Genomic DNA, 224,761 nt, shown 5'->3' with positions numbered 1-224,761 from the left:
CGCTCCGAGGCCTCCATCCTGATCACCGGCGAAAGCGGCGTCGGCAAGGAGGTGATGGCGCGCTATATGCACGACCATTCGCGCCGGTCCGAAAAGCCCTTCATCAGCGTCAACTGCGCCGCCATTCCCGACAATCTGCTGGAATCGGAACTGTTCGGTCACGAGAAGGGCGCCTTCACGGGCGCCGTCGCCCGCCGGATCGGCAAGTTCGAAGAGGCCGACGGCGGCACCCTGTTGCTGGACGAAATCTCCGAGATGGACGCCCGGCTCCAGGCCAAGCTGCTGCGCGCGATCCAGGAGCGGGTGATCGACCGGGTCGGCGGCTCCAAGCCCGTGCCGGTCAATATCCGCATCATCGCCACCTCCAACCGCGACCTGGCCAAGGCCGTGGCGGAAGGCACGTTCCGCGAAGACCTTCTGTACCGGCTGAACGTCGTCAATCTGCGCCTGCCGGCCCTGCGCGAACGGCCCGGCGACATCGGGGTGCTGGCCGATCACTTCATCAAGAAATATGCGGCGGCCAACGGCGTGCCCGAGCGGCCGATGTCGGCGCGGGCGCGTCAGGCGATCAGCGCCCACCGCTGGCCCGGCAACGTCCGTGAGCTGGAAAACGCCATGCACCGGGCCGTGCTGCTGGCGACCGGACCCGAGATCGATGTGGACGCCATCCGCCTGCCGGACGGCCAGCCGCTGACGGCGGAAGGCGGCGGCATGATGGGAACGGCGGCCGTGGGGAACCCCTATGGCGGCGGCGTTGCGGCCCGGGCGGCCCAGGCGGCCGACGCCGTGACCCGCAGCTTCGTCGGCCAGACGGTGGCGGCGATGGAGAAGACCCTGATCCTGGACACCCTGACCCACTGTCTGGGCAATCGCACCCATGCGGCCAACATCCTGGGCATCTCCATCCGCACTCTGCGCAACAAGCTTAACGAATACGCCGAGGAGGGGACGGTCATTCCCGCGCCGCAGTCCGGCGTCTCGGCCTCGGGCTACGCCGCCTGAGCATGGGGCGCGGTCTGGACAGGCGGAGGCTGATGGCCGGCGCAGGCGCGCTGGGCCTGGCCGCCTGCACGCCGCGCAGCCAGACCAAGGTCAAGGCCGAGGCGGCCCCGGACCTGTTCCTGAACGATCTGGAGACGCGGTGGGGCGGGCGGCTGGGCGTCGCCGCCCTGGACGTCGGCAGCGGGGTGCGGGCGCTGTGGCGCAGCCAGGAGCGGTTTCCCTTCTGCTCGACCTTCAAACCCTTTCTGGCGGCGGGCATCCTGCAAAGGGTGCAGCGGGACGAGGAAAGGCTGGACCGGCCGGTCCGCATCACCTCGGCCGACATCATTCCCCATGCGCCCGTGACCGAAAAGGCGGTGGGGCGGACGCTCACCATCCGCGAACTAATGCAGGCGGCGGTGGAGGTCAGCGACAATCCGGCCGCCAATATCCTGATCCGCGAGATGGGCGGAATCGGCGTATGGCGTTCGTGGTGGCCGACCTTCGGCGACACGACGACCGTCATCTCTCGGCTGGAGCCGGACTTGAACACCGCCCTGCCTGACGATCCGCGCGACACCTGCCTGCCGGAACAGACCGTCGCCAACATCCGCGAAATGGCCTTCAGCGATCGACTGACGCCGGCGCACGACGCCCTGTTGCACGGCTGGCTGACCGCCTCCCCGACCGGCCCCAACCGGATCAAGGCGGGCGCGCCCGAGGGTTGGAGCGTCGCGCACAAGACCGGTTCGGGCGCCCGCGGCACGACGAACGACGTGGGCATGCTGACCCCGCTCAGCGGTTCGCCGGTCATCATCGCCGCCTATTTCACCGGCGCCGCCTCGGCGACGGAGGATCAGCGCGACGCCGTGATCGCCGAGGCGACCCGCCGCGCCTTGAAGGCCCTGGGCCGTGACTGATGCGCCGATCATGATGAAGGACGGCATGGCGCGGCCCACCGGGCGCGACGTGCTGAGCTGGATCAACCGCGGCGAAGTGCTGATGGCGGTCGGCGTGATCGGGGTGATCATGCTGCTGATCCTGCCGGTTCCGAAGATGCTTCTGGACCTGCTGCTGGCGATCTCGCTGGTCTCGTCCGTGTTGATCCTGATGACCGCCGTGATGATGAAGAAGCCGCTGGACTTCGCCATCTTCCCGACGGTTCTGCTGGTTTCGACCCTTTTCCGTCTGGGCCTGAACCTGGCCTCGACGCGGCTGATCCTGACCAAGGGGCAGGAGGGGCACGACAGCGCCGGCCAGGTGATCAACGCCTTCGGCGAGCTGATGATGGGGGGCAACTTCATCATCGGGGTGATCATCTTCGCCATCATCCTGGTGGTGAACTTCGTCGTCATCACCAAGGGTTCGACCCGGATCGCCGAAGTCTCGGCCCGCTTCACCCTGGACTCCATGCCGGGCAAGCAGATGGCGATTGACGCTGACCTGTCGTCGGGCCTGATCACCGAGGACCAGGCCAAGCTGCGCCGCAAGGAGCTGGAGCAGGAATCGACCTTCTTCGGGGCCATGGACGGCGCCTCGAAGTTCGTGCGCGGCGACGCCGTCGCCGGCCTGATCATCACCTTCATCAACGCCATCGGCGGCATATTGATCGGCACCCTGCAGCACGGCATGCCGGCCATGGACGCCGCCAACACCTATGTGCAGCTGACCATCGGCGACGGTCTGGTCACCCAGGTGCCGGCCATCATCATCTCGATCGCCGCGGGCTTCCTGGTGTCCAAGGCCGGCGTCGAGGGCACGGCGGACAAGGCCCTGGTGACCCAGCTGGCCACCAACCCCGTGTCGCTGGGCGTGGTGTCGGGGGCGGCGGGTCTGATCGGCCTGATCCCCGGCATGCCGCTGATCCCCTTTGCCGCCCTGGCCATCGGTTCGGGCTTCATGGCCTGGCGCCTGGGCCGCCAAAGGCTCAAGCCCCAGCCCACGGAGGCCGAGGTCGCCGCTGCGGCCGCCCCCAAGGAGGAGGTCGAAGAGCCGATCTCGAACGTGCTGACGATCGACGAAGTCAAGATTGAGCTGGGCTATTCGCTGCTCAGCCTGATCAATGATCTGGAAGGGCGGCGTCTGACCGATCAGATCAAGGCGCTCCGTCGATCGCTGGCCCAGGAATACGGCTTCGTCATGCCGCAGGTCCGCATTCTGGACAATATGCGCCTGCCGACCCAGGGCTACGCCATCCGCATCAAGGAGATGGAGGCTGGGGCGGGCGAGGTGCGTCTGGGGCATCTGATGGCGATGGACCCCGCCGGGGGGCAGGTGGAACTGCCGGGCGAACATATGCGCGAGCCCGCCTTCGGCCTGCCCGCCACCTGGATCAGCGAAACCCTGCGCGAAGAAGCGACCTTCCACGGCTATACGCTGGTCGATCCTTCCACGGTCCTGACGACGCACCTGACCGAAATCCTGAAGGAAAATATGGCGGACCTGCTGTCCTACGGCGAGGTGCAGAAGCTGCTGAAGGAGCTGGGAACCGAAGAGAAGAAGCTGGTCGAGGAGCTGATCCCCAGCGTCGTCAGCGTCACCACCCTGCAAAGGGTGCTTCAGGCCCTGCTGCGCGAGAAGGTTTCGATCCGCGATCTGCCCGCCATTCTGGAAGGGCTGGCCGAGGCCGCGCCCCACAGCACCAGCGTCACCACCTTGGTCGAACACGTCCGCGCCCGCCTGGCCCGTCAGCTGTGCTGGCAGCACCAGGGCGGCGACGGCGCCCTGCCGATCGTCACCCTGTCGCCCGAATGGGAGAACGCCTTCGCCGAAAGCCTGATCGGCGGCGGCGAGGACAAGCAGCTGGCCATGGCGCCGTCGCGGCTGCAGGACTTCATCCGCGCCGTCCGCGACACCTTCGAACGGATCGCCATGTCCGGCGAGAATCCCGTCCTGCTGACCGGGCCCCAGACTCGCCCCTATGTCCGCTCGATCATCGAGCGGTTCCGGGGCCAGACGGTGGTCATGAGCCAGAACGAAATCCACCCCCGCGCCAAGCTGCGCACCCTGGGCCAGGTCTAGAGCAATCCCAACCATGGTCTGCGATCCGAACAAGGATCAGACCACCTGTATCGGATGTTGGACTGGACCTTGGGCAGGGCCCGTCTGCAGATCGCGGTCGGCCGAGGTTCAGGCCCAAAAAAGGGTGCGCCGATCAGGCTGTGGGGGTGTTGCCGAGGCGGCTGACCGCCAAGGTTGACGTGGCCTGCGACAGCCTCAGACGACTGGTTTGCTTGCTGATCGCCTGGCCGGAATCCCCAGAGCAGAATCGTTTCTGCCGGAACCGCGCAGCGGTTCCGGCAGAAGGATGGATCCTGCTCTCGCCCCAGTCTGGAGCCTGATTCAAGGCGTCAGCGGAACCGCGAAGCGATTCCTGGGCAACGGATCAGGCTCTAGAAGCGCGCGTTGAGGCTCAACTGGAAGGTGCGGCCAACCGTGCTGTAGATCGCGCCGACCGCCTCCTGTTCCCACCGCTTGTCAGAGATATTGTTGACGTTGAAGCGCAGATCGACCTCATCGTTGAGCTCATAGCCGACATACAGATTGTATATGGCGTAGCCCTTGCGATCGAGATAGGCGTTTTGCTCGATCGTCGCCGGCACCGAACCGTTGAAGCGGATGGTGTCGGACTGCGTGTAGAAGTTCAGGCTGGTGGAGATTCTCTTGCGCGTGTAGCCGATCGTGGTGTTGCTCTGCCACTTCGGCGTGCCGATGCTGCCGAGATACTGCTCGGTGTCGCCCGCCAGACCCGTGGGGCTAAAGCTCGACTCGTAGACGCGGTAGAGGTTGCTGTTCACCGACACGGAGCCCCAGTCGCTCGACGACCCGAACAGCTCCGCCAGCTTTTTGCGATAGACGACGACGATGTTGGCGGCGCGCAGGTTGGTCTGAGCCAGGTTCAGATATGTGGACTGCCAGCCGTCGTTGACGCTGAACGCGCGGCTGGGGTTCGGCTCCGTCCCCGACGTGTACCGCGGAACCGAGCCGCAGGTGTTCAGACCGAACTGGCCGCTATTGTCCGGATAGGACGCGGAGTCGTAGCAGTAGGTCAGAAGTTGTTCCGCCGAGACGCGGGTCAGCTGGTCCTTCAGTTGGATGTCGATGTAATCGAACGACATCCGCAGGTTCGGCACGTAGCGCGGTTCAAGCACCACGCCCGCCGTCCAGCTTTCGCCGCGCTCCGGTTTCAGTTCATCGTTGCCGAAGCGGGCGCCCAGCACCGAAGGCGTGCCGGGACTGAAGGTGCTGAGGAAGGTTTCGGCTTCGGCGTTGGTCGATGCGTAGCCCGCCGCGCGAACAGCGGCGATACAGTTGGCCTTCCGCGTCGCCGGGTTCAGGCCCGAGTTGATATTGCCGACTGCGCAGGGGTCGCTCATCGACGTGAAGGAAGCCTGACCGCCCAAGAACAGCTCGACGCCGTCCGGCTGGCGAATCGAGCGGGTGACATTGCCGCGGAAGGTGATGTCGCGGATCGGCTGGAAAGTGGCGGCGAGCGACCAGATCTTCGACCAGTCGCCGTCGTAGGTCGGGCTGACCGTCGCACCTTGCTGGTTTACGAAGGTCGCGGCGTCGCCGGTCTGCTTGGACCAACGAACCGCCGAGTTGATTTCCAGACGTTGGGCGAACGGCAGGTTGAAGCCATTGCCCAGGACGGGGATATTCACCTCGACGCCGTATTCCTGCGCCTCGGTCTCGTACTGAGTCGCCGAGATCGCCGCCGATCGCGTGCGACCGTAGCGCGAAACGTCATCGACCCAGTAGTCGTTCTTCGTGGTGCGGCGTTCGGCGGCGAGCGCCACGCCCAGCGGACCGCCCGGCAGTTCGAACAGGTCCCCGGTCACCGAGCCTTGCAGGAAGGTCTGGACGTTCTCGAAGGCGTAGAACTGCTGAGCGGTGACGTAGTCTTTCGCCGCCTGCGTCATCTGATTGTAGCCGAACGGATTCAGCGGTTGGCAGCTGTCGATCATGGCCTGGGTCACGACGGGCTGGAACGGCTGCTTCGCGACCAGGCCATTCGCCGCCGGAGTGTCGGCCAGGTTGGTGACAATCACCGACGGGCTCTTGCCCAGATAGGCGGAAGGGTTGGTCTTGGCGCGGCAGGTGATGGCGCCGCTGCTGTCGCGAACGGTGTCGATCGCCAGCAGGTACTCCAGGTCCCGAATACCAGTGAACTCGACCTTACCATCAGCCTTGCCGTAGGTGTAGGACACGTCCCAGGTCCAGTTGCGGTGCAGGAAGTCGAAGTCGCCCTTCAGGCCTTGGGCGAAGTTGCCGATGTTGGTGACGCCGCGCTGAGGGTTGTCGCCCAGGATGTCCTGGTTGGTGCGCGACATGATGAAGTTGTTGGCGCTATTGACCGCGCCGCTGCTGCGCAGCAGCTGCTGCGACGTCGCACTCAGGTACGGGTTGTTGATGCTGATCAGAATGCCCGAAGTCTCGCTCCCGGCGGAGGTCACGGCGTTACCGGAAGCCCCATTTCGCGGCAGCACCGTTTCAACCGTCGAATAGATGTTCTGGCTGTAGGCCTTGATCCGGTCGTTGATGTCAAACGTCGCGAAGACCGTGAAGTTCTTACGGGTCTGCTCGTTTTGAATCAGGCTGTAGCGGCTGGTGTTATTGCCTTCGATTCCGGGCGCGGAGCCCAAGGTGCCTTGATCCTGCGCCCCGATATTGGCGAACGACCAATTTTCGGCCTCGCCGTTGGCGTTGAAGCGCACCGGCTTGGCGATGAAGGGGAACAACGCCCGAGTCGCCGGGTCCGTATTGGCGATCCGCGGAATGTTCGAATAGAGCGAGCCGACGATCAGGTTGATGTCGGTGTTCGGGTTCTGGGCCAGATACTCGCGCAGGGTCGGCAGCTTGCTCTGCAGCACGTTGATGGCGAGAGTGTTCTGCTGGGCGGCGGTCAGGCCGGTGGGCGGCGTCACGCCGTACCTGGCGAACACGGCCGCAGCCGTGACGCCGGTCGGCAGCGAGGTCGGCGCGAAGTTCGGGAAGGTGCCCGACGGCGCATTGGTGAAGTACAGGCCGTTGCCGGTGGGAATGCCGGGGACCAGCTGCGAAGTCGAGCTGACCGAACCCGTCGGCAACAGACACGCCGTCACCCCGACGATCGTCGTCGGACAGGCCGCAGTGGAACTCGTCGGGGTAAACGCGATACCCGACGGATACTGCAGCGAGTTGCGCGTGAAGTAGGCGTAGGCCGTGGACGGGATGCCGTCGTCGGTGTTGCGCAGGAACGCCCCGTTGTTCAGACCGGCGATGTCAATCGCTGCGTTGGCGGCGAAGTTCGGGTTCCGCTTGGACCCGTTGAACGCATTGGTCACGCCGGTCGCGGCGTCGAGCGTCCACGGCCGGGCGTCGGCGTACAGGGCGTCGGTCTTGGTTTCTTCGAAGGCCAGGGTCAGGTTGGCCCGGTCATCCATCAGGTTCTCACCGTGGATGACGCTGAAGCTGTAGCGGTTGGCGTCGCCCTGCTCGGAGGTCCGCGCAGACACGCGCGCCTCGCTGCCGACGTACTTGTCCTTGATGATGTAGTTTATCACCCCCGCGATGGCGTCCGACCCATAGGCGGCCGCGCCGCCGACGGTCAGGGTGTCGACGCGGTCGATCAACTGCGACGGAATGGCGCCGAGATCGACCTGGGAGCCGGCGTTGTTGCCGGTGACGAACAGCGTCGCGGCGTTGCCCGACACCTGACGGCGGCCGTTGACCAACGTCAGGGTGCGCTGGCTGCCCAGACCCAGCAGGTCGGCGAAGGCAGTGCCCAGGCTCGAGGTCTGGCCGCCGTTGCTTCCATAAGGACTGGCGCCGGCATAGACCATCGGCTGGCTCAGCACGATGTCGTAAGCATTGTTGAAGCCGCGCTGAATGATTTCTTCCTTGGTGACCTGCACCCCGGGAATCGTCCCGTCGAACTGCGGCCGCTTAATGCGCGAACCGGTTACGACGACTTCGGTCACGGTCTGAGCCGGTGCGGCTTCCTGGGCATGGGCATGACCCCCCAGTACGGCGGCCACTGCGGCGCCGGTTAGCAAAGCAACTTTCATCTTGTATCCCCCAGATACGCCTGTCCGCTTCCGCGGTTGTTGAAGAGCTGACACAATCGACTTGTAAATTGGAGTAGACCGCCGCCTGCGGCGCGACAATATTATACCGTGTCGCATTTCTGCATCATAAACGCCTGGTTGCTGACGTAATCGTATTTGTACCGCCTCAGCGGTACGAGCGCTTAGGCTCCCCCTTGTCGAGACCTGTCATCGACAGCCGCCTTTGGGGCCGGCTTTGGGCATGACGGATCGGAGGGGCGCTCCCTCGCCTTCGCACTCTTGGACGCCATCGTGCCTTGGCGGCGCGGAATGTGGATTCGGCCTAGTCGGCGACCGTCCAGCCGCCGGCGGAGGCGGCGCGCGCGGCCTCATTGACCGGGCGGGCGATCAGGCCGGACTGGGTGATCCAGACCTCATAGCGCGCGCCCTCGGCCATCGGCATATAGGCGGCTGAGCCGTAGAGGGTGTCGGCGGCGTCGATGTAGCGCCTGTAACGCCGGATCGCGTCCCAGGCCTCGACCTTATAGGGCAGGGCGCCGTTGCGGGCGTTTTCCTCGATGGCCGCCAGATCATAGGCGCTGCGTTCGGCGGTCAACTCCTGTTCGACCGTGCGATAGCGACCGGAGAGGCGTTCCAGACGATATTGGGAATCCAGACCCAGCACATTGGCCCAAGGTTTCCACTTCAGCACCTGGGCGTCGATCCGCCAGTCGTCGCCGTGGACAGGATAGAGGGTCGCTGCGGCCGGCCTGTCCTGCGACAGGGGCGTCAGCTCGATCTCATAATACTGCGGCCCGAGGCGCCTCAGTTCCAGGCTCGCCACCGGACGTTCATAGGTCAGCCGGTCGTAGGTCTGAAGGTTCAGGCCGAACAGGGTCGCCAGGGACGCCAGCCAGAGGACGCCGCCGCCGAGCGCCGCGCCCGCCACGCCCCGCACCGCCCTGCCGCCGAACAGGGCGCGCAAGCCGCGGACCAGCAGAACCAGGCCAATCAGGGCCGCCGCCGCCGGTAAAATCCACCACCACCAGATCATCGCTCTTCCCCCCGTTTTCCGCCCGCCGCAGACCGGCAAGCCAGACCATACTCATCAGAAGACGCGAAAGGCCCAAGAGTTTCGTGTGACTGCCGTTTGACGCAGCCTCGGTCGCCGCTAATGCTGCGCCGCATGAAACTTCCCTCGAGCCAAAGCTGGTCGCGGTTCAGCGATTTTGTGCGCACGCCCTCCCTGGCGCGATCCGTCACCGGCCTGCTGGTCCTGGCCTTCGTCCTGCTGCTGACGGTCAACATCTCGACCTTCGTCATGATACAGCGCACCGCCACGGTTAACGATGCGATCGAACACGCCCAGCAGATGCGCCGCCAGTCGCGCACGGTCCTGATCTCCATGCTGAATGCGGAGACCGCGCAACGCGGCTTTCTGCTGACCGGCCGCAGCGATTTCCTGACGCCCTTTGAGGAGGCGCGGGCCGCGCGCGAGCCCGCCCTGGCGTTTCTCGAAGAAGGCGCGGCGGCCGACCCGACGCTCCGGGCGCCGGTGGCCCAAATCCATAGGCTCTCCGACGCCAAGCTGAGGGAGATGGAGGCGACCCTGGCCTTGGCGCGTGAGGGCCGCATAGGCCAAGCGATCCAGACGGTGCGGTCCGGCGAAGGCAAACGCTATATGGACGAGCTGCGCCAGACCATCGACGATTTCGACGCCTTCAAGTCCGCGCGCATCGCCGAACGGACCCGCGTGTCCGAGCGCGCCGCCATGATGACCGTGGTGATGAACGCCATCACCGGCCTGCTGGTCCTGGTCCTTGCGCTGCTCTCGGCCTGGATGGTGCGGCGCTATGTCGGCGAGATTCAGCACGCGCGCGAGGAGGTGGCCGCCATCAACGCCGGCCTGGAGGACATGGTGCGCGACCGCACCGCCGCCCTGACCCGCGCCAATGAGGAAATCCAGCGCTTCGCCTATATCGTCAGCCACGATCTGCGCGCGCCCCTGGTCAATGTGATGGGCTACACCTCCGAACTGGAGCAGGCCGGAAAGATCATCGAGCGCGGGGTGGCCGAGGCCGAGGCGGAACGCGAGGTGTCGGCCGACATCGTCACCGCCGTGCGCGAAGACATGCCCGAGGCCCTGGGCTTCATCCGCGCCTCGACCGAAAAGATGGACCGGCTCATCAACGCCATCCTGCGCCTCTCGCGCGAGGGGCGTCGCAATCTCCTGCCGGAGACCCTGGACATGACCGCCATGGCTCGCAACATCGCCGACAGCGTTCACCATCAGACCGAGGCCGCCGGCGCCCAGATCGTGGTGGAGGCCCTGCCGTCGATCGAAAGCGACCGCCTGTCGATGGAGCAGATTCTGGGCAATCTGGTCGACAATGCTGTCAAATATCTGGACGCCGGCCGCCCTGGCGAAATCGTCATATCGGGCGAAGACCTGCCCGGGGGCTGGGTCGTCTATCGGGTCGCGGACAACGGGCGAGGAATCGCCGCGCGGGACCACGAACGCATCTTCGAACTGTTCCGGCGCTCCGGGAAACAGGACCGAAGAGGCGAGGGCCTGGGCCTGGCCTTCGTCCGCAACAGCGTTCGGCGCATCGGCGGCACGATCGATATCGAGTCCGAGCTTGGCAAGGGCTCGACTTTCCTCCTGAAATTCCCCAAACGACTGATCCTGTCGGAACCTGGAGGCGTACTGTGACGCAAGCCGTCAAAATCATCATGGTCGAGGATGACCACGGTCACGCCAAACTGATCGAAAAGAACATCCGTCGCGCCAACATCAGCAACGAGATCAAGCATTTCGATGAGGGCGGGGCCGCTCTGGACTATCTGTTCAGCGCGGAAATCCTGGCCAACGGCCCACTGCTGATCCTGCTGGACCTGAACCTGCCCGACATGTCGGGCACGGACATTCTGGAAAAGGTGAAGGCTGACGACCGTTTGAAGCGGGCGCCCGTCGTGGTTCTGACCACCACCGACGACAAGGTCGAAATCCAGCGCTGCTACGACCTGGGCTGCAACGTCTACATCACCAAGCCTGTCGATTATGAGTCCTTCGCCGGCGCGATCCGTCAGCTGGGTCTCTTCCTGTCGGTCATGCAGGCGCCGGAGATTTAACGATCGGACTGTCCGGCCCCATCCGTCTGCTCTACATCGACGACGACCGCGGCCTGTCGCGGCTGGTCGAGAAGGAACTGACCCGCCACGGCTACGCCGTCACCTGTGCCCCGGACGGCGACGCAGGGTTGGAGCTGCTCGCCGCCAACCAGTACGACATCTGCGCCCTGGACCACTATATGCCCAGCCGGGACGGTCTGGACGTCCTGCCGGACATCCTGGCCCTGCCGGCGCCGCCGCCCGTGGTCTATGTGACGGGGGCTCAGGACGGGCGGATCGCCGTCGCCGCCCTGCGCGCCGGGGCGGCGGACTATGTCATCAAGGACGTGTCCGAGGACTTCACCTCCCTGCTGCGGTCGGCCTTGGAGGACGCCCTGCTGCGCCGGCGGCTTCAGCGCGAGAACGAGATCGCCCAGGAAGAGATTCGTCTGGCCCGCGACCGCGCCGAGGCCATGCTGCGCGAGGTCAATCACCGCGTCGGCAATTCGCTGCAACTGGTGTCCAGCTTCATGTCGCTGCAGATGCGCCACATCAGCGATGAAGGCGCGCGCGAGGCTTTGCGCGAATCCCAGGCCCGGATCGAGGCCGTGGCCCACGTCCATCGCCGCCTCTACACCTCCGGCGACATGAGCCGGGTGGCCATGGACGAGTACCTCGAAGGCCTGATGGACGAGCTGTCCAAGTCGCTCGGGCCCGGCGAAGGTTCGCCTCGTCTGGTCGTCGACGCCGCTCCCCTTTGGGTTACCACGGACCAGGCCGTGTCCTTGGGCGTCGTTGTCGCCGAACTGGTCACCAATGCGGTGAAATACGCCTATCAGCCTGGGCAGGGCGGGGAGATACGCATCAGTCTGAAGCCGGACGGCGAGCATCGCGCCCTGTTGACGGTCGAAGACGACGGGCCGGGTCTGGGCGACGGAACACCCAAGGGCACCGGCCTGGGCGGCAAGATCATTTCGGCCATGGCCTCGGGCCTGCGCTCAGCCGTCGAGTTCGACGCGGCGCACAAGGGCGTGCGCGCCAAATTGGCGTTCGACCTCTAAGGTCGGATCTGCATCATGCTCCAGTTCGGCCTTCGTAATCCCGCGCTCGACTATCGCCACCGCGCCACGGCCTTCGGCGTGGTGGAGCGCGACGGCCTGATCGCCTGCGTCCGGGTCGAACGAGCGGCCGGCGCCTATTTCGATCTTCCCGGCGGGGCGGTGGATGGCGAGGAGACCGAGGTCGAGGCCCTGGTGCGCGAGTTCGTCGAGGAAACCGGCCTGTCTGTGACGCCTCTGAACCGCATCGCCGAGGCGGGCCAGTATCATCTGAAAAGCACCGGCGAGCCCCTCTGCAACGTCGGCGGCTTCTGGACCGCGACGGTCACGGCCGAGAACCCCCAGGCCAAGTGCGAGGACGATCACACCCTGGTCTGGCTGGACCCGACCGTGGCTTTGTCGCGTCTGCGCCACGACTCCCACGCCTGGGCGGTCGCGGTGTGGCTGCGTCGGGCAAGCTGAGCCTTACGGAACGGCCCGGACCCGCTCCCGTTTCTCCTTCACCTTGCAGCGCCATCGCGGCGTCGCTCGAAACAGGAGAATTCCCATGCCAGATCAAGACCGTATTGAAGGCTCCGCCAAGAATGTCGGCGGCAAGATCAAGGAAGGCGTCGGCAAGATGACCGGCGATTCCAAGCTTCAGGCTGAGGGCAAGGCGGACCAGGTCGAAGGCAAGGTCCAAAACACCGTCGGCGGCGTGAAGGACAGTCTGCGCGACAATCGCAACTGACGCGACCGACTATTCAAAGACGTTCAACGCCGTCCGCGATCGCGGGCGGCGTTTTCGTTCGGGTCAGTCATTGCCCCATAGCTTCAGCGTCAGCCCCTTGTCCTCGGTCGTCCCCACCGGTCGGCATTCCGAACTGAAGCCGCCCTGTTCGGGACGGGGGCGGCAATCCACCTCCTTGGGCCGGGGAGAGTCGGTCGGCGCCCGCGACTGAGGGCCGCACTGCAGGCCGTAGGACGAGCCGCCCTGGGCCGCCTGGGCCATCTGGCAGTCGCCCGCCATCCCCTCAGGGCGCAGGGCGTCGGGCAGATCCGGCCCCAGAGCCAGGGCCAGCTGGGCGCGAACCTCGGCCTGACAGACTTCCAGCGATCTCGCGCCGCGCAGCTGCGGGCTGCACCGCGCCCGCTCATAGCCGAACGGATCGACGAGACCCCATTCCGGAACATTGTGGGCGGGACGCGGCGGCGGGGCTTCGGCGGCGGGCGGCGCCTCCCACACCACGGTCGGAGCGGCCTGTTGGGCCAGAAGCAGCAGGGCGAAGGCGACGAGCATTCTCAGGCCTCTTTGCACTGTCGCCAGGGCGGTTTCGCCCCGGACGCGAAACCTACCTTGTCAGCGCCCGCATCGCCTTGTCGAGCCCCTCCAGCGTCAGGGGGAACATTCGGTCGTCCATCAGCTCCCGCAACAGGCCGACCGAGGCGGTGTAGCTCCAATACCGTTCCTGCACCGGGTTCAGCCACACGGACTTTTCCCACTGCTGGCGGGCCCGCTTCATCCACACCGCCCCGGCCTCCTCGTTCCAGTGTTCGACCGAACCGCCGGGCATGGTGATCTCATAGGGCGACATGGTCGCGTCGCCGACGAAGATGGCGCGCCAGTCGCCGGGATATTTGTGCAGCAGGTCCCAGGTGGCGATCCGCTCGGTGTGACGCCGCCGGTTGTCCTTCCAGACACCCTCGTACAGGCAGTTGTGGAAGTAGAAGAACTCCAGGTTCTTGAACTCGGTCCGGGCGGCCGAGAACAGCTCCTCCACCAGCTTGATATGGCCGTCCATCGATCCGCCGATGTCCAGGAACAGCAGCACCTTGATCGTGTTGCGCCGCTCGGGCCGCATCTGGATGTCCAGCCAGCCCTGGCGGGCCGTGCCGTCGATGGTGCCGTCGATGTCCAACTCTTCCGCCGCGCCTTCACGGGCGAAGCGGCGCAGGCGGCGCAAGGCCACCTTGATGTTGCGCGTGCCCAGCTCGACCGTGTCGTCCAGGTTCCTGAACTCGCGCTTTTCCCAGACCTTGACCGCACGACCATGTCGTCCGGGGCCGCCGATCCGGACGCCTTCCGGATTATAGCCGCCGTGACCGAAGGGGCTGGTTCCGCCCGTGCCGATCCACTTGGACCCGCCCGAGTGGCGTTCCTTCTGCTCCTCCAGCCGCTGTTTCAGCGTCTCCATCAGCTTGTCGAAACCGCCCAGCGCCTCGATCTGGGCCTTTTCCTCGTCGGTCAGATATTTCTCGTTCAGCAGCCGCAGCCAGTCCTCGGGGATGTCGGTCGTCAGATCTTCGCCCGCCCCGACAGATTCGACGCCCTTGAACACCGTCCCGAACACCTGGTCGAACCGGTCATAGTGTTTCTCGTCCTTGACCAGCACCGCCCGCGACAGGTGATAGAAGGTCTCGACCTCGCGGCCCGCCAGATCGCGGTCCATGGCCTCCATCAGATGAAGCCATTCCTTCATCGACACCGGAACCTTGGCGTCGCGCAGGGCGGTGAAGAAGGGCAGGAGCATCAGGCTTCACCCAGGCTGCGGAGCGCCGCGTCCAGTTGTGGCAGACTGACGCTGGCGATCAGCCAGAGGACTTCCGGCTTCAACGTTTCGTAGCTGTGCGCCACTCGATTTCGGAGACTGACGATGTCGGGCCATGGAATGTCCGGCAGTCGCGTCTTTACGGCGTCGCTCAGGAAGCGGGCGCATTCGCCTGTCCGCAACAGGTTCATGCAGACGGCGTCATAGACCAGGGTTTGACACATGAAGCCTTCCCGGCCTTCAGGCGCAATGTAGGATTTTACACGGCTTGCGGCGTCCCGGATTTCGGCTATCAGGATCGCATCGGCTTCGTCAGACAAGGATCAGGTCTTTCTCGACCTTCGTCCTGACATAGGGCCGCATGACTTCCCACGAACAGAACTCGACCGGCGTTTCCAGTCTTTCCGAAAGCAGACGCTCCGTCGTTAGAAACTCGATGCCCATCGGTCTCGAGGTGTCCACCAGCAAATCCACGTCGCTGTCCGGTCCCGCCTCGTCGCGGGCGTAGCTGCCGAACAGGCGCAGGTTGACGATGCCCTGCTCTTCCAGCCAGGGCTTAAGCTCACGCAGCTTTTCCAGCAATTCGGCGCGGGTCATGGCCGGATCATAGTCTATCCGCGCCGCAAGATGAACTCATGGTCGCGCCAGGCGCCGACCGGGTATTCATATTCGCCCGCCTTCTCGAACCCATAGGCGGCGTACAGGCGCTGAGCCTTTTCGTTGCCGCTCCAGACGCCGATCCAGAGCGGGCCGCCCGTGTTGGCCTCCATCCAGTCCAGCGACAGGGTCAGCAGCTTCGTGCCCAGGCCCAGACCCTGGGCGGCCTTGGACACATACAGGCGGCGCAGCTCCATATGCTCCGGCCGCGCCTCGGGGTGGGGCAGGCCGTTGGGACCGGCGTTGGCGAAGGCCAGGAGTTCGCCGTCCCGCTCGGCCACCCACCAGGCTGCGTTGGGTTCGGCCAGCTTTTTCCGTGTCGGTTCGGGATCGAAACTGGCGTCCAGAAAGGCCGTGAGGTCCGTCTCGGGATAGGGAATGCCGAAGCCGGTCACGAAGGTCTCGACGAAGGTCCGACGCCCCAGGACGCCCAGGGCTTCGGCGTCTCCGGGGCGGGGGGGGCGGATCAGGATCTCGGTCATGACCCGCCCCTTAGCCTCAGAAGCCGTCCAGCGCGACCTTGCCGATCGTCGAGCCGCTTTCCAACTGGCGATGCCCGTCTAGAAGGGTCTCGACCGAAAGCCGGCCCAGGTTGCGGGTCAGGGTGGTGCGGATGGCGCCGGCGTCGACCGCCTCCGACACGGCGTTCAGGATTTCGTGCTGCCGGATCATGTCGGGGGTCTGGTGGACCGGGCGGGTGAACATGAACTCCCACACGAAACCGGCCGCCTTCTGCTTCAGCAGTTCGACCGGCAGACCCTTGAAGTCGTCAATGGCGCCGATGACCCCCTGGGGCGCGACGGCGCGGGCCAGGGCCTCGAAATGGCCGGCCGTGTGGGTCAGGGATGCGATATATTTCGGCGCCCGTTCGCCGGCTTCCGTCAGGGCTTCGTCGATGGGGCGGGCATGGTCGATGACGGCGTCCGCCCCCTGGTCCAGGCACCATTGACGGGTCTCAGGGCGAGACGCGGTGGCGACGACACGCAGTTTCGTCATGGTCTTGGCGATCTGGATCAGGATGGACCCGACCCCGCCGGCGCCGCCGACGATCAGCAGGCTCTCGTCCTCGTCCCGGTCGGCTTTCATCCGGTCGAACAGCAGTTCCCAGGCCGTGATGGCGGTCAGGGGCAGGGCGGCGGCCTCGGCATAGGTCAGGGACTGCGGCTTGCGACCCACGATCCGTTCGTCCACCGCCTGACGTTCGGCGTTCGAGCCCGGACGGTCGATCTGGCCAGCGTAGAAGACCTCGTCTCCGACCTTGAACAGGCTGACCTCCGCCCCGACGCCGATCACCACGCCTGCGGCGTCATAGCCCAGGATGCTGGGCTGGTCCGGCTGCCGACTGCTGCGCACCTTTGTATCCACGGGGTTCAGGCTGACGGCCTTGACCGCAACAAGCAGATCCCGCGGGCGCAGTTCAGGCTCGGCCGCCTCGAACGCGATCAGGGCGGCGGGATCCGAAACGGGGCGGGGGCCGGTCGTGCCGATGGCCTTCATGGGGAAGCTCCTGGGTTCGTGTCGTCGCGTCCCACATCGGCGCCGATACGGTTCGGCACAAGGCGGGGGCTGCGTCTTCCTCGCCGGGCCCGTCTGGCGCGACGCCGTCGACCGTGCAAAGTCAGGGGGATGATCTCGTTGCCGATCTTCACCCATCCGTCGATGCTGGCCCATGCGCCGGGAGCCGGTCATCCCGAAAGTCCGGCCCGCCTCAAGGCGGTTCTGGACGCCCTGGACGACGCGGGCCTGGCCGCCGACCGGCGCGCTGCGACGCCGGCCGAGGTCGCGGACCTGGAGCGGGTGCATCCGGCCGCCTATGTCGCGCGCCTGCTGGACGCCTCGCCGGTGGAGGGACTGCGGGCGCTCGACGCCGACACCGTCCTGTCGCCCGGCAGCGTTCCCGCTGCGCGGCTGGCGGCGGGGGCGGCTATCGACGCGGTTCGGGCGGTGGCGCGGGGCGAGACCGCCCGCGCCTTCGCCGCCGTGCGCCCGCCCGGCCACCATGCTGAGCCGGACCGGGCCATGGGTTTCTGCCTCTTCTCCTCCGTCGCGGTCGCGGCGCGCGCAGCCCAGGCGGAAGGGATGGCGCGGGTGGCGGTGGTCGATTTCGACGTCCACCACGGCAACGGCACCCAGGCGGCGTTCGAGCGGGACGAAAGCCTGTTCCTGGCCTCGATCCATCAAATGCCCCTCTATCCGGGCACGGGCGCGGCGGATGAGGTCGGGGTCGGCAATATCGTCAATGCGCCGGTCGGGCCCCATACGCTGCGTGAAACCTGGCGCGCGACCTTCGCCGGCGGACTGATGCCGGCGCTGGAGGCCTTCCGGCCCGACCTGATTCTGATCTCGGCCGGCTTCGACGCCCATCGGCGCGATCCCCTGGCGCATCAGTCTCTGGAGGCCGAGGATTTCGCCTGGGCGACTCGCGCCGTTCTGGAGGTCGCGCGCCGGACCTGCTCAGGCAAGGTTGTGTCGGCGCTCGAGGGGGGGTACGACCTTGAAGGACTAGGCCGCTCCGCGGTCGCACACGTCGCCGCGCTCGGGGAGGAATAGGACGTATAACGCCTTGAAAGCTAAGGCCCGTCCGCTCGCCATGCCAGTCCCCGCCCTGTCTCTCGATTCGACTGAAGTCGCCGATTCCGGCCCGACCGAGGCGGTTGCGCCGCGCGCCCTGACCGGTCGGCCGGGCTCCATCACCCTGACCCGTCATGGCGAACCCGCCCTGTCGCGCAAATGCCTGATCACGGCGCGCCAGTACGGAGACTGGTGGGCGAAGTACGAGGTGGGCGGTCTGCTGGCGGGCCAGACGCCCCCGCCCGAACTGGTCGCCGCCGCCCAGGGCGCCGGCGCCATCTACGCCTCCACCCGCCAGCGGGCCCAGGAGACGGCCGCCGCCGTCGTCGCCGGGCGGGAAGTGATGTCGGACGTCATGTTCATCGAGGCGCCCCTGCCGCCGCCGCCGATCCCGGATTGGATCAAGCTGTCGCCGAAATGGTGGGGGGTGGTGTCGCGCTTCTGGTGGCACGCCTTCGATCATCACGGCGGCCAGGAGACCCGCGCCCAGGCCGAGGTCCGCGCCGAACAGGCCGCCCAGAAGCTGATCGCCCGCGCCGAGACCGGCCAGGACGTCCTGGTCTTCGCCCACGGCTATTTCAACCATATGGTCGGCGCGCGTCTGAAGGCCGACGGGTGGAAACTGGTGCATAACCAGGGCTTCAAATACTGGTCGCAGCGCCGTTACGAAAAACGCTAGCCGCATAACCGTTGATGCGGGGCGACCGGGTCTTTAGGGTCGCGCGCCATGACCGACGCCGCACCCGCCATTCCCGCCGACCTCAGCTTCGAAGACGCGCTGCAGCGTCTGGAGACCATCGTCTCGCGCCTGGAATCCGGCCAGGCGCCGCTGGAGGAATCCATCGCCCTGTACGAAGAGGGCGCCCGGCTGAAGGCCCATTGCGAGGCGCGTCTGAAGGCGGCCCAACTGCGGGTCGAAAAGATCGTGGTCGGGCCGGACGGCCAGGCCAAGGGCGTTGAGGCGGCGTCGTTCGAATGAGGCCGCATCGTCCTCTTGCGGCCAAGGGCGGTCGATCGTCTTGAACCGGGTCATCGCCGCCAATTCGCCCGAGCAGGCCGTGATCGACCGGGTCGCCGAGGTCGCCGATCTGGTGACGGTGGCGCTGGATGAGCTGTTGCCGCGCGCCGAAGGGCCGGAATCCCGCCTGACCGAGGCCATGCGCTATGCGGCCCTGGGACCGGGGAAACGGCTGCGGCCCTTTTTCGCCCTTGAGGCGGCGCGGCTGTTCGACATCGACGCGCGGTCGGTGCTGCGCGCCGCCTGCGCCCTGGAATGCGTCCATGCCTACAGCCTGGTCCACGACGACCTGCCCTGTATGGACGACGACGACATGCGGCGCGGCCGCCCGACCGTCCACCGCGCCTATGACGAGGCCACGGCGGTCCTGGCCGGCGACGCGCTTCAGACGGCGGCCTTCGACATCATTCTGCACGAGGACACCCACGACGATCCCGCCGTCCGCTGCGAACTGGCGGCCCGGCTGTCGCTGGCCTCGGGCGCGCGGGGCATGGCGGGCGGCCAGATGATCGACCTGTTGGGCGTGCGCGACGACCTGGGCGGGGTCGCCCGGATGCAACGTCTGAAGACCGGCGCCCTGTTCGCCTACGCCTTCGAGATTCCGCTGATCATCGCCGAGGCTTCGGCCCAGCATCAGCACGCCCTGATCAGCTTCGCCCATGACGTGGGCCTGGCCTATCAGATCGTCGACGATATTCTGGACGCCGAGGGTTCGGCCGAAGAAATGGGCAAGGCCGCCGGCGGCAAGGACGCGGCCCTGGGCAAGACCAATTTCGTCACCCTGCTGGGGCTGAACGAGGCGCGACAGAGGGTCGCGCTGTTGTCGGATCAGGCCCGCGCCCATCTGGAGTCCTTTGGCGATGAGGCGGAAATCCTCAGGGCGAGCGTGGACTTTGTGCTAAGGCGCCGGTCCTGATACGAAACGTCGATCGCCCTCGCGGGTTGATTGATCAGACTTTCAAGGTTTTCCCGGCTGATGCCCGACACCCCGCTTCTCGACACCGTCAAGTTTCCCGCCGACATGCGGGGCTTTGACATCGCCCAGCTCAAGCAGCTGGCGGAAGAAGTGCGAGCCGAGACCATCGACGCGGTCTCGGTGACCGGCGGCCATCTGGGCGCGGGCCTGGGGGTGGTCGAGCTGACCACGGCGCTGCACCATGTGTTCGAGACGCCCAAGGACATCCTGATCTGGGACGTCGGCCATCAGTGCTATCCGCACAAGATCCTTACCGGGCGTCGCGACCGCATCCGCACCCTGCGCCAGGGCGGCGGTCTGTCCGGCTTCACCAAGCGCAGCGAGAGCGAATACGATCCCTTCGGCGCCGCCCACGCCTCGACCTCGATCAGCGCCGCCCTCGGCTTCGCCGCCGCGCGCGACCAGAAGGGCGAGAAGAACAAGGTGGTCGCCGTCATCGGCGACGGCTCCATGTCCGCCGGCATGGCCTATGAGGCGATGAACAATGCGGCCGAGGCCACCAGCGGCCAGCTGATGGTCATACTGAACGACAACGACATGTCCATCGCCCCGCCGGTGGGGGGGATGAGCGCCTATTTAGCCGGTCTGGTGTCCGGCGGCGCCTATCAGAACGTCCGCCGCCTGGGCCGCTCCTTCGCCCAGCACCTGCCGCGTCCGTTCCGCAACGCCGCCAAGAAGGCCGAGGAATACGCCCGCGGCATGGTCACCGGCGGCACCTTCTTCGAGGAGCTGGGCTTCTACTATGTCGGCCCCATCGACGGCCACGACATGGAGAACTTGGTGCCGATCCTGAAGAAGGCGGCGGCCATCGAGGACCGGCCGGTTCTGGTTCATGTCGTGACGCAGAAGGGCAAGGGCTACGCCCCCGCCGAGAGCAGCGCCGACAAACTCCACGCGGTGGTCAAGTTCGACGTGGTCTCGGGCAAGCAGACCAAGGCCGTCTCCAACGCGCCCAGCTACACCAAGGTGTTCGGGACCGAACTGATCAAACACGCCAAGGCCGATCCGTCGATCGTCGCCATCACCGCCGCCATGCCCTCGGGCACGGGGCTGGACCTGTTCGGCCAGGCCTTCCCCGACCGCACCTATGACGTCGGCATCGCCGAACAGCACGCCGTCACCTTCGCCGCCGGCCTGGCCGCCGACGGGATGAAGCCGGTCTGCGCCATCTATTCCACCTTCCTTCAGCGCGGCTATGACCAGGTGGTCCATGACGTGGCGATCCAGTCGCTGCCGGTGCGGTTCGCCATGGACCGGGCCGGACTGGTCGGCGCCGACGGGGCGACCCACGCCGGATCGTTCGACATCGGCTTCATGGGGGCCCTGCCCCGCATGGTGCTGATGGCCGCCGCAGACGAGGCCGAACTGGCGGGCATGATCTCGACCAGCCTGGCCATCGACGACCGCCCCAGCGCCTTCCGCTATCCGCGCGGCGACGGCGTGGGCGTGGAGATTCCGGAACTGGCCGCCCCGTTCGAGATCGGCCGCGGCCGGATCGTGCGCGAGGGGACCACCGTCGCCATCCTGTCCCTGGGCACCCGGCTTCAGGAAGCGCTGAAGGCCGCTGACCTGCTGGCGGCGCGCGGCGTGTCCGCCACCGTCGCCGACGCCCGTTTCGCCAAGCCGCTGGACGCCGATCTGATCCTGCGCCTGGCCCGCGAGCATGAGGCCCTGATCACGGTGGAGGAGGGGGCCATGGGCGGCTTCGGCGCCTTCGTCCTGCAACTTCTGGCGGAGAAGGGCGCCCTGGATCGCGGGCTGAAGATCCGCACCCTGAACCTGCCCGACGTCTTCCAGGATCAGGACACGCCGGCGGCCATGTACGCCCAGGCCGGGCTGAACGCCGACCATATCGCCGCCGCCGCCGTCCAGGCGCTGGGCCTCGCGGCGGCGCGGGCCGTTCGCGCCTGACGCCCGCGCCCGTGGCCGCCGGCATTCCAACCCGGCCGGCCGGGCCGGCCTTCCTCTTCGGCTACGCCGTCGCCTATATCGGCGGCTTCATCGGCGTGGCGCCCCTGCTTCAGGTGCTTGCGCCTCTCCACGCCGAGCTTATCGGCGGCGAGGCCAAAGGCCCCCTGCTCAGTCAGGCCCTGTTCTGGGGCTGTATGGCGGCCGGGGTCGGCAACATCATCGGCGGCGCCCTCAGCGACCGCACCCGGTCCAGGCACGGGCGCAGACGGCCTTGGATCATCATCGGCGCGGTGCTGACGATCGCCAGCTACGCCGGCCTTCATCGCGCATCGACACCCGTCGGCTTCGTTCTGGCGCTCGTCGGGTTTCAACTGGCGTTCAACATCCTGCTGGCGCCGCTCCTGGCCCTCTTCGCTGATCGGGTGCCGGAAAACCGGCGCAGCGCCATGTCGGCCGTCATGGGCATGGGCTATCCTCTGGCCGCCATGATCGGGTCGGTGGTCATGGCCTGGGGACCGCAGGGCGAGGCGGCGCGGCTGGCGGTCCTGGCCGCCGTCGTCGCGGCGGCCACCGTGCCCTTCGCCCTGCTGTCGCGCGAAGATCCGCCGCCGTCGGCGCAGGTCCGCCCGGTGTTTTCGCGCTTCTCCCTAGCGAGCCTGCTTAGGCCCTTTGCAACCCGCGACTTCAGCCTGGCCTGGTCCTATCGTTTCCTGGTCGTCACCGGCTATTCGCTGGTGGCCTTTTATCTGCTCTTCTACATCGCCGACGCCATCGGCTTTGCTCGGCTGTTCCCCGGCCGGACGGCTGAGGCGGGTCATTCCCTTGTCACCGCCATCGCCGTGGTCGGGGTGGTCGCGGTCAGCGCCGTGGTCGCCGTCAACGGGTCGCGTGTGACGCGGCGAAAGCCCCTGGGGGTGACGGGGGCGGTCCTGTTGACGATCGCAGCGGCCGTCATGGCGGCGACCCCGGACTGGACCCTGGTCCTGATCGCCTTCGCCCTCTATGGCCTGGGCCAAGGCTGCTACGGCGCCGTCGATATCGCCTTGATGACTGACGTCCTTCCCTCGGCTCAGGATCGGGGCAAGGATCTGGGGCTGATCAACCTGGCCGTGACCCTGCCCCAGGCGATCGCCCCCTTGATCGCCCTGGTCCTGTTGGAGCGGCTGGATCTGGGCTTGCGCAGCCTGTTCGTGGCCGCCGCCCTGTGTTTCTTGGGAGCTGCCCTTGCGGTGGCGGCGATCAGGCGGGTGCGGTGACGTCTTCCAACGGCCCCAGGCCCGTCTCAGTCCGCGCCAGACGATAGCGTTTCAGCGTCCGGTTCTCATACGGCTTGGCCAGGATGGTGGAGACGGTGCGCAGTTCGCCGACGGCCTGATCCCGCTCCAGGGTCAGCAGCACATAGCCCTTGGCCGACTGGTCGCAGAACTTGACCTCGGGATTGGCGGCTTGCAGCGCCAGGCCCAGGGGCAGGCCGCCGACATGGTCGCCGGGCGAGGGGCTGGAAATGGCCGAGGTTCCGAACTCGACCGCCCGGCGCTCTCCGCCGTTGTCATACAGTTCATTGACCCAGAAGGCGTGGCTGTCGCCGGCCAGGACGATGGGCTCGACCCCCGCCTGTTTCATGGTCTCGTACAGACGCTCGCGTCCGGCCGGATAGCCGTCCCAGCTGTCCAGGTTGAACGGCAGGCCCAGTCTGAACAGCTGGATGGCGGTCTCGACCTGGGGGCGGACGTCGTCGGGCAGGCCGGAGACCATCTGGGCCAGCTGGGCGGGGGGCACCATCTGTTCAATGTTCGGCCCCTTGACCCGGGCCATAATGACCTGATTACCCAGGATCTGCCACGGCCGGCCGGCGGCCTTGGACTGGCGCATGGCCTCGCCCAGCCAGCGGCGTTGGGGCTCGCCCAGCAGATCGCGCGACGGGTCCTGGCGCTGGGCCTCGAAGGCGTCGAGGTCCGGCCGCCCGTCGGCGGTCTTGGGAATGTTGGCGAACTCCATCTGTTCGACGCGGGCCAGCAGCCGGGTCTCGACCATATGCAGGCTGGCCAGGTCGCCGAAGTGGAAGCTGCGGTTGATCGCCTCCTTCATTGTCCCGGCGCGGGCTTCGCGGATCGGCATCCATTCGAAATAGGCCCGTAGAGCCGCCGCCTTGCGCGCGGCGAAGTCGCCTTCGGTCGCAGGCTGATGGTTCTCGGCGCCTCGCATCCAGGTGTCGTTGGCGACCTCGTGGTCGTCCCAGACGCAGATGAAGGCGGCGCGGGCGTGGGCGGCCTGAAGGTCGGGATCGGTCTTGTACTGGGCGTGGCGCGTCCGATAGTCGGCCAGGCTGACGATTTCATGCGGCGGCAGGGGCGACCGGCCCAGCGGCGCACCGGTATTCATGCCGTAGTCGTTCGGCGCGGCGCCGTATTCATAGATGTAGTCGCCGAGGTGGACGACGGCGTCCAGTCGATCCAACTGGGAGATGGCCTCATAGGCGTTGAACAGGCCGCCCGGATACAGCTGGCACGACACCACGGCGAGGTTCACCTGGGGCGTGGCGCCCAGAGGAAGGGTGCGGACCCGACCGACGGGCGAGGTCACGCCGCGGGCGATGAACCGGTAGAAATACTCATGGCCGGGCTCCAGGCCGCGCCCATGCAGATCGTGTTTGACGGTGAAGTCGCGCTCGGCCCGGGCGGTCAGGTCGGCGGTGCGGCGCACCATGTCGGTGAAGCCGGCGTCCTTGGCCACTTCCAGAACGACCGGGATTTCCCCGGCCGACGGATCGGCCGGGGTGACGCGGGTCCAGAAGACGGCCGAATGATGATCGGGATCGCCGCTCGCCACGCCGTGCAGGAAGGCGACCTGACCGCCATCGGCGGCCTGGGCGACGGCGGGCGTCGCCGCCCCCGCGCCCAACAGACCCAGAAGGCTGCGGCGATCCAGTTTCATCGTTCGATCCTTACAGCTTCAGCTTGAACACCAGACCATAGGCCGCCGGACGACCGGCGATGAAGGTCGGCATGCCCAGGGCGTCGCCGGTGTTGCCGGCGTCCTTGATGTACTTCTCGTCCAGGACGTTTTCGCCGAAGGCTTCGAGGCCCCAGTTTCCGCCTTCCGGCGTATAGCGGACCCGAATGTTCAGCAGGCCGTAGGCGTCCTGATATTCGTCCTGGATCAGGTCCGCGACGAAGTTCTGCGTTTGCAGGGCGGGGATGTCGTTGTCGTCGCTGAAGAAGACCTTGGACTGCCAGGTGTAGGTCGGCTGGACCTCGATCTCGCCGCCCGTCGTCGGCAGGCGCCAGGTCGCGCCGATCGAGGCGGCGTGGTCAGGCGACAGGCGGAACTGGTTGCCGTCGTAGATGCCGTTCTCGAAGCGCGAGTGGTTGTAGGCGTAGGTGGCGAACAGGTCCAAGGTCGAGGCCACGGCGAAGTTCGCCTGACCCTCGAAGCCGTAAGACTTGGCCTCGCCCGCGTTCGTCGTAATGAACTGCGTGCCTTGCTGAATCGTCGTTTGGAAGTTTTCGTAGTTGTACAGGAAGACCGCGCCGTCGACGCGCAGGCGGCCGTCCAGCAGGGCCGACTTGGCGCCGACCTCATAGCTGTCCACGGTTTCCGCATCGACCGGGGTGAAGCGCGCCGCGCCGCTGGGCGCGGACGGCCCCGAGGCGCTGATGACTTCCGGGCGACGACCGCGGGCGTAGTTGGCGTACAGATTGGTCGCGTCGGTCAGTTCGTAGCGCGCCGTGAGGCGCCAGGTCAGGCCGTCGTCTTCCGAGTCGAAGTAGGAGAAGTCGCCGTTGTTGGTCGTCGGCTGGGCGGTCAGACCGAACAGCGGGAAGAGGCCGGCGGGCAGGACGGCGAAGCTCGGATTGGCCAGGGCCGCCAGGAAGCTGGGAACCTGGGCGGCGGGAACGGCGCCGGTCTGAAGACCCAGAAGAGCGCCCAGGGCCGAACGGCGCTCCACCGAACTGGCGTAGCCGGTGGTCTTGTCGTCGCGGGTGTAACGCAGGCCCGCCGACATCTCGAACCGGTCGGTGAAGGCGTAGGTGACGTCGCCGAAGACGTCATAGGAGGTCAGCTCCGACCGGTTGGTCGAGGTCTCGATATGGGCCGGGTCAAGATTGGCGGCGATCGGCGTGGCCAGGGCGCCCGCGCCCAGGGGCGTCAACAGGGCGGCCAGGGCGCCGCGCGCCACGGTGGGATAGGCGGCGAGCGGCAGGGTGCGGTCGCCGACCGTCGTCGGCGAACCGTCCAGCAGGCCGGCCAGCTGGGCCAGGGCCAGGCGTTCGTCGAACTGGGCCGGGGTGCGCTGATAGCCTTCTTCGTGGAACCAGCCGGCGCCGACAAAGCCGGTCAGGCGGCCGCCGTTGTCGAAGCCGAGGCGCAGATCTTGGCTCCATTGTTCGCCATGGGTCTCTTCCGCCGCCGTCAGGACGGGCAGGGAGACGCCGTCGGCGTCGAAGGTTTCGTAGTTGTCGAACTCGCGATAGGCGGTGGTCGAGTTCAGGGTCCAGGCGGCGTTCAGATTGATCCGGGCCAGACCGGTCAGGCCCCAGACTTCACGATCCAGTCCCAGGTCCTTGCCGCCGTCGAAGGCGCCGCCGCGCGTCAGGGCCGCGCCTTCCCAGGGCTCCTTGCCGCCCAGGACGGCGCCCGTGTCCGGGTCGGCCGGCGCATAGGCGATCGACTTGAACGAGGTGCCCGAGGCGTGGTCGTTCTGATAGTTGCCGATCACGTCGAAACGCAGGGCGTCCGACGGGGCCCAGGCGCCGGATAGGCGAACGGCCTTGGTTTCGATGCCGTTGAAGTCGTCGCCGCCCCGCAGGTTCTCGACCGAACCGCCGCGGGTCTTCAGCCGGGTCGCCAGGCGCAGGCCGGCGGTCTCGCCGACCGGCAGGTTCAGCGCGCCTTCGACCATGCGATAGTCTTCATTGCCCGCCTCGATATTGGCGTAGGCTTCGGTCTGGCCGGGCTCGGCGCGGTTCTGGACCAGGTTCACCGCCCCGATGAGGGCGCCGCGGCCGTACAGGGTCGATTGCGGGCCCTTGGCGACTTCGACGCGCGCCAGGTCGAACAGTTCGACATAGGAGCCGCGCGACTTGGAGATCGACACGCCGTCCTGGAACACCGAGACGCGGGGCTCGGCCGTGGCGGCGCCCGAGTCGGAGGTGATGCCGCGCATCACGAAGCCGGGGTTGTTCGGCGACTGGTTCTGCACCAGGAAGCCCGGCACGAAGGCCGACAGCTGTTCGAACTCCTGGATGCCGAGGTCTTCCAGGAACTGGCCGGAATAGGCGGTCAGGGCGAACGGAACCTCGATGGTCTTCTGTTCGCGCAGCTGGGCCGTGACGACGATCTCGTCCAGATCCGTCGGTCCGGCCTCTTGGCTTTGCGCCTGAGCGGCCTGGGCCATGGCCAGGACGCCGCTCAGGGCGGCCGCGGCCATCAGCCGCGTCTTCAGTTCGTTCGCCATCTTTATCCCCAACTTGGCTGAATGGCGCTCAGTAGCGGGGGGCGATGTCGTATGGACGACGAAAGCGTGCCGTCTGCATGACGCTAGGCTTGAAAATCCGCGACAAATCCACCGTGTGCGGAGGCTTTCAGCCTATCAGCTGCCGCGGCCCGCGGCGATGAAGGCGGCGATTGTCGGCCAGGTGTCGCCCCTGGGCCGCATGCTGTCGCAGGCGAAGCTCTTCAAGGCGCCGTAGATGCCGCCGGCCGGAGACGGCTCCCACGGCGTCTCCTCGGAATAGCGGTCGGTCTCCGCCCCGTCGGCCCCGATCGTCACATTCGTCGTCGTGCGCGACTGCCCGTCCGAACAGCGGATCGAGACCTCTTCGATCTCATGGCTTTGATCCGCCGCATCGCCCTGAGACGGCACACGGGCGAAGCGGGCGGCGACCACGCCGTCCACGGCGTTCAACTGGTCCAGATCGACCAGATAGGCGATCCGATCCGTCGCCGAAAAACGGCTCCAGCTTTCGGCCGCAGCGGATTGGGCCGTCAGAGTCAGGCCGGCGATCAGTGCGAATGTGGCGATTCCGCGCATCATATCCTCCCCAAGAAGAGGCGATTTGATACCCGTGATCGGCCAATTTCAAGCGGTCACGGCGTCGCGTCAGGGGCGGGCGCGATCCGGCAGGGCCTCGACCTCCGCCTCGGTCAGGGAACGGGTGATGAAGGCGCGGCAGGTGCGGTTGCCCGGCGTGGCGCTGGGGACCAGGATGTTGACCGGATCGCCGACGCAGACGTTTTCGGACACCCCGGCCGTGGGCGTGATGGCGATGGAGATAGCCGAATCCAGATCCCAGCAGCCGCCGCTGGTGTTGATCTCGAACACGTCGCCGCGGACCGAGCGCACATAGAGGTTCGCCGGCCGCTCGGCGCGGAAGTTTCGGACCTGATCGGTGCGGAAGCAGCGCGCCGCCTCGGAGCCGGTCTCGGCGAGGGTCTTCTGCGGGCCAGGGGCGGCGCAACCCGTCAAGGCGGCGCCGGTCAGCAGGCAGGCGAGGGCGGGGGCGATCAGCGTAAAGCGCATGGCGTATCCTTTCAGCTTGGCGCCACGATACACGATCCGTCTCCTTAAGTCCGTCGGCAGGCGCGGTTCAGAAGCGATCCGGCGACACCCGTTCCGCCAGGCTTGCGGGGAGGGGCGAGGGCTGGCCGGCGATCAAGGCCGCGACATGTTCGCCCAGCAGGGGCGCGATGCAGAAGCCGCGCGATCCCAGACCCGACAGAATATGGAGGCCGTCGCTCCTCAGACCCGCGACGGGCAGGCGGTCGCGGGTCGTGGCGCGCACGGCGACGCGCCGCCCGCCCTCTTGCGACAGTCGCGCGGCCAGTTGCGGCAGACGGGCCTTCAATGTCTCAAGGTTTTGGCGGCTGTCCGCGTCGCGCGGGGTCAGGTCCACGTCTCCGCGTGTGTGGGTCGCGCCGTACAGCAGGCCGGCGCCGGTGGGGGCGACATAGCCGCCCCAGGCTGCCCCTTCGACCGAGGCGCCGTCGCGCCAGTCCGCCTGACCTCTGACAGGCGACAGGGCGCCGGTCTCCAGCAGGGCCTCGACCCCCCAGCCGGCCGTCGCCACGACGGCGTCGGCCGTGACGATGATCCGACCCTGGGCGTCCAGCAGGTCCCAGCGGTCGCCCGCGCGCCGGATGCTTGCCACGGAGGCGGACAGGACGGGGGTCCCTTCCAGCCAGGCCTCCAGAATGGCGGCGGGGCGAACCACGCGGGCGTCGGCCATCATCAGACCGCCGTCGGCCTGGGCCTCGCCCAGACGGTGTTCGGCCGCAGCGGCGTCAATCACCGTCATGGCCCCCTCGCGCCACACGGGCTGGTCGGCGATCTTGGCGAAGCGGGTCCGGTCTCTCTCCGCCCGGTCTCTCTCGGCCTGGGGCAGTTGCAGCACCCCTCGGCCCAGGACGGCGCCCGGCGTGGCGTCGTACAGATGTCGCGCCCGTTCCAGCGCCTGGGCGTAGAGGCCGGCGATGGCCGCGTCTCCCGCATCCAGGCGCGGCGTCGCCAGGCCGGCGGGGAAGCCCGAACCGCCTGCGCCCGGCCGGTCGGCCTCGATAACCACCGCCGTCAGCCCCGCGGCCGCCAGGGCGCGCGCGACCGAGGCGCCGGCTATGCCCGCCCCGACGATCGCGACCTGGGGTCGGTGTTCGGCCTGTGGCGGCCCCGGCCGTCGCGCCTCCAGCCGTTCGCGCTTGCGCCCATGCCCCGGCCGCTTGTCGACCACGAAGCCTCGCTCGCTCAATCCCCGTCGCACGGCGCCGGCGACCGTGAAGGTGGCGAGACGGGCGTCGGGCGCGGATCGTTCTGCGATCCGGTCCAGGACCTGCGGCGACCACATGTCGGGGTTCAGGGCGGGCGAAAAGCCGTCCAGGAACCAGGCGTCGGCGGTCCCGCTCCATTGATCCAGCGCCCAGCCTACGTCGCCGACGGCGAGATCAAGCACGGCGTCAAACCCCGGCAGATCGACCCGGTGGAAGCCGGGCGTCGCCTCCGGCCAGGCCTCAAGCAGGGCCTCGGCCGGCTCGGCCAGTTCCGGCCAGTTGCTCAGGGCGCGACGGGCTTCCTCGACGGCCAGGGGAAAACCCTCGACGGAGAAGACGTTCAGCCGTGCGCCCTCAGGCCGCGTCCGTCGCCACAGGTCCAGCAGGGCGGCGATGTTCAACCCCGTTCCGAACCCCAGTTCCGCCACGGTGAAGCCCTGACGGCCCGCCCAGGCCCCCGGCAGATCGCAGCCCTGCAGAAAGACCGCTCGGCTTTCCGCCAGACCGTCGTCGCGCGAGAAATAGACGTCGCCGAACCGGCCCGAGCGCGGCTCGCCCTCTTCGGTCCAGGTCAGTCGGGGGGAGGCGTCTTGGGAACTCATGGGGCGGCTGTACACCCGGACGGCCGCAACGAAAAAGGCCGCCCCGAACGGAGCGGCCTTTCAGACAGGGTCTGGACCTTAATGGCCGGCGTCGTGACCGGCGTCGTGCGCCGGCTCGGCCGGCTTGGCCGCTTCCGAATGGGCGGCGTCGACGGGCGGAGTTTCGGTCGGCGTCGTGGCCGCGTTCGCGGCGTCGGCGTCTTGGGCCGCCTCATTGGCGGCTGCGGCCGCAGCGGCGGCGGCCTGGTCCGCCGTCAGGGCGGCGTCGGCTGCGGTCCCGGCGGCTTCGACCGCGTCGCTGGCGGCCTCCTCGGCCTTTTCCTCGGGGGCCTTGGAACAGGCGGCGATGGCGAGGGCGGCGGCCGAGGCGGCGATGAGGGCGGTGATGCGCATGACAATCCTCCAGAAGGCGGTTCGCAAGGTCTGAGGCCTTGCCCGAAACGATAGCGCCGCCGCAAAGGCCGGGGCAAGCGGCGATCGCGACGGCGCAGATCAGGACGAAAACACCCCGGCCTGGGGCGTGTTCCGGTTCAGTCGTTCGACACGTTGTTCAGCGTTTCTTCCATCTCGCTGAAGGACGGCTGGAGGGAGGAGGGGATGTCGCCCCGGCCGATCTCGGCCGAGATCTGGGCCGCATTGCCGTGCAGGTGGGCCACCAGGACCGACTGGATGATCTTATAATAGGCCGCTTCTTCGTTGATGATGGCCGTCAGGCGCGCGGCGAACGGACCGACCAGACCATAGGCCAGGAACACGCCCATGAAGGTGCCGACCAGGGCCCCGCCGATCATGGTGCCCAGCACCTCGGGCGGTTCGGTGATCGAACCCATGGTCTTGATGACGCCCAGCACGGCGGCCACGATTCCGAGGGCGGGCAGGCCGTCGGCTAGGTTCTGCAGGGCGTGGGCGTTTTCCAGATGCTCGTGGTGGTGCTTCTCGAGCTGTTTTTCCATCGCGTCTTCGACCTGGTGCGGATCTTCCAGGTTCATCGTCATCATCCGCAGGGTGTCGCAGATGAAGTCGACGGCGAAGTGATCCTTCAGCACCTTGGGGTACTTTTGGAAAATCGTCGATTCCTTGGGCTTTTCGATGTGGCTTTCCAGGGCCACCACGCCCTTGGACTTCATCGTCTTGGTCAGCTGGAACAGCAGGGACAAGAGGTCCTTATAGTCCTGCTTCTTCCATTTCGGTCCGGCGAAGGTCTTGCCCAGGCCGCCCATCGACCCCTTGATCACGGGCAGGGAGTTGGAGATCAGGAAGGCGGCGATGCCGGCCCCCCCGATGGCCATCAGTTCGTGCGGGGCGGCGTGGATGATGACTTCGAACTTGCCGCCGGAGATGGCGTAGCTGCCGAAGACGAGGCCGAACAGCAGCACAATGCCGATGATCTGAAACATGGGGACGCGACATCCTAGACGGAGAGGCGTCGACCATGGCGGTTATTGATTAAGACGGCGTTTCGCCAAACGCCGTCCAGCCGCCGTCAAAGCCGACCTTCACCGTTCAGAATGGCCGTGCGCGCCGCCGCCGTCAGCTTCTGATAGCCGCTCTTGCCGCCGCGCACATACAGGGACGCTCCGACCTTTTCGGGATCGAAACCGTCGGCCACAAGGTCGGACTTGCGATATTTGAAGGTGCCGGTGGTCTCGGCCGCCTCGATCATTCGCAGGAAGACGGGTTGGGCGTAGGCCGGCAGTTTGCCATTGATGTGGTCGGCGAAGGTCTTGGGATCGAACTTGCCTTCGATCACCAGGGCGGCCATCCCCGCCTTGCCTTCCTGGCCGGGCACGGGAATGCCGTAAACGATGGCTTCGGCCACGCCCGGCGCATCCATCAGGACCTGTTCGACCTCGGAGGTCGAGACATTCTCGCCCTTCCAGCGGAAGGTGTCGCCCATCCGATCGACGAAATAGAAATAGCCCTCGGCGTCCTGCCGCATCAGGTCGCCGGTGCGGAACCAGCGATCGCCCTTCTTGAACACGTCGGTCAGGATCTTCTTCTGAGAGGCGGCCTTGTCGGCATAGCCCGAGAAGTCGTGACGGATGTCGTTGCCGATTTCGCCGATCGCTTCGCCGATCTCGCCCACGCGGGCCAGGCGGCACAGGCCGTCGGGCCCCCGGACCGGCTGTTCAGTCTCGACGTCGCACTGAACCAGACGGATGTTGATCTGCTTCTTCAGATAGCTGGGGACGCGGCCGATGGCGCCCTGTTTGCCGTCGAAGTTGAACAGGGAGACATTGCCCTCGGTCGAGCCGTAGAACTCCAGCACCTCGGGAATGTTGAACCGGCTCTGGAACTCAGGCCAGACGTCGCCGCGCATGCCGTTGCCGAAGGCGAAGCGCAGCTTGTGCTTCTTCTCATAGGCCTGGGGCGGACAGTTCACCAGATAGCGGCACAGTTCGCCGATATAGACGAACATGGTGGCGCCCGACGCCACGACGTCCGGCCAGAAGCTGCTGGCTGAAAACTTCTTGCGGATCACCAGGCGCGCGCCGTTCAGCAGGGCCGCGCCCACGCCCACCAGACCGCCGGTCGAATGGTAAAGCGGCAGGACGTTGAAGATGCGGTCCTTTGGGGTCGAACGGGTCGCCCCGGCGAAGGCGCGCATATAGGTGCGGGCGCGCGAATGCGGAATGCGGGCCGCCTTGGGCAGGCCGGTGGTGCCGGAGGTGTAGATGTACAGAGCCGTGTCGCGGTTGGTCAGACCCTCGCGTCCGCTGCGGGCGGGGCGCACCGAAGAGCCGCCGCGCACCGGCTTGTCCAGGCCCCGGCGTTCGCTGTTCTCGTCCTCGTCGTCCAGGCCCAGAACCCACAGCATCAGATTGTGGCCGACCAGGGGGCGGGCGTCCTCGATCTGGCGCCAGCAGTCCTCGTCCGCGACGACCTGGAAGGCATTGGAAATGGTCAGGCAGTGGGCCAGGCCCTGGCCCGTCAGATTGGTGTTGATCAGGGCGGTGGCCACCCCGACCTTCGAAAAGCCGATCCAGGCCGCCAGATATTCGACCCGGTTGGTCATCATCAGGGCGATGGTGTCGCTGCGGCGCAGGCCCCGGCTCTTGGCCCAGTGGGCGAAGCGGTTCGCCATGGCGTCCAGGTCGCGATAGGTCAGGCTGCGGCGCTCGTCCTCGACGGCGATGTTGTCGGCGAACTTGTCGACGGCCTCTTCGAAGTCGTCGCACAGCAGGACGTCGCTATCCAGCTCGATCGGCTTGATGCGCTTGAGCAGACGGAACAGGCCCCGCGCGAACCTCACGTCCCTGCGAATATTCGCTACCAAACCCATGCTCGCCGATTCTCCGGTCTGTGCGTTTCCACCCGTCTTCGTGATGAACGAAGCCGGTCCGTCGGGTCAACCGTGTGGCGGTCAATCACCTGCGAAAGCGCCACGATTGCCGACGGGCGTGTCCCAATTGTTCGCGTGACGTGACGTAAATCTAGACCCAAAAACGCGACAGCGACGTTATGCGTCGCCGACCCTGATCCTCAGCGGGCCGGAAGGGCAGGGTATTCCAGGCGGCTAACGTCATAGCCCAGGGCGCGCGCGCGATCCGTCAGGGCCTTGATCTCGGCCGCGCTCGGCACGTCCCGCGTGTAGATGAAGAGGCGGTGGAAGGTGGGATCGGTGGAGATGAACCAGCTGTAGTCGTCGGCGCGGTCCAGCACCCAAAAGTCCCAGGTGACGAAGCCGTGCAGATAACGCACGCGCAGCTTGGCGTTCGTTCCGGGGTCCAGGATGCGTCCGTCGCCGCTGATCGCCTTCTCCCTGCCCTCCGGCGTGCCGATCTGACAGGTGTCGCGCACCGCGATCCGGTCGCCGCCCAGCGGGCGATAGGCCGAGGCGCCGGCGACGCAGCCGTCGGTCAGCCGGTCCGGCAGGCGCGCGACCTCATGCCAACGCCCGGACCAGAGTCGATCGATTTCGACCGTCTTCAGCGGCTGCGGAGCCCGATATTCGGACGGAGAGGGGGCGGTGACACAGGCGGCCAAGGCGCCGCAAAGACTCAGAGACAGGGCGAGGCGGGCGAGCGTTTTCATGATGGAAATCCCCTTTCGGCCATAAAGCCGCCACATGCGGCTCAGGTTCCGCCCAGGCTTGGCCGTTCGTCCGTCAGGTGCAAATCTCTCGACGGGCGACAGTATCATTCGCTTGCGACCCATTGCATGCTGGGCTTTCACGTCAGGGTTCGATGGAGACCTGACCTGGTGGACGCCGCCATTCTGACTGAACAGCCGACCCCGATCCGACCCTTGGCGATCAGCCCTTCGCGGCTGACCCATCTTCAGCGCCTGGAGGCCGAGAGCATCCATATCATGCGGGAGGTGGCGGCCGAGGCCGAGCGCCCGGTCATGCTGTATTCGATCGGCAAGGATTCGGCGGTGATGCTGCATCTGGCCAGGAAGGCCTTCTATCCGTCCAAACCGCCCTTCCCCCTGCTGCACGTCGACACGACCTGGAAGTTCCGCGCCATGTACGCCATGCGCGAACAGGCCGCCGCAGACCTGGGCGTCGAACTGCTGGTGCACCAGAACCCGGAAGCCCTCGCGCGCGGCATCAATCCGTTCGACCACGGCTCGGCCCTGCACACCGACCTGTGGAAGACCGAGGGACTGAAACAGGCTCTGACCCGGTACGGCTTCGACGCGGCCTTCGGCGGCGCCCGGCGCGACGAGGAGAAGTCGCGGGCCAAGGAGCGGATCTTCTCCTTCCGCACCGCTGAACACCGCTGGGATCCCAAGAACCAGCGGCCCGAGCTCTGGCGGCTTTACAACACCCGCAAACGGCCGGGCGAGAGCATCCGCGTCTTCCCCATCTCCAACTGGACCGAACTGGACGTCTGGCAATACATCCATCTGGAGAACATCCCCATCGTGCCTCTGTACCTCGCCGCTGAACGGCCGGTGGTGGAGCGCGACGGCGCCCTGATCATGGTCGATGACGACCGTTTCCGCCTGCGTCCCGGCGAGACGCCGCAGATGAAGTCCGTCCGTTTCCGCACCCTGGGCTGCTACCCCCTGACCGGGGCGGTCGAGAGCACGGCTGCGACCCTGCCCGAGGTGATTCAGGAAATGCTGCTGACCACCACATCCGAGCGCCAGGGCCGGATGATCGACCACGACCAGTCCGCCTCGATGGAGAAGAAGAAGCAGGAGGGCTATTTCTGATGGCTCACCAGTCCGACCTCATCGCCCGCGACATCGACGCCTATCTGGACGCCCACCAGCACAAGAGCCTGCTGCGCTTCATCACCTGCGGCAGCGTGGACGACGGCAAGTCCACCCTGATCGGCCGGCTGCTCTATGATTCCAAGATGATCTTCGAGGATCAGATGGCGGCGCTGGAGGCGGACAGCCGCCGCGTCGGCACCCAGGGCGGCGACATCGACTTCGCCCTTCTGGTCGACGGCCTGGCCGCCGAGCGCGAGCAGGGCATCACCATCGACGTCGCCTATCGCTTCTTCTCGACCGAAAAGCGCAAATTCATCGTCGCCGATACGCCGGGCCACGAGCAGTACACCCGCAACATGGTCACCGGCGCCTCGACCGCCGACGCGGCCGTCATCCTGATCGACGCCCGGCGCGGCGTCCTGACCCAGACGCGGCGGCACGCCTATCTGGTCAGCCTGCTGGGCATTCGCCATGTCATCCTGGCGGTGAACAAGATGGACCTGATGGGCTGGTCGCAGTCCGTGTTCGACGCCATCGTCGCCGACTTCTCCGCCTTCGCCGACCAGATCGGGCTGAAGCGCTTCGACGCCGTCCCGATGTCCGCCCTGCGCGGCGACAACATCACCGAAGCCAGCAATCATTCGCCCTGGTACGCCGGCCCGCCGCTGATGAGCCTCTTGGAAACGCTGGAGGTCGGGGACGATCTTCAGGCCGACCCCTTCCGCCTGCCGGTGCAATGGGTCAACCGGCCCAATCTCGACTTCCGCGGCTTCTCCGGCCAGATCGCCGCCGGGACCGTGCGTCCGGGCGATCCGGTGCGCGTCCTGCCGTCGGGAAAGACCTCCACCGTCGCCCGCATCGTCACCGCCGACGGCGACCTGGCCCAGGCGGTCGCCGGCCAGTCGATCACCCTGACCCTGGCCGACGAGATCGACGTCTCGCGCGGCGACGTCCTGGCCGGCGCCGACGCCCCGCCGGAGGCCGCCGACCAGTTCGAGGCCACGGTCGTCTGGATGGACGACGAACCCTTGCTGCCGGGGCGGCCTTACTTGCTGAAGATCGGCGCCAAGCTGGTCGGGGCGACCATCACCGAGCCCAAGCACAAGGTGAACGTCAACACCCTGGAGCAGCAGCCGGCCAAACGGCTTGAGCTGAACGAGATCGGCGTCTGCAACCTGTCGCTGGACGCCCCCGTCGCCTTCGCCCCCTACGCTCAGAACAAGGATCTGGGCGGCTTCATCCTGATCGACCGGATTTCGAACCGGACGGTCGGGGCGGGCCTGCTGCACTTCGCCCTGCGTCGCGCCCACAACATCCATTGGCAGGCCCTGTCGGTGGACAAGAGTTCGCGCGCGGCCATCAAGAACCAGAAGGGCAGGGTCATCTGGCTGACCGGCCTGTCCGGCGCCGGCAAGTCGACCATCGCCGACCTGGTCGAGAAGCGGCTGCACGCCGACGGCCGCCACACCTATCTGCTGGACGGCGACAACGTCCGCCACGGTCTGAACCGCGACCTGGGCTTCACGGAGGAGGACCGGGTCGAAAACATCCGCCGCGTCGCCGAGGTGTCGAAACTGATGGTGGACGCCGGCCTGATCGTCCTGGTCAGCTTCATCTCCCCCTTCCGCGCCGAACGCCGCATGGCCCGTGAGTTGCTCGGTCCGGGCGAGTTCGTCGAGGTCTATGTCGACACGCCCCTGGCCGTCGCCGAGCAGCGCGACGTCAAGGGCCTCTACAAGAAGGCCCGCGCCGGCGAACTGAAGAATTTCACCGGCATCGACAGCCCCTATGAAGCGCCCGAGGCGCCCGAGATCGTCGTCGACACCACGACCATGTCGGCCGAAGATGCGGCGGAACGGATCGTGGCCTGGCTGGACGGCCGGTTCTCGACCGAGGACTTCAGCATCTGAGGCGGGACTGCATCGCCGGGAGGAGCCAATATGGAACTGATCATCGGGCCCCGGACCTATTCGACCTGGTCCCTGCGGGGGTGGCTGGTGATGAAGCGCACGGGCGCTGACTTCACCACCGTGGACGTCCGCTATGAGACCCAGGCCCAGAAGGCGGCCCTGCGTCAGATCTCGCCCTCCGGCTTCGTCCCGGTGCTGAAGCACGGCGATACGCTGATCTGGGATACGCTGGCGATCGCGGAATGGGCGGCCGAGACCTATCCCGAGGCGCGGCTGTGGCCTGCGGACCCGACGGCCCGCGCCCTGGCCCGATCGGCGACGGCGGAGATGCATTCCGGTTTTTCGGCCCTGCGGACCTTTTGCGGCACGGGGCCGGACCGGCCCATGGTCGGCGAGGCCCGGTCCGAGACCCCGTCGGACCCGGCCCTGGACCGCGATCTGGCCCGGCTGGTCGATCTGTTTCGCCAGATGCGCGGCCGGTTCGGGCAGGCCGGGCCCTGGCTGTTCGGGGACTGGTCGATCGCCGACGCCTTCTTCACCCCGGTCGCTGCGCGCATTCGGCATTTCCAGATCGACCTGAGCGCCTATGGCGACGACGGCGTCGCCGTCGCCTATGTCGCCGCCTTGCTGGCCCAGCCCGACTTCCGGCAGTGGGAGGCTGAGGCCCTGGCTTAAGGGTTTCGCAACCTTGGCCGCAGACGGGCCGTTAAGATGACGTCGTTATCTTGACCGGCGTGGGACCGCCCGTTCCACCCGGAGGACGAGATGCCGCTTCACACCCCTGCGCCGACCAAGGCCGCCGTTCAGGTCAAGGCCTCGTCCGAAGGCCTCAGTCCGCTAGCCGGCTACGGCCTGGCGGCCCTGGTGGGAGCGGCCTTCTGGGCTCTTCTGCTGGCGGCGGTGTTCTGAAAACCTATCGGGCGCCGGCGATCGGGCTGGCCTGGGCCACCATCAGGGGCTGTTCCGTCGGCGGCGTATAGTCCAGGGCCAAGGGCACGAGCCGGGCGCCCGAAGCGACCGCATCCAGGGTCTTCAGCGGGCCGCCGAACAGACGCTGATAGATCCAATAGGCGGCGACGACCTTTTCCACATATTCGCGGGCCTGGGGCACGTCGATCGTCTCGATCAGCAGCAGGGGATCGGCGTCCGGCCCCAGCTTTCTCAGGGCCGCCAGCATGGGGCCAGGCCCGGCGTTGTAGGACGCCACCGCGCGCAACAGATCGCCTTGGAAGGCCGGCAGGTTCAGCATCCGGCTGACATAGGCCTGACCCAGCCGCATATTGGTCGCCGGAACCAGAAGCTTGGTCGGGTCGGTTACGAAGGTGCGGTCTCCCGTCATCTCCGCCGCCGTCGTCGGCATGACCTGCATCAGCCCATAGGCGCCGGCGCCGGACCGGGCGTCAGGATTGAAGTCGGTCTCCTTGCGCGCCAGGGCGTAGACCAGGGCCTTTTCGATGACGAAGCCGCCCTCCGGCTCCAGCACCGGCATGGGGAAGCGGGTCGCGTCGATCCGAGCCACGTCGCCGCCGCTGCTGGGCATCATCACCCGCGCCAGGGCCATCCACATCCGCGCGGCGTCGCCCACGGCGGTGCGAAGCCCGGCGCGCAGCTCATTCTCGCCCTCGGTGCGACGGCCGACCTCGTAATAGGCGACGGTGCGCCGGGCGCGGGCGTCGCTCTGGACGAAGGCGTTCAGCTCATCGGCCCCGACGCGGCCGTCCTGGGGCACATAGACGGCGCGCTGCAGCCGGGGTTGGGCCTCATAGGGGCGGGGGCCCAGGTTTTCGATCGCCGGTTCTTCGCCCAGCTGACGCAGGGCGATCTGGCCGTAAAAGGTCGCCGGCCACTGTCCGGCCAGACGCAGATAGTCGTTGACCCGGTCCTGGCGGCCGGACTGGGAGGCCGCACGGGCGGTCCAATAGGCGGCGCCGGCGCGGACCCACGGGTCTTCGGTCGGATCGTTGGCGACGCGCTCGAAGGCGGCGAAGGCCTGATGGAACTGACCCAGCCGCCATTCGGCCAGGCCGACCGTCCACCAGTCGCCGATCTCGCGGCCGACGGCCGAGGCGCCGGTCAGGTCGTCGTTGTTGTATGCGACGCGCGCCGCCTTCATCGGATCGACGGCCGGTCCGCCCGAGACGGCGGCGACGACGCTGTTCCAGGTCCGTCCCAGAAGACCGCCCGGCTTGACCGGTTCCGGCGCCCCGTCGGGCCGACGCCGCATCGCCAGGGCGTAAACCCGGTCCGCACAGGGCAGGTCTGAATAGGATTCAAGCCAGGCCGTCAGCTCTTCATAGGTGGCGACATGGTCCGGGTGGAACAGGCTTTCGAACTCGACCTGACCCAGCAGGACGCGGTCCTGAGCCTGACGCGCCGACAGGCGGGCCGCCTCGATGTCGCCGCGCCGCAGGGCGTCGAAGGCGGTGGTGTAGGACAGGCGATCCGATGAACTCAGGGCCGTGGGGCGGACGGAACCGGAACTGACGTCAGCCATTCCCTCTGCAGGCGCCTCGGCCTGCACCGCGCCGGCGAAGGCGAGCGAAAGCACCAGAGTCGGGGCGATCAGCGCCCGGCGGAACATCAACATACGCGGCGGCCCCGTTGGCGTCGCCCTGCCCGTTCTCGTCAGGCGGGGATCGTGTGGCGTTGGTCGTCAAACGATCAGCATGCCTTAAAGCGGCGGTAACCTCAACCTGCGCCGTCCAGCCGAGCCGAAAGCGCCAACAGATCGCCCCAGACCAGCCGCTTGGCCTGGGGTTGGCGCAGCAGGAAGGCGGGGTGCAGGGTCGGCACGACAGGCGCGGACACGGCGCCCTCGTTCAGACGCCATTCCCGCCACTGGCCCCGGATCTTCATGATGCCCTCCTCGGTCTGAAGCACCGACTTGGCCGAGGCCGCCCCCAGCAGCAATACCGCCTTGGGCTGGAGCAGAGCAAAGGCGCGCTCGACGAAGGGGGCGCAGACGGCCTGCTCCTGCGGGGTTGGGGTGCGGTTGCCCGGCGGGCGCCAGAAGACGGTGTTGGTGATGAAGACCTTGCCGGTCAGTCCGGCCGCCGCCAGCATTCGATCCAGCAGCTTGCCCGCCTTGCCGACGAAGGGCTGGCCCATCCGGTCCTCTTCGGCGCCGGGGCCTTCGCCGATGATCAGCACCGGCGCGTTCGGGTCGCCACGGCCGAAGACCGACTGGGTCGCCCCCATGGCGCGCAGGGGACAGCCTTCGAACGCCGCCACCGCCGCCGCCAGATCCTGGAGCGTGGCGGCCCCCGCCGCCAAATGTCGTGCCTGGGCGATCGCATCGGCTGCGCCGGGTCCGGCAAGGGGCGCGGCCACCGAGGCTGTGGCCTTCTGCACCGCCTTCAGGGCGGGCGGCGGGGCCAGATGGGTGTGATCGACCGGCGCCTCGCCGTAGCAGGCGTCCACCCCCGCATCCCGCCAGAAGGCGAGCAGGCTTTCGATTGCAGCGATCTCGTGGGGTTGCGCGTTCATGTCTCACCACACCGATAAGCCTTGACCGCCCTCGCGTCACCTTCCGATAAGCGGCATAACCACACGAACAAGCAGGATTTCAGGGGAAGACATGGCCGAAGAAGCCATCGAGGGCGGCGCGGAAAACGCCCGCCAGGAAGCCATCATCGACAATCTGCCGCCGCTGGAGGCTCTTCAGGGCGTCGAGCGCGAGGTTATGGAGTATGACGTCGTCATCGTCGGCGGCGGCCCCGCCGGTCTGTCGGCGGCCATCCGTCTGAAACAGCGGGCGGAAAAGGACGGCAAGGAAATCAGCGTCGCCGTGCTGGAAAAGGGCGCCGAGGTCGGTGGCCACATCCTGTCGGGCGCGGTCATCGACCCCAAGGCGCTGAACGAACTCTTCCCCGACTGGAAGGCGCGCGGCGCGCCGCTGGAAACCCCGGTCACCCAGGACCGTTTCCTGCTGCTGGGTCCGCAAGGGTCTGCCGCCCTGCCGATGGGGCTGATGCCCCCCTTCATGCACAATGACGGCTGCTACATCGCCTCCCTGGGCAATGTGGCGCGCTGGCTGGGCGAACAGGCCGAGGCCCTGGGGGTCGAGGTCTACCCCGGCATGGCCGCCAGCCACGTGGTCTGGGAAGAAGAGACGGGTCGGGTCAAGGGCGTCGTCGCTGGCGTCTTCGGCATCGACCGCGAAGGCAAGCCGACTGGCGACTTCCAGCCGGGCATCGAACTGCACGGCAAATATGTCTTCATCGCCGAGGGCGTGCGCGGCTCCCTGGCCAAGACCATCATCGCCCGCCACAAGCTCCAGGACGGCAGGTCGCCTCAGAAATACGGCATCGGCCTGAAGGAGCTGTGGCAGGTGCCGGCGGATAAGCACCAGCCCGGCCTGGCCCAGCACACCACCGGCTGGCCGCTGGACGAGCACACCGGCGGCGGCAGCTTCCTGTACCATTTCGGCGACCGCTATGTGGCGATCGGCTATGTCGTCCACCTGAACTACAAGAACCCGCATCTGTCGCCGTTCGACGAGTTCCAGCGCTTCAAGCACCACCCGGCCATCGCCTCGCACCTGGAAGGCGGCACGCGCATCTCCTACGGCGCACGGGCCATCACCGAGGGCGGTCTTCAGTCCATTCCGAAGCTCAGCTTCCCCGGCGGCGTCCTGATCGGCTGCTCGGCCGGCTTTGTGAACGTGCCCCGGATCAAGGGCAGCCATAACGCCATGAAGACCGGCATGCTGGCCGCCGATGCCGCCTATGACGCGGTTCAGGCCGGACGCGGCGGCGACGAACTGGTCGAGTATGAGGCCGCCTTCAAGAAGAGCTGGGTCTATAAGGAGCTGTCGGTCGTCCGAAACGCCAAGCCTCTGCTGTCCAAGTTCGGCACCACCCTGGGCGGGGCGCTGGGCATGTTCGACATGTGGTGCCGCACCCTGCTGGGCGGCTGGTCGCCGATCCCGACCCTGCAACACGGCAAGACCGACGCCGCCTCGACCGAGCCGGCGGCCAAGCACAAGCCGATCGCCTATCCCAAGCCGGACGGCAAACTGTCCTTCGACAAGCTGTCGTCGGTCTTCATCTCCAACACCAACCATGCGGAAGAGCAGCCGGCCCACCTGAAGCTGCTGGACCCGTCCAAGCCGATCCAGGTCAACCTGCCCAAATACGGCGAACCGGCCCGGCTTTACTGCCCGGCGGGCGTGTATGAGGTCGTCTATGCGGACGAGGTCGCCAAGACCGACCCCCGTTTCGTCATCAACGCCCAGAACTGCGTCCACTGCAAAACCTGCGACATCAAGGATCCGTCGCAGAACATCGTCTGGACCACGCCCGAGGGCGGCGGCGGGCCGAACTATCCGAACATGTGACGGGGCTCTTGCGGGGGCGGTGGAAAGCGTGAAGGGTCGGCGCATGATCGCCTCCCGTTCGCGCCTGTTCGCCGCCTCCCTGACCGTCCTCGCCCTGGCCATGGCCCAGGGGGCCGTCGCGCAGGAGACAAGACCGGCGTCGCCGTCCGTCAATCCGTCCCAGGACCATCCGCCCGCCATAATCCTCGAGCCGGGTCAGACGCCTGAAGCCGCGCCCGCAGAAGACGAACCCGAGGACGGCGCGCCCCAGGAAATGACGCCCGGCGGCGATCCGGCGATCGACGTCGCGGGCGATGACGAACCGGCCGAACCGCCCATCCCTGAGGTCTGGTCGCCGATCCCGACCGACGCCCAGGGCCGCAGCGCCTATGGGCTTTATCTCGCCGGCAAACTGGCCCTGATGACGGGGGAGGGCGAACGGGGCGCCGATCTTCTGGCCCAGGCCCAGGCCCTGACGCCGGAACAGCCGCGCCTGCGCGAACAGGCCTTCACCTCGGCCCTGCTCAGCGGCGATCTGGACGTGGCGGCGCGGCTGGCGCCGACCGCCGACGCCTCGCCGGCCTTCACCGAGGGCGGGCGTCTGATCGCAGCGGTCCAGACCTTCGTGCACGGCGACGCCCGCGCCGCTGACGCCGCATTGGCCGCCCGACCCATCGCCGCGCCGCACGCCCGCGCCGGGCTGATGGTCGCGCCCTGGATCGCGGGGGCGGCCGGCGACTGGACCCGCGCCCTGGCCGCGCCTCCGGCCCAGGGCGATCCCGTCACCCTGGCCTTTGCGCGTCAGAACCGCGCCCTTCTCTTGGAAAAGCGTCGCAAATACGCTGAGGCGGAGGCCGAGCTGAAGGCCCTGTCCGATCTGCCGACCCTGGGCGCCCTGTTCCACCGGCCCTATGGCGAGTTTCTGGAGCGGCGCGGCAAGCGGGATCAGGCCCTGGCCGTCTATCAGGCGGCGATGCAGGGACAGACCGATCTGGCGACCGCCCGCGCCCTGGCGCGCCTCCAGGCCGGCGATCCGCCTCCGCCCGCTCCGAACTTCCGCCAGGGCGCGGCCCAGGCCCTGGCCACGGCCGCCGCCCAGGCCGTGGCCGAACGCGGCAATGAGTTTGCGGTGGTCTATCTGCGCCTTGCGCTGAACCTGCACGAGGACGCGGCGACCCAGATTCAGCTGGCCCAGGTGCTGGACCGGGTGGGGCTGAAGGCGGCCGCCCGCACCGCCCTGTCGCGCGTCGGGCCGGAGGACCCGGTTCTCTACGCCAGCGCCCGCGCCCAGCTGGCGATCAATCTGGAGGAGGACGGCCAGTCCGAGGCCGCCCTGACCGAACTGCGCGCCGCCGCCGCCGCCCAGCCGGACGATCCGCGCATCGCCCTGGTCCTGGCGGGCCAGCTGATCCAGGCGCAACAGTTCGAGGCGGCCCTGACCCTGTTGAACGGTCCCTTGCTGAACACGGCGGACCAGGGCGCCCACATCCACTTCCTGCGCGGCGCGGCGCTGGAATCGCTGGACCGCATCCCCGAGGCCGAGGCCGAACTGTGGGCCGCGCATCAGGCAGACCCGAACAACGCCGACGTGCTGAACTATCTCGGCTATCTGTGGGTGGATCGGGGCCTGCGTGTCGATCAGGGCGCCGGCCTGTTGGCCCAGGCCCACGCCGCTGCGCCCGACAACGGCAATATTCAGGACTCCCTGGGCTGGGCCCAGTTCAAGCAGGGCTATTACGACACCGCCGTCGTCACCCTGGAGCAGGCGGTCGAGAAGGAACCGGCCAACGCCGAAATCAACGACCACCTGGGCGACGCCTATTGGAAGGTGGGACGTCGGCGCGAGGCGGTCTGGCTGTGGAACCGCGTCCTGAGCCTGGACCCGGAGCCCGAACGCAAGGTCGAGGTCGAACGCAAGATCGCCAACGGCCTGGACGACGCCGGCCCCGCGACCGGCGTGCCGCAATAGGGGGCGCGCCACCGCACGCTCAGCCCCCGCGCTGCCACACCCACGCCCGTCATCCTCGCCCTTGTGGCGAGGATCCAGACTCCCGGTGTGTCCGCAGACGTGCGCCCGCTCGAACACCGGGAGTCTGGATCCTAGGGACAAGCGCTAGGATGACGACCGGGAAGGGAGAGGGGCGCCGTATTCCCCGTTCCGACCCAGCCCCCAAGTCGCTAAGACCTACTCCATGCCACCACTCACGGCCCTGGCCCCGGCCAAGATCAATCTGTTCCTGCACGTCGGCCCGGTGGACGCCGACGGCTATCATCCCCTGTCCAGTCTGGTCGCCTTCGCCGAGGTCGGGGACCGGGTGACGGTCGAGCCCGCCGACCGCCTGTCGCTGAGCGTGAGTGGCCCGTTCGGCGCGGGTCTGGCGGCCGAGCCCGACAATCTGATCCTGCGCGCCCTTCGCGCCCTGGGCCAGGCGACCGGAACCGGCGAGCCGCCGCTGAGGGTGACGCTGGACAAGCGCCTGCCCATCGCCGCCGGCCTGGGCGGGGGGTCTTCCGACGCCGGCGCCGCCCTGAAACTGGCGCGTCAGGCCCTGGGGCTGGACATAGACGATGTGGAACTGGAGGCCGTGGCGGGGGTCATAGGCGCCGACGGCCCCATGTGCCTGCGCATGCGCACCGCCTGGGCCGAGGGGCGAGGCGAGCGGCTGACCGACGAGCCGCGCCTGCCGCCGCTCCACGCCGTCCTGTTCAATCCGGGCGTCCCTTCGCCCACCGGCGCCGTCTACCGGGCCTATGACGCCGGTCCGCCGCGCGCCGCTGCCCACGCCCTTGCCTGGCCCGCGCCGCCCGCCGACTGGAGCCCGGCGGTCGTGATCGACTGGCTGGCGGGTCTTCGCAACGATCTTCAGCCGCCCGCGGAGGCCCTGACCCCGACCATAGCCGGCGCCGTTTCGGCCGTGGCGACGACGCCCGGCGTGGCCCTGGCGCGGATGTCCGGCTCGGGCGCCACCGTCTTCGGCCTGTGCCGGTCCAGCCAGGACGCCGCCGCCGCCGCAGTCGCTCTGTCGGCCGCCCATCCGGCCGCCTGGGTCGCCCCGACCCGCCTCGGCGCGGCCTGAGCCATAAATCCCCCGCGCGTGTTGAAGCGCGCGGCGCCGGGCCCTATGGTCCGCCGTCCTTTTTCCAGCCCCTCCCGAGCCCGATTTGACCACCTCGACCGAGCCGCTCGCCTTCCAGGACCTGATCCTGACCCTGCATCGCTATTGGGGCGAGCAGGGCTGCGCCATTCTCCAGCCCTATGACATCGAAGTCGGGGCCGGCACGCTCCACCCCGCCACCGTCCTGCGCGCGCTCGGCGCCAAGCCGTGGAAGGCCGCCTATGTCCAGCCCAGCCGCCGCCCCGGCGACGGCCGCTACGGCGAAAACCCGAACCGCCTCCAGCACTATTACCAATACCAGGTCATTCTGAAGCCGAACCCGGACAATCTTCAGGAGCTCTATCTCGGCTCGCTGGCGGCGATCGGGATTGATCCGAAACTGCACGACATCCGCTTCGTCGAGGACGACTGGGAGAACCCGACGGTCGGCGCCTGGGGCCTGGGCTGGGAGGTCTGGTGCGACGGGATGGAGGTGACGCAGTTCACCTATTTCCAGGGCGTCGGCGGCATAGAGGTCGATGTGGTCTCGGGCGAACTGACCTATGGGCTGGAGCGTCTGGCCATGTATGTCCAGGGTGTGGACAACGTCTATGACCTCAAGTTCACCAAGGAGGGGCTGACCTATGGCGAGGTCTTCCTGGAGAACGAGCGCCAGCAGTCGGAGGCCAACTTCCACGGCTATGACGTCGACGGTCTGAAACGCCGGTTTGAGGACATGGTGTCGGAAGTTCAGCGCCTGCTGGACATGCGCGGCCCGCAAGACCAGCCCCTGGTCCTGCCGGCCTACGACCAGGTGCTGAAGGCCAGCCACCTCTTCAACCTGATGGACGCCCGCGGCGCCATCGCCGTCGCCGAGCGCCAGAGCTACATCGGCCGCATCCGCGAACTCTGCAAAGCCTGCGCGACGGCCTATGTAGAGCGGGAACGGGCCGAGGCATGAGAGATGATACCGTCATCTCTCTGGCTGACCGCCGCCCAAAGCTGATCAAGCCGGTCGGCGGTGGAGCGATCGTAGCCAACGAAGCGCTGTATGTCCCGATGACCAAGGTCGCGTCGCAGGAAGTGCAATGGGCGTTTCAGACGACCTTTGAACTGGACGGCGAAAAGGACTGCCCCTTGCAGGGTTCGTTTCTCGCGGTTCCGCTAGAAGACGACGAGCCCCTTGGTCATGTGTTTGAACACGAACATGGCGTCAGTGCTCAGTTCGTGGTCGGCCAGCAGTTCGCAGATATAATCAGCGGCGCGGCGCTCAGCCCTGTGCCCTTTGAAATTTTGGTCGGTTTCCATGCCGACGAGACAGGTGTGGTGCGCGACCTCAACCTGTCGATCCAACGCAGACAAGCTGACTGATGCCCCAACTCCTCCTCGAAATCTTCTCCGAAGAAATCCCCGCCCGGATGCAGCAGGGCGCCGCGCGCGACCTGGAGCGTATGGTCTCCGACCGGCTGAAGGCCGCCGGCCTGACCTGGGAGGCCCTGACGACCTACGCCGGCCCGCGCCGTCTGACCCTGGTGATCGACGGCCTGCCCGCCGCCACGCCCGACCGCGAGGAAGAGGTGAAGGGGCCCAAGGCCTCGGCGCCGGAACAGGCGCTGGAGGGCTTCCTGCGCAAGACCGGCCTGACCCGCGATCAACTGACCGAGCGCGACGGCGTCCTCTACGCCGTTCTGTCGTCCAAGGGCCGGGCCACGACCGATCTGGTCGCCGAGACGGTGGACCAGGTCATCCGCGCCTTTCCCTGGCCCAAGTCGATGCGCTGGGGCTCGGGAACCCTGCGCTGGGTCCGTCCGATCAAACGCATCCTGTGCCTGTTCGACGGCAAGGTGGTCCCGTTCGAGATCGACGGAATCCCGTCCGATGCGATCACAGAGGGGCACCGTTTCCTCGGCTCGGGCCAACTGTTGAAGGTCAGCGACTTCGTCGACTACCGCACCCAGCTGGAGCGGGAGTTCGTCCTGCTGGACGTGGCCGACCGCAAGCTGCGCATTCTGGAAGAGGCCAAGGCCGCCTGCGCCGCGCGCGGCCTGGTGCTGGTCGACGACGACGGCCTGCTGGACGAGGTGGCGGGCCTGGCCGAATGGCCGACCCCGATCCTGGGCGACATGGACCCGCAGTTCCTGGCCCTGCCGCCCGAGGTCGTGCGTCTGTCGATGAAGGTGCACCAGAAGTATTTCGCCGTCCGCAGCTCTACCCCCTCTGGGGTGAGCACCAGCGAAGCGGGGGAGGGGGGCGCGCCCCAACTGGCCCCCAACTTCCTGGTCGTCGCCAATGTCGAGGCGACCGACGGCGGCAAGGCCCTGGCCGCCGGCAACAGCCGCGTCCTGTCCGCCCGCCTGAACGACGCCCGCTTCTTCTGGGATGAGGACCAGAAGGTCGGCTTCGACGCCTGGAACGAAAAGCTGAAGGGCGTCACCTTCCACGCCAAACTGGGCACATTGGCCGAGCGGGTCGACCGCATCGCGGCGCTCGCCCGCGAGATCGCCCCCCTGGTCGGCGCCGACGCGGACGAGGCCGAGATGGCCGCCCGCCTGTGCAAGGCCGATCTGGCCAGCGGCATGGTCGGCGAATTCCCGGAACTGCAGGGGATCATGGGCGGCTATTACGCGCGTCTGCTGAGCGCGCCCCCCTCGTCCGCTTCGCGGCCACTCCCCCCTGAGGGGGGAGATCGCACGGATCAATCCTCCCCCCTTGGGGGAGGGGGACCGCGGAGCGGTGGAGGGGGCTGGACGCCTCAAGTGCGCGACCGCATCGCCGACGCCATCCGCGACCACTACAAACCCCAAGGCCCCGCCGACACCGTCCCGACCGCGCCCGTCACGGTCGCCGTCGCTCTGGCCGACAAGCTGGACACCCTGGTCGGCTTCTTCGCCATCGACGAAAAGCCCACGGGGTCGAAGGATCCGTTCGCGCTGCGGCGTGCAACGCTTGGGTTCACGCGGCTCGTTCTTGAAACGGGTTCGAGGTTATCGCTGGATCATTTTGTTTGGCGAGCTGCCGCAAATTTGATCAGCCAAATGGCTGAAAAACCCGTCTTCCTAGCGACTGAAAAACTTTCAGCGGAGCGAACGCAAGAGCTACGAGATGAAGCTCTTACGCGAGGCTACGGCTTTGCCAATGAACTGGCTGGCAGTGAGGCGGTTAAGTCAGTTTGCTTCGATTTGGACAACTGGCGACAAGGTCGCGCAAGCGTCTGGCTCACGGTCGATCCCTTGCCCATTGGGAAAGAGTGGCTCGTCACAGATATTGAGCAGCAATTCGAGGTATCTTTCTCTCGCTGGCAAGCGCTGACGGGGTCATTGCTGCCCTTCTTCGCCGACCGCCTGACCGTCCTCCTCCGCGACCAAGGCCAGCGCCACGACCTCGTCGCCGCCGTCTTCGCCCTGGGCGACGACGACCTCGTCCGCATCGTGCGCCGGGTCGAAGCCCTGGCCGCCTTCCTCGCCACCGACGACGGGGCCAATCTGCTGGCCGGCTACAAGCGGGCCTCCAACATCCTGCGCGCCGAGGAGAAGAAGGGACCGGTTCCGACCGGCATGGTCCAGACCGGCCTGCCGAACCAGCCCGAGGCCGAGACCACCCTGGCCTTCGCCGTCAACGCCGCCCGCACCGCCGTCGAGACCGCCCTGGAGACCGAGGATTTCGCCGCCGCCATGACCGCCCTGGCGGCCCTGCGCGCCCCGGTGGACCGGTTCTTCGAGGACGTGCTGGTCAACTCCGACGTGGCTGAGGAACGCGACAATCGGCTGAAGCTGCTGGGTCAGGTGCGGGACGTGATGGGCCGGGTGGCGGACTTCGGTCAGATCGCGGGGTAGGCGCTCAAGACCCTCTCCCGCTTGCGGGAGAGGTGGCCCGGCGTCCGCGCAGCGGACCAGGGTCGGAGAGGGGAGTCTTGTTTCAACAAGAAGACTTCCCCCATCGTCAGGCGTGTCGCTGCGCGCCACGGCCTGACACTTCCCCGCAAGCGGGGGAAGATCAGCACACTCTAGCCCGACGCCCCCAACCGCCCTAAACCTCGCGCTCAATCCGTCGGACCCGCCTTGACCCCAGTTTCGGACATCGCCGCAAAAACCCCCGCCTGGGTCTGCGCGCCCGGCGTGCTGAAGGTCCCCTTCCTCGATGTCTTCCTGAACGACTACGACCTGCGTCGCCTGCCGGGCGCCGAGGTTCAGGCCGTGCTGGGCTGGGGCATGAAGCCGACGGCCGCCGCCGGTCGCCGCTGGGCGGAAGCCAACGCCCGCCCCTATGTCGCGCTGGAAGACGGCTTCCTGCGTTCGGTCGGCCTGGGGGAGGCGGGGGCGGCCAGCCTCAGCCTGATCGTCGATGATCTGGGCGTCTATTATGACGCCACCCGGCCGAGCCGCCTCGAACATCTGATCCAGACCGCCGACGCCTGGTGCGACGCCGCCCTGACCGCCCGCGCCCGCGCCCTGATCGACCGCATCGTCGCCTCGGGCGTGTCCAAGACCAATATGGGCGGGCCGCTGGAGCCCGGCCTGCTGCGGCCCGGCCGCCGCGTCCTGATCGTGGACCAGACCTTCGGCGACGCCTCCATCGGCTATGGGCTGGCGACGCAAGACAGTTTCGACGCCATGGTCGCCGCCGCCCGGCGCGACGAGCCCGAGGCCCAGCTGATCGTCAAACGCCACCCGGCGGTGGCGGCGGGCCGGAAGCGGGGGTGCGTCACCGATCTGTCCGGCGTCACCCTGGTGGACGCCGACGTGCGGCCCGCCGACCTGCTGGCGGCGGTGGACGCCGTCTATTGCGTCACGTCTGCGCTCGGATTCGAGGCCCTGTTGCGCGGCCTGCCGGTGCGCTGTTTCGGGGCGCCCTTCTATTCCGGCTGGGGCCTGACGACCGACGCCGTGGACACCGGCCGCCGGGGTGTAGGGCGCAGTCTGGAACAGGTCGCCGCCGCCGCCCTGATCGCCTACAGCCGCTATGTCGATCCCGTCACCGGCGAACGGTGCGAAGCTGAACAGGCGCTGGAGCGGCTGATTTGCCTGCGTGATCGGGCCGACCGGCTGGCGGGCGCCTGGTCCGCCGTCGGCTTCGCCCCGGCCAAACGCCCGCCGGTGCGCCGCCTGCTGAACTCGCCCAAGGCGCGGATGCGCTATTTCATGTCGCCGTCGCGGGCCGCCGCCCATGCCGCCGCGACCAATGGTCGGCTGATCTGGTGGGCGGGCAAGGAGAGCGAGGCCGTGCGCCGGGCCGCCGCAACCTTTGACGGCCCGACCGTTCGCATGGAGGACGGCTTCATCCGTTCGCGCGGCCTGGGGTCCGATTTCGTCGGCGCCCTGTCGGTCGCCCTGGACGACCAGGGGGTCTATTACGACCCGTCGCGCCCGTCGCGGCTGGAAACCCTGATCGAGACGACCGCCGCCACGCCGGAGCAGCTGGCCCGCGCCGCTGCGCTTCGGACCCGCATCGTCGAGGCCGGCCTGTCGAAATATAATCTGAAGGGCCAGGCGCCGGCGGACTGGCCCAAAGACAGGAGTGGCGATCGCGAAGTGCTGCTGGTCGTCGGCCAGGTGGAGAACGACAAGTCGATCCTGCTGGGCTGCGAACCGGACCTGAACACCAACTCCGCCCTGGTCGAGGCGGCGCGGGCCGATCACCCGGACGCCTTTCTGGTCTATCGCAACCACCCCGACGTTCTGGCGGGGAACCGGCCCGGACGGCTGGACGCCTCGGCCCTGTCCGCCGTCGACGCCGTGGCGGACGGGCTGGACATCATCGACTGCCTGAACGCCTGCCGCCGGGTCGCGACCCTGACCTCCCTGACCGGATTCGAGGCTCTGATGCGGGGTCGGGCGGTGTCGGTCTATGGCCGGCCCTTCTACGCCGGCTGGGGCCTGACCGACGACCGGCTGGGCTTCGACCGCCGCACCCGGCGCGCCACAGTCGATCATCTGATCCTGGCCGCCCTGATCCACTATCCGATCTATGTCACGCCTCAGGGCTGGCCCTGCGAGGCCGAGGATCTGGTCCAAGCCCTGATCGCGGCCCGCGATCTGCCGCCGCCGCCGGCGCCGCGTGGCCAGGTTCAGCGCTGGGCCGCCGGGATCATCGCCTCTCTCGACCGCAGGCCGCCGCCGTCCTATTGAAGGCGTTCGCAAAGGAAACTGTCTACCCGTGCAACACGCCGTCATCGCCGCAACCGGCCTCTTCACCCCCGAACAATCGGTCTCCAACGCCGAACTGGTCGACAGCTACAACGCCTGGGCCGACGGCTGGAACGCCCGTCACGCAGATCGGATCGAGGCGGGGGAACTGGAGGCCAAGCCCCATTCCTCGCCCGAGTTCATCGAAAAGGCCTCGGGCATCAAGCAGCGGTTCGTGATGGACAAGGCCGGGGTGATCGACCCCGCCCGCATGGCGCCCAACCTGCCCGAACGCAGCAATGAGGAGCTGTCGATCCTGGCCGAGATGGCGGTCAAGGCCGCCCGTCAGGCGATCGAGGCCTGGGGCAAGCCGGTCAGCGAGATCGGCGCGGTGCTCTGCGCCGCTTCCAACATGCAACGCCCCTATCCGGCCATGGCCATCGAGGTGCAGCAGGCCCTGGGGATCGAGGGCTTCGCCTTCGACATGAATGTGGCCTGCTCCTCGGCCACCTTCGGCATCAAGACGGCGGCCGACTTCATCGCCGGCGGCTCGGTCAAGGCCGTGCTGATGGTCAATCCGGAGATCTGCTCGGCCCACCTGAACTTCACCGACCGCGACAGCCATTTCATCTTCGGCGATGTGGCGACCGCCGTGATCGTGGAATCCTCGGACACCGCCGGGCCCGGCGGCTGGGACGTGCTGGGCACGCGGCTGAAGACGGTTTTCTCGAACAATATCCGCAACAATTTCGGCTTCCTGAATCGCAACGCGCGCGACACCGACCATCTGGATTCGCCGGTCGCCGACGACAGCGTCCAGAACGACAAGCTGTTCATCCAGCAGGGTCGCAAGGTCTTCCGCGACGTGGTGCCGATGGTTTCGGACATGATTGTCGACCACGCCGGCGAACTGGGCCTGGATCCGCAGGAATTGAGGCGGCTGTGGCTGCACCAGGCCAACATCAACATGAACCAGCTGATCGGCAAGAAGGTGCTGGGTCGCGAACCGTCGTCGGAAGAGAACGTCATCATCCTGGACGACTACGCCAACACCTCCTCGGCCGGCTCGATCATCGCCTTCCACCTGCACAACGACGGCTTCGTCCCCGGTGAGACCGGTCTGATCTGCAGCTTCGGCGCAGGGTACTCGGCCGGGACCGTGTTCGTGCGCAAGCGTGGCTAGGGTGACGAAACCAAAAGTTTCGACCGGCGTTACGGCAGGTTAATCCCGATCTGCGACGATAATTTCTGAGGCCACGCTTGAATCCGGCGGCGGATTTTGCGAGGCGTTCGATTGTCGAGAACAGGGGAGTTCCCAGATGGCTCAGACGACGCCGAAGACAGTGCTGGAAAGCCTGGCTCAGGATATCGCCGCCGTGCTGAAGAGCATGGGCGGCTCGGCTCATCAGAATTTGGTCGTTGACTGCGTTGCGGCCCTCAGGCGCCAGCGCGGCGAGGCGGTGGACGCCCAGGCCCTGCGTCAGAAGATCATCGAAGCCTTCGAACAGTACCGCGACTGGTTTGTGCGTCCGTTCGGCGAAGGCTCGCAGCGCTGGGCCTTGGCTGGCGACTTCGCCTGAAGTCCTGAAAGAAAAAAGGCGCGCCCCTTTCGGAGCGCGCCTTCTTCAATCCGCCTGATCGCCGGGATCAGAAGCGACGGATGTAGCTGAGCGAATAGGCGTCAGCCTCGCCTGCATCATCGCGGTAGTCGCGACGGGTCCAGTCGGCGCGCAGGCCGTTCACGCCGTCCAGATAGTAGTTGGCGCCGGCGCCGTAGTTCCAGCTGTCGCCGCCCACGTCGGTGTTGGCGCCGGGGAACTCCTGCTTCAGCTCGGTATGGCCGTAACCACCGCGCGCGAACAGCTCCAGCTTGTCCGAGACCGGCACCTTGCCGACCACATAGCCTGCGGCGTCCCACTCGTGCTTGGTCGTGCCGTCCACGCCGGCGACGGTGAAGTCGTCGTCCTTGACGCCGACCGAGGCCTCGGTCTCCAGAGCCAGGTAGCGGTTCAAATTGACGCCCAGGCGGCCGGTCACGGCGCCGGTGGTGGCGTTGTCGCCTTCAAGATGAGTATAGCCCAGCGATCCGTAACCACGCGGTTCAGGATTGGTTTGAGCAAAGGCCGGAGCGGCGATTGCGGAAACGGCGACAGCAGCGAGAAGAATGTTGCGCATTGTTTCTTATTAACTCCTAGATGTGATGACCGGTTGGATCATCAGCCCCATCCAGCGAGTGCTTAAATAGGTGAGGGCGTTCTCTGTTCCAGAGGCCGCCACAACGGTCCATCGTCTGTGGACGGCGAGACACACACTGCGTTCTGTCAAGGTCGGCGACTTTGTGGCGATGCAACAAAAAGGGCGGCCTCGTTAGAGACCGCCCTCTAATCTTTCACCCCGTCATCCTCGGGCTCGACCCGAGGACCAGACGTTGATCGGGCTGTGCGTCAAAGTCTTCGCACAAGCGGCGTCGCGTCCGATCCTCGGGTCAAGCCCGAGGATGACGGAGAATGTCTAACCTCAGCGGTCCTTCTCACGCTCCCCGCTCAGGGCCGCCTGGGCCGCCGCCAGGCGGGCGATCGGCACGCGGTAGGGCGAGCAGGAGACATAGTCCAGGCCGGCCTTTTCGCAGAAGGCGATCGACGACGGATCCCCGCCGTGCTCGCCGCAGATGCCCAGCTTGACCTCGGGGCGAACCGCACGGCCTCGTTCGGTGGCGATCTCGATCAGGCCGCCGACGCCGTCCTGGTCCAGACGCACGAAGGGGTCCGTCTCGAAGATGCCCTTGTCCAGATAGGCCTGCAGGAACCGCCCTGAATCGTCGCGGCTGATGCCGAAGGTGGTCTGGGTCAGGTCATTGGTGCCGAAGCTGAAGAACTGGGCGTGCTCGGCCAGATCGCCCGCGCGGATGGCGGCGCGGGGCAGTTCGATCATGGTGCCGACCAGATAGTCGACGCTGTCGCCGGCCTCGGCGAACACCGCCTTGGCCGTGCGGTCGGTCAGTTCGCGCAGATATTTCATCTCCAGACCCAGGGCGACCAGCGGGTGCATGATCTCCGGGATCGGCGCCTGGCCCGAGCTCTTCTTCACCTCCAGCGCCGCCTCCAGCACGGCCCGGACCTGCATCTCGTAGATCTCGGGATAGGCCACGCCCAGCCGGCAGCCGCGGTGGCCCAGCATGGGGTTGGTCTCGTGCAGCTCCTTGGCCCGGCGCTTCAGCTTCTCGGCGTCGATGCCCGAAGAGGCGGCCAGGGCGTCGATGTCCTCTTCCGTATGGGGAATGAACTCGTGCAGCGGCGGATCCAGCAGGCGAACGGTGACAGGCAAACCGGCCATGATCTCGAACAGTTCGACGAAGTCCGACTTCTGGAACGGGGCGATCTTGGCCAGGGCCGTGCGGCGCCCGGCCTCGTCGTCGGCCAGGATCATCTCGCGCACGGCGGCAATCCGGGTGTCGTCGAAGAACATATGCTCGGTCCGGCACAGGCCGATGCCCTCGGCGCCGAAGCCGCGCGCGGTCTTGGCGTCCAGCGGGGTCTCGGCGTTGGCGCGCACCTTCAGGCGGCGCACCTTGTCGGCCCAGCCCATCAGGGTCTGGAAGTCGCCGGTCAGTTCCGGCTCGATCATCGGCACGGCGCCGTCCAGCACCTCGCCCTTGGAGCCGTCGATGGTGATGATGTCGCCGGTCTTGAAGCTGCGGCCGCGGGCGGTGAAGACGCCCTTGGCCTCGTCGATATGGATCTCGCCGGCGCCCGAGACGCAGGCCCGGCCCATGCCGCGCGCCACCACGGCCGCGTGGCTGGTCATGCCGCCCCGCGCCGTGACGATGCCCCGCGCCGCATGCATGCCGTGGATGTCCTCAGGGCTGGTCTCCTCACGCACCAGGATGACGGCCTCGCCCAGCCCGGCCAGACGCTCGGCCTCGTCGGCGTCGAACACGATCTTGCCGGTCGCCGCGCCGGGCGAGGCGGGCAGGCCGGCGGCGATGACGGTGCGGGGCGCCTCCGGGTCCAGGGTCGGGTGCAGCAACTGATCGAGCGCCGAGGGCTCGACCCGGCTGACGGCTTCTTCCTGGCTGATCACGCCTTCCGCCGCCAGATCGACCGCCACCTTCAGCGCCGACTTGGCGGTGCGCTTGCCGTTGCGGGTCTGCAGCATCCAGAGCCGGCCCTGTTCGACCGTGAACTCGATGTCCTGCATGTCGCGATAGTGGCTCTCCAGCTTGCCGACCACCTCGACGAACTGGCCGAACACCTCGGGCATGGCCTCTTCCATCGAGGGGGCGGTCTCGCCCATCTCCTCGCGGCCGATCCTGGTCAGGGACTGGGGCGTGCGGATGCCCGCGACCACGTCTTCGCCCTGGGCGTTGATCAGGAACTCGCCGTACAGCCGCGCCTCGCCGGTCGAGGGGTTGCGGGTGAAGGCCACGCCGGTCGCCGAGGTCTCGCCCATATTGCCGAACACCATCGACTGGACATTGACGGCCGTGCCCCAGCTTTCCGGGATGTCGTGCATGCGGCGATAGAATTTGGCCCGGTCGTTCATCCAGCTTTCGAACACGGCGCCGACGGCGCCCCACAACTGGTCCTTCGGATCCTGCGGGAAGGGGTGGCCCAGTTCGCGCTCGACCACGGCCTTGTAGTCTTCGACGACCCGCTCCCAGTCCTCGGCCTTCAGATCGGTGTCGACGCTGACGCCCAGCCGGTCCTTGTGGGCGTCCAGCACCTCTTCGAAGTCGTCGTGGCTGAGGCCCAGGACCACGTTGGAATACATGGTGATGAAGCGGCGATAGGAGTCGAAGGCGAATCGCCGGTCGCCCGACAGCCTGGCCAGGCCCTCGACCGTCTGGTCGTTCAGGCCCAGGTTCAGCACCGTGTCCATCATGCCGGGCATCGAGGCCCGCGCGCCCGAACGCACCGAGACCAGCAGGGGATTGTCCACGTCGCCGAAGGTCTTGCCGACCACGCCCTCGACCTTGGCCAGGGCCATCTTCACCTGGTCTTCCAGATCGGCCGGATAGGTCTCGCCGTGGGCGTAATAGTAGGTGCAGACCTCGGTGGTGATGGTGAAGCCGGGCGGGACGGGCAGGCCCAGGGCGGACATTTCCGCCAGGTTCGCCCCCTTGCCGCCGAGAAGGTTCTTCATCGACGCGTCGCCGTCGGCGGAGCCTCCGCCGAAGCCGTACACCCACTGAGTCATCTTAAGCCCCTGAGCTTTGTCTTAAGGTTCGGCGGGTTGACCCGCTCGCACATGCGGCCTGCTCTAGCGCGGCGAAACCGGCTTGACCATGGCGTTTGTAACAAAGCGTGAGCCTGAAACCGGTTTCCGAACCTCGGTTTTTCGGATCACGCCGAACCGGCGGACTGCGCCGTACAGGGACGATTACCAGCCGCGCCCGCCGCGACTCCAACGATCATCGCCATAGTAGCGGTTGTCCGGCACATAGCGGCCGTCCCGATCATACCAGCCGTAGCCCTGCTGGTACCGATCATAGCCGTCCAGCGGATAGCCGTAGTCATAGTACTGACCGTCTTCGGCCTCCCACCAGTCGCGCGGATAGGGGCTGTATTGGCAGTCATAGCCGCGGTCGCCGCCGCCCCAGGAGGGGACGTAGCGGTCGCGGTAGCGGTTTTCGAAGCGGGGGCGGCACAGGTCGCGCGACCACACCCGATTGTCGCGGGCCTCGATGCTGGCGCGCGGCTCGCCGTAGATGGCGTCGCGAACGCCGGCGAAACTGTTGCCGGTGATCACCGCCCGGCCCGAGGCGGCGGCGACCCCGACCTGATCCACGCGGACGCGGTTCTGATTGAACAGCAGTTCGCCGTTGTAGAGGACGGCGCCCTTGTCGCCCTTGCAGATGCGGCTGTTGGAGACCGAGACCGAGGCGCCCTCGACGGCCACCCCTTCGACATAGCCGCAGATCTTGGCGTTGCTGACGGCCACCTGGCCGTAGTCGCGCGAGGCGCGGACGATCAGGCCGATGGCGCGGGGGCCGAAGTTGTTCGGCTGTTCCGAGCCGATCAGGGTGACCGAGGTCAGGCTGGACGGGCCGGTCGATCCCGGCGTCAGGTCCACGCCCGAGACGGCGCCGGTGATGGCGGTCTCGTACAGGGTGACGGCGGCGCCGTCGGCGACCACGGCGGCCGAGACGGTGCGGGCGTCGATCAGAACGTCGCGCAGGTCCAGAAGGCCGCCGTCGGCGTAGATCGCCGCCTCGTCCCCGGCGTGGCGGAAGCCGACGCGGCTCATGACGATTTCAGCGCCATAGCCGATGACGCAGGCGGCGTCGCCGGCGTGGGGCGAGGCGAAGACCAGGTCGCGGACCTCGACCCGGACGCCGGGGGCGGCGGTCAGGCAGGGCAGGCCGTCCGGCGCCTGGAGGGTGGGCGTGGCCGCATCCCAGCGGCGCGGATCGAAGCCGCTGTCGCCGATGATGGTCATCGGCTTGTCGATGTTCAGCCAGCCGACGCAGGCGCCGGCCCTGGCCCGGATGATCAGGGTTCCGCCCGGACGCACCCGCTGGACCGCGCTCTCGATCGCGCCCGAGCCGGGATTGCCGCCGCAATCGACCAGGACGACCTCGTCCTGATGCGGGGGGCGGGGCAGGGGGCGCCAGTCGGGGCCGCGATAATGACCGTAGTCGTAGCGGCGATGGGCGTGCGGGCGGCTGCGGGTCGGCGGATCGAGCAGGACGCCGAAATTGGGGCGGGTCTGGGCCTCGACCTTGGCGGCGACCTGGGCCTGAACCGGGTCGGGCAGGGCGGTGACGATGGACAGGGCCAAGGCCACGAGGAGCGAGACCTTCGCGAGCGAGCGGATGTTCATGCGACCAGACCCTCCCTTTTAGCGGCGCTGTTGTTGGGCGCGGGACACCTGGGACAACAGGGCCTGCAGGCGCGAGGCCGAGGGGCCGAAGCCCGACAGCGCGGATTCGATGCGGAAGGCGACGGCCTCGGCCTTGTCCTGATCCGCCACCCCGGCGACGCCGAGGGCGAAATAGGTGGACATGGCGAACTTGGCCTCGGGGCTGCCCTGGCGGGCCGCCTCCTCGAACCATTTGAACGACCGGGCGTAGTCGGCGGGTAGGCCGATCCCCTCGGCGTACATGACGGCCAGGACCAGCTGGGCCTCGGACGAGCCGTTGACGGCGGCCAGCTGGATGGCGCGGACCCGCTCCAGCGGCGACAGCCGGCTCTCGGTCGCATGGCCGAGCATGGCTTCAAAGGCCTCGATCTGTTGCCGGGACAGCTGTTCGGGCGCGGTGACGGCCTCGGGCGTCACGCCCAGATAGCGCAGGGCGCGGCCCACATGGACGAAGGGCAGTTCGCCCTGAAGCCGCGACAGGGCGTATTCATAGGCGTCGCCGCGCGGGCGGCTCTCGTCCGAGAAGGGGACGCCGGAGGCCGGGGCCTCCAGCGGATAGAATTCGAAGGGCGGGGTCCACTGACGCGCCTTGGCCTCGACGAAGCCTGCATATTGGGCGCGGCCGGGCGAGGAGCGCTCGAAGTCCTTCATCAGCACATAGGCGCCGACGTCGCCAGTCTGGACCGCCAGATAGTTATAGAGATAGGCGTCGACGTCGTTCCGCTGGAACAGATTGACCGCCGCCCAGTAGCCGCCGCGCGAACGGGGCTGGCCCAAGCTCTTGCCCTCGGGCTTGCGGCCGAGCGCCTCACGGGCCTCGCGATTGTCGGCAGGCTCGCCGAAGGGGCCGTAGAGACCGTCGTGGAGGCGGGCCAGGGTGCGATAGCCCTCGGCGTCCTGGGTGGAGAGGACGTAGATGACCCGGTCGCGCACCGCCTCCTGCTCCTCGCGGCTCATCCGCGACAGCTGGCGGTCCAGAACCTGATAGGCGCGGTGGCGTTCGAAGGCGCGGCAGTCGTCGTACTTCGACAGACGGCGCAGACCGCCGCCGAACAGGCCGCCGCCCTGGGGTTCGACCCCGTTGATCGGGGCGTAGCCCTCGTCATTGGCCAGGGCCATGGCGTACCAGACCGAGCTTTCGATCGGATCCTCGATATTCTTGTCGGTGGCGCGGACGGCGGCGTAGCGCGAGCCCAGCTCCAGCTGGGCGAAGACGTCGCCGCGGAAGGCGGCGCGGCGCAGGTGGCGCAGGCTCGCCTCCTGGGCGTTGAACTCGGACCCTGTGACCGAGGCCGGGCGGGGGCAGGACAGGGCGGCCTCGTTCTGGCCGCGCCGCCAGAAGCCGGGCGCGCCGTCGCCGCAGCTGGCCAGCAGCAGGACGGCGATCAGCAGGATCAGAACCGCCACGGCGCCGCCGGCCAGGGGCATACGATGCCGCTGGAGCTGGGACGGACCGTGACCGGCGTTGTCGTACTCGCCCATACCTTCCTGTCGCTCCCGCAATCCCACTGGCCGACGCGACGCAGGACGGCGCGCCGGCGCCGACGGGTCAGACCGCCCAACATGGTTAACAATGTTTTGCGACAAAGCGGCGCCACAGCAAGCGGCAAATTTCGACACGACGAACCTTGTTGTGCGATTTCCGGTATTTAACAAATTGAACCCTGTGGACGAAGGCTCGCTTCCGGGGATGGGGCCTCCTATATCGACTGCGAATCGAAGGAGCGCCCATGTCCTATGTCCCCCGCGACGACCGCCCCGCCGACAAGGCGAACCGCTATGCCGAGGTCGAGGCCGAGATCCTGGCGGTGCTGGACGGGGAGCCGAATCTGACCGCGCGAATGGCCACCGTGGCCTCGATGCTGGCCGACGCCTTCGACCATTATTTCTGGACGGGCTTTTATGTCGTGGCGCCGGCCAAGACGCCGGATGGGGCCGACGAACTGGTGGTCGGGCCGTATCAGGGGACGCTGGGCTGTCTGCGGATCGCCTTCGGGCGCGGGGTGTGCGGGACGGCGGCGGCGACGCGCCAGACCCAGCTGGTCGAGGACGTCCACGCCTTCCCCGGCCATATCGCCTGCGACAGCCGCTCGGCCAGCGAGATCGTGGTTCCGGTGTTTGACGCTCAGGGCGAACTGATCGCCGTGTTCGACGTGGACGCGACGACCCAGGCGGCCTTCGACGCCGTGGACCAGGCGGGGCTGGAGCGCCTGATGGCCAAGGTCTTCGCCGCAGGCTGAGCCGACAGACGAGAGGGGCAAAGGGATGGAGGACGAGATGAAACGGGTGATCGCGATCACGGGCGGGCACGGGGTGCTGGGCCGGGCCGTGCTGGAGGCTGCCCTGGCGGCGGGGCTGGCGGTCGCCGTCATCGACCACGCCGAAGGCCATCCGGTTCCCGCCGGAGTGCTGGAGGTCGGCGGCGTCGATCTGACCGACCCGGCCCAGGCCGAGGAGGCCGTGGCCTCTGTCATCAGCCGTTACGGGCGGCTGGACGTCCTGGCCAATATCGCCGGCGGCTTCGTCTGGCAGACGACGGACGATGCGCAGCCGGCCTGGGACCGGATGCAGGCCCTGAACCTGACCACCGCCCTGAACGCCAGTCGCGCGGCCCTGCCCTATCTGAAGGCGGCGTCGGAGGGGCGGATCGTCAATGTCGGCTCGGCTGCGGCGCTGAAGCCCGGCGCGGGCATGGGGGCTTACGGCGCCGCCAAGCTGGGTGTCCACGCCCTGACCCAGGCCCTGGCGGAGGAGCTGAAGACCACGTCCGTAACGGTCAATGCGGTGTTGCCGTCAATCATTGACACGCCCGCCAACCGCAAGGACATGCCCGACGCCGATCCGGCGACCTGGGTGGCGCCGGCCGATCTGGCGGCGGTGATCCTGTTCCTGGCCTCGCCTGAGAGCCGGGCCATGACCGGGGCGCTGGTTCCTGTGACCGGGCGGGTCTGATGCGGCGCGATCTGGTCCGCAGCGTCCTCTATCTGCCGGCCTCGAACGCCCGGGCGGTGGAGAAGGCGCGGACGCTGGACTGCGACGTGGCGATCCTGGACCTGGAGGACGCGGTGGCGCCCGAGGCCAAGATCGACGCGCGGGCGGCGGCGGTCGCGGCGGTGAAGACGGGGGGCTTCCGGCCCCGGTTGGGCGTGCGGATCAACGCCTTGGACACGGCGTGGGGCGAGGACGATCTGAGTGCCTTGGCGGATGCGGGCGCCGGTCTGATCGTCGCGCCCAAGGTCGAGACGGCCGAGACGGTTCACGCCCTGTCGGCCGGGGCGCCGGGCGTGGCCCTGTGGGCCATGATCGAGACGCCGCGCGGCCTGATCGCCCTGAGCGAGATTGCGGCGGCGGGCGGGGGGCTTCAGGGGTTGATGCTGGGGGTCAACGACCTGGCCAAGGCCCTGAGGACGGGCGCGTCGCCGGATCGCGAACCGTTCAAACCCTGGCTGGCGGCCCTGGTGGTCGCGGCGCGGGCGCACGGACTGCTGGCCATCGACGGGGTGTTCAACCGGATCGAGGACGTCGACGGCCTGGCGGCCGAGGCGGCGCAGGGCCGGCTGTACGGCTTTGACGGCAAGAGCCTGATCCACCCGTCCCAGATCGCCGCCGCCAACGCCGCCTTCGCCCCGTCCGAGGCTGAGGTCCAGGCGGCGCAGGCGGTGGTGGCGGCCTTCGCCGCGCCGGAAGCCGAGGGGCGAGGCGCGATCCGGGTGGGGGGCGCCATGGTCGAACGTCTGCACCTGGGCCAGGCCGAGGCCTTGCTGGCGCGACACGCCGAGGCGACGAACCGCCGGTAGAGCCCCGATCCGGCGTTTCCTAATCCGCCGGGACACTGTAGGAAGCCCGCCCTTCGAGGAGCCGGGTCATGACCACGCCGCAACCGATCACGATCGGCATAGACTTCGGCACGACCAATTCGGTCGTGGCCCTGGCCGATCCTGCGACCGGCGCCGAGCTGGTCCGTTTCACGGTGGACGGGTCGGGCGGCGTCTCCACCTTCCGCTCGGCCCTCAGCTTCCAGTTTCACCCGGCCGAAGACGGCGGTCGCCCCGAACGGGTGGTCGAGGCCGGGCCCTGGGCCATCGAGGCCTATGTGGACGATCCGGTGGACACGCGCTTCATTCAGTCGTTCAAGACCTTCGCCGCCAGCGCCGCCTTCACCGAGACCCGCATCCACGACCGGCGCTATACGTTCGAGGATCTGCTGTCCGCCTTCCTGCTGAAGGTGCGCCACCATGCGGGGGCCGCCATGGCCGATCTGCCGCCCCGCGTCATCGTCGGCCGCCCCGTGACCTTCGCCGGCAATCGGCCCGACGAGGCCCTGGCCCTGTCGCGCTACGAGACGGCGTTCAAGCGGCTAGGGTTCCAGGACGTCCGCTACGCCTATGAACCCGTCGGCGCCGCCTTCTATTTCGCCCGCACCCTGGAACGGGACGCCACCGTCCTGGTCGCCGACTTCGGCGGCGGCACCAGCGACTTCTCCATCGTCCGGTTCGAACGCACGCCCGAGGGGCTGAAATCCACGCCCCTGGCCCAATCCGGCGTCGGAGTGGCCGGCGACGCCTTCGACTATCGGATCATCGACCATCTGGTCTCGCCCGAACTGGGCAAGGGCAGTTTCTACACCAGCCTGGGCAAGACCCTGCCGGCGCCCCAGCGCTACTATTCCGCCTTCGCCCGCTGGGACCAGCTGGCCCTGCTGCGGGCGTCGCGCGACATGCGCGACATCCGCGCCCTGGCGACCACCTCGCTTGAGCCCGAGAAGATCGAGCGGCTGATCGAGGTGCTGGACGACAACCACGGCCACGCCCTGTACCGCGCCGTCTCCAGCCTGAAACAGGATCTGTCGCGGGACGAGACGGCCGATTTCCGCTTCGTCGCGGGCGGGGTGCGGATCGAGGCGACGGTCACGCGGGCCCAGTTCGACGCCTGGATCGCCCCCGAACTGGCCGAGATGGAGGCGGCGCTGGACCAAGCCATCGACCGCTCCGGCCTGGCCCCCTCCACCATCGACCGCGTCTTCCTGACCGGCGGCACCTCCTTGACCCCCGCCGTCCGCACCCTGTTCACCCGCCGCTTCGGCCCCGACCGGATCGAGACCGGCGGAGAGTTCGAATCCATCGCCGCCGGCCTGGCCCTGATCGGACTGGAGCCCGACGTCGAACGCTGGACCCAGGGCGGCTGATCCGCAGCAGCCTCAGTTTTCCGCCGCCGTCATCAGGCGGCGCAGCACCGTCTCCGCCTCCCGTCTCTGGGTCGGGTCCAGCGGGGCCAGCGCGCGTTCGGCCATGGCGAAACGCGGGTCTATGAAACCCTCGACCAGGGTCAGACCTTCCGGCGTCAGCTGCGCCAACAGGCGTCGGCGGTCTTCCTTCACACTGTGGCGCGACACCAGGCCTCGCGTCTCCAGACGCCGCAGGCAGGCCGTCAGGCCGCCCGAACTCAGCAGGACACGCTTAGCCAGATCCGTCGGCGACAGTTCGAAGGGCGCGCCGGCGCGGCGCAGGGTCGCCAGCACGTCATAGTCGGAATAGGACAGGCCGTGTTCGGCCAGCATCTGCGCCACGGCCTCTTCGTACCGTCGCCCCAGCCACAGGATGCGTCCCACGATGTTCAGGGCGTCGGCCTGGGTTTGGGGCCGCGCGTTTCGCCAGTCAGCCAGGACGGCGTCGATCACGTCCGGCGAGGAGGGGGTCTGGATCATGGGGGGAGGATAGGCGGTGAAAACCACACGCACAAACCTTTGTGTAAAATATCTTGACGTAAAATAATTTGATGCAAAGATATCTGGATGTGACGGAGGATTTGACGTGGCTTTGAACAAGACCTGGCGCGCGGCTGCCGCAGCTGCCTGCGCCCTGCTGAGCGGCGCGTGCGCGACCTCGATCCAGGCCGCCCAGCTCCAGTCAGCCCCGTCACCGTCCGCCGTCGCACCCGATCTGAGCGCGGCCTTCGACGCCTATATGAAGGCGGCGGTGCAGAACGCGGCCTTCAGCGGGACTGTCCTGGTCGCCGCGCACGGGAGGCCTGTCTTCCGGGGAAGCTATGGACTGGCGAACCGGGCCTTCGACGTCCCCAATGACACCGACACCGTCTATCAACTGGCCTCGGTCACCAAGCCCTTCACCGCCCTTCTGATCATGATGCTGCAGGAGGAGGGGCGGCTCAGCGTCGATGACCTGGCCTGCGACCACCTCGCCGACTGTCCCCCGGCTTGGCGGGCCGTCACCGTGCGGCAACTGCTGACCCACACCTCCGGAATCCCCAACTACACCAGCCTGCCGGACTGGGACGAAGCCCTGGACAGCCGAACCTACGGCCCCGGCGGCGTCGTGGCCCTGGTGCGGGATCGGCCGCTCGAATTCGCGCCGGGCCAGGGCTATCGGTACAGCAACACCGGCTACAACCTGTTGGGGACGATCATCGAACGGGTCGCCGGCAAACCCTATCCGGAGGTCCTTCGTGAGCGGATTCTGGCGCCGCTCCACATGGATCATACGGTCTTCAACGCTTCACGCCGGATCATCCCTCATCTGGCGACCGGCTACTATTCGATCGGCTCCACCTTCATCGAGGCGACGCCGCAGTCGATGACCGGCGTCTACGGCGAGGCGGGGCTCAGCAGCACCGTGGACGATCTGTCGACCTGGGCTCAGGCGGTCGGCGCCGGGCGGCTGGTCTCTCCCGCCTCCCTGGCCCAGATGACCGACGGGGCGCGCAACAACTACGGCTTCGGCTGGGAGATTCGCACCTGGCACGGTCGCCGTATGGTCGGCCATGCGGGCAGCGGGCCGGGGTTTTCCAACATGGTCGCCCGCTTCCCCGAAGACGACCTGACCATCGTGGTCCTCAGCAACAGCGACGAGGCCAGCGGCGGCGGGACCGCCCGGGCCCTCGCCGGCCTCTATTTCGGCGAGCCGACGTCCTTGCCGGATGTTCAGCCCAAGACGGCGATCCTGGATGCGGTGATGGCGGGAGGGGCCGAGGCCGGAATCCGCCAGTATCAGGCCATGAAGGCGGCCCAGCCATCGGCCGAAGCCTTCGCCACCGACGAGCTTCTGGTCGAGATCGGCTATGAGCTGTCCGGCCTGCCGGCCATGGATGAGGCGCGCCGCATCTTCGAGTTCACGCTCGAACAGTTTCCGCAATCGGCCTTCAGCCATGACGGCCTGGCCGACATTTCGGTGGCCGAGGGCGACTTTGCGGCGGCGATCGCCCATTTCGAAACGTCGCTGCGGCTTGATCCAGACAATGAGTACGCCCGCGAGGGGCTGAAGCGCCTTCGAGCTTCCACCATGCCTTGAAGGCAGGCTATCGATAAGAAAAATAGGCGAACAGCAGGGCCAGAACGCCCAAAATTATGGCGGTCCTCGTCCCAATACCCATCTTGGAAATGGCAAATCGGTGGGGCGGATTGGCCGATCCGTGGCGTCTTGCCAGTACGAAAAACCCTACGGCTATCGCGAAGAGCAGGGCAGAGGCGAGAACTTCCAACATCTTTTGCTCTTACCCAGAGGCCGGATGCGTGCTGCGGCGCGCAGATCAAGCATCCATTGAACCAAGTATAGGCGCTCGACAAACCGTTGGTAGGCCCGGAGGGACTCGAACCCCCAACCAGACCGTTATGAGCGGTCGGCTCTAACCATTGAGCTACAGGCCCCCAGGGACGCGGCCGAGAGGCGCGGCGCGGCGGGAGGAACGGCCTAGCAGGGGAGGGCGCGGCTTGCCAAGGGCCTGATCTTCGCCGCGTCCGTTTCGGCGAATTCATCAAGATGAACGGAAACCGACATCGACGACCGGACGTTCGTTCAGGCGTAAAAGGCCAAGGTTACGGCCATGGATCGACGACCCCGTCGGTCGGGATCTTCCACGGAGACATCTTCATGAAACGCGCCTTCCAATCCCTGATGCTGGGCGGGGCCCTGACGGCCGCTGCGGTGATGGGCGCCGTCGCGCCGGCTGCGGCCCAGACGGTCCAGCCGGGCGTCCAAATGATGCAGCCTCCGCCCTCCCTGAACCTGTCGGCCTATGGCGAGGTCAAGGCCGCGCCGGACATGGCGACCATCAGTTTCGGCGTCCAGACCGAGGCGGCGACGGCCCAGGAGGCGATGCGCGACAATGCGACCCGCATGACCCAGGTCATGGCCGCCCTGCGCCGCGCCGGGATCGCCGAGCGCGACGTCCAGACCTCGGGCCTGAACCTGTCGGCGCAATATGACTATCAGCAGAACGAACCGCCCAAGCTGCGCGGCTATCAGGCCGTGAATCGGGTGACGGTGACGATCAACGACCTGACCAAGGTCGGGACCACCGCCGACGCCGTGGTGGCCGCCGGGGTCAATCAGATCGACGGCATCAGCTTCGGCCTGAAGGATCCCTCGGCGGCCGAGGACCAGGCGCGCCGACAGGCCGTGCAGGCGCTTCAGGCCAAGGCTCAGCTGTACGCCCAGGCCCTGAACGTCCAGCTGGCGGGCATCCGCAACCTGAGCGAAGGCGGCGGCTATGCGCCCCAGCCGCCGCAGCCGATGTTCGCCGCCCGCGCCGTGGCGATGGAAAGCCGTGACAGCACGCCGGTGGCCGCCGGCGAACTGACGGTGCGGATCGACATCACCGGCGTCTACGACATCGCCCGCTGATCCTGGGCGCAGAATGAGAAAGGCCCGCCGTCGCCGGCGGGCCTTTTTGCATCGGCGTCGATCTCGGCTCAGGCCGCGCGCTTGATCTCGTTATCATCGTCCAGCAGCACGACATTGGGCGTCCACTGGCGGGCTTCTTCCTGGGGCAGTTGGCCGTAGGTGACCACGATCACCTTGTCGTTCTTCTGGACCAGGCGGGCGGCGGCGCCGTTGACGCCGATCACCTTGGAGCCGCGCGGGGCCTCGATGGCGTAGGTGGTGAAACGGGCGCCGTTGGTGATGTTCAGCACATCGACCTGTTCGTTCGGATAGATTCCGGCCGCATCCAGCAGGTCCATGTCGATGGCGATCGACCCCTCGTAATCGAGGTCGGCCTGGGTCACCGTGGCCCGGTGCAGCTTGGACTTCATCAGGGTGACCAGCATGGACGGCGGTCTCCGAAATAGGACACGGGGCGATAGGCCCCCGCTCGCAGGCGGCTCATATAGGCATTTCCGCATTCCGCATCAATCGCGGCGCCGCATTGCAACCGCGGCCGTGTGCGGCGCCGAACTGCGCCCGCACGTTGCACGACGTTCATTTGACGGTGACCGTTCCCGCTCTATGGTGCGGCTGAGCCATTCCGGCCTCTTGCGAGCGCGCCTTTTCCCATGAAGCAATTCTTTCTGACGGTTCTGGGTGTCTTCACCGGACTGATCCTGTTCGTCGTCGTGGTCCCGGTCGTTCTGCTGACGGTCGCCATCGCCGGCGCCTCCAAGCCGACGACGCCCGCGACCATGGTGCTGGAACTGGACCTGCGCGAGGGGATCAGCGACCAGCCCTCGACCAATCCGTTCGCGGCCTTCGGGGGATCGGGCCTGTCGGTGACCCAGGTGGTGGACGGTCTGGCCCAGGCCGAGAAGGACTCCGGCGTCAAGGCCGTGCTGGTCCGCCTGCCGGAAAGCGGCATGACCCCGGCCTCGGCGGATGAGCTGCGCCAGGCGATCCGCCGCTTCCGCGCCTCGGGCAAGCCGGTCATCGCTCACAGCCAGGGCTTCGCCCCTGCGGGCGCGGTGATGTCCACCTATATGGTCGGCGCCTCGGCGTCGGAACTGTGGATGCAGAACACCGCCGGATTCCAGGCCACCGGCTTCTCGGCCGACAGTCTGTTCCTGGGGCGCGCCTTCGACAAATACGGCGTCCGCGCCGATTTCGAGCAGCGCTACGAATACAAGAACGCCGTCAACGAATACACCCAGAGCGACTACACCCCCGCCCACCGCGAGGCGATGACGGCCTGGATGACCTCCATCTATGACAGCGCCCTGGCCAACGCCGCCCAGGACCGCAAGACGACCTCGGCCGCCCTGAAGACGGTGATCGAGGCCGGCCCCTATTCGGCGGAACAGGCCCTGGCTAACAAGCTGGTCGACAAGATCGGCCAGGTCGAGGAGGCCGAGGCCGAGATCAAGCGCCGCGCCGGCAAGGGCGCCGAGATCGTCGAATTCGGCAAATACGTCTCTGAAAAGGGCGAACGGACCGGATCAGGCCGCAACGCCATAGCCATCGTCGGCGGGGAAGGGGCGATCGTGACCGGCCGCAGCGACGGCGGCGGCTTCGGCGGCGGCTCCTCCATCCATTCTGACGATACGGCCGAAGCCATCTATGACGCCATCGAGGACAAGAGCGTGAAGGCCATCGTCTTCCGCGTCTCCTCGCCCGGCGGCTCGCCCGAGGCGTCGGAACAGATCCTGGCCGCCGTGCGCGCGGCCAAGGCCGCCGGCAAGCCGGTGGTGGTCTCCATGGGCGCCTACGCCGCCTCCGGCGGTTATTGGATCAGCTCTGAAGCCGACTGGATCGTGGCCCAGCCCTCGACCCTGACCGGCTCCATCGGCGTGTTCGGCGGCAAGTTCGTGATCGCCGACGCCCTGGGCCGGTTCGGCGTGGACATGCGCGAGCTGACGGTGGGCGGTTCCTACGCCGACGCCTTCTCCCCGACCCAGCCCTTCACCAACAGCCAGCGCGCGGCCTTTGCGGCCTCGATGGACCGAATCTACGACGACTTCATCACGCGCGTCGCCACCGGCCGCAAGCTGGAGCCTGCGCGGGTGCGCGAGATCGCCAGGGGCCGGGTCTGGACCGGCGCTCAGGCCCTGCCTCTGGGACTGGTCGATCAGCTGGGCGGGCTGAACGAGGCGGTGGCCAAGGCCAAGGGCCTGGCCAAGATTCCGGCCGGCGAGTCGGTCCGCTTCAAACATTTCCCCAAGCAGAAGTCGCCGTGGGAGGCCCTGTCGGAAATGTTCGGGGTCCAGAGCGAGGCGGCCCGGGCCCTGGTCATGCTGGGCGGGGTCATGGCCGACCCTCAGGCCCAGGCCGTCATGCGCCGCATCGAGGGCGAGCGGATGCGCAGCGAGGGCGCGGTCGTGCTGGCCGATCAGCCGGTCTTCTGAAGGAGGCGTGACGATCCATCGCACACAGGCGTGAGGGGGCGCTCCATTGACCGCACGTCTCAATGGACCGACATTGAGGCTTGGGCGTTCTGCGGAACGTCTGAAAGGATGATCCATGTTCCAGTCTGAACGTCTCGCCTCCCTGGGCGTCGCGGCCCGTCGCCGGCCCAACGGCCTGGTGGCCTCCATCCTGTGGGTCGCCGGCCTGATCGCCGCCGTCGCCGCCATGGCGGTGGGCGCTGTTCTGGCCGTCTTCACCGCCGCCGCGGTGGCCGTGATCGCCCTGTTCGCCGGCGTGCTGGTCTTTCTGGCCGGTCTGGCCATGCGGGCGCGCCGCAACCTGACCCCGCGCCGTCGCGCCGGAGACCCCGAGCTGATCGAGGCTCACAAGGTCAACGGCACCTGGGTCGCCTACGGCTGGGACCGCCACGGCCGCTGAATCCCCCTGAACCATGGTTGAGCTGATCGCGGCGCCCTCGCCGAACTTCGATGCGCGCCGGGCGCCGCCCGATATGCTGGTCCTGCACTATACCGGGATGGAGACCGGCGAGGCCGCCCTGTCGCGGCTGCGCGACCCGGAGGCCAAGGTCTCGGCCCATTATCTGGTCGAGGAGGACGGCCGCATCTTCCAGCTGGCGCCCGAGGAACGGCGCGCCTGGCACGCCGGTCGGGGCGTCTGGCGGGGCGAGGACGACTGCAACGCCGTCTCCATCGGCATAGAGATCGTCAATCCGGGCCATGAGTTCGGCTATCGCCCCTTTCCCGAGGCCCAGATCGCCGCGGTGATCGCCCTGATCGGCGAGATTCGCCAGCGCTGGACCATTCCGGACAACCGCATCATCGGCCATTCCGACCTGGCGCCGGATCGCAAGGCCGATCCCGGCGAACTCTTTCCCTGGAAGCGGCTGGCCGAGGCCGGACACGGCCTGTGGTTCGAACCGGCGCCCGAACGGATCAAGGCCCTGGGCGGCCTACTGCAGAAGGGAGACCAGGGGATCGGGGTCGTGGTCCTGCGCGCCGGCCTGCACCGGCTGGGCTATGGGCTGGCGCCCGGCGGCGACTATGACGCCGAGACCGAGACCACCGTCCGCGCCTTCCAGCGCCACTGGCGGCCCGGGCGCGTCGACGGCGTCGCCGACGGCGAGACCCGCGCCCGTCTGGTCGGCCTGCTGCAGCTGGCCAGCGTCGAGAGCGTCACGGGCGTGCTGGATTAGTAGGTTCGCGCGCGCGCCGTCGCCGCCAGCAGTCCGACCCCCAGCCAGGCGCCCAGGATCGGGCTCATGCCCACCCCGACCAAGGGAACCGGAAAGGCGCCGAACAAGGGCGTGACCGCCCAGGCGGCCAGACACAGGCTCAGTGCGGCGCCGGCCAGCTTCAGTCTGGCGTCAGGCCGGGTCAGGGCGGCCGGAACCGCTGCGAAGACGGCCAGAAGGATCAGGGCCAGACCGCCGATCAGCGGCGAGACTTGGAAGGCCAAGCCGACGATCTCCTCCACCTCGGCCACCGGCTGCAACGGATCGGGCCGCATCCAGGCCGCTGCGGCCGCAACGCCGGCGAACAGGATCAAGGCGGCCTTCGCTCCACGGCTGGGCGCGCGAAAGGCGGCGACCAGGATCAGGACCGCCGCCAGGGTCGTGGTCTGAGAAGCGTCCGGCTGAGCGACCAGCAGGATCAGGGCTGCGACGGCGGCGCCCCAGATCGCTCGACGATCCTCGGCCGCCGCCAGCACGACCGACAGGGACGGCAGGACGACCATGGCGATATTGACGTGCAGAGGCCCGGCTTCGATCCAGCGATGCACCCCCTCTTGGGCTGGATTGAAGAAGCCGGCGGCCAGCCCCGCCACGGCCAGTCCGGCGACCGCCAGCGCCGCCCCCGGCGAGACGACGCGCCGCCCCGCCGCCGCCAGGGCAGCGGCGATCACCGCCCCGACCAGCCAGGCCGCCAGGTTCCGTCCCCAGGAGGCCGCCGATACGCCGCTGAGGGCGCAGACGGCGGCGCCCAATCCCACGGCGGCCAGGGACGCCAGGCCGAATACCGCCATCAGCCGCACGCTCTTGTTCGTCGCCGTCTTCGTCATGGTCTCGCCCCTCCAGCCACGCCCAGCAGTCACGGCGCCCCCGGTCTCGTCAAGCCGCGAATGATCCGCCTGCTGTTGACCTGGGCGGCCGGGCGGCGCATCTAGCCCCCGCCAGACGGCCGGGCGGTCGCGGCGGACTTCTCGTCCGTCGAGGAAAGTCCGGGCTCCACGGTGAAAAGGCGGCGGATAACTTCCGCCCGGGGCGACCCGAGGGATAGCGCCACAGAAAGCAAACCGCCTCCCGTTCGCGGGCGGCAAGGGTGAAAGGGTGGGGTAAGAGCCCACCGCGGACCTGGCGACAGGGACGGCATGGCAAGCCCCGCCTGGAGCAAGACCAAATAGGGACATCGTGCGGGGTTCGCCTCGCGGGGCTCACCGCCCTGGATGTCCGGGTAGGTCGCGAGAACCGTTCAGCAATGGACGGTCCAGAGGAATGATCGTCGCCGTCCTTTCGGGGCGGAACAAAACCCGGCTTACAGGCCGTCTGGCATATCTTTTTTTGAGGGCCTATCGGCCTTCGGCCTACTTGAGGCCTTTCGTTTGGGCGGCGCGTCTTCAGCCCGCTTGAGGCAGTTGCTTCCATCCCCATCTTTCGCCGCCGGATCGGGCCGTCCACACGGCGGCGCCCGTTAACCTCTTGTGGGCGCTGGACTGCCTAGACTGATCCACAGCCTGTGAATACTTTGCAAGTTCCGCTTATGTTCTCTCCGTCGGAGCGACTTCAAGTCCAATCGCGTGAAAACATGGTTAAGTAACACTGCTGATCCCATTGAGACCCATTTCATCCCATGCTATCCCACTCTCATGAGATGGGGCTGAGAGGCGGGCGCGGCGGGCGTTCGTCAGGCATCTAAGGGACGGGCCGAAGGGTTCGATTGGGCAGGGCGTGTTTCTCTCGACCTACGAGAAGCAGCTGGACGGCAAACGCCGTCTCCTGATCCCCAATGATTTCCGCACGGCCGAAAACGGCGCGGCCGGCGGCGTCTTCATCTTTCCCTCCATCGAGGCCGACTGTCTGGAAGCGGGCGGCGACCGTCTGTTCGCTGTCTATGCCGAGATGATCGAATCCCTGCCGTTCGGCTCCGAGGAACGTTCGGCCCTGGAATGGCAGGTGATGGGCGAACAGGTCCGCCTGGCCTATGACGCGGGCGGCCGCATCACCCTGCCCGAATCCCTGTGCGCCGAGGCGGGTCTGGAGGACACGGTCGTCATCGTCGGCTTGAACGACCGGTTCCAGATCTGGTCGCGCGAGAAGTGGGCGGCCCGTCGCGCCGAACAGCGCGCCCTGGCCAAGGCCGGCATGGCCCAGATCGGCGCCCTGAAACTGGCGGCCCAGATGAAGCTGGCGGGAGGCGGTTCGTGACTGAAGCGCCCCACGCCCCCGTCCTGCTCGCCGAGGTGATCGAGGCCCTTAAGCCCGCGCCCGGCGAGGTCGTGATCGACGCCACCTTCGGCGCCGGCGGCTATACGCGCGCCATTCTGGCGACCGGCGCCGCGGTGATCGCCCTGGATCGCGATCCGACGGTTCAGCCCCACGCCGACGCCGTGGCCGCCGACTTCCCCGACCGGTTTCAACTGGTCCGCACTCCCTTCTCGGGCCTGGCCCAAGCCTTTGCCGACAGCGGCAAGGCCCGGCTGGACGGCGCCGTCTTCGATATCGGCGTCTCGTCGATGCAGCTGGATCAGGCCGAGCGCGGCTTCTCCTTCATGCGCGACGGGCCGCTGGACATGCGGATGTCCGATGAGGGCGAGACCGCCGCCGACATCGTCAACGGCTGGGACCACGGCCCCCTGGCCCACATCTTTAAACTGTACGGCGAAGAGCGTCAGTCGGGGCGGGTCGCCACCGCCATCCTGCGTCGCCGGGCCGAGCAGCCCTTCACCCGCACCCTGGACCTGGCCGAGGTGGTCGAAAAGGCTTTGGGCGGCCGTCGCGGCGCGCCCATCCATCCGGCGACGCGGGTCTTCCAGGCCCTGCGCATCGCCGTGAACGACGAACTGGGCGAGCTGGAGCGTGGGCTGGAGGCGGCCGAAGCGAGCCTGGCCCCCGGCGGCCGTCTGGCCGTCGTCACCTTCCATTCTCTGGAAGACCGGATCGTGAAGGCCTTCCTGACCGAGCGGACGGGCAATACGCCGGCCGGATCGCGTCACGCCCCCATGGCCGTCGACCCGCGCAAGCCCAGCTTCACCCTTCAATTCAAGGGCGCGCGCGAAGCGGGCGAGGCCGAGCGCGCCGCCAATCCGCGCGCCCGTTCGGCCAAGCTGCGGGCGGCGATCCGCACCGAGGCCCCGGCCTGGGCGCCCGAAAAGACGAGGATGGCGGCATGACCACGGCGCCCTTCTTCGGCTACTCCCGCAACGCCCTGCAGCGGCTGTTCGACTGGAAGATCCGCGGCGTCCGCTGGATCGAGATCATCGGCGTGGCCCTGGTCGCGGTGATGATCGTCTCGGTCTATGCGGCCAAGGCCGCCGCCGCGCGCGAAAGCAGCCGCATCGCCGAGCTTGAGCGCGACATTCGCGAAAACCGCCAGCGGGTCCGCCTGCTGCGCGCCGAGGTGGCCCGTCTGGAACAGCCCGCCCGGCTGGAAAATCTGTCGCGCCAGATCGGCATGGCTCCGGTCGACGTCCGTCGCCAGGCCGATGAAGCCCAGTTGCCGCACCTGAAGTCGGCCGCGGCGCCTGCGTCCCCGGCTCAGCCTCAGGCCGCCACCCCGTCCGCCGCCCTGTTTGCCGACGACTCATCCGATGAGGCGGCGCAATGACGGTTCAGGATCATCGCTATCACCGGCCGGCGCCGGGCGTTGATCTGCAAGGACGGCTGTCGCCCTTCTGGCGCTGGCTGTCGGAACTGGTCTGGCGGCTGGAGCACGGCTTTGAACGCGCCCGCGCCGACGCCCGGCCGGAAGAGGACACCCGCGTCCGCATCTTCCTGATCCTGATCGTCTTCTCCTGCGTCTTCGCCGGTCTGGCGTTGGGGGCCTCCTACCGGGCCCTGTTGGCGCCGGCCGGCGCTCGCGGGTCCGGCGCCAGCCCCGACGCCCTGGTGCGCGGCGACCTGACGGACCGCAACGGCGAGCTGCTGGCGATCAACATCGTCCACTATGGCCTCTATATCGACCCGGCGGAGATCTGGGACCGCGGCCTGGCCTATCGCCAGCTGCGCCGCGCCCTGCCGCGCATTCCGGCCGAGCGGCTTCAGCGGGTGCTGGACGGCGACCGCCGCCTGATCGTGTTGACCGGTCTGACGCCCCAGGAGAAGGCCGCCGTCCACGATCTGGCCCTGGGCGGCGTCACCTTCGAGCCCGAAGATCGCCGCGCCTATCCGCTGGGAACCTCCGCCGTTCACCTGATCGGCGACGCCGATACGGGCGGGCAGGGGATCTCCGGCGCCGAACTGGCCTTCAACGACGAGATCCGGGCGGCGGGCCAGCGCGGCGAAAGCTTCCCCCTGTCGATCGACCTGCGGGTGCAGGGGGTGGTCGAGAACGAACTGGCCGCTGCGGCGATCAAGAACCAGGCCAAGGGCGCGGTCGCCATCGTCACCGACGTCCAGACCGGCGAGGTCCTGGCCATGGCCAGCTGGCCCAACTTCAGCCAGTCGAACCGCGGCGCGGCGCCCGACGGCGCGACCCTGAACCGGGCGGTGTCGGGCCACTATGAAATGGGCTCGGTCTTCAAGACCTTCACCGTCGCCGCCGGTCTCGACACCGGCCGGGCGGACATGGGCACCCTGTTCGACGCCTCCGAGGCGTTCCAGATCGGCGACCGCAAGATCAAGGACTTCCACGCCCAGAACCGGGTCATGACCCTGGAAGAGGTCTATCTGCACTCGTCCAACATCGGCACGTCCCAGCTGGCGGTGCAGATGGGGCCGGACACGATGCGCGACTATTTCCGGCGCCTGGGGCTGCTGGACGCCTCCACCATCGAGCTGGAGGAATCGGCCCGGCCGGTCCTGCCGCGCCGCTGGGACAACTCGACCCTGGCCTCGCTCTCCTTCGGCTACGGTATCATGATCACCCCGGCCCAGATGGTTCAGGCCATGGGCGCCCTGACCAACGGCGGGCGGATGGTGCCCCTGTCCCTGCGTCGCGGCGGCGCGCGCGGCGCCAAGCCGCAGCAGATCGTCACCGAGGACACCTCGCGGGCGGTGCTGGAGCTGATGCGCGCCAATGTGGTCAAGGGCTCGGGAGGCTTCGCCGACGCGCCGGGCCTGCGGGTCGGGGGCAAGACGGGCTCGGCCAACAAGCTGGTCAACGGCCGCTATGACCCCAGCCACGCCCTGGGCTCCTTCGCCGCCGTCTTCCCCGTGGACGGGCCTCTGACCGCCAAACGCTACGCCGTCTTCGTCCTGATGGACGAGCCGGGAACCTATCCCAAGACCGGCGCCTATGTGGCCGCGCCCGCCGTGCGCAACATCGCCGACCGGATCGCCGGCTTCCTGGGCATCGAACGCCGCGCCGACCGCTGGCGCACGGCCTCGGGCGAGAAGATCCCGCAATATCAGGACGTGCAGGGGGACGGGCTGTGAGCGCGCTTCACCTGTCCGACCTGCTGCGCCGTGACCTGGCGTCCGATCCGATCATCACCGGCGTGACTGCCGACAGCCGCAAGGTCGCGCCCGGCGCCCTGTTCGTCGCCCTGCCGGGCACGACGGCCGACGGCCGCGCCTTCATCCCCCAGGCCCTGGCCCAGGGCGCCGCCGCCGTCCTGGCGCCGGCCGATACGCCCGACGGCGTCGCGCCGGTCCTGGTCACCTCGGGCGACGTGCGCCGGACCTACGCCATCGCCGCGCGCGGCTTCTACGGCGCCCAGCCCAAGACCTGCGTGGCGGTGACGGGCACCAACGGCAAGACCTCGGTCGCCGCCTTCTGCCGCCAGATCTGGGCGGGCCTGGGCCACAAGTCGGCCAGCATGGGCACCCTGGGCGTCGTCGGTCAGAAGGGCGACAAGACCTACGCCCTGACCGGCCCCGGCCTGACCAGCCCCGACGCGGCCGAGGCCGCCCGCCTGATGGCCGAACTGGCCGCCAAGGACGTGACCCATGTGGCGGTCGAGGCCTCGTCTCACGGCATCGACCAGCGCCGTCTGGACGGGGTGGCCCTGACGGCGGCGGCCTTCACCAACCTGACCCAGGACCATCTCGACTATCACGGCACGATGGACGCCTATCGCGCCGCCAAGCTGCGCCTGTTCGAGGCCCTGCTGCCGCGCGGCCGCACGGCGGTGCTGAACGCCGATTCCGACGCCTATTCCGCCTTCGCCGCCGCCTCCATCATGGCGGGCCTGGGGGTCATGGGCGTGGGCGAGCGCGGGCGCGACCTGACCCTGATCGGCCGCCAGGCGACGCCTGAGGGCCAGCGCCTGACCCTGGACGTGCAGGGCGAGGTGCGCGACATCCTGCTGCCCCTGGCCGGGGCCTTCCAGGCCTCGAACGCCCTGGTGGCGGCAGGCCTGTGCATCGCCGCCGGCGACCGGCCCGACGCCGTCATCGGCGCCCTGGAAGGCCTGACCGGCGCCCAGGGACGGCTGCAAAGGATCGGCGGGCCGGAAACCGGGCGCGGCGAGGTCTATGTCGACTACGCCCATACGCCGGACGGGCTGGAGACGGTGCTGACCGCCCTGCGCCCCCATGCGACCGGCCGTCTGATCGTGGTCTTCGGCGCCGGCGGCGACCGGGATCGCGGCAAACGGCCCCTGATGGGCGAGATCGCCGCGCGTCTGGCCGACGTCGCCATCGTCACCGACGACAATCCCCGCTCCGAAGACCCCGCCGCCATCCGCGCCCAGGTCCGCGCCGGCTGTCCTGACGCCTTCGAGATCGGCGACCGCCGCGCGGCCATAGAGGCGGCGATCGAAATGATGCGCGACGGAGATGTGGTGGTCATCGCCGGAAAAGGGCATGAACAGGGCCAGATCGTCGGCGGGACGACTCATCCCTTCGACGACGCCACCGTCGCGTCCGAGGCCCTGTCTTTGTATGCCTGATACACCCGCCCGCCCGCTCTGGACGGCCGCCGAGATCGCCGCCGCCACGGGCGGCGTGCTGCACGGCGACGACCGCCCCGTCACGGGTCTGACCTACAACAGCCGCGAGATCGTCCCCGGCGACCTGTTCCTGGCCCTGAAGGGCGCGCGCGACGGGCATGAGTTCGCAGCCTCCGCCTTCGCCGCCGGCGCCGCGGCCGCCCTGGTCGAACGGCCGGTCGAGGGCGGACCCTATGTCGTGGTCCCCGACACCCTGCACGGGCTGGAGGCCCTGGGCGTCGCCGCCCGCGAGCGCGCCCCCAACGTCAAGCGCGGCGCCGTCACCGGCAGCGTCGGCAAGACCAGCGTGACCCAGGCGATCAAGGCGGGGCTTGATCTGGCCGGCCCGGCCCACGCCTCGATCAAGAGCTACAACAACCATATCGGCGTGCCCCTGACCCTGGCGCGGATGCCGGTCGAGACCCGGCGCGCCGTCTTCGAGATCGGCATGAACGCCCCCGGCGAGATCGCGCCCCTGTCGCGCTTCGTCGCCCCCCACGCGGCCTGCGTCACCACGGTCGGTCCGGTCCATATCGAGGCCTTCTCGGATGGAGAGGCGGGGGTGGCGCGCGAAAAGGCCGCCATCTTCCAGGGCCTGGTTCCCGGCGGGACGGCGGTGGCCAACGGCGACGTCGCCTTCTCGGGCCTGCTGTGCGACGCGGCCAGGGCGGTCGGGGCGCGCCTCGTGACCTTCGGAACCGACGCCGGCCATGACGCCCGCCTGCTCGACTTCCGTCCCGACGCCGAAGGGGCGACGGTCTTCGCAGACCTGTTCGGCCAGCCGCTGGAGTACCGCCTGGCCCAGTCCGGCGCCCACTGGGGGCTGAACAGCCTGTGCGTCCTTCTGATGCTGAACGCCCTGGACGTCGAACTGGAGACGGGGCTTCAGGCCCTGGCCGGCTTCCAGCCCCTGGCGGGACGCGGCCAGACCCGCACCGTCGCCGTCCCCGGCGGCGCCTTCAGCCTGATCGACGAAAGCTACAACGCCAATCCCCTGTCGATGACGGCGGGCTTCAAGAGCCTGGGCGCCCGCCCCGCCGCCGGCCGCCGCATCGTGGTCCTGACCGACATGCTGGAGCTGGGCGACCAGAGCCGCGCCCTGCACGAGGGCCTGGCCCAGCCGATCGAGGCGGCGGGCCTGGATCTGGTCCACGCCGCCGGGCCCCAGATGCGCTGGCTCTACGAGGCCCTGCCGACCTCGCGCCGCGGCCTGTGGCGCGAAACCGCCGCCGAACTCGCCGCCGAGGCGTCCGTGCTGGCGGGCCCCGGCGATATCGTCATGGTCAAGGGATCGAACGGGTCCAGGGCGTCCCTGGTCGCCAAGGCCCTGGCCGATCTTCAAACCGCCCCTTCAAGCCCTGACACGCCCCCGGCGACCCGATAGAGACCCCGCATGTTCTATCTTCTGTACCTCTATTACGCCGATGTCGCGCACCAGTATCCGCTGCTGAACCTGATCCAGTATCAGACCGTCCGCACGGCCCTGGCCCTGGCGACGGCGGCCATCGTCGCCGTGGCCATGGGCAGCCGCTTCATCAACTGGATCCGCGCCAAACAGGGCCGGGGCCAGCCGATCCGCGACGACGGCCCGGTCTCCCACCTGTCCAAGGTCGGCACCCCCACCATGGGCGGGCTGATGATCCTGGCGGGCATCGGCGTGGCCGTCTTCCTGTGGGGCGATCTGACCAACCCCTATATCTGGATCGTCTCGGGCGTGACGGCGGCCTTTGGCGTGTTGGGCTTCATCGACGACTACGCCAAGGTGACCAAACAGACCTCGGCGGGCCTGACTTCGAAACAGAAGCTGGTCGCCCAGACGGCGGTGGCCGTGATCGCCGGCGTCCTGACCGTCCTTTGGATGACCGCCTCGCCGACCTCGCCGGGGCTTGAGACCTCGATCGCCTTCCCCTTCTTCAAGGCGGTTCTGCTGAACATCGGCTGGTTCTATGTCGCCTTCGCCGCCTTCACCATCGTCGGCTTCTCCAATGCGGTGAACCTGACCGACGGTCTGGACGGGCTGGCGACCGTTCCGGTGATGATGGCGGCCGGCGCCTTCGGCGTGATCTCCTATCTCGCCGGCAACTTCGTCTTCTCCCAGTATCTGCAGATCCACCACGTTCCCGGATCGGGCGAGCTGGCCATCTTCTGCGCCGCCATGATCGGCGGGGGCGCGGGCTTCCTCTGGTACAACGCCCCCCCGGCCAAGATCTTCATGGGCGACACCGGCTCCCTGGCCCTGGGCGGGGCGCTGGGCGCCATCGCCGTCACCACCAAGCACGAGCTGGTGCTGGGCATCGTCGGCGGCCTGTTCGTGATGGAGGCCGCCTCGGTCATGATCCAGGTCGGCTATTACAAGCTGACCAAGAAGCGCATCTTCCTGATGGCCCCGATCCACCACCATTTCGAAAAGATGGGCTGGCCGGAATCGACCGTGGTCATCCGTTTCTGGATCATCGCCGGCGCCCTGGCCCTGCTCGGCCTGTCCACGCTGAAGCTGCGGTGAGCGGACTTCCCCATACTCCGTCGTCCTCGGGCTTGACCCGAGGTCCGTCATCCTCGGGCTTGACCCGAGGATCGGGCGCTGGTCGGGCTGTGCGCCTGGCCGTCGGCGCCGGCGGCGGATCCTCCGATCCTCGGGTCAAGCCCGAGGATGACGGGGGGCAGAGATGATCCCCGTCCCCGGCTTTGAGGGCAGGCGGGTCGCGGTCTTCGGCCTGGGACGGTCGGGGATCACGGCCGCGCGCGCGCTCCAGGCCGGGGGCGCCGTCCCCATCCTGTGGGACGACGGCGTGTCCGGCCGCCTCCAGGCTCAGGCCGAGGGGTTCGCGGTCGAGGACCTGACCGCCGCCGACTGGTCCGGTTTCGCCGCCCTGGTCCTGTCGCCCGGCGCCCCCTTGACCCATCCCAAGCCCCACTGGACCGTGGACAAGGCGCGCGCAGCGGCCGTCCCCGTCATCGGCGACATCGAACTGTTCGCCCGCGCGCTGGACGCCCTTCCGGAGGCCGAACGTCCGATCATTATCGCCATCACCGGCACCAACGGCAAATCCACGACCACGGCCCTGATCGGCTGGGTGCTGCAGCAGGCGGGCCTGACGGTCCATGTCGGCGGCAACATCGGCATCGGCGTCCTGGCCCTGCCCAAGCCGACGCCGGGCGCCGTCTATGTCATCGAGGTCTCCAGCTATCAGCTGGACCTGACGACAAGCTTCGCCCCGAACGCGGCCATCCTGACCAATATCTCGCCGGACCACCTGGACCGTCACGGGGGTATGGAGGGCTATGTCGCCGCTAAGCGCCGGATCTTCCAGTCGCGAAATACCGCGCCCTATGTTGGAATTGACGACCCCTACGGCTTCGCCATCTGGAAGGAGCTGAAAGGCGAGGGGAGAGCCGTCGATCCTGTCTCAGTCGAGCGGCCGTTGGAGGACGATCTCGGCATGTATCTGAATGGCGGCTGGTTGACCTACAATGCGGGTGGTCGCCCCGCCCCCGTCGTCGATCTTTCGAAGGCCCGATCACTGCCAGGCCGTCATAATGCTCAAAACGCGGCCTTTGCATTTCTTGCCGTGAACGATCTGGGCGTTCCCGAAGAGACGGTGGTCAAAGGCCTGCTCACCTTCCCCGGCTTGGCCCACCGGATGGAGGCCGTCGGCCATATCGGCCCGGTCCGCTTCATCAACGATTCCAAGGCCACCAACGCCGACGCCGCCCGTCAGGCCCTGTCGAGCTATCCCAAGGTCTTCTGGATCGCGGGCGGCAAGCCCAAGGACTGCGGCATCGACGACCTGACCGACCTCTTCCCGCGCGTGGCCAAGGCCTATCTGATCGGCGAGGCGGCCCAGGCCTTCGCCCACACCCTGGGCGACACGCCCCACGTCATCTCGAACACCATGGACGCCGCCGTGGCCGCCGCCGCCGCAGACGCCCAGGCTGCGCGCGGCGATCAGATCGTGCTCTTGTCGCCCGCCTGCGCCAGTTTCGACCAGTTCCCCGACTTCGAGGCGCGGGGCGAGGCCTTCCGCGCCGCCGTCCTGGCCCTCGGCGCAACCCCGGAGACAGCCCGATGAGCGCCTCCTACACCCCCGCCTTTTCCCGAAACGACCAGAGCCCGATCGCCCAGTGGTTCTGGACCGTGGACCGCGGCCTCTTGGGCGCGGCGCTTGCCCTGATGGGCCTGGGCGTGGCCCTCAGCTTCGCCTCCAGCCCGGCCGCCATCCTGGCCGATGAATCCATCACCGATCCCTTCCACTATTCGTGGCGGATGATGGTCTTTTCGGGGATCAGCCTGACCCTGATGCTGACCACCTCCCTGATGTCGCCGCGCGGGGTGCGGCGCATCGCCGTCCTGGCCTTGCTGGGCGCCATCGTCGTGATGATGGCCCTGCCCTTCATCGGCGACACGGTGAAGGGGGCGGCGCGCTGGGTGAATTTCGGCCCCTTCAGCCTGCAACCCAGCGAATTCGCCAAACCCGGCCTGATCGTCTTCGCCGCCTGGATGTTCGCCGAGGCGCAGAAGGGCCAGGGGGTGCCGGGCGTCACCATTGCGTTTGGGTTCTACGCCCTGACGGTCTGCCTGCTGCTGATCCAGCCGGACATCGGCCAGACCCTGCTGATCACCACCACCTTCATGGCCGTCTTCTTCATGGCCGGGGTGCCGTTCAAATGGATGGCGGTCCTGGCCAGCGCCGGCATGGCGGGGCTGGTGTCGCTCTATTTCGTCTTCGGCCATATGCGCGACCGCCTCAGCCGCTTCTTCTCGCCCGAGACCACCGACACCCACCAGATCGACGCCGCCGCCGAGGCCATCCGCGCGGGCGGCCTCCTGGGCCGCGGGGTGGGCGAGGGGGTGATGAAGCGCCGGGTGCCGGATCTGCACACCGACTTCATCTATTCCGTCGGCGCCGAAGAGTTCGGCCTGATCCTCAGCCTGATCATCATCGGCCTTTACGCCTTCATCGTCGTCCGGGGCATGCGCCGGGCCATGAAGCTGACCGATCCGTTCGAACAGACGGCCTCGGCGGGCCTCTTCATGCTGATCGGGCTTCAGGCCTGCATCAATGTGGCGGTGAACCTGAACCTGATCCCGACCAAGGGCATGACCCTGCCCTTCGTCAGCTACGGCGGCTCCTCCATGATCGCCATGGGCCTGACCATGGGCTTCGCCCTGGCCCTGACCCGGCGTCGGCCGGGCGCCTATGAGCCGGGCGCCAGCCTGTCGCGCCCGGGGCGGCGGCTGCTTTAGGGCGGCGGCGCGTGAAGGCCCGTGATCAGGGCCGTAAACCTGCGCCTTATCAAGGCGTTGATCCCGACCAACCGCCTTCTCCGCATCGCGCCGAAAAACCGCGGCATTCTATGGGGGTCGAAGGGACCGAACGGCCCAACCGGACACATCGGACACATCGGACACTCTTTTTTCCGCCCGCCGTCCTCAGACCGGACAAATCGGACTATTCAGACACTGTTTCTCCCGGAGGCCCCATGTCCAAACTCTGCGTCGTCGCCGCCGGCGGCACCGGCGGCCACATGTTCCCCGCCGAGGCGCTGGCGCGGGAGCTGGCCGGGCGCGGCTGGCGCGTGGTCCTGGCGACCGATCATCGGGGCGAGCAGTACGCCCACGCCTTTCCGGCCGAGGAACGGCTGGCCCTGGACGCCGCGACCGGCGCCGGCCCCCTGGGCCTGATCAAGGCCGGGGTGCAGATCTTCAAGGGCGTCATGCAGGCGCGGGCCGCCTTCGACCGGCTGGGCGCCGACGTCGTGGTGGGCTTCGGCGGCTATCCTTCGGCCCCGGCCCTGGTCGCGGCGGTGACGTCGCAGCGGCCGACCGTCATCCATGAGCAGAACGCCGTCCTGGGCCGAACCAACCGCATCCTGGCCCCCTATGTGGGACAGGTGGCCTCGTCCTTCCCGACCCTGGAACGGGCGCCGGCCCAGGTTCAGGGACGGTCCCACGTCGTCGGCTCGCCCGTGCGCGCCGACATCCGCGCCCTGTTCGATCGCCCCTATGTCGCCCCCGCCGAAGGCGGCCCCATCCAGCTGCTGGTGACGGGCGGCAGCCAGGGCGCCCGGATCCTGTCCGAGACCACCCCCCGGGCGCTTGCGGCCCTGCCCGAGGCGCTGCGGCGGCGGCTCAAGGTTCAGCAGCAGTCGCGGCCAGAGACCCTGGAAACCGCCCGCCAAATCTACCTGGAGGCCGGGATCGAGGCCGAGGTCGCCCCCTTCTTCCGCGACATGGCTGAACGGCTGTACAAGGCCCATCTGGTGGTCGGCCGCTCCGGCGCCTCGACCTGCGCCGAACTGGCGATTGCGGCCCTGCCTTCGGTCCTGATCCCGCTCAAGATCGCCACCGACGACCACCAGCGCCTGAACGCCAAGGCCCTGACCGAAGCCGGGGCGGCGGAGGTCATTCTGGAGGACGCCCTGACCGTCGAGAGCTTGACCGCAGCCCTGGATCGCGTCCTGTCCGATTCAGCCCGCCTGGCCGCCATGTCCGCCGCCGCTCGCTCGGTCGCCATCCCCGACGCCGCCGAACGCCTGGCGGACTTGGTCGAGGCGACGGCGGGGACCGCCTGAGACCGACAACCGTCCCGCTTGTCGCGCGTTTAGGAGCCCATGCCTCCCGAAATCATCGCCCTGACCCGTCAAGTCCGCGCCCTGTGGCGTCAGTTCGACTGGCTGCCCGAATGGGCGGTGATCGGCCTCGTCCTACTGGTCTTCGTCGGCGGCGGCTGGCTGACGCACAAGGTCGTCTTCGCGGTCCTGCGCCGCATGGTCAGGAACAAGGACGTCTTCTGGCGCGGGATCGTCGAGAGGGCACGGGTCAAGCTGCGGGTGCTGATCATCATCATCGGCGTCGGCATCGGCGTGACCGTGTCGCCGATGCATCCCGAACCCTCGGCCGACATCCGCGCGGTGCTGCTGTTCCTCTCCATCCTGACGCTGGGCTGGATGGCGTCAGGGGTGCTCGACATGTGGTCGGTCATGCATCTGAAGCGGTACAATATCTCAGTCGAGGACAATCTGCTCGCCCGCAAACACCTGACCCAGACTCGCATCCTGCAGCGGGTCGCCAAGGTGATCCTGTTCATCGTCACCGTGGGCCTGGCCCTGATGACCATCTCCGGCTTCCGCCAGTGGGGCGTCAGCCTGCTGGCCTCGGCCGGCGTCGTCGGCATCATCGCCGGTCTGGCGCTTCAGCCGATCCTGACGAACATGGTCGCCGGCATCCAGATCGCCCTGACCCAGCCGATCCGCCTGGACGACGCCGTCATCGTCGAGAACGAGTGGGGTAATGTGGAGGAGATCACCGCCACCTATGTGGTGGTCAAGCTGTGGGACTGGCGGCGTATGGTCCTGCCCCTGTCCTATTTCATCACCAAGCCCTTCCAGAACTGGACGCGCGAGAACGCCCGCCTGATCGGCACGGCCTTCTTCTACGTCGATTACGAGGCCCCGATTGATAAGCTGCGCGAGGCTTTCGAGGGCATCGTCAAGAACTCTAAGCTCTGGGACGGCGACGTCCAGGTCATGCAGGTGACCGACATCACCGAACGGGTGCTTCAGGTCCGCTGCCTGGCCAGCGCCCGCTCGGCCCCGGTCGCCTTCGACCTGCGCTGCGAGATCCGCGAGAAACTGATGGCCTTCATGCGCGACCAATGCCGCGAAGCCCTGCCGCGCGACCGCCTGGAATGGCCGCAGGGGGAAGAGCGGCCCCCTAATCTCCCTCCCCGCTCCGGGGAGGGTGGCCGCGCAGCGGCCGGGTGGGGCGGCGTCAGTCCTTCAACGCCGCCTGGCCCCGAGCGATCGCCTGATCCAGCGTGAGGATCTCCCGCGCCAGCGCCTCCCCGCACGCTACGGCCAGCAGTTCCGCCGCATCGCCGCCGGGCGCGGCCTGATAGGCGGGCGCGGCGTCGGGCGTGGCCGGCCCCTCTGTCCCGTCTTCGCGCAGGGAGGCGAAATCCAGCCGGTCCGCCGTGCGCGCCCGGCAATCGAAAACCCAGCGCGACCAGCCGCCGACATAGGTCACGTCCCCCACCTTGAAGCCCGCCTCGGTGACCTGAAGCTCGCGCATCCGGGCCAAGTCTCCGTCCCGCTCGATTGAGGCGACATCGGCGTAGACGGCGAACCGGCCGACGCCGGTCTCGACCAGTTGGGGATCGGCGAATGCGAGCAGCAGGGCGATCATGCGACCAGCGTCTCCGCCTGTTTCAGATCCACGCTGACCAGCTGGCTCATGCCACGCTCGGGCATGGTGACGCCGTACAGCCGATCCATCCGGCTCATGGTCACCGGGTTGTGGGTGATGACGATGAAGCGGGTGTCGGTCCGCGACCGCATCTCGTGCAGCATCTTGCAGAACCGGTCCACGTTCGCATCGTCCAGCGGGGCGTCCACCTCGTCCAGCACGCAGACGGGGGCGGGGTTGGCCAGGAAGACGCCGAAGATCAGGGCCGCCGCCGTCAGGGCCTGTTCGCCCCCCGACATCAGGCTCATGACCGACAGCCGCTTGCCGGGCGGGCAGGCGTAGATCTCCAGCCCCGCCTCCAGCGGATCGTCGCTCTCGACCAGTTTCAGCTCGGCCTGGCCGCCGTCGAACAGGGCCTCGAACAGGGCCTTGAAGTTGGCGTTGATCACGTCGAAGGCGGCGATCAGCCGTTCGCGCCCCTCGGCGTTCAGCTCGTCTATCCCGTCGCGCAGCTTGGCGATGGCCTGGGTCAGGTCGATCCGTTCCGACTTCATGCTGTTCAGCCGCTCGCCGTATTCGGCCGCCTCGTCCTCGGCGCGCAGGTTGACGGCGCCCAGGGCCTCGCGCTCGCGCTCCAGCCCATACAGCAGGCTCTCGGCCCCGGCGGCGTCGGGCGGTCGGGCCACGGCCTCGTCGATCAGCTTGCGGGCTAGGGCTTCGGGCGACATCTGGGCGGTCTCGCGCAAGGTCGCCTCGGCCTCGGTCAGCTTCTCGGCCGCAGCCTCGGCCCGAGCGGCCAGACCGGCGCGGGCTTCGCGCGCCTGGGAGGCGGCGGCGTCGGCGGCGCGGGCGGCGCGGTCGGCCTCGGCCGCAGCCGCCTCGACGGTCGCCATGGCGTCGGACGAAGCCTGTTTGCGCTGTTCGGCGGCGGTCAGTGTGTCCAGCAGCTTGCCGCGCTGTTCGGCGAACCCTTGGGGCGCGACCTCGGCCTGTTTCAGCAGGGCGGCCGTCTTCTCCGCGTCCTTCTCCAGGGCGGCAATGCGGGCGCCGCTGTCCTTGGACCGGGCGATCCAGCCGTCGCGCGCGCGGGTCAGGCCGCCCAGGCGCTGTTCGCGGCCTTGGCGGTCGCGAGCCTCGGCGTCACGGTCCGACCGAGCGGTCTGGGCGGCGACGCGGGCGGCTTCCGCGGCGGCGCGGGCGGCGGTCAGATCGTCGAGCAGGCCGGCCAGGGTTTCCGACGGGGCCTCGACCGTCTGTGCGGCGGCCAGGGCGGCTTCAGCCTCGGCAACTTCGGCCGCCAGCCGCGCCAAGGCCTCGTCCAGCGCTTGAGCGCGGGCTTCGCGGCGAGTCTGGTCCCGCGTCAGGCTTTCGACACGGTCGCGGGCGGCGGTCACGGCCTTGTCGAGGGCGAAGGGCTTGAGACGGGCGGTCTTCACCGCCTCCTCGGCCGCACGGAAGGCTTCGGCCGCCGCCTTCTGCTGGGCCTGAGCCTGCTCAAGGGCCGGCTTGCCCTTGTCGATCTCGGTTTCCAGCTCGGCCAGCCGGGTCCGTTGCGCCAGACGCACGGCGGCGGGACGCGGCGCCTCGGCCCGGCTGACGAAGCCGTCCCAGCGGTACAGGTCGCCCTCGGGCGTCGTCAGACGGGCGCCGACCGGCAGGGTGCGGGCCAGTTCGGCCGCCTGGGCGCGGGAGGCGACGCCGCACTGGGCCAGACGCGCCGCCAACTGGTCGGGAGCCTGGACATGATCCGAAAGCGGTTCGACGCCTGTGGGCCAGACCGGCGGGCGGGGTTCCGCCCCGCCCCAGTAGGCGGCGGCGCGGGCGTCCAGGGCCGCGTCCAGGTCTTCGCCCAAGGCGGCGGCCAGGGCGGCCTCATAGCCTCGGTTTGCGCGGACCTTGTCGAGCGCCGGCGGATGGTCGCGCTTGCCGCCGACCAGCAGCTGGGCCAGGCCGCGCGCCTCGGTCTGTAGCCGGCCCAGCCGGTCCTCGGCGGCGCGGGCGGCGGTGCGGGCCTCCTGCTCGGCGCGGGCCAGGTCGCTGCGGTTGGCCTCGGCCGCCTCGACGGCCTCGCGGGCGGCGGTCAGTTCGGCCTGGGCGGTCTCCAGCGCCTGACGGGCGGCCTCCAGTTCCGGCGTCTCCAGCGGGCCCAGGGTCTCGCGTTCGCGCCTCGCCTGTTCCAGCTGTGCGGCGACGCGGGACAGGCGGGCTTCGGCGTCGCGGCGGCGGGCGGCCTCGGCACTGGCGCGGGCCTCGACGGCCGCGAGGGCGGCGGCCAGGCGTTCGACCTCGGCGTCGGCGGTCTTGCGGGCCTCCTCGGCGGCGGCCAGGGCCTTGTCCAGTTCGGGGCCGCGAGCGGGGGCGGCGGCGATCTCGGCCTGGAGGCGGGCCAGTTCGTGATCCAGCCGGTCCAGCTCGCGCCTGGCGTCGGCGGCCATATTGGTCTCGCGCTCCTTATCGGCGGCGATGCGGGCGGCCTCGGCCTTCAGGCGATCCACCTCGGCGCGGGCGGTCTGTTCGGCCATGTCGAGCCGGTCGCGCTCCAGACTGGCCCGGTGCAGCAGGGCGGAGGCGACGGCGTCCTCTTCCCGCGCCGGCTTCAGCGCCTCCTGGGCGGCGAGGGCGGCGGTCTGTGCGGCGGCGGCGGCGGTCGTCGTCTCGGCTACGGCGCGGTCGGCGGCGCGCAGCTCCTGGGCTGCGGCCTCGGCGGCGATCTGGGCGTCGTTCCAGCGGGCGTAGAGCAGGGCGGCCTGGAGGGCGCGGATCTCGGCGGAGATCTTCTTGTACTTCTCGGCCTGACGGGCTTCGCGCTTCAGCCGGTTCAGCGCCGTCTCCAGCTCGCGGCCGATGTCGTCCAACCGCTCCAGATTGGCTTCGGCCGCCTTCAGGCGAAGTTCGGCCTCATGGCGGCGGGTGTGCAGGCCGGCGACGCCGCCCGCTTCCTCAAGGATGCGGCGACGGTTCTGGGGCTTGGCGGCGATCAGTTCCGAGATCTGACCCTGGCGGACCAGGGCGGGAGAGTTGGCGCCGGTCGAGGCGTCGGCGAACAGCAGCTGGACGTCGCGGGCGCGCACCTCCTTGCCGTTGATCCGATAGGTCGAACCCTGGCCCCGGTCGATACGGCGCGACACCTCCAGCACCGGGCTGTCGGTGAAGGGCTGGGGCGCGCGACGTTGCGCATTGTCGATGGTCAGCTGGACTTCGGCGTGGCTGCGCGGGGGGCGGCCCGCCGCGCCGGCGAAGATGACGTCGTCCATGCCCTGGCCGCGCATGGCCTTGGCCGAGTTCGCGCCCATGACCCAGCGCAGGCTCTCAAGGACGTTGGACTTGCCGCAGCCGTTGGGTCCGACGATGCCGGTCAGGCCGGATTCGATGTGCACCTCCGCCGGGTCGACGAACGACTTGAAGCCGACGAGCCGGAGGCGCTGGAACTGCATCGGTCCTGGCGCTTACCGGCGCAGCAGCGGGTCGACGGCGGCCGACAGGGCTTCCAGCGAGTAACCGGCGACAGGCTTGCCGTTGACGAACAGGGTCGGCGTGCCCTCGACCCCGGCCGCCTCGGCGCCGGCGATTTGGGCTTCCAGAGCCGCGCGGGTCGCCGGATCGTTCAGGCAGGTTTCGACCTGTTCGCGCGTCTTGCCGGTGGCGGCGAGGCCGGCGTCGAACCAGGGCTTGGCGCCGGTGGTGCGCAGATTGGCCTGGTCACGCATGAAGACCTCGGCCACGTCGAAATAGCGGCCCGGCGCGGCGCAGATGGCCACGGCGGCGGCGGCGGCGGCGACATTGGCGGGCGGGGTCGGCAGGTTGCGATGCACCAGCCGGACCTTGCCCGTGTCGATGTAGCGGGCCTTGAAGGCCGGCAGGACGTCGTTGTGGAAGACGGCGCAGTGCGCGCAGGTGAAGCTGGCGTATTCGATCACCGTGACCGGCGCGTCGGCCTGACCCAGAACATGGTCCTGGGCCGTGACCGGCGGCGGGGGCTCGGCGGCCGAGGCCGGACCCGCCAGGGCGGCGGTCAGAGCAAAGGCGAGGACGGCGCGCCGGACCATGGCTTACTTCGCCAGCTCGGCGTCGATGGCGGCCGACAGGTCGGCCAGGCTGGCGCCTTCGCCGCCGGGGGTGATGACCTGGGTGTCGTTCACGTAGAAGGCCGGAGTGCCCGTCACGCCTTGGGCTTGGGCGGCCTGGACGCGCTTCTCCATGGCGGCGACGGCCGCCTTGTCGGTGACGCAGTCGTTGAACTGCTGCTCGGACAGGCCGGCGGCCTGGGCCGTGCGCAGCAGCCAGTCGCGCGGCGAGGAGGTCAGCATCTCCTGCTGGGTCGCCATCAGCTGGTGGACGACGTCGAAATACTTGTCCGGCCCGGCGCAGCGCGCGACCAGGAAGCCGGCGGTGGCGGCGTCGACCGGCGGGGTCGGCAGTTCGCGGAAGACGTAGCGCACCTTGTTGGTGTCGACGTACTTGGCCTTGAACGCTGGCCAGGTGTTCTTCTGCCACAGGGCGCAGTGGGGGCAGGTGACCGAGGCGTATTCGACCACGGTGACCTTGGCGCCTTCCGGCGCGCCCAGGCCCATGTCGCCCTCGACGGCGCCCTTGGAGCCGCCGCCGCAGGCGGCCAGGGCCATGGTCGCCATGGCGGCGCCGGTGATGGCCGCACGGCGGCTCATGCGGGCGAAGCGGGATTCGGTCGGGGCCATGGGACTTCCTCAGTCGGATCGTTGGCGATCGGCGGCGTGATTCCGGGTGAACCGCGCAACCTTGATCATTCGAGAACAGGTGCGGCGAAGATTTGTCAATCGCGGTCGTTCGAACGCGATATCGCCGCTCGGCCCAGTTTGGCCAGGGCCGCCTTCAGTTCCTCGGGTGCGGCGGCCAGGGAGGCCGCCAATTCCGCCTCGGCCGAGGCGGGCAGGGGCGGTGGAACAGCGGCGCGTTTGGGGCGGGCGGCCGGCTCGGTCAGGGGCTTGATCGGTCCCTGGGCGATGCGAAGCCGATCGACCGAACCGGCGCCCAGAAACAGGTTCACCCGCGCCAGGATGTCTTCGGACTGATGCTGGACCAGCAGGGCGGCGGCGCCGGCGACGCGCAGCTCCAGCACGCCGGGCTGGCCGCCCTTGCCCTTGGTCAGCTTCTGGGGCCGGGTGACGCGGGCCAGGCGGTCTCCGACGATCTCGCGCCAGCGCGGCTCAAGGGCGCCGGCGCCGCGGCCGAATTGTTCGTCCAGCTTCTTGATCAGGGGCGTCAGGGCCTGGCCCGCGCGCGGCGCCGGGCGCGGCGCCGGGCGGGTGCGGCGGCGCGACAGGATCTCGCGGACCTCGGCGTCTGTGGGCAGCGGGCGGCGCATGGGCCTATATAGACCGATCCCATGACTGACGTCTCTCCCGACATCGCCCTGATCCGCGCCCGTCTGCTGGACTGGTATGACCGCCATGCGCGCAGCCTGGCCTGGCGTGTTCCGCCGGGGACGCGGCAGAGGCCCGATCCCTATCGCATCTGGTTGTCGGAGGTCATGCTGCAACAGACCACCACGTCGCACGCCACCCCCTATTTCCAGACCTTCACCAGCCGCTGGCCGACGGTGTCGGACCTGGCGGCGGCCCAGGACGCCGAGGTCATGGCCGCCTGGGCGGGGCTGGGCTATTACGCCCGAGCCCGCAATCTGCTGGCCTGCGCCAGGGCGGTGGCGGGCGAACATGGCGGGGTGTTTCCCGATACGGAGGCGGGGCTTTCAGCCTTGCCCGGCGTGGGCGCCTATACGGCCGCAGCGGTGGCGGCCATCGCCTTTGGCCGCCCCGCCAATGTGGTCGACGGCAATGTCGAACGGGTCATGGCGCGGCTGTTCGCCGTGGAGACGCCGGTCCCCCAGGCGCGGCCCGAACTCCGGCGGCTGGCGGGCCTCTTCATCAATGACCAAAGGCCCGGCGACTGGGCCCAGGCCCTGATGGACCTGGGCGCGACCGTGTGCCGGCCCAAGTCGCCGCTATGCGACCTGTGCCCCATCGCGGACCCCTGCGCCGGTCGCGCGTCAGGCGATCCTGAACGCTATCCGGTCAAGACCAAGAAGACGGATCGGCCTCAGCGGAAGGGCGTCGCCTGGGTCTTGTTCGACGACCAAGGTCGGGTGGCGGTGGAGACGCGGCCCGACAAGGGTCTGCTGGGCGGAATGCTGGGCCTGCCGACCAGTGACTGGACGACGGGCGAACCATTGACGCCGCCGCCGATCGACGCCGACTGGCGAGACGTCGGATCGGTCGAGCATGTTTTCACCCATTTCAGCCTGACCTTGACGGTGATGACGGCGCGAGGCGAGGCGAGGGCGGGTTGGCGATGGATGCCTTTCGAAGCGGCGCGCGCGGCCCTGCCCACCGTATTCGCCAAGGCCCTGGATCGGGCGACCGTTGAATCTGACCTATTTTTGTAGTAACAAAAATCTGTGCGCATCACCTTCGATCCCAGCAAGCGTGATCGCACGTGGATTGAGCGTGGACTGGATTTCGCCCAGGCGTCGGCTGTGTTCGACGGTGATCATCTGACGTTTGACGATGATCGTCGGGACTATGGAGAAAGACGTCTGATCACCATTGGGCGTTTGACCGACCGTATGGTGGTTCTGGTGTGGACGCCGCGTGGCGAGGCGCGCCACATCATTTCGATGAGGAAGGCGAATGACCGTGAACAGCGACGCTACGAAGACCGATTGGGTCGATCCTGACGAGGCGCCGGAACTTGACGACGTCTGGTTCGACAAGGCGGATCACTATCGAGGAGAGACGCTGGTCCAACGCGGACGCCCCAAGGGCGCGGATAAGATCTCGACCACCATAAGGTTCGACGCCGACGTGCTGGCCGCCTTCAAACAGGACGGGCCGGGATGGCAGACGCGCATGAACCAGGCGCTGCGCGACTGGCTGAAACGGAAGTCAGACGCCGCCTGATCACCGCAGGGTGCGGATGGCGATCCCGCCCTGTTTGCGACGAGGCACCACCACGGCGCGGCCGTCCACATGCTGGATGTCCAGATCGACCGAGGCGTTTCCGACTTGAAGACCCTGAATCTTCAGCGTCTGCAACCCGGCGGGCAGAACCGGGTCGATCAGATCGACCGTTCCGCTCCAGGCGTCGATCGACAGGCCCAGCGACGCCTGAAGCATTAGAAAGACCGACCCCGCCGCCCAGGCCTGGGGCAGACAGGCGACCGGATAGGCGATCGGCGGTTCGCCCGGCGCGCGCGGGAAGCCGCAGAACAGCTCGGGCAGACGCAGATGGAAATGGGCGGCGGCGGCGTAGATCTCGGCCAAGATCTCGGCCACCGCCTGGCGTTCGCCATAGGCGGCCATGCCGGCGGCGGCCATGGCGGTGTCGTGCGGCCAGACCGAGCCGTTATGATAGCTCATCGGATTGAACCGGGCCTGGCCCAGCTCCAGCGTCCGCACGCCCCAGCCGGTGCGGAACCGTGACGACAACAGGCGTCGGGTCACGCGCCGCGCCCGTTCGGGCGACGGCAGGCCGGTGAAGAGCAGATGGCCGGCGTTGGAGGCGATGGCGCGGCACGGCTCCCCGTCTCCGTCCAGGGCGACGGCGTAGAAGCCCTCGTCCTCCATCCAGTACTTGTCCTCGACCAGGGCGCGGACCTGTTCGGCGCGGATGCGCCATTCCACCGCTCGGTCGTCGTGCAGCCGCTCGCCCAGATCCGCCAGGGCGCGCCAGGCGGCGAAGGCGTAGCCTTGAACTTCTAAGAGTGCGATCGGCCCCTTGGGAAAGCGGCCGTCGGCGTGGAAGATGGAATCCTCGGAATCCTTCCAGCCCTGGTTGGACAGGCCGGTGTCGGCGCCGCGCTGATAGTCGATCAGGCCGTCCCCGTTGGAATCCCCATAGTCGCGCATCCAGTCGGCGGCGGCGATCAGATTGGGCCATAGTTTGCGGATCAGCTCCAGATCGCCGGTGCGCCCGGCATAGGCGCCGGCCAGGGCGATGAACAAACAGGTGGTGTCGACCCCGCCGTAATAGAGGCCGAAGGGCACCTCGCCCAGGGCGCTCATTTCGCCGCCGCGCGTCTCGTGCAGGATCTTGCCCGGCTGGCTGTCCTGGAACAGCGACGTCTCAGTCGCCTGGCGCGAGGCCAGATAGGTCAGGACGCCCTTGGCCAGGGACGGGTCCAGCCACAGCATCTGCCAGGCGGCGATGATGCCGTCCCGCCCGAACGGGGTCGAGAACCAGGGCGTGCCGGCATAGGGGTAGGGGCCGGTCGGCAGGTCGGTGGTCAACAGGGCCATGTCCGCCCGCGACTGGTCCAGCCAGTCGTTGAACCGCGGGCTGCGGGGGCCGCGCACCGAGGCGCCGCGCCGCCGCTTGGCCCGCATCGCCAGACGGGCCTGGATGGCGTTCAGCCGCCAGCGACGGGCGTCCGGCGCTTCGCAGGAATCGACACCGCATTCGATGAACAGCTCCATCGACCGGCCCTTGGGCAGGCTGAACATGAACTCGGCGCGGTTAGGGGTCAGGCGGGCGGGCGGTTCGGAAAAGGCGAGGCAGCTGCCGCGGTCCACCCCGTCCAGGCCGGTGTAGCGGAAGGTGACGCGGCGCCCGTCGGTGGTGGGGGCGTGGATCGTGCCGCGCTTGGGCCGCGGCGTCCCCCGCACCTGGAAGATGTCGGCGAAGTCGGCCCCGAAGTCGAAGGCGAGGGGCAGAAGTATGTCCTCGACCCCGTGGTTGACCATCTGGATGCGTTCGAACATGCGCCGGTCCCACAGGAAGCGCCGCCGTTCGATATGCATCACCCCGGCCGGGGCCGAGCGTCCGCCCATCGGCGGCAGGGGACGATTGGTCGTGTGGCAGGAAAAGAAGACGTTGTCCTGGCTGACGCCGGAAGACAGCCGCGACGGCTTCAACAGGCCCACGGTCATCGTCCAGCGCGATAGAACCCGCGTGTCCCCGGCGAACAGGCCGTCGGCCCCGCCCTTCATGTCGCCCCAGCCGTCGGCGACCAGGAAGGCGTCCCCCGCCTTCAGCGCCATCAACTGTTCCAGGCCCGAAGCCTCGACGGACTCACCGGCGGTCAGCTGGGTGGAATAGGCGTCGTCCATGCGGTATCTGTCCCCGTCGCTGTTGCAGCCTGCGCGAAACGTCTCATTGGAATGCGGCGCTCAAGGGCCGCTCCGATGATGAAATGAAGCCGGCGGCGGAGGGTTTCACCCTCCGCCGCTGAACCTCGACAATAAGACGGGGATCAGGCTATGGCCGCGAAGCTGCGATCTTCCAAGGGGCGCAGGGGCGTCACCACGTCCGCCAGCGGGGCCTCGGCGAACGGACGGCGCGCCAGAAGGTCGCCGTAGACGTCCAGATAACGGCGCGCCATGGCGGCGGCCGAGAAGCGCAGTTCGAACCGGGCGCGGATGGCCTCGCGGTCCAGGAGGCGGGCACGGTCGGCGGCGGCGACGGCCTGTTCCATGGTGTCCACCAGGAAGCCGGTGGCGCCGTCCTCGATGATTTCCGGCGTCGATCCGCAGCGGAAGGCCACCACCGGCGTGCCGCAGGCCATGGCCTCGATCATCACCAGGCCGAAGGGTTCGGGCCAGTCGATCGGGAACAACAGGGCCTCGGCGCCGCCCAGGAAGGCTGATTTCTGATGGTCGCCGATCTCGCCGATGAACTCGATCAGGGGATTGGCCTCGACCATGGGACGGATGGTCTCCTCCCAATAGATCTTGTCTGCGGCGTCCACCTTGGCGGCCATCTTCAGCGGGCGGCCCAGTTTGGTGGCGATCTCAATCGCGCGGTCGGGTCGTTTCTCGGGCGAGATGCGGCCCAGGAAGGCCAGATAGCCCTCTGACTTCGGCGAGAAGACATATTGGTCGCCGGGCATGCCGTGATGCACGGTCGCCTTCCAATTCGCATGGGGCAGGGGGCGGCGCTGGTCGTCCGAGATGGAAATCAGGCCGAAGTCGCTCCAGCGATCGTAAACGCCGGGCAGATCCTTCAGATCGAGCCGTCCATGCAATGTGGTGATGGTCCGGTCCGCATAGGGCCGGAACAGGGGGAAGTGGATCATGTCGGTGTGGAAGTGGATGACGTCGAACTGATCGACGCGATCCAGGACCTCGCTCAGCATGGTCATATGGGCGGCGAGATCGGACTTCAGCGGGGCGGGGTCCAGGCGGATGGCCTGGTCGCGGACGGGGACCAGCCGCGCCCGCGTCTGGGCGTCTGCGGAGGCGAACAGAGTGACCTCATGGCCCAGATCGACCAGGGCGTCTGTGAGATGGGCGACGACCCTTTCGGTGCCGCCATACAATTTGGGAGGCACAGCCTCATAAAGCGGTGTGACCTGCGCGATCTTCATCGATGTGCTTGCTCCAGCCCGGCGCTGCGGGCCTGTTCACATCAATGTTCACGCGGGTGCGCGGTTCCGTCGCGGAGACGAAATTTCCGTCGCAAATCCGGCGAGTTACAGAGCTTTACCGTAGGGCGGCTACTGCATCCCCGCCCGGACTTCCGCACGCAGGGCGTCGATCGACTTCAGCCCCTGGTCGGTCTTGAAGCGCCAGTAGGTCCAGCCGTTGCAGGCGGGGGCGTTCTCCAGCAGGGCGCCCAGCTTGTGGATCGAGCCGGTCAGGGAGCCCGACACCAGGGAGCCGTCGGCGCGGACGCGGGCCTCGCGCTCGCCCTTGGGGCAGTACAGACGGTCGCCGGGGTTCAGCAGGCCGGCCTCGACCAGGGCGCCGAAGGGCACCTTGGGCTCGGCGCGCTTGGAGCCCATGACGGCCAGGTCTTCGGGACTGGCGGGAATGACCGAGGCGATGCGGGTCTCGGCGACGGCCGCATAGGTCTCGTCCCGCTCGATGCCGATGTAGTGGCGACCGAGGCGTTTGGCGGCGGCGCCGGTGGTGCCGGTGCCGAAGAAGGGGTCCAGGACCACGTCGCCGGGGCGGGTGGCCGACAGCAGCACGCGGTGCAGCAGGGCCTCGGGCTTCTGGGTCGGATGGGCCTTCTTGCCGTCGGCGTCCTTGATCCGCTCCTCGCCGGTGCACAGGGCGAAGGTCCAGTCGGACCGCATCTGGGTGTCTTCGTTGAAGGCCTTCAGGGCGTCGTAGTTGAAGGTGTAGCGCTTCTGGTCGCGCGAGCGGGCGGCCCAGATCAGGGTCTCGTGGGCGTTGGTGAACCGGGTGCCCTTGAAGTTCGGCATTGGGTTGGACTTGCGCCAGATGATGTCGTTCAGCACCCAGAAGCCCAGGTCCTGGATCGCCGCGCCCAGGCGGAAGACGTTGTGATAGGAGCCGATCACCCAGATCGAGCCCTCGGGCTTCAGCACCCGGCGGCACTCGGTCAGCCAGGCGCGGGTGAAGGCGTCGTATTCGGCGAAGCTGCCGAACTTGTCCCAGTCGTCGTCAACCGCATCGACCTTGGAATTGTCGGGCCTCAGCAGGTCGCCGCCCAGCTGAAGATTATAGGGCGGGTCGGCGAAGACCATATCGACCGAGGCGTCGGGCAGGCTTTTCAGAATCTCGATGCAGTCGCCACGGTGAATGACGTCGGTCTGGAATTGGGACATGGAACGCGGCCTCGGAACGATGAGACCGGCATGGTGAATCCTTACGGTTAAGGCAGTGTTGATTCCGCCCTGTTCGGCGTCAGCCCGGGACCACCTTTACCCGACCCGCCGCCTCCCGCGCCCGTTCGCGGGCTTCGTCCACATCGGCGCCGCGCGCGGTCGCCACGCCCATGCGGCGGCGTTCATAGGCTTCGGGCTTGCCGAACAGGCGCAGGTCGGCAGTGGGGACGGACAAGGCCTCGGCGACGCCCTCGAAGGCGACGCCTTGGGCCTCCATGCCGCCGTAGATGACGGCGCTGGCGGCCGGTTCGCGCTGGGTCACGTCGACGGGCAGGCCCAGGATGGCGCGGGCGTGCAGCGCGAACTCGCTCATGGTCTGGCTGGCCAGGGTGACCAGGCCGGTGTCGTGGGGGCGGGGCGAGACCTCGGAGAACCAGACCTGGTCGCCCTTGACGAACAGTTCGACCCCGAACACGCCGAAACCGCCGAGGGCGTCGGTGACCTTGCCGGCGATGTCCTGCGAGGCGGCGAGGGCAGCGGGGCTCATGGCCTGGGGCTGCCAGCTCTCGACATAGTCGCCCTTGACCTGACGGTGGCCGATGGGGGCGCAGAAATCCGTGCGGGTCGAGCCGTCGGCGGCGCGCGAGCGGACGGTCAGCAGGGTGATCTCGAAATCGAAGTCGATCCGGCCCTCGACGATCACGCGGGCGCCGGCGACCCGGCCGCTGTCCTGCGCATAGGTCCAGGCGTCGGCGATTTCATCGGGGCTTTCGACAAAGGACTGGCCCTTGCCGGACGAGGACATGACCGGCTTGACGAAACAGGCGTAGCCGACGGTTTCGGCGCCGGCGGCCAGTTCCTGGGCGCTGCCCGCGAAGGCGTAGGGGCTGGTGGGCAGGCCCAGCTCTTCGGCGGCGAGACGGCGGATGCCCTCGCGGTTCATGGTCAGTTGGACGGCGCGGGCGGTGGGAATGACGCGAGCCATGCCGGCGGCCTCGATGTCGGCCAGGACCTCGGTGGCGATGGCCTCGATCTCGGGCACGATGATGTGCGGGGCCTCGGCCATGATCAGGCCGTTCAGCACCTGGGGGTCGGTCATCGGGATGACGTGGCTGCGGTGGGCCACCTGCATGGCCGGGGCGTTGGGATAACGGTCGACGGCGACGACCTCGACCCCCAGCCGCTGCAGCTCGATGGCGACCTCCTTGCCCAGTTCGCCGGAGCCGAGAAGCATGACGCGGACGGCGGTGTCGGAGAGGGGGGTGCCGAGTTTCATGGGGGGCTCCGGGGTTTGGATCAGGGCGTGGGGACGGCGTAGAGCTTGCGGAAGGCGTCCAAGGCCGCGCCGTGGTAGATGGTGGCGTGGGTCTCGGTCGGGCGGGGCGTGAAGCTCCAGCTCAGGCCGGGCAGGGCGTGGTCGCGCAGATTGGCGGTCAGGACGTCCATGGGGGCCTGCATCTCGGGGCCCTCGTCGCCCAGGGTCAGGATCAGGGTGCGCGGGTCGTTCGACTGGTCACGCAGACGGGCGCCGGACTGACGCGCCAGTTCGCCCCCGTCCCACCACAGGCTGGGGCTGACGGCGACATAGGCGTCGAACATCTGGGGTTCCTTGAGGAAGGTCTCGACCACGAACAGGCCGGCCAGGGATTCGCCCATCAGGGCGGTCTCGCCGCTGGTGCGGAAGCGCGTCTCGACGAAAGGCTGGACCTCTTCGGCCAGGAAGCGGCGGAAGCGGTCGGAATGGCCCTGGGTCGGATAGCGGGCGATCAGTTCGGGGTCTTGCGTCGGCAGGGCCAGTTCGTTGCGGCGGTCGACCGAAGCGATCCCGACCACGATCACGTCGCGGGTCGTGCCGACGACGGTTCCCAGCTGGGCGAGGCCCGAGATGTGGTGGAAGTCCTGATCCTGGCCGCCGTCGAGGACATAGAGGACGGGATAGGTCTTGCCGCTGCCCGCATAGCCGGGCGGCAGCCAGACACTGATCTCGCGCGTCGCGCCCATGACGGCGGAGGGGAGGGCGTAGGACCGGCCGATGACGATGGGGGTTTCGGCGGGGGCGGGCGTCTGGGTGTGGGCGACGGGGGCCGACAGGGCGAGGGTCAGAAGAAAGGCGAGGGCGCCCGATTTCATCGTCTGCTCCTGCTGATCCTTCTCCGCTTGCGGGAGAAGGCGGCCCGAAGGGCCGGATGAGGGGTTGGATGATGCGAAACGGCTCGGCCGGCGTGACCCCTCGCCCGACCGCGCCAGGACGACGGCTGCGCCGCCGTGCGCGGTCTCCCTCTCCCGCAGGGGGAGAGGGAGATGAAGAGAGATTACAGCCGCGCCTTCACCGCTGCGACGACGGCGTCGGCGGTGACGCCGAACTTGTCGTAGAGGACTTCGGCGGGGGCGGAGGCGCCGAAGCCGGTCATGCCGACGAAGGCGCCGTCTTCGCCGATGAACCGCTCCCAGCCTTGCTTGATCGCGGCCTCGACGGCGACACGCACCGTGCCGCGGCCGATGACCGAGGCCTGGTAGGCGGCGTCCTGCTGCTCGAACAGTTCGAAACAGGGGACGGAGACGACGCGGGTCGGCACGCCTTCGGCCTCAAGCGTCTCCGCCGCCTTCAGGGCCAGGGCCAGTTCCGTGCCCGTGCCGAACAGGGTGGCCCTGGCCTCGCCCGAGGCCGCCTTGATCTCATAGGCGCCCCTGGCGGAAAGGTTTTCCATCGCGGCGACGGTGCGGACTGCGGGGGTCTTCTGGCGCGACAGGGCCATGGCCGAAGGGGTGGTCTTGGACTGCAGGGCGATCTGCCAGCACTCCATGGCCTCGACCGTGTCGGCGGGGCGGAAGACGTTCAGGTTCGGGATGGCGCGAAGCGCCGCCAGATGTTCGACCGGCTGGTGGGTCGGGCCGTCCTCGCCCAGGCCGATCGAGTCGTGCGTCAGGACGTGGATGGCGCGGACCCCCATCAGGGCGCCCAGACGGATGGCCGGGCGGCTGTAGTCCGAGAAGACCATGAAGGTGCCGCCGTAGGGAATGATCCCGCCGTGCAGGGCCAGGCCGTTCATGGCGGCGGCCATGCCGAACTCGCGGATGCCCCAGTTGACGTAGCGGCCCTCATAGGTGGGCTGGTCGAAGATGGGGGTGCCGGCGACGAAGGTGTTGTTCGAGCCGGTCAGGTCGGCCGAGCCGCCGACCAGTTCGGGGATGGCGGCGAAGACCTGGTCCAGGGCGGCGCCCGAGGACTGGCGCGTGGCCTGGGCGGGCTGGGTTTCGATCAGTTCGGCGATCTTGGCGTTCAGGGCGTCGAAGGCGCCCTCGGGCAGGTCGCCCTTCATGGCGCGGGTGAAATCGGCGGCCTGGGGCGAGGCGGCGAGGCGGGCCTCCCACTTCTTGCGGTCCTTGGCGCCGCGACGGCCGACCTTGGCCCAGGCGTCGGCGATGGTCTGGGGCATTTCGAAGGGTTCGTGATCCCAGGCCAGGCCCAGGCGGGTGGCGGCGATCTCGGCGGCGCCCAGGGCGGCGCCGTGGGTCTTGTGGCTGCCTTCCATGGTGGCGGCGCCCTTGCCGATCTTGGTCTTGCAGGCGATCAGGGTGGGCTTGTCCTGGCGCGTCGCCCACTTCAGGGCGGCCTTGATGGCGTTCATGTCATGGCCGTCGATGGCCTTGACCGCCCAGCCGGCGGCCTTGAAGCGGGCCTTCTGGTCGGTGGCGTCCGACAGGGAGACCTTGCCGTCGATGGTGATCTCATTGTCGTCCCACAGGACGGTGAGCTTGTTCAGACGGTAGCGGCCGGCCAGGGCGATGGCCTCCTGAGACACGCCCTCCATCAGGCAGCCGTCGCCGGCGATGACCCAGGTGCGGTGATCGACCAGGTCCTCGCCGTATTTGGCGGCGAGGTGACGCTCGGCCATGGCGAAACCGACCGAGGTGGCCAGGCCCTGGCCCAGGGGGCCGGTGGTGACCTCGACGCCGGGCATATGGCCGTACTCGGGGTGGCCGGCGGTCTTGGAGCCCCACTGACGGAAGTTCGACAGCTCTTCCCTGGTCGCGGCCTTGTAGCCGGTCAGGTGCAGAAGCGCGTAGATCAGCATCGAGCCGTGGCCGGCCGACAGGATGAAACGGTCGCGGTCGGCCCAGTCGGGGCGGCTGGCGTCGAACTTCAGGAACTTGGAGAATAGGACCGTGGCGACGTCGGCCATGCCCATCGGCATGCCGGGGTGGCCCGACTTGGCCTTTTCGACTCCGTCCATGGCGAGGACGCGGATGGCGTTGGCCATCTGCTGGGGCGTGGCCTTGGGGGCGGATTTGACGTCGTTCACGAGGCGAGACCTTTCGGCGGGAACGGAAATTCAGAGGCGCGCCGCTTTACCCCGGCGCGTCCTCGGGTTCTATACGCAATTTGAAGGAGCGACCGATGGCAGACGCCACCACGGCCGCACGGGCCCGTATCGACCGGGCCCTGGCCGAACTGGAACGCAAGATCCTGGCGCTGAAGGCCCGACCGGCTTCGGCGCCGCCGATCGCCGACGACGATCTGTTCGCGCCCCGCAGCGATGCGAACGGGGCGGCGGACGCCGCACGCCTGGCCGAACTGGAGGCTGCGGGGCGCGAGGCGTCTGAAGCCTTGGGGCGGGCGGCCGAGGCCGTGCGAGAGGTGCTGGTCCAGGGCGAACGTCAGGCTCGCGATGAAATCGAAGGCGAGGCCGACTGATGGCGACGGTGACGGTGGAGGTGAACGGTCGCCCCTATGCGGTGGGCTGCGCCGACGGACAGGAGGAGCGGGTCCGCATCCTGGCCAAACAGTTCGACAACCAGGTGCGCCAGGTGGCCCAGGACGTCGGCCATGTGGGGGATCTGCGGCTTTTCCTGATGTCGGCTCTGATCCTGGCGGATGAGCTGCATGAGGCCCGACTGAACGGCGGCGGAGCGCCGGCCCCGATGGGCGACCCGGCGCCCACCCGTGACGGCGTGGCTGAGGCGCTGAATGCGGTTGCAGCCCGGATCGAGAAGATCGCCCAATCCATCTGAAGGCGGCTGATCGGATTACACCGCTTGAGAAGGCGGGGCGCAGGCCCTATCTTGTGCGACGGCGGGTCCTGCTGCGGCTCACGTCGGAGGCAACATTTCCTCGCGACCTTAATTCACTCGAAGGGATCTGTCCCTGTCCGGGCTCGAGGGCCTGGGCATATGGAGCCCACCTGGCTACCCAGGTCGAGAGGATTTAAACCGCTCTTCACGGTTCACGCGGCGCCGCCAACCCTTCCCCTTCTTCGCCCTGCGCGTGAGACGCGCGCCAGCTGAGCGCACCCATGTTCGACAAGCATGAACTCCGGTCCGCCGCCCGCGCGCGGCGCAAGGCCCTGGCCGGCGCCGACCCGACCGCCGCCCAACGCGCCGCCGACCACATCGACGCGCTGCCGCGGGGGTCGGTCGTCGCCCTCTATCGCGCCATGGGGTCCGAGCTGGACACCGGGGCCCTGGCTGTGGCGCTGGAGGCGGCGGGGCGGCGGCTGTGCCTTCCGGTGGTGCTGGAGCGGGACGCGCCCATGGTCTTTCGCGCCTGGTCGCCGGGCGAGCCTTTGGAGCTGGACGCCGCCGGCTGTCCCGCGCCCCTGCCGCTGACGGAGGTGGTGGAGCCGGACCTGATCATTACGCCGCTACTGGCCTTCGACGCGTCCGGGGGCCGGCTGGGGCAGGGCGGCGGCTTCTACGACCGCACCTTTGCGGCCCGGCCCGATGTGATCCGGGTGGGCTTCGCCTATGCGGGGCAGGCGGTGGAGGCGCTGAACCTGGAGGCGCACGACATGCGGCTGCACGGGGTGCTGACCGAGGCGGGGTATCGGGCGTTCTAAGGGATATGCCGTTGACATATCCGTCTGCATCGCGGATATGTCGAGCATGTCGGGACCGCTCAAAGCCACGGTGTTCAAGTCGAACCGTTCGCAAGCGGTTCGATTGCCCAAGGCCGTCGCCTTTCCTGACGACGTCAAGGAGCTGCGAGTGATCAAGGAAGGCAAAGGCCTTCTTCTTCTACCCGCAAACGCTGTCTGGGACGACTTTTTCGACCGGCCAGGCATCGATATCGGGGAGCCCGCCGATCCGGTGGACGACAGCGTCATTTCGTTCGACTGATGCTTGAGATCATGTTGGACACCAGCGTGTGCGTGCGCGCGCTGAGAGACCGTTCGGGCCTGCTGCGCTCGCACTTCAGATCGAGCGCAGACCGGCTTTGCCTTTCGACGATCGCCCTGATGGAATTGTTTTACGGGGTAAGCCTTTCGTCGCGGCCCGATCATCACAAGGCCGAGGTCGAGGACTTTGTTCAACGGCTCGTGCTGTTGGATTTTGACGATGAGGCGGCGGCCCACGCCGCCGACATCAAGACCTGTCTCAAGAGAGCCGGAACCCCCATCGGCGCTCACGACACCCTCATCGCAGGCCACGCGCGCAGTCGCGGCCTGCTCCTGCTGACCGGCAATCTGGGTGAGTTTCAACGCGTTCCCGGCCTGCGTTGCCAGGACTGGACGGAGTCTCTGACTTGAGATTGGCGTTTTTCGGCGACGTTATCGGCAAGTCCGGCCGTGACGGGATCAGCGATCATCTTCCGGGCCTGAAGCGCGACCTGAAGCTGGACTTCGTGGTGGTGAACGCCGAGAACGCCGCGGGCGGCTTCGGCATTACCGAGAATACGGCGCGTGAGCTGTTCATGGCGGGGGCGGACTGCCTGACCCTGGGCAATCACTCGTGGGACCAGCGCGAGGCCCTGACCTATATCGTGCGCGAGCCGCGTCTGATCCGGCCGGCCAACTATCCGCGGCTGATGGATGCGCCGGGCGCCGGGGCCAATCTGTTCGAGACCGACACGGGCCGCACCGTCTTGGTGATGAATGTGCTGGGCCGGGTGCATATGGACCCGATGGACGATCCGTTCGGGGCGGTGGAACGCGAGCTGGCGGCGGCGCCCCTGGGGGCCGTGGCCGACGCGGTCATCGTCGACATGCACTGCGAGGCGACCAGCGAGAAGATGGCCATGGGCCATTTCTGCGACGGGCGAGCGTCGCTGGTGGTCGGCACCCATACCCACGTCCCGACCGCCGACTGCCAGATCCTTCCGGGCGGCACGGCCTATCAGACCGACGCCGGCGGCTGCTGCGACTATGACAGCGTCATCGGCAACGAAAAGGAAGAGCCGCTGCGCCGTTTCACCACCCGGATTTCGGGCGGGCGCTATACGCCGGCGTCCGGGCCGGCCACCGTGTGCGGCGTCTTCGTGGAGACGGACGACCGGACGGGGCTGGCGACGCGGGTCGAGCCGATCCGGGTCGGCGGGCGGCTGAGCCAGGCGGTGCCGGTTCTCTGATCCGCACGGGAGAAGTCGCCGCACTCTCCTGGCCGAGGCGGATCCTATCTCAGTGGCTGATGTCGCCCATGCCCGTGAGGTGAAGGACGCCCTTTCCGGGCAGTTCGACGCGCAGTTCAAGGGTGCCGCCGGCCGCCTCGACGAACCGGCGCAGAGTGGACAGGTAGAGATCGGCCTGGCGTTCCATCTTGAGCACCGAAGGCTGCTTTACTCCAAGCGCCTGGGCGATCTGCTCCTGGCTGCGTTCGGCGAGCTCGCGCAACGCCTTCAGGCCTTCCACTTCGCCCACGAGTTCGGCGGCGCGGGCGTCGATGCGCGCCCGGCGGGCCTCGGGCAGCGCAGCCATGATCTCTTCGCGCGTGCGACCCATCTTATGTCTCCTTCAGCGCCCTCAAGTGGCTGGTGAACCGGCTGTCTGCCTTGGCGATAAGGCCTTTGTAAAATCGCTTCTGGGCCACGCCTGCCTTGTCGCCGGCGACCAGCAGGATGGCCTGCCGCTCCGGATCAAATGCGAACGCAACCCGCCAGACCCCGTCGGCCGCCTTGAACCGAAGTTCCTTCATGTTGGCGTGCCTTGACCCTGCCAGGGTGTCGGCATGGGGGCGGCCCAGCCGGGGCCCATAGACTTCCAACAGCGCCGTCATCGCCAATAGCTCGTCCTGGACTTCGACTGGGAGGGCGTCGAACTCTGGGTCGAACTCATCATGGTTGCTGACGGCCCATGGCATGTCGCTATATAGCTGAGAGGCTATATCCTGTCCATAGGCTCCAGCCTATGCGAGGTCATCACGCTGGCGTCAGCGTGTTCGATCCCGCCTCGATCGCGAAGGTCTGGCGGGTCGTCAGCACGCCCGAGCGGTCCGACACCTTGTCCAAAACCTTGAATTGAGTGGTCCAGACGGTCGGCGTGGCTTCACAGACCACATAGCCGCGCTGGGAGTTGCGGAACTTCAGCTGGGGATTGACGGCCATAAACCGGTCGTAGTCGGCGCCGCGGTCCGATCCGTCGCCGCGCGAGCTGATCGAGGTGCCGACGAACTCGACCGCGATGGGGGCGCCCTCGGGCTGGCTGCCGTCAAGCCACAGACCGCCCGCATAGTTTTGATGCTCGTCGCCGGTCAGGACCACGACATTGTCGATGCGGCGGTCGCGCATGTGGCTCAGCAGCCGGTTGCGCGGCACACGATAGCCGGCCCAGCTGTCGGTGTTGACCCCCTGGCCGCCGGAGGTGTTGCGGTTCAGGTCCATCATCATGACCTGTTGAGCCAGGGCCTTCCATCGGGCCTTGGACCGGTCGAGGTTGGTCAGCAGCCAAGCTTCCTGAGCGTCGCCCAGAACCTGGGCCGTCGTCGCCTCTATGCCGGGGCAGGCGGCGTTGAAGCGGTCATTGCAGGGCTGGTCCGTGCGATACTGGCGTGTGTCCAGGAAGGCGACGTCCAGCAAATCGCCGTACTGGGCCCGGCGATAGGCCTGCATGCCCGCGCCGCGCGGGAAGGCCGACTTCCGCATCGGCATGAATTCGTAGAAGGCCTGCATGGCGGCGGCGCGACGCAGCAGGAAGACTTCGGGCGGCGTATCGTCCTGATCAATGTCGCCGACCCAGTTGTTGTCCACCTCGTGGTCGTCATAGGTGCAGAACCAGGCGGCCGAGGCGCGCGAGGCCTGAAGGTCGGCGTCCATGGTGTACTGGGAATAGCGGCGGCGATAGTCGTCCAGGCTGTAGACCTCGCCGCCCAGGTGGACGCGGGTGTTGTCCTGCGGACCGGCGCCCGACTGGTAGATGGGATTGCCGCGGCCCTCATAGATGTAGTCGCCGTAGCAGAAGATGAAATCCAGCTCCTCGTCCGCCATCTTGCGGTGAGCGGTGTAATAGCCCTGCTCATAGTCCTGGCAGCCGGCGACGCCGAAGCGGACGGCCGAGACGGAGGCGCCGGCCAGGGGGGCGGTCTTGGCGCGCCCGACGCCGCTGCGCTCGGTCCCGCACTGGAAACGGTAGAAATAGGGACGGGCGGGCTCCAGCCCCTCGACCTCGACATGGACGGAATGGCCCAGCTCGGGCCGGGCGATCGCCTCGCCGGAACGGACGACGGTGTTGAAACCCCGGTCGGCGGCGACCTCCCACTTCACGGCGACGGGCGCCTTGGGCATGCCGGAGCCGTAGGCGAGCGGGTCGGGGGCCAGGCGCGTCCAGATGACGAAGCCGTCCGGGAGCGGGTCGCCCGCCGTCACGCCCAGCCGGAAGGGATTCACATCGAACACGGCCTGGGCCAGGGCGGGGCCGGTCGGCGACAGGGCCAGGCCGCCGCCGAAAGCCGCAAGCACGGAACGGCGGGAAAGAGCGAGGCGGGTCATCGGCGCATCCTGAGTTTTCGTCGCCTTTATCCCTACAATGTGACAGGTCTTCCGGCTGCGGGGGGCCGTCAGGCCGCGTCGCGGCGTTTTCGGCTTTCGACCAACTGGCGGCGCACCTGGGCCAGTTCAGCGGCGCGCCTTTCGGGCGTATGGGTCTTGAGCACATAGTGCTGGGCCGCGCGGGCCAAGGCCAGGCGGCGGTTCGGCTCCCGGATCAAGGCGTCCAACGCGGCGACCAGGTGACGGGGGGTCACGGCCTCCAGATAGTGGGCGTGGTCGCCGCTGGCTTCGCGAAGGCCGCCGCGCCCGGATGATATCAGGGCGGCGCCCGCCGCATGGGCTTCCACCGCCGTCAAACCGAAGGGCTCGTCCCAGGTCGAGGGCGTCACGGCGATGGCGGCGGATTTCATCTGTTCGCGCACCTGGTCCAGCGGGGCGGACCGCAGGACGGCGACCCGGGGGCCAAACCGCTGAAGCGGCGTGAGGTGCGGGGCGGCCCAGTCCGCGTGCGCGGCCCAGTCGTTCAACATCAGGACCGCGCGCCAGCTCGGGTGGCTGTCCAGCACGGCCGGCAAGGCGGCGCACAGGACGTCCAATCCCTTTTCCGGCATGGCCCGTCCGGCGAAGGCGATGATCGGCTGGCGATCTTCCGGCGGCGCCAGCCAGGCGCCGGCGTCGATGGGATTGGGCACGGCGTGGGCGCGATCGGCCAGCTGCGGATAGGTCCGGGCGAAGGCCGTCTTCTCCGCCTGGCTGACGAAGATGAAGCCGTCCATCCGGCTGTAGCGCAAGGCGTAGCGCCACCGATCAAACCACCGGCGCGCGGGCTTCAATGCATTGTGTCGATAAAGGACATGCACCGCCTGGGGGAAACGCGCCGACACGGCCAGGGCCTGTTTCACCTGCTGATGGTGTTCGATCAGTTCCGGCTGAAGCGCGCGCAGGGCGTTGAACAGACTCTGTTGGGCGTTGCGTCGTGGAAGGGCGATCACGCGGGAGGCGTTGTGGTCCTGGGCGCCCTCCTGGCAGAGAATTCGGGTGTCTGGATCATGATCGCAGCGGGCGAGCGTCCGCACGACCGTCTCCATGGAGTTGGGGCGCGCTTCGGAGAAGAGCGAACCCGGCGGCAGCAGAATGGCGGTTCGCAGCGCGGTCGTCCTGAAGCTGATGGCAAGCTGAACAATGGCGCCCGGTCGGCGACACCTGTGTTTAACGCGCCGGGCGGCGAATTCCGTCGCGTGAATTCTTCAGCCTCGGCGCATCCTCAGCCGCAGCCGCATCGGTTCGCGACTGCGCAGGGTGATCTGGTGTACGGGGCGGGGCTCGATCGTCGTGATCGGCTCGACCTCGGCGGCGCGCAGAATGGAGGCCAGGGCGATCACCGCCTCCTGAATGGCGAAGGCGGCGCCGATGCAGACGCGGGGGCCGGCGCTGAAGGGGATGTAGGCGTAGCGGTCGATGGACTTGCGGTTCTGGGGCAGGAAGCGTTCGGGCTTGAAGGCGTCCGGGTCTTCCCACAGCAGGCTGTGGCGTTGCAGGATCCACGGGGAGATGATGACGGTGGCGCCGGCCTTGATCGGCTGGCCGCCGATCTCGTCGTCGGCCAGGGCCTTGCGAGCCATGGTCGGGGCGGGCGGGAACAGGCGCATGGTCTCGTCCAGCACGGCGCGGGTCCAGGGCAGGGCCTCGGCCCATTGCGGATCGGAGACGTCGAAGGCGTCAGCCTCGGCCTGAAGCCGGGCGAGATATTCGGGCTGGCGCGACAGCAGGTGCAGGGTCCAGCCCAGGGCGCGGGCGGTGGTCTCGTGCCCCGCCAGGATGAAGGTCAGGATGTTGGCGGCGACTTCTTCGTCCGACAGGCCGGGTCCGCCGTTCTCGTCGCGGGCCAGCAGCAGGGCGCTGAGCAGGTCTTGGGGCGGCATGTCCCCAGCCTCGATGCGGGCGCGGCGGGCCTCGACCAGGCGGGTGACGCGCTGTTCGAAGAAGCGGGCCGAACGGAAGCTGGCCAGCCGGCCCAGGCGCGGGGCCCAGTCCGGGGCGCCCAGCACGTCCAGCGGATCGATGCGGGCGCCGTTGGCTAGGAACTGATTCAGGGCGCGTTCGAAGCCGCGGGCCTCGCCGCCCAGGTCGTCGGAGAACATGGTGGCCGACAGGATGTCGAAGGTCAGACCCGACATTTCGGAATCGATGTCCAGCACCCGGCCGCGCGCAGACAGGGACCAGCCGGCGACGCGCGCCTGACATACCTCGGCCATGCGGGCGTTCAGGGTGGTCATTTTTGCGGGGGTGAACAGGGGGGCCAGGATGCGGCGGGCGCGGCGCCATTTGTCGCCCTCGGTCAGCAGCAGGCCCTCGGCCAGCATGGGGCCCAGGACGCGGCGTTGCAGGTCGCCCTTCACATAGTTGGCCGCGTTCTCGGTCAGGACGTGGCGGACGCCCTCGGGGTGGCTGACCACCAGGATCTCGCCGAAGGCGCTGTTTCCGTACAGCTGCGGCTCGGTGAAATGCCGCTCGGACCACATGCGGATCGGATCGCGCCAGCTGATCCACAGGAAGGGCAACAGGGACAGCGGGCCGCCCGTGCGACGGGGCGGAATGGCGGGGCGGAAGACGGCGTCGGCAGCCAGGGTCATGTCCATGCCTCCAGTAAGGCCCTAGACTTGGGGTCCGGTCGAGGCTGAACAAGGGCCGCCGTGCGACGGCCCTTATCCGTTTGTAACCCGGCTAGTCCAGACGGCTCAGGCCGCGTCGCCGAGCCAGCCCGGCATCCAGCCCTCGTGCCATTCACGCAGGTCGGCGACGGGAATGCTGAACAGTTCACCTTTGTCGCCGCGAGAGGCGAAGGCGTCGCCACCGGCGTGGCCGACGACGGAGGCGTGCAGGCCGGCGGCCTGGGCCTTGGCGATCAGGGGGTCGGCGTCGGGGACGGCGACCAGATAACGGGCCTGGTCCTCTCCGAACAGGAAGATGTGGGCGTGGGCGGCGCTGGAGGCGTCCAGGGTCACGCCGACGTCGGAGGCCAGAACCAGATCGGCGGCGGCGCCGATCAGGCCGCCGTCGGACAGGTCGTGGACCACGGTCAGGTCGCCGGCCTCGATCAGGTCGCGGACGAAGTCGCCGGTCTTCTTCTCCAGCTTCAGATCGACGGGCGGCGGGGCGCCGTCCTCGCGGCCCAGCACCTCGCGCAGATAGAGGGACGCGCCCAGTTCGCCGACGGTCTGGCCGATCAGGACGAGCGCGTCGCCCGCGGCCATGCCGGAGAAGCCCGTCACCACATCATAGTTGGGCAGCAGGCCCACGGCGCCCACGGTCGGGGTGGGCGGAATGGCGACGCCGTTGGTCTCGTTATAGAGGCTGACATTGCCCGAGACGACGGGGAAGGACAGTTCGCGGCAGGCCTCGGCCATGCCGTCGATGGCGCGGACGATCTGGCCCATGATCTCGGGGCGCTGCGGATTGCCGAAGTTCAGATTGTCGGTGATGGCGATGGGGCGCGAGCCGACGGCGGTCAGGTTGCGCCAAGCCTCGGCCACCGCCTGTTTGCCGCCCTCGTAGGGGTCGTTCTGGACGTAGCGGGGGGTGCAGTCCGAGGTGACGGCCAGGCCCTTGTCGGTGCCGTGGACGCGGACCACGCCGGCGTCGGCGCCGGTGGCCGAGTCCTGAAGCGTGTCGGCCATGACGTGGCGGTCGTACTGTTCCCAGATCCAGCGCTTGGAGGCCATGTCGGGGCAGGCGACGACCTTCATCACCGCATCGGCCCAGTTGTCGGGCGCGGGGATGTCGGCGGGGCTCAGCTTCGGCTGGAGCTCGGGCTGGACCCAGGGGCGGTCGTACAGGGGGGCGTCGTCGAACAGGGGCGCCAGGGGCACGTCGCAGACGGTCTCGCCGTGATGCGTCAGCACCAGATGGCCGGTGTCGGTGGTCTTGCCGATGACGGCGAAGTCCAGGCCCCACTTCTGGAAGATGCGATAGCCGACGTCTTCATAGCCGGGCTTCAGCACCGCCAGCATCCGCTCCTGGCTTTCGGACAGCATCATCTCATAGGCCGTCATGCCGGTTTCGCGCTGGGGCACTTTATCGAGGTTCAGTTCGATGCCGACGCCGCCCTTGCCCGCCATTTCGACGGAGGAGGAGGTCAGGCCCGCCGCGCCCATGTCCTGAATGGCGGCGACGGCTCCGGACGCCATCAGTTCCAGCGTGGCCTCGATCAGCAACTTTTCGGCGAAGGGGTCGCCGACCTGGACCGTGGGGCGTTTGGCCTCCGACTCGTCGTCGAACTCGGTCGAGGACATGGTCGCGCCGTGGATGCCGTCACGCCCGGTCTTGGAGCCGAAATAGACCACGTCATGGCCGGCTTTCGGCGCGGCCGAATAATAGATCTCGTCGGCGCGGGCCAAGCCGACGCACATGGCGTTGACCAGGATGTTGCCGTTGTATCCGGCGTGGAAGTTCGTCTCGCCCGCCACGGTGGGCACGCCGACGCAGTTGCCGTAGCCGCCGATGCCCGAGACGACGCCCTTGACCAGGCGCTTGGTCTTTTCGTGCGACGGGTCGCCGAAGCGCAGGGCGTTCAGCAGGGCCACCGGCCGGGCGCCCATGGTGAAGACGTCGCGCATGATGCCGCCCACGCCCGTCGCCGCGCCCTGATAGGGTTCGATATAGGAGGGGTGGTTGTGGCTCTCCATCTTGAAGATGCAGGCGTCGCCGTCGTCGATGTCGATCACGCCGGCGTTCTCGCCCGGACCGCAGATGACGCGCTCGCCGGTGGTGGGGAACTTGCCCAGGTGGATCTTGGAGGATTTGTAGGAGCAGTGCTCGGACCACATGACCGAGAAGACGCCCAGTTCCACCTGATTGGGCTCGCGGCCCAGCCGGTCGAGGACGACCTGATATTCGTTCGGGGCCAGGCCGTATTCGGCGGCCAGTTCGGCCATGGTCTTTTGAGGAGCGGTCATGGGCGGCGCTTCTAGCGGGTGAAGGGCCGATAGGCTACATTCTAGACAGCATTTTGGGAGTTCTAGAATGGGCCTCAGCATCAAGCGCGCCGAGACGGAGCGCAAGGCCCGCGCCGTCGCCGAGCGGCTGGGGGTCAGTCTGACTGAGGCGATCGACATCGCCCTGGACAAGACCTGGCGGGAACTGACCGCCGACGAGGCGGCGGCGGAGCGGGCGACGAAGCGCGAGGCGCTGTTCGCCTATCTGCGGACCTTGCCGCCTGGCGATGGCCGGTCTCTTCGGGAAATCGACGACGAAATGTACGACGAGCACGGGCTTCCGCGCTGATGGTCATCGACACCTCGGTGTTCGTCGCCATCGTGCTGGGCGAGCCGGAAGCTCCTGATTTCGACGACCGAATTCGGGCTGCGGAAACTCGTATGGTCAGTGTCGCGACCTGGGTCGAGTTGACTGCTGTGCTCAGCGCGCGGCTAGGAATGGACGCGAGGCCTGTGGCGGCCCGGCTGCACGCCGACTATGGGCTGGATCTGGTTCCGGTCGACCTGGCGCAGATGCGGATCGCGTGCGAAGCCATGGTGCGGTTCGGCAAAGGGCGGCATCTGGCGCGGCTGAACTATGGCGACTGTTTCGCCTATGCGCTGAGCCGCAGCACGGGCGAACCCTTGCTGTTCAAGGGAGAGGACTTCGGCAGGACCGATGTCGCGGCCGTGATCTGAGCCAGGGAAGGATGGACGGAACGGGTCGGGCGCCGCGCCATTGTCTCCTGGCGATAAAGGAGCATCCGCATGACCGACACCCCGATAGACCCCGCCGCCACACCTGAAGACGAAGACCGGGCCGAGATCGCCGCCGACGACGCCGGCGCCTCCGCCATGGCCGAAGAGGCCCAGAACGAGGCCGATGAAGAGACCGAGGAAGACGGAGAGGGCATCTGATGGCGTTCCACGATCTGACCAAGCCCAGCCCCGCCGAGCACCAGCAGATGGACCGGTCCAACGATCCCGAAACGACGCGGGAGATGGACGCGGCGGCGCCGGAGGCGGCCCTGGCCAGCCGCCGCCAGCGGATGACCGGAGAGGCGACCGGTGTCGGCAGCGTCGGCTATGACGAGGACGGCGCCTTTGACGTGGGGGCGGGCAAGCCCGTCTCGCCCACGCCCTAGGCGGCGCGTTCAATCCCCGGCTTGAGGCGGAAGACCAGGAGAACGCCGCCGACCAGCAGGATCACGGCGCCGGCCAGGGCCGTGAAGGCCACCGCCGGCTTTTCCGCCTGTTCCGCGACGAAGGCGCCTAGCAGGCCCCAGGCCGTCGGAAGGGGATAGGCCAGGGTCCGCAGCGCCGCCGTCACCGCCAGGGCGACCCCCGTCGTGGCGACGATGGCCACCACCGCCCATCCCGTCGGCGACAGTGCTGCGGGCAGGGCGTCGAAGGCGGTCACGCTAGTGATCAGGTTCAGCGGCGCCGCCACCGTCAGCCAGCCGGCCAGGGCGGCGAGGGGCCAGACCAGCAGCAGCCGGTCGCGGTCCGCGCGCGAGAGCCGCCGCACCTCGCCCGACAGGGCCAGAAGCGGGGCCAGAAGGGCGATCAAGGTGGCGAAGATGATGATGACGCTGGCCGCCTTCAGGTTGAGGGCCGCCACGATGATCCAGATACCCAGGCCGAAGAAGGCCACGGCCGAGGGCCAGCCCATCCGGTTGATCAGGACGCTCTCGCCCGTCTGGGGCAGGAGCTGACGCGCGGCGTAGGCCAGAAGCCCCAGATAGATCAGGCCCCAGATCGAAAAGGCGTAGCCGGCGACCCGCAGGGTCTGGTTCCCGTCCGCGGCGAACTCGGCCTGGGTCAGGCCGAGCCCGGCCAGGTTCTGAACCAGGGGGACGACCACGGCGAAGACGGCGGCGGCCAGGACCACCAGGCGACGGGTGCGCTGAGCGGGCGTGGGGCGAAGGATCGAAGACATGGGGGTTCCACTTCACGGTTCAGCGCTCTGTACGCCCCACGGGGACGGAAGGTTCACCGGCCTGGGTTGAAAATGTGAAGCTTGCGAGAGAGGGACGGCCCATGCTGGTGTCGCCGGATGATCCGTTTGCGCCTTCACACCTGCGCCGGCCTGGCCGTTCTGCTTCTCGGCGCGTGGGGGAGCGACCCGGCCCTGGGCCAGACGCAGAGCCAGGCCCAGACCCAGGCCCAGGCCACGCCCGCGCTGGTTCTGAACGCCTCGGCCGAGGCGGCCTGGGCCGAGGTGCGCGCGGCCCTGACGCCGCCGCAGCAGGCCCTGGCCGTGCGGCGCTTCATGGCGGCCCTGGCGAACGCCAACGGGCGACCGGTCGTCCCGCCGATGGACGCGCGCGAGATCGCCTCCGGCCGGGCGGCGGCGGCGGACGATCCCGCCCTGCTGCAAAGGCCCCAGGCCTATGAGGCGACCTTGAGCGTGGGCGGGCGGTTCCTGACCTTCCGGCCCCTGTCCCGCGCCAGTCTGGAGCCCTTGACGCGACGGAGCGCGCCGTAAAACTGTGTCCGATGTGTCCGATGTGTCCGATGTGTCCGATGTGTCCGATGTGTCCGGAACCGGCGCCGACTCCGACAAAGACCCCTGAAACATACGCCCGCTTGCCGCAGCGGCGGGTCGTTTGGGTTAGGGCTTCGCCAAGCCGTTGAAGCGCGGAGGGTTCCATCTGAGAATTGCGCCGACGTCAGGAACCGGCGGCCGTGCGGCCGGTTGTCAGTCCAGTTCCAACTGGAGAGGCGACATGGCCGATCAGACCGAAACCCCGCATTTCGAAACCGATGAAGTCGCCGCCAACCGGGCCATCGAAAACGGCCAGGGCGTCGGCGCCCGCGAACTGGCCGCCCAGCGCGAGCCAGGCGGCGTCAACACCGCCGATGAAGACCCCGAACTCGAGAACGGCGTCTCGGTGATCGAGGACGGCGACGATGCTTTGGATGAGAACCTGGCGGTTCAGGGCGTGGACGACGCGGGCTGATCCCACCTTGCCGAGGATGAACGCGGGGGGCGCGGGCGCCGCCCTCTCTCACGCCAGTCCGAACTCGACCCACAGCGGATAGTGGTCGCTGATCCGCCAGGACAGCTGGGTGCGGTTCAGGCGGGGTAGGACCACGCCCTGGAAGTTCAGACCGCCGGCCTTCCGGAACTTCAGCGACAGATAGGGTTTGCCGTCCTTGCGCCGCTCGAACCAGGCGATCTGGTCGAAGAAGCTGGACAGGTCGGGGCGTTCGACTGACGAGCTGAGGGTTCGCGGCACCTTTTCCAGACCGGGCGCGGTGACCAGGCCGGTCGAGGTGAAGGCCTGCCACAGCGGATCGCCGTGACGGTCGATGTTGAAGTCGCCCATACAGATCAGGTTCTGGCCGTAGTCGTCCATCGACTCGGCCCAGTGGCGCAGCCATTTGGCGATGGCGGTCAGTTCGGCGACGCGGTCCGCGCCCTTCTCGCCATAGACGATGTGCAGGGTGACGAGAACGAAGGTCTTGCCGGAGGCGTTGAAGCTGACGGCGTAGGGGGTGCGGACGAACTGGCGCTGAAAGGCGTTGGCCGGGGTGGCGTAGGGGGTGTCCAGATCCTCGGGCACCACCAGTTCGCAGGCCAGACCGGACGGCTTCAGCCGCCGAGCGTCGTAGATGTAGGCCAGGCGCTCGTCATTGCCGGGATCGCCGTAGGTGACGTCGGTCATCAGGAAGCCGAAGTCGGGCCCCAGCTTCTTGAGCACATGGCGAAGAGCGCGCAGATTGGCCTTCACCTCCTGCACCGCGATGACGTCGAACCGCTCCAGCACCGCCGCGATCAGGACGGCGGCGTGGAAGTCGCGGCGAGGGCTGTCGCCGTCCTCGCTTTCCCATTTTTCGGTCAGGCTGCCGAAGGCGCGGATGTTCCAGGTGGCGATCAGCAGATTGTCGCCGGCCGTCTTGGGCGGCACGGCGTCGAGCAGGGCGTTCAGCCGCTGGAGGTCGTCCAACACCGCCTGGGGCGGTGGATCGAGAATAGTCGCCATGATCGCCCCCGAGACGCTGATGCATCTTCAGGTTAGCGAAGAACGCGGTCATCGCGCGTCACAAGCGCGCGATAACGCGGGTCTTTGAGTGATCAGGCCGCCGCGTAGATGCTCTGGAACAGAACCGCGCCGTCGGCGGAGCCCAGTTCGGCCTCAAAGGCGCGGTCGGGGTGGGGCATCATGCCGAGCACATTGCCGCGCGCATTCTGGATGCCGGCGATGTCGTTGACCGAGCCGTTGGGGTTGTCGACGTAGCGGAAGACCACCTGGCCCTCGCCCTCGACCCGGGCCAGGGTCTCGGCGTCGGCGAAGAAGTTTCCGTCGCCGTTGCCCTGGGTCATCATGACCTCGCGCCGGCCCTGATAGCCGGCGGTGAAGCGGGTCTGGCCGTTGGCGACGGTCAGGCTGATGGGTTTGCAGACGTATTTCAGGCCCTTGTTGCGCAAGAGGGCGCCGGGCAGCAGGCCGGCCTCGCACAGGATCTGGAAGCCGTTGCAGATGCCGACCACGGCGACGCCGTCGTCCGCCGCCTTCTTGACCGCCTGCATCACCGGCGACTGGGCCGCCATGGCGCCGCAGCGCAGATAGTCGCCGTAGGAGAAGCCGCCGGGAATGACGATCAGGTCCAGGCCCTGCGGCAGTTCCGTCTCGGCGTGCCAGACCATCTGGACGGCCTCGCCGGTGGAGCGTTCGACGGCGACCTTGCAGTCGCGATCACAGTTGGAACCGGGGAAGACGATGACGGCTGCGCTCATGGCGCGGGGCTCTAGCACCGTTTTCGGGAAATGTCAGTGCGCGGGTTCAAGAAGTCCGAGGCGGGTCTCGATCCGGTCCAGCCGTTCGCCGTGGTCGCCCAGGGTCGCGCAGATATTGCTGATGTCCTGCTGGACGCCCATCACATGGCTGCGAATGGCCTGAACTTCGGATTTCACCGCACGCATGTCGGTGCCCAGACGTCTAACATCCAGTTGAAGCGACTTAAGCACTTCGTAGATCAGTTCCCTGGTCGCGTCGGCCATGGCCCGATCTTACCAGAATGGCGCGACCGGAGAAACGCTCAGGCTGAGGTCGTTACGCGCGCTCGCCCGACCGCCCAGGCGATCACGAAGATCGCAAACCCGCCCAGGGACAGGCCCATGCCGACCCAGCCGGTCGAGGTCCAGCCGTAGCCGGCGGCGATGGCCAGACCGCCCAGAAGCGGGCCCAGCGCATTGGCGGTGTTGAAGGCGGAATGATTCAGGGCCGCCGCCAGGGTCTGGGCGTCGCCGGCGACGTCCATCAGCCGGGTCTGAAGCACCGAGCCCAGGCCGCCGCCGCCGCCGATCAGAAAGACCACGACCATGACGGCCCACAGGTGAGGCGCGGCGAAGGGATAGAGGGCCAGGGCGGCGGCGCTCCACAGCAGCAGGCCGCCCGCCGCGGGAAAGCCGATCCGGTCCGCCGCCCAGGCCCCCAGGATATTGCCCAGGAACATGCCGATCCCGAAGACGGCGAAGACCCAGGGCAGGACCTCCGGCCCCACGCCGGTCACGGCCTGAAGCGTCGAGGCCAGATAGGCGTAGACGCAGAACATGCCGCCGAAGCCGATCGCGCCGATGCCGAGCGTCAGCCAGACCTGGCTCCGCTTCAGGGCGCCCAGTTCGCGCAAGGGGCTGGCGTCGGCATGGGCCGGGTCGCGCGGGGCGACCAGGGCGACCAACCCCATGGTGATCACGGCAAGGACGCTGACGATGGCGAAGGTCCAGCGCCAGCCGAAGGCGTGGCTGACCAGATTGGCGAAGGGCACGCCGATGACGGTGGCGACCGTCAGCCCCATCAGAATGGTCGAGACGGCGCGGGTGCGCAGATGAAGCGGCACGATGGAGGCGGCGACCAGGGCCGCCACGCCGAAATAGGCGCCGTGCGGCACGCCGCTGAGGAAGCGGAAGACCAGCATCCATTCATAGGTCGGGGCGACGGCGGACAGGCCGTTGCCGACGGCGAACAGGGCCATGAAGCCGATCAGAAGCAGCCAGCGAGGGCTGCGCGCGCCCAGCACCGCCAAGATGGGCGCCCCGACCACCACTCCGGCGGCGTAGGCGCTGATCACATGGCCCGCCGTCGGGGCGTCGACGCCCAGGCCGGCGGCGAAGTCCGGCAGGATGCTCATGGCCGCGAACTCGGTCACGCCGATGGCGAAACCGCCCATGGCCAGGGCGATCAGGACCAGGGCCACGCGGCCCCTCGCCATGGGTTTTACGGCCACGTCAGTGTCGGCCACGGCGCCGGTGACGGCCATGCGAAAATCCTGGGGCGAGAGAAGGGCGGGGTGTTGCGCTGCAACATAGGCGGCCCCTCTCAGGCTTCAACCCGCTGGAAATGATCGGCGATCACATAAGGTTGCGGCGCGACCGCCGAGGGGCGGGCTCAGCCCAGGTTTTCATAGGTCGCGGTGATCGAGGCCTTGGCCAGGGTGTGGAAGTGCAGGTTGAAGCCGAAGACGGCGCCGGAATCGTCGGCGGTCACGTCCAGCCGCTCCACGTCCACGGCGAAGACGGTGAAGATGTAGCGGTGCGGGCCGTGGCCGGCAGGCGGGGCGGCGCCGCCGAAGCCGGCCTTGCCGTAGTCGGTGCGGCCCTGGACCGCGCCGTGGGGCAGATCGCCGCCGGGCGAACCCGCGCCGGTCTTCAACTCGGTCACATCAGCCGGAAGATTGGCGACGGTCCAGTGCCAGAAGCCGGAACCCGTCGGGGCGTCGGGATCATAGCAGGTGACGGCGTAGCTCTTCGTGCCCTCAGGCGCGCCGGACCAGGCGAGATGGGGCGAGGTGTTTCCCTTGGCCTGAACCTGGGCGTCGGGCAGGATGCCGCCGTCTTGGATGTCGTCTGAGGTGAGGGTGAAGGTCATTTGAAGGGGCGTCCTCGGGATTGAAATCAGTCGGCGGACAGGAGGCGCGCTTTCACGCCGCTGCGGTCCAATAGCCGCACCGCCTGAACGTCGAAGGAGACGAAGGTTTCCCCGCCCAGCCATTGGCCTTCATGAGCGATGACGCCGTCCGCGAAATCGCCGCCGGCTTCGAGTACGGCGAGACCGGCCTCGGCCGCCGGGCGATCCACCGATATGTTTCGCATATCCAGCAGGCGGCGAATGGCGGTCGCGATATCTTCACGAGAGGCGCGATAGCCGCGCGCCAGAACCCAGGCGAATTCGCAAAGGCACTGATTGGTGACGGCCACACGATCGGCGGCCTCCAGAGCCTCGATGGCAATTCGCTGCTGGATCTCGTCGTCGCCGACAACCGCGCGCAGCAGCACATTGGTGTCTGCGGTGATGTTCACGAGTCGGGGGCGTGGGCGCCGGCCTGCCGGGTCAGTACATTGATTTCTTCGATAGATAGGGGCGCGCCGTTGGTTCGATCCTTCAGCAAGCCTGAAAAATCAGACCAAGAGCCCGTCGTCTGCTCGGCGCGAAGTTCAGCGCGGCCGTCAGGCAGAAGATCGAGGTGAATCTTTTCTCCGGGCTGGATGCCGAGGTGCTGCAACACCTCCTTGCGGAAGGTCACCTGGCCTCGGCTCGTGACCGTCAGTGTGATCATGCTGAAAGTGTAATGTATTTTTGCATTACAATCAAGCGACATCTTGAACTGGCTTCATGGTCCATCCATGATCTCAATTGCCGGGCGGCGGAGGAAGTCTCGTATCGACTGATGGCGATTGCAGCCGATCAGACGAGCAAAGATAGCAGGGTTCCTCGGCATTAAGCAGGCGATCGAAGGCGTCGTAAGCGCGCATGGTTTGACGAAACGCCACCTGATCCCCAAACCCGCAACCATTTGAATCGATGATCATCGTCTCTGTGGTGGGCGAGACCTCCCTGACAAAAACAGCCGGGTGGGCAGGGTGGTCTGGCAATGTCACCAGATAGAGGCGGTTGAGTCGGTCGTCGCGATAGGCGTTCGACCCTCTCGGATGTCGAGTCACGACGAGCTCCGGGTTGCGATCCAGGTCGGCGACCAAGGATTTGAACCCCGCCGCACATTCCAGACTTGGTCCGATTTCGCGCGCTGGCGTGACGGTCTCTGTACAGCCCAATAGAAAAAGAGCCGCCCCGATGATCAGGGCGGCTCTCATTTTTAAGCCGCCTCGATACGGTAGCCTTCGATCACCGTATTGGCGAGCAGCTGCTCGCACATCTTCTTGGCCTCGCCTTGCGGATCCTCGACGCCGTCGAGGTCGAACTCGATCAGCTTGCCGACGCGGGCGTTCGATACGCCCGACCAGCCCAGACCCTGAAGGGCGCCTTCGACGGCCTTGCCCTGGACGTCCAGCACGCCGGGCTTGAGGAAGACGTGAACCTTGATTTTGGCCATCAGTGCAGCCCTCCCTGGATCACCGTCGGCATGCCCTTCATGATGCCCAGGCGACGGGCGACTTCGGTGTAGCTTTCGATGACATTGCCCAGGTCGCGGCGGAAGCGGTCCTTGTCCATCTTCTCGCCGGTCGAGGAGTCCCACAGGCGGCAGGAATCGGGGCTGATCTCGTCGGCCAGGATGACGCGGCTGAAGTCGTTCTCCCAGATGCGGCCGAACTCGATCTTGAAATCGACCAGGGTGATGCCGACCGCGCTGAACAGGCCCGACAGATAGTCGTTCACCCGAACCGTCATCGCCAGGATGTCGTCCAGCTCCTGGGTCGAGGCCCAGTTGAAGGCGGTGATGTGCTCTTCGGTGACCATCGGGTCGTTGAGCTCGTCCTTCTTGTAGTAGAATTCGATGATCGAGCGGGGCAGGGGCGTGCCTTCCTCTATGCCCAGACGCTGGCTCATCGAGCCGGCGACGATGTTGCGGCAGACGACTTCCAGCGGAATGATCTCGACTTCGCGGATCAGCTGTTCGCGCAGGTTCAGCCGCTTGATGAAGTGGTTGGTCACGCCGATGCCGTTCAGGCGCGACATGATGAATTCGCTGATCTGGTTGTTGACCACGCCCTTGCCTTCGAGAACGGCCTTTTTCTGGGCGTTGAAGGCGGTGGCGTCGTCCTTGAAGTACTGGATCAGGGTGCCGGGCTCGGGTCCTTCGTACAGGATCTTGGCCTTGCCCTCGTAGATCTTCTTGCGTTTGCTGTTCATATTCCGGTCCCGGCTTACGGGCGCCCTCCAGAAACAAAAATCGCGCGGCCATGGTGGAAAGGGGAAGACCCGGTCCTGGCGGCGCGTTTTGGAATCGTTCGGGCAGTCAATCTCGTTCGGCGTCTCCTTAGCGGAAGGCGGCCCTCGACACAAATGAACGCCGCGTGCGACGCCGCAACAGGACCAAGGTCTATGCAAGCCATGTTGCGTTCGGGCGCGGGCGGGCTATAGACGGCGCTTGCCCCGAGGTCAGGGGTGTGCGGAGCTTGCTGAGCGACATGACGACGTTCGACGATCGGGAAAAGGGCTTTGAGGCCAAGTTCGCCCTCGATCAGGAGCAGGAATTCAAGGCCATCGCCCGGCGCAACAAGATGCTGGGCCTGTGGGCGGCCGAGAAGATGGGCCTGTCGGCCGACAGCGCGGACCAGTACGCCGCCGCCATCGTGCGCGCCGACATGGAGCAGCCGGGCGACGAAGACGTGTTCCGCAAGGTCGCCGGCGACTTCAAGGCCTCGGGCCTGACGGTCTCGGAGGGCGAAATCCGCTCCAAGATCGACGAACTGGCCTCGATCGCCCGCGAACAGATTCGCGCCGGCGAATAGGACTTTCGGCCTTCGGGCCTTCAGACGTCGAAAGGGCCGCACCCGGGGGAAAGTGCGGCCCTTTCTTTTTGCCGGGGACGTTGGGGGATGTCTCACCCGGCTTACTGTGCGTCTCGCGCCCCCTAAGAACACGGGGGGCGGGATTTGGTTTCCGCCGGTTCCGGGCGGATCGTAAATATTTTTACGGCATCAGAACCGTATCTACGACATGGACCATGCCGTTCGATTGAGCCACGTCCGCCTGGGTGATGGTGGACTTTCCGCCCTTGGCGTCGGTGATGACCCAGGTATCGTTCGGGCCCGCCGAAACCTTCAGTTCCTCGCCCTGAACGGTCTTCAGGGTCGCGGTTCCGCCGTTCGCCTGGGCCTGGGCGGCGATGTCGGCGGCCGTCAGACGCCCGGCGACGACGTGATAGGTCAGGATCTTGGTCAGATCGGCCTTCATGTCAGGCTGCATCAAGGCGGTGCGGGTGGCTTCGGGAATCTTGTCGAAGGCGGCGTTGTCGGGGGCGAAGACGGTGAAGGGGCCGGGGCCTTGCAGGGTTTCGACCAGGCCGGCGGCCTGAACGGCGGCGACCAGGGTCGACAGGTTCGAGGCCTTGGAGGCGTTGGCGACGATGGTCTCGTTCGAGCTCATGGCGGCGCCGCCGACCATGGGTTCGGCCGCCATAGGCGCCATGGCGGTCCCTTCCGCCGGCGCCATGGCCGTCGATTCGGCCGGGGCGGTCTCGTTGTTGTTGCAAGCGCCGAGCGCCATCAAGGCGCCGCCGGAGGCGGCGACGAGCATAAGTGTCCGAAGATTTGGCATGGTTGTTCCTTCCCTGTTGGTCCGCACTGCGGCGTTGACGGAAAGGTTACGGCTTGAGGCGGGTAAAGGATGCCTGCGGCGTGACAAGAGGACGCAGCTTGGCCGTTAGTCCTCGAAGACGACCGTCTTGGCGCCATGCAGCAAAACCCGGTCTTCCAGGTGCCGACGGACTGCGCGGGCCAGGACGCGGCGCTCGATGTCGCGACCTTTTCTGATCAAATCTTCGGGCGTGTCGCGGTGGCTGATTCGCTCCACGTCCTGTTCGATGATCGGACCTTCATCCAGGTCGGCGGTGACATAGTGGGCCGTGGCGCCGATCACCTTCACCCCGCGCGCATGGGCCTGGTGATAGGGGCGGGCGCCCTTGAAGCCGGGCAGGAAGGAGTGGTGGATGTTGATGCAGCGCCCCGCCAGCCGACCGCTGAGATCGTCGGACAGAATCTGCATGTAGCGGGCCAGAACGACCAGTTCCGTGCCGGTCTCCTCGATCAGGCGCAGAAGCTGGGCCTCCTGGGCCGGCCTGTCGGCGGCGCTGACGGGCAGGTGATGGAAGGGCAGGTCGCCCAGATCGACGTGGCCGATCATCTCGCGCGGATGGTTCGAAACGACCGCCGTCACATCCATGGGCAGTTCGTCGATCCGCCAGCGGTACAGCAGGTCCGCCAGGCAATGGTCGAAGCGCGAAGTCAGAATCATCACCTTGCGCGGTTCCGGCCCCCTCAGGGTCCAGTCCATGTCGAATCGCCCAGCCAGAGGGGCGAAGGCGGTGCGGATCGCGGCCGGGTCGTCGCCTTCGCGCGGTTCGAACACCACACGCATGAAGAAGGTGGCGCCGGCGGCGTCGCCGAACTGCTGGGCGTCGGAGATGTTGGCGTCCCGCTCCAGCAGGAAGGCGGACACGGCCGCCACAATGCCGTGGCGGTCGGGGCAGGAGAGGGTCAGGATCATCAGACGGCAGGCTTATCCGGGAGAAACTTGCCGAGTATGGCCCAGGTTTCCGCCTTTGCCGACAAGGATACTGCATGGGCGGGGCTGGACGACGGCAGATCGACCAGGGCTAGGCCGGCGAGGTCGGCCAGGATCCGCCGACCCAGCTTGGCCGCCAGACCGCCGTTGAAGGCGACGGCGCGCAGTTCGGGGAGGTCCTGGATCAGACCGCGCAGATCGGCGGCCTCGGGCGACTTGATCGCCGCGTCCAGACTGCCGGATCGCCGGGCCGAGGCAATTACGTCCCACAGGCCGACGCCGCGCGCCTTCAACCGCTCCAGCCGGTCGGGGTAGGGCAGGGCGGCCAGGGGCTCGTCCAGCGCCCCGCCGATCAAGGGCCAGAAGCCGTTGCGCGGGTGGGCGTAATATTGCGCCGCCTTCAGCGAGGCGTCGCCCGGCAGGCTGCCGAGGATCAGCAGGCGGGTGTCCGCATCGACGACGGGGGGGAACTGGCTCTTGGTCATTCCCGACGCGCCGCGTCCCGATACACCTGGCTGCGGTCGCGTCTGCCCACCGCGACGACGGTCACCGTGACGATTGCGTCCTCGACCCGATAGACCAGCCGATATCCGGCGTCGCGCAGCTTGATCTTGTAGTGATCGCGCATCCCGTGGAGCGCATCCTTCGGAACACGCGGACTCTCCAGTCGTTCGGCGAGCTTTTTCTTGAACTGGACCCGGACCGGAGCGCCCAGCTTCTCCCACTCCTTCAGCGCGGAGGGGAGGAACTGAAGATCAAAGGGCATCGAGCGAGACGCGCACCGGCGTCTCGTCCTGCCGCTGGCGGACAGTCTCGATCAAGGCCAGATCGTCCAGGCGTTCGATCATCGCCTCATAGACGGCGGCGGGGACCATATAGGCCATGACCCGATTGTGGTTCAGCACGGCTACGGTCTGGCCCGCCGCGTCGTCCATGACGGCGCTGGGGCTCTTCTTCAGGTCAGACACGCTGACCGCGACCGAGGCTTCGACCCGTTGCATGGCGATACAGTACGAAAATCGGTGCCATTTTCAATACTGAAGATCATCCCTCGCCGAATACCCGCTTGAACACCACGTCCACATTCTTGGTGTGGTAGCCGAGGTCGAACAGGGCCTCGAGCTGGTCGTGGGGCAGGGTGACGCGGTCGTCGGCCTTCAGGAAGTCCAGGAAGGCGCCTTCGCCGCGCCAGACCTTCATGGCGTTCTCCTGCACGGCGGCATAGGCGTCTTCGCGCGAGACCCCGGCCTGGGTCAGGGCCAGCATGACGCGCTGCGAGTGAACCAGACCGCCCAGGCGGTCGATGTTCTTCTGCATGTTCTCAGGATAGACGTTCAGCCGCTCGATCACGCCGGCCAGGCGTTGCAGGGCGAAGTCAAGATGGATGGTGGCGTCGGGACCGATGCCGCGTTCGACCGAGGAATGGCTGATGTCCCGCTCGTGCCACAGGGCGACGTTTTCCATCGCCGGGGTCACGGCTGAGCGGACCAGACGGGCCAGGCCGGTCAGGTTTTCGGTCAGGATGGGGTTGCGCTTGTGCGGCATGGCCGACGAGCCCTTCTGACCCTTGTCGAAGAATTCCTCGGCCTCCAGCACCTCGGTGCGTTGCAGGTGGCGGATCTCGACCGCCAGACGCTCGACCGAAGAGGCGACCACGCCCAGGGCGGCGAAGAAGGCGGCGTGGCGGTCGCGCGGGATGACCTGGGTCGAGACCGGCTCGACCTGGAGCCCCATCTGTTCGGCCACATAGGCTTCGACGGCGGGGTCGACATTGGCGAAGGTGCCGACGGCGCCGGAAATGGCGCAGGTGGCGATCTCTTCCTTGGCCGTGATCAGGCGGCGTTTGGCGCGCTGGAACTCGGCGTGATAGCCGGCGAGCTTCAGGCCGAAGGTCACGGGCTCGGCGTGGATGCCGTGGCTGCGGCCGACGGTCGGGGTGTACTTATGCTCCTTGGCGCGGGTTTCCAGCGCGGCCAGGACGCGATCGACGCCTTCGATCAGCAGGTCCGACGACCGGGCCAGCTGGACCGCGAAACAGGTGTCCAGCACGTCCGACGAGGTCATGCCCTGGTGCAGGAAACGCGCCTCTTCGCCGACGATCTCGGCGACGTGGGTCAGGAAGGCGATGACGTCGTGTTTGGTGGTGCGCTCGATCTCGTCGATGCGGTCGGCGTCAAAGGTCGCGTCCTTGCCCTTGGCCCAGATGGCGTCGGCGGCCTGCTGGGGGATGACGCCCAGTTCGGCCATCTTGGTCGCCGCATGGGCCTCGATCTCGAACCAGATCTTGTACTTGGTCTCTTGCGACCAGATGGCGGCGGCGTCGGGGCGGGAATAGCGCGTGATCATGGGGCGGTCGTGTCGGTCCGGCCGCCGTCGGAGTCAAGGTTTGCGGTGCTCTAAAGCTGTCCCATCGTATTGTCGTGATCGACGGCCTGCCGCTTCAGCCAGGCGACGAAGGCGGTGGCGCTGGGCGAGGGCGGGCGGTCGCGGGGCTGGACGACGTAATAGGCGAAGCCGACCGCTTCCGAGCCGTCGGGGAAGGGGGCGACCAGACGGCCCGAGGCCAGGTCGGCCTGGGCCAGGGTGCGTTTGGCCAGGGCGACGCCGCGGCCGGAAGCGGCGGCCTCGATCAGCAGGCTGGACTGGTTGAAGCGCGAGCCCCGGCGCGGGTCGGGGTGGCGCACGCCGCGCGCCTTCAGCCACATGGCCCAGTCGGGGCGGCTGGGGTCGCCGTCGTTGGACATGTCGTGCAGCAGGGTGTGGCGCATCAGATCGGCGGGTTTGCGGATCGGATGTTCGCCGTTCATCAGAGACGGGGCGCAGACGGGCAGGACCGTCTCGGTCATCAGCCGGTCCACGGTCAGGCCGGGGTAGTCGCCGGGGCCGTAGCGGACGGCGAGATCGACCTTGCCCTCGGTCAGGTCGGCCGGCTCCATGTCGGCCGAGATCCAAAGCTCGATCTCGGGATGGGCGGCGTGGAAGTCGTCCATGCGCGGCATCAGCCATTTGGAGGCGAAGCCGGGGGCGATGCTGATCGACACCTGTTTGCGGCGCGGCGGCTCGCGCAGCAGGGCCGAGGCGTCCATCAGCCGCTCGAACCCCTCGCGCAGCAGGGGGACCGAGGATCGGCCGAGGTCGGTCAGCTGGAGACCGCGCGCCTCGCGCACGAACAGGGGGCCGCCGACAATGTCCTCCAGCAGGCGGATCTGCTGGCTGACGGCGCCGGGCGTCACCGCCAGTTCGTCGGCGGCGCGCGAGAAGTTCAGGTGACGCGCGGCGGCCTCGAACGCGCGCAGGGCGTTGAGCGGGAGCAGGGAACGGGCCATCGCCGTTAGAAATCCTATCAGCGTGCCAAAGGCAATCTGGTTTGCGGGTCTGGACGGGGAGGCCGATGGTTCGGGCTCCGCCGCCGTCCTCCTTCCCCGACGCCGGCCCTGAAAGCAAGACGATGCGTGTATTTCTCGCCTCCATTCCGCTTGAGGCCGCCAAGATCGTGATCATCGGCGGCGGCGAGCCCGCCCTGGCCAAGCTGCGACTGTTCCTGAACACGCCGGCCCAGCTGCTGTGGTTCGCGCCTGACGGCGCCCCGCCCCGGATGGAAATCCCGCTGAGCGCGCCGGAGCCGGTGCTGCGCGCGCCCCAGGCCCAGGATCTGGCGGGGGCGCGTCTGGTCTTTATGGCCTTGGACGACGCGGACGAACTGACGCGGCTGGGCGCCCTGGCGCGGGCGGCGGGGGCTCAGGTCAATGTGGTGGACAAGCCCCATCTGAGCGACTTCCAGACCCCGGCCCTGATCGACCGGGACGAGGTGGTGATCGGGGTCGCCACCGGGGGATCGGCGCCGATCCTGGCCCGCGACATCCGCACGGCCGTCGAGGGCGTTCTACCCGCCGGTCTGGCCCACGTCGCCCGGCTGGCGCGCGAGCTGCGCGATACGGTCAAGGCCAATGTGCCGGACTTCATGGCGCGGCGACGGTTCTGGGAGAAGGCGTTCCGGGGACCGGCGGCGGCCTTGGCGGCCGAGGGGCGCACGGCGGAGGCGCGGCGCGAGATGCTGCGTCTGCTGAACTCGGCCGCGCCCGAACAGGGGGTGGTCCATATCGTCGGGGCCGGACCGGGCGATCCGGAGCTGCTGACGCTGAAGGCGCTGCGGGTGTTGCAGGACGCGGACGTCATTATTCACGACCGGCTGGTGCCGGAAGCCGTGCTGGAACGGGCGCGACGAGACGCCAAACGCCTGTACGTCGGCAAGGCGCGCGGCGAACATTCCGTGCCCCAGGATCAGATCGAGGCCCTGATGATCGAGGAGGCCCGCGCCGGTCACCGGGTCGTGCGGTTGAAGGGCGGCGATCCCTTCGTCTTCGGGCGCGGCGGCGAGGAGCTGGAGGCCATGCGGGCGGCGGGGGTTCCGGTCTTTGTGGTGCCGGGCGTGACCGCGGCCCTGGCCTGCGCCGCCTCGGCGGGGATTCCGCTGACCCATCGCGACTACGCCCAGGCAGTGACTTTCGTGACGGCCCAGGCCAAGCCGGGTGGGGGCGACGCCGACTGGACCCGACTGGCGGCGCCGAACCATACGCTGGCCGTCTATATGGGCGTGGACCGGGCCGAGGAGACGGCGGCCAGGCTGATGGCGGCCGGCCGCGCGGGCTCGACACCCGTAGCCGTCGTCGAGAACGGCAGCCGGCCGGACGAGCGGGTGCTGACGGGCCGTCTGGACGGGCTGGGCGCCCTGGTGCGGGGCGCCGACCTGAGCGGGCCGGCCCTGTTGTTCGTCGGCGAGACGGCGGCGTTTTCTGCGGCCCAACTGGATGTGCGGGCGGAGGTTGCGGCGTGAAGATCGTCACCGCAAACCGCCTGTCGGACGGGCGCGTCATCTATGCGGGCGTGGACAATCAGCCGGTCGAGCGCCTGGACCAGGCCTCGACCCTGGACGACGCGGCGGCCGAGATCGTGCTGGCCGAGGTCGCGGCGCGGCCGGACGTGTTCGTCAATCCCTATCTGGTCGAGGTTCAGGATCGCGCGCCCTCGGGCCGGGATCGGCTGAAGGAGCGGATTCGCGCCGCCGGTCCGACCGTCGGCCACAGCGTCGCGGGAGGCGTGGGCTGATGTATCGCTATGACGAGTTCGACCACGCCCTGGTGCGTGAGCGGGTGGCGGAGTTTTCCGACCAGGTGGCGCGCCGCGCCTCCGGCGCCCTGACCGAGGACGAGTTCAAGCCGCTGCGGCTGATGAACGGGGTCTATCTGCAGCTTCACGCCTATATGCTGCGGGTCGCCATTCCCTATGGAACGTTCAACAGTCGGCAGATGCGCCGGCTGGCCCATATCGCCCGCACCTATGACAAGGGCTACGGCCATTTCACCACGCGGACGAACATCCAGTACAACTGGCCGGCCCTGACGGACCTGCCGGCGATCCTGAGCGATCTGGCCGATGTCGAGATGCACGCCATCCAGACCTCGGGCAACTGCATCCGCAACACCACGACCGACGTCTTCGCCGGGGCGGCTGAAGACGAGATCGAGGATCCGCGACCCTGGTGCGAGATCATCCGTCAGTGGTCGACCATCCATCCGGAATTCTCGTTCCTGCCGCGCAAGTTCAAGATCGCGGTGATCGGGGCCGAGAAGGACCGGGCGGCGATCCGGACCCATGACGTGGGCCTCCAGATCGTAAAGGGCGAGGACGGCGGGACGGCCTTCCGCGTCTTCGTCGGCGGGGGGCAGGGGCGACTGCCCCATATCGGTCAGGAGATCGCTTCGGCCGTGCCCGCCGCAGACCTGCTGGCCTATCTGACCGCTATATTGCGAGCCTGGAACCTGCTGGGGCGGCGCGACAATATCCATAAGGCGCGGATCAAGATTCTGGTCGCTTCGGTCGGGCTGGAGGCCTTCCGCGCGGAGGTGGACAAGCACTACGCCACCCTGCGCCTGGAAGACCTGCGGATCCCCGAGGACGAGGCCGAGCGGATCAAGGCCTATTTCGCCCCGCCGCCGTTCGAGGATCTGCCCAGGACCAGCGCGCCGTTCGACCGCGCCCTGCTTGCCGATCCGGACTTCGCCCGGTTCGCGAGGAACAATGTGCGGCGTCACCGCCAGCCCGGCTACGCCTCGGTGGTGGTGTCGCTGAAGCCGGTCGGCGGCGTGCCGGGCGACATCACGGCGGACCAGATGGACGCGGTGGCGGACCTCGCCGAACGCTACGCCTTCGACGAACTGCGGGCCGCCTATGAGCAGAACCTGGTCCTGCCCCATGTGAAGCTGGACGACGTGCCGACGGTCTGGCGGGCGCTGCTGGAGGCGGGGCTGGCCACGGCCAACGCCGATCTGGCGACAGACGTCATCGCCTGTCCGGGACTGGACTATTGCAGCCTGGCCAACGCCCGGTCGATCCCGGTGGCCCAGGCCCTGTCGAAACGGCTGGCGGACCTGGACTATCAGGAGAAGCTGGGGCCGGTGCGTATCAATATGAGCGGGTGCATCAACGCCTGCGGCCACCATCACGTCGGCCACATCGGGGTGCTGGGCGTCGACCGGAAGGGCGAGGAATACTACCAGATCACGGTCGGCGGCTCGCCCGACGAACAGGCGGCGCTCGGCGACATCGTCGGCAAGAGCCTGCCCGCCGATGAGGTCGCGCCCGCCATCCAGCGGACTCTGGACCGCTATCTGCAAATCCGCGCCGAGGGCGAGCGGTTCATCGACACGGTGCGCCGTGTCGGACCCGATCCCTTCCGCGACGCCATCTATGAGACGCTCGATGCTGCAAACGCTTGAGGGAGTTCAGAACGGGCCGCGCCTGTCGGTGACGACCCCGCTGGAAGAGGTCGAGGCGGCCGCCGCCGCAACCGACGTCCTGGTGCTGGAGTTTGACGCCTTTCGCGACGGGCGCGGCTTCTCGCTGGCGGCGGTGCTGCGCGAGCGGGGCTACGCCGGGCGGCTGATCGCGGCGGGCAAGGTCCTGCCGGACCAGGCGCGCCATCTGCGGCGGTCGGGATTCGACGCGGTGGAGCTGGCGCCGGGCGCCGACACGGCGGCCTGGGCGCGGATGGATCAGGCCTTCAGCGGCTCCTATCAGCCGGCCGTCGATCCCGCCCCGACCATCTGGCAGAGACGGCGGGCGGCGTCGAACGATCGGGATCTGCAGGCCCTGGCCGACCGGCTGAACCGCGAGACCGAGGGCAAGGCCGCGTCCGAGATCCTGAAGGCGGCGCTGGATCCGGCCCTGGGCCTGCGGGTCGGGACCATATCCTCGTTCGGGGCGGAATCGGCGGCCCTGCTGCACATCGTGGCCGAGACGGACCCGAACGTGCCGGTCGTCTTCCTGGAGACCGGCCAGCATTTCCTGCAGACCCTGTCCTATCGCACCCAGCTGACCAAGGCTCTGGGGCTGACCGACGTGCGGCTGGTCACGCCGGATGCGAACGAGAAGGCGAGCCTGGACGCCCGCGACGACCTGTGGAAGACCGACGCCGACGCCTGCTGCGACCTGCGGAAGGTGCGGCCCCTGGCGCGGGCGACGGTCGGGTTCAACGCCCTGATCACCGGGCGCAAACGCTATCAGGCCGCGACCCGCGCGGCGTTGAAACCGTTCGAGGTGCTGGACGGGGTGCTGCGGATCAATCCGCTGGCGGACTGGGACGCCGACGCCGTCGAGGCCTGGCTGGAGGCGCACGACCTGCCGCGCCACCCGCTGGTGGAGCAGGGCTACCGCTCCATCGGCTGCTGGCCCTGCACCCGCGCCGTCGAAGACGACGAAGACGCGCGGGCCGGACGCTGGTCGGGGATGGACAAGGTCGAATGCGGCATCCACCTAGGCAGGCGTCAGGTCGCCGCCTGATCGTCCTCCCGTTCGACCTCGCCTGAAAGCTGAAACGTGTCCGTCACACCGTCTGTCATCGACCTGATCGGCCATACGCCGCTGGTCCGCCTGAACCGCCTGTCCGACGAGACGGGCTGCGAAATCCTGGGCAAGGCCGAGTTCATGAACCCCGGCGGCTCGATCAAGGACCGCGCCGCCCTGTCCATCGTCCAGACCGCGCGGGCGTCGGGCGCGCTGAAGCCCGGCGGGACCATCGTCGAGGGCACGGCGGGCAACACCGGCATCGGCCTGGCCCTGGTCGGGGCGGCCCTGGGCCATCCGGTGGTCATCGTCATTCCGCGCACCCAGTCGGAGGAGAAGAAGTCGGCCATCCGTTCGCTGGGCGCGCGCCTGGTCGAGGTGGACGCCGCCCCCTTCTCCAGCCCCAATCATTTCGTCCACTATTCCGGACGCCTCGCGTCTGAACTGAACGAGAGCGAAGAGGCCGGGGCGATCTGGGCCAACCAGTTCGACAACACCGCCAACCGCGACGCCCACTATGCGACGACCGCTCCGGAGATCTGGGCGCAGACCGGCGGCGAGATCGACGCCTTCGTTTCGGCCGTGGGGTCGGGCGGCACCATCTCGGGCGTCGCCGCCTATCTGCGAGAGAAGAAGCCTGATGTGACCATCGCCCTGGCCGATCCCGCCGGCGCGGCCCTGTTCAACTGGTTCACCAAGGGCGAGATGACGGGCGAGGGCTCGTCGATCACCGAGGGGATCGGGGTGGCGCGGATCACCGGCAATCTGGAGGGGTTCAAGCCGGATTATGCCTACCGGATCGAGGATGCGGAGTTTCTGCCGATCCTGTTCGATCTGGTGAAGCACGAAGGTCTGTCGCTGGGCGGATCGGCCGGGGTCAACATCGCCGGGGCCGTGCGGCTGGCGCGCGAGATCGGGCCGGGCAAGACCATCGTCACCTGCCTGTGCGATCCGGGGTCGCGCTATGCGTCCAAGCTGTTCAACCCGGAATTCCTGACGTCGAAGGGCCTGCCGGTTCCGGGGTGGGCTTAAGACCCTCTCCCGCTTGCGGGAGAGGTGGCCCGGCGTCCGCGCAGCGGACCAGGGTCGGAGAGGGGAGTTTCGTTTGAACAGAAGACTTCCCCCATCGTCAGGCGTGTCGCTGCGCGCCACGACCTGACACTTCCCCCGCAAGCGGGGGAAGGTCCTATTTCTCCGCCGCGATCCAGGCGTCCATCCGCTGGTCCAGCAGGGCCAGCGGCAGCGGGCCCTCCGTCAGCAGGGCGTCGTGGAAGGTGCGGATGTTGAACTTCGGCCCCAGTTCGCGTTCCGCCCGGGCGCGGATTTCGCGCAGGCGGATCTCGCCGATCTTGTAGGCCGTGGCCTGGCCGGGCCAGCCGATGTAGCGCTGAAGCTCGGTCTCGATATTGTGGGGCGCCAGGGCCGAGTTGTCGCGGAAACAGGCGCGGGCCTGCTCTTCTGACCAGCCCATCCAGTGCAGGCCGGTGTCGGCCACCAGGCGGCAGGCGCGCCACATTTCATAGGACAGGCGGCCGAAGCGTTCATAGGGGGTGCGGTAGAAGCCCATCTCCTCGCCCAGATATTCGGCGTACAGGCCCCAGCCCTCGGTGAAGGCGGTCACATTGGCCTGGCGGCGGAAATAGGGCTGGTCCTCGGCCTCCTGCTGCAGGGCGATCTGAAGGTGGTGGCCGGGCACGGCCTCGTGCAGGGTCAAGGCCGGCAGTTCGTACAGGGGGCGCTGGTCCAGCTTCGACGTGTTGACCACATAGTGGCCAGGGACGCCGTTCTGCATCGAGCCGGGATTGTAGCGGCCGGTGGTGTAGGTCGCCTCGATCTGCGGCGGGACCGGCTGCACGTCATAGGGCAGGCGGGGCAGGGTGGCGAACAGGGCGGGCAGGCCGCCGTCCGCGCGCTTGGCCATCTCCGACGCCTTCTCCAGCAGGTGCTCGCGCGTCTGGGCGTAGAACTGGGGATCTGTGCGCAGGAAGTTCAAAAAGCCGGCGAAGTCGCCGGTCCAGCCGGCGGCCTTCATCTCGACCTCCATCCGGGCGCGGATGCGGGCGACCTCGGACAGGCCGATCTGGTGGATCTGGTCCGGCGTCAGGTCCGTGGTGGTGTGGCCGCGCACCAGATAGGCGTAGAGGGCCTTGCCGCCGGCGCGGTTGCCCAGGCCGGGCTCGATCGGAGCCTTGGGCAGGTATTCGGTCTCCAGGAAGGCCAGCCAGTCCTGGCGTGCGGGGACGATGACTGCGGCGACCGCAGCGCCGGCCTCGGCCCTCAGCCGGTCGCGGTCGGCGGGGGCGATGGTGGTCGGCAGGGTGGCGAAGGGTTTGAGCAGGGGCTCGTCCTCGGGCGTGATCGCCACGTCGTTGCGCGCCCCGGCCAGGGCGCTTTCGGTGACGGAGCGGGGCTGGACCATGCCGGTGGCGAGACCCCGCCGGGCGTTGTCGGTGGTCTGGGCGTAGATGTCGCCAAAGCCCCGTATGCGCCGGATATAGGCCTGGGCCTCCGCCACCGTGTTCAGTCGGGTGCTCTGGCCGACATAGAGGGCCCAGGTTCCCGGCCCGCCTTCGCTGTCGAAGGCCAGGCGAGAGGCGTCGTAATCCAGACCCTCGACGCCGCGCTTCAGGCTGTACAGCAGGAAGGCGTGGTTGATCCGCCCCGCCTGGGAAAGACTTGCCGGGTCGATGGTCTCGAGCCGGGCGACGAAGGCTTCCAGCGGCGCGCGCTGGGCCAGTTCGAAGGCGCGCGACAGGTCGGGGACCCGGCCCATGGCCTCCACATCGCCCTCTCCGCCCGCAGCGAAGGGGTCGATCGCCTTCAGATAGGTTTCGTAGTCCGCGATCAGGGCGTTCAGCGCCGCCTCAGCCGGGCCGGCCGTCGCCGGCGCCGTCACGGGAGCCTCCACTGGGACCCCCGCCTGCGCAGCCTGCGGGGCCGCAGCCGCGCCGGTCGCCGCCGTCGCCAAACCGGCCGCAACGGCCAAACCGATGATCTTCATGACGCCCTCCGCTTTCAACCGCCACGCAAGCGGAGCGGACGGGGGGCGTCAAGCCGTCATCCGCAGGCGGCGAAGAAGCGGTCGATCTCGGCCAGGGCGGCGGGGCGGGCGGCGTAGGCGTGACGTTCGTCCCCGTCCCAGACGGCGATCCAGCCCAGCCGGCGGAACCGCTGGAAGACGGGGTCCTTGGTGCTGGCGCGGGCCTGGGCGTAGTAGCCGTCGCTGATCGCCGCCTCTTCAAAAGTGGCGCGATAGGTTTCGGTGTCGCCGCCGGACTCCAGCCGCAGCTGGCGCGCCGGCTTGTCGAGTATGGCTGCCAGATCCAGGGTGTCGGAACCGGGACGGCAGAAGAGCTGAAGCTTGACTTCGTCGCTGTGGGCCATGCCGTAGACCAGAGCCTGTTGCGGCGGCTCGTCCGTGTTGCGGATCCAATCGTAGCCGGGCGTCGGAGCGGGAGCGGATGCGGCCGGGGACAGGTTGGCCGTCGGCGGCTGGGTCGCGCAGGCGGCCAGGGCCGCGACGGACAGAAGGGGCAGGATCAGCTTAAGCCGGGACATGGTCGGTCTCCTCAACCGGCGCAACGGTCCGCCAAACGGCGCAGCTTGGCAAGATGGGCGCGAGGGATGGCCACCCGGTCCGTTCGATCGCCCGTCTGGATCGTCAGCTCGCCCGAGCCGACGAAGGCGGCGAACAGCGGATGGTCGGTCCGCACTGTCACCTGCAACCGTCCCCGCCGTCCGAACCGGGCCGGACTGGTCGCGGCGACGTCGCCGGAGTTCAAGCGGGCGAAGGCGGCCTCGGGCGCAGACCCGTCATCCCGGTACACGGTGACGTCCACGACGCCTGAGCGCGGATCACATTCCAAGGTGGCGCGCAGATTCGGCGTGTCGGGCGCCTCATTGGCCAGAACGACCGGACCCTCGTTCTCATAAAGGGTCCAGGTCCAGACTGGGGCGGCGCGCGGAGCTCCCGCCTGGCCGAAAGCCAGGAGGGCGGCGAGAATGAGGTTCATCGGTCGGCCCTGCTGGCGGTGGTAGGCAAGCCTGCGTCAGCGGCGCATTTTGTCAAGCGCGCGAAGACCCGCAATAGGCCAGAAAGTCCGCGATCATCCGGCGTTCGGCCTTGTCGGCGGTCAGGTCGAACTGGCCTGCATCGCCCTGGACCCGCATCAGCCCATGGTCGACCAGCCCCTTCAGACTGGCGTCCTGCAAGGACAGGCGCGATTCCGTGGCGTCGCCGCCGGTCAGGGGATCAATCAGGCTGGGACCGTGTGAAACGGTCATCAGACGCGGCGTGTCGGGCTGGACGTCGCCATAGACCACGGCGGTCCGGTCTCCGGGCGAGCAGGTGACCATCAGCGCCAGCTGATCCGAATTGGCGACGCCGTAGGCCAGCTTGGCCATGGCGCCCTCATGGCTCAGATGCCAGGCCATGGCCGGCGTTTCCGCCGACAGAGGGGCCGAGGGCTCGGTCGCCTGCGGCTTGGCGGCGAAGGCGACCAAGACGATGGCGGCGGCGGCGGGGATCAGAACCTTGAACATTTGATTAACTCGCGTCTGACGGTCAAACGCGGGTATCCGTCAACGGTTCACGGCTCCGCTTGCGCGGCTGATGGTTGTGGCTTTCGCGCCGCAGCGGATCAGAACGGGCTGAAGCGCTCCACCAGGCTTTGGGCGGCCGGCGTGGCCTGCATCCGGCTGATGTCGCCCCGGCCGCCGTAGGAGATGCGGGCCTCGGCGATCTGGGTGTGGTTGATCGAATTGGCCGAGGAGATGTCTTCCGGCCGCACGATGCCGGCCACGGTCAGCTCGCGAACCTCACGGTTGGTGCGGACCTCCTGCCGGCCCTGGATGACCATATTGCCGTTGGCCAGAACCTCGGTGACGACGGCGGCGATGGTCAGGGAGACCTTTTCGGACCGGTTGACCGAGCCCGAGCCCGAGGCGTTCGTTTCGCCTTCCAGCCCGACCATCTTGGCCGGATCGAAACCGCCGGGGAAGGCGCGGCCCAGGCTGCTCTCTAGGCCGAAGAAGTTGGACACTCCGGTCGAGGCGTTGTTGGACCGCGACCGCTGGGTCGTGTTCTGGGTCTGGGCGCGGTCGTCGATGTCGATGCGGACGGTCAGGATGTCGCCGACGTGACGGGCGCGCTGGTCGCCGAAGAAGGTGCGGGCGCCGACCCGCCACAGGCTGTTGGCGCTGGCGGGGGTCGATTCAGTCCGCATCGCCGGGGCGGCCATATAGGCCTGCTGGGTGGGAACCAGGGCGGCGGGATAGCCGATGGGCGCCAGTTGGGGGCCGCGCACCGCCTCGACGGCGGTGGAGCAGGCGCCCAGGGAGGCGGCGGAGACGGCGGCGGCGAGGACGAGCTTACGCATGACGGACTTCCCTAGCGGGCGGCGAATTGTTGAGGATTGGCGCGGACCATGTCGGCGGCGGGACCGGCAAGGGCCTGGCCGGGACCGGAGGCCACGGCGTCGATGATGCGGTTGGAGGAGGTGTTCATGACCGCCACGGGCTCGCCCAGGGCGGCATTGCGCAGCGCCTTGCCCATGACGCTGAGATTGACGCCCCCGACCTGATAGGTGACGCGCACCATGTCGTTGCGGGCGATGACCTGGGCGCCGGCGGAGACAAAGGCGGGGCGGGCCGTCTGGCCGGCCGAGGCGGCGGCGGTCTGAACCGGGACGGCGGCGGCGCGACGCACGGCGACTCGACGCAGGCCCGTCGGATTGTCCCAGTCAAGACCCGCCTGACGCGCCTGGGCCTGGAGGGCGCCGGCTTCCAGAACGACGGACGGGCCAACGCGCTGGGCCACCACCACCTCAGAGGCGGCGCCCGCGCCCTCGAACAGGTCGCCCAGCGTCACCCGGCCGTCGTCGTCGACAGGGTTGGACTTCAGGACCACCGAGCCGGCTGAGGCGGCGCCGGCGATCGCGGCGAAGACGGCGGTCAGGGCCAGGGCGTTACGAACGATCTTCATGGCTCAGCCCTTCACCTGGGAGGTGACCGACATCATCTGGTCCGCCGTCGATATGACCTTGGAGTTCATCTCATAGGCGCGCTGGGCGATGATCAGGGCGCTGATCTCGGACACGGCATCGACGTTCGAGGCTTCGGTATAGGCCTGCAGGATCTGGCCGAAACCGACGTCGCCGGGCGAGCCGATGTTGGCGGCGCCCGAGGCGGCCGTCTCCAGCAGCAAATTGTCGCCGATCGCTTCCAGCCCCGCCTCGTTGAAGAAGGTCGCCAACTGGATCTGGCCCACGGTGGTCGGCGCCGTCTGACCCTGCTGCGTCGCCTGGACCAGGCCGGTCTTGGAGATGGTCAGCTTGACCGTGTCCTGCGGGATCGAGATCGCCGGTTCCAGAGGATAGCCGTCGTCGGTGACGATCTGGCCTTCGGGGCTGAGCGCCAGATTGCCCGCGCGAGTGTAGCCGATCTCGCCCGAGGGCAGGGTCACCTGGAAATAGCCGCGGCCGTCGATCGCCATGTCATAGGGATTGCCGGTCTGCTGGGGCGTGCCCTGTTCGGTCACGCGATAGACCGCCCCGGCCTTGACGCCGGCGCCGATCTGAATGCCCGTCGGGACGACCGTGCCCTGGCTGGAGGACTGGGCCCCCATCCGTTCGACGTTCTGATAGAGCAGATCCTGGAACTCGGCGCGCTGCTTCTTGAAGCCCACCGTGTTCATGTTGGCGATGTTGTTGGAGATGACCTCCACGTTCAGCTGCTGGGCGGCCATGCCCGAGGCGGCGGTGCGAAGTGCGCGCATGTCCAGGGTTCCTTATGCGACCTTGCCGAGGCGCTCGACGGCGCGACGGCTCAGGTCGGTGGTGTTCTCGATCATCCGGGTGACGCTCTCATAGGCGCGGCTGATCTCGACCAGGTTGGTGATCTCGACGAGGGAGTTGACGTTGGAGGCTTCCAGAGCGCCCTGATGGACCTGGGCGTCGTTCGCCTCGACCGGCTGGGTGTTGGAACCGTTGCGGTAGAGGCCGTCGCCGCCCTTCTCCAGAACGCCGAGGGTGTCAAAGCGGACGACGGAGAGGCGGCCGGTGATCTGGCCCGCCTGGGTGATGGTCCCGTCCGCGCCGACCGATATGGCGCCCAGCGAAGGGTCCAGAACGATCTCGGCGCCGCCGCTCAGCACAGGCGCGCCCTGTTTGGTGGTCAACCGGCCCTCAGGGTCCAGGGTGAAGGCGCCGTCGCGGGTATAGGCCTCGCCGTTGGCGCCGTCGCGGACGGTGAAGAAGGCGCCTTCTCCGGCGATGGCGAAGTCCAGCGTGCGGCCCGTCTCGGACATGGCGCCCTGGCCGAAGTCCCGGCCGACGCCGTTGTCCAGCACGAAGCTGGCGGACGGCCGGATGGCGTCGTTGCGCGCCCGCTGGCCGATTTCCGTCCCGACCATCAGCTGCTCCACCTTGAAGCCGGTGGTGTCGGCGTTGGCGATGTTGTTGGCCACGATGTCCAGCTCGCGGCGCAGCGTCATCTGACGGGACAGTCCGATATAGGCGGCGTTTTCCACGACGAGGCTCCTTCGGAAATCCCTTACGCAATGACCGTGCCAACAGGGTTAATTCAGGCGCGGCGGGGCTTTGCGGGGGAGGAGGGCCGGGTTCGCCCGGCAAAAACTGCCGTTTGTAAACGTCGCATTAACCAAGCCGGGCCGATCTTCCCCTGTAGATTCTCCGGGGCGAGCGCATGTTGAAACTTGGCAAGAAGAAGGGCGACCCCAGCGCCGACGCGGCCGAGGCCGAGGCGGGCGCCGAGGGCGAAGAAGGCGCGCCCAAGAAAAAGAAGCTGCCGATCCTGTTCATCATCGCCCCGGTCGCCCTGCTGGTCCTGGGCGGCGGCGGCGCGGCGGCCTTCTTCCTGATGAAGCCCAAGCCGGCCGAGGCGCATGGCGAGGAAGCCGCCGCGCCGGAAGGCGGCCACGGCGAAGCCAAGGCCGAGGAAAAGGGCGGTCACGGCAAGGAAGAGAAGAAGGGCGAGGAAAAGGGCGGCGGCCACGGCGGGGGCGGCAAGGAGGGCGAGGCCGATCCGTCGCTGGGCAAGATTTCGGAAGGGCCGGACGGCGTCACCTTCTACACCCTGCCGGACATGGTGATGAACATCCAGTCGCCGGACGGACGCCCCACCTTCCTGAAGCTCAAGCTGACGCTGGAGATGCATGACGCCGAGGTGGCGACGCATCTGCAGGAAGAAATGCCGCGCCTGCAGGACATGTTCACGGGCTTCGTGCGGGAGCTTCGCCCCGAGGATCTGAGCGGTTCCGCCGGCACCTATCAGCTGCGCGCCGAGCTTCTGCGCCGCATCAATCTGGTCGCCGCGCCGGGCAAGGTCGACGCCGTTCTGATCGAAGAAATGCTGGTGCAATAGGCGATGACCGACGCGCCGATCGATTCCCTGGCCGGACTGGGCGATCCTGCGGACGCCCTGTCCGAGCGCGTCCTGAACCAGGACGAGATCGACAGCCTGCTGGGCTTCGATCTCGGCGACGACGACGGGTCGGAAAAGTCCGGCATTCGCGCCATCATCAACTCGGCGCTCGTCTCATACGAACGCCTGCCGATGCTGGAAATCGTGTTCGACCGCCTGGTGCGGTTGATGACGACCAGCTTGCGCAACTTCACCTCGGACAACGTCGAGGTGTCGCTGGACAACATCTCGTCGATCCGGTTCGGCGACTATCTGAACTCCATCCCTCTGCCGGCCATCCTGGCGGTGTTTCGGGCCGAGGAACTGGACAACTACGGCCTGCTGACCGTCGATTCCAACCTGATCTATTCGATCGTCGACGTGCTGCTGGGCGGCCGTCGCGGCACGGCGGCCCTGCGGATCGAGGGGCGGCCCTACACCACCATCGAACGGGTGCTGGTGCAGCGGATGGTGGAGGTGGTGCTGAACGACGCCCGCCAGGCGTTCGAGCCCTTGACCCCGGTCACCTTCAATCTGGACCGGCTGGAGACCAATCCGCGCTTCGCCGCCATTGCGCGCCCGGCCAACGCCGCCATCCTGATCAAGCTGCGGATCGACATGGAGGATCGCGGCGGACGGATCGAACTGCTCCTGCCCTATGCGACGCTGGAGCCGATCCGCAAGATGCTGCTGCAGCAGTTCATGGGTGAGAAGTTCGGCCGCGACAACATCTGGGAAGGCCACTTGGCCACCGAGATCTGGACCACCGAAACCGAGGTGCGGGCGGTGCTGGACGAGCAGGTCATGCCCCTGTCCAGCGTCTTGAACCTGAAGGTCGGGGACACGATGATGCTGAACGCCACGCCGGATTCGGAGGTTTCGATCCGTGCGGGCTCCATCCCCCTGACGACCGGCCGCATGGGCCGAAAGGGACAACATATCGCCGTGCGCGTCGAAGGGCCGATCAGCCCTGAATCCGCCGCAAGAATAAAGGGCGCGCGCTGATGGCTGGAATGATCATGGACGCCGTCCTCATGCTGCTGCTGGTCGCGGCGGTCGGCTACGGGATCAAGCTGGAGCGCAAGCTGGCGGCCCTTCGCACCGGGCAGATCGCCTTCGCCCAGGCGGTGACCGAGCTGAACGCCGCCGCCGGCCGCGCCGAGGCGGCCCTGGCCAATCTGCGCGCCTCGGGCCAGGAGACGGATCTGCTGCACGACCGGATCATCAAGGCGCGCGAGGTCAAGCAGCAGCTGGAGGTTCTGATCGCGCGGGCCCCGACCGCGACGAGCCGGAGCCGGGAAGAGGAGGCGGTCGCCCGTCCCGAACCGCATCGTTCGGCCGCGATCGCCCCTTCGCCGGCCGCCCATTCGCCGGCCGCCCTGGTTAATGACGACGACGAGCGCGCCCGCCGCATGGCCGCCCTGGCCGAACGCATCCAGGGCATGACCCCGACCGTCGCGAGCGCCGCGACGGGCCGGGCGCCGGCCGGGCGCGACAATGTCGCCGCCATCGTCCAGGCCCTGACCGCCGTCGGCTCCGCTAACCAAACCGCAAAACAAAGCCTCAACGCCGCGCGTCGTAATCTGGACGACGACCTGTTCGCCGCCTGAGTTCGGAACCTTCTTTCATGGCCCGCATCCCCCGCCTCCTCCCCCTGATCGCCGTCGCCATCGGCGGGGTCGTCGCCGTGCGCGCCGTCGGCGTCGCGCCGGGCCTGTTCGAAGGCGCCAAGGCCTGGGCCGAGGAGGCTGCGCCGGCCGCCGCCGCTGCGGCGCCCAAGCCCGCCCCGGCCGGGACCTGCGCGCTCTCGCCCGAACAGCTGGCGCAGCAGGCCGGCATTTCTCCGGCCGAGCTGAAGATCATCCAGTCCCTGTCGGCGCGCCGAACCGAGCTGGACGCGCGGGATCAGGACTTCGCCACCACCCTGCCGCTGATGGTCGCCGCCGAGCAGAAGCTGGACGCCAAGGTCAAGGCGCTGGAGGCGCTGAAGGCCGAGATGAAGCAGATGCTGGGCCAGGTCGACGAGCGCGAAAAGGCCGAGATCGACCGGCTGGTTCAGGTCTATTCGGCCATGCGGCCCAAGGACGCCGCCCCCGTCATGGCTTCGCTGGAGGATCGGGTTCGTCTGCCGGTCGCGGCGGCCATGCGGCCGCGCACCCTGGCGGCCGTCATGGCCCAGATGACGCCGGCCCAGGCCAAGGAGCTGACGGAGAAGATGGCCGCTCGCTTCCAGGCGCAGCAGATGGCGGCCCGCGCCGCCGCCGCCGAAGCGACCCCCGCCCCGGCCGCCGCCGCGCCCGCGACGCCGGGTTCTGGTCCGACGGCTGCGTCCCCGGCGCCGACGCCTGCTGCGGCGACCCCGGCGCGTCAGACCCCGCGTCCGGCCGCCCGCCGCCCGGCGAACCGTCCAGCCGCCCGCCCGACCGCGACCCCCGCCGCCGCTCCGGCCAGCGGTCCCCAAGCCTATCAGCCCTCGGCCGCCGACGCCCAGCCGCGCCAGACGGTGCAGTGACGTCCCTTGCGGATTCATCCCTAGTGGGATGACGGCGATCCGCTAACCCATTTGGGCGCATCCTCCCTTCACGCCCGATTTGGGGGCGAGGCATTGAGGATGGTCCGCCATGCTCGGGGAAGTCTTGTATATTGCGCACCGCCTTCGGCGCCCGCTGGCGCGCGGCCTGTTGACGGCGCCCCTGTGGCTGGCCATACCGCTGGCGCGGCTCTGGCTCGGGTTCTGAGCGGCGGTTTCGGTTGGCAGGGCGGCCGGGCGCGGCTATCACCGCGCCTTTCCGACCTACGAGCCCTCTGACCGACCATGTCCGACACGCCTCCCGACCGCCTCTCCGTCGACCCGTCCAGCCCCTATCACGACGCCGAGGCGTTGCAGCGCGGCGTCGGCGTCCGGTTCAAGGGCGAGGAAAAGACCAATGTCGAGGAATATTGCGTCTCCGAGGGCTGGGTGCGGCTGGCTCTGGGCAATCGCGTGGACCGCAAGGGCAAGGCCCTTACCGTCAAGTTGCAGGGGACGGTGGAACCCTATTTCCAGAACGGCTGACTCTTTCTAGGGTCGCGGCTTTCCAAGTGGAGCCGCGCCCATGTCCCTTCGTCTGCTGACCGCCAGCGCCCTTGCGCTGGGCCTTGTCGCCTTTGCGCCCCTGGCGTCGGCCCAGGACGCCGCGACGGTGGAGCGGGCGATCGCCATTCGCGACGCGGCCCTGCGCTCCAACATCGCCCTGGACTACGTCACCCAGCTGACGACCCGGTTCGGCGCGCGCCCGGCGGGATCGAAAGCCGAACAGGACGCCGCCGCCTGGGCCGCCGACTATCTGCGCGCCCACGGCTTCCAGAACGTCCGCATCGAAGAGTTTCCTCTGGTCGGGTGGGAGCGGGGCGAAAGCTCCGCCGCCATTGTCGGCGACCACGCCCAGGCCCTGGTCGCCGCCGCGCTGGGCCATTCGCCAGCCACCCCCACAGGCGGAGTCGAGGCCGAGATCGTCCGTTTCGCCTCGATGGAAGACCTTCAGGCCGCGCCGGACGCCGCCGTGCGGGGCAAGATCGTCTATGTCGACCTGGGCCAGATGCATCCGATGCAGGACGGCTCGGGCTATGGTCCCCAGACCCGCGTGCGGGGCGCCGGGCCGGGCGTGGCCGCGGCCAAGGGGGCGGCGGCCTTCGTGATGCGCTCGGTCGGGTCCGACGAGGACCGGATGCCGCACACCGGCACCACCCGCTATGTGGACGGCAAGCCGACGATCCCCGCCTTCGCCCTGTCGGCGCCGGACGCCGACCAGGTCAGCCGCCTGGTCGCCCTGGGCGAGCCGGTGCGGATGCGCCTGACCTCGACGGCCCATACCTATGAGACCCACAGCCAGAACGTGATCGGCGACCTGCCCGGCGCCAGCCGTCCGGACGAGATCATCGTCCTGGGCTCGCACATGGACAGCTGGGACCTGGGCACCGGCGCGATCGACGACGGAGCGGGCGGCGCCATTACGGTGGCCGCAGCCAAGGCCATCGCCGACAGCGGCCGTCGCCCGGCGCGCACCCTGCGCGTCATCTTCTATGGTTCCGAAGAGGTGGCCCAGCCGACGCCCCGGACCGGCAACGGCGGCGGCGTCTACGCCCGCAACCAAGGCGCCGCCCTGGACAAACACATCATCGCCGGCGAGAGCGACTTCGGCGCCGACCGGGTCTATGCGCTGCGGCTGCCGGCCGGCGCGCAAGGCTCCGACTTCCAGAAGGCCGCCACGCGCGTCCTCTATCCGATCGGCGTCCTGGCCTCGGACCGCGTCGAGACCGAGGGCGGCGTCGATGTCGGGCCTATGGGGCCGTTGGGCGTGCCCTTCTTCGGCCTGGCCCAGGACGGAACTCGCTATTTCGACCTGCACCACACCGCCAACGACACCCTGGACAAGATCGATCCGGCCCAACTAAGCCAGAACGTCGCCGCCTGGGCGGGGCTGCTGTGGCTGATCGCCGATTCGGACGTCGATTTCCGCGCCATGCGCCCCGCCGCCCCGGCCACGCCTGCGCGCTGAGCCGCTTGGCCCCGGCCGCCGGTTCTGGCTATAGAGCCGGACCGGCTCGCGGGCGTGGCGAAACTGGTAGACGCAGCAGACTTAAAACCCACTACCGTAGATTTACGTATCTAAATCAAACGGTTACGAGGGATAGACACTTACACACGACTTACACAGTTGCCGCTCGCGGCAAGGAGGTCATGTGTCGGAGTCCCATTCCCTTATGGAGGGCAAGCTCCACGTCTACCGCCGCGAGAACAGTCCGTACTGGCAGTGCGCGACCTACCTGAGCGGTCGCAACTACCGTCAATCGACGAAGGAGACGAACGTCGCCTTTGCGCGAGAGTTTGCGCGCGACTGGTATCTGGACCGGGTCGCTGAAGATCGTCTCCGCAAGTCCGGGAAGCTCCCGTCGATGCCGGAGATGCCTGTCGTCGTCCCGGAGCGTGTGACGCCGAAGCGGCCGGGAGAGAAGACCTTCCGTGAGGCGGCCGCCGTCTTCGAAAAGGAGTTCGAAGCGATGACGTTGGGCGAGCGGAATGCCCACTATGTCGCCGGCAAAGGGCGGGTCATCCGCCTCTACCTGAACCCTTTCTTCGGGGACCTGCCGATCTCGGAAGTCTCGGCCGGCCGGATCCAGGACTACAGGCTCCATCGGGTTACGCCGCCCGAGGAGCCGCAGCGAGTGCGGTTCGTCTCGGAGGGGCAAGAGCGGATCGGCAAGGCTAGGGCCTGGAAGCGCCCGAGCCGGCAGACGCTCCATAACGAGATGGTCTGTCTTCGGCAGATCCTGAAAACTGCGAACCGGAAAGGGTGGATTTCCGCCCTTCCGGACATGAGCAACCCGTACCGGGCATCCGGCAAGGTGAGCCATAGGGCCTGGTTCTGAGGCGCCCCCCTCTGGTCCCTCGATCATTATGAGAGTCCAGGGGGTTGATAGCCGATCTGCTTCGCCGACGGGAGCGGCCGTGCGGCGGAGCTGATCAAGTTGCGCAGCCGAACGGCCGCGGGGTTCAGGCGCACCGCCTCCGGGGTCAGTCCCCCGTGCGCCGAGTGCGGCCTGACGTGGTTGTAGTCGATGCGCCAGCGCTCGATGACGGCGCGGGCCTCGGCCAGGGTGGCGAAGACCTCCTCGTTCAGACACTCGTCGCGGAGCCTGCCGTTGAAGCTTTCGACGAAGCCATTCTGCTGCGGCTTGCCCGGCGCGATGTAATGCCAGGCCACGCCGGTGCGGTTGGTCCATTCCAGGATGGCCCGGCTGGTCATCTCGGTCCCGTTGTCGCTGACGATCATGGCCGGACGCCCGCGTCGGGCGATCAGCCGGTCCAACTCGCGCGCCATGCGTGAGCCGCCGATCGAGGTGTCGACCACCAGAGCCAGGGCCTCGCGCGTGAAGTCGTCCACGATGCACAGGATGCGGAAGCGTCGGCCCCACGACAGACTGTCGGCCACGAAGTCCAGCGACCAGCGCTGGTTTGGGCCGTCCGGCAGGGCCATGGGCGCACGGGTTCCGGTGGCCCGCTTGCGGCCCCGTCGCCGTCGCACCGCCAAGCCTTCCTCCCGATAGAGCCGGAACAGCCGCTTCTTGTTCATGCTGAGGCCCTCCCGTTGCAACAGAATGCCCAAGCGCCGGTAGCCGAACCGGCGGCGCTCAGCCGCCAGGCTGCGCAGGCGCTCGCGCACCTCCACATCGCCCTGTTCAGGCTCGCGACGCACCGTCTTCGGATCGATCTGAACCAGCCCGCAGGCGCGCTTCTGGGAGAAGCCGCGCTCCGCCATCAGACGAAGCACGGCCGCTCTGCGCGCTGCAGGCCCGATCAGTTTTTTCCCAGAAGATCCTTCAGCGCCGACACGTCCAGCATCGACTCCGCCAGCAGCTTCTTCAGCCGCCGGTTCTCGTCTTCCAGCGCCTTCAGCTTCGTGGCGTCCGACACGCTCATGCCGCTGTACTTCGCCTTCCACCGATAGAAGGTCTGCTCGCTGATCCCGTGCCTTCGGCATACCTCCGCCGTCGGGCTTCCGGCCTCCTGCTCGCGCAGCACGCCTATGATCTGCGCTTCGTTGAACCTGCTCTTCTTCACGTCCGTCTCCTTGATGAAACGGACTCTCACTCAAAACGAGGGATCAGGAAGGGGGCGCCTCAGTTCTCACCTGAAGAGTACAAGCGCCTCTACGAAGCGACGCGCGAGCGCGCGAAGGACCCAAAAAAGGAGCGCTGGCGCGAGGAGTGTGAGCAGTTCCACGACTTCGTGTTGTTCATGGTCAACACCGGGCTGCGTCCCGACGAGGCGCAGCGCCTCGAGTTCAGAGACGTCTCGATCGTTGAGGATGAGGCGACCGGCGAGCGCATCCTCGAGATCGAGGTGCGGGGCAAGCGTGGGGTAGGGTACTGCAAGAGCATGCCCGGCGCCGTCCGTCCGTTCGAACGGGTGCTCAAGCGCAAGAACGGCCAGCCGACCGATCTCGTCTTCGGTCTGGTGCAGCGCGAACTGTTGAACGCCATCCTGGACGAACTCGGTCTGAAGAAGGACCGGGATGGAAGACCTCGTACCGCCTACAGCCTGCGGCACACCTACATCTCCATGCGTCTCATGGAGGGCGCCGACATCTATCAGGTCGCCAAGAACTGCCGGACCAGCGTGGAGATGATCGAGAAATACTACGCCTCTCACATCAAGAACGTGCTCGACGCCTCGGCCATCAACGTCCGAAAGCCCAAGCCCGCGAAGCGAAAGACGGCTGATGCAAATGACGCCTGATCGCGGCGAATCGCGATCGAACTTGATTATTTCAGTGAAATGGTCTATTTCAGCGCGATGATGAAAACCGAACTTTCAGTGAAAGAGACTGAGCGCGCCCTCGCCGGGGAGCTGCGCGACGTACTCGCGGTCGTCCCGACCGTAGAGGTACGGTCCCTCGATATCGAGGGACCGGGCGACGCGCCACGCGTCGATATCATCGCCGATGTCTCCATCGCCTCCCGCCCCGTCACCATCCTGATGGAGGTGAAGAGTTCCGGCCAGCCGCGGGCGATCCGCAGCGCCGTCGGTCAGGCGCTTGAAGCTGCCGCGAACATCGGAATGAAATCCATCGTGCTCGTGGGCGCTCCCTATATGGCGGACGCCGCCCGGCGCTTGTGTGACGAGGCCGGCGTGGGCTGGCTCGATCTCGCGGGTAACGTCCGCATCGTCGGCCCTGGCCTCTATATCGACCGGCAGACGGCCGAGAAGCCCAAGGCCGTCGCGCGCGAGCTGAAGTCGCCGTTCGCACCGAAATCGGCTCGCGTCCTCCGTTGTCTCCTTCAGACGCCCGGTCGGGCCTGGAAGGTGACCGACCTGGCCGAAGCCGCGCAGGTCAGTCTGGGCCAAGTCAGCAATGTGCGGCGCGCGTTGATCGACCGTGAATGGGCCACGGCCGACTCCGAGGGGCTGCAACTGACCGATCGCGAAGGTCTCCTGCGCGGCTGGCGGGAGGCCTATGAGCCGCCCGTTGGGGAGCGGCGGCGCTACTACACGACCCTGCACGGCAAGCGGCTGGATATCGCACTGCGAGACGCCCTGCGTGAGGTCCAGCCCTCAGGCCGGGCCGCAGCGATGTCCTTCACGGCTGCGGATTGGTGGGCTCCATATGCGCGCATGCCGATGACCTACCTCATCGCCGAACCCGAGGCCGTGCAGACCCTCGTCGAACACTTGCAGCTCAAACCCGCGGAAAGCGGGGCCAATGTCGAAATTCTGATCCCCGACGACGCCGAGCTGTTCGACGATCTGCGCCAGCCCGCTCCGGGGCTCTGGACGACAAGCCCGCTGCAGACCTTCCTCGACCTCGGGACGGGCGGTGAACGTGGGCAGGAAGCGGCGGATCATCTGCTCGCCAGCGTGTCGCAGTGGTGAAGCCTGAACCGCAGAGCGCGGCGGACTATCCCGCGCGTAGCACCACCGCAGTCCGCCAGACCCTCGTAGAGATCGGCCAGATCCTCGGCAGCTATGAAGGCAAGTTCGCCGTTGTCGGCGGCGCCGTGCCCTGGCTGTTGCTCGAGCCCGACGACATGATCCACGTCGGAACCTTCGACATCGATCTCGCGCTAGACCCGGTCGCGCTCGCTGATACCGAGTACGCCGACCTGGTTCACGCGCTTCAGGCCCATGGCTACGAGCGTGGGCCGGAGGATCGGGCGTTTCAGCTGACCCGGGAGGTTCCCGCCGACGACGGCGGGCCTCCGATTAAGGTTGTCGTCGATTTCCTGATGCCGCGGGACGCGGTGGTGCCGAAGCGGGAGCGGCCGCTCGTGGAGGACTTCGCCGTCCAGAAGGCGGACGGGGCCGATCTGGCGATCGACTTTCAGGCGCTGATCGAGATCGAAGGCCGGATGCCGGGACAGTCGGGGACCAACCGCGTGAAGATCGCGGTGGCCTCGATCCCGGCGCTGCTTGGCATGAAAGGCCACGCCCTCGTCGGCCGCTTCAAGCGTAAGGACGCCTACGACATCTACTATTGCGTCCGAAACTATCCGGGTGGGCCCGAAGCCCTCGCCGAAGCCTGTCGGCCTCTGCTGGACCGGGCCAGCGCCCGGCAGGGCTACGAAAAGATCGCAAGCAAGTTTCGGGAGGTCAATGACTATGGCCCGACCTGTGTTCGCGAGTTCGTGGAGACCAGCGCGGCGCTTGGCGACCGGACCCCGGAGCAGTGGCAGACGGACGCCTACGGACAGGTTCGGGCCTTCCTGGATGCGCTCGGGTTCTAGCCGCCTGCGAGCGCCAGTTCCTGTTCGGTATATTCCGCCGATCCGCCCTGGATCGACTTGAAGGCCTTCTTGTGCGCGGCAGACGGGATCGGCAGGGACTCAGACTGCAGGGTGCCGATCTTCTCCGTCAGCTCGGACAGACGCGACCGGAGCGCCGCGACGTCCATCAGGCCGACGTCGATCTGGATGAACTGGCGAAGCGCGCGCCGGAGCACGCCGTAGGCTACGCCGCTTCGGTGGTGCTGGGAGGCTCGCTCGGATGGATTGAGGAAGGTCATCAGGGCCGTTATGGCGGCGCCGACAAGCGCGAGCGAACCGCCGATGGCCGGGTCCATGTCCGCGAGAATGGTGGCGCCGGCGGTGGCGCCGATGAGCGCAGCCGGAACGCCGAGCCAGTAGGTGCGGCCGCGCCAGGCGCTGGCAGCTTCGAAATGACCCTTCTCGGAATAGAGGGCATCCACCGCCAGTCGGCGGGCTTCCGCAAGAACCGCATCGCGCGGATCGCCTTCGGTCGGGCTGACGGGAGCGGTCATGACAGAGGTCCTATCGCGGGGCCGAACAGCGACCGCCATTCCGCGCTCGCCCGGCGGTCGGCGTTTACGGCTTCATACTGGCAGGCGCGTTGTGCGGTCGCCAAGGCCGTTCGCGCTCGTGAGGCCCAAGCGTCGCCGATCGACACCCACTCGCCGGTTCCAGGCATCTGGACCGAGCCGCCGACGTACCGAAGCATGAACTCGAAGAAGTCGCGAACCATCCAGTCCTCATACCCTGCGGTCGCGTGCTGCCAGGTTTCGACGAAGGCCACGGCCAGCCGCTCGAGCATGAACGACTTGATCGGCGCATGAACGTGACGCTGCCACTGCTTGGCCATGCGGATCAGCCGGCGTGTGGTGCCGAAGGTGGCGCGATCGGACGCTTCAAGCACCGAGAGTTCAGCCCAGGGATCGGTCGTGCGGTACGAACCGCCGCCATTCGCATCGGCGATCAGATACTGGCCCGTGTCGAGGCGGAAGGCCGGGATGACCTCGACGGGCATGGTCGCAAAGGGCACGACGACGACCTGGCCATCTCCGCGGATCGCCGTTTGAGGGTAGGTCTGCGACAGCGCCAAGCGAACTTCTTGCAGCAGTTGGGACTGGCGGTTTCCGGCGCGGGCCTCGTAGCGATGGAAGATGTCGACAGGCATGCAGAACAGGACGTCGATGTCGCGCGGCGGGGCCACTCTCAGCGTCTTGGCCCAGGACCCGATCAGCAGGCTGTTCTGCGTCGCGTCGCCATGCCCGTAGTACCAGCGGTTCAGGGCGGCCCGAACGCCCGCCTGCTTCTTCTGGCCGTCCGCCGCCTGCGCCTCCGTGATCCCCAATCTCTGGATGAAGGCCGAGAAGCGCGGCCCGACAAGCATCCACCCCGGCGGGGGCATCGGCGGAGTGGGCGAAAGCGGAACGAGGAAGCTCAAGGTCGGGCCCGGGAACGGCGGCGATGCGCCGGCATACCGCTGATATAGGGATCGGATCCAGGTCTGCGAGGTCACGTGCGCATGGGGATGCACGCCGGGAGACGGGTCGTTGCATCGCGGGGGTTGAAGAATGGCGACCGCCTTGGCGCGCAGGCACGAACGCGGGTATAGAGCCCGCTCGGCTGGCGGGCGTGGCGAAACTGGTAGACGCAACGGACTTAAGCTGAGGATTGAGTGCGCCGGGGGAAATCCCGGACGTAGAACCGCTCAAAGTCGGGGAACCCTGTCAGATGGCGATCCCGAGCCAAGCCCGTCTCCGGACGGGAAGGTGTAGAGACTAGACGGGCGGCGTCTAAGGCCTTCGGGCTATGACGAAGGGATAGTCCAGACCACGAACGGCCCTGACCGGGGTCGGCGGCGAAAGTCGAAGTGGTAAGAAAATCCGTCGGGCATTGCCCATGCCGGTTCGACCCCGGCCGCCCGCACCACCGGAACCCCGGGAATCCTGCTTCAGCCGGTCTCGACGGCGGGAGCGGCCCTCGCCTGAAGGTCGGCGACGATGTGTTCGGCGACCTCAATCACAGTCGCGAAGTCGCAGATCATCTGCCCGTGAAATCGGACCGGCCGCGCCCCTTCGCCGAAGGAGTGCATCATCACCGGCTCGAAGACGCCGAGCCGACGCTGGGCCGCGATGATCTCGGGCCAGCGGGCCCAGTCCCACCCCGGGCCGCCAACCTGCGCCTCTAGCCTCGCGAACTCCGCCGCCGCCGCGTCGTCCAGCTGTTTGGGCGGGATGTAGAGGGGGATCCGATGGGCGAGGGCGTGGCGATACTCCTCCAGATAGCCGAACCAGTCGTCGGTGCCCGCGAGATAGGCCTGGGTTCGCGCCGACAGGCTGCCTCTCAGGTCCGCGTTATCGGGCGTCAGTCCGATCCGGCTGCGGTGAAGCGGACGACCGTTCGGGCCGCGCACATCGGCTTCGAGACGCCAGAGCCAGGCCAGGTTGTCCATTGCCCCGAAGATGTTGATGACGAAGGCTTGGAGAAAGGCCGTGGCGTCCCCTATCGCTTCGCGGCTCGGCTCGGCCTCCTGCGGCGGCAGCGTCTCGAAGACCCGACGAAGTCCATGCTTCAGGTCGGAGAGGCGCCGACACACGCCGTGGGTCATCATCTCACGGGCCTGCGGGACCTGAAGCTGGAGCCGGAAGAGAGAGGTCGTCAGGCCATCCTCTCGCTCCAGCCAGTCGTCACACCGGTCCCGCATCTCGGCGACGTCGTCATCGGAATAGGCCATGACGCCATTCTAGGGACTGAACACGCGTAGCCCCTAGCGCGGAGTTGGGGACACATGGCCATGCGCCATGGAAGGCGAGCGCCGACTCTCGCTAGAGCGGCGATCATGACCCACGATGAGCTCGACCAAACCGTCGACCGCATGTTCGCGGCGGCGGCTTCGCCCGAGGATCAGCCGGGTGTTGTGACTGTCCAGACAGACGACTGGTTGGGCGTCCTGTCCACGGTGCGGGCGACCTGCGCGTCGCTTCAGGATGGGCTGCGCTACCGTGAGATCCGGATTGAGGTCTCCTCGCAGTTCGAGACCCGGGTGCTGTCGCGCGCCGAGGCCGACGGCCGCGGCGAACCCTATCGGGAGCTGCGCGACCGGACCGCAGATGACGTACGCGCTCCGGCCTAGTGAATGGAGACGGGCGGCCCGTCTGACGGGCAACCTGTCATGACCAAACTTGCGACCATTGCGTCGATCTCAACCAGAAGCTCGGTCAGATCCTGACCGTCGAACCGCGTCCGGGCCGCCTCGCGCCACGCGCTCCGCAGCACATCGCGGGCGTCCTCGGGCGCGAGATCCTCAAGATAGATGAGGCCCCGTTCAGCCAATAGCCTCCGTGCGACGACGCCGGCCTGTTCGGCGAGATCGCTGTAGATCTCCGTCTCCTCGGCGGTCAGCTCTTCGGCCATGGCGATCCTCGCGGGACAAGAATGGGGGACGGGCCTGGAACTTCTGCGAAGAAGCCCGGGGTTTCAGGACCGCCCGCCGCCGACGTCAGGGACGTCCCCCGGCTCCCAGTCGGTCCTTATCTTGCCGGAACCCGTCACGATTAGCCTACAGCCGTCGGCCGACGACACAATCGGCCTCCGAGGGGAAGCGAGACAGGTCGCGGGAATCGACCTGATGCGATACGCGGAGGCGCCGGAGCGCGACCGACCTCGTGCTCGGCCGCGGTCCCGCGCCGACCCGCCGTCGGCCGGTCCGCACCCTCCACCTTGAGGAGCTGATGGTGAAACCCCTGATCGCGCTTACGCTGTCGGCCGTGTTTCTGTTGGGATGCGTCGGCGTGACGCCGACCCGCGAGGCCGACAGCCTCAAGATCGCCAGCTGGAACATGGAGCATCTGGCAGAGCGGGACGGGGAGGGCTGCAGCCCGCGCACCGAGGCCGACTATGCCCGTCTTCGCGATCATGCCGCGGCCCTGAACGCCGATGTGATCGCCTTTCAGGAGGTGCAGAACAAGGCTGCCGCCGAGCGGGTCTTCGACCCGGCTCTGTACGACGTGGTGATGTCCAGCCGTCCGACCAGCACGCGCAGCGGAGAATGCCGCGGGCGACCGGGCCTGTTCATCCAGAACCAGGCCGTCGGCTTCGCCATCCGCAAGGGCGTGCCCTGGACCCGCAACGCCGACCTGAACGCCCTTGCGCTCGGAAACCCCGATTTGCGCTGGGGCGTCGATGTGACCGTGTCGCACGGACGTCCGGTCCGGTTGCTGGCGGTGCATCTGAAGTCCGGCTGTAACTCCGGCCGCGAACTGACGGACCCGGACTGCCCGGTGCTGTTCGATCAACTCCCGGTGCTGGAGGGGTGGACGGAAGCACGGGCCCGGGACGGGGAGGCCTTCGTGGTCCTCGGAGACTGGAACCGGCGATTGGCCAGCCGTGGCGACGCCTTCCTCTCCGATCTGAACGATGGCGATCCCGAGGGCTCGGTGTTGAACCTGGCCTCCGGCGACCAGGCGGCGGGCTGTAAGGCGCGCTATCGCGAATACATCGACTTCATCGCCACGGGCGCCGCCGCGACCGCACGGCTCGAGTCGGGGTCGTTCGAGGAGTATGTCTACGGCGGGAGTGCCGAGGCCGATCACCCGTCGGACCACTGTCCGATCTCGGTGCGGATCAGGGGCTGACCGCAGCGACTTCTGATCGATGCGGCAGGCCGTCCCCGCGACCAGTTGTGGCCGATTGCGGATCTCAACTTGCGCCTGTTCTGCAGACACGCATTACACTGAGGAAAACGCAGTGGGAGGCGAAATGCTGGGTCGAGGATCGGAATGGCGTCGGTGGGAGCCGCATATCCACGCGCCGGGGACCGTGCTCAACAATCAGTTCAGCGGGACGAACGCCTGGAATAACTACCTGACCGCCTTAGAGGCGGCCACGCCCCAGATCGAAGCCATCGCCGTTACGGACTACTACGTAACCGACACCTATGAAGAAGTGCTCCGCAGGCGTCGGGAGGAGGGACGCTTGCCGAACGTCCAGCTTGTCTTCCCGAACATCGAGTTGCGTCTGCACGTCGCGGCAAAGAGCGGCTTCGTCAACATGCATCTGCTCGTCAGTCCTGAGGACGACGACCACGTCGCACGGATCCAGCGTTTCTTGGCTCGGTTGGAGTTCAGGGCCTTCGATGATCGGTTCGACTGCACCCGCTCGGAACTCATCAGACTGGGCCGTCGAGACAAAGGCGCTCAGCTGGAGGAACGCGCGGCGCTGGAGCACGGCGCCACGCAGTTCAAGGTCAGCTTTGACCAGCTCCGCACCGTCTGGGACGAAGACGCCTGGGCGCGGGCCAATGTTCTTATCGCCGTCGCCGGCGGTTCCGGGGACGGCACCGCAGGAGTCCGCGAAGCCGCCGATCAGGTGACACGCCAGGAGATCGAGCGTTTCGCCCACGTCATCTTCGCCAGCAGCGACGCACAGCGCGATTTCTGGCTCGGCCGGAAGGCGCTGAACGAAGACGAGCTAAGGTCACGCTACAACGGCTTGAAGCCCTGCCTGCACGGGAGCGACGCCCATAAGGCCGACGATGTAGGAGCGCCGTTCGGCAATCGCTTCTCCTGGATAAAGGGCGGGCTTGAGTTTGACGCGCTGCGCCAGGCTTGCATTGATCCAGGCGGACGGGCTCACGTCGGGGCTGAACCGCCTACTGCCGCGACGCCCTCTCAGGTCATCTCATCAGTACGGACGACTGGTGCGAACTGGATCGTCACTCCCGAGATCCAGCTTAACCCTGGGCTGGTCGCCATCATTGGCGCGCGGGGCTCCGGCAAGACAGCCCTGGCCGATATGATCGCAGCCGGGTGTGATGCCGTTCCTGCTGTCGTTTGGCAGGATCAGAAAGGGGTGAGCGCCTCCTTTCTGGCCCGAGCGAGGCCATTGATCGGGGAAGAAGCCATCAGCGTCGGTTGGGCGGGCGGTGACATCGCTACCCGCCATCTCGACGGACGAGATGCGGATGATCCCCTCAATTATCCGCGGGCTCGTTATCTGTCCCAGCAGTTCGTCGAGGAGCTCTGCTCGGCGAACGGAATGACGGACGCTCTATTACGAGAAATCGAACGGGTGATCTTTGAAGCCCATCCCTATGCCACTCGGGAAGGAGCCGTCGACTTTGCCGAACTGCGTGAGGGCAGGACTCGGCTCCACAGCCTCGCGCGAGCGAGGGAGGTCGAAGCCATCGCCGCCATGTCGGAGCGGATCGGCCTCGAGCATGAGAAGGACAAGCTCAAGGGCGCCCACGAGGCGCTGATCCTTCAGAAAACAAACCTCATCCAGGCATACTCGACGGACCGCGCCAAACTGGTCGCCAAGGACAGCGAAGCCAAGGTCGCGCGTCACACCGAACTCTTCGGCGCAGCCGAGGCGCTAAGAACGAGGAACCGCCAGTTGGTCGCTCAGCGTCAAGCGTTCCTGGCGCTGCAGTCCGAGGTCGGCGCCATGCGCGCCACAGGCGCCCCCGAAGCGCTCAGGGCCATGATGGCGCGGCACCGCGACGGCTTCATGAACGAAGAGCAGTGGGCCGCCTTCCTGCTCGACTACAAGGGAAAGGTCGATGCCAACCTCGTCGGTTACGTGGGCTGGGTGGATGGAGAGATCGCCAAACTTCGTGGCGCGCCGCCACCACCGCAGCAGGATGCGACCGTAGCGTTGATCGCCGACGACGCAGACCTCACCTCATTGCCTCTGCTCGTCATCGAGGCGGAAATGTCTCGGCTCGAGAGCCTGATCAGCGCTGATCGAGACATCCAGCGACGTTACAGCGATCTCACCCAGAAAATCACGATCGAGACTGCGGCCTTGGAGTCGGCCAGGGCGCGGCTCACAGAGGCGCATGGCGCTGCTGACCGGATAAAAACGCTGAACCTCGAACGCGATGCCGCGTACGAGCGCGCGTTCGCAGCACTGGTCGCGGAGCAGGCTGTACTGGAGGACCTGTATCGTCCGCTGATGGACCGGCTCGCGACTTCGCCCGGAACCCTGAAGAAGCTCACTTTCTCAGTGTCGCGGGTGGCCGATGTCGACCGTTGGGCTAGCGCGGCGGAAGAGGGGCTTCTCGACCTTCGGAAGCAAGGCCCTTTCCGAGGGCGGGGCGCCCTGATCGACGCCGCCCGGACCCAACTCGGACCGGCCTGGGAGACCGGAAGCGCCCAGGATGTGTCTGCTGCAATGAGCGCTTTCCGCGACGCCTATCAGAAGGATCTGCTCCAGCATTCGCCGGTGCCGAGCGACGATCCCGTCGAGATGCGCGCATGGCTCAAGCGCTTTGCCCTCTGGCTGTTCAGCACCGATCACCTCGAGATCCGTTACGGCATCGCCTATGACGGCATCGACATCCCTAAACTGTCTCCGGGCACGCGCGGTATCGTGCTGCTGCTGCTTTATCTTGCGCTCGACGAAGGTGATGACCGCCCCCTGATCATCGATCAGCCCGAGGAGAACCTCGATCCCAAGTCTGTGTTCGAAGAGCTCGTCGGACTCTTCATCGCCGCCAAGCACAAGCGGCAGGTCATCATGGTCACGCACAACGCGAACTTGGTCATCAACACGGACGCTGACCAGATCATCGTCGCGGACTCGGGGCCGCATCCGGCCGGAAGCCTCCCTCCGATCACCTACATGAGCGGCGGTCTCGAGAACCAGACCATCCGGAAAATGGTCTGCGATATCCTCGAGGGGGGCGAGTTCGCCTTCAAGGAACGAGCCCGCCGCCTCCGGGTCAGGCTTCGAAGGTAGAAGCATCGGGCGCTCTCACGGTTGGAGGAGCGTCTAAGGGCTCCGCCCTCGCGCGGGCCAGGGTGAAGCGGCTGCGCCGCCGGATCGGCCGGTCTCCCCGACCTTCCGCGCCGGCGACCGGAGCGATGTCCGCGATCGGTACGAGGCTTGTGCAGGCCGGGCGATCCCCCTCCGGCCGATCCGCCCTGGCCCTTGCTACCCCGGTCTCGCCGACGGGCAGGGTTTCAGGCGCGCGTTTTGCGTGCCTGCAACCCTTGCCCAAAGGAGGCAGACATGACTGCTCAATCCACCCAAGCCCGTACCCCTGCGGCGGTTGGCGCCGCCGCGACCGGAGCGGATCAGGAGCCGGTTCACGGCGCGGAGATCGTGGTTCCGCTGAACCGGTTGAAGGCGTCCCCGAAGAACGCCCGGAAAGTCCCACACAGCGCGGCGACCATCGAGGCTTTCGCCGCCTCCATCAAGGTCAAGGGGGTGTTGCAGCCTCCCGTGGTCGAGATCGAGCGCGGCGAGGACGGGACGGCCACTGGCAACTACCTCGTGACCATTGGAGAGGGGCGTCGTCAGGGGCTGAGGCTTTTGGCCAAGCGCAAGCAGATCAAGCGAACCCATCCGGTGAAGGTGGTCGTCGATACCGAGAACGACGCCCATGAGATCAGCCTCGACGAAAATACCACCCGCGAGGCCATGCACCCCGCCGACCAGTTCGAGGCGTTCAAGCGGCTGGCGGACGAAAAGGGCTATGGCGCCGAGGAGATTGGCGCCCGGTTTGGCGTCACGGCTACCGTGGTGCGTCAACGTCTGCGGCTCGGGGCGGCGGCCCCGGAACTGATGGCGGCCTATCGGGAAGGAACGCTGGCGCTCGACCAACTGATGGCCTTCTGCGTGAGCGGCGATCAGGACCGGCAACGTCAGGTGTTCGAGCAGTTGGGCGAATACCGTCCCGTCCACGCAATTCGCCGGGCCATGACCGAGGCCAAGGTCAGGGCGGACGACCGCCGCGCCATCTTCGTCGGCGTCGCGGCCTATGAGGCCGAGGGCGGGTCCGTTCTTCGCGACCTGTTCACCGAAGACGGCGGCGGCTGGCTGGAAGACCCGGCCCTGCTGGACCGGATGGTCGGCGACAAGCTCACCGCTCTGGCTGACGAGGCGCGTCAGCGCGAGAACTGGAGATGGGCCGAGGCTGCGTCCGACTACGTCGCCGTCAACGCCCTGGGCCGGGTCTATCCGGTCGAGGTCGTCCGCTCCGAGGCCGATGCGGCGCAGATCGCCGCCCTGTCCGAGGAATATGATGCCCTCGTGTCCGAGGCCGGGCCGGAAGGGCTGACGCCCGAAGCCGACGCCCGGCTGGAAGAGATCGACAAGGCCCTGCAAGCCTTCGGCCCGGACTTCGACTATCCCGCTGAGGTCAAGGTGCGGGCTGGGATCATGGTCCTGCTGGGCCATGACGGGCTGGCCCGGTTCGAGCGGGGTCTGGTCAGGGCTGAGGATGCGGTCAGCGACCGGGCGCCCGATCCGGACGCCCCGGAAAGCTGGTCCGAGCCGGAGACGCAGGACGGGGAGACGGTGCCGCCCGCGCCGGAAGCCGAGGCCGACGAGGGGCTGGCGCCCCTGTCGGAACGGCTGGTGATCGACCTCACCGCCCATCGGACCATGGGGCTGCGCGACGCAGTTCAGGCCCATGAAAACATCGCCCTGACGGTTGTAGTTCATGCGCTGGCCTTGCAGGTCTTCTACCCGGCGTGGGGGACGTGGACGCCCCTGCAACTGCGTCTGAGCGTGACCGGTCTGGAGCGGCTGGCGCCGGGCGTCAGCGACAGCCCCGCCGGGCGGCGCGTGGCCGACCGGCTGGAGGTGTGGGGCGCCCGTCTGCCGGAAGAGGCGCGAGACCTCTGGGCCGTCCTGATGACCCTGCCGCCGTCGGACCTTCTGGGCCTGATGGCCTGTTGCGCGGGCGTCGGCCTCTACGCGGTGTGTGACCCCCACGACCGCAAGCCGGACGCCCTGGCCCATGCCGAGACGCTGGCGACCGCCACCGCTCTGGACATGACCGGGACGTGGACCGCCACCGCCGCCAGCTATTTCTACCGCGTGTCCAAGGCGCGGGTGTTGGAAGCGGTGACCGAGGCGACCACGCCTGAGGAAGCCGGGCGGATCGCCGGGTTCAAGAAGGGCGACATGGCGGATGCCGCCGAGCGGCTGGTCGAGGGCAAGGGCTGGCTTCCGTCCGTGCTGCGCACCGTCTCCGATGCGGCGGAACCGGGCGCCCCGGAGCCGGACGGCGAGGCGATCGAGCCGCCCTCCGCCGATGACGACGCCTATCGGTTCGCCGCCGAATAGGGGCCGTCAGGGCCGAAAAACTCGCCGCGCGCCCTTTGGGGACGCGCGGCTTTTTGTCTCTGCTCAGGACGCCCATGCGGGGTGTCGCGCTTCGGCATAACGCTGTAAGACCAGTGGTCGGGGGGACGGACCGATGGACCGGAACTCGGGCGACCCTTTCCGAACCGAACGGCTCCGGGTCGGGTCGCCCACGTCCCCGGTCGAACCGCCGTCGCATCAGCGTCAGGGCATCGCGGCGACCACTAGGCTGCCCTGATCTGTGGCCACAGCGAACCGTACTTCCGCGCCTCCTGTTTGCGGCGCCGATCCTGCGCCCGAGCGCCGTTCGGCCGACAGGCGATGTCGAGCTCAAGCAGGTGCGACTGCGACATGTTGAAGGTCACGTTCGGCCACTCGTTACCGTCCCGATCACGAGCCGTCCGGTACCGGAAACCAAGATGGACGGCCGCCACGATCAGAGGGCCGTTCGCGACATAGTCCGGGCCCAGAGGCGCGCCGTCGGGGAAGGTGCAGGCGAAGTTTTCCGCGATGTGCTTCAGGCGATAGCTGTCGGTGTCGGGACGGATGGTTTTCGTCGCTGGCACCGAGGCCAGCATGGCGAGCGCGCGCAGGACATGGTCGGCGACGGCGATCTCCTTCAGTTCCGCCCGATAGGCCTGGACCCGGTCATAGTGCTCGTAGGGCGTCTCCCAGCGACCATCGCTTCGACGTTCGGGCCGCCCGAAACCCCATCCCCACTTATGAAGACGATCATCACGGTCCATGGCCGTGAGCGTGATTGCATGCGCTGCGGCGCGCAGCAGCATCGACGCCGGTGCATCGAAGCCGCGTTCGGTCAGATACCGCCCGAAGGGCTCAGGATCGATCCGCCGGGAACCGGACGCGTCGATGCGAGCGCGCAACTCGGCGTTGGAGTGAAACCCCAGCCCACGCGCCAGCGCTTCGACGCGATGCGAGGATTTGATTTCGGAAGCGGTCTGTCTAAGTCCGGCCTTGAGGCGCTCGAGGGAGACAGGGTTCAGAGTTATGTCGAGTTCGACCATGGCGTTTGCCTCTGTGGTGCGCAGGTCGCCGATTACGCTGCGGCACACGAGGAAAACGTGGGGCCGAGGAAGGGATTGCAAGCCACGAGACGTTTGACCCGGCGACAGGTCACAGGCGCCTAACCCGGCGATCAGAATGCCGCGAGTCGCACAATGCGCAAGGAGTAGAGGGCGCGCGATAGACGTGCCGTCCGGATCATCTACCGGCAAGCGTCAGTCCGTGGCGAAACGCCGACGCGCGACTATGTTCGTCCAATGACCAGCGCCGATCCGAAACCCAGAAAGAAGAAGACGCCCCGCTATCAGAAGCGGTTGGTGCTGTTTCTCGATTTCCTCGGGTTCAAGGAACACGTCGAACGCTCTGCGCGCGAACCAGCGCATCTGGCCCGTCTGGTCGCTGCAATGGACATCGTCGGAGGCATCGGTTGAGGCGCCCCCTTCCTGATCCCTCGTTTTGAGTGAGAGTCCGTTTCATCAAGGAGACGGACGTGAAGAAGAGCAGGTTCAACGAAGCGCAGATCATAGGCGTGCTGCGCGAGCAGGAGGCCGGAAGCCCGACGGCGGAGGTATGCCGAAGGCACGGGATCAGCGAGCAGACCTTCTATCGGTGGAAGGCGAAGTACAGCGGCATGAGCGTGTCGGACGCCACGAAGCTGAAGGCGCTGGAAGACGAGAACCGGCGGCTGAAGAAGCTGCTGGCGGAGTCGATGCTGGACGTGTCGGCGCTGAAGGATCTTCTGGGAAAAAACTGATCGGGCCTGCAGCGCGCAGAGCGGCCGTGCTTCGTCTGATGGCGGAGCGCGGCTTCTCCCAGAAGCGCGCCTGCGGGCTGGTTCAGATCGATCCGAAGACGGTGCGTCGCGAGCCTGAACAGGGCGATGTGGAGGTGCGCGAGCGCCTGCGCAGCCTGGCGGCTGAGCGCCGCCGGTTCGGCTACCGGCGCTTGGGCATTCTGTTGCAACGGGAGGGCCTCAGCATGAACAAGAAGCGGCTGTTCCGGCTCTATCGGGAGGAAGGCTTGGCGGTGCGACGGCGACGGGGCCGCAAGCGGGCCACCGGAACCCGTGCGCCCATGGCCCTGCCGGACGGCCCAAACCAGCGCTGGTCGCTGGACTTCGTGGCCGACAGTCTGTCGTGGGGCCGACGCTTCCGCATCCTGTGCATCGTGGACGACTTCACGCGCGAGGCCCTGGCTCTGGTGGTCGACACCTCGATCGGCGGCTCACGCATGGCGCGCGAGTTGGACCGGCTGATCGCCCGACGCGGGCGTCCGGCCATGATCGTCAGCGACAACGGGACCGAGATGACCAGCCGGGCCATCCTGGAATGGACCAACCGCACCGGCGTGGCCTGGCATTACATCGCGCCGGGCAAGCCGCAGCAGAATGGCTTCGTCGAAAGCTTCAACGGCAGGCTCCGCGACGAGTGTCTGAACGAGGAGGTCTTCGCCACCCTGGCCGAGGCCCGCGCCGTCATCGAGCGCTGGCGCATCGACTACAACCACGTCAGGCCGCACTCGGCGCACGGGGGACTGACCCCGGAGGCGGTGCGCCTGAACCCCGCGGCCGTTCGGCTGCGCAACTTGATCAGCTCCGCCGCACGGCCGCTCCCGTCGGCGAAGCAGATCGGCTATCAACCCCCTGGACTCTCATAATGATCGAGGGACCAGAGGGGGGCGCCTCAACGAGCGCCGCATACATCTGCTCGGCGTGGGCCCCCAAGAAGTCCAACTCGCCATGAAACAGGAGCACCGGCGCCGCGATCCGATCGGCGGCTTCAAATGGACTACCTCGTCTATAGCGCTCGGGATCGCTCCAGAAGGATTGAAGCATGCCCGCTTGCCCGGTTTCGAGCCAACGCGCACCGCTGATCGCGTCTATAGTGTTGTCCCCCTGCATCCGCTGGTGCGGTGACATCGCAGAAAGAGACAGGGGCAGGTTGTAGGCCCCGTTGACGGCGATCACCGCTTTGAAGCGCTCCGACTGAGCGGCGCTCATGACAACCGACCACCCGCCGAAGCTGTGACCCCATAGCCCGATCCTGTCGGCGTCGATCGAGCCGTCGACGGCCGCCGCATCGACGACAGCGAGGATCCGGTCCGCGAGGCCGGCCGACGGTTCGGCGTTCGCGGGCAGGTCCGGATAGATCACCGCATAGCCTGCCGCGACCAGTAGTCCCCCGTTCAGTGTCATCTGAACGGCCTCGGGAGTCATGGCTCGAGGCGCAGTGGGGTAGGTCTTGCCTGGATAGGGAATGACCACAACCGGCGGCGGCTGGGTCGTCGACTCGGGAAGATAGAGCCAGCCTCGCGCTCCGTTCGGTCCGGTGATCAGACGGCTCTGCGGAACATAGGTGGTGTCCAGTTCCGGATTGAGACGTCTTACGATCTCGGAGCCTAGCGCGCTACGAACTTCCAGCCGGTTCGAGGCGCGACCCTCTCCTCCAATCCCGACGCTGATCTGTCGATCCCAGCTGAGGCTGGAGCCGGGCGATGCGGCGACGCACGAGACTGGTGAAGATTGGGCGTCCGCAAAGACACGACACAGCCGGCCGCCGTCTCCTACGATCTCCGCCTCGACGGCGCCCATCGGATCTGTCGCCCGCCGATGCCCCAGGATGCCCAAAGGACGGGCCAGACTGCCTGTCGGGCCAAGGTTTTCCGCCGACAGATCGGCTCGAAGGCGAAGGATGCGGCCGCGATCTTCGACAAGAGCCGCGTCTTGGCCTTGAGCAAGCACACGGCCGCCTTCGCTCAGGCTGTTGGCGACGACGACTTCTGTCCCACGTTGAGCCCACCACCCCAATCGCCCGTCTCGTGTCCCGCGAACGACGACTCCTTCGCCCAGCCAGGCCGCATGCGCCGTGGGGCTGCCAAAGACGTCGGGCGTGGTGTCGGGCGTCACGCCCGTCGGCGTCCGATCCCGGACCTCGCCGAAGGGCGTCACGGAAAATAGGCGGGCAGGCGCGGGCCCAATGCTCGCCACGAGAAGCGCCGAGGAGTTCGCAGACCAGCCGAGGAGACTGGTGGAGATGTCTGCGGTTTCGGGCGGGTCGATCGACCGGCCAGTCACCGTGTCCACAAGGCGCAACGAACGCGCCCTGCGAAACTGAGTCGAGACGTCGAGTCCGGGGGGAGGAGCCAGAGGGCCGTCTCTCAGCACGGCGACATGTCTTCCGTCCGGGGAGGCTTCGAAATCCAGGAAGTCGCCGTCCGACAGGACGACCGCTGCGCCCGTATCGGCATTGACGCGCCACAAGATGCGGGTCTCTCGCACCTCCGCCGCCGCGCCCTGTCCGACGGACACGAAGGCGGGCTCTCCCCGAGCGGCCTGCGCCCAGAGATCGGGGAGGCGCCTCTGTGTTGCGTTCTGCATCGCGAGGCGAGGCGGCAGAGCTCCATCCGGCATGCCGAGCACGAGCAGTTCGACGTTCGAGATCCATTGGACCGAACGCCCCCATGCACCGCTCTCAGGCGAAAGATCGCTCCAGGCGACGGCGCCGGCCCGCAGGTCTACGATCCCGAGCCGGAACGTCAGGTCCTGGAGGCGAAACACCACCAGCCGGGAACCGTCCGGAGAGAAGGGCCCCATGGTGTAGCCGGCGCCGTCGTCCATCGGCAGCAGGGGGCGGATCTCCGACGGCATGTCGACATCGAACCGGTAAAGTCGCGCATACCGGAGAGCCCCCTCGGGCTGCAGATCGTAGCGTGGGAGATCGCCTCGCGCTCGGCGCTCCTCAAAGACGGCCACGGAGCCGGACGGATCGATATCGATGCGTCCAAAGCTCTCGAGGCCGAGCAGGGTCTCGATCGTCAGGGGCTCCGAAAGGGCCGACGACGGGCAGGCGAGGGCGAGCGCGCCCAGCGCGCTGATCAGCTTGATGCGCATGATCGATCACCAGCGCTTGGTGAGCTGGAGCGAGACCTGTCGACCGAGCGCGTTGGTATTGGCCCCGTCGAAAGCGACCCCGTTTGGCGAGTCGTAGAAGGGCGGTGCAGCGTTGGCGAGGTTCAGGATGTTCAGAGCCAGGGAGAGACCTTCGCCCCAGTCTGCCGCGAAGTCGTAACGGACCTGTCCGTCAAAAGTGGTCCAGTCGTCAATCTGACGGTTCGTCAGCGGGTCACGGCCCGCGCCGACGTAGTTCGCGATCAATCCCAGCGCCAGAGGACCACGCACCCATTGCGTCCCGACGCGACCGCGCCATTGCGCCGGGAAGTTCGGGTCGCCGAGAAGATCCTCAACCGGCGCGGCGGTCGTGACCTTGCGGTCATTGGTCAGCAGATGGGTGACCGTTCCATCGATCGTCGCCTGCCAGCCCGACAGTTCGAACCGGTAGCGCGCCGACAGGTCCACGCCTTCGACCTCGAACCCAGCGGCGTTGACGAAGCGGTTGTCGACGATCACGCCATACGATGTCGCCGGGAAGACCGTCGGGTTGAAGTTGCCCGGATGGTCGAGCAGCGCCTGCACGAGCGCCCGGTCTTCGGCGGACGTCGTCGGCGAGACATAGCGAACGAAGGGCGCGAAGGACGGATCGTTCAGGGCATTGGCAAGATTCTGGATGATGGGATTACCGATGCGGTCGTTGAACCGCGTCCGGAACCAGTTGCCCTCGAGCCGAAGGCCTTCGTAGGCCGCCGGTGTCCAGACGAAGCCCGCCGTGGTGGACTCCGCGGTTTCCGGTCGGAGATCGGGGTTCCCGCCGTACTGGATGAGTGTCAGGACGTTCCCGCCGCCTCTGCTCAGGAACGAGGGGCCGATCTGGTAGGCGCTTTGAAGTTCCCTCAGGGATGGCGCGCGAAAGGACGTGCCCCACGAGGCACGCAACACCAGATCGGGCGTTGGGCCGAACAGCAAGCCCACCTTGGGATTGCTTGTGCTGCCGACCCTCTCGTGATCTTCCACCCGGCCGGCAAGCGACAGCTCCAGTCGCTCGATCCCGACGTGGGCGTTTTCAGGACCGACAATCGGGATCCGGAGTTCGGCGAAGGCCGAGGAAACATCCCGTTCGTAGGACACCGGTGCGGTCATGCGAGGCGCAGTGCCCGACAGAAAGCTCTCGCCGCCGGTTTCGAACTGCTCAGCACGGAAGTCCAGGCCGAAGGCGGCCCGCAAAGGCCCGCCGGGAAGCTCAAGGATCGTGCCGTCGACCTTCACGTTGAACGAAGCGACCGTGCTTGCCCAGTCAGTGTCGGTGTACCCCGAGCCGATGTGGGCGAGGATCGCCGCGGAGTTCGCAGCGGGGGCTCCGAAGGGGTTGAAGAAGCCATTCGCCGCCGTCGTGAACGGCGTGGTCGGGATGTCCGCCCGAGCGCCGAGGGCCTCCTGAAGAAAGGTCGTCTGGACCCGGTTTGAAAGACGACGGTTGGTCGTCTCCTGCGCGCCACTGGCATAGGCAGAGACGTTCCACCCGACGATTTCGCCGGAGACGCCTAGCGCCCTGCCGAGGCTTTCCGTACGACCTTCCGAGCGACCCGGACCCAGGTCATCGATCCACGAGTAGGCGATGTCGTGGGACGCCGAACCGTTTGGCGAGACGAAGTGGGGGTTTGCGCGCGTCACCGTGAACACGCCTGCGTCGGCGCTCGTGTTCAGGAAGAAGTCCCGCTCGGTGTAGCGGATGTCGCCGTCGATGCTGAACCCGGCAGGCAGGTTCTGTCGGGCGGCCAGGAAAAGGCTTTGCCGCTCCTGGCGCGGCAGAAACCACTGGCCTTCAAGCTGGTTGGTCCGATTGATCCGCCCGGCGATGAAATCGCCGGGCGTCAGTCCAACGCCAGTCTGCCCGGTCGGGATGGCGAAGAGCGGAAGATAGGTTGCTGTGGCGGCGTCGAGGCGGACGATGTTTCCCGGAGCGGCGGTGAGCAGCCGGTGATCGGTGCCTCCGAGCCGCCGCAGGTCGGCATCCGCAGTCGCGTCGCGGTCCGAACCCCTGAGCTCACCGCGGTCGTGATACTCGTAGGCGGCGACCAGACTGCCGCTTCCCCAGTTGAGTCCGCCGGCGTGGGAGAAGAGGATTTCTTCCGCTCCGCCGTCGCTCGTGCCGCCCACCCTGATGCGGGTCTCAGCGCCTTCGAAGCGGGACTTCAGGATGATGTTGACGACACCCCCTACAGCGTCCGCGCCATAAAGCGCCGACGCGCCGTCGAGAAGGACGTCCGCTCGGGAGATCGCGCTGGACGGGATGTTCGAGATGTCTGCGAAGTCCCCGGCGTTACCGGTTCCTGCGACGCGCCGGCCGTTGACAAGGACGAGGGTCGCATCCGCACCGAGGCCGCGAAGATTGACGCCCGTCGCAGAGCCGACATTGCGCCCGGAGCGGTCGGCTCCGGTGTTGGTCGAGCCTTCATGGGCCGCGCCAGTGAAGTTCTGCGGCATGGCCGCCAGGGTTTCTGCGACGGTCCCGCGCCCCTGTCGATCGACATCCGCCTGCGTGACAATCATCACGGGGGAGGTGCTGTCGGCTCCCCTGAGGTAGGTTCCGGTGACCACGACTTCATCCAGTTCGGTCGTTTGCTCGCTTTCGGCGCGGACCGACGGATCGACCAGTACGAAGACTGTGGGGCGGCTCTGCCGATAGCTCAGCCCGCTGTCTCGGAGCATCAGCTGCAGCGCCGCCTCTGGCGTGTAGTCGCCGCTGACGGCCGGAGACTGGCGACCCGCCACAAGCGCGCTCGGGTAAAGGATCTGCAGACCGCTCTGGCGGCCGAAGGCGGGCAGCGTGCGCTCCAGAGGCCCGGCGGCGATGTCGAAGCGCCGGACGCTGTCCGACGACTGTGCGATCACCGGCGTCGCGACTGCCAGCATCAGCGCGGCGAGCGCGGTTGAAGTATATCCGTGGCCCATGGTTTCCCCCGTTAGTTACCCGCGAACTTGCGGGGCGGGGAGGAGACGTTGGGTCGCGGGGTTTCCCCTAAGTCCGGAGGCAGATTATTTTCAGGCGCCGCCGGCCAGTACGATGCGACCCTCGGCGCTTCGCGTCGCCCTGAGGGGATAGAGGTCCGTGAGCGCGGCGACAAAGCCGTCGATGTCGCCCGCATTGAAGACCCCGCTGACCCGTATTTCGGAGATGCGGGGATCTCGGAGTTCGATCGGCTCGCGGCTGTATCGGTTGACCTCCGCCACGGCGACCGAGATGGGCGTGTTCTCGAACGTCAGTCGTCCGACGGTCCAGCTCGTCGCGGCAGGAACATTGGCCGCGATCACGCGCGGCCGGTCCGCCGATGTCGTAACCTGCTGGCCAGGCTTGAGGGACCATTGCGCGGACCGCGCCTCCTCCTGTCGAACGGCGACGCGGCCCTCGACCAGGATGACCCGCGCGCCTTCGCCCGACCGGCGCACATCGAACCGGGTGCCCAAGGCGGTGACCCGGGTGTCGCCCGCCGCCACGACGAACGGACGTGACGGATCGTCTTCGACATCAAACATCGCCTGGCCGGAGGTCAGGGTGACCGAGCGGTTGTCCCGCGTGTAACGGACTGAAACGACAGAGTTGGTGTCCAGAACGATCCTTGAGCCGTCGTCCAGCTGCACGGTCCTCTGCTCCCCGATCGCCGTTGCATAGGACACCGGGCGTTGCTGAAGCCAGGCGATGCTGACGACACAGATCGCCAGAGCCGCTGCGCCCGCAACGCCAAGGGGAACCAGCAGGCCGGACGGTCTCCGTCTGCGGCCTTGGGCGACCCGGACCGCTTCAGTGGTCAAAGCGGCCATCTCCGGGTTGCCGGCAAGAGCGCCCGCCGCGTCCCACATGGCCTCGACTTTCTGGAAGGCGCGCGCATTGTCCGGATGACGGCGCCAGACGCTGAAGCCGCGCACGTCCGCTGTCGTGACCTTGCGCTGATTGAGCCGAGCGAACCACTCGACGGCTTCCTTGCGCCTGATGTCGGCCTCCGCCTCGATCGTCATCCGTCTTGCCTAAAGGTCCAGCCGAGACGTGCAGTAGTCGAGCGCCCGGGCCATTCGCCACTCCACGGTCTTTACGCTGATGTCGAGCATCCGGGCGATCTCAGGATAGGTCATACCGCCAAAGCGGTTGAGAACGAAGACATCTCGATAGAGCGCCGGCATCGCACGGATGATCTCGGTCAAAACGGTCGCATCGAATTGCGACGCGGCTTCGCTGTCAGGCGGGGGCGCTGTCTCACGGAAGCGCTGCTGCCGAGCGTCGCGTCTCCTCTCGTCGCTCAACAGATTGAGAGCGATGCGCAGCAGGAAGGCTTTGGGATGCCGGATGTTGGACAGAACGTAGGGCGCGGCCCGGATGTAGGTCTCCTGAACGACGTCCGCAGCCGCATCAGCGCCGATGCGCCCGCGCAGACGCCGGCCCAGCCATGGGGCGTACTGACGGTACAGACGGCCCAGACCGTCCTGTCCCTCCGCTCCCAGCTGCTCCGTGTCTGTCACCACGCCTCTCCGACTTCTTCACGGGAAGTCCGGAATCCGGGCGAGACCGCGCACAGGGTCTCGCACGCGTCAGCGCACGCCTCCACAGGCGTCGGCAACCGACATCCACGCAGCGCGCAGGGTCGTCGATGATCTGATGTCGCACAGGGGATTCCAGGCCCCACCAACGCGGACGTCGGCACCGGAAGCATGAATCAAAGGCGCGGCGGGCGCAAGCCGCGCAACCGACGAGAGCCGATGAGGGGCTTCCGCAAGAAAATGGCGGGAAGCCCGCAATTTACTGTCGTTGCCGGAGACGGCGATTCCCGCGCAACGTGAATCTCGTTCAGTTGAGGAGTTGTCCATGGATTGCGCGTCACCGGCCCAGCCCCGCGAGATCCCCGCGCTCAGCCCACGCGAATCCGAGTGTCTCCTGTGGGTCAGCCGGGGCAAGAGCTCTGCCGACATCGGCCAGATCGTCGGCCTCTCGCCGCGAACAGTCGATAGCTACCTGGAAAAGACCTGCGCAAAGCTAAGGGTAAGAACCCGGATCGAAGCGGTCGCCGTGGCGGTTCGCGCAGGCCTCATCGACCCAGACGACGAATAAGGGCGAGAAAAGGGGGCGGGCCTGGAACTTCTGTACGGAAGCCGGGTGTTTCAGCGCTGATCGCCGCCGACGCCTTCGCGTCCCCTGGCTCTCGATCAACGCCTATCCGTTCCGGAACCCGCCGCCATACAGTCTAGGGTCAGCTCCCCGGTCGAGTCGATCCTCTCGCGCGAGCGGCATGCGGTCAGGTCTGGCGGATTGAAGCTGCTAGACTGTGCGGAGCGACTGCGAGCGACAGGTGACCTGATGTCCTACCCTTCTTTCACGAGCGCAGAGGCGACGGTTGATCGCTTTCTGGAGATCCTGTCGGAACACGGCGTGGATCTGGCGGGCGCGTCGCAGGATGAGGCGCTGCAGATGACGAACGTCATCGAGATGTGGCGAAATCCTGCTCTGAGGCCGGTGGATCCGCGGCCTGTACTGCGCGCGGCGATGGGTTTCGTCGATCTCGCCGGCAAAGTGGTGAGAGTCGCCGGACACAAGGATTTCGGGGAGCTGATCCCCCATCTGAAGATGCTGGCGAAGACGACCGTGCTGCAGAATGCCGCCAGCCCGGTGACCGATGACGCCGGCAACAAGGTCATCGAGCTCTATGTCGCCGCCCTGGCCATGACGTTTGCTGACGAGTTGAAGCTGGATCACCCCTCGTCCTCGAAGGGCGACAATCCGGACGTTATGTTGACCTTCCGCTCCAGGCGTTGGGCTCTGGCCCTGAAGACCCTGCACAGCCGAAGCGCCCGAACGATTTACGACAACATCAAGAAGGCCTCCGATCAGATCGAGGCGTGCGAGGCGGACCATGGGCTGGTGGTCCTGAACGTAAAGAACCTGCTCGACTACGATGCCCTGTGGCCCGCGCCTGCGACGGCATTTCCCGAAGCAGCGGTCATCTCCGACTATTTCCGGCAGGTCGAGGGCATCATCGCGCCGCTCGCCGAGATTACGAACGAGGACTGGCTCGCCGCGCTTGGGCCGGATCGAAAAGCGGCGTTGCCGGTGATGTTCATTGGCCAAGCGGCCGCGTTCGCTCAACCGACGTACGGCGGCGGGCCTCATCCCATGGCGATCAAAGGCATGGTGTCGCACATGGTCCCGGCCGGCGACCCTGTGGGGGCGATGAGATTGGCGAAGGCGCTCAACGATGCCGCCCAGCAGTTCACCTGACCGGGACAACCACGACCGTCTGAAATGGTGGAGGCCGAGCGTCGCACCTATGCGTGAGGACCGTCGCATTGCGCATGGTTTCCGAGCGCCTCGATCACCCGGCAATCGGAGATCCGCCCACCCGAACAACTCGCCGCCTGAATCCGGGCGAGCTCGGCGTGGAGCGTCTGAAGCCCGGCGATGCGAGTCTCAACCGCCGCAAGCTGGCGCTCGGCGATCCGGTTGACCTCCGTGCAGGGGCGGTCGGGTTCGTCGGACAGCGCCAGCAGGGCGCGGATGTCGTCGATCTCGAAACCCAGCTGTCGCGCGTGACGAATAAAAGCGAGCCGCCGCGTCGCCGCGCCGTCGTAGAGGCGCCGATCGCTTGCCGTGCGGGGCGCTTCCTTCATCAGGCCAATCTGCTCGTAGAACCGGATCGTCGGAACCTTCACGCCGGTCTCGGCTGAGAGGCGACCGATCGTCCGGAGCGGGGATGGGTCTCTGGCCATTCGCGAAATATAGGGCTTGATCCTCTAGTGGCTAGAGGATGCATGAAGGTCGCATGACGACGCCCGCCCCGACAGAATCCTGCGCCCCGTCACGAGGCTGCTGCGGCCATCAGGTCCGGTTCGACGGGGCCTCGCCCGCCTATCGGCGTGTGCTGGTGGCCGTCATCGCCCTTAATTTGGGTGGGTTCTTCGCGGTCGCCGCCGGTGGTCTCATGCAGGGCTCGGCGGCTCTCGCCGCCAACGCCATGGACTTCCTGGCCGACAGCGCCACCTACGCTATCAGCCTCTGGGCCATTGGCAAGTCCGTGCAGGTGCGGTCCGGCGCTGCAGTCTTCAAAAGCGCAAGCCTCCTCGTCATGGCCGTGAGCATTCTCGGCTACGTCGTCTGGAGAGCGGTCACGGGGCAGCCGCCCGAAGGCGTCGTCATCACCGGTCTGGGACTGGTCGGCTTCGCCGCGAATCTAATCGCCGCCCTGCTGCTCGTGCGTTTCCGTGACGGTGACGCCAACGTGCGTTCCGTCTGGCTTTGCACACGGAACGATCTGATCCACAGCCTGGGCGTCGCCGCGGCCGGCGGGCTGGTCTGGCTGACTGGATCCCGGTGGCCGGACTTGCTGGCGGGCCTTCTGCTGGGCGGCGTCTTCCTCCAGTCCGCCATTTCGATCTTGGTGCAGGCTAGGGCGGAGAGCCGCGCAGCCCACGCCGCTGCTCGGACTTTGTAACGCATTGCCTGACTTCGAGAACGAAAGTATGCAGCGCGCGATGACCTGGTCGATGACGACATGGGCGAAGCTGATCGTGGCGATGACTCTTGTCTTCGCCGCCTTCTTCTTTGCGCCCGCCGTCGACGCCGCGACCTGTCTGCCGGAACCGCCTGCGGCTCACGCGGTCGTCGATCATGATCAAAGCGACGGCGACCACAGCGGCAAGAGCGGCGGTCACGGGATCTGCTCGCACGGCCACTGCCATCACACCTCAACGGCGCGCGGTCCTGCCGTGGACGCCTTTGCTCCGTCGTTCGGCGAGCCTCCTCTGCAAAGCGGCCGACAGGATGACTTCCGGGCGTCCATCACGCCTGACGGCCTGAAGCGTCCTCCCAGAGTCTGACCGAAGACCTGCGCCTTAGCGCGCCTCTTCGTCCTCAGAAACTCTGGAAATGAATCATGTCTCCCACATCTCGCAGGCGGCCGCGTTACGCGGTCGGCTGCGCCCTCGCTGCGATCGCGGCGACCCTGGCCAGTCCCGTATGGGCTGACCCAGCTCCGACCTATGCCCAACTCCTCGCTCAACTCGGGAATGCGCCTGCGACCCTTGAGGCGGGCGCCAACTACGACGCAGCGGAAGCCCGTGTCCGTCAGGCACGGGTGCGTCCCAACCCTGTCCTCGGCTTCGATGTCGAGAACGCCTATGGCTCAGGCCCCTATTCGGGTCTGAACAACGCGGACATGACCCTGGCGATCAGTCAGGATCTCGAGCTGTGGGGACGTCGTTCGACGCGCATCGCCGCCGCTCGCGCCGAGGCCGGCGCAGTGGGCCTTCAACGAGACCTTGCGGTCATCGACGCCGCAGGCCGCCTGGCCCTGATCTATGCCGAAGCGGAGGCCGCGCAGAGGCGAGCCACGCTCGCGGAAGAAACCCTCACGCTGACCGTCGCGGATGCCCGCGCGGCCCTGACCCTCGTGGAGGAAGGTCGCGAACCTCTCCTCCGCGGCATTCAGGGGGAGGCCGAGGCTGCCTCGGCGCGCGCGACGCGGGATGAAGCTGTCGCGGAACGCGACGCGGCCTATGCCCGTCTCACGGCTGTCGCCATGATCCCGGTTCCGGTCACGCAGATCGAAGACAGCCTTCTCGACGAGGCGCCGACGACGATCGGATCCGTGATCGAGGATGCGCCGACGGTCCGCGTCGCCGAAGCCCAACGGTCCGCCGCCGAACGACGCATCGATGTTCAACGGGTTCAGGCCCGCCCCGACATCAACGCCAGTATCGGCATCCGCCGCTTCGAGGCGGAAGATGCGACGGCGCTGACTTTCGGCGTCAGCATGCCGCTGCCGTTGTTCGACCGGAACCGGGGAAACATCGAAGCGGCGCAAGCCGAGTTTCGCGCTGCCGACGCCCGGCTGATGAGTGCGCGGCAGGAAGCCCAGGCGGACCGCGCTGCCGCGGTCGCTCGCCTTTCGGCCTCGGTCAGTCGCGTCAACGCTGCTGACGGCGGCGTCACCGCCGCAGAGGAAGCCTATCGCCTGTCCCGCATCGGCTTTGAGTCCGGCCGCATTTCCCAGGTCGAACTGCGGGTGACCCGCACCGCCCTCGTCAACGCCCGGTCTGCAGCGGTCGACGCGCGTCTCGCGCGCGTCCGAGCCGAGATCGATCTCGCGCGCCTTGATGGCCGCGCCCCCTTCGAAGGAGCCCAGTGATGCGCAAGCGCACATCGAACAAGACCCTGCTGATCGGCGGCGTCGCCGCCCTGGTCATTCTCGGAGGCGGCGGCCTCTGGTTGGCCACCCGGTCCTCCGAACCAGCCGCGCCGGCTGCCGCCGAAGGCGAAGCCGGCCATGCCGAGGAAGAGGGGGGACACGCCGAGGGGGAGGCCGCCGGGGCAGAGACCGAAGGTCGGATTGAACTCACCGCAGCAGAGATCCAGGCAGCGGGCATCACGGTCGTCGGCGTCGGCGGCGGAGGAGGAGGGGAGACCCGGCTCGCCGGCCGCGTAGAGCCGATGGTCGATTCTCGCGCTGCCGTGGGCGCTGCCGTCGGAGGTCGCGTCGAGCGCGTTCTCGTCGCGCCGGGTCAGTCGGTCCGCGCCGGTCAGCCGCTTGTGAGCCTTGTCAGCGGCGAGGCGGCGACCTTCCGCGCGGACGCCGACGCGGCCGGGGCATCCGCTGAAGCGGCGCGCCAGGCCTATGAGCGAAATCGCAGTCTGGCGGATCAGGGCATCGTCGCGCGGCAGGAGGTCGAAGCGTCACGCGCCCAGTTCCTGAGCGCCGAGGCGGCGACCCGCGCCGCTCGCGCCCGCTCGGCGGCCGCTGGCTCTCCGAACGCTTCGGGCAGGCTCAGCGTGACCAGTCCGATCTCGGGCGTGGTCAGCAGCGTCCAGGTCGGTCCGGGCGGGTTCGTCGCCCAGGGCGGCGTGGTGGCGGAAGTCAGCAATCCTGCTCGTGTCGAGATGGTCTTCAACGCACCGCCTGCCCTTGCGGCCAATGTGCGTGCCGGTGCGCCGATGCGCGTGACCGGGCCGAACGGCGAGTTCGACGCCGTCGTCACCGGCGTCGCCGCCGACGCCGGTCTCAGCGAAAGCGGCGCGACCGTGATCCGGGCCCGACCCTCTGGCGCGTCTCTGCCGCCAGCCGGTTCGGCCGTCACTGGCGCCATCGTGACCGGCGAGGCGACTGGCGGGATGACCGTGCCCACCGAGGCGGTCCAGACCGTCGATGGAAACACCGTGGTCTTCGTGCAGGTCGAGGGCGGCTTCCAAGCCGTGCAAGTGCTCGCAGGCCGCCAGGCCGCGGGCCGCACCGAGATCCTGCGCGGGCTCACCGGATCTGAACGCGTGGCGTCCGCCAACGCCTTCCTGCTCAAGGCCGAAATGGCCAAGGGCGAAGCCGAGCACGGGCACTAGGGGGCGTCATGTTCAAAGCACTTATCGAAGCCTCGGTCCGCTTCCGATGGTTCGTGGTCCTGGCGACGGCGATCGTCGCCGCCTTCGGCCTCTACAACCTGACGCAGCTACCCATCGACGCCGTGCCGGACATCACCAACCGGCAGGTTCAGATCAACACCATCGCGCCAGCGCTCGCGCCCGAGCAGATGGAACGTCAGGTCACCTATCCGCTCGAAACCGCGATGGCGGGTATTCCTGGCATCCAGACCACGCGGTCGCTGAGCCGAAACGGCTTCAGCCAGGTCACGGTCATCTTCTCCGACAACACGGACATCTACTTCGCCCGCCAGCAGGTGGCCGAACGGATGGCCCAGGCGCGCGAACGGTTGCCCGAAGGCGTGGAGCCGGCGCTTGCGCCCATCACCACGGGACTGGGCGAGGTGCTGATGTGGACGGTCGACTTCAAGCCGTTCAACAGCGCCAACCTCGCCAAACCGGGTGAGCCCGGCTGGCAGGCGGGCGGCGCCTATCTGACGCCCGAAGGCGAACTCCTGACCACGCCCCAGGCCCGCGCAACCTATCTCCGCACGGTTCAGGACTGGATCATCGCCCCGCGCATGCGGACCGCGAAGGGACTGGCCGGCGTTGATGTGAACGGCGGCTATGTGAAGGAGTATGCGGTCCGACCCGACGCCGCGCGTCTGGCGGGTTACGGTCTGAGCCTGAACGATCTCGTCGTCGCGCTGGAACGGGCTAACACCCAGGCTGGCGCTGGCTATGTCCAGCGGTCCGGCGAAGCCTTGACCGTGCGGACCGACGCCTTGGCGCAGACCATCCCGGATCTCGCCCAGGCCCCCGTCGTCAACCGCAACGGACTGGTCGTCCGGGTCGCCGACGTCGCCACCGTCGAGATTGGCCAGGCGCCGCGTCTCGGCGGCGCCAGCCGCGACGGCCACGAGGCCGTGGTTGGTACGGCGCTGATGCTGGCCGGCGGCAACAGCCGGACGGTGGCCCAAGCCGCAGCCGAACGTCTCGAGGAGGTTTCCGCGAGCCTGCCGCCGAGCGTTGTCGCCGAACCGGTCCTGAACCGCAGCTCGCTGGTCAACAAGACCATCTCAACCGTCGCCAAGAACCTGATCGAAGGCGCTCTGCTGGTGATCGTGGTGCTGTTCCTGCTGCTCGGCAACATCCGTGCGGCCTCGATCACCGCCCTGATGATCCCGATCAGCTTCCTGTTCGCGGTCATCGGCATGAACCGCTTTGGCATCAGCGGAAACCTGATGAGCCTCGGCGCGCTGGACTTCGGCCTTCTGGTCGACGGCGCGGTCGTGGTGGTCGAGAATACCCTGCTGATGCTCAGCCAGCGGCGGGCCGAAGCCGGTCGAATGCTGACACGCCGGGAGCGGCTCGAGGTTGCTGGAGCCGCGGCGCGTCAGATGGTCAAACCGGCTGCTTTTGGCCAGCTGATCATCCTCCTGGTCTTCACGCCGCTGCTGATGCTTGAGGGCGTGGAGGGCAAGACCTTCATCCCCATGGGCGCAACGGTGATGCTGGCCCTCGTCGGCGCCTTCATCTTCTCCTTCACCTTCGTGCCGGCGATGACGGCCCTGCTGGTCCGGGATCCGAAGAAGGTCGAGGTCGATGAGCACGGCCACGCCCACGAGCACGAGACCTTCATCCTCCGATACGCGCGGCGCTGGATCGAACCGGCGATCCGCGCCGCCGTCGACCGGCCCAAAGTCGTCCTGGCGTCCGCGCTCGGCGCCCTCGTCATTGGCGGCATCGCCTTCAGTTCTTTGGGGCGGGAGTTCATTCCGACCCTGGATGAAGGCGATATCGCCATGCAGGCGTTGCGCGTGCCGTCCGCCTCGCTGGAACAATCGCTGGCGATGCAGATGGCCCTCGAACGCGTCATCAAGGCCCAGCCCGAGGTGAAGACTGTCTTCGCCCGGACCGGGACGGCGGAGGCGGCGGTGGACCCGATGCCGCCGAACATTTCGGACGCGGTCATCGTCCTGAAAGACCGCAAGGAGTGGCCCGATCCGAACCTTCCGAAAGAGGAGCTGATCGAACGGTTCGAAGAGCTCGCCGCCGGACAACTCGGCAACAGCTTCGAGTTCAGCCAGCCCATCGAGCTGCGCTTCAACGAGCTGATCTCGGGGGTTCGGACCGACCTCGCCGTGATGGTCTATGGCGACGACTTCACCCAGCTGCAGGCCACTGCGGACCGGGTCGCCGCCGCCCTGCGCGCAACGCCCGGATCTGCCGACGTTCGCGTCGAACAGGCGTCCGGGCTGCCCACCCTGACCGTCAGCGTGGATCGTTTCGCGGCCGCCAACTACGGCTTGTCGGCCGCCGATGTCTCCGAGGCGGTTTCGGCCGCGGTCGGCGGCGCCGAGGCCGGGCAAATCTTCGAAGGCGATCGTCGCTTCAGCGTCGTCGTCCGTCTCGCGGATGATGCACGGAATGATCCGGCGGCCCTTGCGGCTCTGCCGGTAACGACCGCCACAGGCGTGACCGTGCCGCTCTCCTCCGTCGCCCGGATTCAGGTCGCGGAAGGACAGAACCAGATCAGCCGCAATGACGGCAGCCGGCGGATGGTGGTGCAGGCCAACGTTCGCGGGCGCGACCTGGGCGGCTTCGTCACCGAGGCCCAGGCCAAGGTGGAGGCCGACGTCGATCTTCCGACCGGCTACTCCCTGACCTGGGGTGGCCAGTTCGAGAACCTGAAGCGGGCCGAACAGCGTCTGGGGCTGGTCATTCCGATCGTCTTCATCCTGATCGGGGTCTTGCTTTTCATGGCTCTGGGATCCTTCGCCGAGGCGGGCCTGGTGTTCGCGTGCGTTCCGTTGGCTCTGGTCGGCGGCGCCCTGGCGCTTGTCCTCAGGGGGATGCCGTTCTCGGTTTCCGCAGCGGTCGGCTTCATCGCCGTGTCCGGCGTCGCGACCTTGAACGGTCTCGTGCTGATGCAGGCCATTCGGGAGCGTCTCACGGGCGGAGCGGCGCCGCGTCTTGCCGCCATCGAAGGCGCGACAAGCCGGCTTCGCGCCGTCCTGACGACGGCTCTCGTCGCCATCGTCGGGTTCATCCCGATGGCATTCGCTCACGGCGCCGGCGCCGAAGTGCAGAAGCCGCTGGCCACCGTGGTCATCGGAGGCCTGCTCACGGCCACCGCGCTGACGCTCCTTGTCCTTCCGACCTTCGCGGCCAAGGCCGTGAAACACCGGAAGGCGGAAGGGATCGAGGAATGAGCGGGGCCCACGAAACAGAGCAGGTCCAGCGCCGCACCCTCCTGGTGGTGCTGTTCCTGAACGCTCTGCTGTTCGTGGGCCTGGGAGTCGGCGGCCTCGCCGCCGACTCCAGCGCTCTGCTCGCGAACGCCGTCGACAACGGCTCCGACGCGGCCGTCTATCTGATCAGCTTCCTCGCCGTCGGGCGCGCGCTGATCTGGAAGACGCGGGCGGCTCAGGTCTCCGGCGTGATGCTGCTGATCTTCTCGGTCCTCGTCCTGCTCGACGCCCTGCGCCGGACGCTGACGGGAACCGAGCCGGTCGGACCGACCATGATGGTGCTCGCTGTCGTAGCGGCGGTTATCAATCTGATCTGCCTGCTGCTGATCCGTCGGCAGCAGAGCAGCGACGTCAACATGAAGGCGGCCGAGACATTCAGCCTGAACGATTTCGCCTCGAACGGCGGCATCCTCGTCGCAGGCGGCCTGGTGATGTGGTTGGACCAGTCGTGGCCCGACCTGCTGGTGGGGGTGCTGGTCGCCGCCATAGCCGCCAAGGGCGGCTTCGACATTCTACGCGATGCGCGCCTTGCGCGACGCGACGCGGAGAGCTCGGTGACATGAGCCCGCCGTTGATCGACATCGCCTCCGTCCAGCGCTGGCGCAAACTCTTCATCGCCGCCGGGTTGTTCGCCCTGCTGGCCTGGACCGCTCTCGTGAAGGCCCAGCCACAGCTCGAGCATCCCGTCGAACATCTCGGGCTGATCGCCATCATGGTTTGCGTCCTGGGGCGCGCCTGGTGCTCGCTCTACATCGGCGGCCGAAAGAAGCAGGAGATCGTCACCAGCGGGCCCTATTCGCTGTGTCGAAACCCGCTTTATGTTTTCAGCTTCATCGGCGCATTCGGGATCGGCGCACAGACGGGCAGCCTGACCGTCGGCGCCACCTTCGCCGTCGCCTGCTGGATCGTGTTCCACATCGTCGCGAGCCGAGAGGAAAGCTTCCTGACGTCGGCCTTCGGCGACACCTACCGCAGCTACGTCGTGCGCACCCCCCGCTTCGTTCCGAAACTGCGCCTCTGGCGTGACGAGGCGGAACTGTCCGTCCGGCCGGCGTTCTTCCTCCGGACTGTCCGCGACGGCCTTGCCTTCCTTCTGGCGTTGCCCGTCTTCGAGGGACTGGAGCACCTCCAGAACCTTGGCTGGCTGGACGCCCTCATCGCCTTGCCGTGAGGAGGTCGAGATGAACCGCAAGCGACTGGTCATCCTCCTGAGTGCGGCTCTGGCGATCGCCGCCTTCATCGCTGGAGCCGCCGCTCAGCGCGCCGGGATGTTCGTGCCCGACCGCTCGCCCCTTACCCGTGATGTCTCCTGAGGAGCCCGATCATGCCCAAGACCCTCCGCCTGAACATTCCCGTCCTCCTGCCTCATGCGCCAGATGTGGAGGACGGCTGCGTTGGACGGCTGATCGCGCTGTTGCGTGCCGAACCCGGCGTCTCTGAGGCGCATGTCGCCGAAGGCGAGGGAGGCCCAGAGCTCTGCATCCACTACGACCCCGACCAGCTGTCGCTGGCTCAGGTCCGTCGCCGTGCGCGTCAGGCAGGAGCCGAGGTCAGTGAGCGTTTCGGGCATCTCGTCGGGCGAGTGGAGGGTGTCCGCCACGCTCGCCACGCCCGCACGCTCGCGGCCGCGCTCGGCGAAGAAGCTGGCGTGATCGAGGCGGTGCTGGATCCGGCTGGCGCTCTGCGCCTGGAGTTCGACCGGCAGATCACGAACCGTGAGAAGCTTGAAGAGCGCCTTGCGAGCCACGGCCTCGCACTGCTCGGAGCGACCGGGGGCGCCGCTTCAGCCACTGCGAAGACCCCTGATGCGCAGCCGGCAGCGCCATCCGAAGAGGAGGCCAGTCATACGCCCGATGACGGTCACAACCATGGTCACTCCGATGGCGATGGCCATGACCACGGACATTCCGATGGCGACGGGCACGACCATGGTCATGCTGGCTTCCTCGGACCCAACACGGAGCTCATCTTCGCGGTCGGCAGCGGTGCCGCGCTCACGATCGGTTGGCTGATCGAGAAATTCATTCCGGGCGTGCCGGGATGGCTGCCCTTCGGTCTTTTCCTGATCGCCTATGCCTTGGGCGGCTGGTTCACGGTCGGCGAGGCTGTCGGAAACCTGCGGCGCAAGCGTTTCGAGATCGACACCTTGATGCTGGTGGCCGCAGCCGGCGCCGCGGCGCTCGGAGCCTGGGCGGAAGGGGCGCTGCTACTGTTCCTGTTCAGCCTCGGGCACGCCCTCGAGCACTTCGCGATGGGTCGCGCCAAGAAGGCGATCGAGGCTCTGGCCGCCTTGGCCCCGCGCACCGCTCATGTGCGGCGTGGAGAGGCCGTCGTCGAACTTCCGGTCGAAGAGCTGGAAGTCGGTGACCTCGTCGTCGTTCGGCCGAACGAGCGTCTCCCGGCCGACGGCTTCGTCGTGAAGGGAACATCCAGCGTGAACCAGGCTCCCGTGACGGGGGAGAGCATTCCCGTCGACAAGCAGCCTGTCCCAAACCCCGAGGAGGCCCGCGCCAAGCCGGCAAATGTCTCGGCGGCGTCGGTGGTCTTCGCCGGCACCATTAACGGCGGCGGCGCCATCGAGATCGAAACGACGCGTCGATCCAACGACACCACCTTGGCCAAGGTCGTCCGGATGGTGAGCGAGGCCGAGACCCAAAAGTCGCCGACCCAGCGCTTCACCGATCGCTTCGAGCGCGTCTTCGTGCCCCTCGTGCTCGGTCTGGCCTTCGTCCTCCTGTTCGCTTGGGTGGTCGTCGAAGAGCCGTTCCGCGACAGCTTCTATCGGGCGATGGCCGTGCTGGTGGCCGCCAGTCCGTGCGCTCTTGCGATCGCCACGCCGAGCGCGGTGTTGTCCGGGGTCGCCCGGGCGGCCCGCGCCGGGGTTCTCGTCAAGGGTGGCGCGCCGCTCGAAAACCTGGGAGCGCTCGACGCCATCGCGTTTGACAAGACCGGGACGCTGACCGAGGGGCGGCCGCGGATCACCGATGTCGTTCCGTTCGGCCAGACGACAGAGAGCGAGCTCCTGGAGATTGCTGTCGCGGTCGAACGGCTCAGCGATCACCCCTTGGCGGAAGCGATCGTCCGCGACGGAAGCCAGCGGTTGGTCGCCGCCCCCGTTCGAACCGCAACGGATTTGCGTAGCCTGACTGGCAAGGGCGTCACGGCACGCCTGGACGACCAGGATGTTTGGATCGGCAAACCGGAGATGTTCGGTTCGGACGCCATCGCTCCGCTCGCACCGGACACCGAGATCGCCGTCGCGGCCCTTCGAAACCAGGGACGGACGCTCATGGTGGTTCGCCGCGGGACAAAGGATCTCGGGGTCATCGGCCTTCTCGACACGCCTCGGGCCAAGGCGCGCGAGACCCTTACCGCGCTCCGCGCGCTCGGCATTCGCCGCATGATCATGATCTCGGGCGACCACCAGAAGGCGGCCCAGGCGGTGGCCGGTCAGGTCGGGCTGACCGAGGCGTGGGGCGACCTGATGCCGGAGGACAAGGTCGACGCCATCAAGAAACTCCGGGCGGAGACCAAGGTCGCCATGGTCGGCGATGGCGTCAACGATGCTCCGGCGATGGCCACCGCGACGGTCGGCGTCGCCATGGGTGCGGCGGGATCGGACGTCGCCCTGGAGACCGCCGACGTAGCCTTGATGGCGGATGATTTGTCGAAGTTGCCCTTCACCGTGGGTCTCAGCCGTCAAACCCGCCGCATCATCCGCCAGAACCTGTTCGTCAGCCTCGGGGTCGTGGCGTTCCTCGTCCCGGCGACGATCCTCGGTCTCGGCATCGGCCCTGCCGTCGCCCTCCACGAGGGTTCCACCCTGCTGGTCGTCTTCAACGCGCTTCGCCTTCTGGCGTGGCGCGGTCCGCGCGGCGTCGAATGACCCGCCTTCAGGAAAGCAAAGGATAGTCCAATGAAACGTCTCGGCTGGGTTGGCGTCATCGCCGCCTTTCTCCTGATCTCGGTCTTCGGCTTCGGGATGCTCTCGCGGCAGGGTCGCCCGGCGCCGGAGCCGACGGCAGTCGATGCACGCCCGATCGACCAGCATGCCGGGCACGGCGATGCCGCCTCGGATAATCCCGCCACCCGTTCCTACAAGGAGGCGAACGAGCGGATGCACGCCGCTATGAACATCGACTACAGCGGCGACGCCGATGTCGACTTCATGCGCGGGATGATCGCCCACCACGAGGGGGCGGTCGCCATGGCAAGGATTGCGCTCGACCAAGGTTCGGATCCCGAGGTCAAGGGCCTCGCGGAGGAGATCATTCGGACTCAGGAAGCTGAAATTGTCCGTATGCGGGTGTGGCTGGCCAACCGCGCGGCTCGCCCGGCGGACGCGCAGGGCTGAAGCCATGGGGGGCAAGCGATCCCCGATCCGGAGCAAGGCTCCTCGATGGCGTCCAGGGCGCTACAAGGGGCGCGGCCGGTCCAAGCTATACGGGAGGCCAGAGCCGTTCCGGCCGGTGCAGGACACACTGATCGCGATTGGCGCGAGCCTCGTCGCCGGCGCGATCGTCTTCTGTCTCGCCGTACCGCTGGCGGCGACCTACCGCATCCCGGTGTTCGTGTCCTTCGGCGTTCTCATGTCGCTCCTGGCGATCATGACCTATCGTCTCGGGCGGAAGGGGCAGGCTGGACGGGTCATGACCGCCGCCATGGCGGCTGTATGTCTCTTGGGGTTCGGCCTTCTTGTTCTGACGCGAGATCAGTTGCAGTTCGCTCCACGTCATCACGATCACCCCGCAGCGGCCGGACAGGCACGACCCTGATGATTGCATCGGAGCACGCACGGCCGCAGCCCGTCAGGATTTCGCGGGGTGGTTGGCTCGATATCCTGCGCTTTGTCGCCGGCGCGCTGATCATTCTTTACCACTTCCGCGAAGCGGCCCCGACGCCTTTGGGTCAGTTCCACCCGGTGTTCGACCGGGGCTATCTTCTGACAAATTTCTTCATCATCGACTCCGGGTACGTCCTTGCCCGGATCTACGGCGACGGCTTCGCGGCCCGCGCAATCCCGCTACACGCCTATGTCCGCCAGCGCCTTCTTCGCGTCGCGCCCTCTCATCTGGTGGTCGTCGGCGCGCTGGCGCTGTTGATCGCCCTCGCCGGGCTTTTCGGGATCGCCCCGAGCAATCCGCAGTGGTTCGATTGGGGTCAGCTGCCGGCGCAGGTCTTTCTGGTTCAGGCCTACGGAGTTCCAGGCGGGCTGGGGTGGAACGCGCCGACCTGGACGCTATCCGCCCTTCTCGGCTGCTACCTTCTACTTCCCTGGATATGCCGCCTGCTCTGGCGGCTCGATCCTTGGACCGTGGTGATCGGCGCCGGCTTGTTGATGATTGCCACAGACTGGGCGTGCCGGACATGGCTCGGCGAGCCCCTCTACCGCCTGCCTCTGAGGTTCGGATTCATTCGAGCGCTTCCGCTGTTCCTCCTTGGGGTCGCCGCCGCTCTTTTTGGATCACGCATCTATTCGACGCCGATATGGGCCGGCCGCATCGGTCTGCTCGCTTTCGTAGGTCTCGTCGCGGCGCAAGTCATCGGCCACTTCGCTCTTGTCTCGGTGGTCCTGCTGACCGTTCTGATCTGGGCGGCCGGAGCCTTGCCAACCGTGCGGCCATCGAGGCTGATCGAACACCTCGGACTTATGTCGTTCGCCATGTTCCTCACCAATGAGGTGAGCCGGATCGTCTGGTTTGGAGCATTTGACGCCTTCGGTCAGTCTGGCTGGTCGGATGCCGTCCGGTGGGGTGTGTGGACGGCGGGGCTCATCGCGGCTTTCCTTGGTGCTGCGGCTTTCCGCTACGGCTTCGACCGCCCGGTTCAAACAAGGCTCAATCCGCCTCGCCCCCGAACACCGCTGCCCGGGACAAGCGCCGATCGACCGATCGCCTGATGATGCTCAATCCTCGTCATCATCGAGTGCGGCCGGGGGCGGCGTCCAACCATCCGCTTCGAACAGAGCGGTCATTTCGGCGAAGGCTTCTCGGCGGCGCGACCTGAGAAGCATTTGATAGAAGCGGTTCCGAGCATCGACTGACGGAAGCCGTCCCGCACCAGCATTCCTGACAACGCTCAGGAGCAGGGTGCTGGTACCCGCTGCCGCGTAGTTCTGGCCGTTGCCGGCGACCGCGTCGAGCAACTGGTCCAGGGCCGCCGCATCGAGCGTCCCCGCGTAGGGCGTAATGTACTCGCTGAAGTTTGCTTCCGATCCGCGGAAGCTTCCGGAACTGGCGTAGATCTCCACCGCCTGCGCCCATAGCTCCGGAAGAGGAGCGGCGGCGATAGCCTGAGCCAAGGCATCGCGGTCGAGCCCGGCAATCAGCGCGACGATCGGCGCTTGGAACTGAGCAAAGGCGACGCCTTTGAGGATCAACGGGTCCGCCAGATTGGCGGCGTTGGCGTTGTTGACCGTTTCCTGAAGAGCGGTCCGTGTCGGCTCCTGCAGCCGGGGCCAGAAATCTGGGAACGCCGCGACGAACGCGATGGCTCGGGGCCGATCAGCCGGGTCGAGAGTATCGAGCAGGCGGACGATAGCAGGCACGACATCGGGCCAAGCGCCTGCCGCGCGATCGCGAACGGCGACCAAGGCGGACTCGATCTTGGAGCGGAAGCCGACGAGATGAGCCGGGACGCCTTTCAGCAACGACTTCGCCAGCACGGTTCCGAAGTTCCGAATGTTTTGCGGGCGGACCCGGGCGAGGTAGCGCTGCTCGACGTAGTCGAGAATCCGTGCGTGATCCCTGGGAAAGCCCGCCGACTGAACGTCGCCGTCGAAGACCTCAAAGATGGCGCGTCCTTGCAAGGCCTCGTGTCCCAAAACAAGGTCGACGGCGTTGACGAGATGCATCCGGACCAACTCCGGCGTAGGCTCGAAAAGCAGAGCTTCGGCGGAAAAAGCCGGATGAGCGCAGAGGTGGCGGTCTTCGCGGAGGCGTTCGAGTTGCCGGCCTGCAATTTGGCTGATCGCCTGAGTGTTGTTGGCGGCGTCCTCCAGAATCTTCCCTTCGAGCTGCAGCAGCTGCCGGATGTCGCTGATAGCGGTCGCGTTGTCCCATGATTGCAGGAAGGTGGTCGCGGCGGCGTCGCCCATTGCGCTGAGCTCGCGGTATTTAGCAATCAGGTCGTACGCGATGGCGACCCAGGCCGCCGTAAGCGAGGCGCGCAGCGCTCCAGCCTTGTAGGCCCGCACCGCGTCCAGAAAGTAGACGCGAGACTGCGGGTTGCGGACCTTGGTCAGGAGGATGTCGAGGTCTACGAAGCTGGAGTCCATTGTTCCTGCAGAAATGTTGTTTGGTTCAGTCGAGGGGCTGGGAACCTTCGTCGCGCTGCCCGAGGGTTCGGAGGCTATTCGTAAGGCAGCTCTCCGAAGAGGCCGATCATCAGATCGCCCCTGAGCTCGCGGAACGGAATCTCGACGAAATGGTCGCGATGTCTGGGCTTAGCCCGACCATCTCCGGGACCGTTCTTTGTGTGGCCCCTGACGTGCTCGCCGTTCTCCTTGACGTACGGAAGGACCACTAGGCGACCGTGATTGGTCGAGAGGATTGTGCCTTCGCGCCAAAGCGTCGAGCCATCCTCTCCCTTGTCGCTGGTCGTGGCCTTAACCGTCCAGCCAAGCTGGCCGTCCGGCTCATACCAGAAGACGATCCCGTTGCTGACAAGAACGCGCTCGCCACGCGCCAGCGCCTCGGCGAGCAGGCGTTGCACGCTGGCCAGTTGAAGAAGCTGATTGGCGCGCGGCAGGAGTTCGGCGCGGATCCGGGCCTTTACTTGACCCCAGTGCTGATCGTGGTGAAACTTGAACCCGTTGGCGATCCGGGCGCGCATAGCTTTTTCAGCTGATTTCTCTCCGGCGGGATAGGGCTTGCTCCAGACGTCGTCGGCATTCCGATACAGAACGACCTGCCGCCCGCGGCCATCGAGAAGAGCCATCCAAAGATAGGGGTAGGTTTGCAGCTCTTGCGCCAGAGCCTCCCGATAGGGCTCGGCCTCAACGTGCAGCTTAATTTGATCGATCGGGATCCGGGGCGTGTCCGCGTGGCGTCGGACCGCCTCAGAAAGCATCAGGGCTTCCTCGTCCGCCAGACGTTGCCGCGACTGAAGCGCCTTGCGGACCTTCAAGGTGAGAGAGGTCTTCTCTGTTGCGTCCATCTGCCTCGCGGCGAGCGCCGCCGTCAGGGATGGGTTCAAGGCTTCGGCTACGGAGACAGCGGTGTCCCGATCTGGATGCACGTCCATCTTCACCCACCCTTCCTCCGAAGGGATGCGGCGGTCTCGCCAGCGCACGCCGCCATCGTCAGTCTCGACCAGTTCAACCATGAACCAACGCTTATGCAGCGGGCGATAGCTCGGCCATATGGCGAGGATCGGATCGTGATCCCGTCGACTGTCTCCCCACTTGATCACGCGCACCTCCCAACTCGGAACGATTTCACCAATCAGCCTGCGATAGCGCAATGCCTGATTGAAGCTTGACGGTTTCTGACAAAACTTGAGATAGCGGCTTCAGGCGCTGGCGTGCGCAGATAGGGCTTCCCATCTCAAGCTCCACAACAGTGGAGAGAATGTTCATGGTGAAGGTTGTCGGCTTTCCTGCCCCTGTCGATGTCGCCGGACTGAAGCCAGGGTCCGCATTCCAGGTGGGTGATTTCGATCCGCCCCTCTATGCGCTGACGGTTAAGGCCGGAGACCGGCTGACGGCCGTCGTTCTGGGACAGGTTAAGGGGCAGGCGACCTCACCTGGATATCTTCAGAACCATGAACTTCCGCGCGAGTGCTACGCTGTCGATGCAGAGCTTGTGATCACCCGAACCGCGAAAACCGAGCGACGGGAGGCGGTGGCGCATGGCGCGCTCGTCTTCGACGGAGGGAACAAGCCCTTCCTCGTCATCGAGCAGACTGATCCGTTCCCCCGCCTGTATGTCGCGCTTGAGACCGGCGAAGCGACGCCGGACAACCCAACGGGCATGTTGCGGATTTACGGAAACTGGATCCTCAAGCTGGTGTCCGCAGGGGAGACCCTCTCCGAGCACACCCTGAATGTCTAAGAAGCGCTACACGGCGGCGGAGGATCTGCTCGAAGGTCTCAAGGGCGACATCCTCTATCTGCTCCTCACGATCCTGGCCCACCGCGAAAAGCAACGCCTGCTCAATCTGGCGAAGATGTCGCGGGAAGACCTCGTGCTCGACCTGGTTCTGCTGGAGAGCGGGACGCGCGACATTGTCGCGCGGCTTACAGCTCTGGACGACGACGGCTCGGGGTCACGGTCGTTCCCAAACGCTTTGGCGGCTATGAACCGTGAGGGGTTGGAAGCGAAGAGGGCCGAGGAGCTGAAGAAGCAGGTCAAGGCGTATCGGGGAGCGGTCAACGATCTCAAGATCAACCATCGAAACAGCTACATCAGTCATGTGCAGGAGTTCGCCGAAGTCGTCCCCCGCATAGTCGATAAACCCGTGCGTTTCGAGACGGCAGCGGGCCTCGCCGTCAACGTTCTCGACGCATTGATGGGGCGACAGGTGGGATATCGATTCCGGGTTGGCTCACAGGAACCGGAAATAGACTTGCGTGCGCGTCTCTCCGCTTAGAAATCGCACGAGGACGCTCCACAACCGGACGCATACAGCGATCTTAGGCCTTGCCTTTGGGGGCTGCCGCCTTACACAAATGCTTACACACTCGCCTTCTTTGTGATAGATTGTATTTAAGTATCAGTGGTTTGATGCTGGCGTGTGTGACTTAAAATCTGCCGGGCGAAAGCCCTTGCCGGTTCGATCCCGGCCGCCCGCACCAGCAGCCCTGTCTGCACCGCCGGATCAGATGACCCGATGCAGCACGGCGCCTTCGGCGATATGGCGTATCACGGCGTCGCGTCCTGGCGCGTCCAGGCCCGCCGACAGGCCTATGGCCTTGCAGTTCTGCCGGGCCAGGTCGCATGCGGCGTCGATCAGGCCCTGGACGAGCCGCTCGGGCCTCAAGAGATCGAAGGCGACCAGGGCGTCGACGATGAATTGACGCTCGCCCTCCGTCGTGGTGGCGATCGTATAGGCCAGGACCGCGCGCACGACCCCTCCCGCCACGGCCGCCATCACTCCGCCGGCCGCAGGCGCCGCCGCGACGCGGGCGCGCCAGGCGTCCATCGTCAGGGTCGAATCAGCCATGCGCGCGATGACATAGGCCTGGTCGGCCTCGTCTCCGCTCAGGCGTCGGTATTGGAGTGCGCTCATTGTCGGACGTCTAGGGCTTAGACGAAAGGACCGCCTTGATCCGCGTCAAAAGAATTGCGTCTTAGGCGGACAAGAGCATAATCGCGCCATCATGCTGGAACTTCGCGCCCTGCCGACCGACTGCGCACAGCGCCGACAGGAATCGGTCTGCGTCGGCTGCGGCGCGCGCGCCTTCAGCGTCTGCAGCAGCCTGGATCCGGCGGACCTGGCCGGCCTGGACGCCATCGCCGAAAGGGTGTCGCTGAAGGCGGGCGAGGCCCTGATCCGCGAGGGCGATCCGGCCGTCCATCTGTTCAACATCACCTCGGGATCGGTGCGGATCTACAAGCTGTTGCCCGACGGGCGGCGCCAGATCACGGGCTTCCTGTTCGCCGGCGACTTCGTGGGCCTGGCGACCGGCGAGGACTACGCCTTTTCAGGCGAGGCGATCGAGGATTCGACCCTGTGCCGGTTCCGCAAGAGCGAATACCGCGCTCTGGTGCGTGAGCGGCCCCGGCTGGAAGAGGCTCTGCTGGATCGGGCGACCCACGAACTGGCCGCCGCCCAGAACCAGATGCTGCTCCTGGGCCGCAAGACGGCGCAGGAACGAATCGCCTCCTTCCTGCTGGAGCTGCCCAGCCGCGATCCCTTGCGGCCGCAGGCCGAGGATCAGGTGCGGCTGCCGATGACCCGATCCGAGATCGCCGACTATCTGGGCCTGACCATAGAGACGGTCAGCCGGGTCCTGACCAAGTTCAAGACCACAGGGGTGATTCGTCTGCTGTCGCTCAGCGAACTGCGGATCGAAGAACCCGAGCGGCTGCGCGACATCGCCGAGGGCGAGGCTTAGAGCCTGATCGGCTTCAGATCATGCTCTAGGCGGGCGTGAGCCGGCGGGCGGGCGCCAGGCCGACCCGGCCGTCTTCCCCCACGCCCTCGACCCGGATCGTCCGGTCGCACAACTGAGTTGGGGCGGAGCGGTGGCTGACCAGGATCAGGCCCTGACCGGCCTGTTTCAGCCGTCGATCCAGGACCTTCAGCACTTGGGCCTCGGTCGCCGGGTCCAGCCCCTCGGTCGGTTCGTCCAACACCAGCCAGGCGGCGGGCCGCAGATAGGCGCGCGCCAGACCCAGCCGACGCCGTTCGCCCCCGGACAGCCGTTCGCCGTTGGGGCCGATGCGGGCGTCCAGACCCGCCGGGTCGGCGCGCAGACGTTCGGCCAGGGCCGCGTCGTCCAGGGCGCGCCACAGGGCGTCGTCGTCGGCCGGGCCGGCCAGCAGCAGGTTCTCGCGGACGGTGCCGTCGATCAGCCGCACGTCCTGGGCGGCATAGGCGAACAGCGGCCGTCGGTCCTCGGGGGTCAGGTCGGCGACGTCGATGTCGCCCAGGCGAGCTTCGCCCGGCTGGGCGTCCCGCAGGCCGATCAGGCGTTCGATCAGCGTGGTCTTGCCGGCACCGGAGGGGCCGATCAGGCCCAGGCGCGCCGGCGGATGAAGGGCCGCGCCGTCGGCCTGGAGCACCAGGGTCGGGGCGACCGAAACCGGCGCCCGATTCGGGTGAAGAGCCGAGGGCAGGGCCTCCAGGCGGCGAGCGGCTTCCTCGGCGGCGCCGTTCTGTTGCAGGGCGCCGACCAGGCCGGCGACCGACTCGACGCCCATCACCGCCGCCAGGGCGGCCAGGGCGGTCAGAGGCAGGGATGCGCCCAGGGTGGCGGGGACCACCGCCGCGACCGCCGCCCCCGTGACGACCGCCTGCCAGGCGGCCATCCAGCCTCCGGCCTGGGTCAGGGCGACCTGGGCCTGGTCCAGATCGGCGGCGGCCTCGGCCGCTTGGGTCGCCGCCCAACGGTCCAGCCCATAGGCTTTCAATTCGGGCGATACGGCCTCCAGGGCGGCCAGCCGGTCTTTCAGTCGGCCAACGGCGATCTGAACCGCCTGCCCGGCGGGGGCGGCCAGACGTCGCGCGATCAGAAGGGCGCCGGCTGCGCAGAGGGCCATTGAGGCCAGCAGGAGCGCGCCCGCCCATGGACTGGCCAGGCCGGCGAGGAGGGCGGCGGACGCGGCGCCGGCTCCCAGGGCCCAAGGCGCCGACAGCCGCACGAACAGGGTCTGAACCGCGTCCACATCCTGGACCAGCCGCGCCGAGGCTTCCCCCGAAGCGAGAGCCAGGGCGCGGCTTGGCGGCGCCGAAGCCAGGGCATCGAACAGTTGCGGACGCAGCCGCGCCAGGGCCTTCAGCGCCGCCTCATGGCCGGAGACCCGCTCGATATAGCGGGCGCCGGTCCGCAGGATCGCCAGCAGACGTATGGTGGCGCTGGGCATCATATAGTTGAAGGCCTGGACCGCCGCCGATCCGGCGACCCCGGCGAGGGCGGCGCTGGTGATGAACCAGCCCGACAGCCCCAGAAGACAGGTCGCGGCCACGGCGACGATCGCGCCGGTCGTAGCGGCGATACGGAGACGCAGCCGCTGGGCGCGACGCTGGGCGGCGATCAGGGCGCCGATGCGGGAGGCCGAGGGACGGTTCATCACAGGCGCACCACGCGGTCGGCCATGGCCGCGACGGCGGCGGAATGAGTGGCGATCAAGGTCGTGCGACCGCGCGTCGCCTGGCGGATCAGATCCAGCATGGCCTCTTCCGCGGCCGGGTCCAGATTGGCCGTGGGCTCGTCCAGCAGCAGGATGGGGGCGCGCTTCAGAATGGCGCGGGCCAGGCCCAGGCGGCGCCGTTCGCCGCCCGAAAGGCCGCCGCCGCGTTCGTCGATGGGCCGGTCCAGATCGCCGAACAGGCCCGCCTCTCCGGCGGCGACCAGGATCCGGCCGGGGCAGGCGGACGGATCGGCGATGCGGATGTTGTCGCCCAGACTGCCCGGCACGACGACGGGGTTCTGGCTGGCCCAGGCGATCTGACCGGCGAAGTCGCCCGCCTGACTGAGGTGCGCGCCGCCCACCTCGACCTCTCCGGCGGTCAGGGGCGACAAGCCCAGGAACAGGTGCAGCAGGCTGGACTTGCCCGAGCCGCTGGCGCCTACCAGGGCGACGATCTGGCCGGGGCGGACCTCCAGGTCGAAATCGGAAATCACCGGGGCGGCGTCTCCGTAAGCGATAGAGACGCTAGAAAAGCGGATCGCCGGGGCGTCTTCCGGCAGGATATGTCGGTCGCGCGCGACGGGCTCGGGCGTGATCAGGGCGGGGACGGCGGCCTCGGCCGCCTGGCGGTCATGATAGGCGGCGGCAAGGCGACGCAGGGGCTGATACACCTCGGGCGCCAGGGCCAGCACGAAGAAGGCGCGCGGCAGGTCCAGCTGCTCGGGCGCGGGGAAGGGCAGGAGCTTCAACAGGTTGAAGCCGCAATAGACGGCGATCAGCGCCACCGACAGGGCCGAGAAGAACTCCAGCACCCCGGAGGATAGGAAGGCGATGCGCATGACCCGATTGGTGCGCCGCTCCAGTTCGTCGGAGGCGCGGGCGATTTCGACGGTGGTGCGGGCGCGGGCGTCAAAGGCCAGGACTGCGGGCAGGGCGCGCACCCGATCGACGAACAGGCCCGACAGCCGTTCCAGCGCCTGGAATTGACGGCGGCTTTCACCGGCGGCGGCGGTTCCGGCCAGGATCATGCCGAAGACGAAGGGCAGGAGGGTGAACAGGAGTATGCCGGCGGAAAAGGGGCTGGCGACGGCGGCGACGGCGATGATCAGCAGGGGCGACAGGCCGGCGGCCATCTTCAGCGGGGTGAAGCGGGACATATAGCCGTCGAGGGCGCCGACGCCCTCGACTACGGCGGTCAGTTGGTCATTGGACCGGGCGCCCCGGCCGAAAAGGTCGGCCAGCAGCCGGTCGCGCACGCTGGTCTTGACCGACCGACCCAGGCGCGCGCCCACCACCACCGCCGCCTGACCGATCAGGCCGCGGGCGATCAGGCTGACGACCGCCAGCAGCAGCCAGGGCAGGGCGGCCAGGGGCGAGGCGCCGAAGGCGGCCACCGTCATGGCCAGACCGCCGGCGAAACCGACCGCCGGAACCACGTCCGCCACCGCCAGAAGACCCGCCAGGGCGGTCAGACGGCGCCAGGGCGCGGCGGACCGTTTCAGCCAGACGGCGGGAGGGGCGGCGGGAGAGGAGGCCGAAATCGGCGCAGAGGTCATTCGAACACTCCAGCCTCGGGACAGGGCCGAAAGCCATTGGACAAACCGTCGTTGGGCGAAATGTCCAAGGACGATCAGTCCACTACGATCCCGAGGGCAAGGGGGCTTTGATCGAAATCAAGGCGACCGCCCCGCCTTGGTTCTAGGGCGGGACGAACGTCGGTCGTCGGGGCCGGCTACAAGGAGCCTAGAGCCATGATCGACCTCGCGGTCGTCGACCTATCCAGGCTGCAGTTCGCGCTGACAGCCCTTTACCATTTCCTGTTCGTGCCCCTGACCCTGGGGCTGTCGTTCATGCTGGTCATCATGGAGTCGATCTATGTGATGACCCGTCGGCCGATCTGGCGGACGATCACGCGCTTCTGGGGCACGCTGTTCGGCATCAACTTCGTGCTGGGCGTCGCCACCGGTATCACCATGGAGTTTCAGTTCGGCATGAACTGGAGCTATTACAGCCACTATGTCGGCGACATCTTCGGGGCGCCTCTGGCCATTGAGGGCTTGATGGCCTTCTTCCTGGAGGCCACCTTCGTCGGTCTGATGTTCTTCGGCTGGGACAAGCTGAAGCCGTCGGCCCACCTGCTGGTCACCTTCATGGTGGCCCTGGGTACGAACCTGTCGGCCGTGTGGATCCTGATCGCCAACGGCTGGATGCAGAACCCGGTCGGCGCCGCCTTCAATCCGGACTCGATGCGGATGGAGGTGACGGACTTCATGGCCGTGATCTTCAACCCGGTGGCCCAGGCCAAGTTCGTCCACACCGTCAGCGCCGGCTATGTCTGCGCCTCGGTGTTCGTGCTGGGCGTCTCGGCCTTCTATCTGCTGCGCGGCAAGCATGTCGGCTTCGCGAAGCGGTCGATGACCGTGGCCTCGGCCTTCGGCCTGGCGGCCTCTCTGTCCGTCGTCGTCCTGGGCGACCAGTCCGGCTACGCCCTGACCGACAACCAGAAGATGAAGTTGGCCGCGCTGGAGGCCATGTGGCACACCGAGCCCGCGCCCGCCGGCCTGACCCTGATCGGCATCCCCAGCATGAAGGATCGCGAGACCCATTACGGCGTCCACGTGCCGTGGATCATGGGTCTGATCGCCACCCGCACCATCGACAAGCCGGTCGAGGGCATCTTCGAACTGGTCGCCACCGCTGAGGACCGCATCGAATCCGGCGTCATCGCCTATGACGCCCTGGAGAAGGTCAAGGCCAATCCGGCCGATCCCGTCGCCCGCGGCGTGTTCGAGACCCATCGCCGCGACCTGGGCTATGGCCTGCTGCTGAAGCGCCACGTCGCCGATCCGCGCATGGCTTCGCCCGAGCTGATCAAACAGACGGCCTGGGAGACGGTGCCGAACGTGCCGGCCCTGTTCTGGAGCTTCCGCATCATGGCCGGCATCGGGATGTTCATGATCCTGTTCTTCGCCACGGCCTTCTTCCTGTGCACCGTGCGCAAGCATGACACCCGCTGGTTCCTGCGCCTGGCTGTGCTGATGATCCCGCTGCCGTGGGTCGCGATCGAGTTCGGCTGGATCCTGGCCGAGTTCGGGCGTCAGCCCTGGGCGGTCGAAGGCGTGCTGCCGACCTTCCTGGGCGCCTCGTCCCTGACCGTGCCCCAGCTGTGGGGCACCATCATCGGCTTCACCGCCCTGTACGGCGCCCTGGCCGTCGTCGAGGTCAGGCTGATCCTCTACGCCATCAAGAAGGGGCCCTTCCACGAGCAGGAAACCTTCAGCGCCCCCGCCCCCGAGGCGCCCGCGACCCCCGTCGCCGCTCCGGCCGTGGCCTGAACCAGACAGACTGAGGACATCCGACCATGGATCTTCCAATCGACTTCGCAACCCTTCGCCTGATCTGGTGGGCCCTCTTGGGCGTGCTGCTGATCGGCTTCTCCCTGACCGACGGTTTCGACCTGGGGGTCGGGGCCCTGCTGCCCTTCGTCGCCAAGACGGACGAGGAGCGCCGGATGGTGATCAACACCGTCGGCGCCACCTGGGAAGGCAACCAGGTGTGGTTCATCCTGGGCGGCGGCGCCATCTTCGCCGCCTGGCCCTTCGTCTACGCCGTCAGCTTCTCGGGCTTCTACCTGGCCATGTTCCTGGTCCTGTCGGCCCTGATCCTGCGGCCTGTGTCGTTCAAGTACCGCTCCAAGCGGCCCTCGCCCAAGTGGCGGTCGTTCTGGGACTGGTGCCTGTTCATCGGCGGCTTCGTGCCGGCCCTGGTGTTCGGCGTCGCCGTCGGCAACGTCCTCTTGGGCGCCCCCTTCCGCCTGGATAGCGACCTGCGCTCCTTCTACGACGGCAATCTGCTGGGCCTGTTCACCCCGTTCAGCCTGATCGCCGGCCTGCTGTCGGTGGCCATGCTGGTGCTGCACGGCGCGGCCTGGCTGTCGGTCAAGGCGGAACAGGGACCGGTGCTGGAACGCGCCCGTCTGTTCGGCACGATCGCCGGCCTTCTGGCCCTCGTCCTGTTCGCTGCGGGCGGCCTGTATATGGCCTTCGGCAACGTCGGCTACCGGATCGTGGGCGACCTGGACATCCAGGGCTTCTCCAACCCGCTGCGCACCACGGTCGAGGCCGCGCCCGGCGCCTGGCTGGACAACTACAAGCTCTATCCGTGGATGATGATCGCGCCCACCCTGGGCTTCGTCGGGGCGGTGGTCGGCCTGTCGGGCATGTGGCTGCGGTCCGCGCCCCTGGCCTTCGGCGGGTCGTCGATCTCGACCGTCGGCATCATCTCGACCGTCGGCCTGTCGATGTTCCCCTTCATCCTGCCCAGCTCGATCGACCCGCAGTCCAGCCTGACGGTCTGGAACGCCTCGTCCAGCCACGTGACCCTGTTCATCATGCTGATCTGCACCCTGGTCTTCCTGCCCATCGTGCTGGCCTACACCAGCTGGGTCTACAAGGTGCTGTGGGGCCGGACCTCGGTCGCCGCACTCAAGACCAACCCCGACCTGTACTGAACCCGAGGAGCATCAAGCCATGTGGTATTTTTCCTGGATCCTGGGTGTCGGGCTGGCGGTCGGTTTCGGCGTGCTGAACGGCCTGTGGCACGAGTTCCACCTGTTCGACGAAGGCGACCAAGGCCTGTCGGTCGATGCGGCGAAAGAAGGCGATGTCCCTCTCTAGCCCGGCCGGCGCCGACGTGCGGACGACGCGCGAGCTGATCGCCCGCTACGACGCCCACGCGCCGCGCTACACCTCCTATCCGACGGCGGCGCAGTTCACCCCCGCCGTCGGGGCCGCCGATTGGGGGGCGTGGCTGTCGGCCGCGCCCCTCGACCGCGCGGTGTCGCTGTATCTGCACATCCCCTTCTGCAAGCGGCTGTGCTGGTACTGCGGCTGCAACACCCGGGCGATGAACCGGGTCGCCCCCATGAGCAGCTATGTCGATCTGCTGCTGAAGGAGGCCGATCTGGTCCTGGCCCGGATGGGCGGGCTGAACGGCCGACGCCTGAGGGTCGGTTCGATCCATCTGGGCGGCGGCACGCCCAACATGTTGCCGCCGCAAGAGCTGGAACGGCTGTTCGCGGGCCTGGCGGCCCGGTTCGACCTGGGCGACTGTTTCGAGATCGCCGCCGAACTGGACCCCGAAGTCCTGACCCAGGACTGGATCGAGGCCGCCGGCCGCATCGGCCTGAGCCGCGCCAGCCTGGGGGTGCAGGATCTGTCGCCCGTGGTTCAGGCGGCGGTGAACCGGCCGGAATCCTTCGAGACCATCCGCTGGGCGGCCCAGGCGCTGCGGGCGCAGGGCGTGACCTCGCTGAACCTCGACCTGATGTACGGCCTGCCGCTTCAGGCGGTCGAGAACGTCGTCAATACGGTGGCCCAGGTCGCGACCCTGCGGCCCGACCGGATCGCCCTCTTCGGCTACGCCCATGTGCCGTGGATGAAGCCGCATCAGAAGCTGATCAAGGAGGCCGACCTGCCTGGGGCCGAGGCGCGCTTCGCCCAGAGCCAGGCGGCGGCGCGCTATCTGGTGCAGAAGGGCTGGCAGGCGATCGGACTGGATCATTTCGCCTTGCCGCACGATTCCATGGCCGCCGCCGCGCGGGCCGGCCGGCTGCGTCGCAACTTCCAGGGCTATACGACCGACGAGGCGCCGGTGCTGATCGGCCTGGGGGCGTCGTCGATCAGCCGCACGCCGCTGGGCTTTGTTCAGAACCACGCCCAGGAGCGAGACTGGCGCGCTGCTGTGGAGGCTGGAGACCTGCCGGTCGCACGAGGCGTGGCCCTGAATCCGCGCGACGCCTTCGTGGGCGAGATCATCGAACGGCTGATGTGCGACTTCGCCGTCGATGTGGCGGATCTGGCGCGCCGACACGGGCGCGCTCTGGCCGAGGTGGACGCCGCCTGGCCCCGGCTGCTGCCGTTCCAGCTGGACGGACTGGCCGAGGTCGGCGGGTCTGTGGTGACGGTCACGGACCTGGGGCGTCCGTTCGTGCGGGCGGTCTGCGCCGCCTTTGATCCCGCCGCCGTCGACATCGAGAAGCGGCACGCCCGGGTGGTCTGACTGGACAGATTGTCCAACCCCTGCATGGGTTTGCGCTGGATCAAGGCCGGACCCGCGCAGGGGGCGCACATCCCTCTCAAGACGCTCGGAACAGGTCGCATGAGGCGGCAGCGGGCGTCGGGGATGAGCAAGATGAAACTGAAAACCCTGATCCTCTCAGCCGTCGCCGCCGCCGCCTTTGCGGCCCCGGCCATGGCCCAAAGTCCCGCCGTCTGGGAAGCGCCCAAGAAGGGCGACTGGATCGTCACCGGCCGCGTGACGGACGTCTTTTCCGAGGCCGACAACGCCATCACGACCGCCGCCGGCGCCGACTCCGGCCTGCACGTCGATGTGGGCGACAGCGTGATGCCGACCCTGGGCTTCACCTATTTCCTGACCGACCACCTGGCGGTCGAGGCGATCCTGGGCACGACCAAGCATGAGATCCGCGCCCAGGGCGGAACGACCGACGTCGCCGTTCATGAGACCTGGGTCCTGCCGCCGGTCGTCACCCTCCAGTATCGCCCGCTGACCGAGGGCCGGTTCAGCCCCTATGTCGGCGCCGGCGTCAACTACATGCTGTTCTACAGCGGCGAGGACAAGAACGGCTTCAAAGTCGATCTGGACGACAACTTCGGCTACGCCCTGCAGGCGGGCGCCGACATCGGCATCCAAGGACCGTGGAGCCTGAACGTCGACGTCAAGAAGGTGTGGGTCAATATCGACGCCGACGTCAACGACGGCGCTCTGAAGAGCGATGTGGATCTGGACCCGTGGGTCGTTTCTGTGGGGGTTGGCCGTAAGTTCTAAGAAAAACCGACATCGGAAATGCGTTCGAATGGAAGCCCCGCCGGTTCGCCGGCGGGGCTTTCGTCGTCGTGCGGATGCGCTCGACAAATCCGGCGGCGCGCCCTAGGGCCAGGTGCGACCGCCTGTCGCGGCGCAACTTGGGGATTCTGGCATGCCTTCCGGTTTGATCGCCTTGCTCGACGACGTGGCGGGCATCGCCAAGATGGCGGCGGCCTCGATCGACGACGTCGGGGCTGCGGCCGGCAAGGCCTCGACCAAGGCTGCGGGCGTGGTGGTGGACGATGCGGCCGTGACGCCGCGCTATGTCACCGGCCTGTCGCCCAGCCGCGAACTGCCGATCATCGGCAAGATCGCCCTGGGGTCGTTCCGCAACAAGCTGCTGCTGATCCTGCCTGCGGCGCTGTTGCTGAGCGCTTTCGCCCCGTGGGCCATCACCCCGATCCTGATGTGCGGCGGGGCCTATCTGTGTTTTGAGGGCGCCGAGAAGCTGATGGAGGCCTTCGGCGGCCACGGCCATGAAGAGGAAGCTTCGGACGAGGGCGATGCGGCGACGCTGGAGAAGGCGACCGTGGCCGGGGCCGTGCGGACCGACCTGATCCTGTCGGGCGAGATCATGGCCATCGCCCTGGCCGATGTGGCGGCCCAGCCGATCCTGACCCAGGCGGCCATTCTGGCGGTGGTCGGCGTCGCCATGACGGTCGCCGTCTATGGGGTCGTGGGCCTGATCGTGAAGATGGACGACATCGGCCTGCATCTGGCCGAGCGCCCCAACGGCGGGGTTCGCGTCCTGGGGCGCGGCCTGGTCAAGGGCATGCCGGTGGTGATGAGCGCCCTGTCGATCATCGGGACCGCCGCCATGCTGTGGGTCGGCGGCGGCATTCTGGTGCACGGAACCCATACGCTGGGCCTGCACTGGCCGGCCGAGCCGCTGGAGCATCTGGCCCATGCGGTCGGCGCCGCGACGGGTCCGCTGCACGGCGTGATCAGCTGGGCGGTGACGGCGCTGGGCTCGGCCATTATCGGTGTGATCGTGGGCGGGGTGATCGCCGTCGTGGTGCATCAGCTGGGCCGGCTGCGGTCCCGGTCGGCCCACTGATCCCCGCTGTCACGCCATCGCCATCGGCGGCCGCTAAACGGCCGAGCCAGATTGTCCCGGAGTAAGCCCATGTCCCTGTCGCGCATCACGGTTGCGGCCCTGGCGACCCTGTCGCTGGCGGGCGCCGCCCTTCCTGTCATGGCGCAACAGCAGCAAGCCGCGCCGCAGACCGCCCCTGCGGCCCTGACGCCGCCCAAGCTGATCGTGACCATCGTGGTGGACCAGTTCAGCGCCAATCTGTTCGATCAGTATCGCAGTCGCTACACCGGCGGCCTGCGCCGCATGGCGGACCAGGGACTGGTGTCGATCAACGGCTATCAGACCCACGGCCTGACCGAGACCTGCCCCGGCCACTCCACCATTCTGACCGGCCTGCACCCGACCGAGACCGGCATCCCGGCCAACGACTGGATCGACGCCAAGACAGGCAAGGAGGTCTATTGCCTGGCCGCGCCGCAGAACCACCTGGCCCACGGACGGGACGACACCGACAACGGCCCGGTGGGGCCCGAGCAGCTGCGCGCCACGACCCTGGGCGACTGGCTGAAGGCGGTGAGCCCTGAGAGCAAGGTCGTCGCCGTCTCGGGCAAGGATCGGGGCGCGATCAATCTGGCGGGCCATCAGGGCCAGGCCTTCTGGTTCACCGGCGACTTCGGCCTGACCACCTATGTCGAGCCCGGCGAGACGGCGCAGGCCAAGCTGGCGCCGGTGGCGGATTACAACCGCGCCTTCCGCCAGGGGATGAGCCTGGCGCCGGTGACCTGGGACTACGCCCATGATCAGTGCCGGGCCCTGGCCGGGGACTGGACCATTCGCGGCCAGACCTTCCATTCGACCCTGCCGCCGGCGGGCCTGAAGTTCGACACCTCGCCCCTGCTGGACGAGGCGACGCTGGAGGCCGCCGAATATCTGCTGGACAGCCAGAAGCTGGGGCAGGGGCCGGCGACCGACATGCTGGGCGTCAGCCTGTCGGCCACGGACCGGATCGGCCATTTGTACGGCACCCAGGGACCGGAGATGTGCGAGCAGATGCTGCGGCTGGACGCGGCCCTGGGCGAGTTCCTGGATCGGCTGGCCCAGGTTCCGGGCGGGGTCCTGGTGGTGCTGACGGCCGACCACGGCGGGTCCGACTTCGTCGAGCGGCTGCACGACCACGGCTATCCCCACGCCCGCCGCGCCGACATGGCGGCGATCCAAGGGGTGAACGACGCGCTGAAGGCGCGATTCAACCTCAGCGCCGATCCGCTTCAGGTCGGGGGCAGCGGCCTGATGGTCGCCGACGCCCAGCACCGGTCTCTGCCCGATCCGCTGCGGACCCAGGTGGCCGAGGCGGCGGTCGAGCTGCTGCGCGCCCTGCCGGACGTGGCCTTCGCCGAGACCCGCGACCGGCTGCTGGCCGAGCCCCTGCCGGACAGCCGCCAGCCCGAGATGATGAGCTTGCGCGAGCGGATGCGCCTGTCCACCGTTCCGGAGCGGTCGCCCGACATCCAGTTCGCCTGGGCTCAGAACGTCACCACCGGCGGGCGGGTCGGTTCGACCCTGGCCGGGCACGGCACGCCCTGGGAATATGATCGCCGGGTGCCGATCCTGTTCTGGTGGCCGGGCGCGACTGCGGAAGAGCGGTTCCTGCCGATCCGCACCATCGACATCGCCCCCACCCTGGCCCATGTGATCGGGGTGGCGACGCCCAAGGTCGAGGGCCGCTGCATCGACCTGAACGGGTTCGCGGTGGCCGACTGCCCGACCGAGTGACGCTTGTTCCCATAACGGGATCGAGCTATAAGGCAGGATGAACGTGGTCGCCCGGAAGACTCTCCAGGCCTTCTGGGCTCGTCATCCGTCGGCGAAGGGACCGCTGACGAGTTGGTATGATCATGCGAAGGCTGCCGACTGGCGGTCTCCGCAGGATGTGAGGAATGATTTTCGTTCCGCCGATTTCGTCGGCGACAACCGCGTCGTCTTCGATATCGGCGGTAACAAATATCGGGTGGTGGTGCGGATTTCCTACACCTTCAAGCAGGTGTTGGTGAAGTTCGTCGGCACGCACGCCGAGTATGATCGTATCGACGTGGAAACCGTCTAGGCGAAGGAGCAGATGAGCATGCACATCCATATTCTTCGCGATGAGGCCGACTACCTGGAGGCTCTGGCGGCCTATGAAGCCTATTTCGACAACGCGCCCGAACCTGGCAGCGAGGCTGGCGATCGGTTCGAACTGCTGGGGTTGCTGTTGGCGAAATACGAGGAAGATCATTTCCCTATGCCCACCGGCGATCCGGTCGAGGCGATCCGGTTCGCCATGGAACGCCAAGGGCTGAGCCAGTCGGATCTTTCGGACGTGCTGGGGTCAAGGTCACGGGCGTCTGAGGTGCTGAACCGACGGCGCGCCCTTTCCGTTTCGCAAATCCGCACCCTGTCGCGCGAATGGCGTATTCCGGTTCAAGCGCTGATCGGTGAAGCGAAGGCGGCCTGAAGCGATCCGGCGCGATAAACTCCTGTTTCGGGGCCGTAAACTCGTGTTTCCCGAAGGGAAGCCGGGCTTACGCCCTTGACGTTTCCTAGGCAGAAGAGGGCAAATCGTCCCGGATCGGCGCCGCCGTGCGCCGCCGGGCGGCCCAGAAACCAGCAGGAAACGCCGTCATGAACAGAGCCCGCCGCGCCCGCATCGTCGCGACCCTGGGGCCCGCCAGCCGCGCGCCCGGCATGGTCAAGGCCCTGGCCCAGGCGGGGGTGGACGTCTTTCGGCTGAACTTCAGCCACGGCTCGCACGAGGACCACGCCGCCGCCCTGAAGGCCGTGCGGGGCGCCGAGATGGCGCTGCAAAGGCCGCTGGGGGTTCTGGCCGATCTGCAAGGGCCCAAGCTGCGGCTGGGCCGGTTCAAGGACGTCGAGATCGCGGTCAAGCCGGGCCACAAGATGCGGTTCGACCTGGACCCGACGCCGGGCGACGAGACCCGGGTGCAGATGCCGCACCCCGAAATCTTCAAGGCCCTGCGCCCCGGCATGCTGCTGTTGCTGGATGACGGCCGGGTGCGGCTGCGGGTCGGCGACCGGACCGACGAATGGGCCGATGTGACGGTCGAGAGCGGCACGAAACTGTCGGATCGCAAGGGGGTGGCCGTGCCCGAGGCCGTGATCCCGGTCTCGGCCCTGACGCCCAAGGACCGCGAGGACCTAGCCTTCGCCCTGCGCCAGGGGGTGGACTGGGTGGCGCTGAGCTTCGTCCAGAAGCCCGAGGACATGGCCGAGCTGAAGCGGATCGTGAACGGCCAGGCGGCGTGTCTGGCCAAGATCGAAAAGCCCGCCGCCGTAGCCGATCTGGAGGCCATTCTGGACTATTGCGACGGGGTGATGGTGGCGCGCGGCGACCTGGGCGTCGAGCTGGACCCCGAGGACGTGCCGGTGGCGCAAAAGCAGATCGTGCGGGCGGCGCGCAATCGCGGGGTGCCGGTGATCGTGGCCACCCAGATGCTGGAATCCATGACCAGCGCCCCGGCCCCCACCCGCGCCGAGGCGACCGACGTCGCCAACGCCGTCTACGAAGGCGCCGACGCCCTGATGCTGTCGGCCGAGACGGCGTCGGGCGACTATCCGCTGGAGTCGGTCGGCATCATGAGCCGGATCATCGAGCGGGTCGAGCGCGACCCGATGTGGCCCAAGCTGATGGGCGCCGAACACGCCGGCATGGACGAACACGACGTCGACGCCCTGGTGGCGGCGGCGGGCATGGCGGCCAGCGCCCCCTCGACCGGCTGTCTGGTGGTCTTCACCACCCTGGGCGGCACGGCGCGGCGGATGGCGCGCGAGCGGCCGCTGAAGCCGATCCTGGTCCTGACCCCCAATCCGAACACGGCGCGGCGGCTGGCCCTGGTCTGGGGTCTGGAGCCGCGGCTGGGGGATCAGCCGGACTCGCTGGAGGCCGTGACCGACGATGCGGTCAACAGCGCGGTCCGCTATGGGCTGGCCGAGCCGGGCCAGCGCATTCTGATCCTGGCCGGCACGCCCTTTGGGGCGCCGGGGGCGGCCAATCTGCTGCGCCTGGCCCATGCGCCGGCCAAGACCAAGGGTCGCAAGAAGGGCTGAGGATCAGGCGCCGTCGGACGGAAAAAACAGTCCGATGTGTCCGTTGAGTCCGGTGACCGGGGCGAAGGCGGCGGGATCGGACACGAAAAAACAGTGTCCGATGTGTCCGATCTGTCCGATTGAGCCGGGCGCTGGATGGGGGCGAAGGATGTCAAAGACCTGAGACGTCCTATAGGACGCCGTCGGACCCAGGGGCGTCGAAGGCGGGTCGATCCGTCCAAGGCCTTGACGGTCCTGTCTGATTTTCGCTCCGTCGTGCGGATCGGCGGCGACGGAGCCGGAGCGCCAGCATGCCCTGATAAGTCGGCTGGCGGATGATCAAGCATATCGGCTCCCGACGCGCCGCTAATGCGTCAGCTCGTAAAGAGATATAACAGGAACAATTTGCCGCTTTACCGAGGAACCGTCTTCAGGAAATCGCGACCAGCCAGTGTGATTTGGATGCCGTTTCCTGTATAGATTGCATATCCCTTAGCAAACATGCTGGTGGGAGTTCTGCGGTTGCTTACCAAGTTGCCCACTATTTGATCAAACAGCGGTGTGTATCCATTTGCGGTTGGGATCGCATCACCTTCTGTGGGTTTAAATTTGTCGATCAGGAACTTTTTCAAGGCCGTCGTCGATATTGTTCCGTTGGCGCGTTGGGCAGATAGCTCCAGCGCTAAAACCGCAATGTCGCCCTGCTGGATGCGAGTGCGTTGAATCTTACGAGGCGGCATTAACCCTCCCTCCATACTTGTTAACCATGATTGGCTATCTGAGGTTGTGAGAGTCAAGGGTTATGATCAAGTATATTGGCTCTAAGCGTGCATTGCTGCACCACATAATCGCTGCGGTTGATCAAGCCCTTCCGGATGGCGGCCGGGTATGCGACCTTTTTTCCGGCACTTCGAGAGTTGGACACGCCCTCAAAGGTGAGGGGTTTCAAGTTTGGTCGAATGATCTGAACGCCTACGCTCATGTGCTTGCCACCGCCTATGTCCAGGCCGATCGAGAGGTCTGGATCGACCGGGCCGAGGCGGTGCTGGCGGAACTGCGGGCCGTGAAGCCCGAGGCGGGCTGGTTCACCCAGACCTTCTGCCGGGACGCCCGCTACTTCCATCCCGACAACGGGGCCCGGATCGACGCCGTGCGCGACCGGATCGAGGCGATGGAGCTGGAGCCCGAGCTGAAGGCCGTGGTCCTGGTCAGTCTGATGGAGGCGGCGGATCGGGTGGACAGCACCGCCGGGGTGCAGATGGCCTATATGAAACAGTGGGCGCCGCGCGCGCTGAAGCCGCTGGAGCTGCGCCTGCCCGACATCCTGCCGGGCGTCGGGGCGCCGTGCCGGGCGACCCAAGGCGATGCGGTCGAGATGGCCGATCAGGTGGAGGCGGACCTGGTCTATCTGGACCCGCCCTATAACCAGCATTCTTACCTGGGCAACTATCACTGCTGGGAAAGCCTGGTGCTGTGGGACCGGCCCGAGACCTATGGGATCGCCAACAAGCGGGTGGATGTGAAGACGCGCAAGAGCGCCTTCAACAGCCGCCCCGGCATCGGCCCGGCCCTGAAGTCGGTGATCGAGCGCGTCCGGGCGCCGAACCTGATCGTCAGCTTTAATGACGAGGGCTATCTGAGCCGTCAGGATCTGGTCGAGATGCTGTCGGCGCGGGGACGGGTCCAGGTCGTGGAGATCGCCCACCCCCGCTACGTCGGCGCCCGGATCGGCATCCACAATCCCAAGGGGGAGAAGGTGGGGCAGGTGGGGCGGCTGAGGAACGTCGAACACCTGTTCGTGGTCACCGACCGGCCGGTGGATCTGTCGCTGGCGGCCTGACGGGGCGGGAACCCGACTCGGGCGCACGCCGTTGAGGGTCCATGCAACCGCCCGTCACACACACTGGAACGCCCGCTCGCGAAGACGACTATCGCCTGCGCCCGGCCGCCGAGCCCAAGTCGTGGGTGACGGATCAGCCCCTTACCGACTTTCCGGCGGATCAGCCGATGTCGCGCCTCTACACGCACAACGCCGAGCGGTTCGGCCGGCGCGAGCCCGAGCGGGTCGAGACCGTCGAACCGGAGGCGGAACCGGCCCTGAACCCGCCGCCGCACTGGATGATGATGATCGCCGGCGCCGCCGTGGCCGCCCTGATGGGCGCCCTGTTGGGCGGCTTCATGCACATCTGAGGCTTCAGGCGTCTTCCAGCAGGGCCTTGATCGGTCCCCAGCTTCGGCGATGGGCGGGGCAGGGGCCGAGGGTCTTCAGCGCCGCCTGGTGGACGGGGGCGTTATAGCCCTTGTGCCCCGCAAAGCCGTAGCCGGGATATTGGGCGTCCAGCTCGATCATCAGCCGATCCCGCGCCGTCTTGGCCAGGATCGAGGCCGCCGCGATCGACAGGGACAGGCCGTCGCCCCCGACCACGGTCTGTATCTCGCAGGGTAGTTTGAACCGATAATTGCCGTCCACCAGGGCCGCGACCGGCTGGACCTGCAGGGCCTCGATGGCGCGGCACATGGCCAGGCCGGTGGCGTGCAGGATGTTCAGTTCCTCGATCTCCTCCACCGAGGCGAAGCCGACGCCCCAGGCGACGGCGCGGGCCTTGATCTCGGGCTCCAGCGCCGCGCGGCGCTTTTCCGTCAGGGCCTTGGAATCGTCGATGCCCGGCGGCAGGTCGTCGGGGTTCAGGATCACCGCCGCCGCCGACACCGGCCCCGCCCACGGCCCGCGCCCCGCCTCGTCCACGCCGCAGACGGGGCCGTTGACGCGCTGGGTCAGCACCGTCTCGAGCGCGAGGGTGGGGAAGGCCTTCGGATTCGCGGGGGCTTTAGCCATGGGCCGCCATCGCACGAACCTGGGCGTGACGGAAGCAGGTCGTCTGGTGATCATTGACCATGCCGACCGCCTGCATGAAGGCGTAGACGATCACCGGGCCGCAGAAGTTGAAGCCGCGTTTCTTCAGGGCCTTGGCCATGGCGACGGACTGTTCGGTCTGGGTCGGGGCCTGGCGGTAGTCGGCGAAGGGGGTGTGGATCGGTTCGCCGCCGACGAAGGACCAGAGCCACTCTGAGAAATCCTCTCCGTTGTCGCGCATCTCAAGCCAGATCTGGGCGCCGCGGATGGCGGCCTTGATCTTGGCGCGTGAGCGGATGATGCGGGGGTCGCCCAGCAGGCGTTGGATGTCGGCCTCGTCATAGCGGGCGACGATTTCGGGGTCGAAGCCGTCGAAGGCGTCGCGGATGCCCTCGCGCTTTCGCAGGATGGTGATCCAGGCGAGGCCGGCCTGGAAGCCGTCGAGGACCAGCTTCTCCCACAGGGCGCGGGGGTCGCGTTCGGGCACGCCCCATTCGGTGTCGTGATAGGCGATGTAGAGCGGGTCGGTGGTCCCGCACCAGCCGCAGCGGCCCGATGTGTGTGAGTCGGTCATGCGGCGATGTTGCCGGTTTGTTCGAGGTGTTCAAGACCCTCTCCCGCTTGCGGGAGAGGTGTCGCGTCGATCGCGAAGCGATCTGAGGCGCCCCCTTCCTGATCCCTCGTTTTGAGTGAGAGTCCGTTTCATCAAGGAGACGGACGTGAAGAAGAGCAGGTTCAACGAAGCGCAGATCATAGGCGTGCTGCGCGAGCAGGAGGCCGGAAGCCCGACGGCGGAGGTATGCCGAAGGCACGGGATCAGCGAGCAGACCTTCTATCGGTGGAAGGCGAAGTACAGCGGCATGAGCGTGTCGGACGCCACGAAGCTGAAGGCGCTGGAAGACGAGAACCGGCGGCTGAAGAAGCTGCTGGCGGAGTCGATGCTGGACGTGTCGGCGCTGAAGGATCTTCTGGGAAAAAACTGATCGGGCCTGCAGCGCGCAGAGCGGCCGTGCTTCGTCTGATGGCGGAGCGCGGCTTCTCCCAGAAGCGCGCCTGCGGGCTGGTTCAGATCGATCCGAAGACGGTGCGTCGCGAGCCTGAACAGGGCGATGTGGAGGTGCGCGAGCGCCTGCGCAGCCTGGCGGCTGAGCGCCGCCGGTTCGGCTACCGGCGCTTGGGCATTCTGTTGCAACGGGAGGGCCTCAGCATGAACAAGAAGCGGCTGTTCCGGCTCTATCGGGAGGAAGGCTTGGCGGTGCGACGGCGACGGGGCCGCAAGCGGGCCACCGGAACCCGTGCGCCCATGGCCCTGCCGGACGGCCCAAACCAGCGCTGGTCGCTGGACTTCGTGGCCGACAGTCTGTCGTGGGGCCGACGCTTCCGCATCCTGTGCATCGTGGACGACTTCACGCGCGAGGCCCTGGCTCTGGTGGTCGACACCTCGATCGGCGGCTCACGCATGGCGCGCGAGTTGGACCGGCTGATCGCCCGACGCGGGCGTCCGGCCATGATCGTCAGCGACAACGGGACCGAGATGACCAGCCGGGCCATCCTGGAATGGACCAACCGCACCGGCGTGGCCTGGCATTACATCGCGCCGGGCAAGCCGCAGCAGAATGGCTTCGTCGAAAGCTTCAACGGCAGGCTCCGCGACGAGTGTCTGAACGAGGAGGTCTTCGCCACCCTGGCCGAGGCCCGCGCCGTCATCGAGCGCTGGCGCATCGACTACAACCACGTCAGGCCGCACTCGGCGCACGGGGGACTGACCCCGGAGGCGGTGCGCCTGAACCCCGCGGCCGTTCGGCTGCGCAACTTGATCAGCTCCGCCGCACGGCCGCTCCCGTCGGCGAAGCAGATCGGCTATCAACCCCCTGGACTCTCATAATGATCGAGGGACCAGAGGGGGGCGCCTCAGATCCAGCGACGGAGAGGGAAGTTTTACTTGAAGAAGAAGACTTCCCCCATCGTCAGCCGTCTCGCTCCGCTCGACGAGCTGACACTTCCCCCGCAAGCGGGGGAAGGTCTGGTGAGATCAATCCCTGACCAGTCCCCCGTCCACCACCAGGTTCTGACCCGTCACTGCGCGGCTCCAGGGGGAGGCGAAGAACAGGGCGGCGTCGGCGAATTCCTCCGGCGTCGTGACCGACCGCAGCGGGGTCATGCCGGCGATCAGGTCGAAGACGGCGTCCGGCGTGGCGGCGCTGGCGTCGGTGGTGCGCAAGAGGCCGCCGGAGACCATGTTGACGGTGATCCCGTCCGGACCCAGGTCGCCGGCCGCCGTGCGGGTCAGGGACAGGAGTGCGGCCTTGGCGGCGGTATAGTCGTGATAGGGCACGACCGGGTTCTGGAACAGGTTGGTGCCGATGTTGATCACCCGCCCGAACTTGCCGGCGGCCATGCCCGGCGCCGTCGCCTGGATGGTGTTCAGGGCGCCGTGCACCACGGTCGAGAACTGGGCCGCCAGTTCATCCCAGCCGATGTCGGTCATCTGCGACCGGGCGTCGCCGTTGAAACTGTAGTCCAGGGCGTTGTTGACGACGGTGGTGACCGGGGCGCCGAAATGGCCTTGAGCGGCGGCGACCAGGGCGTCGACGGCGGCGCGGTCGGCCACATCGGCCTGAAGGGCGACGGCGCGGTCGCCGATCTCGGCCGCCAGGGCCTCGGCGGCCTCGCCGCTGGCGCGCCAGTTGATGATCACGCGGGCGCCTTCGCGGGCGAAGGCGCGGACGGCGGCGGCGCCGACGCCGCGCGCGCCGCCGGTGACGAGGACGATCTGGTCGGCGATCTTCATGGAAGGGTCTCAGTCGGTGGAGGAGGGGAGGACGTCCTGACCCATCCAGGCGGGCCGGCGCAAGCGCACCGGCCGACCCTCGACGGTCAGCTCGCCGTCGAGACGGTCGATGCGCAGCAGGGCCATGGCCGAGCCGCCTTTGCCGGACAGCACCTCGCCCGCGCGCAGCTCGCCCTTCAGCACCTCGGCGCCGAAGGGGGGCGGGGGGCCGTCGAAGTCGAGGACCAGCATCCGGTTCTTGATCGAACCTCGGCGTTTCATCCGCGAGGTGGTCTCCTGGCCGACGAAACAGCCCTTGTGGAAGTCGATCCCGTTCAGCAGGTCGAAATCGGCCTCGATCGGATAGGTCTTGTCCTGGGGGGCGTCGGCGGCCGGATCGGGCACGCCGACCGACAGGCGGTGCAGGTCATAGTCGGCCTCGGTCGCGTCGGCTGTAGCCGGGCCATAGAGGCGGCCGCCCATCAGAGGTGTTCGGGGATCGGGAATGAAGCCTGTGGGCGCATCGGGCCAGGCGGCGAAGACGGGGCGGTCGTCGGCGGCCACCTGGACCTTGGCTCTCAGTTTGTACATCGACAGCCGCTGGATCAGGGCGTCGCGACGGTCGGCGGCGACGTCCAGCAGGACGCCCTCGGCCTGGCCCAGGATGAACAGGTCGAACAGCAGCCGACCGGGCGGGGAGAGCAGGGCGCCGAACCGCAGTTCGCCTTCGGACAGGGTCTCGACGTCCTGGGTCAGCAGATTGTGCAGGAAGGGTCGGGCCTCGGGGCCGGTGACGGCGATCAGGGCGCGGCTGGACAGGCGGGCGACGGGCATGGCGCCTAGATAGGCAGGCCGGAGCCTGGGCATAAGGCGGCGGGACCGAAAATCTGGGCCTCAGACCACGGCGTAGCGGGCGACCACCCCGTCCGGCTGGAAATCATGCCGGTCCAGCCGGTCCAGCGACCGCATCAGGCGGCCCAGGAAATCGGCGGGATCGCCCTCCTCAACGGCCGGGCGCAGCCAGTCGGTGACGACCGCGCGGGCGGGATAGGTCCCCACGGGGCCGGGGACGCTGAGCGCCACCTCCACCCCTTCGGCGATCCAGCCGGCGACGGTGGCGAACAGGTCGATGGAGGCCAGGAAGTCGCTGCGCCGCAGGACGTACAGGGTGATCACCCCGTCCTCGATCCCGTCGGGGCGGACGATGATCCCGCTGCGGTCCGGCCGCCAGTCGTCGGACAGTTCGACGACCCGCCACAGGCAGAACCAGATGCGGCAGGTGTTCGGCCGCACGGCATGGACCGAACAGCCCGCCGCCTCGACGCAATAGGCGCACAGCTCGCCGGTGGGCTTGGCCAGTTCGGGCAGGTCCAGCGGAATGGCCCGACAGCATTCGACGCAGGCGCCGCAGGTCCGGTCGGGCAGGAGGGGCAGGCTCAACCGACCGACCGCTCCAGCCGGGCGATGCGGCGGTCCATGTCGGCGACCATGGCCTGAAGCCGCGTCTTCTCAGAGGCCATGTCCACGGGCGTTCCGTCCTCATAGGTGATGACCGCGCCCTGGTCGATCAGGTCCAGCCGATAGAGGGCCGTGACCCGCTGAGCCTTGAAGCGTTCGAGGGCGGCGACGGCGGCCGGATCGGGGGTTTGAACCATGGCCGGGCTCTAAACCATTGCGGCCTGCGGGGAAACCGTCGGGCGAGGCGCAGACCCGCAGTTGGGGATTGGCGCTGAATCCCGGCGAGAATCCCTTTATACGGTGCACGGATGATCGGGCGCTTTCCCATCCTCTATATCGCCGAGGCGGACGCCGAGGACGCCGTCCTGTCTTCGGGCGTGCTCGCCTATCTGGTCGAGAGCCTGCCCAACGCCGTCTTCACCGTGGTGGGATCGGCCGCAAGCGCCCCCCTGTTCGCCGACACGCCCCGGCTGGAACGGCTGCTGGTGCTGGAGCGCGAGGGGCGGTTCGATTGGATCGCCCTGTGGAACCAGGTGCGGGGGACCAACTGGGGCCTGGTCGTGGACATGCGCGGCTCGACCCTGTCGGGCAAGCTGAGGCGCCAGAAGCGGGCGGTGCGGGGGCGCGATCCCGAGGGTGTGCATGCGGTCGAGGCCGCCGCCGCCGTGCTGAAGCTGGAGCCGCATGAGGCGCCGTCGCCCCGGCTCTATGTCTCCGACATCACCCAGGCCCAGGTCGAGGCCCTGATCCCCGCGACCGGCGGCGACGGCCCCATATTGGCGGTCGGGCCGGGGGTGGAGTGGATGGGGCGGCGCTGGCCGGCCGAACGCTACGCCAAGGTGGCGACCAAGCTCCTGGCCGACGACGGCCCCCTGGCGGGCGGGCGTCTGATGATCGTGGGCGAAGAGATCGACCGGGAAGCGGCCCACACCATCCGCTACGCCGTGCCGCGCGCGCGGGTGATCGAGCTGCAAGGCCGGCTGACGCGGCTGCAGACCGTCGCGGCCCTGTCCAAGGCGCGGCTGTACATCGGGGCGGATTCAATCTGGACCCATCTGGCGACGGCGGCTGGCGCGCCCGTGGTGGCGGTCTTCGGCCCGTCTGACGAGACCCGGCGCGGCCCCTGGAAGGGGGTGACGGTGCGCGGGCCCCGATCGTTTGCGGAGTTCAAGACCCTGGACCCCCGGCTGAACCAGGCCATCCAGCATATGATGGACCTGCCGTGGGAGCGGGTGCTGAAGGCGGCGGTGCGGCTGTTGAAGGAGAGGGGCTAAAAGCCCCCACACTCCGCTCATCCCCGCGAAAGCGGGGACCCAGTGCTTTGGGCGATCAGTGCCTGAAGGGACTTGCAGCAAGCAAACCCACTATTCGAGTCCTGGCGAAAGAACTGGGTCCCCGCTTTCGCGGGGATGAGCGGAAATGTAGAAACGCGGCATCGGATAGAAGGACGCCGCCCCATGACCCAGACCTATGACCTGATCGTCCGCGGCGGCGAGGTGGCCAACCATGCGGGGCGGGGCATGGCCGACGTCGGGGTGATCGACGGCAAGATCGCCTTCATCGGCGACCTGTCCCAGGCCTCGGCCGGAGAGACTTTCGACGCGACGGGCCTGACCGTCCTGCCCGGCGTCATCGACACCCAGGTTCATTTCCGCGAACCCGGCCTGGAGTGGAAGGAAGACCTGGAGACGGGCAGCCGCGCGGCGGCTCTGGGCGGGGTCGTCGCCGTGTTCGAAATGCCGAACACCAATCCCAACACCACCGACCCGGACACCATGGCCGACAAGCTGGCGCGGGCGAAGGACCGGATGTGGACCGACCACGCCTTCTATGTCGGCGGCACGCATGAGAACGCCGACTATCTGGGCGAGCTGGAGCGGCTGCCCGGCTGTTGCGGGGTCAAGGTCTTCATGGGCGCCTCGACCGGCGACCTGCTGATCGCCGACGACGAGGGGGTGCGCAAGGTTCTGTCGAACGTGCGCCGCCGCGCCACCTTCCACTCCGAGGATGAATACCGGCTGGTCGAGCGGCGCGGCCTGGCCCGCACCGGTGACTGGACCAGCCACCCCGAGGTGCGCGACGCCGAGAGCGCCATCCGCTCGACCCGCCGTCTGGTCGGCCTGGCCCAGGAGACGGGCGCCCGCATCCATGTGCTGCACGTCACGACCAAGGACGAGATGGAGTTCCTGCGCTTCCACAAGGATGTCGCCACCGTCGAGATCACGCCGCAACACCTGACCCTGGCCGCGCCCGAAGCCTATGAGCGACTGGGCGCCTATGCCCAGATGAATCCGCCGATCCGGTCGCAGGAGCATGTGGACGCCCTGTGGCTGTGGGGCATGCAGCAGGGCGTGGCGGACGTCATCGGCTCGGACCATGCGCCGCATACGAAGGAGGAGAAGGCCAAACCCTATCCGGCCTCGCCGTCCGGCATGCCGGGGGTGCAGACGCTTGTGCCCCTGATGCTGACCCATGTGGCGCAAGGGCGGCTCAGCCTGGAGCGGTTCATCGACCTGACCTCGGCCGGCGCCCAGCGGGTGTTCGGCACGGCCAACAAGGGACGGATGGCCGTCAGCTATGACGCCGACCTGACCATCGTCGATCTGAAGGCCAAGAGAACGATCACCCACGACCAGCAGGCCTCGCGCTGCGGCTGGACCCCCTTCGACGGGGTCGAGGCGACCGGCTGGCCGATGGCGACGATCGTGCGCGGGCGGGTGGTGATGCAGGACGGCGAACTGATCGGCGCGGCCCACGGACGGCCGGTGCGGTTCATGGAGACGCTGTGAGGGAAAAACTCGGCCTGATCGGCTTCGGCGCCTTCGGGCGGCTGACGGCGCGGCATCTGTCGTCCTGGTTCGACATCTACGCCCATGACCCGGCCGCTGAAGACGGCGAGGGCTGGGCGACCCTGACCGATCTGGCGACCGCCGCCGCCTGTCCGACGGTGATCCTGGCCGTGCCGGTCGAGGCGCTGGAGGCGACCCTGGGCGCCATGGGGCCCCATCTGGCGCCGGGGGCCCTGGTCCTCGATGTCGGTTCGGTCAAGGTGAAGCCCGCGCGACTGATGGACGATAGGCTGGCGCCCGGCGTGCGGATCGTCGGAACCCACCCCCTGTTCGGCCCCCAGAGCGGCAAGGCCGGGATCGCCGGGCTCAGGATCGCCGTCTGCGCGGCGCGCGGCGACCGCGACGCCCGCCGCGTCGCCGCCTTCTGCCGGAAAGCCCTGAAGCTGAGGGTCTTTCTGGTCACGCCCGAAGATCATGACCGGGAGGCGGCCGTGGTCCAGGGCCTGACCCATCTGATCGCCCGTGCGCTTCTGGCCATGGAGCCCCTGCCGACCCGCATGACCACCGCCAGTTTCGAGCGGCTGATGGAGGCGGTGGACATGGTGCGCCACGACAGCCCCGCCGTCTTCCGCGCCATCGAACGCGACAATCCCTTCGCGGCCGAGGTGCGCGAGCGGTTCTTCACCCTGGCGGATCAGGCGCGGGGGGCGTTGGGGGAGGGGTAGGGGGCGTTCGGTTTAGGTGGCCGTCGAAGGCTCAACTCGACATTCTGCGGCCTTGCATGGAAAATGCCGCAGCGTTCGTCAAAACAAGAAACGAAGTGATCAGAGCGATGTCTCCGGAGCCTTTATTAGACGGCCACGATAACGTATTCGAAGACCTTAATCGGCTGCAGAGCATTCTTGGTGATCTAGATGAGAGAGGATTGGTTCTCTCGCTCGCCGCATTTGCAGAAGACGCTTTGGGTGATCTGATCGCCGCGTTCTTAATACAAGGTGACCAAGCTGATAGCTTGTTGACGGGCTTCAACGCGCCCCTTGGGACGCTGTCAGCGCGGCTTAAAATGGCCTTTGCGTTGGGACTGATAAACCAGAACCAGTATGACGACTTGGACCGTCTCCGAAAGATCAGAAATGCTTTCGCTCACGATTGGCGGCCAACCTCTTTATCTGACCAGGCTATTGCATCACACGTTTCGGCATTGAACTTTGGCTCCCTGTCGGAGACATATCCGGAGACACCCATTGCAAAAGTTAGGTCTTCGATTGGTGACGTGCTGGTCGAGTTGCGATCGGCTACTCACCAGATTTCGAAGCACGATAAGGGCGCGAAACTGCTCGGCGGGCATCTTCTCGCCCTGCTGACGGGCAGCCTTGAAGACCAAGTTGCGAAAGGCCAGCAACGGCTAAACGAGATCGAGGCTGAACTCTCGAAAGCGTCAGGTGATCGTGCCAGATTTCTGCGAGCGGCTCATGCTCGGTGGACGACTAAATATAAGCTAGCCCATCTCACTTTGATTGAGGCATCAATCGCTGAACGAGCCCGAAGCGAGCGACATTCCGAGTTATAGTCGCCGACCAGCTTTTCCTGGGCGGAGAGTTAAGTACTAAGGGGCGGTCATGCTGAGGATCGGCTCACAAGTAGCGCTGTGAGCGGCCGTTCAGTAGCCGACCTTAACGCCTCCCGTTCGCCCGAATGAACGCCCCCACGTCTTCCGCCACGCCTGGCGCGAGCGGCAGGGTGGGGTCGGCGTAGGTGGCCAGGTTGGCGGGGCGGGCGGCGGGGGCGGTTTTCAGGATGTGGTTGACGCCGTCCCACAGTTTCAGCGTCGCCCTGGGGTCGGCGGCGGCCAGGGCCTGGGCGTCGGCGATCCCGACCTGGAGGTCGGTCGTCCCCTGGCCGATGAAGACCGGGCCGCCATAGGCGGCGAGCAGGGCGGCGGGGTCCAGCGGCAGCCAGGAGATCAGATAGGGCTGGACCGAGGGACGGAACAGGGCCGCCAGGGCCGGGGGCGGATCGGCGACGGTGCGGCCGGCCTCAAGCTCGGCCAGGGCGGCGAAGGCCGGGGCCTTCAGCGGCTCGGGCAGGCCCTTTTCCAGCTGTTCGCGCAGGACCACGCCCGCGGGGCGGCCGGCGCCGGACAGCAGGACCAGGCCGCAGACCTTATCGTCTCCACCCTCGACCGCCTTCAGCGCGACCAGGGCGCCCTCGCTGTGGCCGATCAGCCAGGCGCAGGGCTTGTCGGCGCGACGGGCGGCCTCGGCGGCCCAGGCGCGGGCGTCGGCCACATAGGCGTCGAAGCGCAGATCGGCCTCGGCCGGACCCGCCGCCGCGCTGGCGGCTATGCCGCGCTTGTCGATCCGCACCGTGGCGATCCCCTGCGCCGCCAGCCCCTCGGCCAGCAGGCGATAGGTCGAGGCGGAAACGCCCATGGGGCTGTTGCCGTCGCGGTCCGTCGGACCTGAGCCCGGCAGGATCACGGCGACGGCGGCGGGGCTGTCGGGCGCCGACAGGGTTCCGTGCAGGGGCGCGGGCTGTGCGGGCAGGGTCACCTCGCTGGAGACGGGACCGGCGAGCAGGGCGAGGGCGAGGCTGAACATGGCGGTCTCCTTTGAAAAGGGGGCGTTCAGAAGGGTGGCGGCTCTCGACCCTAGTCCCCTGAGCCGGTGCGGCAAGATGGCCGGGCGCCGAACACCGCCTTGCCATTGCAAACCAGTTGCAGAAGCGCGTATGGAGCCCGCCTTTCTGTTCTTGAGAATATGTTGCAGATCATGGCCCGCCCGATCCGTCTCGCCTGCGCCGTCAGCCTCCTGGCCCTGAGCCTCGCCGCCCCCGCCTTGGCGCAGCAGGGGCCGGCCGCGCCGACCGAGCTGGGCGAGATCGTGGTGACGGGGTCGCAGGTGAATCTGACGGCGCCGGCGGCGGGCGGCCAGGTGGCGCGGGGCGGTCGGGTCGGCCTGTTGGGCAATCTGGACATGATGGACACGCCCTTCTCCACCACCAGCTACACCGAAAAACTGGCGCGGGATCAGCAGGCGCGCGGGATCGGCGACGTGTTGCAGAACGATCCGACGGTGCGGGTGACCAAGGGCTTCGGCAACTTCCAGGAACTGTATGTGATCCGGGGCTTCCCGGTCTATTCGGACGATATGAGCTACAACGGCCTGTACGGCGTTCTGCCGCGCCAGTTCGTGGCGGCCGAGCTGATCGAGCGGGTCGAGGTGTTTCGCGGGGCCAGCGCCTTTCTGAACGGGGCGGCGCCGGGCGGAACCGGGGTGGGCGGCGCCTTCAACCTGACGCCCAAGCGGGCCAATGGACCGCTGACCCGTCTGACGGCGGGCGTCTCCGGCGCCGATGAAATCTACGCCGCGGCCGATCTGGCGCGCCGGTTCGGCGATCAGGACGAATGGGGCGCGCGCCTGAACGTCGCCGGCCGGGGCGGCGAAGCCTCGGTCGAGGACCAGACCAACAGCCTGCGCGTGGTGGGCCTGAACCTGGACCGGCGGGGCGAGCGGGCGCGCTTTTCGGCCGATCTGGGCTGGCAGGACCACCGGATCGACGCCCCGCGCCCCAGCGTGACGCCCGGCGCCGCCATCCCTGAAGCGCCGTCCGCCGATCGGAATTTCGCCCAGCGCTGGACCTATACGGATGAGGAACAGCTGTTCGGCGCGGTGCGGGGCGAGTTCGACATCACCGACAGCGTCACCGCCTGGGCCGCCTTCGGCGGGCGTCACGGCGAGGAGGACAACAGCCTGGCCAATCCGCGATCCGACCCGGCGGGCGCCATCCGGGGCTATCGCTTCGACAATATTCGCAAAGACACCGTCTGGTCCGGCGACGTCGGCCTGCGGGCGGACTTGACCACCGGCCCGGTCGGACACCGGCTGGTCGCCTCGGCCTCTCAGATCCAGTCCAAGTCGAGGAACGCCTGGGCAGGGTCGAACTTCGCAGGCTACAGCTTTGGAACCCTGACCGATCCGATCCTGTCGCCGGCGCCGGCCATCGCCAGCGTCTCGGGCGACCTGAGTGACCCGAAGGTGACCGAGCGCGTCAAGAACACCAGCGTCGCCGTGGCGGACAGGCTGTCCTTCCTGGACGGCCGCCTGCTGGCGACCGTCGGCGTGCGGTATCAGGAGATCGAGACCAGGTCCTACGCCTATGCCGACGGCGCCTTCGGCTCGGGCTATTCCAGCGAAGCTGCGACCCCGGCCTTCGCCCTGGTCTACAAACCCAGCGACCGGGTTTCGCTGTACGCCAACTATGCCGAGGCCCTCGTGCCGGGGACAAGCGCGCCGGCGGTGGCGAACGCGGTGGTGGCGGGCTGGGGAGATGCGGCCGTGCCCGTCATCGTCACCAACGGCGGCGAAGTGCTGAAACCTTTCCGCGCTGAACAGGCCGAAGTCGGAGTGAAGTATGACGCGGGGTCGTTCGGCGGCACGCTGAGCGTTTTCCGCACGACCCTGCCTAGCGCGCTGGTCTCAATCACCTCTAACGGAGATCCTGTCGCGGGCACCCAGCCTACAGGCGTCTATTCCGACGGCGGCGAACAGGAGAACCGGGGCGTCGAACTGACCGTCTATGGCGAACCGATCGACGGCCTGCGGCTGATCGGCGGGGCGACCTGGCTGGACGCCGAGGTAAAACGGTCGCTGACGGCGGCGAATGAAGGCAAGTCGGCCATCGGCGTGCCGGACCTCCAGACCAATCTGAACGTCGAATGGGACGTGCCGCGCCTCAGCGGCCTGACGCTGGAGGGGCGGGTGGTCCACACCAGCGCCCAGGCGGCGAATGCGGCCAATACGCTGGAGCTGGACGCCTGGACCCGGTTCGACGCCGGGGTTCGCTACGCCTTCGAGGCCGGCGGGCGTCCTCTGACGGTCCGGGCGCGGGTCGAGAACGTGGCCGACGAGGACCAGTGGGTCGCCGTCGGCGGCTATCCGGGCTCCAACTATCTGACCCTGGGCGCGCCGCGCACCCTGTCCCTGTCGATCTCGGCGGAATTCTGATCGGATGAGGACGCGGACGATCCGCGCCTGGTCGTGGACGCACAAATGGTCGAGCCTGATCTCGACCGTGTTCCTGCTGATGCTGTGCGTCACCGGCCTGCCGCTGGTCTTCACCCATGAGATCGAAGAGGTGCTGCTGGAGCAGGCCTGGACGCCCGCCGCGCCCGACGGGCCGTTGTTGAGCCTGGACGAGGTGCTGGCGGCGGCCCTGGCGCGTCATCCGGGCGAGGTTCCGGCCTTCATGAGCTTCGACGTGGATCGGCCGGTGGTGAACGTCACCAGCGTCAATCCGAACGGCCCGGCCGGTCGCTACAGTTTCGAACCGATCGACCAGACCAGCGGCGCCGTCGCCCCGCCGGTCGCCGGCCATCCGGTGATGGAGTTCCTGCTTCAGCTGCACACCGACATGTTCCTGGGCCTGCCGGGCATGCTGTTCCTGGGCCTGATGGGGCTGATGCTGATCACGGCGGTGGTGTCGGGGGTGGTGCTGTACGCCCCCTTCATGCGGCGTCTGCCGTTCGGCACGGTGCGGGCGACGAAGTCGGCGCGGACCCGCTGGCTGGACTATCACAACCTTCTGGGCGTCATCACCGTGGCCTGGGTGCTGGTGGTCGGGGCGACGGGGGTGGTCAACACCCTGGCGACGCCGATCCTGGCCTATTGGAAGAATACGGCGCTGAAGGAACTGACCGCCGCCCATGAGGCCCCGGCCTCCGTCGGCGAGCGAGCCTCGCTGGACCTGGCGGTGGAGCGGGCGAAACAGGCCCTGCCGGGCAAGACCCTGCAGTTCATCGCCTTTCCCGGAACCGACTATTCGACCGATCACCACTACGCCGTCTTCTTCCACGGCGACACGCCGCTGACGACCCATCTGACGACGCCGGCCCTGATCGACGCCCGGACCGGGGAACTGACGGCCGTGGCCACCACGCCCTGGTATGTGAAGGCCCTGTCCCTGTCCCAGCCGCTGCATTTCGGCGACTACGGGGGGCTGGGGCTGAAGATCCTGTGGGCGCTGCTGGACCTGGCGACCATCGTCATCCTGGCGTCCGGCCTCTATCTGTGGCTGGGCAAGGGACGGCGGAAGGGGTCATGAGCCGCAAGGATCGGAGCCTGTGGGCCATCTTCGGCGCGCCGCTTTGGGTGTTCGTGCTCAGCCTGACGGGGCTGATCGGAGCCTTGCTGGAGGACGGCGCCTGGGACGCTGTCTTTTCGGCCCTCTTGGCCTCGAGCGTGGTCGTCACCGTCTGGGCCCTGATCCGGCGCCGACGGTGATCGGCGTCAGATCGAGAAGCTGACGCCGCAGCCGCAGCTCGAGGCGGCGTTGGGATTGCGGACCACGAACTGGGCGCCGGCCAGTTCGTCGACATAGGCGATCTCGGAATTCTTCAGAAAGGGGACCGAGACGGGGTCGATCAGGGCCGTCTGGCCCTGGGCCTCGATCCGCAGATCGTCGTCCTCGGCCGTCTCGACCAGTTCGAACCGGTACTGAAACCCCGAACAGCCGCCCCCGTCCACGGCGACGCGCAGCATCAGGGCCTTGCCTTCGGCCGCGCTGAGCCGGGCCAGACGATCGGCGGCGCTGGCGGCCAGGACGATCCCTTCCGGCGCGCGCGTGGCGACGCTGAAGGCGGGTGTGGACGGTTCTGTGGATTGGACGGTGCTCACAGCTGTCTATATGAGGCGCGTGCGGGCGTTCGCAAAGGGCCCGTCCGATCAAAGCCGCTTCAAAGTTGACGACTTGAGCCCGATGACTCTCGCCCCCTACGCCGAACGCGCCGATCTGACCAAGGGCCGTCGCTTCTTCGAACCGCCCAGCCGCACCCGCACCGCCTTCGCCCGCGACCGTGACCGGATCATCCACGCCACCGCCTTCCGCCGTTTGAAGGAGAAGACCCAGGTCTTCGTGGCCCATGAAGGCGACCACTACCGCACCCGCCTGACCCATTCGCTGGAGGTGGCCCAGATCGCCCGGTCCCTGGCCCATGCCCTGCGGCTGGACGACGACCTGGCCGAGACCATCGCCCTGGCCCACGACCTGGGCCATCCGCCGTTCGCCCATGCGGGCGAGGACGAACTGGTCATCCAGATGGCCGACTACGGGGGCTTCGACCACAATGTTCAGAGTTTCCGCGTCATCACCGAGCTGGAGACCCGCTATCCCCAGTTCGACGGGCTGAACCTGAGCTGGGAGACGGTCGAGGGCGTCATCAAGCACAACGGTCCGGTGTCGCACCGGCTGGACGAAGCGGCCTGGTCGGTGGTGCGGCCCTATCGCGCGGGCGGGGAGGCGGGCTGGGGCCTGCGTCTGGACAGTTTCGCCTCGCTGGAGGCCCAGTGCGCCGCCATCGCCGACGACATCGCCTATAACAATCACGATGTGGACGACGGGGTGCAGGCCGGGCTGATCACGCTTCAGGATCTGGATCAGGTGCCCCTGATCGGCCCGACCCTGGCCGAGGTGCGCCGCGACTGGCCCGCCATCGACGACCGGATGCTGCGGATCGAGGCCGTGCGGCGGATGATCGGCGTCATGGTCGAGGACGTGCTGGCCGAGACGGCGCGACGGCTGGAGGAGGACCGGATCGGCTCGACCGAGGATGTGCGCCACGCCTCGCGGACCCTGGTGGACTTCTCCCGGTCGATGCACGCGGACCTGGCGATCCTGCGCAAATTCCTGTTCGAGCGGATGTATCGCCACTACCGCGTCAACCGCACGCGCAGTCAGGCGCGGCGGGTGCTGTCGCAGCTGTTCGAACTGTTCATGGCCGAGCCGGAGGTCATGCCGCCGGAATGGGGCGTGCCGGCCCAGACCGAGGATCGGACCCGCAGGGCGCGCGCCGTCTGTGATTACATCGCCGGCATGACCGACCGCTATGCGATCGAAGTCCACCAGAAATTGTTCAGCCTCGACCTAGCGCTCGATCTGTGATTCGAAAGACGGCGGCGGGGCGTTAAACTAACCGCTCGACGCGCCGATTCGCTGCGTCGGGCAGACGGCGGAGCGACACCATGTCTTTCGATGACGAGAACCGACCCGGCCGAGGCGCCTATACGCCTCCGACCGACGACGACCTGCCGTTCCGCCGCAACACCTATGATCCGCGCGGGGGCGGCCGAAACGTCGGCTCGGGCGGAGGCAAGGCGCCGCCCGTGACCCTGATCGTCAGCGGCGTGGTGCTGCTGGTGCTGATCATCGCCGTCATCTTCTTCTATCGTTCGGGCATGCGGGCCTCGACCGACGCCCCGCCGGCCGTGGGCCAGGCCGTCGGCGAGATGAAGACCGCCGCCCCCCTGGACGCCCAGCCGGTCGATCCGGCCGAGGGCGTGCGGGTCTATCGCGACGAGGCCGAGACCGCCGACGCGCCCGTGACCTTCACCCCGCCGCCCGAGACGCCCCAGCCGCGCCCGGCCGCACCGCCGACCGCCGCTCCGACCGGCCAGGGCTTGCCGCCCGCCGCCGCTGCGCCCCGTCCGGCCGCCCGGGAGCCCAAGACCGAGGCGCCGACGCCCGCCGCTCCCGCGCCCACGGCTCCCGCCGCCGCCGGCGGTTCGGCCTCGGTCCAGATCGGCGCCTTCTCCTCGACGGAGATCGCCGACCGGGAATACGCCGCCGTCGCCGGCCGTTTCAGCCAATATGCGTCGGGCGCCGAAAAGCGGGTGACCGAAGTGACCTCGTCCAGCGGTTCGACCCTGTACCGCACCACCTTCACCGGCCTGTCGCGCGAGCGGGCGGTCGCCTTCTGCAACGCCCTGAAGGCCGCCGGGCGGGATTGCATCGTTCGGTGACCTCCGCCGCCATCTACGGCTGCGCCGGCCATCGGCTGACGGAAGACGAACGCGCCTTCTTCGCCGAGGCGCGGCCGTGGGGTTTCATCCTGTTCCGGCGCAATATCGACAGCCCGGAACAGGTGCGGGCCCTGACGGACGAGCTGCGCGCGGCCATAGGCGACCCCGAGGCGCCGATCCTGATCGACCAGGAGGGCGGGCGGGTCCAGCGGATGGGGCCGCCGCACTGGCCCAAATACCCGCCGGGCGACGCCTATCTTAAGGCGACGAACGACCCGGCGGACGCGCGCGACCTGGTCCGTCTGGGTGCGCGGCTGATGGCGCACGATCTGCGCGAGGTCGGAATCAATATTGATCTGCTGCCGGTGCTGGACGTGCCCGTGCCCGGCGCCCACGACATCATCGGCGACCGCGCCTATGGCCGCGACCCGCAGACCGTGGCCCTGCTGGGACGGGCGGCGGCGGAGGGTCTGCTGGCAGGCGGGGTCCTGCCCTGCATCAAACACATGCCGGGCCACGGCCGCGCCTTCGCCGACACCCACAAGGACCTGCCGACGGTCCATGCCGATCTGGAGACGCTGGACGCCTGGGATTTCGCCCCGTTCAAGGCCCTGTCCGACATGCCGATCGGCATGACGGCCCATATCGTCTTCAGCGCCATCGACCCCAAACGCCCGGCCACCCAGTCCAAGAGGGCGATCCGGCTGATCCGCGAACGGCTGGGCTTCGGCGGTCTGTTGCTGTCGGACGATCTGGTGATGAACGCCCTGTCCGGATCCTTGACCCAGAGGGCGCACAAGGCGCTGAAGGCGGGATGCGACGTCGTCATCCATTGGAACGGCGATATGGACGAGATGCGGCAGGTCGCCGAGGGCGTCGGTCCGCTGAAGGGCGGGGCGAAACGGCGCGCCGAGGCGGCCCTGGCCCGGATCGTTCGGACGCCGGAGCCGCTGGATCCCGTCGCCGGGCACGAACGCTTCTTCCGCGCAATGGCGGGCAAGACGGACGCGGCTAAAGGACCGGACGTGGGGGAGGCGCAGGCGTGAGCGACGCCTTTCAGCCCAATCTGGATTTCAACGCCGAGGAGGTCGAGGAGCGCGAAGCCTTCGTCGTCGATCTGGACGGCTATGAAGGGCCGCTGCACGTCCTCTTGGCCCTGGCGCGGACGCAGAAGGTCGATCTGCTGAAACTGTCGATCACCCAGCTGGCGGAGCAGTATCTGGCCTTCGTGCACGAGGCGCGGCGGCGCAACTTCGCCCTGGCGGCCGACTATCTCGTGATGGCCTCGTGGCTGGCCTATCTGAAGTCCCGGCTGCTGCTGCCCCGCACCGAAAAGGGCAAGGGGGAGGAGCCGCCGGCCGAGGCCATGGCCGCCGCCCTGGCCTTTCGCCTGCAGAAGCTGGAGGCGATGCGCAAGGCGGTCGAACAGCTGATGGCCCGTCCCCAGCTGAAGCGCGACGTCTTCACCCGGGGCGATCCCGAGGCGACGGTGATCGTGCCGTCCGACCGGATCGACGCCAGCCTGTATGAGTTGATGAGCGCCTATGTGACCCAGCGCCGACGCGAGGAGGCGCGACGCTATTCGCCCGGCCAGCGGGTCGAGGCCTTTCCGCTGGAGGCGGCGCGCGACTGGCTGCGCGAGATCATGCCGCGTCTCGCAGACTGGACCCCGCTGGACCAGGTCGCGCCCCGTCCCGAAGACCCTGAGGGCCCCAGCCAGGCCAGCTATACCGCCTCGACCCTGTCGGCCAGTCTGGAGCTGGTGAAGGAGGGGGCCATGGACATTCGCCAGACGGCGCCGTTTGCGGACCTGTATCTGAAGCGGCGGGGCCTGGGGCAGCCGCTGGAGCTGACGCCGTGATGCGCGGATATCCCCATGTCTGACCCGTCCTTCCAGCCCGACGAGGCCGAGATCGAGCGCCGGGTCGAGGCCCTGCTGTTCGCCGCCGCCGGGCCGCTGAGCGCCGCCGAGATCGGGGCGCGCCTACCCGAAGGCGCCGACGTCGGCCGCGCCCTGTCGGGCCTGCGCGCCCGTTACGAGGGGCGGGGGGTGGAGCTGGACTGCGTAGCCGACCGCTGGCGGTTCCGCACGGCGGCGGACCTGGCCTTCATGATGAGCCAAGAGCGGGAGGAGCCCCGCCGCCTGTCCAAGGCGGCGCTGGAGACCCTGGCCATCATCGCCTACCACCAGCCCGTGACCCGCGCCGAGATCGAGAGCGTGCGCGGCGTCAGCCTGTCCAAGGGCACGCTGGACCTGTTGCTGGAGATGGGGTTCGTGCGTCTGCGAGGGCGGCGGCGGACAGCGGGTCGGCCCGTAACCTACGGCACCGCCGACCGGTTCCTGGAGCATTTCGGCCTGGCCAGTCTGTATGACCTGCCGGGGGTTCAGGAGATGAAGGCCGCCGGGCTTCTGGACCTGTCGGCCCCCGTCGGGTTCGAACTGCCCGACCCCAGTCGTGCGACCGGGGCGGATGAGGAGGAGGCGCCCCTGCTGGACGAAGACAGCCCCGAGTTCGCCCAGGACTTCGTCGGCGAGGAGCGATAGCCGTCGGACGCCGCGCTCAGGCGGTCAGCTGGCGCGGCAGTTTGAAGGTCACGGTCTCACGCGCGCCGGCGTCCTCGGTCACGGTGGCGTCGAACCGTTCGGCGATGGCGTCCACCAGGGCGGCGATCAAAGGCTCGGGCGCCGAGGCGCCGGCGGTGACGCCGACCGTCTGAACCCCGTCGAACCAGTCCCAGTCCACCTGGGAGGCGTCATCGACGAGGCGGGCGTCGCGGGCGCCGGCGCGCATCGCCACCTCGACCAGCCGGGCCGAGTTGGACGAGTTCTTCGATCCGACCACCAGCACCAGTTCGCAGCCCTCGCCCAGCACCTTGACCGCCTCCTGGCGATTGGTGGTGGCGTAGCAGATGTCTTCCTTGTGCGGATCGGGCAGTTCGGGGAAGCGCCGCTTCAGCACCTTCAATATGCCCGCCGTGTCGTCGACCGACAGGGTGGTCTGGGTCGCATAGGCCAGGGGGGCGTCGCCGGGGCGTTCGAAGGCCTCGGCGTCGGCCTCGGTCTCGACCAGGCTGATGGCGCCGGGCGGCAACTGGCCCATGGTGCCGATCACCTCCGGGTGGCCGGCGTGGCCGATCAGGATGATGTGGCGGCCTGCGGCATGATGACGCTCGGCCTCGACGTGGACCTTGGACACCAGGGGACAGGTGGCGTCCAGGAACAGCAGGTCGCGCGCCCGGGCGTTGGCCGGCACGGACTTGGGCACCCCATGGGCCGAGAAGACGACCGGCCGGTCGTCGGGGCATTCGTCCAGTTCCTTGACGAAGACGGCGCCCATGGCCTTCAGCCGCTCGACCACATGGCGGTTATGGACGATCT

220 protein-coding genes, 1 tRNA gene, 2 other RNA genes and 1 pseudogene (2 of these 224 only partly in view) are annotated in these 224,761 nt (G+C 67.6%); 128 read left to right on the top strand and 96 right to left on the bottom strand.

All coding sequences use genetic code 11. From position 1 onward, the window contains the following. The 3 genes in view from flbD to flhA are tightly spaced (at most 32 nt apart) and all read left to right on the top strand, a layout consistent with a single transcriptional unit that may run on beyond the window. Positions 1-1,002, top strand: partial view of a sigma-54-dependent transcriptional regulator FlbD gene (gene flbD / locus ACW178_RS14305; protein WP_054766495.1) — the 3' portion only. The gene continues 414 nt to the left of window position 1, outside the view; 1,002 of the gene's 1,416 nt are visible here — the last part of the coding sequence; its start codon lies beyond the left edge, outside the window; it ends in the stop codon at positions 1,000-1,002. A gap of 32 nt (positions 1,003-1,034) precedes the next feature. Next, on the top strand, positions 1,035-1,901 hold the full coding sequence (gene bla, locus ACW178_RS14300) for a class A beta-lactamase (RefSeq protein WP_224762071.1): 867 nt from the start codon (positions 1,035-1,037) through the stop codon (positions 1,899-1,901). A gap of 10 nt (positions 1,902-1,911) precedes the next feature. Further along, positions 1,912-4,002, top strand: coding sequence for a flagellar biosynthesis protein FlhA (gene flhA, locus ACW178_RS14295; protein WP_191555081.1), 2,091 nt, complete (start codon positions 1,912-1,914; stop codon positions 4,000-4,002). A gap of 371 nt (positions 4,003-4,373) precedes the next feature. Here flhA and ACW178_RS14290 read toward each other — a convergent pair whose 3' ends face one another. Beyond that, the gene (locus ACW178_RS14290; protein WP_191554415.1) at positions 4,374-8,030 is read right to left on the bottom strand and encodes a TonB-dependent receptor domain-containing protein; all 3,657 of its coding nucleotides are present in this window, start codon (positions 8,028-8,030) and stop codon (positions 4,374-4,376) included. A gap of 322 nt (positions 8,031-8,352) precedes the next feature. Then, positions 8,353-9,063 (bottom strand): hypothetical protein, encoded by a 711-nt coding sequence (locus tag ACW178_RS14285; protein ID WP_054766493.1) that lies wholly within the window; start codon positions 9,061-9,063, stop codon positions 8,353-8,355. A 132-nt stretch (positions 9,064-9,195) separates the two neighbouring features. Here ACW178_RS14285 and ACW178_RS14280 point away from each other — a divergent pair, with 132 nt between their 5' ends. The 5 genes from ACW178_RS14280 (at position 9,196) to ACW178_RS14260 (ending at position 12,908) form a co-directional block, all read left to right on the top strand. Next, positions 9,196-10,722: a sensor histidine kinase gene (locus ACW178_RS14280; RefSeq protein WP_492024688.1), complete on the top strand. Its 1,527-nt coding sequence runs from the start codon at positions 9,196-9,198 to the stop codon at positions 10,720-10,722. Then, the gene (locus ACW178_RS14275; RefSeq protein WP_224761032.1) at positions 10,719-11,141 is read left to right on the top strand and encodes a response regulator; all 423 of its coding nucleotides are present in this window, start codon (positions 10,719-10,721) and stop codon (positions 11,139-11,141) included. Before ACW178_RS14280 ends, ACW178_RS14275 begins: the two co-directional genes overlap by 4 nt. Before the next feature lie 2 nt (positions 11,142-11,143). After that, the gene (locus ACW178_RS14270; RefSeq protein WP_191555080.1) at positions 11,144-12,181 is read left to right on the top strand and encodes a sensor histidine kinase; all 1,038 of its coding nucleotides are present in this window, start codon (positions 11,144-11,146) and stop codon (positions 12,179-12,181) included. Between the two features lie 15 nt (positions 12,182-12,196). Next, a complete protein-coding gene (locus tag ACW178_RS14265) occupies positions 12,197-12,640 on the top strand; it encodes an NUDIX domain-containing protein (protein ID WP_182713277.1) in 444 nt (147 codons plus the stop codon). Positions 12,641-12,725: 85 nt separating this feature from the next. Beyond that, the gene (locus ACW178_RS14260; RefSeq protein WP_183214992.1) at positions 12,726-12,908 is read left to right on the top strand and encodes a CsbD family protein; all 183 of its coding nucleotides are present in this window, start codon (positions 12,726-12,728) and stop codon (positions 12,906-12,908) included. Between the two features lie 63 nt (positions 12,909-12,971). On the opposite strand, the gene ACW178_RS14255 is transcribed toward ACW178_RS14260, so the two are convergent. From ACW178_RS14255 to ACW178_RS14230, 6 genes are read right to left on the bottom strand one after another with little or no spacing between them, the layout of a single operon-like run. Then, positions 12,972-13,457 (bottom strand): hypothetical protein, encoded by a 486-nt coding sequence (locus ACW178_RS14255; RefSeq protein WP_492024687.1) that lies wholly within the window; start codon positions 13,455-13,457, stop codon positions 12,972-12,974. A 52-nt stretch (positions 13,458-13,509) separates the two neighbouring features. Then, entirely contained in the window at positions 13,510-14,688 is a 1,179-nt protein-coding gene (locus ACW178_RS14250) for a vWA domain-containing protein (protein ID WP_492024686.1), read from the bottom strand. Next, positions 14,688-15,026, bottom strand: coding sequence for a HepT-like ribonuclease domain-containing protein (locus ACW178_RS14245; protein ID WP_191554411.1), 339 nt, complete (start codon positions 15,024-15,026; stop codon positions 14,688-14,690). Before ACW178_RS14245 ends, ACW178_RS14250 begins: the two co-directional genes overlap by 1 nt. Continuing rightward, the gene (locus tag ACW178_RS14240; protein WP_007442198.1) at positions 15,019-15,303 is read right to left on the bottom strand and encodes a nucleotidyltransferase family protein; all 285 of its coding nucleotides are present in this window, start codon (positions 15,301-15,303) and stop codon (positions 15,019-15,021) included. Before ACW178_RS14240 ends, ACW178_RS14245 begins: the two co-directional genes overlap by 8 nt. 14 nt (positions 15,304-15,317) lie before the next feature. Then, positions 15,318-15,845, bottom strand: coding sequence for a GNAT family N-acetyltransferase (locus tag ACW178_RS14235; RefSeq protein WP_287106264.1), 528 nt, complete (start codon positions 15,843-15,845; stop codon positions 15,318-15,320). A 16-nt stretch (positions 15,846-15,861) separates the two neighbouring features. Further along, entirely contained in the window at positions 15,862-16,860 is a 999-nt protein-coding gene (locus ACW178_RS14230; protein ID WP_287106266.1) for a zinc-binding alcohol dehydrogenase family protein, read from the bottom strand. Positions 16,861-16,992: 132 nt separating this feature from the next. On the opposite strand from ACW178_RS14230, the gene ACW178_RS14225 reads away from it, so the two are divergent. The 6 genes from ACW178_RS14225 (at position 16,993) to ACW178_RS14200 (ending at position 23,095) form a co-directional block, all read left to right on the top strand. Then, complete coding sequence (locus ACW178_RS14225; protein WP_419716313.1) at positions 16,993-17,913, top strand: histone deacetylase family protein; 921 nt, start codon at positions 16,993-16,995, stop codon at positions 17,911-17,913. Positions 17,914-17,953: 40 nt separating this feature from the next. After that, positions 17,954-18,613 (top strand): histidine phosphatase family protein, encoded by a 660-nt coding sequence (locus ACW178_RS14220; RefSeq protein ID WP_492024685.1) that lies wholly within the window; start codon positions 17,954-17,956, stop codon positions 18,611-18,613. Positions 18,614-18,661: 48 nt separating this feature from the next. Next, positions 18,662-18,913: an exodeoxyribonuclease VII small subunit gene (locus tag ACW178_RS14215; RefSeq protein WP_054766482.1), complete on the top strand. Its 252-nt coding sequence runs from the start codon at positions 18,662-18,664 to the stop codon at positions 18,911-18,913. 79 nt (positions 18,914-18,992) lie between these two features. Continuing rightward, positions 18,993-19,868 carry a polyprenyl synthetase family protein gene (locus ACW178_RS14210; protein ID WP_492025060.1) on the top strand — a complete coding sequence of 292 codons (876 nt, stop codon included), beginning with the start codon at positions 18,993-18,995 and terminating at the stop codon, positions 19,866-19,868. Between the two features lie 60 nt (positions 19,869-19,928). Beyond that, on the top strand, positions 19,929-21,839 hold the full coding sequence (gene dxs, locus ACW178_RS14205; protein ID WP_492024684.1) for a 1-deoxy-D-xylulose-5-phosphate synthase: 1,911 nt from the start codon (positions 19,929-19,931) through the stop codon (positions 21,837-21,839). An 11-nt stretch (positions 21,840-21,850) separates the two neighbouring features. Then, positions 21,851-23,095 (top strand): MFS transporter, encoded by a 1,245-nt coding sequence (locus ACW178_RS14200; RefSeq protein WP_152950841.1) that lies wholly within the window; start codon positions 21,851-21,853, stop codon positions 23,093-23,095. On the opposite strand, the gene ACW178_RS14195 is transcribed toward ACW178_RS14200, so the two are convergent. The 9 genes from ACW178_RS14195 to ACW178_RS14155 all read right to left on the bottom strand — a co-directional run bounded on the left by ACW178_RS14195 (position 23,079) and on the right by ACW178_RS14155 (position 34,240). After that, positions 23,079-24,773, bottom strand: coding sequence for an alkaline phosphatase D family protein (locus ACW178_RS14195; protein WP_287104687.1), 1,695 nt, complete (start codon positions 24,771-24,773; stop codon positions 23,079-23,081). The genes ACW178_RS14200 and ACW178_RS14195 overlap by 17 nt on opposite strands. Positions 24,774-24,783: 10 nt before the next feature. After that, positions 24,784-27,297, bottom strand: coding sequence for a TonB-dependent receptor (locus ACW178_RS14190; RefSeq protein ID WP_492024683.1), 2,514 nt, complete (start codon positions 27,295-27,297; stop codon positions 24,784-24,786). A gap of 135 nt (positions 27,298-27,432) precedes the next feature. Next, complete coding sequence (locus ACW178_RS14185; RefSeq protein ID WP_287104684.1) at positions 27,433-27,876, bottom strand: hypothetical protein; 444 nt, start codon at positions 27,874-27,876, stop codon at positions 27,433-27,435. Positions 27,877-27,942: 66 nt separating this feature from the next. Continuing rightward, a complete protein-coding gene (locus tag ACW178_RS14180; protein ID WP_287104683.1) occupies positions 27,943-28,395 on the bottom strand; it encodes a DUF6491 family protein in 453 nt (150 codons plus the stop codon). Between the two features lie 34 nt (positions 28,396-28,429). Next, positions 28,430-30,205: a tRNA (5-methylaminomethyl-2-thiouridine)(34)-methyltransferase MnmC2 gene (gene mnmC2, locus ACW178_RS14175; RefSeq protein WP_054766476.1), complete on the bottom strand. Its 1,776-nt coding sequence runs from the start codon at positions 30,203-30,205 to the stop codon at positions 28,430-28,432. A 78-nt stretch (positions 30,206-30,283) separates the two neighbouring features. Beyond that, a complete protein-coding gene (locus tag ACW178_RS14170; protein WP_054766475.1) occupies positions 30,284-30,598 on the bottom strand; it encodes a hypothetical protein in 315 nt (104 codons plus the stop codon). A 137-nt stretch (positions 30,599-30,735) separates the two neighbouring features. Beyond that, positions 30,736-31,602 carry a flagellar motor stator protein MotA gene (gene motA, locus ACW178_RS14165; RefSeq protein WP_054766474.1) on the bottom strand — a complete coding sequence of 289 codons (867 nt, stop codon included), beginning with the start codon at positions 31,600-31,602 and terminating at the stop codon, positions 30,736-30,738. An 86-nt stretch (positions 31,603-31,688) separates the two neighbouring features. Next, a complete protein-coding gene (locus tag ACW178_RS14160; RefSeq protein WP_054766473.1) occupies positions 31,689-33,488 on the bottom strand; it encodes a long-chain-acyl-CoA synthetase in 1,800 nt (599 codons plus the stop codon). 200 nt (positions 33,489-33,688) lie between these two features. After that, a complete protein-coding gene (locus ACW178_RS14155) occupies positions 33,689-34,240 on the bottom strand; it encodes a lipocalin family protein (RefSeq protein ID WP_152950834.1) in 552 nt (183 codons plus the stop codon). 168 nt (positions 34,241-34,408) lie between these two features. Between ACW178_RS14155 and cysD the strand changes: the two genes are divergently transcribed. The 4 genes from cysD to ACW178_RS14135 all read left to right on the top strand — a co-directional run bounded on the left by cysD (position 34,409) and on the right by ACW178_RS14135 (position 38,190). Further along, complete coding sequence (gene cysD, locus ACW178_RS14150; protein ID WP_194166976.1) at positions 34,409-35,368, top strand: sulfate adenylyltransferase subunit CysD; 960 nt, start codon at positions 34,409-34,411, stop codon at positions 35,366-35,368. Next, entirely contained in the window at positions 35,368-37,281 is a 1,914-nt protein-coding gene (cysN, locus tag ACW178_RS14145) for a sulfate adenylyltransferase subunit CysN (protein ID WP_492024682.1), read from the top strand. The genes cysD and cysN overlap by 1 nt, the downstream gene beginning before the upstream one ends. Positions 37,282-37,311: 30 nt before the next feature. Beyond that, entirely contained in the window at positions 37,312-37,956 is a 645-nt protein-coding gene (locus tag ACW178_RS14140; protein WP_287104677.1) for a glutathione S-transferase, read from the top strand. 90 nt (positions 37,957-38,046) lie between these two features. Beyond that, positions 38,047-38,190, top strand: a complete 144-nt coding sequence (locus ACW178_RS14135; protein ID WP_156314214.1) for a hypothetical protein — start codon at positions 38,047-38,049, stop codon at positions 38,188-38,190. Between the two features lie 4 nt (positions 38,191-38,194). Here ACW178_RS14135 and ACW178_RS14130 read toward each other — a convergent pair whose 3' ends face one another. Both ACW178_RS14130 and ACW178_RS14125 read right to left on the bottom strand, forming a co-directional pair. After that, the gene (locus tag ACW178_RS14130) at positions 38,195-39,868 is read right to left on the bottom strand and encodes a lytic transglycosylase domain-containing protein (RefSeq protein WP_492024681.1); all 1,674 of its coding nucleotides are present in this window, start codon (positions 39,866-39,868) and stop codon (positions 38,195-38,197) included. 101 nt (positions 39,869-39,969) lie between these two features. After that, the gene (locus ACW178_RS14125) at positions 39,970-40,767 is read right to left on the bottom strand and encodes a uracil-DNA glycosylase (RefSeq protein ID WP_054766468.1); all 798 of its coding nucleotides are present in this window, start codon (positions 40,765-40,767) and stop codon (positions 39,970-39,972) included. Between the two features lie 196 nt (positions 40,768-40,963). Here ACW178_RS14125 and ACW178_RS14120 point away from each other — a divergent pair, with 196 nt between their 5' ends. From ACW178_RS14120 to ACW178_RS14080, 9 genes are all read left to right on the top strand, one after another. Next, positions 40,964-42,619: an electron transfer flavoprotein-ubiquinone oxidoreductase gene (locus tag ACW178_RS14120; RefSeq protein ID WP_492025059.1), complete on the top strand. Its 1,656-nt coding sequence runs from the start codon at positions 40,964-40,966 to the stop codon at positions 42,617-42,619. A gap of 43 nt (positions 42,620-42,662) precedes the next feature. Continuing rightward, a complete protein-coding gene (locus tag ACW178_RS14115; RefSeq protein ID WP_492024680.1) occupies positions 42,663-44,567 on the top strand; it encodes a tetratricopeptide repeat protein in 1,905 nt (634 codons plus the stop codon). Positions 44,568-44,790: 223 nt separating this feature from the next. After that, positions 44,791-45,675 carry a 4-(cytidine 5'-diphospho)-2-C-methyl-D-erythritol kinase gene (locus ACW178_RS14110; protein ID WP_492024679.1) on the top strand — a complete coding sequence of 295 codons (885 nt, stop codon included), beginning with the start codon at positions 44,791-44,793 and terminating at the stop codon, positions 45,673-45,675. Between the two features lie 85 nt (positions 45,676-45,760). Beyond that, the gene (locus tag ACW178_RS14105; RefSeq protein WP_191554400.1) at positions 45,761-46,654 is read left to right on the top strand and encodes a glycine--tRNA ligase subunit alpha; all 894 of its coding nucleotides are present in this window, start codon (positions 45,761-45,763) and stop codon (positions 46,652-46,654) included. After that, a complete protein-coding gene (locus ACW178_RS14100; protein ID WP_152950823.1) occupies positions 46,651-47,064 on the top strand; it encodes a hypothetical protein in 414 nt (137 codons plus the stop codon). The genes ACW178_RS14105 and ACW178_RS14100 overlap by 4 nt, the downstream gene beginning before the upstream one ends. Next, positions 47,064-49,526, top strand: a complete 2,463-nt coding sequence (gene glyS / locus ACW178_RS14095; RefSeq protein ID WP_191554399.1) for a glycine--tRNA ligase subunit beta — start codon at positions 47,064-47,066, stop codon at positions 49,524-49,526. The genes ACW178_RS14100 and glyS overlap by 1 nt, the downstream gene beginning before the upstream one ends. Positions 49,527-49,751: 225 nt before the next feature. Beyond that, a complete protein-coding gene (locus ACW178_RS14090; RefSeq protein ID WP_224762166.1) occupies positions 49,752-51,818 on the top strand; it encodes a capsule polysaccharide biogenesis protein in 2,067 nt (688 codons plus the stop codon). A 28-nt stretch (positions 51,819-51,846) separates the two neighbouring features. Further along, entirely contained in the window at positions 51,847-52,998 is a 1,152-nt protein-coding gene (locus ACW178_RS14085) for a beta-ketoacyl-ACP synthase III (RefSeq protein WP_191554398.1), read from the top strand. Between the two features lie 136 nt (positions 52,999-53,134). Next, entirely contained in the window at positions 53,135-53,395 is a 261-nt protein-coding gene (locus ACW178_RS14080) for a hypothetical protein (RefSeq protein WP_054766463.1), read from the top strand. A gap of 67 nt (positions 53,396-53,462) precedes the next feature. On the opposite strand, the gene ACW178_RS14075 is transcribed toward ACW178_RS14080, so the two are convergent. The 4 genes from ACW178_RS14075 to ACW178_RS14060 form a co-directional block, all read right to left on the bottom strand. Next, a complete protein-coding gene (locus ACW178_RS14075) occupies positions 53,463-53,990 on the bottom strand; it encodes a porin family protein (RefSeq protein ID WP_054766462.1) in 528 nt (175 codons plus the stop codon). A 342-nt stretch (positions 53,991-54,332) separates the two neighbouring features. Next, positions 54,333-57,011 carry a pyruvate, phosphate dikinase gene (gene ppdK / locus ACW178_RS14070; protein ID WP_492024678.1) on the bottom strand — a complete coding sequence of 893 codons (2,679 nt, stop codon included), beginning with the start codon at positions 57,009-57,011 and terminating at the stop codon, positions 54,333-54,335. 183 nt (positions 57,012-57,194) lie between these two features. Then, positions 57,195-58,637: a hypothetical protein gene (locus tag ACW178_RS14065; RefSeq protein WP_492024677.1), complete on the bottom strand. Its 1,443-nt coding sequence runs from the start codon at positions 58,635-58,637 to the stop codon at positions 57,195-57,197. 18 nt (positions 58,638-58,655) lie between these two features. Beyond that, positions 58,656-60,158 carry a tetratricopeptide repeat protein gene (locus tag ACW178_RS14060; protein ID WP_287106247.1) on the bottom strand — a complete coding sequence of 501 codons (1,503 nt, stop codon included), beginning with the start codon at positions 60,156-60,158 and terminating at the stop codon, positions 58,656-58,658. 248 nt (positions 60,159-60,406) lie between these two features. Between ACW178_RS14060 and ACW178_RS14055 the strand changes: the two genes are divergently transcribed. From ACW178_RS14055 to ACW178_RS14040, 4 genes are all read left to right on the top strand, one after another. After that, positions 60,407-60,916 carry a GAF domain-containing protein gene (locus tag ACW178_RS14055; protein ID WP_287106248.1) on the top strand — a complete coding sequence of 170 codons (510 nt, stop codon included), beginning with the start codon at positions 60,407-60,409 and terminating at the stop codon, positions 60,914-60,916. Between the two features lie 37 nt (positions 60,917-60,953). Next, positions 60,954-61,628 (top strand): SDR family NAD(P)-dependent oxidoreductase, encoded by a 675-nt coding sequence (locus tag ACW178_RS14050; RefSeq protein ID WP_287106249.1) that lies wholly within the window; start codon positions 60,954-60,956, stop codon positions 61,626-61,628. Next, entirely contained in the window at positions 61,628-62,473 is an 846-nt protein-coding gene (locus ACW178_RS14045; RefSeq protein WP_492024676.1) for an HpcH/HpaI aldolase/citrate lyase family protein, read from the top strand. The genes ACW178_RS14050 and ACW178_RS14045 overlap by 1 nt, the downstream gene beginning before the upstream one ends. 68 nt (positions 62,474-62,541) lie before the next feature. Then, the gene (locus ACW178_RS14040) at positions 62,542-63,861 is read left to right on the top strand and encodes an Hsp70 family protein (protein WP_287106252.1); all 1,320 of its coding nucleotides are present in this window, start codon (positions 62,542-62,544) and stop codon (positions 63,859-63,861) included. A gap of 12 nt (positions 63,862-63,873) precedes the next feature. Here ACW178_RS14040 and ACW178_RS14035 read toward each other — a convergent pair whose 3' ends face one another. Beyond that, complete coding sequence (locus tag ACW178_RS14035; RefSeq protein WP_287106253.1) at positions 63,874-64,380, bottom strand: MarR family winged helix-turn-helix transcriptional regulator; 507 nt, start codon at positions 64,378-64,380, stop codon at positions 63,874-63,876. Positions 64,381-64,486: 106 nt separating this feature from the next. On the opposite strand from ACW178_RS14035, the gene ACW178_RS14030 reads away from it, so the two are divergent. Then, positions 64,487-65,980, top strand: a complete 1,494-nt coding sequence (locus ACW178_RS14030) for a serine hydrolase (protein ID WP_287106254.1) — start codon at positions 64,487-64,489, stop codon at positions 65,978-65,980. Between the two features lie 280 nt (positions 65,981-66,260). Here ACW178_RS14030 and ACW178_RS14025 read toward each other — a convergent pair. Then, positions 66,261-66,336: transfer RNA gene (locus ACW178_RS14025), tRNA-Ile, on the bottom strand. Between the two features lie 223 nt (positions 66,337-66,559). Here ACW178_RS14025 and ACW178_RS14020 point away from each other — a divergent pair. Continuing rightward, a complete protein-coding gene (locus tag ACW178_RS14020) occupies positions 66,560-67,312 on the top strand; it encodes an SIMPL domain-containing protein (RefSeq protein WP_182713309.1) in 753 nt (250 codons plus the stop codon). Between the two features lie 68 nt (positions 67,313-67,380). On the opposite strand, the gene panD is transcribed toward ACW178_RS14020, so the two are convergent. Further along, on the bottom strand, positions 67,381-67,737 hold the full coding sequence (gene panD / locus ACW178_RS14015) for an aspartate 1-decarboxylase (protein WP_191554391.1): 357 nt from the start codon (positions 67,735-67,737) through the stop codon (positions 67,381-67,383). A 225-nt stretch (positions 67,738-67,962) separates the two neighbouring features. Here panD and sppA point away from each other — a divergent pair, with 225 nt between their 5' ends. From sppA to ACW178_RS14000, 3 genes are all read left to right on the top strand, one after another. Beyond that, the gene (gene sppA, locus ACW178_RS14010) at positions 67,963-69,741 is read left to right on the top strand and encodes a signal peptide peptidase SppA (RefSeq protein WP_492024675.1); all 1,779 of its coding nucleotides are present in this window, start codon (positions 67,963-67,965) and stop codon (positions 69,739-69,741) included. Positions 69,742-69,856: 115 nt separating this feature from the next. Beyond that, positions 69,857-70,180: a hypothetical protein gene (locus ACW178_RS14005; RefSeq protein ID WP_054766448.1), complete on the top strand. Its 324-nt coding sequence runs from the start codon at positions 69,857-69,859 to the stop codon at positions 70,178-70,180. 13 nt (positions 70,181-70,193) lie between these two features. Next, positions 70,194-70,955, top strand: a complete 762-nt coding sequence (locus tag ACW178_RS14000; protein ID WP_191558299.1) for a peptidoglycan recognition protein family protein — start codon at positions 70,194-70,196, stop codon at positions 70,953-70,955. Here the strand turns inward: ACW178_RS14000 and ACW178_RS13995 are convergent. Next, positions 70,952-71,821, bottom strand: coding sequence for a hypothetical protein (locus ACW178_RS13995; RefSeq protein WP_191558300.1), 870 nt, complete (start codon positions 71,819-71,821; stop codon positions 70,952-70,954). The two genes, ACW178_RS14000 and ACW178_RS13995, sit on opposite strands and share 4 nt — an antisense overlap. A gap of 111 nt (positions 71,822-71,932) precedes the next feature. Between ACW178_RS13995 and rnpB the strand changes: the two genes are divergently transcribed. From rnpB to ACW178_RS13935, 12 genes are all read left to right on the top strand, one after another. Continuing rightward, an RNA gene (gene rnpB, locus ACW178_RS13990) (RNase P RNA component class A) lies at positions 71,933-72,313 on the top strand. Positions 72,314-72,707: 394 nt separating this feature from the next. Next, positions 72,708-73,184 carry a division/cell wall cluster transcriptional repressor MraZ gene (locus tag ACW178_RS13985; RefSeq protein WP_054766445.1) on the top strand — a complete coding sequence of 159 codons (477 nt, stop codon included), beginning with the start codon at positions 72,708-72,710 and terminating at the stop codon, positions 73,182-73,184. Continuing rightward, positions 73,181-74,149 (top strand): 16S rRNA (cytosine(1402)-N(4))-methyltransferase RsmH, encoded by a 969-nt coding sequence (gene rsmH / locus ACW178_RS13980; RefSeq protein ID WP_152950806.1) that lies wholly within the window; start codon positions 73,181-73,183, stop codon positions 74,147-74,149. The genes ACW178_RS13985 and rsmH overlap by 4 nt, the downstream gene beginning before the upstream one ends. After that, the gene (ftsL, locus tag ACW178_RS13975; RefSeq protein WP_191555077.1) at positions 74,146-74,583 is read left to right on the top strand and encodes a cell division protein FtsL; all 438 of its coding nucleotides are present in this window, start codon (positions 74,146-74,148) and stop codon (positions 74,581-74,583) included. The genes rsmH and ftsL overlap by 4 nt, the downstream gene beginning before the upstream one ends. Then, positions 74,580-76,352 (top strand): peptidoglycan D,D-transpeptidase FtsI family protein, encoded by a 1,773-nt coding sequence (locus ACW178_RS13970; protein ID WP_191558301.1) that lies wholly within the window; start codon positions 74,580-74,582, stop codon positions 76,350-76,352. The genes ftsL and ACW178_RS13970 overlap by 4 nt, the downstream gene beginning before the upstream one ends. Beyond that, positions 76,349-77,809: a UDP-N-acetylmuramoyl-L-alanyl-D-glutamate--2,6-diaminopimelate ligase gene (locus ACW178_RS13965; RefSeq protein ID WP_191558302.1), complete on the top strand. Its 1,461-nt coding sequence runs from the start codon at positions 76,349-76,351 to the stop codon at positions 77,807-77,809. The genes ACW178_RS13970 and ACW178_RS13965 overlap by 4 nt, the downstream gene beginning before the upstream one ends. Continuing rightward, a complete protein-coding gene (locus tag ACW178_RS13960; protein ID WP_191558303.1) occupies positions 77,802-79,232 on the top strand; it encodes a UDP-N-acetylmuramoyl-tripeptide--D-alanyl-D-alanine ligase in 1,431 nt (476 codons plus the stop codon). Before ACW178_RS13965 ends, ACW178_RS13960 begins: the two co-directional genes overlap by 8 nt. A 9-nt stretch (positions 79,233-79,241) precedes the next feature. Continuing rightward, entirely contained in the window at positions 79,242-80,351 is a 1,110-nt protein-coding gene (gene mraY, locus ACW178_RS13955) for a phospho-N-acetylmuramoyl-pentapeptide-transferase (protein ID WP_182713315.1), read from the top strand. A gap of 163 nt (positions 80,352-80,514) precedes the next feature. Continuing rightward, positions 80,515-81,918 carry a UDP-N-acetylmuramoyl-L-alanine--D-glutamate ligase gene (murD, locus tag ACW178_RS13950; protein ID WP_492024674.1) on the top strand — a complete coding sequence of 468 codons (1,404 nt, stop codon included), beginning with the start codon at positions 80,515-80,517 and terminating at the stop codon, positions 81,916-81,918. Next, the gene (locus ACW178_RS13945; RefSeq protein WP_492024673.1) at positions 81,915-83,093 is read left to right on the top strand and encodes a peptidoglycan glycosyltransferase FtsW; all 1,179 of its coding nucleotides are present in this window, start codon (positions 81,915-81,917) and stop codon (positions 83,091-83,093) included. Before murD ends, ACW178_RS13945 begins: the two co-directional genes overlap by 4 nt. A 236-nt stretch (positions 83,094-83,329) precedes the next feature. Continuing rightward, positions 83,330-84,421 (top strand): undecaprenyldiphospho-muramoylpentapeptide beta-N-acetylglucosaminyltransferase, encoded by a 1,092-nt coding sequence (gene murG, locus ACW178_RS13940; protein WP_492024672.1) that lies wholly within the window; start codon positions 83,330-83,332, stop codon positions 84,419-84,421. 39 nt (positions 84,422-84,460) lie between these two features. Then, the gene (locus ACW178_RS13935) at positions 84,461-85,669 is read left to right on the top strand and encodes a mechanosensitive ion channel family protein (RefSeq protein WP_197273322.1); all 1,209 of its coding nucleotides are present in this window, start codon (positions 84,461-84,463) and stop codon (positions 85,667-85,669) included. Here ACW178_RS13935 and ACW178_RS13930 read toward each other — a convergent pair. The 5 genes from ACW178_RS13930 to ACW178_RS13910 all read right to left on the bottom strand — a co-directional run bounded on the left by ACW178_RS13930 (position 85,620) and on the right by ACW178_RS13910 (position 91,374). Beyond that, a complete protein-coding gene (locus ACW178_RS13930; RefSeq protein ID WP_287106516.1) occupies positions 85,620-86,033 on the bottom strand; it encodes a surface-adhesin E family protein in 414 nt (137 codons plus the stop codon). The two genes, ACW178_RS13935 and ACW178_RS13930, sit on opposite strands and share 50 nt — an antisense overlap. Continuing rightward, entirely contained in the window at positions 86,030-89,467 is a 3,438-nt protein-coding gene (locus ACW178_RS13925) for an AAA family ATPase (RefSeq protein ID WP_492024671.1), read from the bottom strand. The genes ACW178_RS13930 and ACW178_RS13925 overlap by 4 nt, the downstream gene beginning before the upstream one ends. Before the next feature lie 12 nt (positions 89,468-89,479). After that, complete coding sequence (locus ACW178_RS13920) at positions 89,480-90,079, bottom strand: thioredoxin domain-containing protein (protein WP_191558306.1); 600 nt, start codon at positions 90,077-90,079, stop codon at positions 89,480-89,482. 3 nt (positions 90,080-90,082) lie between these two features. Continuing rightward, positions 90,083-90,727 carry a DsbA family protein gene (locus ACW178_RS13915; protein ID WP_054766432.1) on the bottom strand — a complete coding sequence of 215 codons (645 nt, stop codon included), beginning with the start codon at positions 90,725-90,727 and terminating at the stop codon, positions 90,083-90,085. Positions 90,728-90,822: 95 nt separating this feature from the next. Beyond that, positions 90,823-91,374, bottom strand: coding sequence for a DUF721 domain-containing protein (locus ACW178_RS13910; protein ID WP_054766431.1), 552 nt, complete (start codon positions 91,372-91,374; stop codon positions 90,823-90,825). 21 nt (positions 91,375-91,395) lie between these two features. On the opposite strand from ACW178_RS13910, the gene mutY reads away from it, so the two are divergent. Genes mutY through ACW178_RS13895 form a run of 3 tightly spaced genes read left to right on the top strand, consistent with a single transcriptional unit; the run spans position 91,396 to position 92,965 of the window. Further along, complete coding sequence (gene mutY / locus ACW178_RS13905; protein WP_182713318.1) at positions 91,396-92,451, top strand: A/G-specific adenine glycosylase; 1,056 nt, start codon at positions 91,396-91,398, stop codon at positions 92,449-92,451. 12 nt (positions 92,452-92,463) lie between these two features. Continuing rightward, entirely contained in the window at positions 92,464-92,742 is a 279-nt protein-coding gene (locus tag ACW178_RS13900) for a BrnT family toxin (RefSeq protein WP_152950794.1), read from the top strand. Further along, complete coding sequence (locus ACW178_RS13895) at positions 92,696-92,965, top strand: BrnA antitoxin family protein (RefSeq protein WP_182713319.1); 270 nt, start codon at positions 92,696-92,698, stop codon at positions 92,963-92,965. Before ACW178_RS13900 ends, ACW178_RS13895 begins: the two co-directional genes overlap by 47 nt. Here the strand turns inward: ACW178_RS13895 and ACW178_RS13890 are convergent, their stop codons facing one another. The 6 genes from ACW178_RS13890 to tkt form a co-directional block, all read right to left on the bottom strand. Further along, positions 92,966-95,113 (bottom strand): amylo-alpha-1,6-glucosidase, encoded by a 2,148-nt coding sequence (locus ACW178_RS13890; protein ID WP_182713320.1) that lies wholly within the window; start codon positions 95,111-95,113, stop codon positions 92,966-92,968. It abuts the gene before it with no gap. Positions 95,114-95,256: 143 nt separating this feature from the next. Beyond that, on the bottom strand, positions 95,257-96,369 hold the full coding sequence (locus ACW178_RS13885) for a glycosyltransferase family 4 protein (RefSeq protein ID WP_152950791.1): 1,113 nt from the start codon (positions 96,367-96,369) through the stop codon (positions 95,257-95,259). A gap of 129 nt (positions 96,370-96,498) precedes the next feature. Continuing rightward, complete coding sequence (locus tag ACW178_RS13880) at positions 96,499-97,578, bottom strand: site-specific DNA-methyltransferase (protein WP_152950790.1); 1,080 nt, start codon at positions 97,576-97,578, stop codon at positions 96,499-96,501. A gap of 79 nt (positions 97,579-97,657) precedes the next feature. After that, the gene (gene purT / locus ACW178_RS13875; RefSeq protein ID WP_191554380.1) at positions 97,658-98,854 is read right to left on the bottom strand and encodes a formate-dependent phosphoribosylglycinamide formyltransferase; all 1,197 of its coding nucleotides are present in this window, start codon (positions 98,852-98,854) and stop codon (positions 97,658-97,660) included. Between the two features lie 20 nt (positions 98,855-98,874). Then, positions 98,875-99,708, bottom strand: a complete 834-nt coding sequence (locus ACW178_RS13870) for an alpha/beta hydrolase (protein ID WP_191554379.1) — start codon at positions 99,706-99,708, stop codon at positions 98,875-98,877. Between the two features lie 182 nt (positions 99,709-99,890). After that, a complete protein-coding gene (tkt, locus tag ACW178_RS13865) occupies positions 99,891-101,840 on the bottom strand; it encodes a transketolase (RefSeq protein WP_492025058.1) in 1,950 nt (649 codons plus the stop codon). Positions 101,841-101,977: 137 nt separating this feature from the next. Between tkt and ACW178_RS13860 the strand changes: the two genes are divergently transcribed. The 7 genes from ACW178_RS13860 (at position 101,978) to ACW178_RS13830 (ending at position 104,923) form a co-directional block, all read left to right on the top strand. Next, on the top strand, positions 101,978-102,274 hold the full coding sequence (locus ACW178_RS13860) for a hypothetical protein (RefSeq protein ID WP_054766424.1): 297 nt from the start codon (positions 101,978-101,980) through the stop codon (positions 102,272-102,274). Beyond that, positions 102,274-102,591, top strand: coding sequence for a cell division protein ZapA (locus ACW178_RS13855; RefSeq protein WP_191554377.1), 318 nt, complete (start codon positions 102,274-102,276; stop codon positions 102,589-102,591). Before ACW178_RS13860 ends, ACW178_RS13855 begins: the two co-directional genes overlap by 1 nt. A 65-nt stretch (positions 102,592-102,656) precedes the next feature. Continuing rightward, a non-coding RNA gene (gene ssrS / locus ACW178_RS13850) (6S RNA) lies at positions 102,657-102,818 on the top strand. A 54-nt stretch (positions 102,819-102,872) separates the two neighbouring features. Beyond that, positions 102,873-103,415 (top strand): 5-formyltetrahydrofolate cyclo-ligase, encoded by a 543-nt coding sequence (locus ACW178_RS13845; protein WP_492024670.1) that lies wholly within the window; start codon positions 102,873-102,875, stop codon positions 103,413-103,415. A gap of 46 nt (positions 103,416-103,461) precedes the next feature. Next, positions 103,462-103,695 carry a type II toxin-antitoxin system VapB family antitoxin gene (vapB, locus tag ACW178_RS13840; RefSeq protein ID WP_287104733.1) on the top strand — a complete coding sequence of 78 codons (234 nt, stop codon included), beginning with the start codon at positions 103,462-103,464 and terminating at the stop codon, positions 103,693-103,695. Then, positions 103,695-104,105, top strand: a complete 411-nt coding sequence (locus tag ACW178_RS13835; RefSeq protein ID WP_287104734.1) for a PIN domain-containing protein — start codon at positions 103,695-103,697, stop codon at positions 104,103-104,105. Before vapB ends, ACW178_RS13835 begins: the two co-directional genes overlap by 1 nt. Continuing rightward, positions 104,102-104,923: a TIGR00282 family metallophosphoesterase gene (locus ACW178_RS13830; protein WP_054766419.1), complete on the top strand. Its 822-nt coding sequence runs from the start codon at positions 104,102-104,104 to the stop codon at positions 104,921-104,923. The genes ACW178_RS13835 and ACW178_RS13830 overlap by 4 nt, the downstream gene beginning before the upstream one ends. Before the next feature lie 49 nt (positions 104,924-104,972). On the opposite strand, the gene ACW178_RS13825 is transcribed toward ACW178_RS13830, so the two are convergent. From ACW178_RS13825 to purL, 6 genes are all read right to left on the bottom strand, one after another. After that, positions 104,973-105,293: an XRE family transcriptional regulator gene (locus ACW178_RS13825; protein WP_182714043.1), complete on the bottom strand. Its 321-nt coding sequence runs from the start codon at positions 105,291-105,293 to the stop codon at positions 104,973-104,975. A 1-nt stretch (position 105,294) separates the two neighbouring features. Beyond that, positions 105,295-105,651 carry a type II toxin-antitoxin system RelE/ParE family toxin gene (locus ACW178_RS13820; protein ID WP_201462980.1) on the bottom strand — a complete coding sequence of 119 codons (357 nt, stop codon included), beginning with the start codon at positions 105,649-105,651 and terminating at the stop codon, positions 105,295-105,297. Positions 105,652-105,709: 58 nt separating this feature from the next. Beyond that, positions 105,710-107,275: an alkaline phosphatase D family protein gene (locus tag ACW178_RS13815; protein WP_492024669.1), complete on the bottom strand. Its 1,566-nt coding sequence runs from the start codon at positions 107,273-107,275 to the stop codon at positions 105,710-105,712. Between the two features lie 68 nt (positions 107,276-107,343). After that, positions 107,344-108,351 (bottom strand): glycosyltransferase family 4 protein, encoded by a 1,008-nt coding sequence (locus ACW178_RS13810; protein ID WP_287104736.1) that lies wholly within the window; start codon positions 108,349-108,351, stop codon positions 107,344-107,346. A 171-nt stretch (positions 108,352-108,522) separates the two neighbouring features. Further along, positions 108,523-109,908 carry a cytochrome P450 gene (locus tag ACW178_RS13805; RefSeq protein ID WP_287104738.1) on the bottom strand — a complete coding sequence of 462 codons (1,386 nt, stop codon included), beginning with the start codon at positions 109,906-109,908 and terminating at the stop codon, positions 108,523-108,525. Between the two features lie 105 nt (positions 109,909-110,013). Continuing rightward, positions 110,014-112,230, bottom strand: coding sequence for a phosphoribosylformylglycinamidine synthase subunit PurL (gene purL, locus ACW178_RS13800; protein ID WP_492024668.1), 2,217 nt, complete (start codon positions 112,228-112,230; stop codon positions 110,014-110,016). Positions 112,231-112,297: 67 nt separating this feature from the next. On the opposite strand from purL, the gene ACW178_RS13795 reads away from it, so the two are divergent. The 4 genes from ACW178_RS13795 (at position 112,298) to ACW178_RS13780 (ending at position 113,393) form a co-directional block, all read left to right on the top strand. Continuing rightward, a complete protein-coding gene (locus ACW178_RS13795; protein WP_201462977.1) occupies positions 112,298-112,558 on the top strand; it encodes a type II toxin-antitoxin system VapB family antitoxin in 261 nt (86 codons plus the stop codon). Further along, on the top strand, positions 112,558-112,947 hold the full coding sequence (locus ACW178_RS13790) for a type II toxin-antitoxin system VapC family toxin (RefSeq protein WP_183214926.1): 390 nt from the start codon (positions 112,558-112,560) through the stop codon (positions 112,945-112,947). The genes ACW178_RS13795 and ACW178_RS13790 overlap by 1 nt, the downstream gene beginning before the upstream one ends. A gap of 69 nt (positions 112,948-113,016) precedes the next feature. Further along, entirely contained in the window at positions 113,017-113,166 is a 150-nt protein-coding gene (locus ACW178_RS13785; protein WP_182714049.1) for a hypothetical protein, read from the top strand. Then, complete coding sequence (locus tag ACW178_RS13780; RefSeq protein ID WP_182714050.1) at positions 113,166-113,393, top strand: Tat pathway signal protein; 228 nt, start codon at positions 113,166-113,168, stop codon at positions 113,391-113,393. Before ACW178_RS13785 ends, ACW178_RS13780 begins: the two co-directional genes overlap by 1 nt. Here the strand turns inward: ACW178_RS13780 and ACW178_RS13775 are convergent. Continuing rightward, positions 113,390-114,187 carry a TspO-related membrane protein gene (locus ACW178_RS13775; RefSeq protein WP_191558801.1) on the bottom strand — a complete coding sequence of 266 codons (798 nt, stop codon included), beginning with the start codon at positions 114,185-114,187 and terminating at the stop codon, positions 113,390-113,392. The genes ACW178_RS13780 and ACW178_RS13775 overlap by 4 nt on opposite strands. A gap of 117 nt (positions 114,188-114,304) precedes the next feature. Between ACW178_RS13775 and ACW178_RS13770 the strand changes: the two genes are divergently transcribed. Together ACW178_RS13770 and ACW178_RS13765 are read left to right on the top strand one after the other, a co-directional pair. Then, on the top strand, positions 114,305-114,736 hold the full coding sequence (locus ACW178_RS13770) for a hypothetical protein (RefSeq protein ID WP_191558800.1): 432 nt from the start codon (positions 114,305-114,307) through the stop codon (positions 114,734-114,736). A gap of 241 nt (positions 114,737-114,977) precedes the next feature. After that, positions 114,978-115,211, top strand: coding sequence for a hypothetical protein (locus tag ACW178_RS13765; RefSeq protein ID WP_182714085.1), 234 nt, complete (start codon positions 114,978-114,980; stop codon positions 115,209-115,211). Positions 115,212-115,259: 48 nt separating this feature from the next. Here ACW178_RS13765 and ACW178_RS13760 read toward each other — a convergent pair whose 3' ends face one another. From ACW178_RS13760 to purC, 10 genes are all read right to left on the bottom strand, one after another. Next, positions 115,260-116,237 carry an endonuclease/exonuclease/phosphatase family protein gene (locus ACW178_RS13760; protein ID WP_191558799.1) on the bottom strand — a complete coding sequence of 326 codons (978 nt, stop codon included), beginning with the start codon at positions 116,235-116,237 and terminating at the stop codon, positions 115,260-115,262. Positions 116,238-116,329: 92 nt separating this feature from the next. After that, positions 116,330-116,992 carry a phosphoribosylformylglycinamidine synthase subunit PurQ gene (gene purQ / locus ACW178_RS13755; protein ID WP_191558798.1) on the bottom strand — a complete coding sequence of 221 codons (663 nt, stop codon included), beginning with the start codon at positions 116,990-116,992 and terminating at the stop codon, positions 116,330-116,332. A 33-nt stretch (positions 116,993-117,025) separates the two neighbouring features. Continuing rightward, positions 117,026-117,256 carry a hypothetical protein gene (locus tag ACW178_RS13750; RefSeq protein ID WP_191558797.1) on the bottom strand — a complete coding sequence of 77 codons (231 nt, stop codon included), beginning with the start codon at positions 117,254-117,256 and terminating at the stop codon, positions 117,026-117,028. 38 nt (positions 117,257-117,294) lie between these two features. Then, on the bottom strand, positions 117,295-118,515 hold the full coding sequence (locus ACW178_RS13745) for an MFS transporter (protein WP_287104748.1): 1,221 nt from the start codon (positions 118,513-118,515) through the stop codon (positions 117,295-117,297). A 128-nt stretch (positions 118,516-118,643) separates the two neighbouring features. Next, positions 118,644-119,123, bottom strand: coding sequence for a YbhB/YbcL family Raf kinase inhibitor-like protein (locus tag ACW178_RS13740; protein WP_287104747.1), 480 nt, complete (start codon positions 119,121-119,123; stop codon positions 118,644-118,646). A 26-nt stretch (positions 119,124-119,149) separates the two neighbouring features. Beyond that, positions 119,150-119,554 (bottom strand): type II toxin-antitoxin system VapC family toxin, encoded by a 405-nt coding sequence (locus tag ACW178_RS13735; protein WP_336969943.1) that lies wholly within the window; start codon positions 119,552-119,554, stop codon positions 119,150-119,152. After that, entirely contained in the window at positions 119,551-119,811 is a 261-nt protein-coding gene (locus tag ACW178_RS13730; protein ID WP_336969945.1) for an AbrB/MazE/SpoVT family DNA-binding domain-containing protein, read from the bottom strand. Before ACW178_RS13730 ends, ACW178_RS13735 begins: the two co-directional genes overlap by 4 nt. 73 nt (positions 119,812-119,884) lie before the next feature. Continuing rightward, the gene (locus tag ACW178_RS13725) at positions 119,885-120,346 is read right to left on the bottom strand and encodes a hypothetical protein (protein WP_287106550.1); all 462 of its coding nucleotides are present in this window, start codon (positions 120,344-120,346) and stop codon (positions 119,885-119,887) included. Positions 120,347-120,348: 2 nt separating this feature from the next. Beyond that, entirely contained in the window at positions 120,349-120,585 is a 237-nt protein-coding gene (gene purS / locus ACW178_RS13720) for a phosphoribosylformylglycinamidine synthase subunit PurS (protein WP_191554365.1), read from the bottom strand. After that, a complete protein-coding gene (purC, locus tag ACW178_RS13715; RefSeq protein WP_054766400.1) occupies positions 120,585-121,343 on the bottom strand; it encodes a phosphoribosylaminoimidazolesuccinocarboxamide synthase in 759 nt (252 codons plus the stop codon). Before purC ends, purS begins: the two co-directional genes overlap by 1 nt. Before the next feature lie 278 nt (positions 121,344-121,621). Here purC and ACW178_RS13710 point away from each other — a divergent pair, with 278 nt between their 5' ends. Continuing rightward, on the top strand, positions 121,622-121,945 hold the full coding sequence (locus ACW178_RS13710) for a DUF1476 domain-containing protein (RefSeq protein WP_054767022.1): 324 nt from the start codon (positions 121,622-121,624) through the stop codon (positions 121,943-121,945). A 181-nt stretch (positions 121,946-122,126) separates the two neighbouring features. Here the strand turns inward: ACW178_RS13710 and ACW178_RS13705 are convergent, their stop codons facing one another. The 7 genes from ACW178_RS13705 to gcvA form a co-directional block, all read right to left on the bottom strand. Then, positions 122,127-122,732 carry a fasciclin domain-containing protein gene (locus tag ACW178_RS13705; RefSeq protein ID WP_227975973.1) on the bottom strand — a complete coding sequence of 202 codons (606 nt, stop codon included), beginning with the start codon at positions 122,730-122,732 and terminating at the stop codon, positions 122,127-122,129. A gap of 126 nt (positions 122,733-122,858) precedes the next feature. After that, positions 122,859-123,701: a formyltetrahydrofolate deformylase gene (purU, locus tag ACW178_RS13700; protein ID WP_054766398.1), complete on the bottom strand. Its 843-nt coding sequence runs from the start codon at positions 123,699-123,701 to the stop codon at positions 122,859-122,861. Further along, positions 123,701-124,204 (bottom strand): DNA-deoxyinosine glycosylase, encoded by a 504-nt coding sequence (locus ACW178_RS13695; protein WP_191558795.1) that lies wholly within the window; start codon positions 124,202-124,204, stop codon positions 123,701-123,703. Before ACW178_RS13695 ends, purU begins: the two co-directional genes overlap by 1 nt. Beyond that, positions 124,201-124,485 (bottom strand): type II toxin-antitoxin system RelE family toxin, encoded by a 285-nt coding sequence (locus ACW178_RS13690; protein ID WP_054766396.1) that lies wholly within the window; start codon positions 124,483-124,485, stop codon positions 124,201-124,203. Before ACW178_RS13690 ends, ACW178_RS13695 begins: the two co-directional genes overlap by 4 nt. Next, the gene (locus tag ACW178_RS13685; RefSeq protein WP_191558794.1) at positions 124,475-124,720 is read right to left on the bottom strand and encodes a type II toxin-antitoxin system Phd/YefM family antitoxin; all 246 of its coding nucleotides are present in this window, start codon (positions 124,718-124,720) and stop codon (positions 124,475-124,477) included. The genes ACW178_RS13690 and ACW178_RS13685 overlap by 11 nt, the downstream gene beginning before the upstream one ends. A gap of 43 nt (positions 124,721-124,763) precedes the next feature. Beyond that, entirely contained in the window at positions 124,764-126,065 is a 1,302-nt protein-coding gene (gene purB, locus ACW178_RS13680) for an adenylosuccinate lyase (protein WP_191558793.1), read from the bottom strand. 50 nt (positions 126,066-126,115) lie between these two features. After that, positions 126,116-127,045: a transcriptional regulator GcvA gene (gene gcvA, locus ACW178_RS13675; RefSeq protein ID WP_191558792.1), complete on the bottom strand. Its 930-nt coding sequence runs from the start codon at positions 127,043-127,045 to the stop codon at positions 126,116-126,118. A 122-nt stretch (positions 127,046-127,167) separates the two neighbouring features. Here gcvA and cysG point away from each other — a divergent pair, with 122 nt between their 5' ends. From cysG to ACW178_RS13650, 5 genes are read left to right on the top strand one after another with little or no spacing between them, the layout of a single operon-like run. Further along, positions 127,168-128,553: a siroheme synthase CysG gene (cysG, locus tag ACW178_RS13670; protein ID WP_287106544.1), complete on the top strand. Its 1,386-nt coding sequence runs from the start codon at positions 127,168-127,170 to the stop codon at positions 128,551-128,553. Next, positions 128,550-128,825 (top strand): DUF2849 domain-containing protein, encoded by a 276-nt coding sequence (locus tag ACW178_RS13665; protein WP_152950767.1) that lies wholly within the window; start codon positions 128,550-128,552, stop codon positions 128,823-128,825. The genes cysG and ACW178_RS13665 overlap by 4 nt, the downstream gene beginning before the upstream one ends. Continuing rightward, complete coding sequence (locus tag ACW178_RS13660; protein ID WP_191558790.1) at positions 128,825-130,495, top strand: nitrite/sulfite reductase; 1,671 nt, start codon at positions 128,825-128,827, stop codon at positions 130,493-130,495. The genes ACW178_RS13665 and ACW178_RS13660 overlap by 1 nt, the downstream gene beginning before the upstream one ends. Continuing rightward, on the top strand, positions 130,479-131,558 hold the full coding sequence (locus ACW178_RS13655) for a phosphoadenylyl-sulfate reductase (protein WP_191558789.1): 1,080 nt from the start codon (positions 130,479-130,481) through the stop codon (positions 131,556-131,558). Before ACW178_RS13660 ends, ACW178_RS13655 begins: the two co-directional genes overlap by 17 nt. A gap of 36 nt (positions 131,559-131,594) precedes the next feature. Further along, a complete protein-coding gene (locus ACW178_RS13650) occupies positions 131,595-132,593 on the top strand; it encodes a cysteine synthase A (protein WP_287106543.1) in 999 nt (332 codons plus the stop codon). A 154-nt stretch (positions 132,594-132,747) separates the two neighbouring features. Here ACW178_RS13650 and ACW178_RS13645 read toward each other — a convergent pair whose 3' ends face one another. The 8 genes from ACW178_RS13645 to flgF all read right to left on the bottom strand — a co-directional run bounded on the left by ACW178_RS13645 (position 132,748) and on the right by flgF (position 139,089). Beyond that, on the bottom strand, positions 132,748-134,562 hold the full coding sequence (locus ACW178_RS13645) for a DUF885 domain-containing protein (protein WP_287105623.1): 1,815 nt from the start codon (positions 134,560-134,562) through the stop codon (positions 132,748-132,750). Between the two features lie 56 nt (positions 134,563-134,618). Then, positions 134,619-135,119 carry a hypothetical protein gene (locus tag ACW178_RS13640; protein ID WP_287105621.1) on the bottom strand — a complete coding sequence of 167 codons (501 nt, stop codon included), beginning with the start codon at positions 135,117-135,119 and terminating at the stop codon, positions 134,619-134,621. An 11-nt stretch (positions 135,120-135,130) separates the two neighbouring features. Beyond that, a complete protein-coding gene (locus ACW178_RS13635) occupies positions 135,131-135,574 on the bottom strand; it encodes a hypothetical protein (protein WP_492024667.1) in 444 nt (147 codons plus the stop codon). 52 nt (positions 135,575-135,626) lie between these two features. Further along, positions 135,627-136,103 carry a hypothetical protein gene (locus tag ACW178_RS13630; protein ID WP_287105617.1) on the bottom strand — a complete coding sequence of 159 codons (477 nt, stop codon included), beginning with the start codon at positions 136,101-136,103 and terminating at the stop codon, positions 135,627-135,629. Positions 136,104-136,201: 98 nt separating this feature from the next. Then, positions 136,202-136,939, bottom strand: a complete 738-nt coding sequence (gene flgH / locus ACW178_RS13625; protein ID WP_287105615.1) for a flagellar basal body L-ring protein FlgH — start codon at positions 136,937-136,939, stop codon at positions 136,202-136,204. A gap of 11 nt (positions 136,940-136,950) precedes the next feature. Then, positions 136,951-137,544: a flagella basal body P-ring formation protein FlgA gene (locus ACW178_RS13620; RefSeq protein WP_152950759.1), complete on the bottom strand. Its 594-nt coding sequence runs from the start codon at positions 137,542-137,544 to the stop codon at positions 136,951-136,953. A 3-nt stretch (positions 137,545-137,547) separates the two neighbouring features. Then, positions 137,548-138,336, bottom strand: coding sequence for a flagellar basal-body rod protein FlgG (gene flgG, locus ACW178_RS13615; RefSeq protein WP_183214906.1), 789 nt, complete (start codon positions 138,334-138,336; stop codon positions 137,548-137,550). A gap of 12 nt (positions 138,337-138,348) precedes the next feature. After that, on the bottom strand, positions 138,349-139,089 hold the full coding sequence (flgF, locus tag ACW178_RS13610; RefSeq protein WP_287105612.1) for a flagellar basal-body rod protein FlgF: 741 nt from the start codon (positions 139,087-139,089) through the stop codon (positions 138,349-138,351). 176 nt (positions 139,090-139,265) lie between these two features. Between flgF and ACW178_RS13605 the strand changes: the two genes are divergently transcribed. The 7 genes from ACW178_RS13605 to ACW178_RS13575 all read left to right on the top strand — a co-directional run bounded on the left by ACW178_RS13605 (position 139,266) and on the right by ACW178_RS13575 (position 145,391). Further along, positions 139,266-139,943, top strand: coding sequence for a flagellar basal body-associated FliL family protein (locus tag ACW178_RS13605; protein WP_183214904.1), 678 nt, complete (start codon positions 139,266-139,268; stop codon positions 139,941-139,943). A 3-nt stretch (positions 139,944-139,946) separates the two neighbouring features. After that, entirely contained in the window at positions 139,947-140,987 is a 1,041-nt protein-coding gene (gene fliM, locus ACW178_RS13600) for a flagellar motor switch protein FliM (protein WP_054766381.1), read from the top strand. Between the two features lie 14 nt (positions 140,988-141,001). Beyond that, on the top strand, positions 141,002-141,592 hold the full coding sequence (locus tag ACW178_RS13595) for a DUF6468 domain-containing protein (RefSeq protein ID WP_228185387.1): 591 nt from the start codon (positions 141,002-141,004) through the stop codon (positions 141,590-141,592). 17 nt (positions 141,593-141,609) lie between these two features. Next, on the top strand, positions 141,610-142,494 hold the full coding sequence (locus ACW178_RS13590) for a MotE family protein (RefSeq protein ID WP_054766379.1): 885 nt from the start codon (positions 141,610-141,612) through the stop codon (positions 142,492-142,494). Between the two features lie 303 nt (positions 142,495-142,797). Continuing rightward, positions 142,798-143,037, top strand: a complete 240-nt coding sequence (locus ACW178_RS13585; RefSeq protein WP_054766378.1) for a DUF3297 family protein — start codon at positions 142,798-142,800, stop codon at positions 143,035-143,037. Between the two features lie 40 nt (positions 143,038-143,077). After that, positions 143,078-144,520 carry a M20/M25/M40 family metallo-hydrolase gene (locus ACW178_RS13580; protein WP_054766377.1) on the top strand — a complete coding sequence of 481 codons (1,443 nt, stop codon included), beginning with the start codon at positions 143,078-143,080 and terminating at the stop codon, positions 144,518-144,520. A gap of 205 nt (positions 144,521-144,725) precedes the next feature. After that, positions 144,726-145,391, top strand: a complete 666-nt coding sequence (locus ACW178_RS13575; RefSeq protein WP_492024666.1) for a hypothetical protein — start codon at positions 144,726-144,728, stop codon at positions 145,389-145,391. A gap of 26 nt (positions 145,392-145,417) precedes the next feature. Here the strand turns inward: ACW178_RS13575 and ACW178_RS13570 are convergent. Next, a protein-coding gene (locus tag ACW178_RS13570) for an IS3 family transposase (protein ID WP_191559183.1) occupies positions 145,418-146,583 on the bottom strand; the annotation gives its coding sequence in 2 pieces (ribosomal slippage) (positions 145,418-146,325 and positions 146,325-146,583; 1,167 coding nt in all). Positions 146,584-146,754: 171 nt separating this feature from the next. Here ACW178_RS13570 and ACW178_RS13565 point away from each other — a divergent pair. Genes ACW178_RS13565 through ACW178_RS13555 form a run of 3 tightly spaced genes read left to right on the top strand, consistent with a single transcriptional unit; the run spans position 146,755 to position 149,246 of the window. Beyond that, positions 146,755-147,261 carry a site-specific integrase gene (locus tag ACW178_RS13565; protein ID WP_492024665.1) on the top strand — a complete coding sequence of 169 codons (507 nt, stop codon included), beginning with the start codon at positions 146,755-146,757 and terminating at the stop codon, positions 147,259-147,261. 39 nt (positions 147,262-147,300) lie between these two features. After that, entirely contained in the window at positions 147,301-148,395 is a 1,095-nt protein-coding gene (locus ACW178_RS13560; RefSeq protein ID WP_293828045.1) for a type IV toxin-antitoxin system AbiEi family antitoxin, read from the top strand. After that, positions 148,389-149,246, top strand: a complete 858-nt coding sequence (locus tag ACW178_RS13555) for a nucleotidyl transferase AbiEii/AbiGii toxin family protein (RefSeq protein ID WP_293828046.1) — start codon at positions 148,389-148,391, stop codon at positions 149,244-149,246. Before ACW178_RS13560 ends, ACW178_RS13555 begins: the two co-directional genes overlap by 7 nt. Here ACW178_RS13555 and ACW178_RS13550 read toward each other — a convergent pair. The 3 genes from ACW178_RS13550 to ACW178_RS13540 form a co-directional block, all read right to left on the bottom strand. Further along, positions 149,243-149,779 carry an SLATT domain-containing protein gene (locus ACW178_RS13550; protein WP_293828047.1) on the bottom strand — a complete coding sequence of 179 codons (537 nt, stop codon included), beginning with the start codon at positions 149,777-149,779 and terminating at the stop codon, positions 149,243-149,245. The two genes, ACW178_RS13555 and ACW178_RS13550, sit on opposite strands and share 4 nt — an antisense overlap. Beyond that, positions 149,776-150,777, bottom strand: coding sequence for an SMODS domain-containing nucleotidyltransferase (locus ACW178_RS13545; protein ID WP_492024664.1), 1,002 nt, complete (start codon positions 150,775-150,777; stop codon positions 149,776-149,778). Before ACW178_RS13545 ends, ACW178_RS13550 begins: the two co-directional genes overlap by 4 nt. Before the next feature lie 435 nt (positions 150,778-151,212). Next, entirely contained in the window at positions 151,213-151,995 is a 783-nt protein-coding gene (locus tag ACW178_RS13540; RefSeq protein WP_293828050.1) for a hypothetical protein, read from the bottom strand. A 105-nt stretch (positions 151,996-152,100) separates the two neighbouring features. On the opposite strand from ACW178_RS13540, the gene ACW178_RS13535 reads away from it, so the two are divergent. Continuing rightward, positions 152,101-152,394 carry a hypothetical protein gene (locus tag ACW178_RS13535; RefSeq protein ID WP_293828052.1) on the top strand — a complete coding sequence of 98 codons (294 nt, stop codon included), beginning with the start codon at positions 152,101-152,103 and terminating at the stop codon, positions 152,392-152,394. Here the strand turns inward: ACW178_RS13535 and ACW178_RS13530 are convergent. Further along, on the bottom strand, positions 152,391-152,675 hold the full coding sequence (locus tag ACW178_RS13530; RefSeq protein ID WP_293828054.1) for a hypothetical protein: 285 nt from the start codon (positions 152,673-152,675) through the stop codon (positions 152,391-152,393). The two genes, ACW178_RS13535 and ACW178_RS13530, sit on opposite strands and share 4 nt — an antisense overlap. A gap of 317 nt (positions 152,676-152,992) precedes the next feature. Here ACW178_RS13530 and ACW178_RS13525 point away from each other — a divergent pair, with 317 nt between their 5' ends. The 3 genes from ACW178_RS13525 to ACW178_RS13515 all read left to right on the top strand — a co-directional run bounded on the left by ACW178_RS13525 (position 152,993) and on the right by ACW178_RS13515 (position 159,338). Then, entirely contained in the window at positions 152,993-153,895 is a 903-nt protein-coding gene (locus ACW178_RS13525) for an endonuclease/exonuclease/phosphatase family protein (protein ID WP_492024663.1), read from the top strand. Positions 153,896-154,019: 124 nt separating this feature from the next. Continuing rightward, positions 154,020-157,001 carry a TrlF family AAA-like ATPase gene (locus ACW178_RS13520; RefSeq protein ID WP_366099140.1) on the top strand — a complete coding sequence of 994 codons (2,982 nt, stop codon included), beginning with the start codon at positions 154,020-154,022 and terminating at the stop codon, positions 156,999-157,001. Between the two features lie 273 nt (positions 157,002-157,274). Continuing rightward, positions 157,275-159,338 (top strand): ParB/RepB/Spo0J family partition protein, encoded by a 2,064-nt coding sequence (locus ACW178_RS13515; RefSeq protein ID WP_293828059.1) that lies wholly within the window; start codon positions 157,275-157,277, stop codon positions 159,336-159,338. 242 nt (positions 159,339-159,580) lie between these two features. Here the strand turns inward: ACW178_RS13515 and ACW178_RS13510 are convergent, their stop codons facing one another. Beyond that, complete coding sequence (locus ACW178_RS13510; RefSeq protein ID WP_492024662.1) at positions 159,581-160,381, bottom strand: hypothetical protein; 801 nt, start codon at positions 160,379-160,381, stop codon at positions 159,581-159,583. A gap of 255 nt (positions 160,382-160,636) precedes the next feature. Here ACW178_RS13510 and ACW178_RS13505 point away from each other — a divergent pair, with 255 nt between their 5' ends. Together ACW178_RS13505 and ACW178_RS13500 are read left to right on the top strand one after the other, a co-directional pair. Then, entirely contained in the window at positions 160,637-160,810 is a 174-nt protein-coding gene (locus tag ACW178_RS13505) for a hypothetical protein (protein ID WP_492024661.1), read from the top strand. Positions 160,811-160,869: 59 nt separating this feature from the next. Next, a protein-coding gene (locus tag ACW178_RS13500) for an IS3 family transposase (protein WP_191559183.1) occupies positions 160,870-162,035 on the top strand; the annotation gives its coding sequence in 2 pieces (ribosomal slippage) (positions 160,870-161,128 and positions 161,128-162,035; 1,167 coding nt in all). Here ACW178_RS13500 and ACW178_RS13495 read toward each other — a convergent pair. The 4 genes from ACW178_RS13495 to ACW178_RS13480 all read right to left on the bottom strand — a co-directional run bounded on the left by ACW178_RS13495 (position 161,968) and on the right by ACW178_RS13480 (position 168,783). After that, complete coding sequence (locus ACW178_RS13495; protein WP_492024660.1) at positions 161,968-164,268, bottom strand: alpha/beta hydrolase family protein; 2,301 nt, start codon at positions 164,266-164,268, stop codon at positions 161,968-161,970. The genes ACW178_RS13500 and ACW178_RS13495 overlap by 68 nt on opposite strands. 6 nt (positions 164,269-164,274) lie before the next feature. Continuing rightward, the gene (locus tag ACW178_RS13490; protein WP_492024659.1) at positions 164,275-167,223 is read right to left on the bottom strand and encodes a TonB-dependent receptor domain-containing protein; all 2,949 of its coding nucleotides are present in this window, start codon (positions 167,221-167,223) and stop codon (positions 164,275-164,277) included. Between the two features lie 90 nt (positions 167,224-167,313). Next, a complete protein-coding gene (locus ACW178_RS13485; protein WP_293826820.1) occupies positions 167,314-168,285 on the bottom strand; it encodes a FecR family protein in 972 nt (323 codons plus the stop codon). Between the two features lie 9 nt (positions 168,286-168,294). Beyond that, positions 168,295-168,783 (bottom strand): RNA polymerase sigma factor, encoded by a 489-nt coding sequence (locus tag ACW178_RS13480; RefSeq protein WP_287106598.1) that lies wholly within the window; start codon positions 168,781-168,783, stop codon positions 168,295-168,297. A 343-nt stretch (positions 168,784-169,126) separates the two neighbouring features. Between ACW178_RS13480 and ACW178_RS13475 the strand changes: the two genes are divergently transcribed. Further along, a complete protein-coding gene (locus ACW178_RS13475) occupies positions 169,127-169,369 on the top strand; it encodes a helix-turn-helix domain-containing protein (protein WP_293826822.1) in 243 nt (80 codons plus the stop codon). 246 nt (positions 169,370-169,615) lie between these two features. Continuing rightward, entirely contained in the window at positions 169,616-170,533 is a 918-nt protein-coding gene (locus ACW178_RS13470) for a hypothetical protein (RefSeq protein ID WP_293826824.1), read from the top strand. Between the two features lie 47 nt (positions 170,534-170,580). Here ACW178_RS13470 and ACW178_RS13465 read toward each other — a convergent pair whose 3' ends face one another. After that, positions 170,581-170,964 carry a MerR family transcriptional regulator gene (locus ACW178_RS13465; protein ID WP_492024658.1) on the bottom strand — a complete coding sequence of 128 codons (384 nt, stop codon included), beginning with the start codon at positions 170,962-170,964 and terminating at the stop codon, positions 170,581-170,583. Positions 170,965-171,176: 212 nt separating this feature from the next. On the opposite strand from ACW178_RS13465, the gene ACW178_RS13460 reads away from it, so the two are divergent. From ACW178_RS13460 to ACW178_RS13405, 12 genes are all read left to right on the top strand, one after another. Continuing rightward, positions 171,177-171,743: a cation efflux transmembrane domain-containing protein gene (locus tag ACW178_RS13460; RefSeq protein ID WP_492024657.1), complete on the top strand. Its 567-nt coding sequence runs from the start codon at positions 171,177-171,179 to the stop codon at positions 171,741-171,743. Positions 171,744-171,771: 28 nt separating this feature from the next. Further along, entirely contained in the window at positions 171,772-172,128 is a 357-nt protein-coding gene (locus ACW178_RS13455) for a hypothetical protein (protein WP_293826830.1), read from the top strand. A 56-nt stretch (positions 172,129-172,184) separates the two neighbouring features. After that, positions 172,185-173,438 carry a TolC family protein gene (locus ACW178_RS13450; protein ID WP_035307836.1) on the top strand — a complete coding sequence of 418 codons (1,254 nt, stop codon included), beginning with the start codon at positions 172,185-172,187 and terminating at the stop codon, positions 173,436-173,438. After that, entirely contained in the window at positions 173,438-174,640 is a 1,203-nt protein-coding gene (locus tag ACW178_RS13445) for an efflux RND transporter periplasmic adaptor subunit (RefSeq protein ID WP_293826832.1), read from the top strand. Before ACW178_RS13450 ends, ACW178_RS13445 begins: the two co-directional genes overlap by 1 nt. An 8-nt stretch (positions 174,641-174,648) precedes the next feature. Then, the gene (locus ACW178_RS13440; RefSeq protein ID WP_035307833.1) at positions 174,649-177,873 is read left to right on the top strand and encodes an efflux RND transporter permease subunit; all 3,225 of its coding nucleotides are present in this window, start codon (positions 174,649-174,651) and stop codon (positions 177,871-177,873) included. Then, positions 177,870-178,475 carry a cation efflux transmembrane domain-containing protein gene (locus ACW178_RS13435; RefSeq protein WP_035307831.1) on the top strand — a complete coding sequence of 202 codons (606 nt, stop codon included), beginning with the start codon at positions 177,870-177,872 and terminating at the stop codon, positions 178,473-178,475. Before ACW178_RS13440 ends, ACW178_RS13435 begins: the two co-directional genes overlap by 4 nt. Before the next feature lie 8 nt (positions 178,476-178,483). Further along, entirely contained in the window at positions 178,484-179,083 is a 600-nt protein-coding gene (locus ACW178_RS13430) for a methyltransferase family protein (protein ID WP_447941229.1), read from the top strand. Between the two features lie 10 nt (positions 179,084-179,093). Further along, a complete protein-coding gene (locus ACW178_RS13425) occupies positions 179,094-179,225 on the top strand; it encodes a hypothetical protein (RefSeq protein ID WP_291753750.1) in 132 nt (43 codons plus the stop codon). Between the two features lie 11 nt (positions 179,226-179,236). Continuing rightward, the gene (locus ACW178_RS13420) at positions 179,237-181,798 is read left to right on the top strand and encodes a heavy metal translocating P-type ATPase (RefSeq protein ID WP_492024656.1); all 2,562 of its coding nucleotides are present in this window, start codon (positions 179,237-179,239) and stop codon (positions 181,796-181,798) included. Positions 181,799-181,828: 30 nt separating this feature from the next. Next, positions 181,829-182,266 carry a CopM family metallochaperone gene (gene copM, locus ACW178_RS13415; protein WP_035307825.1) on the top strand — a complete coding sequence of 146 codons (438 nt, stop codon included), beginning with the start codon at positions 181,829-181,831 and terminating at the stop codon, positions 182,264-182,266. A gap of 115 nt (positions 182,267-182,381) precedes the next feature. Continuing rightward, positions 182,382-182,687, top strand: coding sequence for a hypothetical protein (locus tag ACW178_RS13410; RefSeq protein WP_293826839.1), 306 nt, complete (start codon positions 182,382-182,384; stop codon positions 182,685-182,687). Then, positions 182,687-183,811, top strand: a complete 1,125-nt coding sequence (locus tag ACW178_RS13405; RefSeq protein WP_293826841.1) for an acyltransferase family protein — start codon at positions 182,687-182,689, stop codon at positions 183,809-183,811. Before ACW178_RS13410 ends, ACW178_RS13405 begins: the two co-directional genes overlap by 1 nt. Positions 183,812-183,817: 6 nt before the next feature. Here the strand turns inward: ACW178_RS13405 and ACW178_RS13400 are convergent, their stop codons facing one another. Together ACW178_RS13400 and ACW178_RS13395 are read right to left on the bottom strand one after the other, a co-directional pair. Continuing rightward, positions 183,818-185,188 carry a hypothetical protein gene (locus ACW178_RS13400; protein WP_293826842.1) on the bottom strand — a complete coding sequence of 457 codons (1,371 nt, stop codon included), beginning with the start codon at positions 185,186-185,188 and terminating at the stop codon, positions 183,818-183,820. 74 nt (positions 185,189-185,262) lie between these two features. Next, positions 185,263-186,324 carry a hypothetical protein gene (locus tag ACW178_RS13395; protein ID WP_293826843.1) on the bottom strand — a complete coding sequence of 354 codons (1,062 nt, stop codon included), beginning with the start codon at positions 186,322-186,324 and terminating at the stop codon, positions 185,263-185,265. Positions 186,325-186,482: 158 nt separating this feature from the next. Here ACW178_RS13395 and ACW178_RS13390 point away from each other — a divergent pair, with 158 nt between their 5' ends. Both ACW178_RS13390 and ACW178_RS13385 read left to right on the top strand, forming a co-directional pair. Next, complete coding sequence (locus ACW178_RS13390; RefSeq protein ID WP_492024655.1) at positions 186,483-186,965, top strand: hypothetical protein; 483 nt, start codon at positions 186,483-186,485, stop codon at positions 186,963-186,965. After that, positions 186,958-187,503, top strand: coding sequence for a hypothetical protein (locus ACW178_RS13385; RefSeq protein WP_287104327.1), 546 nt, complete (start codon positions 186,958-186,960; stop codon positions 187,501-187,503). Before ACW178_RS13390 ends, ACW178_RS13385 begins: the two co-directional genes overlap by 8 nt. Positions 187,504-187,731: 228 nt before the next feature. On the opposite strand, the gene ACW178_RS13380 is transcribed toward ACW178_RS13385, so the two are convergent. Beyond that, entirely contained in the window at positions 187,732-188,142 is a 411-nt protein-coding gene (locus ACW178_RS13380; protein WP_054766303.1) for a hypothetical protein, read from the bottom strand. 91 nt (positions 188,143-188,233) lie between these two features. Between ACW178_RS13380 and ACW178_RS13375 the strand changes: the two genes are divergently transcribed. Beyond that, positions 188,234-188,971 (top strand): cyclic nucleotide-binding domain-containing protein, encoded by a 738-nt coding sequence (locus ACW178_RS13375; RefSeq protein ID WP_224762314.1) that lies wholly within the window; start codon positions 188,234-188,236, stop codon positions 188,969-188,971. Between the two features lie 25 nt (positions 188,972-188,996). Here ACW178_RS13375 and ACW178_RS13370 read toward each other — a convergent pair whose 3' ends face one another. Together ACW178_RS13370 and cydD are read right to left on the bottom strand one after the other, a co-directional pair. After that, complete coding sequence (locus tag ACW178_RS13370; protein WP_191559136.1) at positions 188,997-190,649, bottom strand: amino acid ABC transporter ATP-binding/permease protein; 1,653 nt, start codon at positions 190,647-190,649, stop codon at positions 188,997-188,999. Then, positions 190,649-192,265 carry a thiol reductant ABC exporter subunit CydD gene (gene cydD, locus ACW178_RS13365; RefSeq protein ID WP_492024654.1) on the bottom strand — a complete coding sequence of 539 codons (1,617 nt, stop codon included), beginning with the start codon at positions 192,263-192,265 and terminating at the stop codon, positions 190,649-190,651. Before cydD ends, ACW178_RS13370 begins: the two co-directional genes overlap by 1 nt. A 198-nt stretch (positions 192,266-192,463) precedes the next feature. On the opposite strand from cydD, the gene ACW178_RS13360 reads away from it, so the two are divergent. The 10 genes from ACW178_RS13360 to pyk all read left to right on the top strand — a co-directional run bounded on the left by ACW178_RS13360 (position 192,464) and on the right by pyk (position 202,737). Beyond that, positions 192,464-194,044 carry a cytochrome ubiquinol oxidase subunit I gene (locus ACW178_RS13360; RefSeq protein ID WP_191555073.1) on the top strand — a complete coding sequence of 527 codons (1,581 nt, stop codon included), beginning with the start codon at positions 192,464-192,466 and terminating at the stop codon, positions 194,042-194,044. A gap of 26 nt (positions 194,045-194,070) precedes the next feature. Continuing rightward, the gene (cydB, locus tag ACW178_RS13355) at positions 194,071-195,219 is read left to right on the top strand and encodes a cytochrome d ubiquinol oxidase subunit II (RefSeq protein WP_333896934.1); all 1,149 of its coding nucleotides are present in this window, start codon (positions 194,071-194,073) and stop codon (positions 195,217-195,219) included. A gap of 19 nt (positions 195,220-195,238) precedes the next feature. Further along, complete coding sequence (gene cydX / locus ACW178_RS13350) at positions 195,239-195,385, top strand: cytochrome bd-I oxidase subunit CydX (RefSeq protein ID WP_054766299.1); 147 nt, start codon at positions 195,239-195,241, stop codon at positions 195,383-195,385. After that, the gene (hemN, locus tag ACW178_RS13345) at positions 195,372-196,769 is read left to right on the top strand and encodes an oxygen-independent coproporphyrinogen III oxidase (RefSeq protein WP_191559090.1); all 1,398 of its coding nucleotides are present in this window, start codon (positions 195,372-195,374) and stop codon (positions 196,767-196,769) included. The genes cydX and hemN overlap by 14 nt, the downstream gene beginning before the upstream one ends. A 123-nt stretch (positions 196,770-196,892) precedes the next feature. Then, complete coding sequence (locus ACW178_RS13340) at positions 196,893-197,558, top strand: OmpW/AlkL family protein (protein WP_191554338.1); 666 nt, start codon at positions 196,893-196,895, stop codon at positions 197,556-197,558. 151 nt (positions 197,559-197,709) lie between these two features. Beyond that, positions 197,710-198,654 carry a DUF808 domain-containing protein gene (locus ACW178_RS13335; protein ID WP_492024653.1) on the top strand — a complete coding sequence of 315 codons (945 nt, stop codon included), beginning with the start codon at positions 197,710-197,712 and terminating at the stop codon, positions 198,652-198,654. Between the two features lie 69 nt (positions 198,655-198,723). After that, the gene (locus ACW178_RS13330; protein WP_191554336.1) at positions 198,724-200,406 is read left to right on the top strand and encodes an alkaline phosphatase family protein; all 1,683 of its coding nucleotides are present in this window, start codon (positions 198,724-198,726) and stop codon (positions 200,404-200,406) included. 37 nt (positions 200,407-200,443) lie between these two features. Next, positions 200,444-200,737, top strand: a complete 294-nt coding sequence (locus tag ACW178_RS13325) for a type II toxin-antitoxin system HigB family toxin (protein ID WP_183214877.1) — start codon at positions 200,444-200,446, stop codon at positions 200,735-200,737. A 12-nt stretch (positions 200,738-200,749) separates the two neighbouring features. After that, a complete protein-coding gene (locus ACW178_RS13320; protein WP_182715019.1) occupies positions 200,750-201,127 on the top strand; it encodes a helix-turn-helix domain-containing protein in 378 nt (125 codons plus the stop codon). Between the two features lie 167 nt (positions 201,128-201,294). After that, positions 201,295-202,737, top strand: coding sequence for a pyruvate kinase (gene pyk, locus ACW178_RS13315; protein ID WP_191554335.1), 1,443 nt, complete (start codon positions 201,295-201,297; stop codon positions 202,735-202,737). A gap of 392 nt (positions 202,738-203,129) precedes the next feature. Here pyk and ACW178_RS13310 read toward each other — a convergent pair whose 3' ends face one another. Beyond that, positions 203,130-203,456 (bottom strand): hypothetical protein, encoded by a 327-nt coding sequence (locus ACW178_RS13310; RefSeq protein ID WP_191559084.1) that lies wholly within the window; start codon positions 203,454-203,456, stop codon positions 203,130-203,132. Between the two features lie 62 nt (positions 203,457-203,518). On the opposite strand from ACW178_RS13310, the gene ACW178_RS13305 reads away from it, so the two are divergent. After that, entirely contained in the window at positions 203,519-204,556 is a 1,038-nt protein-coding gene (locus ACW178_RS13305; RefSeq protein ID WP_191559083.1) for a DNA adenine methylase, read from the top strand. A 41-nt stretch (positions 204,557-204,597) separates the two neighbouring features. Further along, positions 204,598-204,906, top strand: coding sequence for a hypothetical protein (locus ACW178_RS13300; RefSeq protein ID WP_191559082.1), 309 nt, complete (start codon positions 204,598-204,600; stop codon positions 204,904-204,906). A gap of 4 nt (positions 204,907-204,910) precedes the next feature. Here ACW178_RS13300 and rnhB read toward each other — a convergent pair whose 3' ends face one another. After that, positions 204,911-205,552 carry a ribonuclease HII gene (gene rnhB / locus ACW178_RS13295; RefSeq protein ID WP_492024652.1) on the bottom strand — a complete coding sequence of 214 codons (642 nt, stop codon included), beginning with the start codon at positions 205,550-205,552 and terminating at the stop codon, positions 204,911-204,913. After that, a complete protein-coding gene (locus ACW178_RS13290) occupies positions 205,545-206,144 on the bottom strand; it encodes a DNA-3-methyladenine glycosylase I (RefSeq protein WP_287104552.1) in 600 nt (199 codons plus the stop codon). Before ACW178_RS13290 ends, rnhB begins: the two co-directional genes overlap by 8 nt. Before the next feature lie 145 nt (positions 206,145-206,289). Here ACW178_RS13290 and ACW178_RS13285 point away from each other — a divergent pair. Then, a protein-coding gene (locus ACW178_RS13285) for an IS3 family transposase (protein ID WP_191559183.1) occupies positions 206,290-207,455 on the top strand; the annotation gives its coding sequence in 2 pieces (ribosomal slippage) (positions 206,290-206,548 and positions 206,548-207,455; 1,167 coding nt in all). A 147-nt stretch (positions 207,456-207,602) separates the two neighbouring features. Here ACW178_RS13285 and ACW178_RS13280 read toward each other — a convergent pair. From ACW178_RS13280 to ACW178_RS13265, 4 genes are read right to left on the bottom strand one after another with little or no spacing between them, the layout of a single operon-like run. Continuing rightward, positions 207,603-208,361: a 3-oxoacyl-ACP reductase gene (locus ACW178_RS13280; protein WP_054766291.1), complete on the bottom strand. Its 759-nt coding sequence runs from the start codon at positions 208,359-208,361 to the stop codon at positions 207,603-207,605. A 9-nt stretch (positions 208,362-208,370) separates the two neighbouring features. After that, positions 208,371-209,174, bottom strand: a complete 804-nt coding sequence (ygfZ, locus tag ACW178_RS13275) for a CAF17-like 4Fe-4S cluster assembly/insertion protein YgfZ (RefSeq protein ID WP_492024651.1) — start codon at positions 209,172-209,174, stop codon at positions 208,371-208,373. A 60-nt stretch (positions 209,175-209,234) separates the two neighbouring features. Continuing rightward, complete coding sequence (locus ACW178_RS13270) at positions 209,235-209,780, bottom strand: hypothetical protein (RefSeq protein WP_191558826.1); 546 nt, start codon at positions 209,778-209,780, stop codon at positions 209,235-209,237. Next, complete coding sequence (locus ACW178_RS13265; protein WP_191558825.1) at positions 209,777-209,995, bottom strand: hypothetical protein; 219 nt, start codon at positions 209,993-209,995, stop codon at positions 209,777-209,779. The genes ACW178_RS13270 and ACW178_RS13265 overlap by 4 nt, the downstream gene beginning before the upstream one ends. 111 nt (positions 209,996-210,106) lie before the next feature. Here ACW178_RS13265 and ACW178_RS13260 point away from each other — a divergent pair, with 111 nt between their 5' ends. The 4 genes from ACW178_RS13260 to ACW178_RS13245 all read left to right on the top strand — a co-directional run bounded on the left by ACW178_RS13260 (position 210,107) and on the right by ACW178_RS13245 (position 214,157). After that, positions 210,107-211,072 carry a glycosyltransferase family 9 protein gene (locus tag ACW178_RS13260; protein ID WP_191554327.1) on the top strand — a complete coding sequence of 322 codons (966 nt, stop codon included), beginning with the start codon at positions 210,107-210,109 and terminating at the stop codon, positions 211,070-211,072. Between the two features lie 183 nt (positions 211,073-211,255). After that, positions 211,256-212,587: a dihydroorotase gene (locus tag ACW178_RS13255; RefSeq protein ID WP_191554326.1), complete on the top strand. Its 1,332-nt coding sequence runs from the start codon at positions 211,256-211,258 to the stop codon at positions 212,585-212,587. Next, complete coding sequence (locus ACW178_RS13250; RefSeq protein WP_492024650.1) at positions 212,584-213,312, top strand: prephenate dehydrogenase/arogenate dehydrogenase family protein; 729 nt, start codon at positions 212,584-212,586, stop codon at positions 213,310-213,312. Before ACW178_RS13255 ends, ACW178_RS13250 begins: the two co-directional genes overlap by 4 nt. Positions 213,313-213,368: 56 nt before the next feature. Continuing rightward, entirely contained in the window at positions 213,369-214,157 is a 789-nt protein-coding gene (locus ACW178_RS13245) for an MltR family transcriptional regulator (RefSeq protein ID WP_492024649.1), read from the top strand. 103 nt (positions 214,158-214,260) lie between these two features. Here ACW178_RS13245 and ACW178_RS13240 read toward each other — a convergent pair whose 3' ends face one another. Further along, positions 214,261-215,187 carry an alpha/beta hydrolase gene (locus ACW178_RS13240; protein WP_492024648.1) on the bottom strand — a complete coding sequence of 309 codons (927 nt, stop codon included), beginning with the start codon at positions 215,185-215,187 and terminating at the stop codon, positions 214,261-214,263. A gap of 159 nt (positions 215,188-215,346) precedes the next feature. On the opposite strand from ACW178_RS13240, the gene ACW178_RS13235 reads away from it, so the two are divergent. The 3 genes and pseudogenes from ACW178_RS13235 (at position 215,347) to ACW178_RS13225 (ending at position 218,868) form a co-directional block, all read left to right on the top strand. After that, positions 215,347-217,593, top strand: a complete 2,247-nt coding sequence (locus ACW178_RS13235; RefSeq protein WP_492024647.1) for a TonB-dependent receptor — start codon at positions 215,347-215,349, stop codon at positions 217,591-217,593. Continuing rightward, positions 217,503-218,689: pseudogene (locus tag ACW178_RS13230) on the top strand (PepSY-associated TM helix domain-containing protein). The gene ACW178_RS13235 and the pseudogene ACW178_RS13230 overlap by 91 nt, the downstream one beginning before the upstream one ends. Next, positions 218,686-218,868: a hypothetical protein gene (locus ACW178_RS13225; RefSeq protein ID WP_191558821.1), complete on the top strand. Its 183-nt coding sequence runs from the start codon at positions 218,686-218,688 to the stop codon at positions 218,866-218,868. Before ACW178_RS13230 ends, ACW178_RS13225 begins: the two are co-directional and overlap by 4 nt. 6 nt (positions 218,869-218,874) lie before the next feature. On the opposite strand, the gene erpA is transcribed toward ACW178_RS13225, so the two are convergent. Continuing rightward, the gene (gene erpA / locus ACW178_RS13220; protein ID WP_054767007.1) at positions 218,875-219,192 is read right to left on the bottom strand and encodes an iron-sulfur cluster insertion protein ErpA; all 318 of its coding nucleotides are present in this window, start codon (positions 219,190-219,192) and stop codon (positions 218,875-218,877) included. Positions 219,193-219,343: 151 nt separating this feature from the next. Between erpA and ACW178_RS13215 the strand changes: the two genes are divergently transcribed. The 5 genes from ACW178_RS13215 (at position 219,344) to scpB (ending at position 223,927) form a co-directional block, all read left to right on the top strand. Further along, on the top strand, positions 219,344-220,525 hold the full coding sequence (locus tag ACW178_RS13215) for a deoxyguanosinetriphosphate triphosphohydrolase (protein WP_287104992.1): 1,182 nt from the start codon (positions 219,344-219,346) through the stop codon (positions 220,523-220,525). A gap of 80 nt (positions 220,526-220,605) precedes the next feature. Then, a complete protein-coding gene (locus ACW178_RS13210; protein WP_191558818.1) occupies positions 220,606-221,382 on the top strand; it encodes an SPOR domain-containing protein in 777 nt (258 codons plus the stop codon). Continuing rightward, positions 221,379-222,428, top strand: a complete 1,050-nt coding sequence (gene nagZ, locus ACW178_RS13205; RefSeq protein WP_191554317.1) for a beta-N-acetylhexosaminidase — start codon at positions 221,379-221,381, stop codon at positions 222,426-222,428. Before ACW178_RS13210 ends, nagZ begins: the two co-directional genes overlap by 4 nt. Beyond that, positions 222,425-223,243 (top strand): segregation and condensation protein A, encoded by an 819-nt coding sequence (locus tag ACW178_RS13200; protein WP_183214859.1) that lies wholly within the window; start codon positions 222,425-222,427, stop codon positions 223,241-223,243. The genes nagZ and ACW178_RS13200 overlap by 4 nt, the downstream gene beginning before the upstream one ends. A gap of 15 nt (positions 223,244-223,258) precedes the next feature. Next, on the top strand, positions 223,259-223,927 hold the full coding sequence (scpB, locus tag ACW178_RS13195; protein WP_183214858.1) for an SMC-Scp complex subunit ScpB: 669 nt from the start codon (positions 223,259-223,261) through the stop codon (positions 223,925-223,927). Between the two features lie 16 nt (positions 223,928-223,943). Here the strand turns inward: scpB and ispH are convergent, their stop codons facing one another. Then, positions 223,944-224,761: the 3' portion of a 4-hydroxy-3-methylbut-2-enyl diphosphate reductase gene (ispH, locus tag ACW178_RS13190; RefSeq protein ID WP_183214857.1), read on the bottom strand. 154 nt of this gene lie beyond the right edge of the window; only the last 818 of its 972 coding nucleotides appear in the window; its start codon lies beyond the right edge, outside the window; it ends in the stop codon at positions 223,944-223,946.

This window comes from Brevundimonas sp. AVps4 (assembly GCF_058681525.1).
The sequence above is the reverse complement of the archived record's forward strand: the minus strand, read 5'-3'. Positions and strand labels throughout refer to the sequence as shown.

Coding starts and splice junctions, on each gene's coding strand:
- ACW178_RS13895 (WP_182713319.1), top strand. CDS start 92,696: ATGACCGTGAACAGCGACGCTACGAAGACCGATTGGGTCGATCCTGAC.
- purS (WP_191554365.1), bottom strand. CDS start 120,585: ATGGCCAAAATCAAGGTTCACGTCTTCCTCAAGCCCGGCGTGCTGGAC.
- ACW178_RS14240 (WP_007442198.1), bottom strand. CDS start 15,303: ATGACCCGCGCCGAATTGCTGGAAAAGCTGCGTGAGCTTAAGCCCTGG.
- flgH (WP_287105615.1), bottom strand. CDS start 136,939: ATGCGTAAGCTCGTCCTCGCCGCCGCCGTCTCCGCCGCCTCCCTGGGC.
- ACW178_RS13725 (WP_287106550.1), bottom strand. CDS start 120,346: ATGAGAGCCGCCCTGATCATCGGGGCGGCTCTTTTTCTATTGGGCTGT.
- cydX (WP_054766299.1), top strand. CDS start 195,239: ATGTGGTATTTTTCCTGGATCCTGGGTGTCGGGCTGGCGGTCGGTTTC.
- ACW178_RS13730 (WP_336969945.1), bottom strand. CDS start 119,811: ATGATCACACTGACGGTCACGAGCCGAGGCCAGGTGACCTTCCGCAAG.
- ACW178_RS14000 (WP_191558299.1), top strand. CDS start 70,194: ATGGTTGAGCTGATCGCGGCGCCCTCGCCGAACTTCGATGCGCGCCGG.
- gcvA (WP_191558792.1), bottom strand. CDS start 127,045: ATGGCCCGTTCCCTGCTCCCGCTCAACGCCCTGCGCGCGTTCGAGGCC.
- ACW178_RS13550 (WP_293828047.1), bottom strand. CDS start 149,779: ATGACCGCTCCCGTCAGCCCGACCGAAGGCGATCCGCGCGATGCGGTT.
- ACW178_RS13630 (WP_287105617.1), bottom strand. CDS start 136,103: ATGTTCAAGGTTCTGATCCCCGCCGCCGCCGCCATCGTCTTGGTCGCC.
- ACW178_RS13495 (WP_492024660.1), bottom strand. CDS start 164,268: ATGCGCATCAAGCTGATCAGCGCGCTGGGCGCGCTCGCCCTCGCCTGC.
- ACW178_RS14285 (WP_054766493.1), bottom strand. CDS start 9,063: ATGATCTGGTGGTGGTGGATTTTACCGGCGGCGGCGGCCCTGATTGGC.
- ACW178_RS13780 (WP_182714050.1), top strand. CDS start 113,166: ATGGCGTTCCACGATCTGACCAAGCCCAGCCCCGCCGAGCACCAGCAG.
- ACW178_RS13825 (WP_182714043.1), bottom strand. CDS start 105,293: ATGGGTCGCACGCGCGAAGAGATCATGGCTGCGCTGCCCGAGGCCCGC.
- ACW178_RS13520 (WP_366099140.1), top strand. CDS start 154,020: ATGCTGGGTCGAGGATCGGAATGGCGTCGGTGGGAGCCGCATATCCAC.
- ACW178_RS13405 (WP_293826841.1), top strand. CDS start 182,687: ATGATTGCATCGGAGCACGCACGGCCGCAGCCCGTCAGGATTTCGCGG.
- ACW178_RS13855 (WP_191554377.1), top strand. CDS start 102,274: ATGGCGACGGTGACGGTGGAGGTGAACGGTCGCCCCTATGCGGTGGGC.
- ACW178_RS13385 (WP_287104327.1), top strand. CDS start 186,958: ATGTCTAAGAAGCGCTACACGGCGGCGGAGGATCTGCTCGAAGGTCTC.
- ACW178_RS14125 (WP_054766468.1), bottom strand. CDS start 40,767: ATGAACGCGCAACCCCACGAGATCGCTGCAATCGAAAGCCTGCTCGCC.
- scpB (WP_183214858.1), top strand. CDS start 223,259: ATGTCTGACCCGTCCTTCCAGCCCGACGAGGCCGAGATCGAGCGCCGG.
- ACW178_RS13745 (WP_287104748.1), bottom strand. CDS start 118,515: ATGGCCGTCACCGGCGCCGTGGCCGACACTGACGTGGCCGTAAAACCC.
- ACW178_RS14185 (WP_287104684.1), bottom strand. CDS start 27,876: ATGATGCGCGGAATCGCCACATTCGCACTGATCGCCGGCCTGACTCTG.
- purT (WP_191554380.1), bottom strand. CDS start 98,854: ATGAAACTCGGCACCCCCCTCTCCGACACCGCCGTCCGCGTCATGCTT.
- ACW178_RS14055 (WP_287106248.1), top strand. CDS start 60,407: ATGTCCTATGTCCCCCGCGACGACCGCCCCGCCGACAAGGCGAACCGC.
- ACW178_RS14135 (WP_156314214.1), top strand. CDS start 38,047: ATGCCGCTTCACACCCCTGCGCCGACCAAGGCCGCCGTTCAGGTCAAG.
- ACW178_RS13635 (WP_492024667.1), bottom strand. CDS start 135,574: ATGAACCTCATTCTCGCCGCCCTCCTGGCTTTCGGCCAGGCGGGAGCT.
- ACW178_RS13640 (WP_287105621.1), bottom strand. CDS start 135,119: ATGTCCCGGCTTAAGCTGATCCTGCCCCTTCTGTCCGTCGCGGCCCTG.
- ACW178_RS13920 (WP_191558306.1), bottom strand. CDS start 90,079: ATGGTCCGGCGCGCCGTCCTCGCCTTTGCTCTGACCGCCGCCCTGGCG.
- ACW178_RS13925 (WP_492024671.1), bottom strand. CDS start 89,467: ATGCAGTTCCAGCGCCTCCGGCTCGTCGGCTTCAAGTCGTTCGTCGAC.
- ACW178_RS13240 (WP_492024648.1), bottom strand. CDS start 215,187: ATGTTCAGCCTCGCCCTCGCCCTGCTCGCCGGTCCCGTCTCCAGCGAG.
- ACW178_RS13390 (WP_492024655.1), top strand. CDS start 186,483: ATGTTCATGGTGAAGGTTGTCGGCTTTCCTGCCCCTGTCGATGTCGCC.
- cysN (WP_492024682.1), top strand. CDS start 35,368: ATGGCTCACCAGTCCGACCTCATCGCCCGCGACATCGACGCCTATCTG.
- purB (WP_191558793.1), bottom strand. CDS start 126,065: ATGATCACGCGCTATTCCCGCCCCGACGCCGCCGCCATCTGGTCGCAA.
- murD (WP_492024674.1), top strand. CDS start 80,515: ATGATCCCCGTCCCCGGCTTTGAGGGCAGGCGGGTCGCGGTCTTCGGC.
- ACW178_RS13455 (WP_293826830.1), top strand. CDS start 171,772: ATGCAGCGCGCGATGACCTGGTCGATGACGACATGGGCGAAGCTGATC.
- ACW178_RS14035 (WP_287106253.1), bottom strand. CDS start 64,380: ATGATCCAGACCCCCTCCTCGCCGGACGTGATCGACGCCGTCCTGGCT.
- rnhB (WP_492024652.1), bottom strand. CDS start 205,552: ATGGCTAAAGCCCCCGCGAATCCGAAGGCCTTCCCCACCCTCGCGCTC.
- ACW178_RS13320 (WP_182715019.1), top strand. CDS start 200,750: ATGAGCATGCACATCCATATTCTTCGCGATGAGGCCGACTACCTGGAG.
- flgG (WP_183214906.1), bottom strand. CDS start 138,336: ATGCGCGCACTTCGCACCGCCGCCTCGGGCATGGCCGCCCAGCAGCTG.
- sppA (WP_492024675.1), top strand. CDS start 67,963: ATGAAGCAATTCTTTCTGACGGTTCTGGGTGTCTTCACCGGACTGATC.
- motA (WP_054766474.1), bottom strand. CDS start 31,602: ATGTTTCAGATCATCGGCATTGTGCTGCTGTTCGGCCTCGTCTTCGGC.
- ACW178_RS13590 (WP_054766379.1), top strand. CDS start 141,610: ATGGCCCGCATCCCCCGCCTCCTCCCCCTGATCGCCGTCGCCATCGGC.
- ACW178_RS14120 (WP_492025059.1), top strand. CDS start 40,964: ATGGAGTATGACGTCGTCATCGTCGGCGGCGGCCCCGCCGGTCTGTCG.
- ACW178_RS13375 (WP_224762314.1), top strand. CDS start 188,234: ATGCTGGAACTTCGCGCCCTGCCGACCGACTGCGCACAGCGCCGACAG.
- murG (WP_492024672.1), top strand. CDS start 83,330: ATGTCCAAACTCTGCGTCGTCGCCGCCGGCGGCACCGGCGGCCACATG.
- mraY (WP_182713315.1), top strand. CDS start 79,242: ATGTTCTATCTTCTGTACCTCTATTACGCCGATGTCGCGCACCAGTAT.
- ACW178_RS13450 (WP_035307836.1), top strand. CDS start 172,185: ATGTCTCCCACATCTCGCAGGCGGCCGCGTTACGCGGTCGGCTGCGCC.
- ACW178_RS14260 (WP_183214992.1), top strand. CDS start 12,726: ATGCCAGATCAAGACCGTATTGAAGGCTCCGCCAAGAATGTCGGCGGC.
- ACW178_RS13685 (WP_191558794.1), bottom strand. CDS start 124,720: ATGCAACGGGTCGAAGCCTCGGTCGCGGTCAGCGTGTCTGACCTGAAG.
- ACW178_RS14140 (WP_287104677.1), top strand. CDS start 37,312: ATGGAACTGATCATCGGGCCCCGGACCTATTCGACCTGGTCCCTGCGG.
- ACW178_RS13945 (WP_492024673.1), top strand. CDS start 81,915: ATGAGCGCCTCCTACACCCCCGCCTTTTCCCGAAACGACCAGAGCCCG.
- ACW178_RS13245 (WP_492024649.1), top strand. CDS start 213,369: ATGGAAAATGCCGCAGCGTTCGTCAAAACAAGAAACGAAGTGATCAGA.
- ACW178_RS13215 (WP_287104992.1), top strand. CDS start 219,344: ATGACTCTCGCCCCCTACGCCGAACGCGCCGATCTGACCAAGGGCCGT.
- ACW178_RS13490 (WP_492024659.1), bottom strand. CDS start 167,223: ATGGGCCACGGATATACTTCAACCGCGCTCGCCGCGCTGATGCTGGCA.
- ACW178_RS13835 (WP_287104734.1), top strand. CDS start 103,695: ATGCTTGAGATCATGTTGGACACCAGCGTGTGCGTGCGCGCGCTGAGA.
- ACW178_RS13510 (WP_492024662.1), bottom strand. CDS start 160,381: ATGGTCGAACTCGACATAACTCTGAACCCTGTCTCCCTCGAGCGCCTC.
- ACW178_RS13710 (WP_054767022.1), top strand. CDS start 121,622: ATGACGACGTTCGACGATCGGGAAAAGGGCTTTGAGGCCAAGTTCGCC.
- vapB (WP_287104733.1), top strand. CDS start 103,462: ATGTCGGGACCGCTCAAAGCCACGGTGTTCAAGTCGAACCGTTCGCAA.
- ACW178_RS14040 (WP_287106252.1), top strand. CDS start 62,542: ATGACCACGCCGCAACCGATCACGATCGGCATAGACTTCGGCACGACC.
- ACW178_RS13930 (WP_287106516.1), bottom strand. CDS start 86,033: ATGATCGCCCTGCTGCTCGCATTCGCCGATCCCCAACTGGTCGAGACC.
- hemN (WP_191559090.1), top strand. CDS start 195,372: ATGTCCCTCTCTAGCCCGGCCGGCGCCGACGTGCGGACGACGCGCGAG.
- ACW178_RS13380 (WP_054766303.1), bottom strand. CDS start 188,142: ATGAGCGCACTCCAATACCGACGCCTGAGCGGAGACGAGGCCGACCAG.
- cydB (WP_333896934.1), top strand. CDS start 194,071: ATGGATCTTCCAATCGACTTCGCAACCCTTCGCCTGATCTGGTGGGCC.
- ACW178_RS13260 (WP_191554327.1), top strand. CDS start 210,107: ATGATCGGGCGCTTTCCCATCCTCTATATCGCCGAGGCGGACGCCGAG.
- ACW178_RS14220 (WP_492024685.1), top strand. CDS start 17,954: ATGCCAGTCCCCGCCCTGTCTCTCGATTCGACTGAAGTCGCCGATTCC.
- cysG (WP_287106544.1), top strand. CDS start 127,168: ATGCGTGTATTTCTCGCCTCCATTCCGCTTGAGGCCGCCAAGATCGTG.
- ACW178_RS13845 (WP_492024670.1), top strand. CDS start 102,873: ATGTTCGACAAGCATGAACTCCGGTCCGCCGCCCGCGCGCGGCGCAAG.
- ACW178_RS13485 (WP_293826820.1), bottom strand. CDS start 168,285: ATGACGATCGAGGCGGAGGCCGACATCAGGCGCAAGGAAGCCGTCGAG.
- ACW178_RS13560 (WP_293828045.1), top strand. CDS start 147,301: ATGGTCTATTTCAGCGCGATGATGAAAACCGAACTTTCAGTGAAAGAG.
- ACW178_RS13300 (WP_191559082.1), top strand. CDS start 204,598: ATGCAACCGCCCGTCACACACACTGGAACGCCCGCTCGCGAAGACGAC.
- flhA (WP_191555081.1), top strand. CDS start 1,912: ATGATGAAGGACGGCATGGCGCGGCCCACCGGGCGCGACGTGCTGAGC.
- ppdK (WP_492024678.1), bottom strand. CDS start 57,011: ATGACTCAGTGGGTGTACGGCTTCGGCGGAGGCTCCGCCGACGGCGAC.
- purC (WP_054766400.1), bottom strand. CDS start 121,343: ATGAACAGCAAACGCAAGAAGATCTACGAGGGCAAGGCCAAGATCCTG.
- ACW178_RS14050 (WP_287106249.1), top strand. CDS start 60,954: ATGAAACGGGTGATCGCGATCACGGGCGGGCACGGGGTGCTGGGCCGG.
- ACW178_RS14060 (WP_287106247.1), bottom strand. CDS start 60,158: ATGGGCGAGTACGACAACGCCGGTCACGGTCCGTCCCAGCTCCAGCGG.
- copM (WP_035307825.1), top strand. CDS start 181,829: ATGAAACGTCTCGGCTGGGTTGGCGTCATCGCCGCCTTTCTCCTGATC.
- ACW178_RS13505 (WP_492024661.1), top strand. CDS start 160,637: ATGACCAGCGCCGATCCGAAACCCAGAAAGAAGAAGACGCCCCGCTAT.
- ACW178_RS14155 (WP_152950834.1), bottom strand. CDS start 34,240: ATGAAAACGCTCGCCCGCCTCGCCCTGTCTCTGAGTCTTTGCGGCGCC.
- ACW178_RS14250 (WP_492024686.1), bottom strand. CDS start 14,688: ATGCTCCTGCCCTTCTTCACCGCCCTGCGCGACGCCAAGGTTCCGGTG.
- ACW178_RS13795 (WP_201462977.1), top strand. CDS start 112,298: ATGGGCCTCAGCATCAAGCGCGCCGAGACGGAGCGCAAGGCCCGCGCC.
- ACW178_RS13740 (WP_287104747.1), bottom strand. CDS start 119,123: ATGACCTTCACCCTCACCTCAGACGACATCCAAGACGGCGGCATCCTG.
- ACW178_RS13995 (WP_191558300.1), bottom strand. CDS start 71,821: ATGACGAAGACGGCGACGAACAAGAGCGTGCGGCTGATGGCGGTATTC.
- purU (WP_054766398.1), bottom strand. CDS start 123,701: ATGATCCTGACCCTCTCCTGCCCCGACCGCCACGGCATTGTGGCGGCC.
- ACW178_RS13535 (WP_293828052.1), top strand. CDS start 152,101: ATGACCCACGATGAGCTCGACCAAACCGTCGACCGCATGTTCGCGGCG.
- ACW178_RS13660 (WP_191558790.1), top strand. CDS start 128,825: ATGTATCGCTATGACGAGTTCGACCACGCCCTGGTGCGTGAGCGGGTG.
- ACW178_RS13440 (WP_035307833.1), top strand. CDS start 174,649: ATGTTCAAAGCACTTATCGAAGCCTCGGTCCGCTTCCGATGGTTCGTG.
- ACW178_RS13515 (WP_293828059.1), top strand. CDS start 157,275: ATGACTGCTCAATCCACCCAAGCCCGTACCCCTGCGGCGGTTGGCGCC.
- ACW178_RS13420 (WP_492024656.1), top strand. CDS start 179,237: ATGCCCAAGACCCTCCGCCTGAACATTCCCGTCCTCCTGCCTCATGCG.
- ACW178_RS13305 (WP_191559083.1), top strand. CDS start 203,519: ATGATCAAGTATATTGGCTCTAAGCGTGCATTGCTGCACCACATAATC.
- ACW178_RS13935 (WP_197273322.1), top strand. CDS start 84,461: ATGCCTCCCGAAATCATCGCCCTGACCCGTCAAGTCCGCGCCCTGTGG.
- ACW178_RS13340 (WP_191554338.1), top strand. CDS start 196,893: ATGAGCAAGATGAAACTGAAAACCCTGATCCTCTCAGCCGTCGCCGCC.
- pyk (WP_191554335.1), top strand. CDS start 201,295: ATGAACAGAGCCCGCCGCGCCCGCATCGTCGCGACCCTGGGGCCCGCC.
- ACW178_RS13325 (WP_183214877.1), top strand. CDS start 200,444: ATGAACGTGGTCGCCCGGAAGACTCTCCAGGCCTTCTGGGCTCGTCAT.
- ACW178_RS13435 (WP_035307831.1), top strand. CDS start 177,870: ATGAGCGGGGCCCACGAAACAGAGCAGGTCCAGCGCCGCACCCTCCTG.
- ACW178_RS13280 (WP_054766291.1), bottom strand. CDS start 208,361: ATGAAGATCGCCGACCAGATCGTCCTCGTCACCGGCGGCGCGCGCGGC.
- ACW178_RS13695 (WP_191558795.1), bottom strand. CDS start 124,204: ATGACCAAGAGCCAGTTCCCCCCCGTCGTCGATGCGGACACCCGCCTG.
- ACW178_RS14100 (WP_152950823.1), top strand. CDS start 46,651: ATGAGAGATGATACCGTCATCTCTCTGGCTGACCGCCGCCCAAAGCTG.
- ACW178_RS14230 (WP_287106266.1), bottom strand. CDS start 16,860: ATGAAGGCCATCGGCACGACCGGCCCCCGCCCCGTTTCGGATCCCGCC.
- ACW178_RS13910 (WP_054766431.1), bottom strand. CDS start 91,374: ATGCGCCGCCCGCTGCCCACAGACGCCGAGGTCCGCGAGATCCTGTCG.
- ACW178_RS13290 (WP_287104552.1), bottom strand. CDS start 206,144: ATGACCGACTCACACACATCGGGCCGCTGCGGCTGGTGCGGGACCACC.
- ACW178_RS13425 (WP_291753750.1), top strand. CDS start 179,094: ATGAACCGCAAGCGACTGGTCATCCTCCTGAGTGCGGCTCTGGCGATC.
- ACW178_RS13890 (WP_182713320.1), bottom strand. CDS start 95,113: ATGGACGACGCCTATTCCACCCAGCTGACCGCCGGTGAGTCCGTCGAG.
- ACW178_RS13330 (WP_191554336.1), top strand. CDS start 198,724: ATGTCCCTGTCGCGCATCACGGTTGCGGCCCTGGCGACCCTGTCGCTG.
- ACW178_RS14195 (WP_287104687.1), bottom strand. CDS start 24,773: ATGAAACTGGATCGCCGCAGCCTTCTGGGTCTGTTGGGCGCGGGGGCG.
- ACW178_RS13885 (WP_152950791.1), bottom strand. CDS start 96,369: ATGAAGATCGCGCAGGTCACACCGCTTTATGAGGCTGTGCCTCCCAAA.
- mutY (WP_182713318.1), top strand. CDS start 91,396: ATGACTGACGTCTCTCCCGACATCGCCCTGATCCGCGCCCGTCTGCTG.
- fliM (WP_054766381.1), top strand. CDS start 139,947: ATGACCGACGCGCCGATCGATTCCCTGGCCGGACTGGGCGATCCTGCG.
- ACW178_RS13805 (WP_287104738.1), bottom strand. CDS start 109,908: ATGACCCTGGCTGCCGACGCCGTCTTCCGCCCCGCCATTCCGCCCCGT.
- ACW178_RS14215 (WP_054766482.1), top strand. CDS start 18,662: ATGACCGACGCCGCACCCGCCATTCCCGCCGACCTCAGCTTCGAAGAC.
- tkt (WP_492025058.1), bottom strand. CDS start 101,840: ATGGCCAACGCCATCCGCGTCCTCGCCATGGACGGAGTCGAAAAGGCC.
- ACW178_RS14130 (WP_492024681.1), bottom strand. CDS start 39,868: ATGTTGATGTTCCGCCGGGCGCTGATCGCCCCGACTCTGGTGCTTTCG.
- ACW178_RS14255 (WP_492024687.1), bottom strand. CDS start 13,457: ATGCTCGTCGCCTTCGCCCTGCTGCTTCTGGCCCAACAGGCCGCTCCG.
- ACW178_RS13775 (WP_191558801.1), bottom strand. CDS start 114,187: ATGTCTTCGATCCTTCGCCCCACGCCCGCTCAGCGCACCCGTCGCCTG.
- ACW178_RS13815 (WP_492024669.1), bottom strand. CDS start 107,275: ATGACCCGCCTCGCTCTTTCCCGCCGTTCCGTGCTTGCGGCTTTCGGC.
- ACW178_RS14235 (WP_287106264.1), bottom strand. CDS start 15,845: ATGACCGAGATCCTGATCCGCCCCCCCCGCCCCGGAGACGCCGAAGCC.
- ACW178_RS13475 (WP_293826822.1), top strand. CDS start 169,127: ATGGATTGCGCGTCACCGGCCCAGCCCCGCGAGATCCCCGCGCTCAGC.
- ACW178_RS13310 (WP_191559084.1), bottom strand. CDS start 203,456: ATGCCGCCTCGTAAGATTCAACGCACTCGCATCCAGCAGGGCGACATT.
- ACW178_RS14110 (WP_492024679.1), top strand. CDS start 44,791: ATGCCACCACTCACGGCCCTGGCCCCGGCCAAGATCAATCTGTTCCTG.
- ACW178_RS14160 (WP_054766473.1), bottom strand. CDS start 33,488: ATGGGTTTGGTAGCGAATATTCGCAGGGACGTGAGGTTCGCGCGGGGC.
- ACW178_RS14115 (WP_492024680.1), top strand. CDS start 42,663: ATGATCGCCTCCCGTTCGCGCCTGTTCGCCGCCTCCCTGACCGTCCTC.
- ACW178_RS13760 (WP_191558799.1), bottom strand. CDS start 116,237: ATGGCGACTATTCTCGATCCACCGCCCCAGGCGGTGTTGGACGACCTC.
- ACW178_RS13530 (WP_293828054.1), bottom strand. CDS start 152,675: ATGGCCGAAGAGCTGACCGCCGAGGAGACGGAGATCTACAGCGATCTC.
- ACW178_RS14020 (WP_182713309.1), top strand. CDS start 66,560: ATGAAACGCGCCTTCCAATCCCTGATGCTGGGCGGGGCCCTGACGGCC.
- panD (WP_191554391.1), bottom strand. CDS start 67,737: ATGCTGGTCACCCTGATGAAGTCCAAGCTGCACCGGGCCACGGTGACC.
- ygfZ (WP_492024651.1), bottom strand. CDS start 209,174: ATGCCCGTCGCCCGCCTGTCCAGCCGCGCCCTGATCGCCGTCACCGGC.
- ACW178_RS13690 (WP_054766396.1), bottom strand. CDS start 124,485: ATGCCCTTTGATCTTCAGTTCCTCCCCTCCGCGCTGAAGGAGTGGGAG.
- ACW178_RS13210 (WP_191558818.1), top strand. CDS start 220,606: ATGTCTTTCGATGACGAGAACCGACCCGGCCGAGGCGCCTATACGCCT.
- ACW178_RS14170 (WP_054766475.1), bottom strand. CDS start 30,598: ATGCGCATCACCGCCCTCATCGCCGCCTCGGCCGCCGCCCTCGCCATC.
- ACW178_RS13960 (WP_191558303.1), top strand. CDS start 77,802: ATGCCTGATACACCCGCCCGCCCGCTCTGGACGGCCGCCGAGATCGCC.
- ACW178_RS13265 (WP_191558825.1), bottom strand. CDS start 209,995: ATGGTTCAAACCCCCGATCCGGCCGCCGTCGCCGCCCTCGAACGCTTC.
- ACW178_RS13255 (WP_191554326.1), top strand. CDS start 211,256: ATGACCCAGACCTATGACCTGATCGTCCGCGGCGGCGAGGTGGCCAAC.
- ACW178_RS13595 (WP_228185387.1), top strand. CDS start 141,002: ATGGACGCCGTCCTCATGCTGCTGCTGGTCGCGGCGGTCGGCTACGGG.
- ACW178_RS13970 (WP_191558301.1), top strand. CDS start 74,580: ATGACGGTTCAGGATCATCGCTATCACCGGCCGGCGCCGGGCGTTGAT.
- purL (WP_492024668.1), bottom strand. CDS start 112,230: ATGACCGCTCCTCAAAAGACCATGGCCGAACTGGCCGCCGAATACGGC.
- glyS (WP_191554399.1), top strand. CDS start 47,064: ATGCCCCAACTCCTCCTCGAAATCTTCTCCGAAGAAATCCCCGCCCGG.
- ACW178_RS13655 (WP_191558789.1), top strand. CDS start 130,479: ATGCTGCAAACGCTTGAGGGAGTTCAGAACGGGCCGCGCCTGTCGGTG.
- ACW178_RS13575 (WP_492024666.1), top strand. CDS start 144,726: ATGGAGGGCAAGCTCCACGTCTACCGCCGCGAGAACAGTCCGTACTGG.
- ACW178_RS13765 (WP_182714085.1), top strand. CDS start 114,978: ATGGCCGATCAGACCGAAACCCCGCATTTCGAAACCGATGAAGTCGCC.
- ACW178_RS13470 (WP_293826824.1), top strand. CDS start 169,616: ATGTCCTACCCTTCTTTCACGAGCGCAGAGGCGACGGTTGATCGCTTT.
- ACW178_RS13580 (WP_054766377.1), top strand. CDS start 143,078: ATGTCCCTTCGTCTGCTGACCGCCAGCGCCCTTGCGCTGGGCCTTGTC.
- ACW178_RS13525 (WP_492024663.1), top strand. CDS start 152,993: ATGGTGAAACCCCTGATCGCGCTTACGCTGTCGGCCGTGTTTCTGTTG.
- ACW178_RS13620 (WP_152950759.1), bottom strand. CDS start 137,544: ATGAAGATCGTTCGTAACGCCCTGGCCCTGACCGCCGTCTTCGCCGCG.
- ACW178_RS13770 (WP_191558800.1), top strand. CDS start 114,305: ATGATCCGTTTGCGCCTTCACACCTGCGCCGGCCTGGCCGTTCTGCTT.
- ACW178_RS13785 (WP_182714049.1), top strand. CDS start 113,017: ATGACCGACACCCCGATAGACCCCGCCGCCACACCTGAAGACGAAGAC.
- dxs (WP_492024684.1), top strand. CDS start 19,929: ATGCCCGACACCCCGCTTCTCGACACCGTCAAGTTTCCCGCCGACATG.
- ACW178_RS13400 (WP_293826842.1), bottom strand. CDS start 185,188: ATGGACTCCAGCTTCGTAGACCTCGACATCCTCCTGACCAAGGTCCGC.
- ACW178_RS14005 (WP_054766448.1), top strand. CDS start 69,857: ATGTTCCAGTCTGAACGTCTCGCCTCCCTGGGCGTCGCGGCCCGTCGC.
- ACW178_RS14065 (WP_492024677.1), bottom strand. CDS start 58,637: ATGAACATCCGCTCGCTCGCGAAGGTCTCGCTCCTCGTGGCCTTGGCC.
- bla (WP_224762071.1), top strand. CDS start 1,035: ATGGCCGGCGCAGGCGCGCTGGGCCTGGCCGCCTGCACGCCGCGCAGC.
- ACW178_RS13605 (WP_183214904.1), top strand. CDS start 139,266: ATGTTGAAACTTGGCAAGAAGAAGGGCGACCCCAGCGCCGACGCGGCC.
- ACW178_RS13335 (WP_492024653.1), top strand. CDS start 197,710: ATGCCTTCCGGTTTGATCGCCTTGCTCGACGACGTGGCGGGCATCGCC.
- cydD (WP_492024654.1), bottom strand. CDS start 192,265: ATGACCTCTGCGCCGATTTCGGCCTCCTCTCCCGCCGCCCCTCCCGCC.
- ACW178_RS14280 (WP_492024688.1), top strand. CDS start 9,196: ATGAAACTTCCCTCGAGCCAAAGCTGGTCGCGGTTCAGCGATTTTGTG.
- ACW178_RS13870 (WP_191554379.1), bottom strand. CDS start 99,708: ATGAAATCGGGCGCCCTCGCCTTTCTTCTGACCCTCGCCCTGTCGGCC.
- mnmC2 (WP_054766476.1), bottom strand. CDS start 30,205: ATGAGTTCCCAAGACGCCTCCCCCCGACTGACCTGGACCGAAGAGGGC.
- ACW178_RS13705 (WP_227975973.1), bottom strand. CDS start 122,732: ATGCTCGTCGCCGCCTCCGGCGGCGCCTTGATGGCGCTCGGCGCTTGC.
- ACW178_RS13645 (WP_287105623.1), bottom strand. CDS start 134,562: ATGAAGATCATCGGTTTGGCCGTTGCGGCCGGTTTGGCGACGGCGGCG.
- ACW178_RS13790 (WP_183214926.1), top strand. CDS start 112,558: ATGGTCATCGACACCTCGGTGTTCGTCGCCATCGTGCTGGGCGAGCCG.
- ACW178_RS13585 (WP_054766378.1), top strand. CDS start 142,798: ATGTCCGACACGCCTCCCGACCGCCTCTCCGTCGACCCGTCCAGCCCC.
- ACW178_RS14045 (WP_492024676.1), top strand. CDS start 61,628: ATGCGGCGCGATCTGGTCCGCAGCGTCCTCTATCTGCCGGCCTCGAAC.
- ACW178_RS13540 (WP_293828050.1), bottom strand. CDS start 151,995: ATGGCCTATTCCGATGACGACGTCGCCGAGATGCGGGACCGGTGTGAC.
- ACW178_RS13860 (WP_054766424.1), top strand. CDS start 101,978: ATGGCAGACGCCACCACGGCCGCACGGGCCCGTATCGACCGGGCCCTG.
- ACW178_RS13750 (WP_191558797.1), bottom strand. CDS start 117,256: ATGGCCGACGCGACCAGGGAACTGATCTACGAAGTGCTTAAGTCGCTT.
- ftsL (WP_191555077.1), top strand. CDS start 74,146: ATGACCACGGCGCCCTTCTTCGGCTACTCCCGCAACGCCCTGCAGCGG.
- ACW178_RS13915 (WP_054766432.1), bottom strand. CDS start 90,727: ATGGCCCCGACCGAATCCCGCTTCGCCCGCATGAGCCGCCGTGCGGCC.
- ACW178_RS13445 (WP_293826832.1), top strand. CDS start 173,438: ATGCGCAAGCGCACATCGAACAAGACCCTGCTGATCGGCGGCGTCGCC.
- ACW178_RS14075 (WP_054766462.1), bottom strand. CDS start 53,990: ATGCGCAACATTCTTCTCGCTGCTGTCGCCGTTTCCGCAATCGCCGCT.
- ACW178_RS13880 (WP_152950790.1), bottom strand. CDS start 97,578: ATGTCCCAATTCCAGACCGACGTCATTCACCGTGGCGACTGCATCGAG.
- ACW178_RS13225 (WP_191558821.1), top strand. CDS start 218,686: ATGAGCCGCAAGGATCGGAGCCTGTGGGCCATCTTCGGCGCGCCGCTT.
- ACW178_RS14265 (WP_182713277.1), top strand. CDS start 12,197: ATGCTCCAGTTCGGCCTTCGTAATCCCGCGCTCGACTATCGCCACCGC.
- ACW178_RS13235 (WP_492024647.1), top strand. CDS start 215,347: ATGTTGCAGATCATGGCCCGCCCGATCCGTCTCGCCTGCGCCGTCAGC.
- ACW178_RS14190 (WP_492024683.1), bottom strand. CDS start 27,297: ATGGCGAACGAACTGAAGACGCGGCTGATGGCCGCGGCCGCCCTGAGC.
- purQ (WP_191558798.1), bottom strand. CDS start 116,992: ATGAGCGCAGCCGTCATCGTCTTCCCCGGTTCCAACTGTGATCGCGAC.
- ACW178_RS13820 (WP_201462980.1), bottom strand. CDS start 105,651: ATGCCATGGGCCGTCAGCAACCATGATGAGTTCGACCCAGAGTTCGAC.
- ACW178_RS14080 (WP_054766463.1), top strand. CDS start 53,135: ATGGCTCAGACGACGCCGAAGACAGTGCTGGAAAGCCTGGCTCAGGAT.
- ACW178_RS14290 (WP_191554415.1), bottom strand. CDS start 8,030: ATGAAAGTTGCTTTGCTAACCGGCGCCGCAGTGGCCGCCGTACTGGGG.
- ACW178_RS13370 (WP_191559136.1), bottom strand. CDS start 190,649: ATGAACCGTCCCTCGGCCTCCCGCATCGGCGCCCTGATCGCCGCCCAG.